Source organism: Streptomyces sp. NBC_01716 (assembly GCF_036248275.1).
Classification (GTDB): domain Bacteria; phylum Actinomycetota; class Actinomycetes; order Streptomycetales; family Streptomycetaceae; genus Streptomyces.
On the sequence record NZ_CP109181.1, the window covers coordinates 3729070 to 3959755 of the forward strand.

The 230686-nt window shown below is 70.6% G+C and carries 177 protein-coding genes, 3 tRNA genes and 4 pseudogenes (1 of these 184 cut by a window edge); 78 read left to right on the plus strand and 106 right to left on the minus strand.

The window, feature by feature from the left end; translation table 11 throughout:
- From OIE74_RS16310 to OIE74_RS16320, 3 genes and pseudogenes are all read right to left on the minus strand, one after another.
- Window positions 1–1914: the 5' portion of an ABC transporter permease gene (locus OIE74_RS16310; protein WP_329383742.1), read on the minus strand. 531 nt of this gene lie to the left of the window's left edge; the window shows 1914 of its 2445 coding nt (coding positions 1–1914); the start codon lies at window positions 1912–1914; its stop codon lies off the left edge, out of view.
- Between the two features lie 86 nt (window positions 1915–2000).
- A pseudogene (locus tag OIE74_RS16315) lies at window positions 2001–2723 on the minus strand (ABC transporter ATP-binding protein); the annotation flags it as partial.
- Window positions 2720–3244, minus strand: a complete 525-nt coding sequence (locus OIE74_RS16320) for a PadR family transcriptional regulator (protein ID WP_329383745.1) — start codon at window positions 3242–3244, stop codon at window positions 2720–2722. The pseudogene OIE74_RS16315 and the gene OIE74_RS16320, both read right to left, overlap by 4 nt.
- A 145-nt stretch (window positions 3245–3389) precedes the next feature.
- Between OIE74_RS16320 and OIE74_RS16325 the strand changes: the two genes are divergently transcribed.
- Complete coding sequence (locus tag OIE74_RS16325) at window positions 3390–5966, plus strand: polysaccharide lyase family 8 super-sandwich domain-containing protein (RefSeq protein ID WP_329383748.1); 2577 nt, start codon at window positions 3390–3392, stop codon at window positions 5964–5966.
- Between the two features lie 271 nt (window positions 5967–6237).
- The gene (locus OIE74_RS16330; RefSeq protein ID WP_329383751.1) at window positions 6238–7962 is read left to right on the plus strand and encodes a lysyl oxidase family protein; all 1725 of its coding nucleotides are present in this window, start codon (window positions 6238–6240) and stop codon (window positions 7960–7962) included.
- A 69-nt stretch (window positions 7963–8031) separates the two neighbouring features.
- Here the strand turns inward: OIE74_RS16330 and OIE74_RS16335 are convergent, their stop codons facing one another.
- The gene (locus OIE74_RS16335; protein ID WP_329383753.1) at window positions 8032–8964 is read right to left on the minus strand and encodes a zinc-binding dehydrogenase; all 933 of its coding nucleotides are present in this window, start codon (window positions 8962–8964) and stop codon (window positions 8032–8034) included.
- A 115-nt stretch (window positions 8965–9079) separates the two neighbouring features.
- Here OIE74_RS16335 and OIE74_RS16340 point away from each other — a divergent pair, with 115 nt between their 5' ends.
- The 17 genes from OIE74_RS16340 (at window position 9080) to OIE74_RS16420 (ending at window position 30236) form a co-directional block, all read left to right on the plus strand.
- Window positions 9080–9739 carry a TetR/AcrR family transcriptional regulator gene (locus OIE74_RS16340; RefSeq protein WP_329383756.1) on the plus strand — a complete coding sequence of 220 codons (660 nt, stop codon included), beginning with the start codon at window positions 9080–9082 and terminating at the stop codon, window positions 9737–9739.
- 149 nt (window positions 9740–9888) lie between these two features.
- On the plus strand, window positions 9889–10497 hold the full coding sequence (locus OIE74_RS16345; RefSeq protein WP_329383759.1) for a hypothetical protein: 609 nt from the start codon (window positions 9889–9891) through the stop codon (window positions 10495–10497).
- Window positions 10498–10607: 110 nt separating this feature from the next.
- On the plus strand, window positions 10608–13943 hold the full coding sequence (locus OIE74_RS16350; protein WP_329383761.1) for a CHAT domain-containing protein: 3336 nt from the start codon (window positions 10608–10610) through the stop codon (window positions 13941–13943).
- The gene (locus OIE74_RS16355) at window positions 13940–14632 is read left to right on the plus strand and encodes a hypothetical protein (RefSeq protein WP_329383764.1); all 693 of its coding nucleotides are present in this window, start codon (window positions 13940–13942) and stop codon (window positions 14630–14632) included. The genes OIE74_RS16350 and OIE74_RS16355 overlap by 4 nt, the downstream gene beginning before the upstream one ends.
- Window positions 14632–15309, plus strand: coding sequence for an RES family NAD+ phosphorylase (locus OIE74_RS16360; RefSeq protein ID WP_329383766.1), 678 nt, complete (start codon window positions 14632–14634; stop codon window positions 15307–15309). Before OIE74_RS16355 ends, OIE74_RS16360 begins: the two co-directional genes overlap by 1 nt.
- A 58-nt stretch (window positions 15310–15367) precedes the next feature.
- Complete coding sequence (locus OIE74_RS16365) at window positions 15368–16474, plus strand: macro domain-containing protein (protein WP_329383769.1); 1107 nt, start codon at window positions 15368–15370, stop codon at window positions 16472–16474.
- A 144-nt stretch (window positions 16475–16618) separates the two neighbouring features.
- Window positions 16619–16831, plus strand: a complete 213-nt coding sequence (locus OIE74_RS16370; RefSeq protein WP_329383773.1) for a hypothetical protein — start codon at window positions 16619–16621, stop codon at window positions 16829–16831.
- Window positions 16828–17598 carry a vWA domain-containing protein gene (locus OIE74_RS16375; protein WP_329383776.1) on the plus strand — a complete coding sequence of 257 codons (771 nt, stop codon included), beginning with the start codon at window positions 16828–16830 and terminating at the stop codon, window positions 17596–17598. The genes OIE74_RS16370 and OIE74_RS16375 overlap by 4 nt, the downstream gene beginning before the upstream one ends.
- Window positions 17595–18365 (plus strand): protein phosphatase 2C domain-containing protein, encoded by a 771-nt coding sequence (locus tag OIE74_RS16380; protein WP_329383779.1) that lies wholly within the window; start codon window positions 17595–17597, stop codon window positions 18363–18365. Before OIE74_RS16375 ends, OIE74_RS16380 begins: the two co-directional genes overlap by 4 nt.
- A 2-nt stretch (window positions 18366–18367) precedes the next feature.
- Window positions 18368–19420 (plus strand): protein kinase domain-containing protein, encoded by a 1053-nt coding sequence (locus OIE74_RS16385; RefSeq protein ID WP_329383782.1) that lies wholly within the window; start codon window positions 18368–18370, stop codon window positions 19418–19420.
- Window positions 19417–20061 (plus strand): 4Fe-4S single cluster domain-containing protein, encoded by a 645-nt coding sequence (locus tag OIE74_RS16390; protein WP_329383784.1) that lies wholly within the window; start codon window positions 19417–19419, stop codon window positions 20059–20061. The genes OIE74_RS16385 and OIE74_RS16390 overlap by 4 nt, the downstream gene beginning before the upstream one ends.
- Window positions 20058–21455, plus strand: a complete 1398-nt coding sequence (locus tag OIE74_RS16395) for a hypothetical protein (RefSeq protein ID WP_329383788.1) — start codon at window positions 20058–20060, stop codon at window positions 21453–21455. The genes OIE74_RS16390 and OIE74_RS16395 overlap by 4 nt, the downstream gene beginning before the upstream one ends.
- Window positions 21452–23431, plus strand: coding sequence for an AAA family ATPase (locus OIE74_RS16400; RefSeq protein WP_329383790.1), 1980 nt, complete (start codon window positions 21452–21454; stop codon window positions 23429–23431). The genes OIE74_RS16395 and OIE74_RS16400 overlap by 4 nt, the downstream gene beginning before the upstream one ends.
- 4 nt (window positions 23432–23435) lie before the next feature.
- The gene (locus tag OIE74_RS16405; RefSeq protein WP_329383793.1) at window positions 23436–25043 is read left to right on the plus strand and encodes a hypothetical protein; all 1608 of its coding nucleotides are present in this window, start codon (window positions 23436–23438) and stop codon (window positions 25041–25043) included.
- On the plus strand, window positions 25044–26231 hold the full coding sequence (locus tag OIE74_RS16410) for a TRAFAC clade GTPase domain-containing protein (RefSeq protein WP_329383796.1): 1188 nt from the start codon (window positions 25044–25046) through the stop codon (window positions 26229–26231). It begins immediately after the preceding gene.
- A complete protein-coding gene (locus OIE74_RS16415) occupies window positions 26228–28684 on the plus strand; it encodes a GTPase-associated protein 1-related protein (protein WP_329383799.1) in 2457 nt (818 codons plus the stop codon). The genes OIE74_RS16410 and OIE74_RS16415 overlap by 4 nt, the downstream gene beginning before the upstream one ends.
- Window positions 28685–28691: 7 nt before the next feature.
- Entirely contained in the window at window positions 28692–30236 is a 1545-nt protein-coding gene (locus tag OIE74_RS16420; protein WP_329383802.1) for a TRAFAC clade GTPase domain-containing protein, read from the plus strand.
- A gap of 92 nt (window positions 30237–30328) precedes the next feature.
- Here the strand turns inward: OIE74_RS16420 and OIE74_RS16425 are convergent.
- From OIE74_RS16425 to OIE74_RS16475, 11 genes are all read right to left on the minus strand, one after another.
- Window positions 30329–30402 (minus strand) — tRNA-Thr (locus OIE74_RS16425).
- A 115-nt stretch (window positions 30403–30517) separates the two neighbouring features.
- A complete protein-coding gene (locus OIE74_RS16430; RefSeq protein ID WP_329383805.1) occupies window positions 30518–32047 on the minus strand; it encodes an alpha/beta hydrolase in 1530 nt (509 codons plus the stop codon).
- Window positions 32048–32185: 138 nt separating this feature from the next.
- Window positions 32186–33391, minus strand: a complete 1206-nt coding sequence (locus tag OIE74_RS16435; protein ID WP_329383808.1) for a DNA polymerase III subunit delta' — start codon at window positions 33389–33391, stop codon at window positions 32186–32188.
- Between the two features lie 188 nt (window positions 33392–33579).
- Entirely contained in the window at window positions 33580–36831 is a 3252-nt protein-coding gene (gene tmk, locus OIE74_RS16440; protein WP_329383811.1) for a dTMP kinase, read from the minus strand.
- Between the two features lie 123 nt (window positions 36832–36954).
- Window positions 36955–39861: a type I DNA topoisomerase gene (gene topA, locus OIE74_RS16445; RefSeq protein ID WP_329383814.1), complete on the minus strand. Its 2907-nt coding sequence runs from the start codon at window positions 39859–39861 to the stop codon at window positions 36955–36957.
- Window positions 39862–40278: 417 nt separating this feature from the next.
- Window positions 40279–40476: a hypothetical protein gene (locus OIE74_RS16450; protein WP_329383816.1), complete on the minus strand. Its 198-nt coding sequence runs from the start codon at window positions 40474–40476 to the stop codon at window positions 40279–40281.
- Between the two features lie 340 nt (window positions 40477–40816).
- Entirely contained in the window at window positions 40817–42397 is a 1581-nt protein-coding gene (locus OIE74_RS16455) for a DUF7059 domain-containing protein (protein ID WP_329383819.1), read from the minus strand.
- A 172-nt stretch (window positions 42398–42569) separates the two neighbouring features.
- Window positions 42570–43181, minus strand: a complete 612-nt coding sequence (locus tag OIE74_RS16460; protein WP_329383822.1) for a small secreted protein — start codon at window positions 43179–43181, stop codon at window positions 42570–42572.
- Window positions 43182–43420: 239 nt separating this feature from the next.
- On the minus strand, window positions 43421–45829 hold the full coding sequence (locus OIE74_RS16465; RefSeq protein ID WP_329383825.1) for a sodium-translocating pyrophosphatase: 2409 nt from the start codon (window positions 45827–45829) through the stop codon (window positions 43421–43423).
- Between the two features lie 305 nt (window positions 45830–46134).
- Window positions 46135–46599 (minus strand): ATP-binding protein, encoded by a 465-nt coding sequence (locus tag OIE74_RS16470; protein ID WP_329383827.1) that lies wholly within the window; start codon window positions 46597–46599, stop codon window positions 46135–46137.
- A gap of 105 nt (window positions 46600–46704) precedes the next feature.
- Window positions 46705–47058 (minus strand): STAS domain-containing protein, encoded by a 354-nt coding sequence (locus OIE74_RS16475; protein WP_003967428.1) that lies wholly within the window; start codon window positions 47056–47058, stop codon window positions 46705–46707.
- Window positions 47059–47138: 80 nt separating this feature from the next.
- Here OIE74_RS16475 and OIE74_RS16480 point away from each other — a divergent pair, with 80 nt between their 5' ends.
- On the plus strand, window positions 47139–49643 hold the full coding sequence (locus OIE74_RS16480) for a DEAD/DEAH box helicase (protein WP_329383829.1): 2505 nt from the start codon (window positions 47139–47141) through the stop codon (window positions 49641–49643).
- Here OIE74_RS16480 and OIE74_RS16485 read toward each other — a convergent pair.
- The 7 genes from OIE74_RS16485 to ssd are packed head-to-tail and all read right to left on the minus strand — an operon-like array spanning window position 49640 to window position 54818.
- Entirely contained in the window at window positions 49640–50059 is a 420-nt protein-coding gene (locus tag OIE74_RS16485) for an Rv3654c family TadE-like protein (RefSeq protein WP_329383832.1), read from the minus strand. The genes OIE74_RS16480 and OIE74_RS16485 overlap by 4 nt on opposite strands.
- Window positions 50056–50460 carry a TadE family type IV pilus minor pilin gene (locus tag OIE74_RS16490; RefSeq protein WP_329383834.1) on the minus strand — a complete coding sequence of 135 codons (405 nt, stop codon included), beginning with the start codon at window positions 50458–50460 and terminating at the stop codon, window positions 50056–50058. Before OIE74_RS16490 ends, OIE74_RS16485 begins: the two co-directional genes overlap by 4 nt.
- Window positions 50447–50725, minus strand: a complete 279-nt coding sequence (locus OIE74_RS16495) for a DUF4244 domain-containing protein (protein WP_329383839.1) — start codon at window positions 50723–50725, stop codon at window positions 50447–50449. Before OIE74_RS16495 ends, OIE74_RS16490 begins: the two co-directional genes overlap by 14 nt.
- Before the next feature lie 46 nt (window positions 50726–50771).
- Window positions 50772–51572, minus strand: a complete 801-nt coding sequence (locus OIE74_RS16500; RefSeq protein ID WP_329383841.1) for a type II secretion system F family protein — start codon at window positions 51570–51572, stop codon at window positions 50772–50774.
- A complete protein-coding gene (locus OIE74_RS16505; protein ID WP_443076357.1) occupies window positions 51569–52501 on the minus strand; it encodes a type II secretion system F family protein in 933 nt (310 codons plus the stop codon). The genes OIE74_RS16500 and OIE74_RS16505 overlap by 4 nt, the downstream gene beginning before the upstream one ends.
- A 23-nt stretch (window positions 52502–52524) precedes the next feature.
- On the minus strand, window positions 52525–53706 hold the full coding sequence (locus OIE74_RS16510) for a TadA family conjugal transfer-associated ATPase (protein ID WP_329383847.1): 1182 nt from the start codon (window positions 53704–53706) through the stop codon (window positions 52525–52527).
- Complete coding sequence (gene ssd, locus OIE74_RS16515) at window positions 53703–54818, minus strand: septum site-determining protein Ssd (RefSeq protein WP_329383850.1); 1116 nt, start codon at window positions 54816–54818, stop codon at window positions 53703–53705. The genes OIE74_RS16510 and ssd overlap by 4 nt, the downstream gene beginning before the upstream one ends.
- Window positions 54819–55388: 570 nt before the next feature.
- Here ssd and OIE74_RS16520 point away from each other — a divergent pair.
- Window positions 55389–56225, plus strand: a complete 837-nt coding sequence (locus tag OIE74_RS16520; protein ID WP_329383851.1) for an HAD family hydrolase — start codon at window positions 55389–55391, stop codon at window positions 56223–56225.
- Between the two features lie 391 nt (window positions 56226–56616).
- Here the strand turns inward: OIE74_RS16520 and OIE74_RS16525 are convergent, their stop codons facing one another.
- A complete protein-coding gene (locus OIE74_RS16525; RefSeq protein ID WP_329383854.1) occupies window positions 56617–57540 on the minus strand; it encodes an oxidoreductase in 924 nt (307 codons plus the stop codon).
- Window positions 57541–57642: 102 nt separating this feature from the next.
- Here OIE74_RS16525 and OIE74_RS16530 point away from each other — a divergent pair, with 102 nt between their 5' ends.
- A complete protein-coding gene (locus OIE74_RS16530; RefSeq protein ID WP_329383857.1) occupies window positions 57643–58629 on the plus strand; it encodes an ATP-binding protein in 987 nt (328 codons plus the stop codon).
- A gap of 84 nt (window positions 58630–58713) precedes the next feature.
- On the opposite strand, the gene OIE74_RS16535 is transcribed toward OIE74_RS16530, so the two are convergent.
- Entirely contained in the window at window positions 58714–60027 is a 1314-nt protein-coding gene (locus OIE74_RS16535) for a hypothetical protein (protein WP_329383860.1), read from the minus strand.
- A gap of 298 nt (window positions 60028–60325) precedes the next feature.
- On the opposite strand from OIE74_RS16535, the gene OIE74_RS16540 reads away from it, so the two are divergent.
- The 6 genes from OIE74_RS16540 (at window position 60326) to OIE74_RS16565 (ending at window position 68321) form a co-directional block, all read left to right on the plus strand.
- Window positions 60326–62761 (plus strand): SulP family inorganic anion transporter, encoded by a 2436-nt coding sequence (locus tag OIE74_RS16540; protein WP_329383863.1) that lies wholly within the window; start codon window positions 60326–60328, stop codon window positions 62759–62761.
- Between the two features lie 201 nt (window positions 62762–62962).
- Window positions 62963–64918, plus strand: a complete 1956-nt coding sequence (acs, locus tag OIE74_RS16545) for an acetate--CoA ligase (protein ID WP_329383866.1) — start codon at window positions 62963–62965, stop codon at window positions 64916–64918.
- A gap of 159 nt (window positions 64919–65077) precedes the next feature.
- Window positions 65078–66463 carry a Na+/H+ antiporter NhaA gene (gene nhaA, locus OIE74_RS16550; RefSeq protein WP_329383869.1) on the plus strand — a complete coding sequence of 462 codons (1386 nt, stop codon included), beginning with the start codon at window positions 65078–65080 and terminating at the stop codon, window positions 66461–66463.
- Between the two features lie 83 nt (window positions 66464–66546).
- Window positions 66547–67047, plus strand: coding sequence for a phage holin family protein (locus tag OIE74_RS16555; RefSeq protein WP_329383871.1), 501 nt, complete (start codon window positions 66547–66549; stop codon window positions 67045–67047).
- Complete coding sequence (locus OIE74_RS16560; RefSeq protein ID WP_329383873.1) at window positions 67044–68006, plus strand: alpha/beta fold hydrolase; 963 nt, start codon at window positions 67044–67046, stop codon at window positions 68004–68006. Before OIE74_RS16555 ends, OIE74_RS16560 begins: the two co-directional genes overlap by 4 nt.
- Window positions 68007–68141: 135 nt before the next feature.
- Complete coding sequence (locus OIE74_RS16565) at window positions 68142–68321, plus strand: hypothetical protein (protein WP_229700978.1); 180 nt, start codon at window positions 68142–68144, stop codon at window positions 68319–68321.
- Window positions 68322–68705: 384 nt separating this feature from the next.
- Here the strand turns inward: OIE74_RS16565 and OIE74_RS16570 are convergent, their stop codons facing one another.
- The 3 genes from OIE74_RS16570 to nth form a co-directional block, all read right to left on the minus strand.
- Window positions 68706–69905 carry a MarP family serine protease gene (locus OIE74_RS16570; protein ID WP_329383878.1) on the minus strand — a complete coding sequence of 400 codons (1200 nt, stop codon included), beginning with the start codon at window positions 69903–69905 and terminating at the stop codon, window positions 68706–68708.
- Window positions 69906–70032: 127 nt separating this feature from the next.
- Window positions 70033–70641 carry an NUDIX hydrolase gene (locus OIE74_RS16575; RefSeq protein WP_329392326.1) on the minus strand — a complete coding sequence of 203 codons (609 nt, stop codon included), beginning with the start codon at window positions 70639–70641 and terminating at the stop codon, window positions 70033–70035.
- Window positions 70642–71049: 408 nt separating this feature from the next.
- Complete coding sequence (nth, locus tag OIE74_RS16580; protein WP_329383880.1) at window positions 71050–71952, minus strand: endonuclease III; 903 nt, start codon at window positions 71950–71952, stop codon at window positions 71050–71052.
- Window positions 71953–72264: 312 nt separating this feature from the next.
- On the opposite strand from nth, the gene OIE74_RS16585 reads away from it, so the two are divergent.
- Window positions 72265–72939 (plus strand): Crp/Fnr family transcriptional regulator, encoded by a 675-nt coding sequence (locus OIE74_RS16585; protein ID WP_023539685.1) that lies wholly within the window; start codon window positions 72265–72267, stop codon window positions 72937–72939.
- Window positions 72940–73108: 169 nt separating this feature from the next.
- Here the strand turns inward: OIE74_RS16585 and OIE74_RS16590 are convergent, their stop codons facing one another.
- From OIE74_RS16590 to OIE74_RS16605, 4 genes are all read right to left on the minus strand, one after another.
- The gene (locus OIE74_RS16590) at window positions 73109–73954 is read right to left on the minus strand and encodes an MBL fold metallo-hydrolase (protein WP_329383882.1); all 846 of its coding nucleotides are present in this window, start codon (window positions 73952–73954) and stop codon (window positions 73109–73111) included.
- Entirely contained in the window at window positions 73951–74829 is an 879-nt protein-coding gene (locus OIE74_RS16595) for an NUDIX hydrolase (protein WP_329383884.1), read from the minus strand. The genes OIE74_RS16590 and OIE74_RS16595 overlap by 4 nt, the downstream gene beginning before the upstream one ends.
- A gap of 135 nt (window positions 74830–74964) precedes the next feature.
- Entirely contained in the window at window positions 74965–75435 is a 471-nt protein-coding gene (locus OIE74_RS16600) for a RidA family protein (RefSeq protein WP_329383887.1), read from the minus strand.
- Window positions 75432–75593 (minus strand): DUF4177 domain-containing protein, encoded by a 162-nt coding sequence (locus OIE74_RS16605; protein WP_075033571.1) that lies wholly within the window; start codon window positions 75591–75593, stop codon window positions 75432–75434. The genes OIE74_RS16600 and OIE74_RS16605 overlap by 4 nt, the downstream gene beginning before the upstream one ends.
- 118 nt (window positions 75594–75711) lie before the next feature.
- On the opposite strand from OIE74_RS16605, the gene OIE74_RS16610 reads away from it, so the two are divergent.
- Together OIE74_RS16610 and OIE74_RS16615 are read left to right on the plus strand one after the other, a co-directional pair.
- On the plus strand, window positions 75712–76671 hold the full coding sequence (locus tag OIE74_RS16610) for an ArsA family ATPase (protein WP_329383889.1): 960 nt from the start codon (window positions 75712–75714) through the stop codon (window positions 76669–76671).
- On the plus strand, window positions 76671–78020 hold the full coding sequence (locus tag OIE74_RS16615) for an ArsA-related P-loop ATPase (RefSeq protein ID WP_329383891.1): 1350 nt from the start codon (window positions 76671–76673) through the stop codon (window positions 78018–78020). Before OIE74_RS16610 ends, OIE74_RS16615 begins: the two co-directional genes overlap by 1 nt.
- Window positions 78021–78156: 136 nt before the next feature.
- Here OIE74_RS16615 and OIE74_RS16620 read toward each other — a convergent pair whose 3' ends face one another.
- Complete coding sequence (locus OIE74_RS16620) at window positions 78157–78534, minus strand: WhiB family transcriptional regulator (protein ID WP_329383894.1); 378 nt, start codon at window positions 78532–78534, stop codon at window positions 78157–78159.
- Between the two features lie 397 nt (window positions 78535–78931).
- On the opposite strand from OIE74_RS16620, the gene OIE74_RS16625 reads away from it, so the two are divergent.
- Entirely contained in the window at window positions 78932–81166 is a 2235-nt protein-coding gene (locus OIE74_RS16625; RefSeq protein WP_329383897.1) for a transglycosylase domain-containing protein, read from the plus strand.
- 95 nt (window positions 81167–81261) lie between these two features.
- Here the strand turns inward: OIE74_RS16625 and OIE74_RS16630 are convergent, their stop codons facing one another.
- The gene (locus tag OIE74_RS16630) at window positions 81262–81729 is read right to left on the minus strand and encodes a GatB/YqeY domain-containing protein (protein ID WP_329383899.1); all 468 of its coding nucleotides are present in this window, start codon (window positions 81727–81729) and stop codon (window positions 81262–81264) included.
- 99 nt (window positions 81730–81828) lie between these two features.
- Between OIE74_RS16630 and OIE74_RS16635 the strand changes: the two genes are divergently transcribed.
- Both OIE74_RS16635 and OIE74_RS16640 read left to right on the plus strand, forming a co-directional pair.
- On the plus strand, window positions 81829–82767 hold the full coding sequence (locus OIE74_RS16635) for a metallophosphoesterase (protein ID WP_329383902.1): 939 nt from the start codon (window positions 81829–81831) through the stop codon (window positions 82765–82767).
- A 97-nt stretch (window positions 82768–82864) separates the two neighbouring features.
- Window positions 82865–82938, plus strand: a tRNA-Pro gene (locus OIE74_RS16640).
- Between the two features lie 207 nt (window positions 82939–83145).
- Here the strand turns inward: OIE74_RS16640 and OIE74_RS16645 are convergent.
- Window positions 83146–83874, minus strand: coding sequence for a DUF6193 family natural product biosynthesis protein (locus OIE74_RS16645; RefSeq protein ID WP_329383905.1), 729 nt, complete (start codon window positions 83872–83874; stop codon window positions 83146–83148).
- Window positions 83875–84122: 248 nt separating this feature from the next.
- On the opposite strand from OIE74_RS16645, the gene OIE74_RS16650 reads away from it, so the two are divergent.
- Window positions 84123–85265, plus strand: a complete 1143-nt coding sequence (locus OIE74_RS16650; protein WP_329383908.1) for an ATP-binding protein — start codon at window positions 84123–84125, stop codon at window positions 85263–85265.
- 340 nt (window positions 85266–85605) lie between these two features.
- Here OIE74_RS16650 and OIE74_RS16655 read toward each other — a convergent pair whose 3' ends face one another.
- The 7 genes from OIE74_RS16655 to OIE74_RS16685 form a co-directional block, all read right to left on the minus strand.
- Window positions 85606–90678 carry a non-ribosomal peptide synthetase gene (locus OIE74_RS16655; protein WP_329383911.1) on the minus strand — a complete coding sequence of 1691 codons (5073 nt, stop codon included), beginning with the start codon at window positions 90676–90678 and terminating at the stop codon, window positions 85606–85608.
- A gap of 18 nt (window positions 90679–90696) precedes the next feature.
- Window positions 90697–93105 carry a lantibiotic dehydratase gene (locus tag OIE74_RS16660; protein WP_329383914.1) on the minus strand — a complete coding sequence of 803 codons (2409 nt, stop codon included), beginning with the start codon at window positions 93103–93105 and terminating at the stop codon, window positions 90697–90699.
- A gap of 80 nt (window positions 93106–93185) precedes the next feature.
- On the minus strand, window positions 93186–94100 hold the full coding sequence (locus tag OIE74_RS16665; RefSeq protein ID WP_329383917.1) for an LLM class flavin-dependent oxidoreductase: 915 nt from the start codon (window positions 94098–94100) through the stop codon (window positions 93186–93188).
- Complete coding sequence (locus OIE74_RS16670) at window positions 94097–95245, minus strand: HAD-IIIC family phosphatase (RefSeq protein WP_329383919.1); 1149 nt, start codon at window positions 95243–95245, stop codon at window positions 94097–94099. The genes OIE74_RS16665 and OIE74_RS16670 overlap by 4 nt, the downstream gene beginning before the upstream one ends.
- Window positions 95242–96387 carry an acyl-CoA dehydrogenase family protein gene (locus OIE74_RS16675; RefSeq protein ID WP_329383921.1) on the minus strand — a complete coding sequence of 382 codons (1146 nt, stop codon included), beginning with the start codon at window positions 96385–96387 and terminating at the stop codon, window positions 95242–95244. The genes OIE74_RS16670 and OIE74_RS16675 overlap by 4 nt, the downstream gene beginning before the upstream one ends.
- On the minus strand, window positions 96384–96635 hold the full coding sequence (locus OIE74_RS16680) for an acyl carrier protein (protein ID WP_329383924.1): 252 nt from the start codon (window positions 96633–96635) through the stop codon (window positions 96384–96386). Before OIE74_RS16680 ends, OIE74_RS16675 begins: the two co-directional genes overlap by 4 nt.
- A gap of 2 nt (window positions 96636–96637) precedes the next feature.
- A complete protein-coding gene (locus tag OIE74_RS16685) occupies window positions 96638–97501 on the minus strand; it encodes a 3-hydroxyacyl-CoA dehydrogenase family protein (RefSeq protein WP_443076133.1) in 864 nt (287 codons plus the stop codon).
- A 209-nt stretch (window positions 97502–97710) separates the two neighbouring features.
- Between OIE74_RS16685 and OIE74_RS16690 the strand changes: the two genes are divergently transcribed.
- Together OIE74_RS16690 and OIE74_RS16695 are read left to right on the plus strand one after the other, a co-directional pair.
- The gene (locus OIE74_RS16690) at window positions 97711–102495 is read left to right on the plus strand and encodes a type I polyketide synthase (protein ID WP_329383930.1); all 4785 of its coding nucleotides are present in this window, start codon (window positions 97711–97713) and stop codon (window positions 102493–102495) included.
- Window positions 102488–106291 (plus strand): SDR family NAD(P)-dependent oxidoreductase, encoded by a 3804-nt coding sequence (locus OIE74_RS16695; RefSeq protein ID WP_329383933.1) that lies wholly within the window; start codon window positions 102488–102490, stop codon window positions 106289–106291. The genes OIE74_RS16690 and OIE74_RS16695 overlap by 8 nt, the downstream gene beginning before the upstream one ends.
- Window positions 106292–106347: 56 nt before the next feature.
- Here OIE74_RS16695 and OIE74_RS16700 read toward each other — a convergent pair whose 3' ends face one another.
- Together OIE74_RS16700 and OIE74_RS16705 are read right to left on the minus strand one after the other, a co-directional pair.
- Window positions 106348–107478, minus strand: coding sequence for a helix-turn-helix transcriptional regulator (locus OIE74_RS16700; RefSeq protein WP_329383936.1), 1131 nt, complete (start codon window positions 107476–107478; stop codon window positions 106348–106350).
- A 39-nt stretch (window positions 107479–107517) separates the two neighbouring features.
- Complete coding sequence (locus OIE74_RS16705) at window positions 107518–113094, minus strand: type I polyketide synthase (protein ID WP_329383939.1); 5577 nt, start codon at window positions 113092–113094, stop codon at window positions 107518–107520.
- Window positions 113095–113338: 244 nt separating this feature from the next.
- On the opposite strand from OIE74_RS16705, the gene OIE74_RS16710 reads away from it, so the two are divergent.
- Genes OIE74_RS16710 through OIE74_RS16730 form a run of 5 tightly spaced genes read left to right on the plus strand, consistent with a single transcriptional unit; the run spans window position 113339 to window position 122407 of the window.
- On the plus strand, window positions 113339–118879 hold the full coding sequence (locus OIE74_RS16710; RefSeq protein WP_329383943.1) for a type I polyketide synthase: 5541 nt from the start codon (window positions 113339–113341) through the stop codon (window positions 118877–118879).
- A complete protein-coding gene (locus OIE74_RS16715) occupies window positions 118879–119661 on the plus strand; it encodes a thioesterase II family protein (protein ID WP_329383945.1) in 783 nt (260 codons plus the stop codon). Before OIE74_RS16710 ends, OIE74_RS16715 begins: the two co-directional genes overlap by 1 nt.
- The gene (locus tag OIE74_RS16720) at window positions 119615–120754 is read left to right on the plus strand and encodes an ABC transporter ATP-binding protein (RefSeq protein ID WP_329383948.1); all 1140 of its coding nucleotides are present in this window, start codon (window positions 119615–119617) and stop codon (window positions 120752–120754) included. The genes OIE74_RS16715 and OIE74_RS16720 overlap by 47 nt, the downstream gene beginning before the upstream one ends.
- Window positions 120732–121577, plus strand: coding sequence for an ABC transporter permease (locus tag OIE74_RS16725; protein WP_329383950.1), 846 nt, complete (start codon window positions 120732–120734; stop codon window positions 121575–121577). The genes OIE74_RS16720 and OIE74_RS16725 overlap by 23 nt, the downstream gene beginning before the upstream one ends.
- On the plus strand, window positions 121577–122407 hold the full coding sequence (locus tag OIE74_RS16730; RefSeq protein WP_329383953.1) for an ABC transporter permease: 831 nt from the start codon (window positions 121577–121579) through the stop codon (window positions 122405–122407). Before OIE74_RS16725 ends, OIE74_RS16730 begins: the two co-directional genes overlap by 1 nt.
- A 36-nt stretch (window positions 122408–122443) precedes the next feature.
- Here the strand turns inward: OIE74_RS16730 and OIE74_RS16735 are convergent, their stop codons facing one another.
- A complete protein-coding gene (locus OIE74_RS16735; RefSeq protein ID WP_329383955.1) occupies window positions 122444–124552 on the minus strand; it encodes a lantibiotic dehydratase in 2109 nt (702 codons plus the stop codon).
- 221 nt (window positions 124553–124773) lie between these two features.
- Here OIE74_RS16735 and OIE74_RS16740 point away from each other — a divergent pair, with 221 nt between their 5' ends.
- The 3 genes from OIE74_RS16740 to OIE74_RS16750 all read left to right on the plus strand — a co-directional run bounded on the left by OIE74_RS16740 (window position 124774) and on the right by OIE74_RS16750 (window position 127596).
- The gene (locus OIE74_RS16740; protein ID WP_329383957.1) at window positions 124774–125415 is read left to right on the plus strand and encodes a response regulator transcription factor; all 642 of its coding nucleotides are present in this window, start codon (window positions 124774–124776) and stop codon (window positions 125413–125415) included.
- A 163-nt stretch (window positions 125416–125578) separates the two neighbouring features.
- Complete coding sequence (locus OIE74_RS16745; protein WP_329383960.1) at window positions 125579–126904, plus strand: hypothetical protein; 1326 nt, start codon at window positions 125579–125581, stop codon at window positions 126902–126904.
- Between the two features lie 83 nt (window positions 126905–126987).
- The gene (locus OIE74_RS16750; protein WP_329383963.1) at window positions 126988–127596 is read left to right on the plus strand and encodes a TetR/AcrR family transcriptional regulator; all 609 of its coding nucleotides are present in this window, start codon (window positions 126988–126990) and stop codon (window positions 127594–127596) included.
- Window positions 127597–127639: 43 nt separating this feature from the next.
- On the opposite strand, the gene OIE74_RS16755 is transcribed toward OIE74_RS16750, so the two are convergent.
- The gene (locus OIE74_RS16755) at window positions 127640–128209 is read right to left on the minus strand and encodes a flavoprotein (RefSeq protein ID WP_329383966.1); all 570 of its coding nucleotides are present in this window, start codon (window positions 128207–128209) and stop codon (window positions 127640–127642) included.
- A 170-nt stretch (window positions 128210–128379) separates the two neighbouring features.
- Between OIE74_RS16755 and OIE74_RS16760 the strand changes: the two genes are divergently transcribed.
- The 4 genes from OIE74_RS16760 (at window position 128380) to OIE74_RS16775 (ending at window position 130152) form a co-directional block, all read left to right on the plus strand.
- On the plus strand, window positions 128380–128598 hold the full coding sequence (locus OIE74_RS16760) for a hypothetical protein (RefSeq protein WP_329383968.1): 219 nt from the start codon (window positions 128380–128382) through the stop codon (window positions 128596–128598).
- Window positions 128599–128625: 27 nt separating this feature from the next.
- A complete protein-coding gene (locus OIE74_RS16765; RefSeq protein WP_329383970.1) occupies window positions 128626–129204 on the plus strand; it encodes a DUF7134 domain-containing protein in 579 nt (192 codons plus the stop codon).
- Window positions 129186–129368, plus strand: a complete 183-nt coding sequence (locus tag OIE74_RS16770) for a histidine kinase (RefSeq protein WP_329383973.1) — start codon at window positions 129186–129188, stop codon at window positions 129366–129368. The genes OIE74_RS16765 and OIE74_RS16770 overlap by 19 nt, the downstream gene beginning before the upstream one ends.
- Window positions 129369–129471: 103 nt before the next feature.
- On the plus strand, window positions 129472–130152 hold the full coding sequence (locus OIE74_RS16775) for a TetR/AcrR family transcriptional regulator (RefSeq protein WP_329383976.1): 681 nt from the start codon (window positions 129472–129474) through the stop codon (window positions 130150–130152).
- On the opposite strand, the gene OIE74_RS16780 is transcribed toward OIE74_RS16775, so the two are convergent.
- Entirely contained in the window at window positions 130061–130990 is a 930-nt protein-coding gene (locus OIE74_RS16780) for an alpha/beta hydrolase (protein ID WP_329383979.1), read from the minus strand. The genes OIE74_RS16775 and OIE74_RS16780 overlap by 92 nt on opposite strands.
- Before the next feature lie 14 nt (window positions 130991–131004).
- Here OIE74_RS16780 and OIE74_RS16785 point away from each other — a divergent pair, with 14 nt between their 5' ends.
- The 3 genes from OIE74_RS16785 (at window position 131005) to OIE74_RS16795 (ending at window position 134159) form a co-directional block, all read left to right on the plus strand.
- Window positions 131005–131499 carry a hypothetical protein gene (locus OIE74_RS16785; RefSeq protein ID WP_329383981.1) on the plus strand — a complete coding sequence of 165 codons (495 nt, stop codon included), beginning with the start codon at window positions 131005–131007 and terminating at the stop codon, window positions 131497–131499.
- Window positions 131496–133313, plus strand: coding sequence for a S9 family peptidase (locus OIE74_RS16790; RefSeq protein ID WP_329383984.1), 1818 nt, complete (start codon window positions 131496–131498; stop codon window positions 133311–133313). Before OIE74_RS16785 ends, OIE74_RS16790 begins: the two co-directional genes overlap by 4 nt.
- A 93-nt stretch (window positions 133314–133406) precedes the next feature.
- A complete protein-coding gene (locus OIE74_RS16795; protein WP_329383987.1) occupies window positions 133407–134159 on the plus strand; it encodes an SURF1 family protein in 753 nt (250 codons plus the stop codon).
- Between the two features lie 27 nt (window positions 134160–134186).
- Here the strand turns inward: OIE74_RS16795 and OIE74_RS16800 are convergent, their stop codons facing one another.
- The 9 genes from OIE74_RS16800 to OIE74_RS16840 form a co-directional block, all read right to left on the minus strand.
- Window positions 134187–135266, minus strand: coding sequence for a DUF4232 domain-containing protein (locus OIE74_RS16800; protein WP_329383990.1), 1080 nt, complete (start codon window positions 135264–135266; stop codon window positions 134187–134189).
- 200 nt (window positions 135267–135466) lie between these two features.
- On the minus strand, window positions 135467–136126 hold the full coding sequence (locus tag OIE74_RS16805) for a SigE family RNA polymerase sigma factor (protein ID WP_443076136.1): 660 nt from the start codon (window positions 136124–136126) through the stop codon (window positions 135467–135469).
- A gap of 332 nt (window positions 136127–136458) precedes the next feature.
- Complete coding sequence (locus OIE74_RS16810; protein ID WP_329383995.1) at window positions 136459–137517, minus strand: aspartate-semialdehyde dehydrogenase; 1059 nt, start codon at window positions 137515–137517, stop codon at window positions 136459–136461.
- Between the two features lie 25 nt (window positions 137518–137542).
- Window positions 137543–138814, minus strand: a complete 1272-nt coding sequence (locus OIE74_RS16815) for an aspartate kinase (RefSeq protein ID WP_329392327.1) — start codon at window positions 138812–138814, stop codon at window positions 137543–137545.
- 234 nt (window positions 138815–139048) lie between these two features.
- Window positions 139049–139192, minus strand: coding sequence for a hypothetical protein (locus OIE74_RS16820; protein ID WP_329383998.1), 144 nt, complete (start codon window positions 139190–139192; stop codon window positions 139049–139051).
- Between the two features lie 86 nt (window positions 139193–139278).
- Complete coding sequence (locus OIE74_RS16825) at window positions 139279–139845, minus strand: hypothetical protein (RefSeq protein ID WP_443076137.1); 567 nt, start codon at window positions 139843–139845, stop codon at window positions 139279–139281.
- Complete coding sequence (locus OIE74_RS16830) at window positions 139842–141647, minus strand: alpha/beta hydrolase (RefSeq protein ID WP_329384002.1); 1806 nt, start codon at window positions 141645–141647, stop codon at window positions 139842–139844. Before OIE74_RS16830 ends, OIE74_RS16825 begins: the two co-directional genes overlap by 4 nt.
- Entirely contained in the window at window positions 141644–142018 is a 375-nt protein-coding gene (locus OIE74_RS16835) for a hypothetical protein (protein ID WP_329384006.1), read from the minus strand. The genes OIE74_RS16830 and OIE74_RS16835 overlap by 4 nt, the downstream gene beginning before the upstream one ends.
- A 235-nt stretch (window positions 142019–142253) precedes the next feature.
- A complete protein-coding gene (locus OIE74_RS16840) occupies window positions 142254–142433 on the minus strand; it encodes a hypothetical protein (RefSeq protein ID WP_329384009.1) in 180 nt (59 codons plus the stop codon).
- A 190-nt stretch (window positions 142434–142623) separates the two neighbouring features.
- On the opposite strand from OIE74_RS16840, the gene OIE74_RS16845 reads away from it, so the two are divergent.
- The gene (locus OIE74_RS16845; RefSeq protein WP_329384012.1) at window positions 142624–142944 is read left to right on the plus strand and encodes a hypothetical protein; all 321 of its coding nucleotides are present in this window, start codon (window positions 142624–142626) and stop codon (window positions 142942–142944) included.
- Between the two features lie 22 nt (window positions 142945–142966).
- Here the strand turns inward: OIE74_RS16845 and OIE74_RS16850 are convergent, their stop codons facing one another.
- From OIE74_RS16850 to OIE74_RS16875, 6 genes are all read right to left on the minus strand, one after another.
- On the minus strand, window positions 142967–143413 hold the full coding sequence (locus OIE74_RS16850; protein ID WP_329384015.1) for an SRPBCC family protein: 447 nt from the start codon (window positions 143411–143413) through the stop codon (window positions 142967–142969).
- 114 nt (window positions 143414–143527) lie between these two features.
- Window positions 143528–143905, minus strand: coding sequence for a hypothetical protein (locus OIE74_RS16855; RefSeq protein ID WP_329384017.1), 378 nt, complete (start codon window positions 143903–143905; stop codon window positions 143528–143530).
- 65 nt (window positions 143906–143970) lie between these two features.
- Complete coding sequence (locus OIE74_RS16860) at window positions 143971–144261, minus strand: CopG family transcriptional regulator (protein WP_329384020.1); 291 nt, start codon at window positions 144259–144261, stop codon at window positions 143971–143973.
- A gap of 107 nt (window positions 144262–144368) precedes the next feature.
- Window positions 144369–145034: a DUF5063 domain-containing protein gene (locus OIE74_RS16865; protein ID WP_329384023.1), complete on the minus strand. Its 666-nt coding sequence runs from the start codon at window positions 145032–145034 to the stop codon at window positions 144369–144371.
- Window positions 145027–145626 carry a recombination mediator RecR gene (gene recR / locus OIE74_RS16870; RefSeq protein ID WP_329384026.1) on the minus strand — a complete coding sequence of 200 codons (600 nt, stop codon included), beginning with the start codon at window positions 145624–145626 and terminating at the stop codon, window positions 145027–145029. Before recR ends, OIE74_RS16865 begins: the two co-directional genes overlap by 8 nt.
- Before the next feature lie 85 nt (window positions 145627–145711).
- Entirely contained in the window at window positions 145712–146047 is a 336-nt protein-coding gene (locus OIE74_RS16875; RefSeq protein ID WP_329384029.1) for a YbaB/EbfC family nucleoid-associated protein, read from the minus strand.
- Window positions 146048–146313: 266 nt separating this feature from the next.
- Here OIE74_RS16875 and OIE74_RS16880 point away from each other — a divergent pair, with 266 nt between their 5' ends.
- On the plus strand, window positions 146314–147153 hold the full coding sequence (locus tag OIE74_RS16880; RefSeq protein ID WP_329384032.1) for an SLATT domain-containing protein: 840 nt from the start codon (window positions 146314–146316) through the stop codon (window positions 147151–147153).
- 79 nt (window positions 147154–147232) lie between these two features.
- Here the strand turns inward: OIE74_RS16880 and OIE74_RS16885 are convergent, their stop codons facing one another.
- The 4 genes from OIE74_RS16885 to OIE74_RS16900 all read right to left on the minus strand — a co-directional run bounded on the left by OIE74_RS16885 (window position 147233) and on the right by OIE74_RS16900 (window position 152909).
- Complete coding sequence (locus OIE74_RS16885; protein WP_329392328.1) at window positions 147233–147883, minus strand: hypothetical protein; 651 nt, start codon at window positions 147881–147883, stop codon at window positions 147233–147235.
- A gap of 201 nt (window positions 147884–148084) precedes the next feature.
- Window positions 148085–150673, minus strand: a complete 2589-nt coding sequence (locus tag OIE74_RS16890; protein ID WP_329384035.1) for a dolichyl-phosphate beta-glucosyltransferase — start codon at window positions 150671–150673, stop codon at window positions 148085–148087.
- An 11-nt stretch (window positions 150674–150684) separates the two neighbouring features.
- Window positions 150685–151377 carry a GntR family transcriptional regulator gene (locus OIE74_RS16895; RefSeq protein ID WP_329384039.1) on the minus strand — a complete coding sequence of 231 codons (693 nt, stop codon included), beginning with the start codon at window positions 151375–151377 and terminating at the stop codon, window positions 150685–150687.
- A gap of 152 nt (window positions 151378–151529) precedes the next feature.
- On the minus strand, window positions 151530–152909 hold the full coding sequence (locus OIE74_RS16900; RefSeq protein WP_329384042.1) for an aspartate aminotransferase family protein: 1380 nt from the start codon (window positions 152907–152909) through the stop codon (window positions 151530–151532).
- Window positions 152910–153082: 173 nt separating this feature from the next.
- On the opposite strand from OIE74_RS16900, the gene OIE74_RS16905 reads away from it, so the two are divergent.
- From OIE74_RS16905 to OIE74_RS16915, 3 genes are all read left to right on the plus strand, one after another.
- On the plus strand, window positions 153083–154918 hold the full coding sequence (locus tag OIE74_RS16905) for a serine/threonine-protein kinase (protein ID WP_329384044.1): 1836 nt from the start codon (window positions 153083–153085) through the stop codon (window positions 154916–154918).
- Window positions 154919–155056: 138 nt separating this feature from the next.
- Complete coding sequence (locus tag OIE74_RS16910; protein ID WP_329384047.1) at window positions 155057–155665, plus strand: TetR/AcrR family transcriptional regulator; 609 nt, start codon at window positions 155057–155059, stop codon at window positions 155663–155665.
- 8 nt (window positions 155666–155673) lie between these two features.
- Complete coding sequence (locus OIE74_RS16915) at window positions 155674–156843, plus strand: GDSL-type esterase/lipase family protein (protein ID WP_329384049.1); 1170 nt, start codon at window positions 155674–155676, stop codon at window positions 156841–156843.
- A 37-nt stretch (window positions 156844–156880) separates the two neighbouring features.
- Here the strand turns inward: OIE74_RS16915 and OIE74_RS16920 are convergent, their stop codons facing one another.
- Window positions 156881–157651: an SDR family oxidoreductase gene (locus OIE74_RS16920; protein WP_329384052.1), complete on the minus strand. Its 771-nt coding sequence runs from the start codon at window positions 157649–157651 to the stop codon at window positions 156881–156883.
- Window positions 157652–157844: 193 nt separating this feature from the next.
- Here OIE74_RS16920 and OIE74_RS16925 point away from each other — a divergent pair, with 193 nt between their 5' ends.
- Both OIE74_RS16925 and OIE74_RS16930 read left to right on the plus strand, forming a co-directional pair.
- Complete coding sequence (locus OIE74_RS16925; protein ID WP_329384054.1) at window positions 157845–158750, plus strand: helix-turn-helix transcriptional regulator; 906 nt, start codon at window positions 157845–157847, stop codon at window positions 158748–158750.
- Window positions 158751–158989: 239 nt separating this feature from the next.
- On the plus strand, window positions 158990–160198 hold the full coding sequence (locus tag OIE74_RS16930) for an RCC1 domain-containing protein (RefSeq protein WP_329384057.1): 1209 nt from the start codon (window positions 158990–158992) through the stop codon (window positions 160196–160198).
- Between the two features lie 109 nt (window positions 160199–160307).
- On the opposite strand, the gene OIE74_RS16935 is transcribed toward OIE74_RS16930, so the two are convergent.
- The 3 genes from OIE74_RS16935 to OIE74_RS16945 form a co-directional block, all read right to left on the minus strand.
- Window positions 160308–163166, minus strand: a complete 2859-nt coding sequence (locus OIE74_RS16935) for an ADP-ribosyltransferase (protein WP_329384060.1) — start codon at window positions 163164–163166, stop codon at window positions 160308–160310.
- Between the two features lie 257 nt (window positions 163167–163423).
- Entirely contained in the window at window positions 163424–165991 is a 2568-nt protein-coding gene (locus tag OIE74_RS16940; protein ID WP_329384063.1) for a scabin-related ADP-ribosyltransferase, read from the minus strand.
- Window positions 165992–166235: 244 nt separating this feature from the next.
- Window positions 166236–166649, minus strand: a complete 414-nt coding sequence (locus OIE74_RS16945; protein ID WP_329392329.1) for a hypothetical protein — start codon at window positions 166647–166649, stop codon at window positions 166236–166238.
- Between the two features lie 196 nt (window positions 166650–166845).
- On the opposite strand from OIE74_RS16945, the gene OIE74_RS16950 reads away from it, so the two are divergent.
- The 3 genes from OIE74_RS16950 (at window position 166846) to OIE74_RS16960 (ending at window position 168886) form a co-directional block, all read left to right on the plus strand.
- Window positions 166846–167682, plus strand: coding sequence for a helix-turn-helix domain-containing protein (locus tag OIE74_RS16950; RefSeq protein ID WP_329384066.1), 837 nt, complete (start codon window positions 166846–166848; stop codon window positions 167680–167682).
- Window positions 167679–167915 carry a DUF397 domain-containing protein gene (locus OIE74_RS16955; RefSeq protein WP_329384068.1) on the plus strand — a complete coding sequence of 79 codons (237 nt, stop codon included), beginning with the start codon at window positions 167679–167681 and terminating at the stop codon, window positions 167913–167915. The genes OIE74_RS16950 and OIE74_RS16955 overlap by 4 nt, the downstream gene beginning before the upstream one ends.
- A gap of 119 nt (window positions 167916–168034) precedes the next feature.
- Window positions 168035–168886 (plus strand): acyl-CoA thioesterase, encoded by an 852-nt coding sequence (locus tag OIE74_RS16960; RefSeq protein ID WP_329384070.1) that lies wholly within the window; start codon window positions 168035–168037, stop codon window positions 168884–168886.
- Window positions 168887–168999: 113 nt separating this feature from the next.
- Here the strand turns inward: OIE74_RS16960 and OIE74_RS16965 are convergent.
- A pseudogene (locus OIE74_RS16965) lies at window positions 169000–169188 on the minus strand (TetR/AcrR family transcriptional regulator); the annotation flags it as partial.
- A gap of 152 nt (window positions 169189–169340) precedes the next feature.
- On the opposite strand from OIE74_RS16965, the gene OIE74_RS16970 reads away from it, so the two are divergent.
- Window positions 169341–170360 (plus strand): aldo/keto reductase, encoded by a 1020-nt coding sequence (locus tag OIE74_RS16970; RefSeq protein ID WP_329384073.1) that lies wholly within the window; start codon window positions 169341–169343, stop codon window positions 170358–170360.
- Between the two features lie 156 nt (window positions 170361–170516).
- On the opposite strand, the gene OIE74_RS38630 is transcribed toward OIE74_RS16970, so the two are convergent.
- Entirely contained in the window at window positions 170517–171644 is a 1128-nt protein-coding gene (locus tag OIE74_RS38630; protein WP_443076138.1) for an SCO2400 family protein, read from the minus strand.
- A gap of 92 nt (window positions 171645–171736) precedes the next feature.
- On the opposite strand from OIE74_RS38630, the gene OIE74_RS16980 reads away from it, so the two are divergent.
- Complete coding sequence (locus OIE74_RS16980; protein ID WP_329384080.1) at window positions 171737–173275, plus strand: PstS family phosphate ABC transporter substrate-binding protein; 1539 nt, start codon at window positions 171737–171739, stop codon at window positions 173273–173275.
- 47 nt (window positions 173276–173322) lie between these two features.
- On the opposite strand, the gene OIE74_RS16985 is transcribed toward OIE74_RS16980, so the two are convergent.
- From OIE74_RS16985 to OIE74_RS16995, 3 genes are all read right to left on the minus strand, one after another.
- Window positions 173323–173922 carry a hypothetical protein gene (locus tag OIE74_RS16985; RefSeq protein WP_329384083.1) on the minus strand — a complete coding sequence of 200 codons (600 nt, stop codon included), beginning with the start codon at window positions 173920–173922 and terminating at the stop codon, window positions 173323–173325.
- 5 nt (window positions 173923–173927) lie between these two features.
- Entirely contained in the window at window positions 173928–176015 is a 2088-nt protein-coding gene (locus tag OIE74_RS16990; RefSeq protein WP_329392330.1) for a PrsW family intramembrane metalloprotease, read from the minus strand.
- 95 nt (window positions 176016–176110) lie between these two features.
- Window positions 176111–177394, minus strand: a complete 1284-nt coding sequence (locus OIE74_RS16995; RefSeq protein WP_329384087.1) for an adenylosuccinate synthase — start codon at window positions 177392–177394, stop codon at window positions 176111–176113.
- A gap of 195 nt (window positions 177395–177589) precedes the next feature.
- On the opposite strand from OIE74_RS16995, the gene OIE74_RS17000 reads away from it, so the two are divergent.
- Window positions 177590–178417, plus strand: coding sequence for a diacylglycerol kinase (locus OIE74_RS17000; protein ID WP_329384090.1), 828 nt, complete (start codon window positions 177590–177592; stop codon window positions 178415–178417).
- Window positions 178418–178458: 41 nt separating this feature from the next.
- Here the strand turns inward: OIE74_RS17000 and OIE74_RS17005 are convergent, their stop codons facing one another.
- Window positions 178459–178947, minus strand: coding sequence for a GbsR/MarR family transcriptional regulator (locus OIE74_RS17005; protein ID WP_329384092.1), 489 nt, complete (start codon window positions 178945–178947; stop codon window positions 178459–178461).
- A 142-nt stretch (window positions 178948–179089) separates the two neighbouring features.
- Here OIE74_RS17005 and OIE74_RS17010 point away from each other — a divergent pair, with 142 nt between their 5' ends.
- Together OIE74_RS17010 and OIE74_RS17015 are read left to right on the plus strand one after the other, a co-directional pair.
- Complete coding sequence (locus OIE74_RS17010) at window positions 179090–180073, plus strand: ABC transporter ATP-binding protein (RefSeq protein WP_329384095.1); 984 nt, start codon at window positions 179090–179092, stop codon at window positions 180071–180073.
- Entirely contained in the window at window positions 180070–181728 is a 1659-nt protein-coding gene (locus tag OIE74_RS17015; protein ID WP_329384097.1) for an ABC transporter permease, read from the plus strand. Before OIE74_RS17010 ends, OIE74_RS17015 begins: the two co-directional genes overlap by 4 nt.
- 15 nt (window positions 181729–181743) lie before the next feature.
- Here OIE74_RS17015 and OIE74_RS17020 read toward each other — a convergent pair whose 3' ends face one another.
- From OIE74_RS17020 to OIE74_RS17105, 18 genes are all read right to left on the minus strand, one after another.
- Entirely contained in the window at window positions 181744–182949 is a 1206-nt protein-coding gene (locus OIE74_RS17020; protein WP_329392331.1) for a cytochrome P450, read from the minus strand.
- Between the two features lie 197 nt (window positions 182950–183146).
- On the minus strand, window positions 183147–183806 hold the full coding sequence (locus tag OIE74_RS17025; protein ID WP_329384100.1) for a response regulator transcription factor: 660 nt from the start codon (window positions 183804–183806) through the stop codon (window positions 183147–183149).
- The gene (locus OIE74_RS17030) at window positions 183803–185188 is read right to left on the minus strand and encodes a sensor histidine kinase (protein ID WP_329384102.1); all 1386 of its coding nucleotides are present in this window, start codon (window positions 185186–185188) and stop codon (window positions 183803–183805) included. The genes OIE74_RS17025 and OIE74_RS17030 overlap by 4 nt, the downstream gene beginning before the upstream one ends.
- 95 nt (window positions 185189–185283) lie before the next feature.
- Complete coding sequence (locus tag OIE74_RS17035) at window positions 185284–186135, minus strand: NmrA family NAD(P)-binding protein (RefSeq protein ID WP_329384105.1); 852 nt, start codon at window positions 186133–186135, stop codon at window positions 185284–185286.
- A 102-nt stretch (window positions 186136–186237) separates the two neighbouring features.
- Window positions 186238–187137 carry an alpha/beta hydrolase gene (locus OIE74_RS17040; RefSeq protein WP_329384108.1) on the minus strand — a complete coding sequence of 300 codons (900 nt, stop codon included), beginning with the start codon at window positions 187135–187137 and terminating at the stop codon, window positions 186238–186240.
- Window positions 187138–187287: 150 nt separating this feature from the next.
- Entirely contained in the window at window positions 187288–188547 is a 1260-nt protein-coding gene (locus OIE74_RS17045; RefSeq protein ID WP_329384110.1) for a serine hydrolase domain-containing protein, read from the minus strand.
- A 199-nt stretch (window positions 188548–188746) separates the two neighbouring features.
- Window positions 188747–189967 carry a kynureninase gene (gene kynU, locus OIE74_RS17050; protein WP_329384113.1) on the minus strand — a complete coding sequence of 407 codons (1221 nt, stop codon included), beginning with the start codon at window positions 189965–189967 and terminating at the stop codon, window positions 188747–188749.
- A complete protein-coding gene (locus OIE74_RS17055; protein ID WP_329384117.1) occupies window positions 189960–190805 on the minus strand; it encodes a tryptophan 2,3-dioxygenase in 846 nt (281 codons plus the stop codon). Before OIE74_RS17055 ends, kynU begins: the two co-directional genes overlap by 8 nt.
- A 92-nt stretch (window positions 190806–190897) precedes the next feature.
- Complete coding sequence (locus OIE74_RS17060) at window positions 190898–191740, minus strand: DUF3152 domain-containing protein (protein WP_329384120.1); 843 nt, start codon at window positions 191738–191740, stop codon at window positions 190898–190900.
- Window positions 191741–191903: 163 nt separating this feature from the next.
- Window positions 191904–192317 carry a DUF3151 domain-containing protein gene (locus OIE74_RS17065; protein ID WP_329384123.1) on the minus strand — a complete coding sequence of 138 codons (414 nt, stop codon included), beginning with the start codon at window positions 192315–192317 and terminating at the stop codon, window positions 191904–191906.
- A gap of 100 nt (window positions 192318–192417) precedes the next feature.
- A complete protein-coding gene (locus OIE74_RS17070; protein WP_329384126.1) occupies window positions 192418–193911 on the minus strand; it encodes an MFS transporter in 1494 nt (497 codons plus the stop codon).
- 24 nt (window positions 193912–193935) lie between these two features.
- On the minus strand, window positions 193936–195099 hold the full coding sequence (locus OIE74_RS17075; protein ID WP_329384129.1) for a MalY/PatB family protein: 1164 nt from the start codon (window positions 195097–195099) through the stop codon (window positions 193936–193938).
- Window positions 195100–195237: 138 nt separating this feature from the next.
- Complete coding sequence (fbaA, locus tag OIE74_RS17080) at window positions 195238–196269, minus strand: class II fructose-bisphosphate aldolase (protein ID WP_329384132.1); 1032 nt, start codon at window positions 196267–196269, stop codon at window positions 195238–195240.
- Window positions 196270–196373: 104 nt separating this feature from the next.
- On the minus strand, window positions 196374–196919 hold the full coding sequence (gene pyrE / locus OIE74_RS17085) for an orotate phosphoribosyltransferase (protein ID WP_329384134.1): 546 nt from the start codon (window positions 196917–196919) through the stop codon (window positions 196374–196376).
- A 35-nt stretch (window positions 196920–196954) separates the two neighbouring features.
- Window positions 196955–197773: an aldose epimerase family protein gene (locus OIE74_RS17090; protein WP_329384137.1), complete on the minus strand. Its 819-nt coding sequence runs from the start codon at window positions 197771–197773 to the stop codon at window positions 196955–196957.
- 16 nt (window positions 197774–197789) lie between these two features.
- On the minus strand, window positions 197790–198959 hold the full coding sequence (locus OIE74_RS17095) for an SRPBCC domain-containing protein (protein ID WP_329384140.1): 1170 nt from the start codon (window positions 198957–198959) through the stop codon (window positions 197790–197792).
- A gap of 59 nt (window positions 198960–199018) precedes the next feature.
- Window positions 199019–200656: a polyamine aminopropyltransferase gene (locus OIE74_RS17100; protein ID WP_329384143.1), complete on the minus strand. Its 1638-nt coding sequence runs from the start codon at window positions 200654–200656 to the stop codon at window positions 199019–199021.
- A 148-nt stretch (window positions 200657–200804) separates the two neighbouring features.
- Complete coding sequence (locus tag OIE74_RS17105) at window positions 200805–201323, minus strand: DUF2617 family protein (protein WP_329384146.1); 519 nt, start codon at window positions 201321–201323, stop codon at window positions 200805–200807.
- Between the two features lie 949 nt (window positions 201324–202272).
- Between OIE74_RS17105 and OIE74_RS17110 the strand changes: the two genes are divergently transcribed.
- Window positions 202273–203493, plus strand: a complete 1221-nt coding sequence (locus OIE74_RS17110; RefSeq protein WP_329384149.1) for a pyridoxal phosphate-dependent aminotransferase — start codon at window positions 202273–202275, stop codon at window positions 203491–203493.
- Window positions 203494–203518: 25 nt separating this feature from the next.
- Here OIE74_RS17110 and OIE74_RS17115 read toward each other — a convergent pair whose 3' ends face one another.
- Window positions 203519–207421 carry a CHAT domain-containing protein gene (locus OIE74_RS17115; RefSeq protein ID WP_329384152.1) on the minus strand — a complete coding sequence of 1301 codons (3903 nt, stop codon included), beginning with the start codon at window positions 207419–207421 and terminating at the stop codon, window positions 203519–203521.
- An 89-nt stretch (window positions 207422–207510) separates the two neighbouring features.
- Between OIE74_RS17115 and OIE74_RS17120 the strand changes: the two genes are divergently transcribed.
- Both OIE74_RS17120 and OIE74_RS17125 read left to right on the plus strand, forming a co-directional pair.
- Window positions 207511–207954: a hypothetical protein gene (locus OIE74_RS17120; RefSeq protein ID WP_329384155.1), complete on the plus strand. Its 444-nt coding sequence runs from the start codon at window positions 207511–207513 to the stop codon at window positions 207952–207954.
- A gap of 109 nt (window positions 207955–208063) precedes the next feature.
- Window positions 208064–208981, plus strand: coding sequence for a hypothetical protein (locus tag OIE74_RS17125; RefSeq protein ID WP_329384158.1), 918 nt, complete (start codon window positions 208064–208066; stop codon window positions 208979–208981).
- A 165-nt stretch (window positions 208982–209146) separates the two neighbouring features.
- Here the strand turns inward: OIE74_RS17125 and OIE74_RS17130 are convergent, their stop codons facing one another.
- Both OIE74_RS17130 and clpB read right to left on the minus strand, forming a co-directional pair.
- On the minus strand, window positions 209147–209692 hold the full coding sequence (locus OIE74_RS17130) for a YbjN domain-containing protein (RefSeq protein ID WP_329384161.1): 546 nt from the start codon (window positions 209690–209692) through the stop codon (window positions 209147–209149).
- Window positions 209693–209871: 179 nt separating this feature from the next.
- On the minus strand, window positions 209872–212547 hold the full coding sequence (gene clpB, locus OIE74_RS17135) for an ATP-dependent chaperone ClpB (protein WP_443076139.1): 2676 nt from the start codon (window positions 212545–212547) through the stop codon (window positions 209872–209874).
- 169 nt (window positions 212548–212716) lie between these two features.
- On the opposite strand from clpB, the gene OIE74_RS17140 reads away from it, so the two are divergent.
- Window positions 212717–213121, plus strand: a complete 405-nt coding sequence (locus OIE74_RS17140; RefSeq protein ID WP_329384163.1) for a pyridoxamine 5'-phosphate oxidase family protein — start codon at window positions 212717–212719, stop codon at window positions 213119–213121.
- Window positions 213122–213252: 131 nt separating this feature from the next.
- Here the strand turns inward: OIE74_RS17140 and OIE74_RS17145 are convergent, their stop codons facing one another.
- Entirely contained in the window at window positions 213253–213573 is a 321-nt protein-coding gene (locus tag OIE74_RS17145; RefSeq protein ID WP_023539836.1) for a hypothetical protein, read from the minus strand.
- A 292-nt stretch (window positions 213574–213865) separates the two neighbouring features.
- Between OIE74_RS17145 and OIE74_RS17150 the strand changes: the two genes are divergently transcribed.
- Both OIE74_RS17150 and OIE74_RS17155 read left to right on the plus strand, forming a co-directional pair.
- The gene (locus OIE74_RS17150) at window positions 213866–214849 is read left to right on the plus strand and encodes a helix-turn-helix transcriptional regulator (RefSeq protein ID WP_329384167.1); all 984 of its coding nucleotides are present in this window, start codon (window positions 213866–213868) and stop codon (window positions 214847–214849) included.
- A 179-nt stretch (window positions 214850–215028) separates the two neighbouring features.
- Window positions 215029–215999, plus strand: a pseudogene (locus OIE74_RS17155) (LuxR C-terminal-related transcriptional regulator).
- Between the two features lie 8 nt (window positions 216000–216007).
- On the opposite strand, the gene OIE74_RS17160 reads toward OIE74_RS17155, so the two are convergent.
- From OIE74_RS17160 to dnaK, 5 genes are all read right to left on the minus strand, one after another.
- Entirely contained in the window at window positions 216008–216268 is a 261-nt protein-coding gene (locus OIE74_RS17160) for a hypothetical protein (protein ID WP_329384170.1), read from the minus strand.
- Window positions 216269–216491: 223 nt separating this feature from the next.
- Window positions 216492–216968, minus strand: a complete 477-nt coding sequence (locus tag OIE74_RS17165) for a heat shock protein transcriptional repressor HspR (protein WP_329384173.1) — start codon at window positions 216966–216968, stop codon at window positions 216492–216494.
- A gap of 5 nt (window positions 216969–216973) precedes the next feature.
- A complete protein-coding gene (gene dnaJ, locus OIE74_RS17170) occupies window positions 216974–218182 on the minus strand; it encodes a molecular chaperone DnaJ (protein WP_329384175.1) in 1209 nt (402 codons plus the stop codon).
- A 62-nt stretch (window positions 218183–218244) separates the two neighbouring features.
- The gene (gene grpE / locus OIE74_RS17175) at window positions 218245–218922 is read right to left on the minus strand and encodes a nucleotide exchange factor GrpE (protein WP_329384177.1); all 678 of its coding nucleotides are present in this window, start codon (window positions 218920–218922) and stop codon (window positions 218245–218247) included.
- Window positions 218919–220784 (minus strand): molecular chaperone DnaK, encoded by a 1866-nt coding sequence (gene dnaK, locus OIE74_RS17180; protein WP_329384180.1) that lies wholly within the window; start codon window positions 220782–220784, stop codon window positions 218919–218921. Before dnaK ends, grpE begins: the two co-directional genes overlap by 4 nt.
- A 265-nt stretch (window positions 220785–221049) precedes the next feature.
- On the opposite strand from dnaK, the gene OIE74_RS17185 reads away from it, so the two are divergent.
- The 4 genes from OIE74_RS17185 to OIE74_RS17200 all read left to right on the plus strand — a co-directional run bounded on the left by OIE74_RS17185 (window position 221050) and on the right by OIE74_RS17200 (window position 226590).
- Window positions 221050–221745 (plus strand): sugar transferase, encoded by a 696-nt coding sequence (locus tag OIE74_RS17185; RefSeq protein WP_329384183.1) that lies wholly within the window; start codon window positions 221050–221052, stop codon window positions 221743–221745.
- 117 nt (window positions 221746–221862) lie between these two features.
- Entirely contained in the window at window positions 221863–224166 is a 2304-nt protein-coding gene (locus OIE74_RS17190; protein ID WP_329384186.1) for a (Fe-S)-binding protein, read from the plus strand.
- A 181-nt stretch (window positions 224167–224347) separates the two neighbouring features.
- Window positions 224348–225490, plus strand: coding sequence for an FG-GAP repeat domain-containing protein (locus OIE74_RS17195; protein ID WP_329384189.1), 1143 nt, complete (start codon window positions 224348–224350; stop codon window positions 225488–225490).
- 137 nt (window positions 225491–225627) lie between these two features.
- Window positions 225628–226590 carry a Yip1 family protein gene (locus OIE74_RS17200; protein ID WP_329384191.1) on the plus strand — a complete coding sequence of 321 codons (963 nt, stop codon included), beginning with the start codon at window positions 225628–225630 and terminating at the stop codon, window positions 226588–226590.
- Window positions 226591–226640: 50 nt separating this feature from the next.
- On the opposite strand, the gene OIE74_RS17205 is transcribed toward OIE74_RS17200, so the two are convergent.
- Window positions 226641–227138, minus strand: coding sequence for a phosphoribosyltransferase (locus OIE74_RS17205; RefSeq protein ID WP_329384194.1), 498 nt, complete (start codon window positions 227136–227138; stop codon window positions 226641–226643).
- Window positions 227139–227142: 4 nt separating this feature from the next.
- Window positions 227143–227718 (minus strand): dCTP deaminase, encoded by a 576-nt coding sequence (gene dcd, locus OIE74_RS17210; protein ID WP_189111071.1) that lies wholly within the window; start codon window positions 227716–227718, stop codon window positions 227143–227145.
- Between the two features lie 430 nt (window positions 227719–228148).
- Between dcd and OIE74_RS17215 the strand changes: the two genes are divergently transcribed.
- Window positions 228149–228222: transfer RNA gene (locus OIE74_RS17215), tRNA-Gly, on the plus strand.
- 329 nt (window positions 228223–228551) lie between these two features.
- On the opposite strand, the pseudogene OIE74_RS17220 reads toward OIE74_RS17215, so the two are convergent.
- Both OIE74_RS17220 and OIE74_RS17225 read right to left on the minus strand, forming a co-directional pair.
- Window positions 228552–229715 (minus strand): annotated as a pseudogene (locus OIE74_RS17220) (tyrosine-type recombinase/integrase).
- Complete coding sequence (locus OIE74_RS17225; protein WP_078075978.1) at window positions 229715–229927, minus strand: excisionase family DNA-binding protein; 213 nt, start codon at window positions 229925–229927, stop codon at window positions 229715–229717. The pseudogene OIE74_RS17220 and the gene OIE74_RS17225 overlap by 1 nt, the downstream one beginning before the upstream one ends.
- Window positions 229928–230686: the final 759 nt, after the last annotated feature.

Here is a 230686-nt window from a genome sequence, read left to right on the forward strand (position 1 = left end):
CCCGGCGGAGCCGAGAGCGCCCGGTGTGACGAGGATGCCGTCGTGCACGTCGCCCATCGGGTCGGGGAAGGCGGTCACCGTCCGGGCCGACCCGGGCAGCGTCCACAGCACGGGCTCGCCCTTGCCCTCCCCGTAGTCGCCGGTCAGATCGATCTTTCTGCCGGGGACGGCGGCCTCGTCCGTACGGGAGTTCTGCGCCTTCACCCCAGCCGCGCCGACCTGCTTCGCCGCCCGGGAGTCGAGGTGCGCGACGAAGGTGTCCCCGTCCCGGCAGGAGGGCAGTTCGGCGATGTCCCTCAGCGTCGCGCAGGTGCCCACCGTGAGACTCGTGGTCGGCTGCCAGCCCTGCTCCGTGGGGGCACCGGTGGCGACCACATAGGTCTCGACGGTGCCGATCACCTTCGAGACCCCCTTGGTGTCGCGGAAGTCCTGGATCATCCGCTCGGCGAGCGCGGAGTCGCCGTACTCGGCGGAGACGTAGAAGTCCGCCCGGTCCGTGTCCTGCCCCGTGAGCTGGAGGAAGTCCTTCTGCATGACGCCGAACATCATCTGGAGCGCTATCGCACCCGCCACCGCGACGGTGATGCCGCTCACCGCCCGCGCCGCCGTGCCGCTGCTCAACTGGAGCCTTCGGGTGGCCAGTTGCCAGGGCACCGGTCCGCCGCGCAGCCGCGAGACGACCGCTTCGACGAGCCAGGGCAGCAGTCCGGCGAGTCCGATCAGCACGCACGCGGCACCGGCCGCGATCGGGAACTGACCGACGTACCGCGTCGCCTCGTCCACACGCGCGGTCGTCGCGAGGATGCCGATGCCGATGAGGGGCAGCAGCAGCCGCCACCAGAGCCTGCGCCGGCGCGGACGGGTGTCGCGTACGACGCCGAGCGGCTCGATCGCCACCGAACTCAGCGCGGTCTGGGTGACCAGGACGGCGGCGAGCGGCACAGCGAGCACGATGAGCAGGGCCAGTCCGGGCTCCGGGACCACGTCGGACGGGAAGGCGCTGAACCCCCAGAGCCTTATGTGGCCCACCAGTTGACGGGCTATCAGAAAGAGCGCGGCACCGACGGCCAGCCCGGCCACCGTCCCGAACAGGGCCTCCCCCGCCGCGATCCGCCGTACCGTCCTGGCGTCGGCGCCCACCAGCCGCAGCGCCGCCAGCCTGCGGTCCCTGCGCTCGCCCCCGAAGCGGACGGCGGTCGCGATGAAGACGCCCACCGGCACCAGCAGCACGACACACATAAGGATGACCAGCACCACGAGCAGCGGATTGAACGGTGTGCCGGACGCCTCGCGGCCGTAGCCGGACGACCGGATGCCGGCTGCCTCGACGTTCAGCGTCGAACTGCCCGCGTAGTAGCGCAGATCGCCGGGGTCGACCAGACCCGGATCCCCGATCGTGCCGACGATCCGGTCGTCCAGCCGCTGTGCCAGCAGCTCGCCTTCGGACGACGCGAGCAGATCGCGCAGCGCGGGCGAGACGACCATCTCGCCGGCGCCCGGGATCTTCGTGACACCGGGCGGTGGGGGCGCGTCGGCGCCCTCCGGGCGCAGCAGCCGGCCGCTCACCGGGTCGCCGCGGAACTCGGTGGTCGCGTCGGCCCAGATGAAGGTGTCCGTGCCGCCATCGGCGGCGGACTGCGAGGAGGCGGACGGGATACCCAGGGCCAGGCTCCGGGCGTCACGGGCGTCGAGGATCCGCGGTACGGCGGTGGCGGCGAGGAGCAGCGCGACGCCGAGGCCCACACCGAGCGCGGTCAGCGCCGTACGGGCCCAGCCCTCGCGCCCCCCCGAGACGGCGAAACGCGCGCCGAGCGCGAGGTCCCGCGCCCAGGCGCGGAGACCGGTGGGGGCAGTGGCGGTCGCCGGGGACGGCGGCGGCGAGAGCGGCGGCGCCTGCCGGTCGAGGACCGTCATGCCGCGTGCCCCACGCCGCCGTCGTGGCTGCCGTTCCGGCCGCCCGCGCCGCTGCCGCCGCTGTAGCCGGCGCCGCTGACGTAGGCGTCCATGTCGCGCGTCCGGCCGTCCCGTACGACGACCTCGCGGTCGGAGTACGCGGCGACCCGCACCTCGTGCGTCACCAGGACGACGGCCGTGCCCGCCGACCGCGCCACGTCGGTCAGCAGTTCCATCACGCGCTCGCCGTTGAGCGAGTCGAGCGCGCCGGTCGGCTCGTCGGCGAACAGCAGGCGGGGCGAGGTGACCAGCGAACGGGCGACGGCGATGCGCTGCCCCTGACCGCCGGAGACCTCACCGGGGCGCTGGGCTTTCACGTCGGTGACCTCCAGGCGCTCCATCCACTCCAGCGCGATCCGCTCGGCCTCCTTACGGCGGGTGCCGCTGAGGCGCAGCGGCAGCGCCACGTTCTCCAGGCAGGTCAGCTCGGGCACGAGCTGGCCGAACTGGAAGACGAAGCCGAAGTCCGTGCGGCGCAGCGCGCTGCGCGCCCTGTCGGACAGTCCGGTGAGGTCGCGGCCCTGGTAGCTGATGGTCCCGGAGTCGGCGGGCACGATGCCGGCGAGGCAGTGCAGCAGCGTGGACTTGCCGGATCCCGAGGGGCCCATGACGGCGACGATCTCGCCGGGGTGGATCGAGAAGGAGGCGCCGTCGAGGGCGGGGGTGGCGCCGTACGACTTACGCAGGTCGTACGCGGCGAGCAGCGAGCCCTCGGGCGCCGCGGGGGTGGTGGAGGAGGGCGTGGGGGGTGTGGGGGGCGTGGCACTCATCGGCGTACTTCCTCGGCGAGCTTGTCCAGACGGGCGGCAGTCAGTTCCAGCCAGCGCAGGTCGGCCTCCAGATGGAACAGCGCGTGGTCGCAGATCAGCTGGTCCGAGAGATCGCCCTGCCGCTTGCGCTCGGTCAGGACGCGCATCAGCCGCAGATGCTCGGCCCGCTGCGTGTCGAGCAGTTCAGCCGCGCCGCGCCCGGTGAGCAGCGAGATGACGACCTTCGTATAGAGGGTGGACTGGAGATACGGCTCCGGCTTCTCCGGCTGCGCGAGCCAGCGTTCGACATCGGTGATGCCGGCTTCGGTGATCGCGTACCGCTTGCGCTCGGGGCCTCCGCCGGTCTCTATGCCGTCGACCTCGACCAGCCCGTTCTTCAGCAGCCGGGACATGGTCGAGTAGACCTGCCCGTAGTGCAGGGGGCGGTCGTGGCCGAAGGATTCGTCGAAGGCGCGTTTGAGGTTGTAGCCGTGCTGGGGGCCGGATTCGAGGAGCCCGAGGAGCGTGTGTCCGATTGACATGGCGGACACTCTACACACAACGTATACATGGCGTGTATAGCGAGGTCGTCACGGACTCCCGCCCTGTTCATTGACAGGCGTAACCCCGGTTGTTTGGATGCGGCAAGCGCTTTCTGGCCGAGTTTGCCGAGTTTGGAGCACTCCCTTGCAGCTCTCGCGCCGCACCCTGTTGACGATGTTGCCCGCGTCAGCCCTGCTCGCCATGGCCGCGCCACTGCGTGCTCAGGCAGCTGGCCAGGCTGACCCGGCCGACTCGGCGGACCCGGTCGCCAACCACGCCGCGGTCCTCGCCAACGCCCTCGCGATCTTCGCCGGCACCGCCGAGTCCAACGCCCGCCCCGAGGTCGCCGCCAAGCTCGCCGCCATCGCGTCGACGGCCCGCACCCGCCTCACCGCGCTCGACGGCGCGGGCGCCGGGGAACTCTTCAAGGGCCTTCCCCTCGGCACGAGCGACGCGAACCTCAACACCTCGTACCAGTACCTGTACGAGATCGCCCTCGCCACCCGCACCCCCGGCCCCGCCGCCTCGGACCTCCGCGACGACGTGAGCGTCCAGCGGCGCGTCATCGACGGACTGACGCGGCTTCACGAGACGTACTACGGGGACCAATCGAAGGGCTACTACGGCAACTGGTTCAACTGGGAGATCGGCATCTCGGCAAGCGTCAGCAAGACCCTCGTCCTGCTGAAGGACGAACTCGCCGCCTACCGGCCCGAGTTGGCCGCCACCTATCTCGCCTCGATGGACGCCTATCTGCGCAACGGCAAGGACGGCGACGTCGACCTCGACTCGCGCTTCCACACCGGCGCCAATCTCGCCGACATCACCACCAACCGGATCCTCCAGGGCGCCGTCACCGGCGACGACGCGCGCGTCGCCAAGGCCGTCGCCGACCAGCTGACCGTGTACGCCACAGTCGATCCATACAGGCCCCAACACGGGGTCACCGACGGCTTCTACGCCGACGGTTCCTTCATCCAGCACGACTCGGTCGCGTACACCGGTTCGTACGGCAAGGTCCTGCTCACCCGCGCCGTGGGGACCGTCAAGATCCTCGAAGGCACCGACTACATCGACACCGCCGATCTGGTGGCCGTCGTGCGGGGCTGGGTGGCCGACGGTTTCGCGCCGCTCGTCTTCGAGGGCTGGATGATGGAGGTCGTCAAGGGCCGCGGGGTGTCGCGGACGGCGACGGGCTACACGGACGTCGCGGTCGTCGTCGAAGCCGTGGTCGATCTCTCCGGACACGCGACGGGCACCGACGCCGGCACGCTCGCGGGGTATGTGAAGTTCGTACGGCAGACGTCGAAGGCCGCGCTCGACCCGGCCGTCTTCGTCTCACCGGTCAGCGTCGCGCGCTACGCCGACATCCTCGCCGACACGTCCGTGCCGGCGCGGGACCTCGGGGACGCCGAAAGCCACACCGCGTTCAACGCGATGGACAAGACCGTGCACCGGCGGCCCGGTTACGCCTTCGCGCTCGCCCGCAGCTCGGCCCGGATCAGCAAGTACGAGTACATGAGCGGCGAGAACCTGATGCCGTGGTTCCAGGGTGACGGCGCGCACTACCTGTATCTCGCCGGCCAGGACCAGACGCTCGCCTTCGGCGTCGACTACTACACGACGGTGTCGCCGTACCAACTGGCGGGCGTCACCGCGCCGGTGGAGACGCGCGGGACGGTCCCCGGGCTGTACGGCACGGCCTGGTACGACAACCCGGAGCGCGGCTTCACCTCGTCCTCCGAGTCGCAGAACACGTACGTCTACTTCCCGCGCGGCACCAACACCCTGTCCGGCGGGGCCCGTCTGGGCACGTACGGCGCGGTCGGACTCGTGCTCGGCGACGATGTCGCGTACGCGGCGAAGCAGGCCGGCGAGCTGCCCGACGACTTCGTCACCTACCGGAACGCGGTCGCCACCAAGTCGTGGTTCATGTTCGACGAGGAGATCGTCGTCCTGGCGGCGGGGGTCGGTGACCCGGCGGGACGCGCGGTGACGACGACGCTGGACAGCAGGATCGCCGCAGCGCCGGACACCGTCACGGTCAGCGGGCGGCTCCGGAACGGCGCGGCGTGGCCGGGGAGCGGTACGGCTCCGGGCCCGGTGTCCTGGCTGAGGTACGCGGACGCCGGGCAGGGGGTGTCGGTCGGGTACGTCTTCCTGGACGGGGACCGTGACAGCCTGCCAACCGTCGCCCTGGACACCGTCACGAGGAGTCGGCGCGTCGTGCGTACGTCCAACCCCGACACCCCGGTCACCAAGCGGGTGTTCTCGCTCCGCGTCGACCAACCGGCGGGCGCCCGGCGGCTGTCGATGGCCCACGCGCTCGTACCGAACGCCACGGAGGGGCAGTTGAAGGCGTACGGGCGCGGGCCGCTGTCCGTGGTGGCCAACAGCACGCGCGTGCAGGCCGTCGAGCACCGCGGCCTGTCCCTCCTCGCCGCCAACACCTTCACGCCGGGCATCCACCACGCGGGCCGGCTCGCGATCGAGGGCCCCGCGTCGGTGCTGCTGCGGACGGAGCGCGACGGCACGGTCTCGCTCGCGGTCGCGGACCCGACGACGGAACGGAGCACGGTTTCCCTGACCCTGCACGGCCGTTGGCTGCGTGCCGTGTCGTCCGACGACGGGGTCAGCGTCCGCAAGGTGCTCGGCGGCACCCGTATCGACGTCAACACCCACCAGGTGCACGGCCACAGCCTGACGGCACGACTGCGCTAGGGCGCGGCCTCGACCGGGTCCGGCCGGAACGCGCGCTGGATGAAAACGGCACATAGATGGCCGGATGCGGCATCCAGAAGCGTCTTTCGGCCAACGATCCATGTCTCCGCGGTTCACAGACAACCCACAGCCCCTCCCCCGGCCTCTCAGATACGGGGAAGACAGTTCCGCGATTCCGAGTCCGTACGTCGCGCCGACTGTCCGTCCACCGTCCACGCAGACATCCGGAATGCACTCGGAAAGCACTCGGCAACTCGGAGAACGAGGAACGATGACCAGAACGCACCAAGCCCGGCTCCGGCGTTCGGCGTTGGCCGCCGGCGCGGCGCTCGCCGTCACCGCCGGCGTCGTGGCCGCGGCACCCGACGGCGACTCGGCGCAGACCACGCCGAAGCTCAGCCTGATCGCCGCGACCAACTCGCTGACGCTCGACTCGTGGAAGGAGGACCCGGGCGTCTACCTCGACCTCGGGACCTACCTCACGTCCGAGGGCGGGCCGTTCGAACTCAAGGTGACCCGCAAGTCGTACAAGGACCCGGTCGTCGCCGAGCAGATCATCCACAACGGCACCGAGACCACCACCAAGGCCCTTCCCGCCGACCTGGTGAAGGACTTCTCGGGTCTGCCGGACTTCGCCCAGATCAGCATCACCGACACGAACCGCAAGGTCGTGGTCAACCGCTCCGAGAAGTACTGCCCGAACAACGCGGCGGGCCGGATCAACCCCGACGGACCCGCGAAGTCGAAGTACCCGGAGAGCTGCCCGGAGAACGCGTTCACCCTCGGTTCGGTGTGGGGTGTCGAGAAGGGCTGGGCGTCCAACACGTACGCCGGCTACTCCTCCGGGCCGGTGAAGCTCGCCGCCGGCAAGTACACCGCCAAGGTGACGGTGAACAAGCGCTACCGCGACCTCTTCGGCATCTCCAGCAAGCCGCAGCTGATCAACCTGACGGTGCGCGAGCGCAGTTGGGAGGACGAGGACGGAGCCGGGCTGCGCGCCAACAAGGCGATGTCCGGCCACAGCGGCCACGACATGGCGGCCATGAAGGGCATGGCCGGGCACGGTTCGATGCGCCCCGAGGCCCCCGCGGCCCCGACGAGCGGCGCCGGCCCCTCGTACAACGTGGGCCACGGCCCGCTCATCCCGGCCCCGCCCGCCCTGCCGTGGGCGCTGAAGAAGGCCTCGCTCAAGGCCGCGGTGGCACCCGTCGGTGACGGCCCCGGCCGCACGGACGGCTCCCGCCAGGCGCCCGCCGCCAGTCCCAACGCCAAGCGTCCGACGGGCAAGGCGGCGGTCCCGGACGTGCCGAAGCCCGACCTGCGTTCGCTGCCGGCCTACGGCATCGAGATCAGCGACGGCGGCCAGGAGGTCAAGGGCAAGGACTACCTCGCCTTCAGCGCCAACGTCTGGAACGCGGGCCCCGCTCAGCTCGTCGTGGACGGCTTCCGCAGCCCCGGCAAGGAACTGATGGACGCCTACCAGTACTTCTACGACGCGGACGGTACGCAGGTCGGCTACACCCCGACCGGCACCATGGAGTGGGACCCGCGGCCGGGCCACGAGCACTGGCACTTCACCGACTTCGCCAGCTACCGGCTGCTGAAGGCGGACCAGAAGGAGCAGGTGCGCAGCGGCAAGGAGGCGTTCTGCCTGGCCAACACCGACGCGGTCGACTACACGGTGAAGAACGCCAACTGGCACCCGGGCAACACCGATCTGTCCACCGCGTGCGGCCAGGAGAACTCGATCTCCGTCCGCGAGGTGCTGGACGTCGGCTCCGGCGACACGTACACGCAGGACCTGCCGGGCCAGTCGTTCGACATCACCAACCTGCCGAACGGCACCTACTACATCCAGGTGCTGGCCAACCCCGAGAACCGTCTCAAGGAGACGAACCTCGACAACAACAGCGCGCTGCGCAAGGTCGTCCTGGGCGGCAAGCCGGGCGCGCGCACGGTGAAGGTCCCGGCCCACGACCTGGTCGACGCCAACTGACCCCCGCCGCACCCTGATCGACCCGCCGGCCCCCGGGACCTGTCCCGGGGGCCGGTGCCGTATCCCCGCTCAGAGCAGTTCGAGGACGGCTTTCCCGTGGAGCCGGCGTTCGAGAAGGGCCCCGACCGCGTCCGGCGCCTTGTCCCAGCCGCCGCGCCAGGAGACGTTCGCGTCCAGTTCGCCGGCGGCGACCTTGGCCGCGAGCACACCGAGGTCAGGACCGAGGTCCGGGCAGTCCAGCAGAAAGAAGGTGACGAGCGAGCGGTCGTGCCGTCCCTCGTTGCCGAAGAGCGCGCCGTACGGGAAGTTCTCACCCTGGTCGACCGCGACATGACCGACCGAGACCAGGGTCCCGCCGGGCCTCAACCGCTCGAAGGCATGCACGAGTTGGTCGCCGCCGACCAGATCGACCACACCGTCGACGGGCGCGCCCAGCCCGGCCGGCCCGGCGACCACCTCGTGCGCGCCGAGCGCCCGAAGGCTCTCCCCGTGGGCATCGGGGTCGCCGGTGGAGGCGATGACATGGGCGCCGCCGAGCCGGGCGAGCTGTACGGCGTACCGCCCGGTGCCGCCCGTCGCGGCGGTGACCAGTATCCGCTTGCCGAGGATCGGCCCGATCCGCGCCAGTGCGCGCAGGGCGCTGCCGCCCGCCACGGGGACGGTGCTGACGGCCCCGAGGTCGGCGCCGGCCGGGACCGTACCGATCAAGTCGGTGTCAACCGCGCGCAGTTCGGCCCAGGCGCCGTCGGGGCCGAGGGTCACCACCGGCGTACCGACGGGCGGACCCGAGCCATCGGCGGCGGCGCGTTCGACGACTCCGGCGGCGTCCCAGCCGAGCACGGCCCCATCAGCGGCTTCCCGCAGGACGAATCGGACCTCACCGTGATTGAGCGAGGTCGCGGCCACCCTGACCAGGGCCTGGTGCGGCGCGGGTACGGGGTCGGGGGCCTCGCCGAGGCGGAGGCCGACGGGCGTGGAGCGGTCGACGAGCAGAGCGCGCATGGGAGTAACGCCTTTCCTGTTTCCTGGAGGGCTCACCCATCAATGTGCCACTGAGTGGCGTACGCGCACAAGCGGCATTAGCTCCTCGGTGTACGCTCTCGGGTACGGTGGTCTCATGAGCACCGCGCCCGCATCGCCCCCGCCCCTGTCGTTGCGCGAGCGCAAGAAGCGGCGCACCCGTCAGCTCCTGGTGGACACCTCCCTGGAACTGTTCACGGAGCGCGGCTTCGGCAAGGTGACACTCGACGAGCTCTGCGACTCAGCAGAGGTCTCCAAGCGCACGTTCTTCCGCTACTTCACCAGCAAGGAAGACGTGGCGATGGCTCCCACGCAGGACCTGTGGCTCACGTTCCTCGACGTCCTCGAAACGACCGACCTCGGCCCCGCCGACCGCCCGCTGCTGCTCCTGGTCCAGGACACCCTGCTCACGGCACTGGACCGGACGACCACGGACGACTGGGCCCACCGCGTACTGCTCAGCCTCAACCTGACCGAACTGACCCCCTCGATGGACGCGCACGGCCTGCACTTCTGCGACCGCACGACCCGCAGCGCGATGGAAACCCTGCACCGCCGCCTCGACATCGCCGCCCCGGATGACCTGCGCCCCCGGCTGGCGGTCGACATGGTGGTGGCCGCGTTCCACTGCGCCCTGACGACCTGGTCCGCCACCCCCACGGACCCGCTGTCCACCCACACCCGCGAGGCGTTCACGGCCCTGGCGACGGCGGCGACTTTCCCCGCGAGACCCCGCCGCCCGGCTCGGAAGGCGTGATCCCACCGGACACCGTTCTCGCAAGCACTCGCGACCACTGCCGCTCGGGCGGGACCCGGGCGAAGATCGGGCGGCCCTCGGGCGTGGGGTTCCCAGCGGGGTGCGGCTCCGGTTCGCTTGAGGGGTACGGCGATGCGGGGGTGAGGGCGATGGACGTCAGTGGTGCCGGTGCGCCGATCGCGGCGGTCGTCGGGGTGGTCGGGACCTTGCTGTCGGCCCTGCTCACCCAGCGTGCGGCCGAGCGCGGCCGGCGCGGTGAGCAGGAGCGGGCCGAGCGGGTACAGGCGCGGGCGAGGGAAGCCGAGGAGCGGCGTACCTGTTGCGTCGCCCTCAATACCGCCTCCCGGCAGTATCTGGCCGCTCTCACCGACCAGTTGCACGCCCTGATGCGCAGGGAGGATTCGCGCGCGGTGGCGCAACGCCTCACCGAGGCCAGGGACCTGCACCGGGACGTGTACGCCGAGGCTCAGATGCGGCTGCGCGACCCCGTACTGGCCCTGGCCGGCGAGGTCACCCACGCGCTCGGCGCCCTCTACGGCGAGCTCCGGCGCCTGAACGACGGCGTCCCCCGCCCTGGCGACTCGCTCGACGCCGCCCAGTGGGAGATCGACGCGCTGTGGGAAGGGCTGCGGGGGTTGCGGCGCGGGATGCGGGCGGATCTGGGAGCTTCGGAACTGTCCCGGCCGGGCCCGGGCGCTCCCGATCCACGCCTCTTCCGAACCAATCCAGGTGCATCCAGGGCAAGTTCAGGGTGTTGATCGGGCGTTGACCGGAAAAGCTCGGTGATCGGGCGTCATTGTGACGGGCGTCTCGTCATCATGGGGATCAGGACTGACTGTTGATGTCCTCGGGAAGTGAGGAGTGGCCGGTGGGGGAAGAAGAGGAGACCGGTGGCGTTCAGGCTTTACGGGCTTGGGCCGGCGAGGCCGTCGGGCGGGCGAAGGAATTGCTGCCGACGCCGGACACCGTCGCCAGACACTCACGCGCCCATGACGACTCGATCACCGAACTCGAAGCGCTTTCGGACCTGTTGGACCACGAGCCCGAGCTGCGCAGCTCGGTGAGCCTGTGGCTCGGCGGTGCCCTCACCCTGCGCCACGGCACCGGGGGCGGATCTCCCGAAGACCGGGAGCGGGCGCACGGCCTGCTGCGGGACGTACGGGACCCGGCCACGACGACCGGAGCCACGGCCTCCACCGAGGACCGGCGGTGGGCCGCGCTGTTCCTGCTGACGCACGCGCTGCCGTTGCAGGAGATGCTCGGCGGGCTCTCGCCGGAACCGGACGCGACCTCCTTCTTCGACATGATCATGCGGGAGGGGCCGGCCGGGATGGCCGCCTTCGCCGGCGAGATTCGGGAGCTGGTGAGCGAGGCGGCCGAGCTCCCACTGCCGCCGGAGACCCTGGTGCAGCTGCGGCAGGTGCGCGACCTCTATGACGACCCCTCTGCCCAGGGGGTCACCGACCTGTTCACCGGCCTCATTCCCGACAACGGTTCTCCGGGCACCGATCCTCTGCGGCAGCTGATGACGAACATGCTGTCCGCGATGACCGGAGGCGTGGGCCCGAAGGGCGGCACGGGCCCCACGCCCGGTGCCGGCGCGGACACGGGTGACGCGCGCGCCACCCCGGACCCCTCCGGCGAACCCGGCCCCGGCTCCCCCGCCATGCCCCGTACCCCCGACGACTTCCGCCGGCTCATCGCCGCGTTGCAGGCCGCCAACACCACGTCCGTGGACTTCGTGAACCAGGTCGGCGGCGGCGACCCCGCCGCCGTCAATCAGCAACTCGGGCGGCTGCGCGAGGCGTTGGACGGGCTGCCGGAGGGCACGCCGAACAAGGACGCTCTCGAAGGGCTGATGGCCCTGCTGTTCACCGCGAGCGAAGGCGCCGGCGGCACCCTGCAGGACCAGGCGATCGGCCTTGAGCACACCCGGACGATCACCGACTTCCTGCGGCGCCAGTCGGAGAGCTCGATCCCCATGGCCGACGGCTTCGCGATCATGGCGGACGTGATGGGGCTGATGACCGAGGTCCGTACCGCAGGGCAGGCCGAGGACGTGGAGCGGCTCCGCGGCCTCCTGCCCAAGGCCGAGGCGCTGGCCGACGCCGTCCCCGAGGACCACGACTTCCGCTTCGTGGCCGTCTTCACCCGCGCCATGGCCCGCCTCATGCTCGGCCGGTTCACGATGGACAGGGAACTGCTCCTGCGCGGCCTCGCGGACTTCGAGGAAGGCAGCGCGGCCGCGGGGGGCAGCCCCGTCCCGATCGGGGAGGAAGAGCTTGAGTCCATGATCCCGGACCTGGCGGCCCTGCGTTCCTACCTCACCGACGACGCGGCGAACATCCCGGACCGGGACGTGCCACCACCGGACGCCCCCGCCGACCGGCTGAACTCCGCCGCGGACCGCCTCGGCATGCGCTACGCCTTCACCAGGGACCCGGCGGACCTCGATGCCGCCATCACCACGCTGGAACGGCTCCGCGAGCACATCCGGCAGGGCCGGGCCCCGCGCGTCGCCGCCAAGTCCCTGTGGTCGCTCGCCGAGTTCTACCGCGCCCGCTGGCACAGAGAGCAGAGCGCGTCCGACGCGGACGCCGCCACCGACGCGGCCAACGAGGCCCTGGAGGCCCTCGCCGCCGACGTCCTCCTCCAGCACGGCGCCGAACACCGCCTGACAACCGCCCGCGAGGGCGCCTCCCTCGGCGTACGGGCCGCCCTGTGGGCCGCCTCGCACGGGAGGGTGGACGACGCGGTCGCCGCCCTGGAACTGGGCCGGGCACTGGTGTTGCAGTCGGCGGCCACCTCCCGGGCCGTACCGGACCTGCTGGAGGAGCACGGCCATCCCGAACTCGCCGCCGCCTGGCGGAAGTCCGGCACCGCCGACAGCACCGAGCTGCCCGCCGAGCTCCCCAGCACCCTGCGCCGGGAGGCTCTGGAGGCCCTCGGCTACCGGAAGCGGGGAGGCCTGTTCGGCACTCCCACCCTGCGTGAACTGGCGGACGGTGTCGGCGAGGCCGGTGCGGACGCGCTGATCTATCTGGTCCCGAGCGGCGAGGACGAGGCCCCGGGCATGGTGCTGGCCGTGGGCCCCGAGATCGGCATCGGCGCGGGCGCGCTGCCCATGCTCTCCGCATCGGGCACCGCCCCTCTGGAGCACTACTTGGACGCGGCCGCCGCCCGCGCGGAGCACCCCGGCGAAGCGGCGGAACGGGCCTGGGAGGAGGCCCTGTCCGACCTGTGCGACTGGGCGTACGAGGTGTTCGCCCATGTCCTCGCCGGGCTGGAGGAACATCTCCCCGGCGAGGCGGCCGATCGTCGTACGCCCCGGGTGGTCCTTGTCCCCTGCGGCCGTCTCGGCATCGTCCCCTGGCACGCGGCCCGCTTCCCCGCGGACGCCCCGCACGACTACCTCTGTCAGGCCCTGGTGATCAGCTACGCGGCCTCCGGCAGCCAGTTCCTGCGTACGGTGAAACGCGCGCCGCGCGATCCGGTCTCGGCCCCGGCCATGGTGGCCGACCCGAGCCTCTCGCTGACGTATGCCGAGGTGGAGGTCCTGGAGCTGCGCAACGCCTTCTATCCGGGGGCACGGCTGTACGGCGACTTCGCCTCCCTGCCGCCCGACTCGGTACCGGCGGGCACACCCGACCAGTTGCTGGCCCTGCTCGCCCAGGACCACTCGATGGTCCATCTGGCCACGCACGGCATGGCGGGGATACGACCGACGGAGTCGGCCCTGCACCTCGCCCCCGACGGCCGCGGCGAGAAGATCGGCCGACTCAACGTGACCCGGCTCCTCGACCGGCCGCCACCGGACGGACAGGCGGCGCAGGACGGCCCGTTGATCGTGCTGAGCGCCTGCGAGACCGACCTGAGCACCCGCGACCACGACGAGGCCCTGACCCTCACCACGGCGTTCGTGTCGGGTGGCGCACGTGATGTCGTGGGGTCGCGGTGGACCGCCCGGGACAGTGTGTCGACGCTGCTGATGGCGGTCTTCCACCACCATCTGCGGGCCGGGCTCAGCCCCGTCGACGCCCTGCGGGCCGCGCAGTTGTGGATGCTCGACCCCGACCGGCGGGATCCGGGCCGGCTGAGCGACTCGCTGCGGCCGGACATCGGCCGCCCCGACCTCCAACGGCCCGCCCTGTGGGCCGCGTTCATCCATCAGGGCCACCCCGGCCGGAGAGAGGTGACCGTATGACCCCGGGTGAGGACAGCGGGACGGGCGTGCTCGACCTCGTCGACGAACACCTCGACGACATCCGCGCCCGGCTGACCGACGAGCAGTACCAACTCCTGCTCACCCGCCTGCGCGCGCTCGCCGGCACACCGCCGGACGACCCCAGGGCCGTGGTCCGGGCCTTCCAGGCCGTACGCCTCTGCCTGGTGTCGCTGCCCTTCGACCATCCGGTCCGGGAGGTGCTGGACTCCGTACGGCTCGCCGGTACGGCGTCCGTCAGCGCCCCGGTCGTGCTGCGGACACAGGATCTGCTGGCCAGGCTCACGGCCGGGCCACCACGGCCCCCCGACACCGCGGCCATCATCGCCGCCGCCGAGCGAAGACTGCTCCACGCGCCCGCCCTCTCGGCCGCCGAGGTGCGTACCCGGTACCGCGGTTCGGCGCCACCACCCGAGCTGATCCGGTTCGCCGACGCCGAACTCGGCGACCGCTACCCGGAGTTCCAGTTCAAGCCCGGGGGCGGAGCCCCGTACGGGGTCGTCCTGGAGGTCAACCGGGTGCTGCTCGCCGACGCGGACCCGTGGGGAGCCGCCGACTGGTGGCTGAGCGGCAACGCGTGGCTGGGCGGCGGGCCGCCCGCCGCCCTCCTCGGCATCCGGCCGGACCGCGAACTGGTCGGCGCCGCCGTCGCGTTGGTGGAGGGGGACTGATGCACGAGGAAACCCTGTCGCCCTCCGTGTACCGCTTCCGCCCGCACTGGGAGGTGCTGCCCGCCGGTACCCAGCTGTGGCGGATGCACTCGTCGCGTTACGCGGCGGAGGAGTTCAAGCCGTTCATCCCGGACGACCCCGCGCCCGGCCGCTTCCACGGCACACCGGAGGACCCGTACCCCTGTCTGTACGCGGCCACGGACGCCGAGACCGCTCTCGCCGAGACCCTGCTGCGCTCACGTCCCTTCGACCCGGAGACCGGTATGCGGCTGGTCCCCTGGGCGTCGGTGCGGGGCAAGTCACTGAACGTGGCGCGGACCCGGTGCGAGCTGAATCTGGTCTCGCTGTGCTCCGGAGCGGCCCTCGCCGCCGTCTGCCAGGACCATCTCCTGCTGGAGAACGAGGGACCCGAGCACTACGCGGACACACGCCTCTGGGCGCGTGAGATCCGGGCCCAGGCACCCGAGGCCATGGGGATGATCTGGGGTTCCAAACGCAACCCGTCACGGCGGGCCCTGGTGCTCTTCGGAGACCGTCTCGGGCACAGCGCGGACGGACCACTCGAAGCACTGCCCTACCGCAGCATCCCCGACCTCGGCTCCCCGGACGGCATCAAGGAGGCGAACCAGCTGCTGGAACCTCTCCGTTCGGCGATCAAGGAGCCAATTCACCGCTGATCCCGGCACCCCGCCCGCCTGCTTGTCCTCGTGTGACACCTGGTGTCATCGTTGCCGCATGGCACCGCCATCCATTGACCACACGTCAATACTCGGGGAATTACAGGCGGTTCGACGGGCGGGACTGCTGAGGCTGCGCGGCCGCGAGCTGCCCGCCCTCGACTCGGCCGCGGCCGCTCTGGCCTCCACCACGCGCACCCGCGAGGGCGCCGTGGAGACGCTGCTGCGCCGCGCCGTGGAGCGGCTCGACGCGGGCACCCTGCGGACCGCCGCCGAGTACACGCTGGGCCTGGCCCAGGGCACCAGGGACTGGCCGGCGTCCTCCCGGCGGGCCCGCGCGGCCGAGGTGTACCGGGTGAGCGAGGAGCGCTTCCGCAAGCACCACGAGGTGATGGTGCTCGGGCAAGTGGCCGAGCACATAGTGGAGTTGGTGGAGGGTGGCGGGGACGAGCCGGGCGAGGGCGACTGGGAGGGGGACACCCACCGCTCCGTGGACGTCCTGGCAGGCGACCGGACCGTACGCCTCGCGCTCCATGTCCACCCGGTCGACCTGCTGCGGGACGTGGACGTGGTGGTCTCCCCTGCCAACACCTACTTCGCGCTGCCCGAGCCGTACAAGTCCTCGGTCTCCGCCTCGCTGCGCCGGGCCGCCGCCGCGCGCGGGGTGACCGGCGACCTGCTGGACGACCCGGTTCTCGAAGAGCTGCGCAAGTGGACGGCCCGGCACGGCACTTCGGGACGCCCGGTGGTCCCGGGCACCGTGGTGGCGACCGGTTCGGGAGCCATGGCCGAGTACGGCGTACGACGGATCTACCACGCGGCTGTTGCCGTGCCCCGGGCCGGCACCAACGACTACGACGTGCTGCCCGCCGACGTCACCCGCGCCACCTCGCGCGCGCTCGCGCTGCTGGCCGAGGAGCACGACCGGCACACCCCGCCGCTGCGCTCGGTGTGCTTCCCGCTGCTCGGCTCCGGGCGCGGCGGGCTTCCGTACCGGGTGAGCGCCGCCGCCGTATGGAGCGCCGTCGAGGCGGAGCTGGCGCGCGGGGCGCGCTGGGACGTGCACTTCGTGGTCCGTACCCCGGAGGCGGCCCGCGTGGTGGAGCGGATCCCGGCCAGGACCCGCCCGGGGCGCGACCAGTCGGCGCCCGGCCGGTCCGGTTGACTTCAAGGGCGGGTCGCTCAGGTGGGGTGTCCAGGGGGAACCTTCCCCTGGGCGGCTCGCACCCGCGGAGCCGCCGATGTCCACGCGGTGTCAATTCACCGAAGGAACACGCATGTTGATGCCGACGTCACCTACCGTAGCCGTATGACCAGGGGGATGGTTGAGTGGGCGCACGGCTGCGCGGGTCGCACCGTGACCTGGCCCGCACCGGATATGTACGTACTCGTCGACGGTGTCCTGCTGCGCATGGTCCCCGAGCCGCCCGGCCTGCCGCCGGGTACGGCCGTCACCGTGCACCACGACCCCGAACGGCGGCGGCTGATGGCCCGCGCCGACGACACCGAGGCGGCCGAATGAGCGTCCACAGCGTCCAGTTCGGGAGCGGCTTCGAGGAACGGCAGCCCGTCGTCCTCCTCCTCGACACCTCCGCGTCCATGGGCCGCCCCGAGGAACACCCGCGGATCGACGAGCTGAACGGCGCGCTGACCCGCTGGTTCGACGGGGTCCGCGCACAGGAGCGGCTGCGCACCCGGGTGGAGGTCTGCCTCATCACCTTCGACTCGGCGGTGCGGGTCTACGACCCCGGTCCGGGCCGGCTGGTCCCGGTCGAGGAAGCCGACGCCGACCGGCTCTTCGTCCCGGTGGACGGCATGCACCCGCCCACACTGCGCGCCGCGGGGCTGACCCGGCTGACGGAAGCCGTGGAAAGGGCCGTCGAACTGGCCCGTACCCGCTACCGCACCTTGCAGGGGCAACGGGTGCCGGTCCGGCGCCCCTTCCTGTGGGTCCTGACGGACGGCGCACCCAGCGACGCCCAGGGCCGCCCCCTGGACACGACGGCCCTGGCTGCCACGGCGGAGCGGGTGCGCCGGGGCGAGGAGAAGGGGGAGTGGGTCTTCCAGCTCATCGGGGTGCGCGGCGCCGACCTGCCGATGCTCCGGGTACTGGCGCCGGAGGCCACCTCTTCCCTGGAGAACCTGGACTTCGGCCGGATCCTCGACCTGCTCTTCCAGAGCACGGACGACAGCAGCCCTGACCAGGACGCGGAGGCCTTCCGCCGGATGTTCAACGAACGCGCCACCCGGCTCTCGCGCATGGACCGACTGGAGAGGGGGCTCCGATGATCATCGCGGGCGCCTCCGTCCAGGGCACCGCCCATCTCGCCGCCGGCCAGGGCTGCCAGGACGCTTTCAAGGCGGTCGACCTGGGCGACACGGCGGTACTGGCGGTGTCCGACGGCGCGAGCAGCCGCGACCGCAGTGCCCTGGGCGCGCATATGGCGGTCGACGCGGCCTGCCGCCTGCTGACGGAGGACATACCGGACGCGGAGGAGGCGCCGGAGACCTGGACCCGGTGGATCGCGGAGCGCGGGAGAAGGGTGGTCGAGGAGTATCTGCGGGCGGTATCAGCGGTGTTGGGCGCGGATCCGGGTTCGGGGGACGCCGGCACCCTGGCGGCCACCCTCACCGCGGCGGTGGTGACCCCGCCCTGGACGGCCTTCGTCTCGATGGGCGACGGCTTCGGCACCCTGCTGACACGTGACGACCGCTGCCACTTGGTCCTCCCCCCGCCCACCGTCCCACCCGCGTTCCTCTCCTCCCCCGGCGCGGCCCTCCGCATCCGCACCTTCGTCGTCTGGGAGCCGGAACTCGGCGGAGTGGTCCTGTCGACCGACGGCTGTGCCGCCCTCACCCTCGACCACCCTTCCGTCCGCCAACTCCCCCCGGAAGCGGGCCCCTTACCCGCCGAGGGCTTCTTCCGCGGTCTCACCGCCACGCTCCGCGGGAACCACGGGGACGCCGAGCCCCTCCGGCGCTGGCTCTCCGGGCCGGAGGCCGCCCGGACCGGTGACGATCTGACCATCCTCTGCGCACTCGTCGAAGGGCGGTGACCGTGGGACTGACAGTGGTGTCGGGCAACGGACACACATGGCGGCTCACCGGGCAGATCGGCAGCGGCTCGGAGGGGTTCGTGTACGGCGTCGACGACGCCCGCCCCCTGGTCGCGAAACTCGTCCCGGACCCGCCCGACCCCGAGGCCTACCGGCGTCGCGTGGCCCATCTGGTGCGCCAGCGCCGCGAACCCCGCACCGTCCGCCTGCTCTCCGGCACACCCGTCCGGGTGGCCTGGCCGCTGGTCTCGGTGCGCACGCCCGACGGTACTGACGCGGAACCCGTCGACGGCTACGTGATGACGGACATGCGGCACGCCTACCAGCCGTTCAACCACCTCCTCAGCACCTCCGCCCGCCGTGCCCACCTGCCCCGGGCGACCTGGGCGAGCGGCCTCCGTACCGCCCTCGCCCTCGCCCGGCTGCTGGGCGAACTGCACGCCGAGGGCTATGTGGTGGGCGACCTGAAACCCGACAACCTCTGGGCGGACGAGAGCGGCCGGGTCGCGATGGCGGACGTCGACTCGTGGCAGTTCACGGACGGCCGCGAGCTGTTCCCGGGCCGGATGCGCACCCCCGGCTACACGGCCCCCGAGCGGATCGGCGCCCCCGCCGGCACGCCACCGGGCACCGAATCCGACGACTTCGCCCTGGCGGTCCTGGTCCACCAACTCCTCATGGCCGGGCTGAACCCCTTCGCCGGCCACCCGGCGGACGGCGGCGACTATCTGTCGTACGACGACAACGTGCTGCACGGCCGCTGCCGGATCACCGACCGTACGTCGGTGCTGCTGCCCCGCTCCGTGCCGCCCGCCGACCTGCTGCCGAGACGGCTCACGGAGCTGTTCCGGACGGCGTTCACGAAAGCACTCCGACGCCCGACGGCGGCGGAGTGGGCCCACGCGCTCACGGCCGAACTGGCCCCGGGCCGGCTGAAGGTGTGTGCGGTGAACGCCCGCCACGTCCACACGGTGGAACGGCCGTGGTGCCCGTGGTGCGACCAGGCCGAGCGGGGCGCCGACAGCTACCCCGGTCACCCTAGGGAGGAGACATGACGACCCGTCTCTCCGTGGCCCGGACGCTGGACCGCTGCACCGTCCTCGGCCCCGGCACCCGCGCGGTCGTCTGGGTCCAGGGCTGTCCGCTGCGCTGTCAGGGCTGCGTGGCCGCTGAGACCCTGCCCTTCGAGGGCGGCACCAGCCGATCGGTCGCCGAACTCGCCGACTGGCTCTGCCGGTTGGACGGCATCGACGGCGTCACGTTCTCCGGCGGTGAGCCGTTCAGCCAGGCCGGAGGGCTGGCGGACCTGCTCGACGCGGTACGGGAGCGCCGCCCGGACTTCGGCGCGATGGCGTACTCCGGCTTCCGCCACGAGGCACTGCGGCGCGGCGGCCCCGACCGGCTCGCCCTGCTGGAACGGCTGGACCTGCTGGTCGACGGGCCGTACCTCGCGGCGCGGCACGGCGGTCTGCGCTGGCGCGGCTCGGACAACCAGCGGTTGATCCCGCTCACCGACCGCTACACACGGGTCCTGGCCGAGCCGGACACGACCGCCGGAATCGAGCTCTCGGCGGACGCCGACGGATCACTCTCCTGGGCCGGGGTGCCGCCAACCCCCGGATTCCGGAGAAGGCTTGAGGAGCGGCTCGCGGCGCGGGGGTTCGTGCTGCACACCGAGGCACGGAGGGAACGATGAGCGGATCACCGAAGTACAGCAGCGTCCGCGTCGGAGCGCTGTACGCCCAGCGGGAGGCGGCGGAGCGCCGGCGGCGGGCGGAGGAGCGCGGAGCCCGGGAGCGCAGGAGGGCCGCCGAGCGGGTCCGGCTGGCCCAGGAGGCGGCCGCACGGCGGGAACGCGCCCGCGTCGAGGCCGAGCGGCGCCGGGCCGAAACCGCCCGGCGCCAGGCCGAGTTGGCGGCCCGCCGGGCGGCCGAGCGCAGCGCCCGGCTGGCTCATGCGCGGGCGGACCAGACCCGGGCCGACGAGCGCGGTCTCGACGAGGTGCGGGAGCTGATCGCCGAGGCCCAGCAGTCGGGTGCGCGAGCCGGCATCGGTTCCCTGGAGCGGCGGTTGGCCGAGCTGCTGGAGCGGGCCGCCCGTGGGGAGCCGCTCGGGGACGCGGTGGAGGAGCTGCGCGGCCGGGTCGTGAGCCTGGGCACGGCGGCGGCCGGGAATCGTACCGACGACCGTGCCGCCGTCCTGGCCGGCCTGGAGCACCGGCTCTCCGCCACCGGTCCGGACGGCGCCACTCTCGACCCGGACGGCAACCGCCGCTGCACCGATCTGCTCGACCAGCTGCGCGCCGCCGCCGGCCCGGACACGCGGGTCCGTTTCGAAGCCCTGCTCGGCACGGCCGAACACGCCCTCACCCAGCATGGGGCGACGGTCACGGAGGCGCGGGAAACCGCCGAACGGCAGGCCCTGGCGGAACAGGAGCGCGAGGCGGCGCGGGCTGCCCTGGAGTCGGCCGTCGCCGAGGCCGCCGAGCGGCTCGGCGCCGTACGTCCGGCGGCCGAGGGCGTGGTGGACACCGCCACCGAACTCGGCGACCCCGGCCTCGCCGCCGAGATCGGGGACGCCCTGCGTACGGTCACCGAAGCACTGACCGCGCGCTCGGCGGCCGAGGCCCTGAAGGCGGTCGCGGAACTGGAAGGCCGGCTCCCCGGTGCCGAACACCGACTGGACGAGCTGGAGTTGGCGTACCAGCGGCGCCGGGACCTGGTGGAGGCGCTTCGCGATGCCATGACCGGCGAGGGGTTCGCCTTCGAGGGCGGTGAGGACCAAGGGGGCAGCTTCCGGCTGCACTTCACGCGGCCGACCGGGGCGACGTACGAGACGACGGTCACCACCGAGAACGACGGCACGCCCGTCCTCGTCTACCACGTGGAGGGCGAGCCGGACGTGACGCTGTACGCCGCACAGGACGAGGCGGTGTGCGACACCACCGAGGCACTGCTGGAGCGGGTGCACGAGGCGCTGGGCGGCGACGACGGCTTCGTACCGGGTGAGCTCGCCTGGGACGGCAAACCGCCGGGCCGGCGCGCCAAGCCGCTGCCCCGCGAGACCTCCTGGAGGTGGACGACCCCATGACCGCGGCCGGCTTCACCAAGGGCGAGGACGGTACGGGGCCCGTCACCGCCGACGGCATGATGCCCCTGTGGGCGGTGTCGCTCGGCTGGGAGCTGCGGCGCGGCCGTCAGGTGATCGTCAACGGGCAGATCCGGGACCGCTGGTGGTTCGACGACCGGCCCGCCTCCTTCCGGGAACTGGTCGCCGGGGTGCTGGAGGCGCGCGGCGCCGATGTGGTGGGCTGGTGGGACCCGGTGGGCGGACTCAGCTTTCCGCTGCCTGGCCACGCGGAGCGCTTCGCCGAGCTGGAGGCGAACCGGCCAGGCGCGGCCACGAGGAGCGGCGGTACGGCCGCACCCGCGGACGACCGGCGACAGACCGACACCCGCGGCCCGCGACAGACCGACCCGCGCGGCCGGCGCGGCGGCGAACGCGAGCGGGACCGGTCGAGCCTGCTCTCCCCCCGCCCGGCCGGCCCCCCGCGCGCCTTCGACGACGTGGTCGCCGCCGTGCACCGGCTCGCCGCCTCCCCCGACGCGGCCACGGCCTTCGTGTTCCAGGACGTCGACCACCATCTCCCGCCCGGCGAGCCGGAGTCGAATCCCGGCTACCTCCGGCTGCGCGCCGCGATGACGGATGCCGTGACCCCCCACTCGGCCCTGGCGGGCCGCCACCCGCACGCCCGCAACGCCGTCCTGTGCGCGGTGGGCGACGTCGGCCGGCTGCCGGGCTGGTTCCACCTGGAGGACCCGCGGATCGCCACCCTGCACATCGGCCCACCGGACCCGAGCGAGCGCCGCCTGTGGCTGACCTGGCTGCGCGGCGAGTTCAACGGCGCCCCGGGCGCCACACGCCACGACATCGAGGCCCTGGTCGGTGCGACCGACGGCATGTCCGGCTGGGACGTCGAAGCGCTCGCCAGGACCTCCTGGCTGCGCGACGCGCCCCTGCAGAAACCGGACAAGCTCCTGGAACTGCACCGGCTGAACGTGAGCATCGACCCGTGGACCCAGTTGGACCGGGAGACCGTCGCCCGCGCGGGCGACGTACTGGGCACCCGAGTGGTCGGCCAGTCCAAAGCCGTCGACGCGGTGGCCGCCGCGCTCCAAGCGGCCTTCGTGGGCATCGACTTCGGCGGCTCCGGCACCGCCCGCCCCCGGGGCGCGTTCTTCTTCGTCGGCCCGACCGGCGTCGGCAAGACCGAACTCGCCAAGGCTGTCGCCGAGTTGATGTTCGGCGACCAGAGCGCGTACGCCCGCTTCGACATGAGCGAGTACCAGCAGGAGCACGCGGCCGAGCGTCTCGCGGGCGCCCCGCCCGGCTACATCGGCCACGAGCAGGGCGGCGAGCTGACCCGGCGAGTGCAGGAACGGCCGTTCAGCGTCCTTCTCTTCGACGAGATAGAGAAGGCGCACCCACGGGTGCTGGACAAGTTCCTCCAGATCCTTGAGGACGGCCGCCTCACCGACGGCCGCGGCCAGACCGCCTACTTCTCCCAGTGCCTGATCATCTTCACCTCCAACACCGGCGCTGAGGCGGTCCAGGATCTGCTGTCCGAAGACGACGAGGAAGTGCCGTACGCCGTCCTGGAGGCACACTTCACCCGGGCCGTGGAGGAGAAGTTCCGGACGATCGGCCGGCCCGAGATCTACGGTCGCCTCAAGCCGGGCGTGGTCGTCTTCGACATGCTGCGGCGCAAGCACATCGTGAAGATCGCCGACCGGCTGCTGGGCGAGCTCACCGAGTCCGTCCGCGAACGCCACCAGGTCGAGTTGGTCCCCGACACGGACACCCTGCACCCCTGGATCACCGAGCGGATGAGCGACCCGGAGCACCAGGCGTACGGCGGACGGCAGATCCGCAACGAGATGGAGCGGCTGCGGGCGGCCGTGGTCGCCCACTTCCTGGCGCACCGCCCGGCCCCGGGGAGCCGCATCCGGCTCGGCACCGGCGCCGACGGCACGCCGTGGGTCACGACCGGGGAAGGGAACGGCTGAACACATGATCGGCATCGCCATCGGCCACCACATCGTCCGTATCGGCCGCACCGACCCGGAAGGCCGTACGACCGTCTCGACGACGGACCTGGCCGGAACGGACGCAGTCGCCGACCCCGCCACCGCCCTGACCGCGCTCCTTGCCGGAGCCGCGGGTGAGGAGGCGGTGCTCGGCCTGCCCGCGTCCGCCGGCCGCGAGGCCGAGGCCCGCCTTCGCCGCGCCGCCGAGGACATGGGCCTCCGCGTCAGCAGAATCGTCCCGGTGCCGGTCGCGGTCGCCCTGCACTACGGCGCGATCGACGAAGGCGTACAGCGCACCGTCCTGGTGGTCGACCGGACCGCGACAACGGCGGAGCTGACGGTTCTCGACATCACCCCGGACCTGACGGTACGAATCGTCACCACGCGCACCGAACAGCCGGCCGGCGACCACGCCCTCACGGCGATAGGCCAGTTACTGGCCGATGCGTCCCCGGACGCCGTACTCCTCTCCGGCGACCTGTACACGACGCGAGCCCACCGCACGGACATCGAGAACCTCCCCGGGGCCCAGGGCCTCACGGTCCGCTGCACAGCTCCGGAACTGGCCGCCGTACATGGCCTCCTGCTCCTGGAGGACTTCGGCCTCCTCCGCACGGCCACAGGCTCGGCACCGACGAGGTCCCACTTCCCTCCTCCCCTGGAGGACCCGGAACCGCGACCCTGGCGGCCCCTCCCGGAAGACCCCGGACCAAGCAGAGCCCAGCCTGAAGGCGCCTCACAGCCCAGGGTCGTGACACATACGGCTCCGCCGCCCGCGAGCGACGAGCCCACACCGGCCGCCGGCGAACCGATCACCGCGCCCGTCCCCAGCCCTGTCCACATCCCCATCCCCGAACCGGAACCGGAACCGGAGCCCGAACCCGAGCCCGAGCCGGGACCGCTGCCAGAACCCGAACCGGCCCCGCCCTCCTCCACCGCCACCCCCGCCCTCCATTCCGTCCCCGTCGACCAACTCCAGGCCATCCGCCGCGACGACCACCTCCTCGTCCTCTGGGCCTGGCCCGACTCCGCCCTCACCGCTCGCGTCCGCTGGCGCCGTGAGGACGCGACCGCCACCGGCGACCGGCCCCGCAACGGCGACATCAACTGCCGGCGCCGGGTCTACGAACACGACGGCGGCCTGGATCTCCCCGTCGGCCGAGGCGCGATCACGCTCACCGTCGAGGCCCTGGTCCCCGGCCTCACCGCCGACACCGAGGGCGCGGCCTCGCTGCGTATCCCGGCCGAACCCCCCATCGTCGAGTACGAACCCTCCCTGCGCCGCCGCCTCACCGGCGCCCGCGTCGCGACCCTCACCTTCACCGCCCGGACCGGCTGCGACCTCCCCGCCCTCCGGGTGGTCCACGGCCTCGGCCGCTACCGCCCCACCAGCGAGGCGGAGGGCACCGTCCTCCACGAGGTCCCCGCCCAGCGCCTTTCCGCCGGCACCCCTCTCACCGTGGAGTTCCCCCTCCCCCGCACCCGAGGTCCCTCCTGGCTCGTCTGCTTCCCGGCGGACGGTCCGGGCTCCGCTCAAGACCGCGACATCGACATCCGCCCCACGGCGCTGCACAGGCTGCGAGTGACCTGAATGGCCAGACGACTCACCTGCTCCTACTGCTACGAGACCTTCGCCCCGCGTGAGATCCGGTTCCGCTGCAACTGCCGGCTCAGCCGCACCGGCAAGGAGTGCCGGCGCCGCCGCGACCCGGTCCTCGACGAACGCTTCGGCAGGCGCCCCAGCCATGACGTGGGCCCTGACTTCGCCGCCGACGGCCGCAGATCGACGGCGGTGTGCCCGGACTGCGACGGCGAGACGACGTACCGCATCTGCCCGGTCTGCCACGTCCAACTGCCGGTGCAGTTCGGGATGGTGGAGAACCGGCTGATCGCGATGGTGGGCGCGAGATCCTCCGGCAAGACGATCTACATGACCGTGCTGCTGCACGAGATGCGCAACCAGGTGGGCGAGGCGTACGGCGCCTCGCTGATGGGCCTGGACGACACCACCATGCGCCGCTACAGCTCGGAGTACGAGGACAGGCTCTACCGCGACCGGCAGATGTTCCCGCCCACGCAGACAGCGACGACCAACTCCAACCGGGTGGAACCGCTGGTGTTCCGGTTCGGGCTGCGCCGCAAGGGGCTCTTCGGGGAACGGCCGCAGCACACCGTGCTGTCCTTCTTCGACACGGCGGGCGAGGACTTCAACAGCAGGGAGAGCGTGGAACTCAACACCCGGTATCTGAGCAACGCGGACGGCATCATCCTGCTGCTCGACCCGCTGCAGATGCGGGGCGCCCGGGACAACGCGGGGCCCGGCACGGCGCTGCCCGGCATGGACGGCATCGACCCGCCGATCAATGTGCTGAGCCGGGTGAGCGGCCTGCTGCTGGCCGCGCGGGGCGGCAGGGCGGCAAAGGTCGACACCCCGATCGCGGTGGTCTTCTCCAAGCTGGACGCCTTCTGGCATCTGATGGAGAGCGGCAGCCCGCTGCGGTCGCACGCACCCGCGCGCGGCCGTTTCGACGTCGGCGACAGCCTCAGCGTCCACGAGGAGGTGCGCCAGCTGCTCAAGGAGTGGGACGGGGTGCCCATCGACCAGTCCCTGGAGAACACCTTCGCCCGCTACCGCTACTTCGGTGTCTCCGCGCTGGGCCGCAGCGCCACGGCCGATTCCCGGGTCGCCGACACCGGTATCCAGCCCTACCGGGTCGCGGATCCGCTGCTCTGGCTGCTGAGCGAGTTCGGTTCGGTGCCGAAGGCGGGCCGGGGATGAGGAACTTCCAGCAGCTCTACTACACGTCCTGCGAGCACGGACTCAGCGGTTCCTCCGGCTTCCAGTTCAACGCGGTGAGCGAGCAGGTCTCGGCCGAGACCCGGAACCGGGTGGAAGGCCTGGCCGGGTACGAACCACCGCGCTCCCTGGTCGAGTCGGACACCCCGGAGCTGCTGGACCGCTGCCCGGTGAACCTCTGCCACACCCCGGGCCGCCGGGGCGGCGCCACCACACTGTGCGTGCGGTACGTCGGCCGGGACTCCGCCCGCCGCTTCGGCAACTACTTCGCCCACGCCCTGCACACCGAGGGCGAGTTCACGGCGGACAGTGGCGGGCTGCTCGCGATCGAGCTGTGGAACTCCCCGGTGTGGACCGCGCGAGTCGCCGGTACGACCGAGATTCCGGAGCTGCCCGGACCTCTGTCACGGGGCCCGCTGTCGCCCCGCTCGGCGCGCGCCTTCCTCCGCACGCACCCGTACGCCGAGCAGCTGCCTGCCCTGCTGGCCGCGGTGCTGGCGGCGCTCGCGGAGGACGGCTCGGTCGTGGTCATCGACGACACGACAGACCGGATCGCCCACTGGTTCGCGACCGTCTCCTACTTCCTGCCACCCCCGCTCGCCGACACCCTCTCCTTCGCCACCTACCTCTTCCGCCCCACCCGCAGCCGGCTGCACCTGATCGGCACGGTGCCCGAGGCGCGCCCCGATTTCCGCCCCGACGACGAGGACTCGTACACCGTCTTCGACTTCTCGGCGGGCCGCTTCCCCGAAGTGGTCCCCACCCACCATCTGGTACGGCTGCTGATCCGGATCGGAGTCGGGTCGATCCGCTCGGTCTGGTCCTGGACGGCCGAGTACACGCACGGCCAGGAGAGGGCGCTGGGCGACTGGCACGCCCCGGTGGCGGCTGCCGCGGCTGCGGGCGGCATCGAGCTGACCGACGCCGACGTCGGCGCGGTGATCGACTGGCTGGCCGACGCCGGTCATCTCGGGCCGCGCCGGGCGACGGTGGCGGCGGACATCCATCACAAGTACCGGGACCTGGACGACGCCCGGCTCGCGGCGCTGAGCGCGGCGGCCGATGCGGGCGGCGACGCGGCGCTGCACCAGGAGCTGGAGGGCAAGCTCCACCAATCCCGTATCCGCGCCTATGTGACCGGCGTGGCGAACGCCCCCGGTCCCGTGCCGATCACGCGTCCCGCCGAGCGGGAGCAGGCCACCACCCTGTGGCAGCGGCTGCTCGGCGAGGCGGCCGACAGCCGTCAGCGGGTACGGCTGCTGCTGTGGGCGGTGGGCGCGCGGATCGACCCGGCGCCGGAGCTGCTCGCGGCCCAGAGCCTGGAGCTGGCCCGCGCCCTGCTCGGTGCCTCCGGCGCGGGCCCCGGCCTGCGCGAAGAGGTCACCCGCCTCGTCCGCGCCCTGCCGGAGTTCAGGGCCGCGCTGGCGACCTCCGTACAGGAGGTGCTGGCGGAGCGGGGCGGTCAGGAGCAGTTGTTCGCCCAGTTCCCGGCCACTTTGCTGAGCGAGCAGGACCTCGGTGGGCGGCCCGGACTCCTGGAGCACTACTGGCGGGCGCGGGCCGAGCGGAAGCCCGCCCGTACGGTCGACCTGCTGTTCAGGATCCTGGAGGTGCGCGGCCAGGCCTGGCCGGACGGGGAGCTGCTGCGGGGACTGTGGCGGCAGCCGTCGCCGGCCTGGACGCACGAGGAAGCGACCGAGATCGCCCGCCGGCTGCCGTCGGAGCAGCCGGTGGACGAGGAAGTGGACGACGCGGTCGGCGAGTGGTTCGACCGCGCGATGAAGCAGGAGGTCCGCGACGAGCGGGGGCTACGAGCCTGCCTGGTGCTGTGCGACGCGCTGGCCGCGCCCGGCCGCCAGTCCTGGCTGCGGGCGGTCACCCAGGAGTGTGTGCGGACCACCCTCCGGCTGGACGCGGCCCTGCGCGAGGCCACCGAGGCCACCGCGCTCGCCCGTACGTTCCGGATCCCGCAGATCGACGCCTGGGCGGCACCCCGCGCGCTGAAGCACTACCGGCTGCTCCCCGCGATGCTCCGGCTGCCCGCCGACCCGGCCCGGCTGCGCACCGAGATCAGTGAATTCGGCTTCTCCCTCGCCGACGGCTATCTGCGCGCCGTGCAACGGGCCGCGGTGGCCACGGGCCCTGTCGACGAGGTGCTGTTCAGCCATGTCACCGGGGTGATCGCGGTCAGCCGTGAACGGGCCGCACTGCCGCAGGCACACCTGGAGATCGTCCAGGCGGTACGACTGCACACCGCCCACCACTGGCGGTCCGAGGACCTGGCCCGTCTGTCCCGCGCACTCCGCCCCTACGACACGCGGCTCGCCGACGCCTACCAGGAGTGCGCCGAGAACCGTCTGGGCCGCATGAAGAAGTGGAGCCGCAAGCTCACCCAGCGAGGGTCCTCGGACGGCCCCCAACCGGAAGAGTGGTGAGCCTCCGATGGGCGACATCCTGATCTTCGTCCTGGTCCCCGCGGTCTACCTGGCCCTGCTTCTGCTCTACCTGTTCCTCGCCCCGGCGATCGTGGCCCTGCGCGGGGCGGCACTGGTCAGTGAACTGCTGTGGCGCTACTGCCAGTTGCTCAACGGCGTCCTGCGCCTGCGCACTCCCGAGTTCGTGAGCGTCCCGCCGTACCGCCCCGCCGACGAACTGGCCCACCGCAACTACTTCTTCGGTCCCGCCACCCGCGATCTGCGCCAACTCCTCACCCAGGGAAGGCGGTTGTACATCCGCACCGTCACCGACGCCTACCGCCAGGTGACCGCGGGCCAGTTCACCGCGCCCTCCGTGCACCGGGCCGCCTCCGTCCCGTACGGCCTGACCCTCTACGTGGGCCTGGGCGTCGGCGCCGTCGCCGCGACCCCCGTGCTGGGCACGCTCTTCGGCGTGCAGGCGCTCGGCGTGGCCCTGCTGACGGCCGGCGCCCGGCTGACCGCGCTCACCCTGCGGGGCACCGACCGTACGGTGATGATCCTGCGCGGGCTGCCCAGGGGCATGCTGTGCCCGAGCTGCTTCGAACGCGTCCCCTATCCGGCGTACGACTGCCCCCGCCAGACCTGCCGACGCCGGCACGCCGACATCCGACCGGGCACCTTCGGCCTCGTCCGGCGCCGGTGCGCCTGCGGCGAGCGCGTACCGACCCTGCTGATGCTGATGAGCAGGGACGCCCGGCTGAGCGGCCACTGCGTGCACGAACACTGCGGCAAGCCGATGAACCCGGACGCCGGGCACATGCCCGAGCTGATCCTGCCGCTGATCGGCGGCCGGGCCGCGGGCAAGACACAGCTGATGGCGGCGATGGTGAAGTCGCTGGAGAACACCGCGGAGAACGGTGGTCCCGCGATCCGGCTCGCGGACCCCGAGTCGACCGACAACCAGCGCGTCCTGAACGAGGTCCTGGAACTCCAGGGCCGCACCCGCCCCACCCAGAAGACGTTGCCCCGGGCCCATTCGTTCGTGCGGGGCAGCGGCCGTACGGAGCAGCTGGTGCATGTCTTCGACACGGCCGGTGAGCGATTCGTCAGCCGGGAGGAGACCGACGCGCTGCGCTACGTCCGGGAGGCCCGCACCTTCGTCTTCGTCCTCGACCCCATGGCCGTCGACGCGTTCTGGACCCGCCTCGACCCGGCGGGCCCGAAGGTGGACCGCACGCTGGCGTCGACGGTCGACCCGGAGGACGTGTTCTCCCGCTCGATCCAGACCATCCGCACGATGGACACCCCCCTCGACAAGTCCCGCCTCGCCGTCGCCATCACCAAGAGAGACCTCCTGACCAACCAGCCGGGCCTCCTCCCCGACCACCCGGACGACAGCGACACGGCCCGCGAGTGGCTGGGTGACCGCCTTGGCCTGCGGAACCTGGTGAAGACGATGGACTTGGAGTTCGGCGAGGTCCGGTTCTTCTGCACGGCGGCGGTGGCGGACGACGAGGGACGGGTGGACCCCAGCATCGCGACTTTCGTCGGGTGGTGCCTGCGGGGGTGAGAGCGCCGCGGCAGTTGGGGTGGAGTGGGCTGCCGGGCCAGAAAAAAGCAAAAGCCCCAGATCACGGCGAGTGAGTTCTGGGGCCTTCACAGAGCCGCCTTCGGGATTCGAACCCGAGACCTACGCATTACGAGTGCGTTGCTCTGGCCAACTGAGCTAAGGCGGCAAGCTGCGGATTTGTTCTGTCCGCGCACGGTCAGGTTCGCATCAGCAGCGGGTGCGAGTCTACAGGGTTCTTGGGGGTGCCCCGAACCAGGGTTTGGCCGGGGAGAGGGGTGTGGTCAGCACTTCTTGCCGTTCTTCGGTGGGGTGCCTTCGAGGAGGTAGGTGTTGATCGCCGTGTCCACGCAGTCGCTGCCCCGGCCGTACGCCGTGTGGCCGTCGCCGTTGTACGTCAGCAGGACGCCGGAGGAGAGCTGCTCGGCCAGCGACCGGGCCCATTTGTACGGGGTCGCCGGGTCGCGGGTGGTGCCGACCACCAGGATCGGTGGGGCGCCCTTCGCCTCGATGCGGTGTGGGGTGCCCGTTGCGTTCGTCGGCCAGTAGGCGCAGTTCAGGGAGGCCCAGGCGAGGCCCGTGCCGAAGACCGGGGACGCCTCCTTGAAGGAGGGCACCGCCGCGTCGACGTCGGCGGGTTTTTCGAAGGCCGGCGGGAGGTCCAGGCAGTTCACCGCGGCGTTGGCGAACATCAGGTTCGTGTAGGAGCCGTCGCCCTCGCGTTCGTAGTAGCTGTCGGCCAGGGCGAGGAGTCCGGAGCCGTCGTCGTCGTCAATCGCGCTGCTGAGGGATTCGCGGAGGCCGGGCCAGGCGGACTCGTCGTACATGGCGTTGATCACGCCCGTCGTGGCCAGGGACTCGCCTAGTTTGCGAGGCTCGCCGGTCGGGATCGGCTTCCTGTCGAGGGCCTTGAAGAAGGCGGTCAGGCGGCGGCCCGCCTCCTCCGGCGCCCCGGTGCCCAGGGGGCAGTCCGGATGTTTGGCGCAGTCCTCGGCGAACGCCTGGAAGGCGGTCTCGAAGCCCGCCGTCTGGTCGCGGTTCAGTTCCTCCGCCGGCAGTGAGGGGTCCATCGCGCCGTCGAGGACCAGCCGGCCGACGCGCCGGGGGAAGAGCTCGGCGTACGTGGCGCCGAGGAAGGTGCCGTACGAGGCCCCGACGTATGTCAGCTTCTCGTCGCGCAGGACGGCGCGGAAGATGTCCATGTCACGGGCGGCCTCGACGGTCGAGACGTGCGGCAGCAGCTCGGCCGACTGCTTCTCGCAGGACTCGGCGAGCTTCTTGAAGGACTCGGCCAGGAGGCTCCGCTCGGCCGGTTCGTCGGGGGTCTGGTCGACCTGGGTGTGGGCGTCCATCTCCTTGCCGGTGAGGCATTCGACGGGCGCGCTGCGGGCGACGCCGCGCGGGTCCATGGCCACCATGTCGTAGCGGTCGCGAACCGGGGCGGGGTAGCCGATGCCCGCGTACCCCTGGAGATAGTCGATGGCCGAGCCCCCGGGGCCGCCCGGGTTCACATGGAGGGAGCCGAGGCGCTCGCCGGGGCCGGTGGCCTTCTTGCGGGCGATGGCGAGTTTGATCTCGGTGCCGTTCGGCCGGTCGTAGTCGAGCGGCACCCTCAACGAGGCGCACTTGAACTCGGGAACGCCGCACCCGTGCCAGTCGATCTTCTGCCCGTAGTACTTCTTCAGCGCCGTCGGAGCCCCCGACTCCGGCGATGCCTCGCCCGACGACGAATCGTCGGACGTGCAGCCGGAGAGGAGTAGACCGGCTGCGGCGAGCCCGGCGGCCGAGAGACGGAGGAGGCGCCTGAAGTCCATTCGAGGAGCCTAGCCGCCGCGTGGTGGGTGTCGCTTTTCCCTGTCCGTACGGGTGACTCCTGCGAACGGGACGGCGTACAGGCACACCCGGAAGGCCGACGCTGACCAGACCAGACGCTGACCCGACGCGGGCCCGGCTCAGCCCGACCGCAGCGACACCGTCATCGCCTCCACCGCCAGCAGCGGCGCCACATTGCGGTCGAGCGCCTGGCGGCAGGCCGAGATCGCCTCTATCCGGCGCAGCGTCGCCTCCGGCGTCGACACTCTCGCGATCCGGTCGAGCGCGTCCCGTACGTCGTCGTTGGCCAGCCCGATCCGCGAGCCGAACTGGATCGCCAGAACGTCCCGGTAGAAGCCCGTCAGGTCGGTGAGCGCCAGGTCGAGGCTGTCGCGCTGGGTACGGGTCGAACGGCGCTTCTGCCGGTCCGCCAGCTCCTTCATGACGCCCGCCGTACCGCGCGGCATCCGGCCGCCCGGCGCGGCCCCGAGCGCGGCCTTCATCTCCTCGGTCTCCTTGACGTCCAGGCCCTCGGCGACCTCTTTGGAGTCCTCCCCCGCCGCGTCGATCAGTTCCTGGGCGGCCCGGAGGCAGCCGCCGATGTCCTCGACGCGCAGCGGGACCTTGAGGACGGTGGCCCGGCGCGCGCGGGCCCGTTCGTCCGTGGCAAGCCGGCGGGCGCGGCCGATGTGCCCCTGGGTGGCTCGCGCGGCTGCCGCCGCCGCTTCCGGCTCGATGCCGTCGCGTCTCATCAGGACGTCCGCGACGGCGTCCACCGGTGGCGTACGGAGCGTGAGATGGCGGCAGCGGGAGCGGATCGTGGGCAGGACGTCTTCCAGGGAGGGGGCGCAGAGCAGCCAGACCGTACGGGGCGCGGGCTCCTCGACGGCCTTCAGCAGCACGTTGCCCGCGCCCTCGGTGAGACGGTCCGCGTCTTCGAGGACGATGACCTGCCACCGGCCAATAGCCGGGGAGAGCTGGGCCCGGCGGACCAGCTCCCTGGTCTCCTTGACGCCGATGGAGAGCAGGTCGGTGCGGACCACCTCGACGTCGGCGTGCGTACCGATCAGGCTCGTGTGGCAGCCGTCGCAGAACCCGCAGCCGGGCACACCGCCCAGCGCGCGGTCCGGGCTGGTGCACTGGAGGGCGGCGGCGAAGGCCCGCGCCGCGGTGGAACGGCCGGAGCCCGGCGGGCCGGTGAACAGCCAGGCGTGCGTCATCTTCGTCGCCTCGGGCGGCGGGGTGCCCGAGGCCTCGGCGGTGACCCGGGCGTCCGCGTCACGGGCGGCGGCGGTGAGCGTGTCGGCGAGGCGCTCCTGCCCGACCAGGTCGTCCCATACGGTCATGCGCCGTCACCGCCTCCGAGTCGCGCGCCACGGCATCCGGACCGGGATCGGGACCGGATGCCGACTTTCGAGATCCATTGTGGGGGCAGGGTCTGACAATCCCGTCCCACCGGGGCGGAGGCCCACATTCCGGCCCGCGGCCCCCTACCAACCGGCGCCCGAACGACCGCCCCGACGCAACCGGTCCCTCAGCGGCCACCCCGGCCGCGACCGCCACGCGCCCCGCCGATGTCGTCGTCATCGTCACGCGGGCCGAGCAGTTCGTCGGCGAGCGTCGGAAGATCGTCCAGCGGAGTCTCCTCCGCCCAGTCCGAACGCCGCCGTGCCGGCCGCTCCGGATCGACCTGCGGCAGCTCCCGCGTCTGGTCGTTCCCGACCACCGGCGGCGCGGTGGCCGGTCCCTGCGCGTCGTCGCGGAAGTAGCCGGGCGGCACCCGGTCGCCCGGATGGGCGTCCCGTACGGGCGGCAGTAGGGCCGTCTCGTCGACCGCCCGGTCCACCGCCCCCGAGGGGCCGGAGCCCGAGCCCGAAGCCCCGCCGGAGCCCGACCGCCCCGACTCCTCCCCCGGGTCCGGAACCTTCGGGATCACCCGCGTCTCGTCGTTGTCCGCACCCGAGCCACCCGAGCGACCCGAATCACGCGAGTCACCCGAGTCGCTCCTGTCGCCCGACCTGTCCCGGCCCGGCGGCGCGGGCACCTCCTGGGTCGCGTCGTCCGGGGTGACCACCGGCGTCGGCACCGTCAACTCGTTGTCCGACTCCGGACGTTCAGCCCCCGCGCCCCCCGCGGCTCCGGCCTCCTCCGCCAGCCGCCGCGCCTCCTCGGCCCTCAGCAGCGCCTCCTCGGCCTTGCGCTGCTTCTCGCGCCGCCGCTCCTCCGCCTCGGCCCTGAGCCGGCTCTCCTCCTCGGCAAGCCGCCGCAGCCGCTCCTCCTCCGCCCGCCGCGTGGCGTCCTCCGCCTCGCGCCGTACGCGCTCCTCCTCGGCCAGCCTGCGCGCCTCCTCGGCCCGCTCCCTGGCCTCCATCGCCTGCCGGTCGGCCTCGCGCTGCCGCGCCTCCTCCAGCTCGCGGCGCTTGCGCTCCTCCTCCTCGGCCCGGAGCTTGGCGAGCTGCGCCTGCCGCTCGCGCTCCTGGCGCTCCTCCTCGGCCTTCCGCGCCGCCTCTTCCTCGGCCCGGCGCCGCGCCTCCTCGGCGGCGGCCTTCCGCGCCTCCTCCTGCGCCTTCACCTCGGCTGCCGACAGCGGCAGCATCTGGTCGAGCCGGTGCCTCACGACAGTGGTGACGGCCTCGGGCTCCTGCGCCCCGTCCACGACCAGATACCGGCCGGGGTCCGCCGCGGCAAGCGTGAGGAAGCCGTCCCGTACACGCTGATGGAATTCGGCCGGCTCGGACTCCAGCCGGTCCGGCGCCTCCGTGAAGCGCTCGCGCGCCGCCTCGGGCGAGACGTCGAGCAGCACCGTCAGATTCGGTACGAGACCGTCCGTGGCCCAGCGCGAGATACGGGCGATCTCGGTCGGCGCGAGATCGCGCCCGGCGCCCTGGTAGGCCACGGAGGAGTCGATGTAGCGGTCGGAGATGACGATCGCGCCGCGCTCCAGGGCGGGGCGTACGACCGAATCGACGTGCTCCGCGCGGTCGGCGGCGTACAGCAGCGCCTCCGCGCGGTGCGACAGACCGGCGCTCGACACATCGAGCAGGATCGATCGGAGGCGCTTGCCGACCGCCGTCGCGCCCGGCTCGCGCGTGACGACGACCTCGTGGCCCTTGGCGCGGATCCACTCGGCCAGCGCCTCGACCTGGGTCGACTTCCCGGCGCCGTCGCCGCCCTCCACGGCGATGAAGAAGCCGTTCGCCGCCGGGGCCTGCGCCGGGTCGGCGCCGCCGCGCAGCGCGTCACCCAGATCACGCCGCAGCGGTACGCCCGACCGGTCGTCGGTCTTGGCGAGTACGACGGCGGCCACCGGCAGCAGCAGCGCGCCGACCAGCATCAGTGTGAAGGCCGCGCCGCCGTGCGCGAAGACGAAGTCCCCGGAGGCCAGCCGGTGCGGTCCGATCGCGGCGGCGAGTACGGGGGCCACCACGGCGCCGAGCGCCACGTAGACGCGGACGACGGCCTGGAGGTGTTCGGTGTGCCGGCCGTGCCGGTACTCCTCGGTCTCCTGGTCGATCAGCCCGTGACCGGTGGCGGCCGCGATCCCGGCGGACACACCGGCGAGCAGCGCGACGAACAGCACGGTCGCCGTGTCGGGCACAAGTCCCGTGACCAGCAGCGCGACACCGGTGAAGGCGATCGCCAGCGCGAACAGCCGGCGCCGGGACAGCCCCGGCAGCACCTTCGCGGCACCGCGGATACCGACCCCCACGCCGCCCGTCAGGGCGAGGATCAGGAGGGCGAAGGCGACGGGCCCGCCGCCCAGGTCCTTCGCGTGCAGTACGGAGACGGCGGCGGCGGACGCGACGGCGCCGGCCACGGCCGCGGCGGCGAACACCAGCAGCGGCACCGCGCCCGTACGGCCCTTGTCCGGACCCGTTCCGGTCGTCGGACGGCGCAGGCCTTCGAGCGGCGAGCGCGGGCGCGGGGTGGGGCCGCCGGGCAGTTCCAGCATGAACAGGGTCGAGACGGAGGCGGCGAAGAGTCCGGCCGCGACGTACGACCCGAGGGCCGCCTGGTGCAGTGAGAACCACTCGACGCCCGTACCGATCAGATTGCTGATCAGCGTGACGACGAGCAGGACGGCCGCGGCCACCGGGATCGCGACGAAGCTCGTGCGCAGCGAGAGCCGGCGCAGCGCGTCGAGACGGTCGGGCATCGGGCGTACGGCGGCGCCTTCCGGCGGCGGGGCCGGGAGCAGGGCGGGTGCCGCGCTCTCCTTGGCCACCGTCCAGAAGCGCTCGGCCACACCGGCGACGAAGACCGTACTGAGCAGGATCGGCAGCGCGTTCTCGGGGCTCCAGTCGAGCCAGAGCGGCGCGATGATGAGCAGTACGAGGCGTACGCCGTCGGCCCCGATCATCGTCCAGCGACGGTCCAGCGGACCGCCCTTGGCGCCGCTGGAGGCCTCGGCGCCGTCGCCCGCCCGTGCTCCGGACGCGCGCGTCCCGGATCCGGGCGCGGTGAGCGCGGACAGCGGCCCGAGGAGTACGGCTCCGAAGAGCACTGTGGCAAGGATCCGGGCACCGAAGACCGCGGCGACGGCGAACGCCACTCCCCGGTATCCCGCCCCGAACGAGCCCTCGGCGACCGCCGCCTGCAACGACAGCAGCAGAAGCACGAGAAGGGCGAGTGCATCGCCGATGCCGCCCACGAGCTGTGCGCCCCACAGCCGCCGCAGCGGGGGGAATCGCAACAAAGCTCGTACGGCACGCTCTCGTGAGTCTGCGGCAAGTGCGTCGGAGTCGGAGGTGGGGCTCACGACCGTTGGCTGCTCGGCTCGCGTCATCCGCCCAGCCTATCCGGAGCCCGCCGGTGCCCGGAGGCCCGCCCGAACAAACAGCCGCCGCACGGACCTCCGGGCGATCCCCGTGGAGGCTCCGTGCGGCGGTCGCGCCGTTTCCGTGTCCCGCTACTCGTCGTCGCCGGCACCGGAGTTGGTGCCCGTTCCCGTGCCCGTTCCCGTACGGGACGACGCCGCCGACTTCTTCGCGGCCGTCGACTTCGCGGCGGTCTTCTTCGCCGCCGTCGTCGTCTTCTTCGCCGCGGTCTTCTTCGCCGTCGCCGTCTTCTTGGCGGGAGCCTTCTTGGCGGTGGCCTTCTTCGCAGGGGCCTTCTTCGCCGTCTTCTTCTTGGCGGGTCCCTTGGCGCGCTTCTCGGCGAGCAGCTCGTAACCGCGCTCCGGCGTGATCTCCTCGACGCTGTCGTCCGTCCGCAGCGTCGCGTTCGTCTCGCCGTCGGTGACGTACGCCCCGAAGCGGCCGTCCTTCACGACGACCGGGCTCCCGCTCACCGGGTCCGTCCCGAGCTCCTTCAAAGGAGGCTTCGCCGCGGCCCGGCCCCGCTGCTTGGGCTGGGCGTAGATCGCCAGCGCCTCCTCCAGCGTGATGTCAAAGAGCTGCTCCTCGCCGGTCAGCGAGCGCGAGTCGGTGCCCTTCTTGAGATACGGGCCGTAACGGCCGTTCTGAGCGGTGATCTCGACGCCCTCGGCATCCGTACCGACCACACGCGGCAGCGACATCAGCTTGAGCGCGTCCGCCAGCGTCACCGTGTCCAGCGACATCGACTTGAACAGCGAGGCGGTCTGCGGCTTGACGGCGTTCTTCCCGGTCTTCGGGGTGCCCTCGGGCAGGACCTCGGTCACGTACGGGCCGTAACGCCCGGCCCTGGCCACGATCTGATGCCCGCTGCGCGGATCCACACCGAGCTCGAAGTCGCCGCTCGGCTTGGCCAGCAGCTCCTCGGCGTACTCGACTGTCAGCTCGTCGGGCGCCAGGTCCTCCGGCACGTCCGCCCGCTGGTGGCCCTCCGCGTCCTTCTCTCCGCGCTCGACGTACGGCCCGTAGCGGCCGACGCGCAGCATGATGCCGTCGCCGATCGGGAAGGACGAGATCTCGCGGGCGTCGATCGCGCCGAGGTCCGTGACGAGCTCCTTGAGCCCGCCCAGATGGTCCCCGTCGCCGTTGCCCGCCGCGGCGGCGCCCGCGGCGGCCGCGCCCTCCGAGTCGTCACCGGCACCCGTACCGGTACCGAAGTAGAACCGCTTCAGCCACGGCACGGACTGCGCCTCGCCCCGCGCGATGCGGTCGAGATCGTCCTCCATCCGCGCGGTGAAGTCGTAGTCGACGAGCCGGCCGAAGTGCGTCTCCAGCAGGTTCACCACGGCGAAGGAGAGGAACGACGGGACCAGCGCCGTGCCCTTCTTGAAGACGTAACCGCGGTCGAGGATCGTGCCGATGATCGACGCGTACGTCGACGGGCGGCCGATCTCGCGCTCTTCCAACTCCTTGACCAGCGACGCTTCGGTGTAGCGGGCCGGCGGCTTGGTGGCGTGGCCGTCGACGCTGATCTCTTCCGCGGAGAGGGGGTCGCCCTCGGCGACCTGCGGCAGCCGGCGCTCGCGGTCATCGAGCTCGGCGTTCGGGTCGTCGGCGCCTTCTACATAGGCCTTCATGAAGCCATGGAAGGTGATCGTCTTGCCGGACGCGGAGAACTCGGCGTCCCGGCCGTCGCTCGACGTGCCAGCGATCTTGACGGTGACGCTGTTGCCGACCGCGTCCTTCATCTGGGAGGCGACCGTCCGCTTCCAGATCAGCTCGTAGAGCCGGAACTGATCGCCGGTCAGACCCGTCTCGGCGGGCGTACGGAAGCGGTCCCCGGAGGGACGGATCGCCTCGTGCGCCTCCTGCGCGTTCTTGACCTTGTTGGCGTACGTACGCGGCTTGTCGGGCAGATAGCTCGCCCCGTACAGCTGCGTGACCTGTGCGCGGGCCGCGGAGATCGCGGTGTCCGAGAGGGTCGTGGAGTCCGTACGCATATAGGTGATGAAGCCGTTCTCGTACAGCTTCTGCGCGACCTGCATCGTGGCCTTCGCGCCGAATCCGAGCTTGCGCGAGGCCTCCTGCTGGAGCGTCGTCGTACGGAAAGGGCCGGCCGGGGAGCGGCGGTACGGCTTGGACTCGACCGAGCGTACGGAGAACGCCGTCTCCCGCAGGGCCACGGCGAGGGCGTTGGCGTTGGCCTCGTCCAGATGCAGCACCTGGCCGGACTTGAGCCGGCCGTCCGGGCCGAAGTCACGGCCCTGGGCGACCCTGCGGCCGTCGACGGATACGAGCCTGGCGACCAGCGACGACGGGTCGGAGGCGTCGCCCGCACGGCCGGTGCCGAACGTGCCGGTCAGGTCCCAGTACTCGGCGGAGCGGAACGCGATGCGCTCCCGCTCGCGCTCGACGACGAGCCGGGTGGCGACGGACTGGACACGGCCGGCGGACAGGCCGCGCATGACCTTTTTCCACAGGACCGGCGAGACCTCGTAGCCGTACAGCCGGTCGAGGATCCGGCGCGTCTCCTGCGCGTCCACCATCAGTTTGTTGAGCTGGCGGGGGTTGGCGACGGCAGCCCTGATCGCTTCCTTGGTGATCTCGTGGAAGACCATCCGGTGGACCGGGACCTTGGGCTTGAGAACTTCCTGGAGATGCCACGCGATGGCTTCGCCCTCGCGGTCCTCATCGGTGGCGAGGAAGAGTTCGTCGGAGTCGGCCAGCAGCTCTTTGAGCTTTCTGACCTGGGACTTCTTGTCGGCGTTGACGACGTAGATCGGCTGGAAGTCGTGTTCGACGTCCACACCGAGGCGGCGCACCTCGCCGGTGTACTTCTCGGGCACCTCGGCGGCGCCGTTCGGGAGGTCGCGGATGTGCCCGACGCTCGCCTCGACGACATAGCCGGGGCCGAGGTAGCCCTTGATCGTCTTCGCCTTGACAGACGACTCGACGATGACGAGTCGGCGGCCGGCGTGTCCGGTCTCGCTGGTCGGGGACAACTTCGCTCTTCTCTCCGGTCGGCACTCGATGGCCCGTACCGCCTTACGCGGTACGGCAGTGCGGCAGCGCGGGGCAGGACTTGCCCCGCTATGACGCCGCTTCGCTGCGGAGTGTGACGGTACAACCCGCCCCCGTGTCAAACGGCGAAAGACCGCAGCGGCCACTCGAACGGTAACCCGAGTCCGTACGTTTCTGCCGCCCGGACCCAGGTGCCCGCCGCGCCGGAGGGCCCGCGAGCGCCGTACGGAGCGGGTGGGCGGCGGGCCGGGGGAAGGGCTTCGCCGCAGGTCCCGGGGGTCGGCGGCGGGCATGTTCCGGGCAGGATTCCGGCGTGATCGGGCGCCGTACGACCGGTCGGGCGCGCCGGACCCCTAGGCCCTGTCCCGGGCGCCGGGCCGTCTTTCAGGGGGCGGGGATCAGATCCGGCCGAAGCACCAGACGCCGAGGGCGAGGAACGACACGCCCGCGAACGTCGCCAGCGTGATGGAAGTCGCAGGGCTGACACCGTGCGCCACGGGGGCGCGGTGCACCACGCGCGCACCCGTCCACAGCAGCAGCGCCGCTCCGAACAGCGCGAACGCCGCCCCCGCGAAGATCGCCGGCCCGCTCTCCATGCCCCTACCCCGTTCGATTCCCGGAACCGAGCGGCTCCGCAGGCCGAGGCTGGCACCTCGGTGCGTCATTGGCGCGAATTCCGCGTGAACGGCGTGGGGGGTTCACTCGCGCGGCGTCCGCCGGGTGCCGGTACGCGGGGTGTCGGCACACCGGGTGCCAGTACGCGGGCGGCGCCCGGCGCGCGCCGTACGGGTCGGGCCCCGGCACCCGCCAACCGCAGCCGTAGGGTCTCCGTCGCGTGGGCCACCGGAAATACGCCAGGGGCATCGCGGCAGGGTCTCGGTCCGGCGGTCCGCCCGCGCCCGGCCGTGGCGACCGGCCCGCCAGGCGCCCGCCCCCTCAGGCCGCGGGCGCCGCCACCGGCAGCAGGAAGCCCTCCTCCACCAGCAGCCGGATCGCCTGTGGAGTCCGGTCGCGCAGCAGCACCGGATCCTCCCCCATGAGCTGGGCGATCGCGTCCAGGATCCGCCCCGCGCTCAGCGAGCCGTCGCAGACCCCGGTGAAGCCCGCGGCGACCGTGTCCACCTTCGTCGCCCGCCGCATCCCGCGGTTCTGGCGCAGCACCACATGCTCGGGGTCCTCCGCGCCGGGCAGCCCGACCTGCTCCTGGACGACCTCGGGGGCGAGCGCGAAATGGGCGGTGAGCAACGCGGCGTCGTCGTGCGTGCGCAGATAGTCCTGCCGCTCGAAGTGGGCCCGTACGGTCTCGCCGAGCGGCTGCTCCACCGGGTGCGGCCACTCCTCCACGACCACCGACGGCAGCTCGTGCCCCGACTTCCTGAGGGTGATCCAGCCGAAGCCGATGGCCTTGGTCTTCCGCGCGTCGAACTCGTCCAGCCAGGCCTCGTACCGCGCCTCGTACGCCCCCGGGTCCGCCCGGTGGTCGCCGCTGTCGCGCAGCCAGAGCTCCGCGTACTGCGTCACGTCCTGCACCTCGCGCTGCACGATCCAGGCGTCGCAGCCGCGCGGCACCCAGGACCGCAGCCGGTCCTGCCACTCCTCGCCCTCCACGTGCTGCCAGTTGGCGAGGAAATGCGCGTACCCCCCGTCGGCGAGACGGTCGCCCGTCTCCTGGACGAGCGTCCGGCACAGGTCGTCGCCGCCCATGCCGCCGTCGCGGTAGGTGAGCCGGGCGCCGGGGGAGATCACGAAGGGCGGGTTCGACACGATCAGGTCGTACGTCTCGCCGTCGACCGGCCCGAACAGCGACCCCTCGCGCAGGTCGGCCGCGGGCGCCCCGGACAGGGCGAGGGTCAGCCGGGCGAACCGGAGCGCACGCGGGTTGAGGTCGGTGGCGGTGACCCTGGTGGCGTGCCGCGCCGCGTGCAGGGCCTGGATGCCGGATCCGGTGCCGACGTCGAGGGCCTTGGCGACCGGTGTACGGACGGTGAGTCCGGCGAGCGTCGTGGAGGCCCCGCCGACGCCGAGGACCACACCCTCGCCGTGGCCGGTCGCCCCGGAGGCGCCGCCGACGGAGCAGCCGAGGTCGGAGACGATGAACCAGTCCTCTCCTTCGGGGCCGCCGTACGGCCGCACGTCCACGGTGGCCCTGACGAACGCGCCGTCTTCCTCGCCGCTCGTACCGCCTTCCGTGGCGGCTGCCCCGTCGGCCCCCGTGCCGCCGCCCGCGCCGCTGTTCTCCACGACCCAGCCGTCGGCCAGGCACTCCGCCAGCGGCAGCGCCGCGCGGGCGCGGTCGGCCGGGACCGCCCGCTGGAGCAGGAAGAGTCTGACGAGCGTTTCGAGCGGGCTGGTGCCACGGGTGGCCCGCAGGGCGGGCACGGTCTCGCTGCGGGCCAGCGCGGCGTACGCGGGCGCGCCGAGCAGGTCCAGCAGGCCGTCGACGGTGAAGCCGGCGGCGAGCAGGGCCTCGCGCAGTCGGGGCGAGTTGTCGGGCGCGGGAAGGCTGGTCGTACTCACCTGTCCATTGTGGCGGCTGCCACTGACAAACGCCTGCGGCCCGGCCCCTCGAATGGGGTGCCGGGCCGCGGGATTCGCGTACGGGAGCGGTACCGCGATGCCTACGTACTACGGGTCGTTCTTCTGACTGCCGGCCGCGCTTCTGACGAATCGGCAGAAGGCCGGGCGCACCTCAGGAGGACTGTCCGGCGGACGATTCCGCCGACTCCCCGCCCGATCCGCCCTCGGCGGGCGCGGACGTCTTCGGCCGCTGGCAGCCGGGCTGCTCGGCCATCGCCGCTCCGACGTCACCGGACTGAAGCTTCCGGAGCGCCTGGTCACCGCTCTTGCTGAGCTTGTCGAGCTCGTCGGCGACGCCCTTGAGACCGTCCGCGAACTTCGCCTGGTCCTTGGTGTCGAGGTCGTCGACCTTGGTCTTGAGCCCCGCGTACGCCGTGGCCGTGGCGTTGAGCTCGCTGACGGCCTCCTTCTGGGTCGTCTCGCCATCCTTGACGGGCGGGGCGCCCGCCGAGTTCACGGCCGCGCCCAGCGCCTTGTAGGCGTCCGAGATGGACTGGAAGGCCGCCGCGTCGGTCTTCTTGACGTCGGCGGGGGTGCTGCTGTCCGAGGTCGCCTGCTGGATCGAGGCGTTGGCGTTGGCGATCTTCGTCAGCTGCGGCTGGACCTGGTCACAGACCTTCTTGGACCAGTCGTTCACCTTGCTGCCGCTGTCGTCGCTGCACCCCGACAGCGCTATGAGCAGTACCGAACCGCCGGACAGCGCGGCTGCGAGCTTCTTGTTCACCGGATTGGGTCCCTTCCAAGGCTCTCGGCCCCGGAACATACACGCCAAGTGGGCGACTACCGCACGCCCGATGTCCGATCAATACACTCTTGATGCCATTTGAACCAGGAGAGAGAACGCTCACGCCGCCACCCTCCCGGACACGCGGAACGGGCGGGAGACGCGTCAAAGCGCGCCGCCCGCCCTCCAGTTGGGCCACCACCTCGCCGTAGCGGTTACGAGGCGGTCACCCAGCGTGTCTACGAAGCCACCGCCGGATCCGGCGACTTGGTCGTCCCGTCCCCGGTTCCACCTCCGTCGTCGCCCCCGTCGTCGACGGTGACCGAGCGCCGCTTGGAGACGTACACCGCTCCGACGATCACGCCGATCGCGAGCACCGCCACCACCGCGCGTACCCCGGCGCTGGCGTCGTCCCCGTAACTGAACTGCACCACCGCCGGAGCGATCAGCAGCGCCACCAGGTTCATGACCTTCAGCAGCGGGTTTATCGCCGGTCCCGCCGTGTCCTTGAACGGGTCGCCGACCGTGTCGCCGATCACGGTCGCGGCGTGGGCGTCACTGCCCTTGCCGCCGTGGTGGCCGTCCTCGACGAGCTTCTTGGCGTTGTCCCACGCCCCGCCGGAGTTCGCGAGGAAGACGGCCATCAGCGTGCCGGTACCGATCGCGCCGGCCAGGAACGAGCCGAGCGCGCCGACTCCGAGCGAGAACCCGACCGCGATCGGGGTGAGTACGGCGAGCAGACCCGGCGTCGCCAGCTCCCGCAGCGCGTCCTTCGTACAGATGTCGACGACGCGCCCGTACTCCGGCTTCTCCGTGTAGTCCATGATCCCGGGGTGCTCGCGGAACTGCCGCCGCACCTCGTAGACCACCGAACCCGCCGACCGCGACACGGCGTTGATCGCGAGCCCCGAGAAGAGGAACACGACCGCCGCGCCGAGGATGAGTCCGACCAGGTTGTTGGGCTGGGAGATGTCCAGACTGAGGCCCATCTCGCCGGCGTCTGCCCCCACGTCCGACACGGCCGTGGCGATGGCGTCGCGGTACGAGCCGAAGAGCGCGGCCGCCGCCAGTACGGCGGTCGCGATGGCGATGCCCTTGGTGATGGCTTTCGTGGTGTTGCCCACGGCGTCGAGGTCGGTGAGCACCTGCGCGCCCGCGCCCTCGACGTCCCCGGACATCTCGGCGATGCCCTGGGCGTTGTCGGAGACGGGACCGAAGGTGTCCATGGCGACGATGACGCCGACGGTGGTGAGCAGCCCCGTACCGGCCAGTGCCACCGCGAAAAGGGCGAGCATTATCGACGTACCACCGAGCAGGAACGCCCCGTACACACCGAGGCCGATCAGCAGCGCGGTGTAGACGGCGGACTCCAGGCCTATGGCCACACCGGCCAGAACGACGGTGGCCGGCCCGGTGAGCGCCGATTTGCCGATGTCGCGCACCGGGCGCCGGTTGGTCTCGGTGAAGTAGCCCGTGAGCTGCTGGATGAGCGCCGCGAGGACGATACCGATGGCGACGGCGACCAGGGCGAACGTCCTCGGGTCACCGGGGTGCGAGGTGATCTCATCGGCCGTCACACCGTCCAACTCCGCGTACGTGGACGGCAGATACGTGTATGCCGCCACGGCCACCAGAGCCAGCGAGATCACCGCGGAGATGAAGAACCCGCGGTTGATCGCGGTCATCCCACTGCGGTCGGAGGCCCGCGGCGCGACCGCGAAGATGCCGATCATCGCCGTGATGACGCCGATCGCGGGGACGATCAGCGGGAAGCCGAGCCCGAAGTTGCCGAAGGCGGCCGTGCCGAGGATGAGCGCGGCGACGAGCGTCACGGCGTACGACTCGAAGAGGTCGGCCGCCATACCGGCGCAGTCGCCCACGTTGTCCCCGACGTTGTCGGCGATGGTCGCCGCGTTGCGCGGGTCGTCCTCGGGGATGCCCTGCTCGACCTTGCCGACGAGGTCGGCGCCGACGTCCGCGGCCTTGGTGAAGATGCCGCCGCCGACACGCATGAACATCGCGATCAGCGCGGCGCCGAGCCCGAAGCCCTCCAGCACCTTGGGCGCGTCCTCGGCGTACACGAGGACGACGCAGGAGGCGCCCAGCAGGCCGAGACCCACCGTGAACATGCCGACCACACCACCGGTGCGGAAAGCGATCTTCATTGCCTTGTGCGCGACGGCGGTCAGATCCTTTTCCGGTTCTCCCTCCGCCGGTGTCGCCTCTCGCGCAGCCGCGGCGACGCGCACATTGCTGCGTACGGCGAGGCGCATGCCGAAGTATCCGGTGGCCGCCGAGAAAAGCGCACCCACCAGGAAGAACAGTGAACGTCCCGCGCGTTCCGACCAACCGTCGGCCGGCAGCAACAACAGCAGGAAGAACACCACGACGGCGAAAACGCCGAGTGTGCGCAACTGCCGTGCCAGATAGGCATTCGCGCCTTCCTGTACAGCCGCCGCGATCTCCTTCATGGAATCGGTGCCCTCGTCGGCCGCCAGCACCTGACGGACCAGCCGCTGGGCGACGAGCAGCGCCGCCAGCGCGATGACCGCGACGACGATCACGATCAGTCTGTTGCCGTCCGTGAGTATCGCGGCAGCGAGAGAAGTGGGGTGCTCGGACAGTTGTGGATCGATGTGCCCCGCCATTCGTCCTCCTTGACGCTCAGCGCTCAAGATGGACGGATTGTAGGGAGCGGAAGCTGATCAAAACAGAGTGCGCCGCGTGTAATTGACCTTGACTTACGGTGTCGCGAATGGTCGGGCCTTGAAACGCACTCCGAAATGCGTAATGGGATAAGCGCATTGACCGGTGATCAATTTCCCCGGAGAAATAGAAAAGGCCCTGCTCAGCAGGGCCTCAAAGATATTGGATCACGCGCTTGCGGCCGCTCCGGCGGCGAGCCGCCCCGGACGGGCCGGCCGCCCGCCCCGGAGCGTACGCACACGCGTGTTCAGGGAAGCGCGACCGCCGAGGCGGTCGGCCAGCTCATCCGGATGACGCCGCCGTGATCGTCGGAGGTCACTTCCACGTCGTCGACGAGACCGCTGATGACCGCGAGGCCCATCTCGTCCTCGCCGTCGCCGCTGTCGGCCTCGTAGAGATCGCCCGCGGGGACGGACCCGCGGGAGACCGGCACGTCCTCGGCCGCGGCGGCGGTACCCGGGGCGGGCACCCCGTCACCGACCTCGATGGAGAAGACCTTCTCCTCCTCGTTCAGCACGACGCGCACGGGCGCGGTCAGGCCGTAGGTGCGGTGCAGATTGACCGCGCGGCTGCACGCCTCACCGACGGCGAGCCTGACCTCGTCCAACACTGCTTCGTCGACACCGGCCCGGCGCGCCACGGCAGCCGCCACCAGACGGGCCGTCCTGACGTGCTCGGGCTGCGCGCTGAAGCGGAGTTCAACGGTGGCCATGCGATCCCCCTCAGACGTACGAGCGTGCGAAAACTGGGGCGCGGGCGGCCCCGGGCATGACGCCCGGTGCCCCCTGCCCTTCCTTCCGAAAGTCTCCGGCCGGCCTCAGTCGGTGGCGGCGACGGCCTCGTCGACCGTGGTGTGAATGGGGAACACCTTGGTCAGGCCAGTGATCCGGAAGATCTTGAGAATGCGCTCCTGGTTGCAGACCAGACGCAGCGAGCCCTCGTGGGCACGCACACGCTTGAGTCCGCCCACGAGCACGCCGAGACCGGTCGAGTCGAGGAAGTCCACACCCTCCATGTCGACGACCAGGTGGTAGCTGCCGTCGTTCACCAACTCGACCAACTGCTCGCGCAGCTTGGGCGCGGTATACACATCAATCTCGCCACCGACCTCGACGACCGTACGGTCGCCACCGGGCCCGGACACATTGCGAGTCGACAGGGACAGGTCCACGGATCCTCCAGCACCTTGCAATCGAGCGGTCGCCCCTCGGGTCTCTCCCGACGGAGCCAGGGGGCGTATCGCCAGCCGCGATGGCATTCAATCACTTACCGGCATCCATGCACGACGCCTTAGGACCATTGTCCGCCACGCCAGTGACACACTCGGTGCCGATGGCCACGAATCACGGTCCTGGCAGGCCGCCCGAGAGCGGGGACTCCCGCCCTTCCCCCAGTACGGTCCTGGACCGGCTCACCGCGGGGCCGGGCCGTGCTGCGCGCATCACCCATACGGAGCACTTGCCCCCGCGTGCGGGCCGCCATGCCGTCTGGCCCGACCGCATCCGGCCAGAAGTGATCAACGCCATTCAGCTGGCCGGGGTCGACCACCCGTGGGCCCACCAGGCCACGGCCGCCGAGCACGCCCTGGACGGCGAATCCGTGGTGATCGCCACCGGCACGGCGTCGGGCAAGTCCCTCGCCTACCTCGCGCCGGTGCTCACCGCGCTCCTGGACGGCTCCGAGGCACCGAACGGCCGGGGCACGACCGCCCTGTACCTCTCGCCGACGAAGGCGCTCGCGGCCGACCAGCGCCGCGCGGTGAAGGCGCTCGCCGCACCACTCGGCAACGGCGTGCGCCCCGCCGTGTACGACGGCGACACGCCCGTCGAGGAGCGCGAATGGGTCCGCCAGTACGCCAACTACGTGCTCACCAACCCCGACATGCTGCACCGCGGGATACTCCCGGCGCACCCCCGCTGGTCCTCCTTCCTGCGCGCCCTGCGCTACGTCGTCATCGACGAGTGCCACACCTACCGCGGTGTCTTCGGCTCCCACGTCGCCCAGGTCCTGCGCCGGCTGCGGCGCGTCTGCGCCCGGTACGGCTCCGAACCCGTCTTCCTCCTCGCCTCGGCCACCGCCGCCGAGCCCGCGCGGGCCGCCGGGCGGCTCACCGGCCTGCCGGTCCAGGAGGTATCCGACGACGCCTCACCGCGCGGCGAGGCGGTCTTCGCCCTCTGGGAGCCGCCTCTCACCGAACTCCACGGCGAGAAGGGCGCGCCGGTCCGTCGTACCGCCACGGCCGAGACGGCCGACCTCCTGACCGACCTGACCCTTCAGGGGGTCCGTTCGGTCGCTTTCGTACGGTCCCGGCGTGGCGCCGAACTCGTCTCCGTCATCGCCCAGGAACGCCTCGCCGAGGTCGACCACTCCCTCGTGAAACGCGTCGCCGCCTACCGGGGCGGCTATCTCGCCGAGGAACGCCGAGCCCTGGAACGCGCCATGCACTCCGGCGAGCTTCTCGGCCTCGCCGCCACCACCGCCCTGGAGCTGGGCATCGACGTCTCCGGGCTCGACGCCGTGGTCATCGCCGGCTATCCGGGCACCCGCGCCTCCCTGTGGCAGCAGGCGGGCCGCGCCGGGCGGGCCGGGCGTGGCGCGCTGGCCATCCTGGTCGCCAGGGACGATCCGCTGGACACGTTCCTCGTCCACCACCCCGAGGCGCTGTTCCAGCAGCCCGTCGAGTCCACCGTGCTCGACCCGGACAACCCGTACGTCCTCGCCCCCCATCTGTGCGCCGCCGCGGCCGAACTGCCGCTCACCGAAGCCGATCTGGAACTCTTCGGCCCCGCCGTGCCCGAGCTTCTGCCACAGCTCGTCGAAGCCGGTCTGCTGCGGCGGCGCGCCACCGGCTGGTACTGGACGCGCCGCGAGCGGGCCGCCGATCTCGCCGACATCCGGGGCGAGGGCGGCCGGCCGGTCCAGATCGTCGAGGCGGGCACCGGCAGGCTGCTGGGCACCGTCGACGAACCGGCCTCCCACACCGCCGTGCACGACGGCGCCGTCCATCTCCACCAGGGGCGCACCTATCTGGTGAAGCGGCTGGACCTGGCGGACTCGGTCGCGCTCGTCGAGGAGGCCAGCCCCCCGTACTCCACGACCGCGCGCGACACCACCGCCATCTCCGTCCTCGAAACCGACACGGAGATCCCGTGGGGCGGCGGGCGCCTCTGTTACGGCTCCGTCGAGGTCACCAACCAGGTCGTCTCCTTCCTCCGCCGCCGGCTCATCACCGGCGAGGTCCTGGGCGAGAGCAAGCTCGATCTGCCTCCCCGCACCCTGCGCACCCGGGCCGTCTGGTGGACGGTCACCGAGGACCAACTCGACGCCGCCCGGGTGAACCCGGAGCAGCTGGGCGGCGCCCTGCACGCCGCCGAACACGCGTCCATCGGAATGCTCCCCCTGTTCGCGACCTGCGACCGCCGGGACATCGGCGGCGTATCCGTACCGCTCCACCCGGACACGCTGCTGCCGACGGTCTTCGTGTACGACGGCCACCCGGGTGGCGCGGGCTTCGCGGAACGCGCCTTCCACACGGCGCGCGAGTGGCTCACCGCCACCCGCGAGGCGATCGCCTCCTGCGAGTGCGAGGCGGGCTGCCCGTCCTGCATCCAGTCCCCGAAGTGCGGCAACGGCAACGAACCCCTGCACAAACGCGCGGCGGTACGACTCCTGACCGAACTCCTGCGCTCGGCACCGACATCGACGGACCTGCCGGCCCCACGGGAGGCCGAGGCCGGAGCCGAGGTCACGGGCTAGGGCGGGCGCGCCGCGAGCCAGACGGGACTTTGCGGGCCCGCCCTAGGGCGGGGGGCCGGTCCCGGGGCAGGCGCGGGTGCCGTGGGTGCGTCCGGTGGGCCCGCGCGGGACCTGGCCGTCGGGGTGTACGGGCCGAAGCCCGCCCGCGCGGTCACGTCGGCGATCTCACCGGCCAGCGCGCACCGCACCACCTCCGCGCCCTGCGCCCCCGCCACCTCGGCGGCCCGCGCGCAGGCCGCCTCCGCTCCCCGCAGCGCGTGTCCGGCCGCCGCCAGCGCCGCCAAGTCCGCCGCCGAGCCCGCGCGGTGTCTGGCCACAACCGCCTGCCCCATGGCGAGGATCACGGCGAACACCGCACACAGCGCGGTCGTGGCCATGGCGGCCCACACCGTCGCCGACCCGCGATCCCGGCTCATGGCACCACTCCGCCCGGCGTCGTGTCCTCGGCCGGTGCCACCGCTTCCGCGGCGAGCGTCAGCGCGATGCCGTGCGGCCCCGGGGTCGGGGCCTCCACCCGGACCCGCCACAGGTCGTCCGACCGCCCCAGCGTGACCCGGGCACCCTCCGGGGCGGCCGAGCGCGCGGCTTCCACCGCCGCTGCCCGGGGCTCGGACCGGGCCGCCGCCCGAGCCCCCGCCCTGGCGGCGTCCACGCACTGGATCTGCGCGGAGGCCGCCGTCAGGGCCCACAGCAGCGCCGCGACGAACACCACCAGTGCCGGAACCGCAACGGCCGCCTCCGCCGTCACCGACCCCCGGTCACCGTTCGCCCCGGACGTCCGGGAGCCACCGGCCCTCACGGACTCAGAACTTCGCATCGAGGGCATTCCCGATGACCGATTCCAGAGCGCCGGCGACGGTCCCACTCGTGACCACCTTGTAGAGCACCGCGGCGAAGCCGCACGCGGCGAGAGTCCCCATCGCGTACTCGGCGCTCGCCATCCCCGCGTCCGCCCGCACGGCGGTACGGAACCGCGGCCCGCTGCCCACCCGGAGCCTGCTCCGGCGCAGTCGGCTCACCCTGCTCGCCGCCTCCACCACACGCCACGCCCGCCGTCCCGGCAGTCCCACCCACATCTTCATGTCAACCTCCAGTTGGATCAGCTCAGTTGAAGTCGTTCGAATCGGCTCAGTTGCCGCGCAGCAGCCCGGTCGCCAGGCCGATCACCACCGGGGCCACTCCCACCGCCAGAAAGGCGGGCAGGAAGCACAGCCCCACCGGAGCGGTGATCAGCACCTGGGCCCGGCCCGCGCGGGCCGCGGCCTGCCGGGCGCGCTCCGCCCTGAGGTCGTCGGCCACCCGGGAGACCGCCTCCGCCGCCGGAGCCCCGGTGGACCCGGCCCGTTCCAGACAGCGGGCCAGCTCGGCGGCGCCCGGTATCTCGCCGAACCGCCCCCACGTCCGGACCGGTTCGCCCCCGAGCCGCAGGGCCGCCGCCGTACTCACCAGCCGGTCGCCCAACGGCCCGCCCAGCGATTCCCCCACCGCCTCCGCCGCCTCGCGCGGACCGGCTCCGGCCGAGACACAGGCGGCCAGCAGATCGGCGGCGAGCGGCAATTGCCGCGCGGCCTCACCCAGATCGTCCGTCGCCGCGCCCGCGTCCGGCTTCCTGGTACGCAGCCATCGCCGGACGCCGTACGCCCCCGCGAGCCCCACCGCCAGCCCGGCCGGTCCGCCGATCAGGACCCAGCCGAGGCACAAGGCCCCCAGCGGCGGACCCGACCGCCGGAGCCACGCTCCGTACTCCGGCCGCGGGTCGCGCCTCGTCGGCGGCACCTCCATGGCCAGCAGCGCCGCCATCCGCCCGCGCGCGGCCCGTTCGCGCCGCCACGCCGACCACACGAGGACCACGGACACCACCGCCGCCAGCAACGAGGCGGTCACCCACAGGCTGTGGACGAAGTCGCCTTCCACGAGCGGCCCGTTCATGACGCACCCCCGCCCGCACTCCCACTCGCACTCGCGCCGGCGCTCCCGCCCCGCACGATGCGCCCGGCCCACCAGAAACCCAACGCCTCCAGCAGCCCGCCCACCGCCAGACAGCCCAGACCGGCAGAGGTGTGCAGCAGCACGCCCATCGGGTCCGCGCCCATGGCCCAGCCCATCGCCAGGCCCACCACGGGCAGGAGCGCCAGCACCACGACCGTGGACCACGCGCCGGTCAACTGGGCCCGCATGGACTCCCGTTGGTCCCGCTGCGCCCGTAAAGCGGCACGCAGCCGGTCAAGTCCGGCGGCCAGTCCCGCGCCACCGTCCACCGCGACGCGCCAGCAGGCCGCGACCCCGACGAGCCCTTCCGCACCCGGTTGACTGGCCGCCTTGCGCAGGGCCTCGGGGACATCGCCGCCGAAGCGGGCAGCCGCGACCACCAGGGCGAGTTCCGGACCGCTCAGGTCACCGCCGACGGTCCGGACCGCTGCCGTCAGCGCCTCCGCCGGCTGCGCTCCCGCCCTCAACTCCCCCACGAGCACGTCGCACAGGCCCCGCACGGCCTCCTCGCGCCGCTCCGCACAGCGTCGCCTCTCCCCGGCCCGCAGCCGCCGCCCCACGAGCGGCACGGCCGCCGCGCCCGCGACCAGAGGCAGCACCGACTCACCCCAGAGAGCGAGCGCCGCCGCGACGGGCACACAGAACCACTCCTTCCCCAGCCCGGCCAGCCGATCGCGGACGGCCTTCGCGGCGCGCTCCCAGGTCGGTGCCGCCTTCCACCTCACCGCCGGACCGGTCCCGTTCGCGCGCCCACCGCCGCCGGCAAGGCCGAACAGCGACTCCGCCCGCCGCGACGCCCGCCCCCGGTCCAGTTGCTCCCAGACCGCCAGCACCGCGCACAAGGCCGCACAGAGGACGGCCCACACCATGGCGGCCGGGAACGACGTAGCCGTCACAACGCACCCCCGATCAGCGACCGCAGCCTCGGCCAGCCCCGCTCGTAGGCGAACCCCTCCGCGGCCCAGCGCAGCGCGGGCACCGTCACCACCAGCCCCGCCGTGTCACGCTCCAGCACATGCACCTCGGCGATACGACGCCTCCCGGCCCGGTCCCGTACGAGATGGATCACCACCGACAGCGCCGCCGCCAACTGGCTGTGGAGAGCGGCCCGGTTGAGGCCGGCGGCCGTTCCGAGGGCCTCCAGCCGCGCCGGGACGTCGGCGGCGGTGTTCGCGTGAACCGTCCCGCAGCCTCCCTCGTGACCCGTGTTCAAAGCCGCCAGGAGTTCGGTCACCTCCGCTCCTCGCACCTCCCCGACCACCAACCGGTCGGGCCTCATCCGCAGTGCCTGGCGCACCAGGTCCCGCAGGGTCACCTCGCCCGCTCCTTCCTGGTTCGCGGGCCGCGCCTCAAGGCGCACCACGTGCGGGTGGTCGGGCCTCAACTCCGCCGAGTCCTCGGCCAGTACGATCCGCTCACGCTCCCCCACCAGTCCGAGCAGGGCCGAAAGGAGCGTTGTCTTCCCCGATCCCGTGCCGCCGCTGATCAGGAACGACACCCGTGCCTCGATCAGCGACCGCAGCAGCCCCTCGCCGCCTGGCGGCAGCGTCCCCGCGGCGGTCAGTTCGGCCGGGGAGAAGGCCCGGTGTCGGACGACCCGCAGCGACAGATACGCCGATCCGACGGCGACCGGGGGCAGCACCGCGTGCATACGTGTCCCGTCGGGAAGCCGCGCGTCCACCCAGGGGCGCGCGTCGTCCAGCCGCCTGCCCGCCACCGCGGCGAGCCGCTGCGCCAGCCTCCGTACGGCCGAGGCGTCCGCGAAAGACACGCCCGTCAGCTCCAGCCCGCCACCCCGGTCCACCCAGACCCGGTCGGGAGCCGAGACCAGCACATCGGTCACGGAGGGATCGGCCAGCAGGGGCTCCAGCGGACCCGTCCCGACCAGCTCGCACCTCAACTCCTCGGCGGCGCCGAGCACTTCCGCGTCCCCCAGAAGCCTTCCCTGGGCCCGCAGAGCCGCCGCCACGCGCGCGGGGGTCGGCTCGGCCCCGCTCTCCGCCAGACGCTGCCGTACGGCGTCAAGGAGCGCTCCGCCGACCTGCGCGCCCCTCGCCCGCGCCACGGCGCTCACGCGGTCACGCTCCCGTCCCCGGCGCCCGCGAGCGCCCGCTCCCAGAAGGCGGCGCAGAACCGCGCCAGCGGACCGCGCTCGCTCGCCCCTGGCGGTGCCCCGCTCTCCTGCGCGGCCAACAGGCCCGTCTCGGCGGGAAGTTCACCCACGAGCGGCAGCCGCAGCGCGTCCGCCACCCACCTGTCGTTCAGCCCCGTCGCGTACGGCCCACGGACGACCGCCCGCAGGTCCGGCAGGACCATGCCCACCAGCGACGCGACCCGGCTCGCGGCGGCGACGGCCCGCAGCTCTCCCGGCACCACCAGCAGGCCGACGTCCAACTGCGCCAGCGCCTCCGCCCCGGCCTCGTCGATCCGGCGCGGGAGATCCACGACCACGACGCCGCCCCTTCTGCGGGCCGCCGCGAGGACGGACCGCATGGCCTCCGGCTGGACGAGGACGGAATCCCCGCGGTCCCAGCTCAGCAGGCGAAGATCGTGCAGCCGGGGCAGCGACTCCTCCAGCGCGCCCCCCGCCACCCGTCCCTTGGACGCAGCGAAATCCGGCCACCGGCGGCCCTCGGCCCGCTCGCCGCCGAGCAGCACGTCGAGCCCACCACCGAGCGGGTCGCCGTCGATGAGCATGGTGCGCTGCCCTTGGCGGGCCGCCGTGACGGCGAGGGCGCAGGCCAGCGTCGAAGCGCCGGCTCCGCCCCGGCCGCCGATCACCCCGACGGTCAGGGCCTGCCGCCCCACCCCTTCGACGACATCGGCGATCCGGTCGACGAGCCAGCTCTCGGCGTCGGGCAGGCGCAGCACACAGTCGGCGCCGATCTCGACGGCCCGTTGCCATACGTCCGGGTCGTCCTGGTCCCGCCCGACGAGCAGAACCCCTTGGCGCCGGGTCGCGGCCCGGCACCGGACCGCCGCGTCGTCCCCCACCAGCACCAGCGGCGCGGACTCCCAGCCGCCCCGGTGCTCGGGCACCGAGTGGTGCACCTCCGGCTCGGCCCCCGCGGCGGCGCACAGCCGCAGGAGATCGTCGAGCAGGTCGGCGTCCTCGGTCACGATCAGCGGTCCGGTCCGGCGCTCTTCGGCGACCGGCGAGCGCTCGGACGTCATGAATCCAGCCATTCTCTCCACCCCCTATTACCGTGATCCCGGATCAACTTCCGCGGTCACCGCCGAAGGCGCTCACCCACACCATCCGGGGACACCTGAAGGGCATCCGCTCAGTGGGCTCTCAGCGATCTCGGAGTGATCCGGCATCTGCGATTCCGGCTACCGCGAACTTTCGCGGCGGGAAATCACCCTGCATCGCGCGGAAAAAACGTGTGGATCTTGCTCAAAAACTGTGGATAACTCACCGGTTGTGAATATCTCCGTAGCTCATACCGGTGACTTCCCAGAGCACCCTGGCAACTACGCACAGTGACGGGTAGAGTGCGAATCAGACCCACGCACGCGAAGCACCAGGAGAGGAGGGGGCGTGGAGAGAGCGGAGGCACGAGCCTCAGAAACGCGTCCGGACATGCGACGACCCCCGCCGGGGGGGAGAGCGGGGGTCGTCCCCCAGACCGACTCGGGGGGGAGGAGCCGGACCGGGTGAGCACGGTCGCGAACGATCCGTGACTTCCATGGTGTACCCGAGAGCCTTCTCAGGCAAACCCACGCGCCGTACCTTACGCCGAATGGTGGGCGCCTATGCTCGACTTCGTGGAAAACCACTCCTTGCCTCGCACAGCGGCCTTCTTTGACCTGGACAAGACGGTCATTGCGAAGTCGTCGACGTTGACCTTCAGCAAGTCCTTCTATCAAGGCGGACTGATCAACCGCCGAGCCGTACTGCGCACCGCATACACGCAGTTCGTCTTTCTCGCCGGTGGCGCCGATCACGATCAGATGGAGCGCATGCGCGAGTACCTCTCCGCGCTCTGCAAGGGCTGGAACGTCCAGCAGGTCAAGGAGATCGTCGCCGAGACGCTGCACGATCTCATCGACCCCATCATCTACGACGAGGCCGCCTCCCTCATCGAGGATCACCACACGGCCGGACGGGACGTGGTGATCGTCTCCACGTCCGGCGCGGAGGTCGTCGAGCCGATCGGCGAACTCCTCGGCGCCGACCGGGTCGTGGCGACCCGCATGGTCGTCGGCGACGACGGCTGCTTCACGGGCGAGATCGAGTACTACGCCTACGGGCCGACCAAGGCCGCGGCGGTCAAGGCGCTCGCCGCTTCCGAGGGTTATGACCTGGACCGCTGTTACGCGTACAGCGACTCCGCCACCGACCTGCCGATGCTCCAGTCGGTCGGCCACCCGTACGCGGTCAATCCGGACAGGGCGCTGCGTCGTGAGGCGACGGCCCGCGATTGGCCGATTCTCGTCTTCAACCGGCCGGTCCGGCTGAAGCAGCGGCTGCCCGCGTTCTCCATGCCGCCACGGCCGGCGCTCGTCGCGGCGGCAGCGGTGGGCGCGGCGGCGGCCACGGCCGGGCTGGTCTGGTACGCGAGCCGGCGGCGTCAGGCGGCGTCCGCGTGAGCCGACCGGTCAAGGCCGTCCAGTTCGTCCTTATTTGAACCTAAAAGTAAAGTCGCGGAGCGAGGTCTTTCGCTTCTCCACAGACAGGAGTAGAAAGGAATCGACGGCCCGCGAGACCGAGGACATCCGAGAGGATGACCTTAGAACGCACTCAGGCCCCACGGACCGAGCATGAAAACCGAGTACCCACGCCACGTCGACCCGTCGAATACGGGCCAGCCGCACCAGGGACGGGCGAAGTTTCCGACCTGATGGGCAAAACTACGAGGACGCCTGGTAACTCGGTGGACGTGCCAGCGGCGGTACCTCTCGGGTACCGCCGCATTTCTGTCGATACCACCACATCTCCGCTTGTCGATACCGCCGCGTTCCCGCGCGCACCGCGGACGCCTCAGGCCGCGCCGCGCTGAAGCGCCTCGCACACGGCCGTGGACTCCCTGACACCCAGTTCAACCGCGTGCCCGCAGTGTCCGATCCAGGCCGCCATCCCGTCCGGTGTTCCCGACAGATAGCCGTCGAAGGCCGCCACATAAGCGGCGCGTCCCAGTTCGGCGTGCCCGACCTCGGACGGGCAGATCGACTTGGGGTCGAGCCCGCTGCCGACCAGCACGATCCGCTCGGCGGCCCGCGCCACCAGGCCGTTGTACGAGCCGAAGGGACGCAGCGCCAGCAGTTCGCCGTGCACGACCGCGGCCATGACGAGCGCGGGCGCCGAACTCCCGGCGATCACCAACTCGGCGAGCCCGTCCAGCCGTCCGGCGACCTCGTCGGCGGGGGGAAACGGCGCCTCGATCAGCGGCTTGGGGCTCTCGGGCCCCGGCGTCTCGACGACAGGTTCGCCCGCCAGCCTCGGCCGCCCGACCGTCTCACCCGCGACACCGGCAACACTCATGGCCGGAGCCGTATCCACTCCCGTACTCGCACCCGCGCCACCGGCCGCCACCAGATGCAGCCTGGCCAGCACTCGCACGGGTGACTGCCGCCAGATCGAGAGCAGTTGGCCCGCCTCCGCCGTCAGCCGCAGCGCGGCCCCCACCGTCAACGCGTCGGCCGCCGCGCCGAAGTCGCTGCGCCTGCGCACCTCTTCCAGCGCCCAGTCCGCGCCCGAGAGCGCCGCCGACCCGCGCGCGGCACGCAGCGCGGCCTCCGAGGTGACCTCGTTGCTGCGCCGTCTCATCACGCGGTGCCCGTAGACGCGGTCGACCGCCTTCCGTACCGAATCCACCGCGTCGGGGACGCCCGGCAGGGAGCCCAGAGCCGCGAGTGGGTCATGCCCTCGCGGAGCGGGCGAAGCGTTCGGGGCTGTCGTACTCATAGGTAGCTAGGCTACGCGCCCGCAGCGCACGCCCCACGTTGGAGTGGTCTTCCTCACCCGATGTGACAGCACACAGCGACATGACCACTACGCTAGGTGAACATGAAGATCGCTTTCGTGGGAAAGGGCGGCAGCGGCAAGACGACGCTGGCCTCGCTCTTCATCCGCCATCTGACCGCCAACGAGGCCCCCGTCATCGCGGTGGACGCCGACATCAACCAGCATCTCGGGGCCGCGCTCGGTCTCGACGAGGCCCAGACCGCCGCGCTGCCGGCGATGGGCGCGCATCTGCCGCTCATCAAGGAGTATCTGCGGGGCACCAACCAGCGGATCACCTCCGCCGACTCGATGATCAAGACGACACCCCCCGGCGAGGGCTCGCGGCTTCTGCGGGTCCGCGAGTCCAACCCGGTGTACGACGCCTGCGCCCGCACCGTCCGGCTGGACGACGGCGACGTCCAGCTGATGGCGACGGGGCCCTTCACCGAATCCGATCTGGGCGTGGCCTGCTACCACTCCAAGGTCGGCGCGGTCGAGCTCTGCCTGAACCACCTCCTCGACGGCCCGGACGAATACGTCGTCGTCGACATGACGGCGGGCTCGGACTCGTTCGCGTCCGGGTTGTTCACCCGGTTCGACATGACGTTCCTGGTGGTCGAACCGACGCGTAAGGGCGTGTCCGTCTACCGCCAGTACAAGGAGTACGCACGGGACTTCGGCATCGCGCTGAACGTCGTCGGCAACAAGGTCCAGGCCCAGGACGACGTGGACTTCCTCCAGGACGAGGTGGGCGACGACCTGCTCGTCACCCTCGGGCACTCGGACTGGGTGCGGTCCATGGAGAAGGGCCGCCCCGCCCCGTTCGAGCTGCTGGAGGCGGAGAACCGCGTGGCGCTCCAGATGCTGGAGGACGCGGCGGAGGACTCGTACGCCTACCGCGACTGGGAGCGCTACACGCGGCAGATGGTGCACTTCCACCTGAAGAACGCGGAGAGCTGGGGCAATGCCAAGACGGGCGCGGACCTGGCCGCACAGGTCGACCCGGCGTTCGTGCTCCGCGAGGAGACAGCGGTCCCGCAGCCGAGCTGATCGTGGCGGTGGGTGCGGCGCGGCAGAGAGACCTGCCGCACCGCACCCGCCGCTCACACCCCTCGCGACTGACGCGCGCTCAACTCACCGCCCGGCGCCCGGATCCCCTTCGGGCCCCGAGTCCGGCGCCGCCGGGGCCAGCGGTGAGGCGGGCGCCTTGGGCGCCGTCAGATACGACTGCCAGCCCGTCGCCGGCTTCTGGCCGACGCCCAGCTCCCGCAGTCTGTCGAGCGTCGCCGGGTCCTGTGCCTCCAGCCAGTCCACGAGTTCCTTGAAACTCACGCACCGCACGCCGTCCTTCACACAGACGGTCTTGATCGTCTCCTCGACGGCGCGCATGTACGTGCCGCCGTTCCACGACTCGAAGTGGTTGCCGATGATCAGCGGCGCGCGGTTGCCGTCGTAGGCGCGGCCGAAGGCCTGGAGCAGACCGTCACGCATCTGGTTGCCCCAGTATTCGTGCTTGGACGGGTCGCCGTTGACCGTCTTCGACTGGTTGAACATGAAGTTGTAGTCCATCGAGAGCGTCTCGAACTTCCGGCCGGGCACCGGGACGAGCTGGAGCGGGATGTCCCACATCCCCTCGGCCTTCTTCGGCCAGACCTGGTTGCCGATACCGCTGGAGTCGTAGCGGAAGCCCATCGTCCGCGCCGCCCGCATCATGTTCTTCTGCCCTTCCAGGCAGGGCGTGCGGGCGCCGACGAGTTCCTTCTCGTAGTCGAAGGGAAGCGGGGCCTCGTTCGTCATGCCGCTGTTGGTCTTCCAGTTCTTCACGAAGGCCTTGGCCTGGCTGATCTCGCTCTTCCACTCCTCGACGGACCAGCTGCCGACACCGCCGTTCGCGCCGCAGAAGTGCCCGTTGAAGTGGGTGCCGATCTCGTTGCCGTCCTGCCAGGCGCCGCGCAGTTCGCGCAGTGTGTTCTTGATGCCCTCGGCGTCGTTGAAGCCGATGTCCGAGCGGCCGGCCGCGTGCTGCGGGGGGCTGTACTGCTCGGACTTGTCCTTCGGCAGCAGATAGACACCGCTGAGGAAGTACGTCATCTTCGCGTCGTACTTCTTGCCCACCTCGCGGAAGTGGGAGAAGAGCTTCTGGCTGTCCTCGCCGGCGCCGTCCCAGGAGAACACCACGAACTGGGGCGGCTTCTGACCGGGCTTCAGACGTTCCGGCTTGAGGACGCCGGGCTGGGCGCCGGTGTACGCCGTCGAGCCGTCGCCGATGAGCCGCACCGCGCTCTTGGGCGGCCCCTTCTTCGCTCCGAGGGCGCCCCCCTCGGCCTTCGTCCCGGACTTGGTCTCGGACTTCGTCTCCGGGGAGCCGGACCCGGAGCATCCGGCGAGCCCCACGGCCAGCGCCGTCACAGCCGCACCGCAGGCGATCCTCTTTCTGGCGGCCAGCATCCGCCCACCTCTTCCCTCAGATTCTGTGCGTTGAAGCGCCGAAACGCCGAGCACGGCGCCGAGCGCCGACAACGTCGCACTGGGACCCGAGGGGATCCGGTATGACAAGCCGGACAAAATGACTAATCACTCCCAGGGGTGAATGTCTGCCCCATTTGCCCGGAAAGTCACGCCTCAATCTTTACTCTCCATTACGATCCATTTACTGATTGTTGATGATCCCGCCTATGCACGCCGTGACCCACGGCCGCGTCCCCACATATCCCGCGACCGCGCTGCCCCGGAGGAGACGGGAACCATGTCCGCCTGCGTCCCCACCCGCGAAGACCAGCCCCACCGTCCGCACAAGCAGAACGCCGACACTCCACCGCCCGGACGACGGCGGGGATTCCGGATCGCCGGGGCGGACTTCTCCGCCTCCATCTCGGTCTTCCTGATCGCACTTCCGCTCTCCCTCGGCATCGCGCTCGCCACCGGCGCTCCCCTCCAGGCCGGTCTCGTCGCCGCGGCCGTCGGCGGCCTCGTCGTCGGCCGCTTCGGCGGCGCGCCACTCCAGGTCAGCGGTCCGGCGGCAGGACTGACCGTCGTCACCGCCGACCTGATCCATCAGTACGGCTGGCGCACCACCTGCGCCATCACCGTCCTCGCGGGCCTCGCCCAACTCGGCCTCTCCGCCCTGCGCGTCGCCCGCTCGGCACTCGCGGTGAGCCCGGCGATCGTCCACGGCATGCTGGCCGGCATCGGCGTCACCATCGCGCTCGCGCAGTTGCACATCGTCCTCGGTGGCACCCCGCAGAGCTCCGCCGTCGCCAACGTCCAGGGATTGCCCTCCCAGTTGGCGAATCTGCATCCGGGCGCGGTCTCCGTGAGCGCGCTGACCGTGGCCGTCCTGCTCGCCTGGCCTCGTATCCCCGGGCGTACGGGGCGGACCGCCCGGAAGGTGCCGGCGGCCCTCGCGGCGGTGGCGGCGGCGACCGCCGCGGCCGTCCTCGCTGGGCTGAGCCTCGACCGGGTCGATCTGCCCTCCTGGAGCAGCCACGCGCTGCCCGAACTCCCGCAGGGGCCGGCGCTAGGCCTGCTCGCCGCCGTCCTCACCGTCACTCTGGTCGCCAGCGTCGAGTCACTGCTGTCGGCGGTCGCCGTCGACAAGCTGGTGGCCGCGCGCAAGGAGCCGGACATCCAGATCCCGCGCGCCCGGCTCGACCGGGAACTGACCGGGCAGGGCGCGGCGAACGTCGTCTCCGGCGCCCTCGGCGGACTGCCGGTCACCGGCGTCGCCGTGCGCAGCGCGGCCAACGTGGCCGCGGGCGGGATCAGCCGGCACTCGACGATGCTGCACGGGCTGTGGATCGCCGTCGCCGCGCTCTTCCTGGTGTCCGTGCTCGACCTGATCCCGCTGGCCGCGCTCGCCGCGCTGGTCATGGTCATCGGTGTGCAAATGGTCAACATCACGCACATGCGCAGCGTGCGGCGCAATCGCGAACTGCTCGTCTACGCGGGGACGCTGGCCGGTGTGGTGTTCACCGGTGTCCTGGAGGGGGTGGCCATCGGTGTCGCCCTGGCGGTCGCCGTCGCCCTGCACCGGCTCACCCGCACGCGGATCACCATGGACGAGCAGGGCGGCGTCCACCGGCTGCACGCGCGCGGCCAGTTGACGTTCCTGGCCGTCCCTCGGCTCAGCCGGCTGCTGCACCAGGTGCCCCAAGGGAGCGACTGCGTGGTCGAGTTGGACGGTTCGTTCATGGATCACGCGGCGTACGAGGCGCTGCACGACTGGCAGGTCGCGCATCTGTCGCAGGGCGGCACGGTCGAGTTCACGGGCAGATCGGGTGCCCGGATCGCCGAGCCAGCCGAGCCGGTGTCGCAGTCGAGCAGCTGCTGCCGGCCATGGACACCGTGGCGTAACCACCACTGCGGCGATCCGGTCGAGCTCCCCCCGCCGGGTCAGGGGCGGAAGACCGATCACGTACAGGTGTCGAGCCAGTTCCAGGGCGGGCAACTCGCCAGTGGGCTCAGCTCGTTCCAGCGCAATACGGCTCCGCTCGTACGTGGCGAGTTGGCGCGGCTGGCGCGCGAGGGCCAGCAACCCCACCAGCTCTTCCTCACCTGCGCCGACTCACGTCTGGTGACGAGCATGATCACGGCGAGCGGCCCCGGCGATCTGTTTACGGTCCGCAATGTCGGCAATCTGGTGCCCCTCCCCGGGAAGGAGGGTGCGCAAGGACAGGACGACTCGGTGGCGGCGGCGATCGAGTACGCGGTCGATGTCCTCGGGGTCCGATCAATCACCGTCTGCGGGCACTCGGGATGCGCCGCGATGCAGGCCCTCCTCGACACACCCGACAACGAGCCCCGGCACATCGCCGACGGAACGCGCCCCGTCCCGTCCTCCTCCCCCCTCGCCCGCTGGCTGCGGCACGGCCGACCGAGTCTGGAGCGGATGAGGAGCCACGATCACGCGTGGGCCAGGATCTCCGGGCGACTGCCCGCCGATGTGGTCGAACAGCTCTGTCTCACCAATGTCGTCCAGCAGCTGGAGCATCTGCGCGCGCATACGGCGGTGGCCCGGGGCCTCGCCGAGGGCAGGCTCCAACTGCACGGCATGTACTTCCATGTCGGTGAGGCGCAGGCGTATCTGCTCACGTCCGACGGAGAGCCGGACGGCTACGCCGACAGGACCGACGAGGTGTTCAAGCGGGTGGCCCCGACGGCGTTCGAGAAGTCGCGCGCCTGAACCTGCCCGCTCCGGCATCCGTGAGAATGTGTGGCCCCGTTCCCCACCACAGCCGGGGAACGGGGCCACTCACTCCTGCGCCCACTCGTCAGCGCGGCCACATAGGTCTAAACCAATTTCCTGAAGACCCTTGTCACCCGGGCATCTGCCTGATGAGCTAGGCCCGGGGACACATAGGACGCCCTGGGAAAGGGAGATGTCGTGAGCAACGAAAGCCTGGCCAACCTGCTCAAGGAAGAGCGGAGGTTCGCGCCACCGGCCGAACTGGCCGCCAACGCCAACGTGACAGCTGAGGCGTATGAGCAGGCCGCGGCGGACAGGCTTGGCTTCTGGGCCGAGCAGGCGCGGCGGCTCACCTGGGCCACCGAACCGACCGAGACCCTCGACTGGTCGAACCCGCCCTTCGCGAAATGGTTCGCGGACGGCGAGCTCAACGTCGCGTACAACTGCGTGGACCGCCATGTCGAGGCGGGCAACGGCGACCGGGTCGCCATCCACTTCGAGGGCGAGCCCGGCGACAGCCGCTCCCTCACCTACGCCGACCTCAAGGACGAGGTCTCGCGGGCCGCGAACGCGCTCACCGAGCTCGGCGTGACCAAGGGCGACCGAGTCGCCATCTACATGCCGATGATTCCCGAGACGGCCGTCGCGATGCTGGCCTGCGCCCGTATCGGCGCCGCGCACTCAGTGGTCTTCGGCGGTTTCTCGGCCGACGCCGTCGCCTCCCGTATCCAGGACGCCGACGCCAAGCTCGTCATCACCTCCGACGGCGGCTACCGGCGCGGCAAGCCGAGCGCGCTCAAGCCCGCGATCGACGACGCCGTGGCCCGCTGTCCGCAGGTCGAGCATGTCCTGGTGGTACGCCGCACCGGCCAGGACACCGCCTTCAGCGAGGGCCGCGACGTGTGGTGGCACGACATCGTCGACCGCCAGTCACCCGAGCACACGCCGGAGCCGTTCGACGCCGAGCACCCGCTCTTCATCCTGTACACGTCCGGTACGACGGGTAAGCCCAAGGGCATCCTGCACACCTCGGGCGGCTATCTCACCCAGGTGGCGTACACGCACCACGCGGTCTTCGACCTCAAGCCGGAGACGGACGTCTACTGGTGCACGGCCGACGTCGGCTGGGTGACCGGCCACTCGTACATCGTGTACGGGCCGCTGGCCAACGGCGCGACGCAGGTCATGTACGAGGGCACGCCCGACACCCCGCACCAGGGGCGCTTCTGGGAGATCGTCCAGAAGTACGGCGTGACGATCCTCTACACGGCGCCGACCGCGATCCGCACGTTCATGAAGTGGGGTGACGACATCCCCGCCAAGTTCGATCTGTCGTCGCTGCGCGTCCTGGGCTCGGTCGGTGAGCCGATCAATCCCGAGGCCTGGATCTGGTACCGGCAGAACATCGGCGCCGGCAAGACCCCCGTCGTGGACACCTGGTGGCAGACCGAGACCGGCGGCATGATGATCTCCCCGCTGCCCGGCGTCACCGCCGCCAAGCCGGGCTCCGCACAGCGCGCGCTCCCCGGTATCTCGGCAACCGTCGTGGACGACGACGGCAACGAGGTGCCGGACGGCGGCGGCGGATATCTCGTCCTCACCGAGCCGTGGCCGTCGATGCTCCGCACCATCTGGGGCGACGACCAGCGGTTCATCGACACCTACTGGTCGCGTTTCGAGGGCAAGTACTTCGCGGGCGACGGCGCCAAGAAGGACGACGACGGCGATCTCTGGCTGCTGGGCCGGGTCGACGACGTGATGCTGGTGTCCGGCCACAACATCTCCACCACCGAGGTCGAGTCGGCGCTCGTCTCGCACCCGAAGATCGCCGAGGCGGCCGTCGTCGGCGCCACGGACGAGACGACCGGTCAGGCGATCGTCGCCTTCGTCATCCTGCGGGGTACGGCGTCGGTGGACGACGGTCTGGTGGCCGAGCTGCGCAACCACGTCAGTACGGTGCTGGGGCCGATCGCCAAGCCGAAGCGCATCCTGCCGGTGGCCGAGCTGCCCAAGACCCGGTCGGGCAAGATCATGCGACGGCTGCTGCGCGATGTCGCCGAGGACCGTCAGCTCGGTGACGTCACGACGCTCACCGACTCCTCGGTGATGGAGCTGATCCAGACCCAGCTCCCGAGCGCGGCCAGCGAGGACTGATCCCGGTCGGCAGAAAGGCAGCCCCCGGCGCATCGCGCCGGGGGCTCCTCTTTGTAAAGTGGGCGGCGCGTCAACGATGTGTCAAAGAACCAATGGTGCGCCGGGAAGTCTGGTCGGCAGGTCATTTGTCATGCCCGCCGAACTGACTGGAGGCCCCTCGTGGCCACCCCGCGCACCTTCCTCGGACGCCTCCCGCTCCCCGAGCGGACGTATCTCGCGAGCGCGCTGCGGACCGAGACGGTCGGCGGCGTCCTGCTCCTCCTCGCCGCCGTCGCCGCGCTGATCTGGGCCAACACCCCCATCAGCGCCAGCTACGAGACCGTCGGCGACTTCCATCTGGGCCCGGCCTCGCTCGGTCTGGACCTCTCGATCCAGCACTGGGCCGCCGACGGCCTGCTCACGATCTTCTTCTTCGTCGCCGGCATCGAGCTGAAGCGCGAACTGGTCGCCGGAGAGCTGCGCGACCCGAAGGCCGCAGCCCTCCCCGTGATCGCCGCGCTCTGCGGCATGGCCATGCCCGCCCTCGTCTATGTACTGGTCAACGTGGTGGGCGGCGGATCCACCGACGGCTGGGCCGTCCCCACCGCCACCGACATCGCCTTCGCGCTCGCCGTACTCGCCGTCCTCGGCACCTCACTGCCGTCCGCACTGCGCGCCTTCCTGCTCACCCTCGCCGTGGTGGACGACCTCTTCGCCATCCTGATCATCGCGATCTTCTTCACCAGCGACATCGACGTCGTGGCGCTGCTCGGCGCCTTCGCCGGTCTGGTCGTCTTCTGGTTCCTCCTGAGGAAGGGGGTGCGCGGCTGGTACGTGTACGTCCCGCTGGCCCTCGTCATCTGGGCCCTGATGTCCAACAGCGGCGTCCACGCCACCGTCGCCGGTGTCGCGATGGGTCTGATGCTCCGCTGCGTCAGGCGCGAGGGCGAGGAACAGTCCCCGGGCGAGCACATCGAACATCTCGTCCGCCCGCTGTCGGCCGGTCTCGCCGTGCCGCTCTTCGCGCTCTTCTCCGCGGGTGTCCCGATCAGCGGCGGCGCGCTCGCCGACGTCTTCACCCGGCCGGAGACCCTGGGGGTGGTGCTGGGGCTCGTGGTCGGCAAGACGCTGGGCATCTTCGGCGGCACCTGGCTGGCCGCACGCTTCACCCGGGCGTCCCTGAACGAGGGTCTGGCCTGGCCCGACATCCTCGCCGTGTCGACGCTCGCGGGGATCGGCTTCACCGTCTCGCTGCTCATCGGCGAACTCGCCTTCACCGGCGATCCGGGGCTGACGGACGAGGTGAAGGCGGCCGTCCTGACGGGTTCGGTGATCGCCGCCGTACTCGCCGCCGTACTGCTGCGGCTGAGGGTGCGTAGATACCGGGCGCTGTACGACTCCGAGGAGCGCGACGAGGACCTGGACGGTATTCCTGATGTCTACGAGCAGGACGATCCGGAGTACCACCTGAGAATGGCCGCCATCTACGAGGGGAAGGCGGCGGAGCACCGCCGGTTGGCCGAACACGCCGCAGCGGCGCGCGATGACGGCGCCGGTCCGGCATGATCTGACATCCGGCATGATCTGAAGGCGCGGAGCCTGAAGAACCCCAGAACTGCGCGAGCGCAGCCGAAACGAGGGAGTCAACGATGAGCGACCCCGGCAGCCATGCCGCCGTCACCACCGCCGCGGGCGACGGCGTTCCAGCCGTCCGGGTCAACGGGGACCGCAGCCTCGGGCAGTTGGTCTCATCGGCCACGGCCGAGATGTCCGCGCTGGTGCACGACGAGATCGCGCTGGCCAAGGCCGAGCTGCGACAGGACGTCAAGCGGGGCGCGACGGGCGGCGCCGCGATCGGCATCGCGGCGGTGTTCGCACTTTTCTCGCTGCCGGTGCTGAGCTTTGCCGCCGCGTACGGGATCCACAACTGGGGCCTCGGGCTCGCCTGGTCGTTCCTGATCGTGGGAGGAGCGTTTCTGCTCATCGCGGGGCTGCTGGCGCTGATCGCGCTGCGGAAGTTCAAGCGGGTCAAGCCCCCGGAGAAGACCATCGCGTCCGCCAAGGAGACGGCCGCCGTCCTCCAGACGGTCAAGCCGCATCCCCGCCCGGTCCATGAGACGGGCAAGACTGTGGCACGCTCGTCTGCATGACCGCCCCCGAAAACGGCCCCGACTCCGCCCCCGGCAGCTTTCCCGCGACGGTCGCGGCGGATGTGCGCCTCGACGGTCCCTGGACCCACCGGGACGTGGCCGCCAACGGAGCCCGCTTCCATATCGCCGAGATGGGCGACGGGCCGCTGGTGCTGCTCCTGCACGGCTTCCCGCAGTTCTGGTGGACCTGGCGGCACCAACTGCCCGCGCTCGCGGAGGCCGGGTACCGGGCCGTCGCGATGGACCTGCGGGGTGTGGGGGGCAGCGACCGTACGCCCCGGGGTTACGACCCCGCGAATCTGGCGCTCGACATCACCGGTGTGATCCGCTCGCTCGGCGAGCCGGACGCCGCGCTCGTCGGGCACGACCTGGGCGGGTATCTCGCCTGGACCGCCGCCGTGATGCGGCCGAAGCTGGTGCGCCGGCTCGTGGTGTCGTCGATGCCGCACCCGCGCCGCTGGCGTTCGGCGATGCTGTCGGACTTCTCGCAGAGCAGGGCCGGCTCGTACATCTGGGGATTCCAGCGGCCGTGGCTGCCCGAGCGTCAGCTCGTGGCCCGCGAGGGGGCGTTGGTGGGCGAGCTGATCCGTGGCTGGTCGGGGCCGCAGCCGCCCGACGACAAGACGGTCGACATCTACCGGCGGGCGATGGCCATCCCGTCGACGGCGCACTGCTCGATCGAGCCGTACCGCTGGATGGTGCGGTCGATGGCGCGGCCGGACGGGATCCAGTTCAACCGGCGGATGAAGCGCCCGGTGCGGGTGCCGACCCTCCAACTGCACGGGTCGCTCGATCCGGCCATGCGTACGCGCAGTACGGCCGGCTCCGCCGAGTACGTCGAAGCGCCTTACCGCTGGCGGCTGTTCGACGGTCTTGGCCATTTTCCGCAGGAGGAAGACCCCGTGGCTTTCTCCACGGAGCTCATCAACTGGCTACAGGATCCGGAGCCCGACCGCTGATCAGCGCCGTGTCGGGCCGGTCCTCGGGTGACCCCGAGAACGTTTGTACGACGAACAGCCAATTGCCTGACGCATAGGCCAATTGGCCGACGCCTGGGCGATTACCGACCATGGGCCCCGGGCAAACGTCCGTGTATGGGCTGGACGCACGACTTCGGTGACGCAGCACGCAACCGCCGCTCGGCCTCTGTGCCGATCACCCATGAGAGGGGCGGCCCGGAAGATCAGGGGCATGATCTCCGACTCGGTATTCCACTTATTCTCCGCCGAAGGGCCCGTTGGGTCTCGGCACGGCTGCGCCATCAGCGCGGCTAGGCACGGAGCGGTGGGCGCGAGCAGGAGGCTCCAGGGAACACCGGAACGAAGACCGGAGCGAAGACCGGAATGACCCGGAAGTACTGATCGCGGGGACAACGGAGGACAGTGCCGGGCCGGACCAGGAATTCCTGGACCGGCCCGTCCTCGGTCCGGAGCACACGGCCGCCCTCGGTCCAGGCCCGGTCCGGCGGATCGGACCTAGGGCGTGTTTTAGAAGTCCCGTCTGGCCCACGACGCCTGGCACGCGCGCTCGCCGCGTTGTCGGAGTCATCCAAGTACGTCCGGCCCATCTACGAGGCTGATCCTCCGCCTTGCGATCGCACGCACCAGACGCCGTGGGCCCCGCCCCATGGGCGGACGACGCTACTTCTAAAACACGCCCTAGAGCGCGCAACCCTGGCTGTCGACCTGCTGGTTGGCCGTGCGGCCCAGCTCGATGTCCTCGCGGATCTCGTCGGCCGTCAGCGCGTAGCCGGTGTCCGGGTCGTCCAGCGAGCGGGCGAAGATCACGCCGTACACCCGGCCGTCGGTGGTGAGCAGCGGGCCGCCGGAGTTGCCCTGGCGGACCGTCGCGAAGAGCGAGTACACGTCGCGCCGTACTTCTCCGCGCCGGTAGATGTCCGGCCCGTTGGCGTCGATACGGCCCCGGACCCGGGCCGAGCGCACGTCGTACGCCCCGTTCTCCGGGAAGCCGGCGACGATCGCGCTGTCGCCGGTGCGGGCGTCCTTGTCGGTGAAACGGAGCACGGGGGCGCGCAACTCGGGCACGTCCAGGACGGCGATGTCGCGCTGCCAGTCGTAGAGGACGACCTTCGCGTCGTACAGCCGGCCTTCGCCGCCTATCTGGACGGTGGGTTCGTCCACGCCGCCCACCACGTGCGCGTTGGTCATCACGCGGCGCTCGGCGAAGACGAAGCCGGTGCCTTCGAGGACCTTGCCGCAGCTCTGCGCCGTACCGACCACCTTGACGATGGAGCGCTGCGCGCGGGCGGCGACGGGGCTGCCGACGAGCGCCGGGTCCGGCGGGTCGACCGCGGTGATCGGCTCGTTGGCGAAGGGGCTGAAGACCTGCGGGAAGCCCTTCTCCGCGAGGACGGAGGAGAAGCCCGTGAACCAGGTCGCCGTCTGGTCCGGCATCACCCGCGAGACGCCGAGCAGCACCTTGGAGTTACGGACCTCCTTGCCGAGCGTCGGCAGCGAGGTCCCGGCCAGGGCGGAGCCGATCAGCCAGGCGACCAGCAGCATGGCGACGACGTTGACCAGCGCGCCGCCCGTGGCGTCCACGGCGCGAGCGGGTGACCAGGTGATGTAGCGGCGGAGCTTGTTGCCGAGGTGGGTGGTGAAGGCCTGTCCCACGGAGGCGCACACGATCACGACGACGACGGCGACAACCGTGGCCGTCGTCGTGACCTCGGCCTCCTCGGTGATCTGGTCCCAGAGCACGGGGAGCAGGTAGACCGCGACGAGACCGCCGCCCAGGAATCCGATCACCGACAGGATGCCGACGACGAAGCCCTGGCGGTAGCCGACGATCGCGAACCACACGGCCGCGAGCAGCAGCAGGATGTCCAGCACGTTCACTGTCAATAGCCTCGCTAGCCTCGCGGATTCGTCTCCCGTCGCCCCGTCGGACGGGGGGACGGACCTGCGGCGGAATCGCTGTGCCGAACCCATGAAGCCGGGTCGGCACAGCGATTGGGCAAGCGTGTCATGACCGCCCGTCGAGCGGGACCTCCTTGGAGCGGTCCCACGGGCGCTCCCAGCCCGAGAAGTGCAGAATGCGGTCGATCACTCCGGCCGTGAAGCCCCACACGAGCGCGGAGGCGACCGTGAACGCGGGGCTGTGGATGCCGCTCGGGTGCGTGGCGATGACGCGGTTGGCCGGGTCCGTGAGATCCGCCACGGGGACGGCGAAGACCCGCGCGGTCTCGGCGAGATCGACGGCGCCGACCGGGCTGGGGGTGTGCCACCAGCCGAGGACCGGGGTCACCACGAACTCGCTCACCGGGATGTAGAGCTTCGGCAGCACGCCGAAGAGCTGGACCCCGGCCGGGTCGAGACCGGTCTCCTCCTCGGCCTCCCGCAGCGCGGCGCGCAGCGGTCCGGTCGTCGCCGGATCGCCGTCCTCGGGGTCGAGGGCGCCGCCGGGGAAGGAGGCCTGTCCGGCGTGCGAGCGCAGGGTGCTGGCGCGCTCCATCAACAGCAGCTCGGGGCCGTACTCGCCCTCGCCGAAGAGGATGAGCACGGCGGACTGCCGGCCCACGCCGTTCTCGGGCGGGAGGAAGCGGCTCAGCTCTTCCGGCGCCACGGTGCGCATGGCGTGCACCACCGGGGCCAGCCACGCGGGCAGGCCTTCGGTGGTGACGGGGATGTCGGTCACGGCTTCGTCGTGGATTCGTGCGGCCTTTTCATGGATTCGTGCGTCATGCGCGATGGGTGCGGGGCGTGCGGTCTGGGTTGTGGGTGCGGTCCGCGTTGTGCGCGCGGTGTCCGCAGTGCGGGCGGCCGTACGTGAGGCCTGTGCGGTCTGTGCGGTCCTTGCTTCATGCGTGTCAGCCCGTGTCATCGGCACCCCCGACGTACAACGCCCGCTGTCGCCCGGATCGTTCCAGCCCGCATACGCCGCAGCCCTTCCTCTCCCGCCCGCCGGCCCGCCGGCGCCCCCGCCGTGCCGGTCTGTCCGGTGATACGGCTCCGGCCCGCCGTGCGCTCACCGCGCGGGCGATCATTCGGCTCCGGCGGGGGTGCCGAGCGGGGGCGCGGGCTTGCCCGGGTAGTCCGGCGGCGGGGAGAGCCGCTGTCCCGGATAGCCGCCCATCTCGTACTTGAGCAGCTTCTTCGCCTTCTCCGGGTCGGTCTCGCCCTCTCCGTAGGAGGGGCAGAGGTGCGCGATCGCGCAGGCGCCGCAGGCGGGTTTACGGGAGTGGCAGACCCGGCGTCCGTGGAAGATGATCCGGTGCGAGAGCATCGTCCACTCGCTCTTGGGGAAGATCGCGGCAATCTCCGTCTCGACCTTCTCCGGGTCCTCCTGGCCGGTCCACTTCCAGCGGCGCACGAGCCGGCCGAAGTGGGTGTCGACAGTGAGGCCGGGGACACCGAAAGCGTTGCCCAACACCACGTTGGCGGTCTTGCGGCCGACGCCGGGCAGACTCACGAGGTCCTTCAGCGTGCCGGGCACCTCGCCGTCGTAATGGTCACGCAGCGCCGTCGAAAGCCCTATGAGCGACCTCGTCTTGGCGCGGAAGAACCCGGTGGGGCGGATGACCTCCTCCAGCTCCTCGGGCACGGCGGCGGCCACGTCCTCCGGGGTCGGGTACTTCGCGAAGAGACCGGGGGTCGTCTGGTTGACGCGCAGGTCCGTCGTCTGGGCCGACAGGACCGTGGCGACGAGCAGCTCGAAGGGGTTGCGGAAGTCCAGCTCCGGGTGGGCGTACGGATAGATGTCCGCCAGCTCGCGGTTTATCCGGCGGGCCCGGCGGACCATCGCCAGGTGCGACTCCGGCTTGGCGCTCTTCGGCCGCTTGGCGCTCGGGGCCCTGGCCGTGGACTCGGCGCTCGCGGATTCGGCGCTCGTGCGTTTTGCGGCTTTTGTGGTTTTTTTCGACTTCGCGGCGACCTGTTCGCCCACAGCGGAATTCTGCTTCGGTGACACTCTTCCAGCTCCCTTGGCCTGCCCTCTCACCGGCGAGTTGGACACCCGGCCAGCCTAGAGCCCTGCACTGACATCCGCCCCGGTCCCCGGCCGATCACCACCCGAATCGGGCCCCGGGGCACGGTCCTGGCGCGCTGTGCGTCAAACTTGTGACTGATCGCACGTTTTCGACAACGGGTGACCGGTACGGAGACAGAGTCGCCTCCGGCCCGAGCCGCCCGTGAACACGCAGCACGTCCGGCATCATGGGATCGATGGTCCCTGAGCAGGTCGACAAGGAGAGATTTCGTGGACGACGTTCTACGACGCGCCCCGCTCTTCGCGGCGCTCGACGACGAGCAGGCCGCGGAGCTCCGCGCCTCGATGAGTGAGACGACGCTCGCCCGTGGCGACGCGCTGTTCCACGAAGGCGACCCCGGTGACCGCCTCTATGTGGTCACCGAGGGCAAGGTCAAACTGCACCGCACGTCCCCCGACGGCCGGGAGAACATGCTGGCCGTCCTCGGTCCCGGCGAACTGATCGGCGAGCTGTCGCTCTTCGACCCGGGCCCGCGCACCGCCACCGCGAGCGCCCTCACCGAGGTCAAGCTCCTCGGCCTGGGCCACGGCGACCTCCAGCCCTGGCTGAACGCCCGCCCCGAGGTGGCCACCGCGCTGCTGCGCGCCGTCGCCCGGCGCCTGCGCAAGACGAACGACCAGATGTCCGACCTGGTCTTCTCCGACGTACCGGGCCGGGTCGCCCGTGCGCTTCTCGACCTGTCGCGCCGCTTCGGCGTGCAGTCGGAGGAAGGCATCCACGTCGTGCACGACCTGACGCAGGAGGAGCTGGCCCAGTTGGTCGGCGCGTCCCGCGAGACGGTCAACAAGGCGCTCGCCGACTTCGCCCAGCGCGGCTGGCTGCGTCTGGAGGCCCGCGCGGTGATCCTGCTGGACGTCGAACGCCTCGCGAAGCGCTCGCGCTGACCCGGACGCACACACGCGACGCACACGCGCCACGCACCGCCCGACGCGCACGCCCGACACGCGGAAGCCAGGACCGCATCGGCAAGGCCGCCCCGCTCCCCGAGCCGGGCGGCCTTCCGCATGCCCCGCGCCCCTCCCCCAGGGCTGCCCTACGCCCCCCCCAGGCGTCCTACAGCCCGGTGATCAGCCCGTGCTCGCGCAGGTACTCCAGCTGCGCCCGCACCGACAGCTCCGCCGCCGGCCACAGGGACCGGTCCACGCCGCTGCCTCCGTACACATGCGCCACGATCTCCGCCGCCGAGCGGTACCCGTCCTCCACCGCCGTCTCGACCTGCGCGAGGCGGCTCGCGCGGTGCGCGAGGTAGTACTCGACCGCGCCCTGCGCGTCCTCCAGTACGGGGCCGTGGCCCGGCAGCACCGTATGGACGCCGTCGTCGACCGTCAGCGAGCGCAGCCGCCGCAGCGAGTCGACGTAGTCGCCGAGCCTGCCGTCCGGGTGGGCCACCATCGTCGTGCCGCGGCCGAGGATCGTGTCGCCCGTCAGCACCGCGCGGTCGGCGGGCAGATGGAAACAGAGCGAGTCGGAGGTGTGCCCGGGGGTCGCCACGACGCGCAGCTCAAGCCCGCCCTCGGTGACGACGTCACCGGCCGCCAGCCCCTCGTCACCGAGGCGCAGGGCCGGGTCCAGGGCCCTTACGGGCGTACGCGTCAGCTCGGCGAAGCGCGCCGCGCCCTCCGCGTGGTCCGGGTGGCCGTGGGTGAGCAGGGTCAGCGCGACGCGCTTGCCGGCCTCCTCGGCCGTGGCGACGACCGTCCGCAGATGCGTCTCGTCGAGCGGGCCGGGATCGATCACGACCGCGAGCGCGGAGTCCGGCTCGGAGAGGATCCAGGTGTTCGTGCCGTCGAGGGTCATCGCGGACGCGTTGGGCGCGAGCACGTTGACCGCGCGGGCCGTCGCTACGCCCGACAGGACGCCTCCGCGCGGCTGTCCCGGCAGGGCCGTCGCGTCCGTCATCGGTCCCCACCCGCCAGCGGCACGCGCTTGGTGAACTCGTCCTGGCCCGGCCAGCTGAGCACCACCTCGTCACCCTCCACCCTCGGTCTGGCCAGCACGGGCGCGAGGTCCCGCCCCACGGCGGCTGCGAGGGCCTCGGCCGCGGAGCCGTACATCTGTAGTTCGCGCAGGGTCGCCACGGTGGGGGGCATCATCAGCAGTTCGCCCTTGTCGTATCCGAGTGCCGCGTCGGCGGGCCGGATCCACACCGTGTGGTCGGCCTCCGTAGAAGCGTTGCGCGTACGCTGCCCGGCCGGCAGCGCGGCCACGAAGAACCAGGTGTCGTACCGCTTGGGCTCGAACTCCGGGGTGATCCACCGGGTCCAGGCCGCCAGCAGATCGCTGCGCAGCGTCAGGCCGCGCCGGTCCAGGAACTCCGCGAAGGACAGCTCACGGTCGACAAGGGCGGCCCGGTCGGCCTCCCAGTCGTCCCCCGTGGTGTCGCCGACGACGGTCCCGGCCGTCTCCCCCGCGAGCAGGACCCCGGCCTCCTCGTACGTCTCGCGCACCGCCGCGCAGACGACGGCCTGCGCGGACGCGGCGTCCACGCCGAGCAGCCGGGCCCACACGTCGCGCCCCGGCCCCGCCCAGCGGACGAGCCGGTCGTCGTCGCGCGGGTCGACGCCGCCGCCCGGATACGCGTAGGCACCTCCGGCGAAAGCCATGGAGGTGCGTCGGCGCAGCATATGTACGGAGGGTCCGGGGGATCCGTCGACGGCGTCGCGCAGCAGCATCACCGTCGCGGCCCGCCGTGCGGGAGCGACGCTGAGCTCGCCCTGGGCGAGCGCGCGGATGCGGCCGGACCACTCGGGCGGGAACCACTGACCATTGGGCATGCCGGGATGCTACGGGCTTCCCGGGCGATGTTCGAGAGCCACTTTCCCGGGGTCCGGGGACCCCGGGACGGCGTGACGACAGCCGGCCGGCGAGAACCGGCCCGGCCGGCCCGGCCGCGCGGACGCGTCAGCCGCTCAGTCCGCGGCCACTTCCACCTGGATCTCGATCTCGACGGGGGCGTCCAGCGGCAGGACGGCGACGCCCACCGCGCTGCGCGCGTGCACGCCCTTGTCACCGAAGACCTTCCCGAACAGCTCGCTCGCCCCGTTGAGGACGGCCGGCTGGCCCGTGAAGTCCGGGGCGGAGGCGACGAACCCGACGACCTTCACGACGCGCTCCACGCGGTCCAGGTCGCCGATGACGGACTTCACGGCGGCCAGCGCGTTCAGCGCGCAGATCCGGGCGAGGTCCTTGGCCTCCTCCGCCGTCACCTCGGCGCCGACCTTGCCGGTCAGCGGAAGCTCACCGTCCACCATCGGGAGCTGCCCCGCCGTGTAGACGTACGCCCCCGTCCGTACGGCGGGCTGATACGCCGCCAGAGGCGGTACGACCTGCGGAACGGTCAGCCCCAGTTCAGCGAGGGCCGCCTCGGCCACGCCGCTCACGCGGACTTCTCTCGCTTCAGATAGGCCACCAGCTGCTCGGGGTTGTTCGGCCCCGGAACGACCTGGACCAGTTCCCAGCCGTCCTCGCCCCAGGTGTCCAGAATCTGCTTCGTCGCGTGCACGAGAAGAGGCACCGTCGCGTATTCCCACTTCGTCATGGGCCCGACTGTATCGGCACTGTGCCACGACCTCGTACGGAGCCCGACGAGGATCTCGTACGGAGCCTCCGGACGACCACGTGCGTAGCCCGGTGCCCGACTGGTTAGGCTCGAATGTGTGAGCAGGTTCCAGGTCGTCAGCGGCAAGGGCGGGACCGGTAAGACCACGGTCGCCGCGGCCCTCGCGCTCGCCCTCGCGACGGAGGGCAAGCGCACCCTCCTTGTGGAGGTCGAGGGCAGACAGGGCATCGCACAGCTCTTCGAAACGGAGGCGCTTCCTTACGAGGAACGAAAGATCGCCGTCGCCCCGGGCGGCGGCGAGGTGTACGCGCTGGCCATAGACGCCGAGCGGGCGCTTCTCGACTACCTCCAGATGTTCTACAAGCTCGGCAGCGCGGGCCGCGCCCTGAAGAAGATCGGCGCCATCGACTTCGCCACCACCATCGCGCCGGGCGTCCGGGACGTCCTGCTGACCGGCAAGGCGTGCGAGGCCGTTCGCCGCCGGGACAAGCGGGGCCGGTTCAGTTACGACTACGTGGTGATGGACGCGCCGCCCACCGGCCGCATCACGCGCTTCCTGAACGTGAACGACGAGGTGGCCGGGCTTGCGAAGATAGGGCCGATATACAACCAGGCGCAGGCCGTCATGCGGGTGCTCAAGTCGCCCGGGACCGCCGTGCATCTGGTGACCCTTCTTGAGGAGATGCCGGTCCAGGAGACCGCCGACGGCATCGGCGAGCTGCGCGGCGCCGAACTGCCCGTCGGCAAGGTGATCGTGAACATGGTGCGCCCGCACGTCCTCGATGAGGAGGCGGTCAACGGCGTGGCGGGCGACCGTCGTAAGGAGGTCACCAAGGCGCTCGCGGCGGCCGGGGTGAGCGCGCCCACGAAGCTCGTTGGACCCCTCCTGCAGCAGGCCGCCGAGCACGCCCAGCGCGTGGAGCTGGAGCGCGAGCAGCGCGCCCTCCTCGCGAAGCTCGGGCTGCCTACGTACGAACTCCCCCTGATCGGCGAGGGCATGGACCTCGCCGGTCTGTACCGCCTGGCGGGGGAGCTACGGAATCTTGGGGAGGCCTGATGACTCTGGACCCGGCGGCTGCCCCGCTCGAAGTCGATCCGCTGCTCGACGACCCCGAGACGCGCATCATCGTGTGCTGCGGCTCCGGCGGCGTCGGCAAGACGACGACGGCGGCGGCTCTCGGCGTACGGGCGGCGGAGCGTGGCCGCAAGGTGGTCGTGCTGACCATCGACCCGGCCCGCAGGCTCGCCCAGTCCATGGGCATCGACTCTCTCGACAACACCCCCCGGCAGGTCAAGGGCATCGAGGGCGCGGGCGAACTGCACGCGATGATGCTCGACATGAAGCGCACCTTCGACGAGATCGTCGAGGCGCACGCGGACCAGGACCGGGCGCGCGCCATCCTGGAGAACCCCTTCTACCAGTCCCTGTCGGCCGGTTTCGCGGGCACGCAGGAGTACATGGCGATGGAGAAGCTGGGGCAGCTGCGGGCCCGCGACGAGTGGGACCTGATCGTCGTCGACACCCCGCCGTCGCGCTCCGCGCTCGACTTCCTGGACGCGCCGAAGCGGCTGGGTTCGTTCCTGGACGGGAAGTTCATCCGGCTGCTGATGGCGCCGGCGAAGATGGGCGGCCGGGCGGGGATGAAGTTCCTGAACGTCGGGATGTCGATGATGACCGGCACACTCGGGAAGCTGCTCGGCGGCCAATTCCTGCGTGACGTACAGACGTTCGTGGCCGCGATGGACACGATGTTCGGCGGATTCCGTACGCGCGCGGACGCGACGTACCGGCTGCTCCAGGCGCCCGGCACGGCCTTCCTGGTGGTCGCGGCGCCGGAGCGGGACGCGCTGCGCGAGGCGGCGTACTTCGTGGAGCGGCTGGCCGCCGAGGGGATGCCGCTCGCGGGTCTGGTCCTCAACAGGGTGCACGGCAGCGGCGCCGCGCGGCTGTCGGCCGAGCGGGCGCGGGCCGCCGCGGAAAATCTTGAAGAGGGCCGCATTGTGGATCAGGCCGGCGGGAAGAATGGTGTGCGTGAGGCCGCCGCCCCCGCGGGCTCCTCTCCCGAAACCGCCCTGGCACCGCAGGACCCACAGGCACCGCAAAACCCACAGACATCGCAGGACCCCGCCCCCCAGGCATCCGAACTCCCGCACCAGGAACCGGAATCAGCGACACCCGAACCGCCGTCGGTGAATCAGCTGACGGCCGGTCTGCTGCGCCTGCACGCCGAGCGTATGCAGGTGCTCAAGCGTGAGCAGCGCACCCGCGACCGTTTCACCGCGCTCCACCCGGAGGTGCCGGTGGCCGAGGTGGCGGCACTGCCCGGCGACGTGCACGACCTCGCCGGGCTCCGGACCATCGGTGAACGCCTCGCGGGCGGGAGCACGGCGACCGGGGCCGCGTGACCGACGGGTGTGGGGCGCCCCGCCAGGGCGTGCTCCGCGCATGCGCGCGGTGCCTGGTGCTTCCTGCCGCCTGCTTGGTACGTGGTGCTTGCTGCGTGGTGCGTGCCGGTTTCGCGCTTGCCTGCCGTACGGCGGCCTACCCCACCGCCGCCCACGTGTCGTCGATGACGTCGGCGTAATGGCGTGAGCCGTACGTCTCGTCGTCGTCCTCAAGGCCGGCGGGCAGAATGCCCGCGCTGCGCTCGTACTCGGTGCGTGCGGTTTCGAGCAGCCGTCGCCATGAGGTGACAGTGGGGCGTCTGCGCAGCAATGCGCGCCGCTCCCGCTCGGTCATTCCGCCCCACACGCCGAATTCGACGCGGTTGTCCAGCGCGTCGGCCAGGCACTCCGTCCGCACCGGGCATCCGGTGCACACCGCCTTGGCCCTGTTCTGCGCTGCGCCCTGTACGAACAATTCATCCGGATCGGTAGTGCGGCATGCTGCTTGCGCACTCCAGTCGGTTACCCAGCCCATCGCGGCGCCGTCCTCTCCCGAATCGAGGCTCCCCCACGGCGGAAGCGGCATATTCACCGCTGCCAGTTGAGGACGTTACGGAAGGTGGGCACAGCACAACACCCCCTTCGGGCCCAATCTTGAATGGCCCGAACGGACTATGCGTACGCGGCAGATCACCCAGGGGAGTGACCCAGAGACATGAGCGACGAACCCGACAAGTCGGGTCAACTCTCCTGAGTAGCAACGGACGCCAGAGGACGTACCGGGCGGAATCGGACGGGACTTCCGACGCTTTACGGTTAGCCGGATGTTCACGTCGGTGACTTGATACGAAACCGCACTGCTGTGACAGTTGAGTTCAGCTTAGGCCAGAGCCTTTGTGCGTGTCCGGCGAATGAGAACGTAGGCTGCTGTCATGCCAAAGAAGCGCTCGGGCGGCGGTCTGACCGGGACCCAGCAGGCCGCCAAGTTCCTCGGTGTCAGTGTGCTCGCGGGAGCCGTACTGGCGGGAATCGCCTTGCCCGCCTTCGGAGTTCTGGGCCTGGCGGCCAAGGGGACCGTCGAGGGATTCGACGAGATCCCGGCCAATCTCAAGACGCCGCCGCTCAGTCAGCGCACCACGATCCTCGACAAGGACGGCGGCCCCATCGCCACCGTCTACTCGCGCGACCGGACCGTGGTCCCTCTCACCGACATCTCGCCCTACATGCAGAAGGCGATCGTCGCGATCGAGGACTCACGCTTCTACGAGCACGGGGCGGTCGACCTCAAGGGCGTTCTGCGGGCGGCCAATCGCAACGCGCAGTCGGGCGGCGTCTCCCAGGGCGCCTCGACCCTCACCCAGCAGTATGTGAAGAACGTCTTCGTGGAAGAAGCCGGCGACGACCCCGACAAGGTCGCCCAGGCCACCCAGCAGACCATCGGCCGCAAGATCCGCGAGCTCAAGTTCGCGATCCAGGTCGAGGAGGAGCTGGGCAAGAAGAAGATCCTTGAGAACTACCTGAACATCACCTTCTTCGGACAGCAGGCGTACGGCATCGAGGCCGCTTCGCACCGCTACTTCTCCAAGTCCGCCAAGGACTTGAAGCTGGAGGAGGCGGCGCTGCTGGCGGGCCTCGTCCAGTCACCGAGCCGGTACGACCCGGTGAACGACCGGGAAGAGGCGACCAAGCGCCGTAACACCGTGATACAGCGCATGGCCGACGTGAAGGACATCTCGCAGGCCGAGGCCGACCGCGCGAAAAACACCGAGATCGCGCTGAAGGTCAGCACACCCAAGAACGGCTGCATCACGGCGGTCAAGGGCGCGGGCTTCTTCTGCGACTACGTACGGAAGGTGTTCCTCACCGACTCCGCCTTCGGCAAGACGCAGGAGGACCGGGCCAAGGTCTGGAACCAGGGCGGGCTGACCATCCGTACGACGCTCGACCCGCAGGCGCAGGAGTCGGCGCAGGAGTCGATCAAGAACCACGTCTACAAGACGGACGAGGTCGCCACGGCGCTGTCGATCGTCGAGCCGGGCACCGGCAAGGTCCTCGCGATGGGCCAGTCGCGGCCGTACGGCGGCGGCAAGAACGAGACGTACATGAACCTCTCCGTCGACGAGGAGATGGGCGGCGGCGCCGGCTACCAGCCGGGCTCGACGTTCAAGCCCATCGTCGCGGCGGCGGCCCTGGAGCAGGGCATCCAGCCGACCCAGTCGTACCCCTCGCCGTACCAGATGGACTACCCGAGCCCGGTGCAGACCTGCAAGGGCCCGTGGACGGACCAGGGCGTCCCGGTCGAGAACGAGAACGAGACCGAGGTCGGCCCGTACGGGATGAAGGAAGCGACCGCCAAGTCGGTCAACACCTACTACGTACAGCTGATCAGCCAGATCGGCGTCTGCCCGGTGACCGAGCTGGCCAGGAAGATGGGCGTCGAGCGGGCCAACGGCAAGCCGATCGACCAGGTCCCGTCGATCACGCTGGGCACGCAGGAGATGTCGCCGCTGACGATGGCGTCCGGCTACGCGACGTTCGCCAACCGCGGCACGTACTGCACCCCGATCGCCATCGAGTCGATCACCGGCCCGAACGGCAAGGAGCTGGACGTCCCGAAGTCGACCTGCTCGCGGGCGATGTCGGAGAAGACGGCCGACACCATAAACACGCTGCTGGAGGGCGTGGTCGAGGACGGTACGGGCCAGGAGGCGGGGCTCGGCAGCAGGCCGAGCGCCGGCAAGACGGGTACGACCGACTTCCGGCTCGCCGCGTGGTTCGTGGGCTACACGCCGAACATGGCGGGCGCGGTGTGGGTCGGTGACCCGCAGCACAAGAAGAAAATGGTGGACATCACCATCGGCGGCCAGTACCACGACAAGGTCTTCGGTGGCGCGGTGCCAGGACCGATCTGGCGCGACGCGATGAGCGGCGCGCTGGACGGCAAGGAGGCGCCCGCCTTCAACACCATCAACATCCCGAACCCGGAGAAGGACAAGGGCGACAGGGACGAGGACCGTGACCGGGACCGCGACAAGCCCGGGAACGACAACGGTGGGAACGGCAACGGCGGTGGCGACAACCGCGGCGACAACGGCGACCAGGACCCGGGCAACGGCGACAGCGACGGGGACAATCCGTTCCCGGGCTTCCCGGGGACGTTCGGCTAGGAAGTAGCAGAGGAAGGGGGGCCGCGACGATCAGGATTCGTCGGGCCCCCCTTCTTCATGCCTTCTTCTTCATGCCTTCAGGCTTTTCATGTCCTTCAGGCTGAGGCCAGTCTCTGCTTGACGGCGGCGGCGACCCGGCCGCCCTCCGCCCGCCCGGCGACCTTCGGCCCGACGATCTTCATGACGGCGCCCATGGCGCGCGGCCCCTCGGCGCCGGCGGCCTTCGCCTCGCCCACGGCCTGCGCGACGATCTCGCCGAGCTCGTCGTCGGTGAGCTGCTGCGGCAGATACGCGTCGAGCAGTACGCCCTCGGCCTTCTCCCGCTCGGCCTGCTCGGCGCGCCCGCCCTGCGCGAAGGCCTCGGCCGCCTCGCGGCGCTTCTTGGCCTCCTTGGCGATCACCTTCTGCACCTCGTCGTCGGAGAGCTCGCGCGCCGCCTTGCCGGAGACCTCTTCCTTGGAGATCGCGGCGAGGGTCAGCCGGAGGGTGGCGGAGCGCAGCTCGTCGCGTGCCTTGATCGCGGCGATGAGGTCGTCGTGCAGCGTGGACTTGAGCGTGGTCATACGGACAGTGTGTCAGGTACGCCCCAGGACGCGCCGTCCGGTTTTCCGGGCCGCCGGGGTGTGCCCGGCAGGGCGGCCCGAGTCTGCGACGATGACACCATGCGCGCACGCTACGGAGTCCCCCTGAAAGTCACCGCAGGAATCGCGGCCGTCGGCGTGGCCGGCATCGCCTACGCCGCCGGTTTCGAGGCCCGCTCCTTCCGGCTGCGACGGGTCTCCGTACCCGTACTTCCGGAGGGCATGCGACCGTTGCGGATCCTCCAGGTCTCGGACATCCATATGGTCCGCGGCCAGCGCAAGAAGCAGCGCTGGCTCCGCTCGCTGGCCGGCCTGCGCCCCGACTTCGTGGTGAACACCGGCGACAACCTCTCCGACCAGGAGGGCGTACCGGAGGTGCTCGACGCGCTGGGCCCGCTGATGGAGTTCCCGGGCGTCTACGTCTTCGGCTCCAACGACTACTACGGCCCCGCGCTGCGCAACCCGGCGCGCTACCTCCTTGAGAAGGCCCAGGGCAAGCACGGTCTGAACGGCAACGCGCCGGCCGTGAACGTCGTCCACAACCCGTGGGAGCCGATGCGCGACGCCTTCGACGAGGCGGGCTGGGTGGGCCTCACCAACGCCCGCGGCCGGCTCAAGATCGACGGCCACGAGATCGCCTTCACGGGCGTCGACGACCCCCACATCAAGCGCGACCGCTACGCGGAGGTCGCGGGCGGCCCGGAGAAGGACGCGTCCCTCTCGATCGCCGTGGTCCACGCCCCGTACCTCCGCACACTGGACGCCTTCACATCGGACGGCTACCCCCTGATCCTGGGCGGCCACACCCACGGGGGCCAGCTCCGCATCCCGTTCTACGGAGCACTGGTCACCAACTGCGACCTGGACACGGACCGCGCGAGGGGCCTCTCCACGTACGACGCGGGGGGCCACACGTCCTACCTCCACGTCTCAGCGGGCTGCGGCACGAACCGCTACACCCCGGTCCGCTTCGCCTGCCCCCCGGAGGCCACCCTCCTGACGCTGGTCCCCCGCCGTTGACGGTGGCCGCACCACCCTCAACGGCGCCCTAAACCGGATTTCGCCTGCGGGCGCGGGTGGGCTAAAGTAATCGATGTCGCAGCGACACGGGCGACATCGGGGTGTAGCGCAGCTTGGCAGCGCGCTTCGTTCGGGACGAAGAGGTCGTGGGTTCAAATCCCGCCACCCCGACAGCCAAAGCAGCAGGTCACGGGCCTGATCCTCAGTGAGGATCAGGCCCTTGCTGCGTCTCAGGTGATCGGACAAGGACGGAGTCGACGTAACGCTCCGCTCCCGTGGGCTCGTGGTTGTCCACCGACATGGGCGGAATGATCGAGTGCACGCCAGGAGCCCGGATCGGGCACCTCACGGCCCCCGAAGCCTGGTGTGTTGCGCGCGTCACTCATTTTGGTCGGCAGTTCCTCCTACGGCCGGGCCGAGGCCGCTGGGGAGGTAGGACACCGCCAGGGCGACGGCCTCTTCCGCCGTGGGCGTCTCGGCGAGTACCTCGGGTTGTGGGTGCTTCATCACGCGGTACGGACCGGCGGCACGCGAGGGAGCGATGCCCGCTTGAACGGAGAACGGGAATCCGGTGCAGGAGCTGAAGCCAAGCGTCCAGTGGCTGGAGAACACGTAGAGCTGGCGCAGGGCTGGTTCAGCATGAGCCGCTTCCACCAGTGCGGCGAACTCGGGGAAATCCGGGGTCTCGGCCGCCTGTTCCCGCATCGTTTGCCACTGGAGCTCCACCACTGCCGCCGGCCCGCGTTCGTGAGCCTCGGCGCGTGCGCTGGACCGCAGAAACGGCAGCCCAGCTAGCAGCTCCGCCAGACTCCCGTCCTGTGCCCACGCCGCGCCGGCTCTGACGACGTCCTCCAGGTCCGACGTGGCCCCGGTGATGAGCTCGATCCCCGAGCTCCAACCCGAGACGCTGAACCAGCGGCTCGTTTCCCCGATGTAGACGGCCAGTGGTTTGCGCCCCGCGACCGGTGTGGCGATGCCTGCCGTCACCGGGGACCCCCCTTCAAGGGGAACCACCGTGAGAACAACACCGAGTTCGGCCGCCAGCTCTTGCAATGCCGCGGTCAGGCTGCCCGCGGCGGCCAGGTCGGGGTAGAGGTCGGAGTCCATTTCCACAGTCTGCCGTCGCGACGCCACCGAGAGAACGGCACTCCGTATGTCGCCCTGAAATCAGGGGCCTTGGGGCCGCCGGGAAAGGGGCCGTACGCGGCCTCGGCCGGGGCGTGGCCATCATCTGCGGGGGCACCTCGGCACCCTGGAGCAGCCGTATCCGGGCAGGCGCTGACCCGTCCGTCCAAGCCCTCGCCGCACCGGCTATGACCTGGTGTTTTCCGGGGAAGTGCCTAGGCTGGGACTTCGTGAGTGAGAGTGCAAACAGGTACGACGCCAGCCGCATCACCGTGCTACAGGGGTCGGAGGCCATTCGGAAGCGGCCCGGGATGTACGTCGGCTCTACCGGTGAACGTGGCCTGCACCAGGCGGTGTTCGAGGTCGTTGGCCGGGCGGTGAACGAGGTTCTGGCCGGTCGCGCCGGTTCCGTCGATGTCACCCTCATGCGCGACGGCGGCGTGGGGGTTGCCGACGACGGGGCGGGTGTCCCCGTCGAGGTCGCCGGGCCCGGCCTTGAGGCTCTGCTGACCGGTGCGTATACCGGAGCGCGGCAGGCCGGCCGCGACACCGCCGCTGTGGGCCTGGCCGGCATCGGACCTTGCGTCGCCAACGCCCTGTCGAGTCGCCTGACGGCCGTGGTTCGGCACGATGGAGTCCGCTGGGTTCGGGAGTACGAGCGCGGCGTCGCCGTCGCCCCGTCCATGGCCGTGGGGCCCGTATCCGGTAGTGGGACGACCATCACCTTCTGGCCCGACTCCGACATCTTCCAGACCGTGGAGTGCTCCTTCGCCGTGCTGGCGGAACGTTTCAGGGAACTGGCCTTTCTGAACCGGGGCCTGAGCATCTCGCTGTCCGACGCACGTCCTCCGGGCGAGCCCCGGTCAGTACGGTTCCTGGGCGAGGCACGGGACTTCGTCGCCTTCCTCGACACCTCGGCAGGAACGCCCGTGCACCCGGATGTCATTGCCTTCGCATGGGAGGACGTGCGGATGGCAGGGACGGCGGAGGCGGCCCTGCGGTGGAGCACGTCCCGCGAGGAGCGGGTCCGCAGCTTCGCCAACAGCCGGCCCACCCCCGGCGGCGGCACACACATGGTGGGCTTCCGCGACGGCGTGACGGTCGCGGTGAACGCCTACGCACGGGAGCGGCGACTGCTGACGGCCACGGACCTCGATCTCAGTGCCGATCAGGTCTGCGAGGGACTGACGGCTGTCGTGTCGGTGAAGCTGGACCATCCCGAGTTCCAGGGCGCCACCCGCGGTGTACTGGGCAACGCCGCGGTACGCGCCTCCTTCGGCGAGGCCGTCCGGGAGCACCTCGCCAACTGGATGGCGGGCCACCCGGAGCAGGCCGCGGCCGTCATCGGCCGGATCGTCCCGGACAGGACCTAGATGTACTGATCACGAGCGTTGTTGACACTGGTCGGGTCTTGAACATGGCGAAGACCTCCAGTGTGGTGGAGCTCTGTGTCGATGTCCGACCGGGCCGTGTACCAAAGCCTTCGTAGCACTGGGACGGATCCGCGTCGACCGGGCTACCTACCCCGCGCGGCCTGTGCGCAGCAGAAGATTGTGAGGGGGGTGGGTGCGGAGCCATTCGGCGTTCCGGGACTCAGTCGTCCGGGGACTCCTATCCGGCCACCCCCCTTGGCCGCCGTGCTCTTCGAGGAGAGCATCGAACCGGCGTATCTCTGATGGGGAAGTTAGCAGTCACCACTGACAACGCCCGGGTCTACGTGGCTTCTGGGGGCTCGGGGTGGCTGAGGAGCGTGCGCAAGGCGCGGCGGCGGGCCGCGGAGGGGGTGGGGTGGGTGGGTCTTCTGGGGGGAGGGCTGTACGCGGTGGCTGGGGCCTCGGGGTGGGCCGTCTTCTGGGCGTGGAACGCGAGGGTGCGGAGGTTGGGGTAGGTGAAGAGCGCCGAGACCGGGAGATCGAGGCCGAGCCGGGTCGTCACCAGTCGGTGGAAGCGGAGCAGGGTGATCGAGGTGAGGCCGACGTCGAAGAAGTTGCCGTCGACGTCGATCGGGGTGCCGAGCGCTTCATGGGCCAGGGCTGCGAACTCCGCGAGCAGTGGGGTGCTTTCGGCGGACGGAGTGGGCGGGGGTGCCGTCCGGCGGAAGGCGCCTGCGGCTTTGTGGCGGCCGGGCGCGGGGAGTTGGCCGCCGATGGTGATGGCCGACGGCATCGCGTGGGGAGGAAGGACGGCCGACAGGTGGCGGCGTACGTCCGGTCCGGTGAGTGAGGTTTCGGGCCGGGGCGTCACATGCAGTTCCAGTCGGTCGCCGAGTGGGCTTGGGGCGAGCAGGGCCCGGGACCGGTGGATGTCCGGGTGTCGGAGCGCCGCGTCCTCGATCTGGGCGAGGGCGATACGGAAGCCGTCCACGTTGACCAGACGGTCGCCGCGGCCGTCGAGGCGGATGTTGTGGTCGGGGTCCAGGCGGCCGAGGTCACCGGTGTGGAAGGTGTGACCTGAAAGGCGGTCGGCGTCGCGGTCGTCGGTGAGATAGCCGAGCGCGAGATGGGGACCGCGTACGACGACCTCCCCCCGCTGCCCGACGGCGCAGGGCGCGCCCTCCTCGTCGACCACCAGCAGTTGTGCTCCGGCGACGCCGGTGCCGACGGGCAGGGCTTCCTCGTCGGGCAGGCGCGGGTCGACCTTCCCGGCGCTCTCCGCGACGACATGGCACGACGCGATCTGCGGCGTCTCGGTGGCTCCGTACCCGTTGATGAGCCGCGCGTCGGTGAACTCACGGACTCTGCGGGCGAGTCCGGCCGTGAGGGGTGCGCCGCAGGAGAGGACGGAGCGCAGGGCGTCAAGGCGGTGTGCCGGCTGTTCCTCGTGGCCGGCCGCGATCATTTCCAGCAGGGCCGGCGTGCCGTGCAGAAGAGTGATCCGCTCCTGGCGGAGGAAGTCGAACAGGGCACGCGGTGTGGCCAGGGCGGTCTGCGGCGGAACAACCAGCGTGCCGCCGGACAGCAGCGGTACGAGGATGTCACGCAGAAGGGGGTCGTGCCCCAGCCCTCCGAGCAGTGCGACGCGGTCCGAAGCCGAAGGGCCGACGAAAGCGCGGTACCAGTCCAGGTTGTGGGTGAGGGCCGTGTGGGAGGCCACGACCGCCGCCGGGGTGCCGGTGGTTCCGGAGGTGAACAGGACGTGTGACAGGGGGTGCAGTCCCCGACCGGTGGAGGTGTTGCCCCTTTCCCGTGGGCCGGTGACGTTCCACGCGGGGGTCGCGGACGGGCGGATGGTGACTTCCGCGACGGGGTTGACCAAGTCGCGGTACTGGTTCACGACCTCTGGAGGCAACGAGGCGTCCGTCAGTACGGGTGCCGCACCGGCTCCCCAGACGCCCAGGAGCGCGCAGACCAGGGCGGCGCTTCGACGGCCGTGCAGCAGCACGGGGTCACCCGGTCCGACTCCCGCTGCTTTCAGGGCGGTTGAGACTCCGTCCGCGTGGGTCAGGAGTTCCTCGTAGCCGCAACCGATGCCCTCCGCAGGGCTGTTGACGGCGGGAGCGGACGGAGTGCGGGCGGCGATGGTCCGTATCCGGCTTACGACGCTGTCGTTCCTCTCCCCGTCGGCCGGGGACATCGGTACCGACGCCTCAGGGGCGCCGGGCGCCAGAGTGATCCTCTTCAGCGGGAGACCGGGACTGTCCAGGATCTGGCGCAGGACGTGCCGGGTCTGGTCGAGCAGATGGTCGGCGATGTCCACCGGCAGGCGGTCGGACGCCACGATCGCTTCCAGTGTGTAGTGCGGTTCGCGCCGGATGTAGAAGTTGACGTCGAAGAGCGCGGCGTGCCCCGCCGGCCGGAAGGCTGTGGCCTTCAGCGGATCGAACGCCGGTACGGGCTCCGCCTGGGACAGGTCGTTGACCCAGATCCGGAACAGCGGATTGTCCGTCGGGCGGGTCGGCAGTTCCAGGCTCCGGACGATCGTCTCGAAGTCCGGAGTGGAGTGCTCGACCGCTTCGGTGAGACGGCTGCGTACCTGCCGGAGCAGCATCGCCGGCGTGGTGCCGGAGGTCGCGGTGAGCAGCAGCGGCACGGTGTTGAGAAGAAAGCCGGCCAGTTCGTCCTGGTCAGCCGTCCGGCGCCGCGAGACCGGGATTCCCAGGACGAAGGTGTCGCGCCCGATCCAGCCCCGTACCACCGTCGCGAGGGCGGTGACGAAGAGATTGAAGGGTGTCACGGCGTGGTCGCGGCAGAACGCGTCGACGCGTCCGCTGTCCGCGCTGTCCAGCCGCAGGGTGACGCTTTCGCCGGCGAAACTCGACGGCTGCCCACCGGGGCGTCCGAAGGGCAGTGCGGAATCGGTCGGCGCGTCGCCGAGCAGCTTCTTCCAGTAGGTGAGGTCGCTCGTGAGGCGGCCGGTGTCGGCCCGGACCGCGGCGTGGCCGAGGAAGCCGGGTGCGGGAGGCAGCGAGGGTACGGTGCCGCGCAGCCTGCCCCGGTACGCGGTGGCCAGATCGTGCAGCGCCAGATCGAGCGTGTGCTGGTCGGCGATCAGATGATGCAGGGACAGGACGAGAAGCGCCTCGTCGTCGCCTCGCCCGCGCAGCAACCCGACTGCCATGAGCGGTGCTTGGGACGGGGACAGCGGGATACCGGCGACCCGGCGGACGAACTCGGTCATCCGGTCCTCGGACAGCTGGTCCGTGGTGTCGTGCACGGTGAGCGCGGCACGCGCGTCGGGTACCTCTTCGAGCGCGGGCTCGTCGTCGGGTCTCTCCACGACACGTATACGGAAGGCCTGGTGACGGACCGTCATATCTTCCAGCGCCGAGGTGAGGGCGGCGACGTCGACACGGCCGGCCAGCCGCACCGCGCCGACCACGTTGTACGCCGCGGCCCGGTCCCCGTGCAGACTGCTGATGAGCCACAGCGCCCGTTGTCCGGCGGCGAGAGGGACCGGACCGGTGAGGACGTCGGGGGCCGCCGGCCCGCCCCCGGGTGCCGCGGTCCGGACGGCCGCCCGCAGCCCGGCCAGCGAGGTGTTGTCCGACAGCAGCAGCGACAGCGGTACCTCCACGCCGAGTTCGGCGCGGATGCGTCCCGTCAGCCGTACGGCCTGGAGTGAGTGGCCGCCCATGCTGAGAAAGCCCTGGTCCTCCTCCCCGGCCTGGTCGGCGGGCAGGGCCGACCACCACAGGGCACCGAGCGGATCGCTCCCCGGTTCCTCCTCGGCCGGACGCTCCGTCACGGCCCACCAGGAACGCAGCAGTTCGCCGACCGCGCCCCGGTCGGACTTGCCGGAGGTGAGCTTCGGTATCGAGGGGAGCCAGTGGAAGCCGGCGGGGACGAAGGCCGCCGGCAGGAGACTCCGGAGATGGGTCCGCAACTCCCCCGCCTCCGGGCGCGCTTCGGGGTGTGTGGAGGTGAGCGCCGCCAGGAATTCCGCGTCGGCCGCGCCAGCCGCGCCAGCCGCACCGGCCGCGCCGTCCGCGGTGACGGCGGCCACGACGGCGTCCTTGACCGCCGGATGTCTCAGCAGGGCGCGCTCCACCTCCGCGGCCTCGACCCGGACACCCCGGACCTTGAGCTGGTGGTCGGCGCGTCCGAGGAACTGGATCTCGCCGTCCACGACTTGCGCGAGGTCACCGGTCCGGTAGAAGCGCCGCCCGTCGATCTCGGGGAAGGAGCTCGCCGTCGCCTCGGGACGGTCCACGTATCCCAGCGCGACCTGCGTCCCTCCGATCCACAGTTCGCCCGGTGTGCCGAGGGGGACCGGCCGGCCGTCCTCGTCCATGACATGCAGGGTGGTGTTGTCGACCGGCCGTCCGATGCGGACCTGGTCACCGGCGGTGAGCGAGCGGGGCACCGGCCAGTACGACACCTCGATGGCCGCCTCCGTGGGCCCGTACAGATTGGTCAGTTCCGCCGCGTCGAAGACCTCGTGGAAGGCGGCGCACAGGGGCGCGGGCAGAGCTTCTCCGCTGGCGAAGACGTGGCGCACCGACGAGACGTCGCCGGGTGTCGCCACCCGCAGGAACTCCGTCAGCATGGACGGTACGAAATGGCATGCCGTGATGGAGTGGTCACGGATGAACCGGGTGAGGCGCATCGGGTCCCGGTGGTCCCCCTCGGGCAGCACCACCGTGCGGGCGCCGGCGGCCACGGGCACGTAGAACTCCCATCCGGCCACGTCGAAGGTGTACGGGGTCTTCTGCAGGATCCGGTCGTCGCGGGAGAAGCCGTAACGCTCCACCTGCCACAGGACGCGGTTGACCACGCCGCCGGCTCCTTGCAGAACTCCCTTGGGCGTGCCGCTCGATCCGGAGGTGAACATCAGATACGCGGGCTGGTCCGGGGCCGCCTTCGGCAGATCCCGTGGCGGACGCGGGGCCCCGCCGAGGTCCCGGCGGACGGCGAGCCGGGGGATCCCGGAGTCCTGGAACGCCGCGTGGGTGTGTTCCGCGCCGCCGACGACCAGGAGCGGACGAGCGGTACGAAGCATCGGTACGAGCCGGTCCGCCGGCTCGTCCAGCGAGAACGGCACATACCAGCAGCCCGCTTTGAGGACGCCGAACAAGGCGGTGAGCATGTCGGCGCCACGGGGCAGTACGAGGGCGACGGGGCCGGTCTCCCCGCCGGTCGCGGTCAGGATGTCGTCCGCGAAGGCATCGCTGAGCGCGTCGAGTTCGGCGTAGGTCAGGGACCGTCCCCCGCTCTCCTCGCACGCGACCGTGTCGGGCTGCCGGAGCCGGGTGCCACGCAGCAGCCCTGGAATGCCGTACGGGGCGCCGCGTTCGACCGTGGGGCCGGCCAGGTGCGCGGTGCCGTCGGGGATGCTCGCCTGTGACACGTGTTCCCCTCGAATGCCCTAGAAATTCCGTGAGTTGTCGACGGCCACCAGCCGGATCTCGCTGGTGTAGGTGCTGCCCCTGGCGTCTCGCAGCCACAGCTGGTCGGGGCGCGGAAGCATTTCCGTGAGCGTGACGCGGTGGCCGTCGCCCGCTTCGGCGCGCCGCAGGGTCATGGCGAACAGGCCCACCAACTGGGGGTTGCCGAAGTCCAGGTAGATGGGCTTGGACTCCCAGGGGACGCGCCAGAACATGTGCCGGGGCATGCCCAGCCGGCGTGCCCACTGCCGGAGGCGTGCGAACGCCGCGGCCTCGTCGGTCCCCTTGCCCACGGGGACGCCGGCCGCGAGAGGCCGCCAGGTCTCCCGCGCGACAACGAGCCTTCCGATGGTGATCCGTGGCGTGTGCTCCAGTGGAGCCATGAGCCTGAAGTGGTCGGTCGCGCGCTGGACCAGCATCTCGGCCACGGTTTCGAGCAGCGGCGTGCCGTGCCCGTGGGGTCCGCCGCCGTCTGTGCGCACTGTGATCAGGCCCTGCGGCGATCTGCGGACGGCGAGCGCGTCGATTTGTACGGTGAGGTCACGCGGAGCCGGTCGGGCACCGCAGCGCGGGCCGAACGACAGATAGGTGTGCCGCCGGGATTGCAGTTCCGGTGTCGGGTACCAGTGCGAGGTGAGGTTGTCCACGCTGCGCGGATACAGCGGGACATGCCACGGCGTCGGGTGCTCGTGCTCGTCCCCGGCGGCGACCAGACGCTCCGGATCGGGGTGGAACCGGCTGAAGTTACGAGAGTTGTGGCTCACCTGCGAGAGGTGCATCTCCCCCATGACGGCGAAGGTCCCACCGGCGCCGGGATCCTCGGCGATCATGAGGTCGGGGCTGTGGTAGGCGGCCGAGTGCCAGGGGAGCACGGCGCCTTGAGGTGTGCCGAACACCTGGGTGACCGCGTCCCGGATCTCCTCCGTGCGGTAGTCCTGCCTGGCCCGGAGCGGGTTGTACTCCAGTACCTCGCGCCAGCGGTCCTGGAATTCGGCGATCACCGGAGCGTCGGCGGCGCCCGTCTGGATCTCCGGTATCGCCAGCGCCGTCAGCTGCGACAGGGGTACGTCCTGTCCCCGCTCTCCGCCGAGCTTGGTGAAGGTGTCGTCCAGGACGGTCGTGTAGACGTCGCCCAGGCGGTGCATCAGCCACCGGGCGCTGTCCAGCAGAGGCCGCATCGCCGCCGCGGTCCCGTCGAGGAACCCGGTGCCGATGGTGACATCGACATCGCGGGCGCAGTCCTCGATCACCACGCGTCGCCCCTTGGCGGCGTGACCCGAATCGCGGTACGCAGCCGCCCCGGTGGCCTCGGTGAACTGGGCGTCGAGACCGTTCAGCGCCGCTTCCAGTTGTGCCGCGGGTACGTTCGACCAGGGCAGTTCGCGGCGCGACCGGTCCAGTTCGCCGAGTGTGGCCAGAGCCCTGTCCCGGCCGTACGACGAGGGGAGCGCGCTCAGCTGGCCGCGCAGGGCCGCCGCGGCGTCCGGGCTGGGCGGGATGTCGAAACCCCAGTTGACGACGCCCTTCCCGGCCAGGGCGTCGAGGTGTTCCAGTACCGCTTCGACCGGATCACCGGCGTCCGGCGCCACCGCCGCGCCGTCACCCACGCGGGTCGGCCCGCCGGCGCGCGTCAACCCGCCTGCGCGCGTCAGCTCGTCGGCGATCTCGCGGGGAGTACGCAGGCCGTCGCAGAGCGCGCCGACCAGTGCCTGCGTACGGTCGAGTACGAGCATCGGGGCATCGGAACGCAGCACGGCCCGCCCGTGCAGGGCCACTTGGGGTGACAGCGCCGGTGGCAGATGCCGGCGGATCCCGATGTCATCGGCGAAGGCATCGCCCAGAGCCGCGAGGGCCCAGACCTCGAAGATGACCGACCGGTCCTTGAACAGCCGCGGCCCGGGTACGGCACGGCACTCCTCCCCGGGGCCGGCGAAGGTTCCCCAGGCCACCGGTCCGAAGAAGCCGATCGTCTCGTTCTTCGTGTGGTAGCGCTGGAGGTATTTGACGAGGGTCAGTTCGTCCCGCTTCTGGCGTCTGTTCCGCAGATAGCTTCCCTTGCCGACACTGTCGTGCAGCCAGGTGACCACGCGGTCCAGAGCCCCGGGACTCTGCCACAGGAGAGCCTGCCGGACGCCGCCGGACTCGACGGTCTCCAGCATGCGGCGGCAGCTCCGCTCCAGGGCCGTCGGCCAGTACGCGCGGAACTCCGCCTCGGCGGCGGGGTCTTCCGCGTATCTGTCGGCGAGGGCGCCGCACCGTTCGTCGGCGGTGGAGGTCAGCCGGGACAGCGGGAATCCCGAGCTGCGTACGGCGAAGTCACGCCATACGAGCCACTCGCCCTGTCCGAGAGGGACCCGTAGCCCGGCCACCCGGGACTCCGTACTTTCCATGATCAACCAATTCTTCCCGGGGCCGCCTGCGGGGCGGGGGACATCCAGGGCCTGATCCAAGACACGGCACCGGACACGGCCTAGGCGTCGCCGTACACGGCCTCCACCGTCTGAACGAACTCCTCCTCGGAGCCGGGCATCGGGGAGGGCACCGGGACACAGCCCAGTTCCCGGAACTCGGCCAGCCGCTCCCGCACTTGGGCCCGGGAGCCGATCAGCGCGAACTCGCGGGGATCGGGCTTCCCGAACGCGTCCAGGACGTGCCGGTAGTAGGGGAGCATGCGGTAGGACGCCGCGGACTTCTCCCAGCCGGCGATCTGGTCGGCCTCGTTGTCCCCCGTGTAGGAGGGAAGGATGGTGACGACGGAGAAGCTGTCCGGGTCCTTCCCGAACTCGGCGCAGGCTTCCCGTATCACCGGCATGATCCGCTCTCTGATGTAGCGCGGTGAGGCGAGCCAGATCACGATTCCGTCGGTCATCTGCACGGCCAGCCGGATCATCTGCGGGCGCAGCGCCGCGAGATGGAGCGGGACTGCGCCCCGGCCCCCGGTGTACTGGGCGTGAGCCGTGAAGTGTTCTCCCTCGAAGCCTATTTCGCCGGTGTTCAGCAGGCCGGTGACGATGGCCGTGTACTCCCGCATGACTCCGATCGGCTTGCCCTGACTGAGCCCCAGCACATACTCGTTGACGAATTTATGGCTGTAGCCGATGCCCAGGACGAACCGTCCCGGATACAACTCGTCGATGGTCGCGGCGGCCTGGGCCATCGCGACGGGATGGCGCGCGTACACGGGGAGGACGGCGGTGCCGACCGTGATGGACGGGGCTGCCTCCAGATACGCGGCGGCCGTCAGCAGCGCGTCACGCTGATCGGGCTGCTGCTCCAGCCAGACCTGGTCCACACCGAGCCGCTCGGCCAGCCGGACCCGCTTGGTCAGTTGGTCAAGGCCCTGGTAACGGGGCGAGATCACCAAAGGGCGTGCCGCGGGCTTCATGACGGTGTGACTCCTGTTTCTGCGGGGATCCCCGAAGGTCCGGATTCCGAGGAGGACTCGACGATCGCTGAGGAGGACTCGACGATCACTCTGATGCAGGGGGCCGGCTCCTGGATGCGGGACAGGTCCGACTCCAGGACGAGCCGGGATTCGTCCTTGTCGATCTCACTGAAGCCGGCGAAGGCGTAGGTGATGCGCATCATCCGGTTGCGGCCTGTTTCGACGAAGTCGGCGCGCAGTGCCTCCGCGCCCGCCTCCTTGGCGAGCGCCATGACATGCCCCAGCAGAATCGTCCCGACACCGCGTGACATCGTGCGGCACGACATCAGCAGAAGCTTCAAGTGCCAGTGGGGCGTGCCCCGTTCGGCCAGGGCCAGACCGATGGTGCCGTAGTCGCCGAACCGGTCCGAGAGACTGGCGACCAGGAGGACATGCTGTGAACTGGTGGCCAGTTCGGCGAGTTCCTCGTAGGAGTAGGTGCGGCCCGTCGAGTTGAGCTGGTTGGTGCGGACGGTCAGTTCCTCGGCCCGCTGGAGGTCGTCGACCTCCGCCCTGCGGATGGTGAAGACCATCTCCAGTTCGGCCAGGAACTCGTCCGGGGTGCCTTCGAAGTCCTGTTCACGCGACTCACGTACGGTCTGGCTGCGGTACATCTCGCGCCGCCGCGCGGACTCGCTCGTGACGAAACGCGGCATGAACTCCGGGAGTTCGGCGACGCCGTCGAGGTCGGCCGGAGACAGACAGAACACATCGGGCAGGGAGTGGGCCACTTCGGCCCGCTCGAAGGCGTCGTCGTCCACGAAGGCCAGCGCGTCGGTGGCGAAGTTGAGCGACCTGCCGACCTCGGCGACCGACTCGGACTTGGGATTCCAGCCGATCTGGGGGTAGACGAACAGATCGGCGAGTCCGAGGGCGGCGAGCCGCTTCATGGCCGCCTGCTCGTCGTTCCTGCTGGCGATCGAGTTCAGGATGCCACGCCGGTCGAGGAGCCGGATCAGCTCGACGACCCGCGGGAAGGGCCGGACGTCGGCCGCGTCCCCGGATTCCAGGAGTATGCCGTCCCAGAGCGTGTTGTCGAGGTCCCAGACCACGCACTTGATCCTGGCGCGGCGGGCGGTTGTGTCGTCGGAGAGGGAATCAGTCATGGGTTCATTGCCGTTCGGTAGGCGGCGTCGGCGATGGTCAGTCGCTGGATCTCCGAGCTGCCCTCGATGATCTCCATCACCTTGGCGTCCCGGTAGTACCGGGCGACGGGGCTGCCTGGTGCGCAGCCACTGGCTCCATGGATCTGTACGGCCTCGGAGGCATGGCGTGCCGCCGCGGTCGAGGCGAAGTACTTCGCCATCATGGTCGTCATGATCGTTTCTGCCTCGCCGGCGTCCTTGAGCCGGGCGGCCTCCGCGCACAGGAGCCGGGCCGCCGTGACGTCGGTGACCATGTCGGAGATCTTCGCCCGGATCAGCTGACGTTCACGCAGCGGCACTCCCCCGACCTCCCGTCGGGCGGTCCTGGCGGTGCACGCGTCGAGGCAGGCCTGGAGGATGCCGACGGACCCCGCCGCGACACTCAGCCGTCCGAGGTCGAGGACTCCGGTGAGCACCATCCCGGTGGCGAAGGCCTCCGGCCCCAGCAGCGCGTCCGGCCCCACGTGCGCCTCGCGCAGTTCCACCGTGGCCAGCATGCCGGCCGTGGTGCCCAGCATGCCGTCGATCGGCGTGATCTCGACGCCGGGTGCGCCCCGCTCGACGAGGAGGGCCACGACACCGCCGGGTCCACGGGCGAAGACGAGGAACAGGGACGCCAGTTGGCCGCCCGTGATCCAGGTCTTGGTGCCGTTCAGCACCCAGCCGCCGCCCTTGCGCAGGGCGGTGGTGGTTACGGCGGTGGCGTCGCTTCCCACCTCGGGTTCGGTCAGGCAGAAGGCTCCGGTGACACGTCCCGCGGCCAGCTCGGGAAGCCAGCGTTCCTTCTGCTCGGCGGTGCCCCAGCGCCGTACGGCGAAGGTCACCATGGTGTGCACGGTGAGCAGACTCCGTACGGAGGAACAGGCCCGCCCGATCTCCTCGTGGATCTCGGCGAGCGTTCCGAACGTGAGATCCGCGCCCTGGGCGGGCGCGGGTGGGAACGGGTCCCACAGGCCGGCCGCCGACACCGCGTCGAGCAGCGTGGCGGGCACCTGCCCGCTCCGGTCCCACTCGTCGGCGAAGGGCCGGATGTGTGTGTCGGCGAAGAGACGCGCGGTCGTGCGGTCGTGTACGGCGATCACGTCACCGGAGGCGCGTGTCATGGCCGGCTGCCCGCCGCCTGACGGCCGATCAGCGAGGCCATGGCCGTGACGGTACGGAAGCTGTCGAACTTCAACTCCTCGTTCGGCAGGGTGACTCCGATGTCCTTCTCGATGAACATCACCAGTTCCATGGCGAAGAGCGAGTTGATGAACCCGAGAGCGAAGATGTCCTCGTCGTCGGTGAAGGTGATGTCCGGAAAGCGTCCGCCGATGAAGGCGCGGATCCGGTCGGCAGGGCTGTCGGGCATGGTCAGGCTCCCACTGGTGTCGGCGTCGCGTAGGAGTAGAACCCCTGTCCTGTCTTACGGCCGTGCAGTCCCGCGTCCGTCATTTCCTTCAGGAGGGGGCACGGCCGGTACTTGCTGTCCCCGAAGCTGTCGTGGAGGACCTCGATACTGAGAAGGATGGTGTCGACCCCGATGAGATCGGCGGTCTCCAGCGGCCCCATCGGGTGATCGAAGCAACCGCGGAACACCTCGTCCACCGCCTGCGCGGTGGCGACGCCCTCATGCACCAGAAAAGCGGCCTCGTTGATGGTCAGCATCAGGACGCGGTTCGAGACGAAACCGCTCGCGTCCCGCACCTGGACCGGCACCTTCCCCATGGAGTCGAGGAATTCCCTGGTCCGTCGCAGAGTCTCCTCGGACGTGTGATGCCCCGGAATGAGTTCCACCACGTTCTTCAACGGAACCGGATTCATGAAATGCACGCCGACCACCCGGTCGGGGCGGCTGGTCGCCGATGCGATCCGGGTGATGGGAATCGCTGATGTGTTGGCTATGAACACACACTCCGGATCGCATACGGCGTCGATCCTCGGGTACAACTCCCGTTTGAGATCCCACTTTTCGGTGATGTTCTCGACAACGATCCCGGCCGGCTCAAGCGCCTTCAGATCACTGGAGAATTCAATGGCATCCAGCACAGCTTCCGTGTCCACCGCGGGACCGCCCAGCAGCCGGCTCATGCGGCAGTTGTGCTCGATGGTGCGCCGCGCCCTGTCGAGCGTCTGGGCGTCCAGATCCGTCAGTACGACCTGGTGGCCCGACTGAGCCGCCGCCTGCGCCACACCCGTACCCATGATGCCCGCGCCTACCACGCCGATCACGGCCATGGCTCCCTCCGTCCTCTCGTCCGGAAAGACTTGGTCCTGCCGGAAAGGCGTGTCAAGAGAGATCGGCGGGTCCCCGGAAGGGGCCCGGTGGCCTCTTGTGGACGTCAGCATGCTGCCACCGGAGCGACTGGACAGTTCGGCGGTGAACCGTTGCAGACTCCTGCTTCATCGACCGTTGTCGGGCAGGGTGTGCGAGGGGAACCGGGACGTTGGAACATTTGATACGTGACCACGACATCGCGGTGATCGCCATGTCGGGGCGCTTTCCGGGCGCCCCGGACACGAACCTCCTCTGGGAGAATCTGGCGAACGGCGTCGAATCCTTCACGCAATTCACCGACGAGGAACTGATCGAGTCCGGCGTCCCGCGCGAAATAGTGGAGCACCCGGACTATGTGAAGGTGCGTCCTGTCCTTGACGGTATCGGGGGATTCGACGCACGTTTCTTCGGCTACAGCCCCCGCGAGGCGGAGATCGCCGACCCCCAGCAGCGGATATTCATGGAATGCGTCTGGGAGGCGCTGGAGACCGCCGGTTACGGCAGCCCGGATTCCCGGGGACGGGTCGGTCTCTTCGCCGGGGCCAACGTCAGTATGTACATGATGAGCCGGCTCTTCGGTCCGCACACGCATGAGTTCGACCCGTACGAGCTGATGATCGGCAACGACAAGGACGCCCTGTCCACCGTCATCGCCTACCGGCTCGACCTCACGGGTCCCGCGGTGTCCGTCCAGACCTTCTGCTCCACCTCCGCGACCGCCATGCATCTGGCGTGCCAGAGCCTCAGGCGTGACGAGTGCGAGATCGCGCTGGCCGGCGGAGTGTGCGTCCGGGTCCCCGACCGGGTCGGCCACATGTACTTCGAGGGCGGCATGGAGTCGCCGGACGGCCGTATCCGGACCTTCGACGCCCAGGCGCAGGGCGGCAACTTCGGCGACGGCGCGGGTGTGGTCGTACTGAAGCGGCTGCGCCAGGCGATCGCCGACCGGGACAACGTGCTCGCGGTGATCCGTGGCTCGGCGATGAACAACGACGGTGCCTCGAAGTTCAGTTACACCGCGCCCAGCGTCGTGGGACAGGCCGCCGCGGTCTCGGCGGCTCTGGCCGACGCCGATGTGTCCCCCCGGGACGTCTCGTACGTCGAGGCGCACGGCACCGCCACCCAGCTCGGCGACCCGATCGAGGTCTCCGCCCTCGCCCGCGCCTTCAAGTCGGCGGAGCTCGCCCGGACGGGCCAGGAGCTGACGGACCGCAACTACTGCGCGATCGGCTCGGTGAAGACGAACATCGGTCATCTGGACCGCGCCGCCACCGTCGCCGGGCTGATCAAAGTCGTGCAGGCGTTCAGGCACGACCAGATCCCGCGCTCCCTGAACTTCGAGAAGCCCAACCCCGAGATCGGCTTCGACCGCAGTCCGTTCTACGTCGCGGGCGACCCGGTCCGCTGGAGCAAGCAGCCCGGCCGGCCCCGGATCGCCGGTGTCAACGGCCTCGGCATGGGCGGCACCAATGTGCATCTGGTCCTTCAGGAGGCACCGGACCCGCGTCCGCGTCCCGTGGACCCCCGGCGCTGGCACCTCCTGCCGCTGTCCGCCAAGACCGAGTCCGCCGCCGGGGAGCAGGGCACCCGGCTCGCCGCGGAGCTGCGGGCCGAGCCCGGCGGCCCCGCACTCGGCGACGCGGCCTACACCCTCCAGGTCGGACGCTCCCTGTTCCGGCACCGCCGGGTGTGCGTCACCGACTCCGCTTCCGCAGGCGCCGCGGCCCTCACCGGCGAGTCCGCCGCGAAGGCCGGCGTGCTGGCCAGGACCGACAACACCCACGGACGTGAGGTCGCGCTGATCTTCGCCGGTGTGGGCGAGCACTACTCCGGCATGGTCGGCGATCTGTACCGGACCGAGCCCGTCTTCCGCCGGCATCTGAACCACTGTGTGCGGCTCCTCGCCCAGTACACGGACGTCGACGTCCACACCCCGCTCGTCGCCCCGCGCGACACACCGGCGGGCGGCGGCGACCTGGCCGCGCTGATGGGCCGCGGGGCACCGGAGCCGGGCGCCGACGACCCCTTCGGCGACACCCGGGTCGCCCAGCCCGCGGTCTTCGTCGCCGAGTACGCGCTGGCCGCCACCCTGATGGACTGGGGCCTCAAGCCGTCCGCCCTCCTCGGCTACAGCGTCGGGGAGTACGTGGCCGCGTGCCTGGCCGGCGTGCTGTCGCTGTCCGACGCCCTGCGGCTGGTGGCCCATCGCGCCGAACTCATCTCCGAACTGCCCGGCGGCTCCATGATGGCGGTCGGCCTGAGCCCGGCTCAGCTGCGGGAGCGGGTGCCCGACCTGCACGACAGGGGCATCGACCTGGGAGCGCGTACGCCCGGCCAGAGCGTGGTCTCCGGCCCCACCGACGCCGTACGCGAGCTGGCGCGGGAACTGCGCGAGAAGGACGTCGTCTGCCGCGAGCTGAGTACGACGCACGCCTTCCACTCCCGCATGCTGGCGCCCAAGGCGGCGGAACTGACCCGCTGGGTGGCCGAGAACATCACGCTGCACGCCCCCGAGCGTCCGTGTCTGTCCAACGTGACCGGCACGGAGATGACTGCCGACCTGGTGACCGACCCCGGATACTGGGCCCGCCACATGTGCTCGCCGGTGGAGTTCGAGGACGGTCTCGCCGCCCTCCTCAAGCGCGAGGACACCGTGCTGCTGGAGATCGGTCCCGGCAGGTCGCTGGGTGCCATGGCCCGCTCCCACGCCGACTGCGACCGCTCCCGCTGGCCGCTGATCGTCTCCACGCTGCCCGCGGCGTCCGAGGCCAGGGACGACGACCACTCCCTCGCCGAGGGCCTGGCGGAACTGTGGCTGAGCGGGGTCGACCTCGACTGGGAGGCGTATCACAAGAAGGGCCGAGACTTCACACCCGGCCGGATCCCCCTGCCCACCTACCCCTTCGAGCGCCAGGAGTACTGGTTCGGCGCCGAGTCGTCGTCGTCCTCCGCCGGCGCCCTCGGAGGCGGCCCCGCGCACGAGGGCGTCGAGGGGATCGAAGAGCTGCCGCTGCTGCCGGAGTCGCGCTGGATCCATCTGCCTGTCTGGCAACAGCGCCCGCCGCTGCCGCCGATGGCCGACCTGGGCACCGAGTGGACCGTCTTCACCGACGACGGCGACGGCGACCGGATCCTCGGCGAGTTGAGCCGGCAGCTGTCGGACGACGGCCGGCGCGTCACGCTGGTACGCCCCGGAGACGGCTTCGCCCACGACGGCGACACCTACTGGATCAGGCCCGGCAACACCCAGGACATGCTGGAGCTGTTCACCGCGCTCAAGAAGCGCGACCGGCTCCCCGAGCGGGTCGTGCACCTGTGGACCCTGCACGACAGCACGGCCGATGACACCGTGCGGCGTGGCGTCCACACACTCATCGCCCTGGCGCGCGCCTCGCACGAGGTCGGGTTCGGCCCCTGGAAGCTCGACGTGGTCACGGCGGGGGCCCACCAGATGACGGACGACGACATCGTCCGTCCCGAACGGGCCGCGGTCCTCGGGCCGTGCACCATCATCCCGGTGGAGTGCCCGGGGGTCACCCTGCGCTCCGTCGACCTGCCGCTCGGCGAGCCCGCCCCCGTACGGCAGCTCATCACGGAGCTGAGCACCGAGCCGGGGAACCAGACGGTCGCGCTGCGCGGCGGCCGGGCGTGGACCTGGGACTTCCGCGCCCTCGACCTGCCGGAGGCGACTGACCTCCCGGCGCTCGACACCGGTCTCCGGGAAGGCGGCGTCTACCTGGTCACCGGCGGGCTCGGCGGTATCGGTCTGGCCATGGCCGAACGGCTGGCCACGGAGTACCGGGCCAGTCTGGTCCTGATGGGCCGGACCCCGGTGCCACCGCGCGAGCAGTGGAGTGCCGTTCTCGCCGATCCCTCCGCGACGGAGGAGGTACGCCGCCGTATCGAGGGGCTGCTGCGGCTGGACGCCGCAGGCTGCGCGTTCGTGACGGTGGCGGGCGATGTCTCCGTGCCGGGTGACGCCGCCCGGGCGGTCGCCGCCGCGGTGAAGGAGTTCGGTGAACTCAACGGTGTCATCCATGCCGCCGGTGTGCCCGGCGTGGGCATGATGCAGTTCAAGACCATGGAGGACGTGGACCGGGTGCTGGCCCCGAAGGTGGCCGGGACGCTCGCGCTGGCCGAGGCCGTACGGGACCTGCCCGTTCCTCCTGACTTCCTGCTCCTGTTCTCCTCCGTCGCCTCCGTGACCGGTGCCCTCGGGCAGGCCGACTACTCCGCGGCCAACGCCTTTCTCGACGCCTACGCCTGCAGCGATCCGCTGCCGGGGACGAATGTGATGGCGATCGGCTGGGGCGAGTGGGAGTACAACGGCTGGAAGTCCGGCCTGGACGGTTACGAACCCGTTCTCCGGGCCTTCTACGAGGAGCACCGCGCCCGGTTCGGCATCAGCTTCGACGAGGGATGGCACGCCCTGCACCAGGCCCTGGCCAGGCCGGAGCACCATCTCTTCGTGTCCACCCAGGACTTCTCCGTCATGGTGAGCGGCAGCCGCGACTACACCATGAACGACATCCAGGCCGGCGCACGGCAAGGGCGCGGCCAGACCCGCTATCCGCGCCCCGAGTTGTCCAGCCCCTACGTCCCGCCGCGCACCGAGACCGAGACCGTGATCGCGGACACCTGGGCGGACGCCCTGGGCGTGGAGAAGGTCGGCATCAACGACAACTTCTTCGACCTCGGCGGCAACTCCCTGCTGGGCGTCGGCATCGTCGCCGCCGTCCGGAGCGCGCTGGAACTCGACCATCTGCCCGCGCACATGATCTACCAGGCACCCACGGTCGCGACACTGGCGGCGATCGCCGTGCCCGTCCCGGAGAGCGACGGGGCCACGGCAGGGGAACCGGCGTCGGCACAGGCTCAGGAGCGGGCGAAGCAGAGGCAGCAGCAGCTGGCGCGCAGGCGCAGCAGCCGCCGAGGAGGAGACAACGATGAATGAGGCCGGCAACGAGGTCGACTACGACGCCGCCGTCGCTGTCATCGGCATGGCGGGACGGTTTCCCGGCGCCGGAAGCGTGAACCAGCTCTGGGACAACCTGCGTTCGGGCCGTTCCGGGCTGCGGACGCTGACCGAGGAGGAGCTCGCCGATGCCGGTGTCGGTCCGGCGCAGCTCGCGGACCCGTCGTACGTGCGGGTCGCGGGTCCCCTGGAGGCGGCCCAGGAGTTCGACGCCGGTCTGTTCGGCTTCAGCCGGCTTGAGGCCGAGATGATGGACCCGCAGCACCGGGTGTTCCTCGAATGCTCCTACGAGGTGCTGGAACGGGCCGGCTACCCGCCGACCAGGATGCCGGGCCGGGTCGGGGTGTTCGCGGGCTCCGGGTACCCGGACTACATACGTCACGTGGCGCCCCGGCTCCTGGCCGAGCCCGGCGGTGAGCTGATGATGGCGACCGGCCTGGAGCGGGACTCCTTCGCCTCCCTCGCCTCCTACAAGCTGGGCCTCAACGGCCCCAGCATGACGGTGCAGACGTTCTGCTCGACCTCTCTGGTAGCGGTGCACCTCGCCGTACAGAGCCTCCTGAACTTCGAGTGCGAGGCCGCGATCGCCGGCGGTGCCTTCATCCCGCTGCCGCAGGGAGTCGGGTACGTGTACCAGGAAGGCGGCATCCTGTCCCCGGACGGGAAGGTCCGCACCTTCGACTCCGGTGCCCGCGGCAGCGTCAACGGCAGCGGAGTCACCGCCGTCCTGCTCAAGCGGCTGTCCGAGGCGATCGACGACGGGGACCACATCGACGCGGTGATCCTCGGCTCGGCCGTCAACAACGACGGCCGGGCCTGTGCCGGCTTCACGGCTCCGGGCGTCGACGGACAGACCGCGGTCATGGAGCAGGCGATCTCGTTCGCGGGCGTCCCGGCGGAGACCATCGGTTACGTCGAGTGCCATGGCACCGGTACCCAGCTCGGGGACTCCATCGAACTGGCGGCGCTCGCCCGTGCCTACCCGAAGGTCATGGAACGCCCCGTGGTGCTCGGCTCGCTGAAGCCCAGCATCGGGCACCTGGACCGCGCCTCGGGCACCGCCGGGCTGATCAGGGCCGCCATGGCCCTCTCGCACAAGGTGCTGCCGGCGACCCCGGACTACGAGAACCCGAACCCCACCCTGGCCGCCGAGCGCGGCAGATTCACCGTGCTCACCCGGGACCAGCCCTGGCCCGACGAGCGGCACCCACGACGGGCGGGGGTCAGCTCCTTCGGGCTCGCCGGCACCAACGCCCATGTGGTGCTCGAAGAACCTCCGACGATCGAACGGCCGGCGGTACGCACCCCGGTCGCCCATCTGCTGGTGCTGTCCGCGCGGGACGAGACCGCCCTGGACCAGGCGACCCGCGATCTGGCCGACTGTCTCGAAACGCGGTCCGACCTCGATCTCGGTGACGTCGCCTTCACCCTCCAGCAGTCCCGTACGCTCTTCCCGCTCCGGCGCGCCTTCCTGTGCGCGGACCTGGCGGAGGCCCGTACCGCCCTGGCGGACACCGGCAACTGGCCCGCCGTGGAGGAGATCTCGCGGGAACCGGTCGCGGTCCTCGATCCGGAGAGTGCGCTCGCGGCGCCGGACCAGTGGTGGGAGGGGCTCGCGGAGGCCATCGGGAAGATCGTCCCGGCCGCGCCCGCCCTCGCCACGCCGGACGCCGCGAGGCGCGGCCTTCTCGACGCGCTGGGCCGGCTCGGGTGCCGCCATGGCGACGACGGACGGACACCGGCGGCGGACAGCGCGCAGGAGGTCCTGCGCCCCGACGCCGGTCAGCACCCCGAAGCGTGGTTCCTCGGTGTGCTCGGACGCCTGTGGACCGCCGGGGCGGACATCGACTGGACCGCCGTCGCCCGGGAAGGCAGACGGCGCGTGCCGCTGCCTGCCTATCCCTTCCAGCGCCGCCGGTACTGGGTGGGCCCCGTCGGCGACGGCCTGTTCGGCCCTCCGGCCGAGGACACCGGCCGGACCGACGACCTCAGCCGCTGGACCTATGTGCCGGCGTGGCGCCGGCGTCACGCGGGCCCCGCCGAGACGCCCGGGACCGACGACACGACGGGCCCCTGGCTGGTGCTCGCATCGGACCGGCTCGGCGAGGAGCTGGCCGAGCGGATACGCGACGGACAAGGGGATGTGGTGGTCGCCCGCCCGGGTGACACCTTCGAGGGGGACGCCGAGCACGGTTTCGTCTTCCGGCCCGGTGACGAGGAGGACGCCCACCGGCTGATCGGCGGTCTTCCCACGCCGCCCCGCCATGTCGTGCACGCGCTGGCCCCGGGGGCCGGCCACTCCTTCGACGAGCGGTTGCGGCACGGCTTCGAGACGGTCCGTGTCCTGGTGGGCGCCTTGGCCGCCCACGCGCCGTCGCAGGCCCTCAACCTGCTCGCGGTGACCCGGGGTTCCGTACAGATCGCGGGCTCGCCGCCGCAGGATGCGGCGCAGGCGGCGCTGGCCGCCCTGCTTCCCGTTCTCGCCCAGGAGAACCCCGGCTGGGTGTGCCGGCACGTCGACGTCGGACCGGCCGGCAACCCCGCCCAACTGCGGCGGCAGGCCGACGCGGTGCTCGCCGAGGTGGCCGCTCCGCACGAGGGTCCCGTGGCGCTGCGCGGCACCGAACGATGGGTCCGTGTCCATGAGCCCCGCCCTCTGCCGCCCACGGACCGGACAGGGAGCCCGCTCCGGCCCGGAGACGTCGTACTGATCACCGGCGGACTGGGCCATGTCGGTCTCATCCTGGCCCGGCATCTGACGCTTGTCCGGGGATGCGCCGTCGTACTCACCGCGCGGACCGCGCTGCCGGAGCCGGACACATGGAAGGCGTATCTCGCCGAGGCGGAGGACCCGTCATCGAAGGCGTACCGGTACGTGAAGGAGCTCTCGGCGCTGACGGAGGCGGGTGCGGACGTGCTCGTGGTCCGGGCCGATGTGGCCGACGGCCCGGCGATGCGCGCGGCCGTCGGGGCGGCCACGGAGCGCTTCGGCCGTCTCGATCTGATCGTGCACGGCGCGGGAGTCTCCGCACCCGAGGCCTTCGGCCCGGCCCATATGGTCGACCGGGCGGCGTCCGCCTCGCATTTCACCGCGAAGGTCGGCGGTTTCCACGCCCTGCGCGAGGCCCTCGACGGGCGGGACGTCCCGGTGATCACGCTGTCCTCGCTCTCCGCCGTCCTCGGCGGTCTGGCGCTCGGGCCGTACGCCGCCGCCAACGCCGCTCTCGACGCGCTGGCTCTGGCCGAGCGCGCGGAGAAGGACGGCAGGTGGCTCACCGTCAACTGGGACACCTGGCGCCCGGAGGTCCAGGATCCGACCCACCCCGGTGAGTTCGACATGGCTCCGGAGTACGCCGTCGAGGTCTTCGAGCGCGCGGTCGCGGCGGTCGACGACGTGGAGCACCTGGTGATCTCCACAGGTTCGCTCGGCGCGCGTTACGAACAGTGGGTGGTCCGGCCGGACGACGGCTCCGGTCAGGAGGACGACGGAGTACGTGATCCGCGCCCCGACATCTCCACCCCGTACACGCCCCCGAAGGAGGGCACCGAGCGGACCCTGGCGGAGATCTGGGCCGGTGTGCTCCGGCTGGAGGAGGTCGGTGCGGACGACGACTTCTTCCGGCTCGGCGGCAACTCGGTCATGGCGATCCAGCTGATCGCCCAGGCCCGTGACCAACTGCGGGTCCCGGTTCCCGTCACAGCGCTGCTCGGCTACCCGACCGTGCGGGGCCTGGCGTCCCAGATCGACGGGGCCGTGGCGGGCCGGGAGGCATGAGCCGGCGGGGCCGGGGTGAGGCCCGGCCCCGCCGGAACCGGCCGGGGTGCCCGCCGTCAGCTCGCCGGAGGCGTGTACGGCGGCGGTGACGAGGAGCCGGCGCCCACACGGACACCGGCCTGGAACCGGCTGACCGCGTCCAGGTTCCGCAGGACCGCGGCGATGTACCGGCGGCAGGTCCGTACCGAGACACCGAGGCGGCGGGCCACGGCGTCGTCGGTGAGCCCTTCGGAGAGCAGCCGGACTATCGTCCTGTGCAGACTGTCCTCCACCAGCCGATGGCCCTCGGCGTCCGTCGCCGTCGCGTACGGATGGGCGCAGGTCCAGGTGGAGTCGACCATGTCGAGGAGCAGACGGACCGCGGACGTGCTCCTGATCATCACGCCGGCGGGCGCCGCCGTGTCCCGCTGCCGTGATTCGTCGTGCAGGGTGAAGGCGATGTCGGTGTCGAAGATCATCAGCTGGCGGGGAAGCTGGTCCGTCGTGCGTATCTCGGCTCCGGAGGCCAGCAGCCGGCCGAACACCTTCCTCGCCCGGATGTCGGAGCGGGCGGCGTGCTGCAACAGCACCCGGACCCGCACGCCGCGCGCCAGCATGCCCTCGATTCCCGCGACCGCCGGCACCGATCCCTCCGCTTCCCACCCGGCGTCCTGTTCGGGCGAGGCCGACAGGTCGCTCAGACAGCTGTTGGGAACGAACGAGACGTAGGTGCCGGTGCAGTGGTGCGCCGCGTCGTACACCTGGCCGGCCAGTTCGACGGTGTCGTTCAGCTCCACGAGCGGGGGCGGATCGTCGCTGAGCGGGCGCGGCGGCCGGGTCCGCGCGTAGAGGGAGTGGAAGGAGTTCAGCTGCTGCCGCAGCCGGCTGATGGTCGCCTGACGCCGGTGCACCTCCTCGTCGATGGGCAGGATCAACGACGACGACGCCGCGTCCGGATCCACGGGCACCAGGACGGGCGGCTCCTGTCCGGGCCGCTCGCGCAGCAGATGGAGCCGCCGCAGATGGTGGATGGCCGTGAGCACGGCCTGCGTCGTGAGCCCGGTCCGGTCGGCGACGGACGCCTCGGTCCCGGGGACGAGGCCGCCCACGCTCAGCGCGTACGAGTAGACGGTCGCCAGTTCGGGGGTGGGGGCGTCGCCGCCGCCTCCGAAGAGGCCGGCGGCGACGAATTCGTCTGTCAGTGACATCTCTGTTCCTCGGTCATGATGATCACCGGGGACGCCATGTCAGGCGGAACCCGTCTCTGCGAGGAGCTCGTCCACCCGGCGGGCCAGATCACGCACGGTGGGATACTCCAGCACCGCGACCCCGGGCACGTTGACTCCGAAGGTGTCCCTGATCCTTACGGCGAGCTGCACGGCGACCAGCGAGTTGCCGCCCAGGTCGAAGAAGTCCTCGTCGAGACCCGCGCGGGAGATGCCGAAGGCGTCCTGCCACAGCTCGGTCAGCTTCTTCTCGGTGCTGGTCGCCTGCTCGGCCGGCGACTCGCCCATGGCCGGGGACGGTTCTCTGCGCTGGGGGCGGCCGGCGAGTTCGCTGCTTCCCGACGACTGGATGAAGACCGACATCCGGGCGATACGGTCGGCCCGTGCCGCCAGGGGCTCGCGGCTGATGACGTACCGGTTCTCGTCCTGGGCGGCCAGCACCCGCCACAGGAGCGAGAGGCCTTCCCCCGGCGCGATGAGCTGCTCGGCGGGACCGGTGTCGGTGGAGTCCGCGCCGGGCGTGACACCGCCGGACGTCGCCGCGGGGACCGGCCGGCCCGCGGGCTCGGGTGCCCGCGCCGCGTCCGCCGCGGCGTCAACCGTCCCGACGAGCTCGTCCGCCTGGAAGACATGAATGGTGAATTCCTCGACCGAGACGATCTCGCGGCCGTTCTCGTCCATGATGCCGATGTCGAAGGTCGCCTTGGCGCTGTCGTCCCCCTGCCCGGTCGGCCGCACATGGCTCTGGAGCCGGCCGGAGAGGGATTCCCGCACCACCACCCTCCGGTAGCCGACGGGGAGGTAACTGCCGCCCGATTCGATCACTTCGGGCAGGAACATGCTCAGCCCGGTGGCCCCGTCCAGCAGTGAGGGATGCACGACGAAGTCGCCGAGGTCCTCGTCCTGGCCTTCGGGAAGCCTCAGCGACACCAAGTGTCCCGCGTCGCCCAGATGGAACCTCTCGATCACCGGCCAGTGCGGTCCGAAGCCCACCAGCGCGACGGGCTGCTGGTAGGAGTCCGGTGTCCAGACGTGTTCGTACTCCTTGCGGAGAGCGCCCAGATCCCGCCGCGCGGGCCCGTCGTCCTCCGGGTGTCCGGCCACCACACCCATGGCGTGGTGCTGCCAGCGGCCTTCGTCCACCCCGACGGACCGGCTGCGTACGGTCATCTCGTACGTCCCCGCGCCGGTACGGCGTGCCCGTACCTGGAGTTCGCGGGGCTCCTGGACGGCGAGCGGGCGGCTGAAGAGCACATCGGTCAGCTCGACGGGGCCCGGCCCGGTCAGCTCCCAGTGGGCGGCGCACATCATCTCGATGTAGGAGGTGCCGGGGAAGACGGCCGCGCCGCCCATGCGGTGTTCGGCCAGTACCCAGTGGAAGTCCGGAGTGACGACGGTGGTGAAGGTCGTCTCGTCCTCCGATCCGTCCACTCTCCCGCCGAGCAGCGGATGGTCCGTCGGCGTCTCATCGGCGGGGGCCAGGCCCTGTTCGAGACGGCGGAAGATCTCGGGCGCGGCGTCGGCGGTGTTCCCGATCATGCCGACCTCGGTCCAGCCGCACCAGTTGACGGCCACGGTGTGGCGGGCCCCCGCGCCGCGGCGGGCCTGCGCGAACGTGTCGAGGAAGGCGTTGGCGGAGCAGTAGTCCACCAGACCGTAGTCACCGGAGACCGACACGATCGAGGAGAAGAGGACCATGACCTCCAGTTCGTCGCCCAGCAGCCGGTCGAGCACCAGGGTGCCGTCGACCTTGGGGGCGAACACCGCGTGGGCCTGCTCCGGCGTACGCAGCGCGGCGAGGCCGCCGCCGGGCACACCGGCCGCGTGGAACACCCCGTGGAACCGGCCGAACCGGTCCCTGGCCGCGTCGACGACCTCGCGCATGGCCTTCTCGTCGGCGACGTCCGCCGCCGCGATCAGGACCTCGCCGCCCAGTTCCTCCACCTCACGGACGCTCAGGATGCGGCGGCTGACCTCATCGCCGGGGCCGTGCTCCGCGAGATGGGCGTCCCAGGAGGCGCGCTCGGGCAGCGCGGTGCGGTTCACCAGCACAAGCCGCGCGGCCACGGTGCGGGCCAGTTCCTTGGCCGTCTCCAGCCCGATGCCGCCGAGCCCGCCGGTGACGAGGTAGACACCGCGCCGCCGCAGCAGGCGGGGGATCTCGGTGTGCTCGGGCAGGGTGACCCGCTCGTGGTCGGCGACCCAGCGCCGGCCCGTGCGGTAGGCCACCAGAGGATCGGTGACGGGAGTACGGACCTCGTCCAGCAGACGCTCACCCGGGGTCGCGGTGTCGATGTCGAGAAGCTGGAAGCCGAGTGTGGGTGACTCGTGCGGGATGACCCGGCACGGGCCGAGCAGAAGGCCCTTGGCGGGCTCCACCGGATCGCCGCCCGTCACGTCGCTCGACCCCGTGGTCAGAACGCGGATGTCCACCGTCAGATCCGGCCCGGCCTGCGACAGCGCCTGGGACAGCAACAGAAGGCTGTCGAAACCGTTGGTGCGGACCCGCTCGGTCTCCTCGGCCGAGAACGGATCGGCGGAGGCGGCCCCGGCGGTCAGTCCGTGCAGCACGGCGGTGGGGTGGCCGGGGCCCGCGCGCAGGCTGGTGAGCAGGGCGTCGTAGTCGGCGCGGCTGCCCGGGTCGATGGTGAACCGGTTCTCGCCGAGAGCGGCGAAGCTGTCGCCGGGCACCGCCCGTACCACCCGCGAGCCGCGTCCCTCAAGAGCCGTGGCCAACTCCTCGGCGGGGCCTTCGCCATGGGTCAGCACCAGCCACAGGCCGTCCCCGGACAGGGCCTCCGACGACGGCCCGGGGGGCAGGGGGCGCCGGCGCCAGACGGGCAGATGTGTCGCGTCGGCGGCGTCGAGCACGGCCGGTTCGGCCGGGGCGGCGGGCAGCTCCTCGCTCACGTCCGGGTCCGGCTCCACCCAGTGGCGCACACGCTCGTACGGGTACTCGGGGAGCGCGATCCGCCGGCGCGTCCCGGCGCCGCGCACCGCGGCCCAGTCGACGTCGACACCGTGGCACCAGAGCAGTCCGGCCGCCTCGGTGAGCGTCCGCGACTCCGGGCGCTCGGACCCGGCTCGCGGCAGCGAGGGTACGACAGCCGCGCCGGACGGCAGGCACTGCCGTGCGAGCGTGGTCAGCGTCTGCCCAGGGCCGGCCTCCAGGAGAACGACCCCGGGGCCGTGGACGGCGGCGCAGGCGTCGGCGAAGCGCACCGTGCCCCGCAGCTGGTCGGCCCAGTAGCCGGGGTCCGTGGCCCGGTCGTCGTCGAGCGGCCGGCCCGTGAGGGTGGAGACCATGGGGATCCGCGGCGGGTGGAGTTCGGTCCCGGCCATCACCGCGCGGAACTCGGGAACGACAGGGTCGAGCATCGCCGAGTGGAAGGCGTGCGAGGTCACCAGCCGCCGGCGCCGTACGCCCTGGGTGCCCAGCCATTCCTCCAGCAGCTCCACCTCGCTGTCGGGGCCGGCGACCACACACGCCTTCGGCCCGTTGACCGCGGCGAGGCTCAGTTCGTCGGTCAGCAGAGGAGCGAGGTCGCTCTCCGGGAGCTCCACGGCCAGCATCGCGCCCGGCGGCATGGCCTGGGTCAGCCGGCCGCGCAGGGCGACCAGCCGCAGGGCGTCCGGGAGGGAGAACACGCCCGCGAGCGCGGCGGCAGCGTACTCACCGACGCTGTGACCGACCAGGGCGGCGGGTGTCACGCCCCGGCTCTCCCACAGCCTGGCCAGCGCGTACTCGGTCACGAACAGCGCGGGCTGGGCGAGTTCGGTCTGCCGCAGCCGCTCGCTCATCTCCGCCGAGGCCCCGGAGTCCTCGGGCCGCGTGCACAGGTATGTCCGCAGATCGAGTCCGAGGTGCCCGACGAGGAGGTCGGCGCACTCGTCGACGGTGTCGCGGAAGACGGGTTCGGACGCGTACGTCCCGGCGGCCATGCCCAGGCTCTGCGCGCCCTGCCCGGGGAAGAGGAAGGCCACCGAGGCGTCCCGGCGCGCCAGGACGGGGGCCCGGCCGCCCGGACGGCTCAGCAGGGTGACCGCCTCGTCCGTGTCCCGGCAGACGATCGCCGTACGGTGCCGGCTCGGGCGGCGGCCTTCCTGAAGGGTGTGGGCGACGTCCGCCAGCTCGGGCGCCGGGTCCGTGCCCAGCCGCTCGGCCAGCCGGCCGCGCACCGCGGCCAGCGCGTCCTCGCTCGCGGCGGACAGCGGGAGGACTTCGTACGACCCGGTGGCCAGCCGGCCCGCCCCGGTCGCCAACTCCTGCGCCGGCGGCTCCTCGATGATCAGATGCGCGTTGGTCCCTCCGATCCCGAAGGAACTGACCGCGGCACGCCTCGGTGATCCGTCGCCGGCCCAGGACACGCTCTCGGTGTTGACGAAGAACGGTGAATCGGCGAAGGGGATACGGGGATTCGGGCTGCTGAAATTGATGACGGGCGGAATGACACCGTGCCGGATCGCCAGCGTCGCCTTGATCAGCCCCACCACGCCCGCGGCGGGCCCGAGATGACCGATGTTCCCCTTCAGCGAGCCAATGGGGATGCTCTGGGTGGCGGCGCTGCCCGCCCGGCGGTAGGCGGAGGTGAGGGCCGCGACCTCGGTCGGGTCCCCCAGGGCGGTCGCGGTGCCGTGTGCCTCGACGTACCCGATGCTGTCGGGGTGCGCCCCGGCGGCGGCGAGCGCCTTGGTGATGACGGCGGCCTGTCCGTCGTGGCCCGGTGCGGTGAACCCCGTCCGCGCGGCTCCGTCGTTGTTGACGGCCGAACCTATCGCCACCGCCTCGATGTGGTCGCCGTCGGCCACCGCGTCCTCGTACCGCTTGAGCACGACGACCCCGGCCCCGCTGCCGAAGTTCGTTCCGCTCGCCTCGGCGTCGAAGACCCTGACGTGGCCGTCCCGCGTATAGATGCTGTCCTCCGCCCATTCCTGCCCGGTGAAGTACGGGAACTGGAGGCTGACCCCGCCGGCGAGCGCCATGTCGCACTCGCCGCTCGCCAGGGACTGACACGCGGAGTGAATGGCCACGAGGGAGGTGGAACACGCGGTGTAGAGGGAGATGGCGGGACCGTCCAGTCCCAGTGAGTAGGCGACACGCGTGGCGAGATAGTCCGGGGCGTTGCCGACCTCGATCGCCATGGTGCCCACCGCGGCACGCACCGCGTCGTTCTCGTAGACGTTCGAGAACAGATAGCGGTCGGGGCTGCTTCCGGCGAACACCCCGACGGTGCCGCTGTAGCGCCGGGGGTCGTAACCGGCGTTCTCCAGCGCGGAGTTGCTGACCTCCAGCAGGATCCGATGCTGTGGGTCGGCGATGTCGGCCTCGCGCGACAGATACCGGAAGTACGGGGCGTCGAAGCCCTCGTGATCGTCCATCAGCGGCCGGAGCCGGACGTAGCGCGGGTTGGCGATGCGCTTCTCCGGCACGTTGCTGCCGCGGAGTTGCTCTTCGGTGAGCTCCGTGAGGGACTCCACGCCGTCGAGCAGATTGCCCCACAGCCGGTCGATGTCCGGCGCACCGGGAAACCTGCCGGCCATGCCGATGACGGCGAAGCGCCGCGTGGCCGGACCCGCGGCCACCTGTTGCGTGCTCATGAGATGTCCCCCTGCGGAGCTCGTCGGGGTGACTGAAGCTACGCGAGGAGACCTGCCACCAGCCATGTCAGATTTACATGACACCGACGGCGGTCACCGGCGTGCCCGTGACACCTCGGCGGATCCAGGTCGGTCATTACCTCGTCACATCCTGATGGTCAGACAAATATGACATTGCCGGTAATCAGCAGGCATACCTACGGTGGCCGCCCAAACTGTCTGCTGCTCAAAGGGACTACGGACTATGGCGGAAGAACCTCGCGAGGACCACATCGCGATCGTGGGCATGGCATGCAGGCTCCCGGGGGCGAACAATCCCGGTGAGTACTGGGAGAACCTCGTCGGCGGTGTCGAGTCGATCACGATGCTGAGCGAGGAGGAGCTTGAGGACGCCGGTGTCGCTCCCCGTACCCACCGCCACCCGCACTATGTCAACGCCGCCGCCCTCATCGACGACATGGAGGGATTCGACGCCCGCTTCTTCGGCTACACGCCGCGCGAGGCGGAGATCCGCGACCCCCAGGGCCGGATGTTCCTGGAGGCCTGTCACAGCGCCATCGAGGACAGTGGCTACGACGTGACCCGGATGCCGGGCCAGGTCGGTGTCTTCGGCGGCATGGCCAACAACTTCTACGGCGAGCGGAACGTGGCACGCAACGCCGCCGCCAAGTCCGCCGTGGGCAACATGGCGATCGAGGTCAGCAACAGTCCCGACTACCTCACCACCACCGTCTCCTACCGGCTCGGCCTGCGCGGGCCGAGCGTGAACGTGCAGACGGCCTGTTCGACGGCGCTCGTCGCCGTACACCTCGCCTCCCAGGCGCTGCGCGGCGGCGAGTGCGACTACGCGCTGGCCGGCGGTGTCGAGGTGGAACTCCCCTACGCCACCGGCTACACCTGGCACGAGGGAGGCATCTACTCCCGTACCGGTCACATCAGACCGTTCGACGCCGACGCCTCCGGCACCCTGTTCGGCACCGGGGTCGGGGTGGTCGCGCTGAAGCGGCTGGGTGACGCGCTCGCCGACGGTGATCACATCTACGCCGTGGTCCGGGGATCCGCCGTCAACAACGACGGCGGCGACCGCGCGGGCTTCACCGCTCCCGGTGTGCAGGGCCAGATCCAGCTGGTCGCGGAGGCGCTGGCGGTCGCCGAGGTGCACCCGGACACCATCGGTTTCGTCGAGGCGCACGCGACGGGCACCCTCGTCGGCGACCCCATCGAGGTCGCCGGTCTCACGAAGGCGTTCCGTACCGCCGGCGCCACGGGAACCGGCACCTGCCCCATCGGCTCGGTCAAGGCCAACATCGGACACCTCGGTCCCGCGGCGGGAGCCGCCGGGCTGATCAAGATATGCCTGGCCCTCCAGCACGAGGCCATTCCGCCCAACATCAACTTCGAGCGCCCCAATCCCAGCCTCGAACTCGACACCAGCCCGTTCTACGTCCCCACCGAGGTCACCCCCTGGAAGGCCGGTACCCGGCCGCGCCGGGCCGGCGTCAGCTCCTTCGGCATCGGCGGTACGAACGCCCACGTGGTGATCGAGGAGGCTCCCCGGCCCGTCGTCCGCGAACCCGGGAAGGCGGTCCCCTCCGGCCGCCGGACATACACCTTCCCGGTCTCCGGCCGTACCGCGGACGCCGCCGAGAACGCCGCCCGGCTGCTGGGCCGGCACCTCGACGCGCATCCCGACACCCGCCTCGCGGATGTGGCCCGCACCCTCCAGAGCGGCCGGACCGCCCACCGGTTCCGCAGAGTTGTGGCCGGCGGCTCGGTCTCCGAGGTGGCGAGCGGACTTCAGTCGACCCGCTCCAGCCGTCAGATCAAGGCGCCGGGGGCGGTGATCCCGCGCCGCCCGGTGCTGATGTTCCCCGGCCAGGGCTCCCAGTACGCCGGGATGGGACGCGAGCTGTACCGTACGGAAACCGTCTTCCGTGAGGCGATCGACACCTGCGCCGAGCTGCTCCGCCCCCATCTCGACCTGGATCTGCGGGAACTGCTCTATCCGGAAGACCTGCCGGCCGACGAGGCGGAACGACGGCTGCGCGAGACCCGCCACAGCCAGCCCGCGCTCTTCGCCGTCTCCTACGCCCAGGCCATGTTGCTGATGAGCGCCGGACTCGAACCGCGGGGCATGATCGGTCACTCGGTCGGTGAGTACGTCGCCGCCCATCTGGCCGGTGTGTTCACCCTCGACGACGTGCTCGCGATCGTCGCCGCGCGCGGCCGGCTGATGAACGAGATGCCCCCCGGCGGCATGATCGCGGTGGCCGCGCCCGAGCAGCAGACCGCGGCGCTTCTGCCGGAAGGCGTCGAGATCGCCTCGACCAACAGCCGGCTCAGCACCGTCGTCGCCGGTCCCCTCGAAGCGCTCGACGCCGTCGTGGCGGCATGCGAGTCCGCCGGGGTCGCGCACACCCGGCTCCAGACCTCGCACGCCTTCCACAGCCGGATGATGGAGCCGTGCGTCGAGGAGTTCGCGGCCACGGTGGCGCGTTACCGTCTCCACGCCCCCCAACTCCCCTTCGTCTCCGACGTCACCGGCGACTGGATCACCGACGACCAGGCACAGGACCCTCGTTACTGGGCCGCCCATCTGCGCTCCCCCGTACGGTTCGCCGACGGCCTCGCCACCCTCGTCGACGGTGAGACCTGCCTGGTCGAGGCCGGCCCGAGCGACACCCTGAGCCGGCTGGCCCGGCAGGACGTGGGCTTCGACGCGGTCCCCATCGTCCCGACCATGCGGCACCCCCGGCGCGATGCCGCCGATGACGCGGTGTTCGCCGAGGCCCTGGGATCGCTGTGGGTCAACGGCCTCGACATCGACTGGGAGCGGTGGTCGGGACCGGGGCTGCGGGTGTCGCTGCCGACGTACCCCTTCGAGCGCCAGAAGTTCTGGGTGGCTCCCGACCCGGTACGGCCCGGCGCCTCAGCCGGGGCCGATGAGCACGCCGGTGAACTCCCGCCCGAGGAGTCCGCCTTCGCGCAGGTGTGGCGGGAGGCCCCGCTGCTCGGCGCGGAACCCACGGTCACCGCCGGGCACTGGCTGGTCTTCGGATCGGACCACCCGGTCACCGGGAGTCTGCTCGCGGAGCTGACACGTGCTGAAGGCACCAAGGTCACCGTGGTGCGGGCCGGTGACAGTTTCGCCGAAACCGGTCCCGCCCGCTTCACCGTGCGGCCGGGCGTCGCGGAGGACCTGGACGCTCTGCTCACCGCGCTGGCGGACGAGGCGCCTCCCACCGATGTCGTCCATGCCTTCACCCTGACCGAGCCGTCCGGGGACCCGCTGTCCGACGCCGCCGTCACCGACGGTCTCGCGCACGGCTTCTACGACCTGCTGCATCTGGCGCAGCGGCTCGACCGGTTCCAGACCCCGCGGGAGGGCCGGGACCCCGGCCGGATCCGGCTGCACGTCCTGTCGAGCAACATCCAGGAGGTCACCGGCATCGAGACCCTGGAGCCGGCCAAGTCGTCCCTGCTGGGCCCGGTGCTCGTGATGGAACGCGAACTGACCGGTGTCGGCGCGCGGTCGGTGGACCTCGCGCTGCCCAGTGAGGAGGCACCCGAGGTCCTGGCCCGCCGTGTGCTCATGGAGTTCGGCGCACCGGCCACCGACCGCCAGGTCGCCTGGCGGGGCCGTAAGCGCTGGCTCCTGGACTACCGGACCGTACCCCTGGACGCCACCCCGGCCACCAGCCCCGCCATCCGCCCCGACGGCACGTATCTGATCACCGGTGGTCTCGGCGGTCTCGGCCTCGCCGTCGCCGAGGACCTGGCCCGGAAGGGCCCCGTCACCCTCCTGCTGGCCGGCCGTTCCGCCCTGCCGCCGAGGGAGCGGTGGCGGAAGCTGGCGGACGACCCCGAGACCGAACCGGGGCAGCGTCGCAAGCTGCGCTCGCTTCTCGACATCGAGGAACTCGGGGCCACGGTGCACCCGTTGCGCTGCGATGTCTCCGACCAGGCGGCGCTGGCCGCGGCACTCGCCGATGTGCGCGGCGAGCACCCCGGAGTGGGAACCGTCCACGGTGTCTTCCACTCCGCGGGCGTCGCGGGCGGCGGAATGATCGCCGTACGCGGCGACCAGGACGCCCAGCAGGTGCTGGGTCCCAAGGTGGCCGGGACGCTCGCCCTGTACCGGCTGCTCGGTGACGAGGCCGACTTCATGGTGCTCTTCTCGTCGGTCATCGCGGTCAGTGGCATGTTCGGCCAGGTCGACTACTGCGGCGCCAACACGTTCATGGACCGCTTCGCCTGTGTCGCCTCCCGTGCCGGCCGGCCCGTCACCTCGATCGGCTGGACGGGCTGGAAGGACTTCGGCATGGCCGTGGAGACCGCGGCCCCGGAGGCGTTCCGCAGGCTGGAGGCGGGGGTCCGCTCGGAACCCGCCCGCCATCCCCTGCTCCAGCGGATCACCCGCAAGGGCGACGACATCGAGTTCGCCACCGTCCTTGAGCCCGGCGAGCACTGGATCCACAGCGAACACCGCATCGGCGACACCGACGTCGTGGTGGGTGCCGCGCTGGTCGAGATGGCCGACGGCGCCTACCGCGAGGCCGTGGGTGGTACCGCGGACATCACCGACGTGATCTTCCTGGGGCCGGTCTCCGTGTCCGGGCCGACCGAACTGCGCCTGGTGTTGACCCCCGACGACGCCGGCCACCTCGTCACGGTGGCGACAGCACCGGCCGGCGGCGGGGCGCGGCAGTGGACGCAGAAGATGCGGTGCCGGATGGCCCCCGTCCTCATCGAGCCCGCGCCCCGCCTCGACCTGGCGGAACTGTCCGCACGGTGCTCGAAGTTCTCGGTCGCAAGGGAGTACATCGACGGCGCCGCCCGGCTGGTCCACTTCGGTTCCCGCTGGGAAGGCTCGATCAAGAGCATCGACGTCGGTGACGGCGAGGAACTGTCCCGGATCGAACTGCCCGGGGAGTACCGCGCCGAGACCGCCCTGTTCCGGCTCCATCCCGCTCTGCTCGACTCCGCTGTCGACGCCAAGTACGGCGCGGAGCGGATCGCCGACGGCGAGTCCTACCTCCCGCTCGGCTACGGGCGTATCCGGGTGCACGAGCCGCTTCCCGCCGGATTCTGGGCACACTTCCGTCGCGTGTCCGACGACGGGGCGGAAGTGAGCAGCACCGACATCACCCTGCTGGGCGACGACGGCCGGGTGCTCGCCGACATCACCGGCTACGCGGAGCGCCGCATCGACCCGATCCAGATCCGCGCCCTCACGGCGTCCCCCGGCGGCCAGGACGGGCCGGACCAGGACGACGAGGCCTTCGGCCAGGACGCGAGCACCCTGGGTCTCGCCGAGTTCGGCATCACCGCGGAGGTCGGGCTCGATCTGCTGCGCAGGATCGTGCACTGGCGTCCCGAACCGCATCTCATCGTCTGCCCGGTCGGAATCCACAACACGCTCAGGCACGCCGACGCGCTGAACCTGGAGACCATCCGCAAGCAACTGGGGGCCGACGGGGACGGGAACACCGCCACGGCCACCGAGGACCGTCTGGTCGACACGGACTACGTGGCGCCCGAGCCGGGCCTCCAGCGAAATCTCGTGGACCTGTGGAGCAGCACGCTCGGTGTCGGGAGCATCGGCGTCGACGACGACTTCTTCGAACTCGGCGGCAACTCCCTGGTCGCGGTGCAGGTGATGACCCGGATCCGGGAAACCCTCCAGCAGTCCGTCTCCATGGCCGACCTGTTCGAGAACTCCACGGTGAGGCTGCTGGCCGAACTGCTGAGAACAGCCGCGGACGACAAGGCCGGAGCCGTGTGATGACCGAGACGCTCGAACCGTGGGTCCAGCCGGCCCGCCCGTCCGCCGATGTCCGTATGCGCCTGGTCTGCTTTCCCCATGCCGGGGGCGGCGCGTCCTTCTTCCGGGACTGGCCGCGTGCCCTCGCCCCGTACGGGATCGAGGTCTGGCCGGTGCAACTGCCCGGCCGGGACAGGCGGTACAACGAACCGCTGCCGACCGATCTGACGACGTTGACCGCCTCTCTCGCCGATGCCGTCGGCGGCCGGCTGGCGGAGCTGCCGTACGCCCTTTACGGACACAGCGTCGGCGCCCGCTTCGCCTGCGCCTTCGCCGCGCGGCTGGCCGAACGCGGCCTGCCGGCGCCCCGGCACGTGTGTGTCGGCGCCTCGCGCCCGCCCACCCACCCGGACCCGGACACACCGATCCACGCGATGACCGACGAGGCGTTGCTGGCCAAGCTGGAGACGTACGGCGGGATTCCCCGCGAACTCCACACCTATCCCGAGCTGCTCGACCGGGCGGTGGCCACGGCGCGGGCCGATCTGCGGGTCAGTGAGATCGCGCCCTGGCCCGAACTGCCGTGGCTGGACTGTCCGGTCACGGCGGTGGGGGGCCGCAGCGACCCGACTGTACCGGCGGCGCTGCTGCCGCACTGGCAGAGCGTCACCACCGCCTCCTTCGACACCATCGTCCTGGAAGGCGGGCACTTCCCGGAGTTCAGGGGCATGGGCCGGTTGATGGAGGTGATCCGCCGTGCAGCGCACACCACTGGCGAGGGCGTTCGGCAGGAGCGGTTCTGAGGCCGCCGCGGGCCCGTTCGCCGCGGCCGCACCCACCGGGCATTACGGGCATTCCGAACCGGGCGCGGACCACGCGATCGAACTTGAGCGGCTGACCAAGTTCTACCCCGGACGCAAGGACGAGGAGAACCGGCCGGTCCCGGCGGTCGACAGCATCGATCTGCGGGTGCCGAGGGGTCAGGTCTTCGGGCTGCTCGGACGCAACGGCGCGGGCAAGTCCACCACCGTCCGGATGATCGCGACTCTCCTCGAACCCAGTTCGGGCAGTATCCGGGTGTACGGCCTCGACGCCGGGCGGCACCGCCGCGCCGTGCGTGCCCAACTCGGCGTCGCCCTCGGCGGGGAGCGGAGCGTCTACTGGAAACTCACCGCCCGGCAGAACCTGGAGTATTTCGCCGCACTGCACGGTGTGCCCCGGCGGCGGTCACGGGCGCGTATCACCGAACTTCTGGAGCAGGTGGGCCTCACCGACCGTGCCGACGACTATGTGGAGCAGTACTCCACCGGTATGCGGCAGCGCCTGGTGATCGCGAGGGCCGTGCTGCACCGTCCCGGTGTTCTGCTGCTCGACGAACCGGCCAGTGGGCTCGACCCGCACTCGGCGGAGGATCTGCACAGTCTCATCCGTCGGCTGCGCGACGACGGACACACGATTCTGCTCACCACGCACGACATGGCCGAGGCCGACCTCCTCTCCGACCGCGTGGGCATCATCCACGCGGGCCGGGTCCGTGCCGTCGGCACACCGGTGGAACTGAAACGCTCGGTGGGAGCCGCCCGGGTCCTCAACGTCCAGGTGCGCCATCCGGGACGGGCCACGTTCTACGCCCTGCGGGCCGAACTGGCGCGCCGCGCCCTGGTGACCGTACGGAACGAGGCCTCGGGGAGCGACGGCTGGACAGCGGATCTCACGCTGTCCAGCCGGGACGAGGAGGATCTCGGGCCCTGGCTCTTCGAGGTGACGTCCAGGCACCGGGTGACTGTCAGCCGGCTGGAGAACGAGATGGTCAGTCTCCGTGACGCCTTCCTCGCCCTCACCACGGACGACGAGCGAAAAGGAGGAGAGTCCGTTGCCGGGAGGGCTGAGAGCTGATGCCGTCTCCTTCGCGGCCACGGTACGCAAGGAGTTGCAGGTAACGCTCCGCTACCCCGCCAACCTGGTGGTCCTCGCCGTGACCGCCGTGGTGGTACCGGCCTCCTACGTGGCGCAGGCCAGCGGCTTCTCGGGCGGCGGGCACCAGGACTCGGTGGACGCCTTCGCGGCGCGCGCGGGCACCGCGGAGGTGGCCGGGTTCATCTACCTCGGCTGGGCGGTGTTCCTGTGGATCTCCCTGATGCTCTGGGGTCCCGGATCGGCCCTGCGGCTGGAACGGATCCAGGGGTCACTGGAGATGGTTCATCTGACGCCGGTCTCCCGGTTCACCGTGCTGTTCGGGCCGGCCGTGGCCGAACTCCTGCCCGCGGCACTGCTGTTCGGTGTTGTCGGTCTGATGCTGCGGTTCGCCTTCGGCATTCCGCTCGGCCCTGACGAACTGCTCGCAGGCGTATGCGTGATCGTCGCCTCCGTCCCCGTGCTCTTCGCCATCGGAGCGCTCATGGCGGTCGTCTCGCTGCGCTTCCGTGACTCGGAGGGAATCACCGAGGTGTTCCGTGGAGCCCTCGGAATCCTGTGCGGGGTCTCCTATCCGATCGCGGTGCTGCCGGACTGGATACAGCCCGTCAGCGAGGGACTGCCACCCACACAGATCCTGGAACTGTTGCGCGGGGCGATCCTCGATCACGCCTGGCGGACGGACATCGCCACCCGGCTGCTGACGCTCATCGGAGTGGGAGTGGCCGTGGGGGCGGTGGCGGTGCTGGCACTGGGCGGAGCACTTCGCCATGCCCGCAGGACCGGACAGATGGGGCAGTACTGATGACACCGACAGTGGTGGCGGCGAGGGCCGTCATGACCCGCGAACTCCGGGTGCAGTACCGCTATCCGGTGAGCATGATCAACCTGGTCCTGCTCACGCCGCTCTACGAGATGGTGATCCCCACCCTGCTGCTGGGCGCCGCGTTCCTGGTGAACGGCTCCGCGACCGGTCTGGCCCGCAGCGTGGGCACCGACGACCTGGTCGGCTGGGTGTCCGTCGGTCTGCTGGTGGCCACGCTGATGGTGGGCGCCGTCAGGGGGGTGGCCGGGCCGCTGGAATCCGACCGCAGCACCGGAGTTCTGGAGCACAACTGGTCCGTCCCCGTGTCACGGGAGGTGTTCGTCATGGGCGGGGTGGCCGCGGGCACGATTTTCACCGCCGTGGCGAGCATGCTGCTGGTGGCCTTCGGTGTCGTCGCGCTCGGAGCGTCCTTCAGCCCTCATGGGGTGCTGCTGGCCCTGCCCGTTGTGGTACTGCTGCTGGTCGGCAACTGCGGCTTCGGCTATCTGGCCGCCGCGCTGGCGCTGACCATGCGCAGGCCGGACGACCTGCTGGGACCGGTCACCCCGCTGGTGGCGGCGTTCTCCGGAGTCGCCTTTCCCCTCACCGTACTGCCGGAGGCCGTGCGCTGGGTGACCTATCTGCTGCCCGGCACCATGCCGCTGGACCTGATGCGGCACGTGACGCTGGGCACCGACACCCTGCTGCCACCGGGTGTCGAACTCGCCGTCGCGATGGTGACCGCGGCCGGCTGGCTGCTGCTGGGGCGACGGCTGTTCCTTCGGGCCGAGCGGCGTGTCCAGGGCACGGGAGCGCTGAACCAGTTCTGAGCTCCGGCGGCCGGGACCGCCGGAGCCGGGCTGGTCTCATCCGTCCGCGACGGTGATTCTCAGCTCACTGGTGTACCGGCGGCCCGCCGCGTCCGGCAGCCAGAGCCCATCGGGGTCCGGCAGCATCTCGGAGAACGTCACGGTCCCGCCGGCCGTGGTGCCCTTGGCCAGGGTGTCGACCAGAACATGAGTGAGCAGAGGGCTGTGCGTGTCGAGATAGAGGGGCTTGCCCTGGCCGGAACCGGGCTTGCCCTGGCCGCCGTCGGCGTACCGCCAGAAGCTGTGCCGGGGCAGTCCGATCTCCTCGGCGACCTCCCGGACCCGCGCGTAGCGCTCGCGCGTGCTCATGTCCGGGCGGGGGACGAGGTGGCCGACCGATGTCCGCCACCTCTCGCGAGCCACGACGAGCCGGTCCACGGTGATGCGGGGGGTGTGGGGCAGGTCCGGCAGCACCCGGAAACCGGAACCGGTCTGAAAGATCAGGTACTCGCCCAGCACGGTGAGCAGCGGCAGGCGCCGGCCGTCGGGCAGCCGCGCCGTCAGGCCGTCACCACCCGCCTGACCGACGGTCACCTCGCGGGCCAGGACCGGTTCCACAGGCGGTTTGCGCGCACCGGTCCGCTCGCCGAAGGACAGATAGGTGTAGCGCGGCGAGAAGGTCTCGGGCGGGGGGTAGTCGAAGCCCGTCGGCCCGCCCGGCGCACGGTGGTGCAGCGGAACGAACCGCGGAGGCCCGTCCTCCAGCGCCGCCTCGGCCGGGCGCCGCACCACCGTGTGCGGGTCGGCGGCGCACATCGTCATGCTGTGGCAGTCGGCGGTCACCATGCCGGCGTGCAGTTCGCCGAGGACAGCCAGGTAGTCACCGCGCCGTACGGCGTCCACGTCGGACGCGGCGAGCATCAGGTCGGGACTGTGGTGCCGGCCCCCGTACCAGGCCGGGGGCCCGGCGGCGAACTCCTCGGCCGCCCGTCCCGCCAGCTCGGCGGTGGTGTACTCCATGTGCCGGGCCCCGGGGTCGGGACGCAGCACCCGCTCCCAGCGGGCGGTCAGTTCGTCGCGGACATGTGCGCAACTGGCCGCGTCCCAGAAGCGGTCGTCGACCCGGCCGATCAGCGCGTCGAGCGGTACGTTGTCGGGCCCGAACAACGGGGTGAGGTCCCGGTACGCCCCGGCGAACCAGGTGTCGGCCTCGGCGCCGATCCTTGTGCAGAACCAGCGCGCGCTGTCCAGGACCAGGCCCAGCGGCCCGGCCAGCTCGTCCAGCACCTGGGTGCCGAGGGTGAGGTCGACGGCACGACGGTCGGCACCGACGAACAGCCGGTGTCCGAACTCCGCCTGCTCCCGGGACCTGTTGGCCGGCTGCCCGGTCAGCTCCGTATAGGTCCGGTCGGCGCGCGCCAGGGACTCGGCCAGTTCGCCGGCCGTACCGGCGGCCCCGACCTCTTCGCGCGTCGCGATCAGCTCGTCCAGCTTCTCGCGGGCGTCCCGGGCCTCCCGGGCATCCGGCAGTGCCGCCAGTTCGCGTGCCAGCGCGGCTTCGGGGCGCAGGTCGACCGGCACGTCGAAGGTCCAGGTGATGACGGACTCGTCGGCCAGGGCCTCCAGTACATCCAGTACATCCAGAGCGGAATTCTCCGCTCCGATTTCGGCCGTGATCTCGGCCGCGGTCCGCCTCCCGTCGGTCAGATCGAGCACCGCCGCCTCCGCCGGACTCAGTCTGCGCGACGCCCCGCCCCTGCGGAGCAGGATCCGCCCCATACGTGTGGTGCCCACCGCCATGGCCGGCGGGAGATGCCGTCTGATGTCCCGTCGACGGGACAGGACAGTGCCCAGTTCATGGATGGCCCAGTCCTCGAACATCACGTGCTGCTGGTCGGTGAGACCGGGCCCCACGGAAAGGGTCATCCTCGGCGCGCCGGCGAAGGTGCCCCATGTGAGCGGACCGAAGAAACCGACGCTTTCGTTCCGGGTGTAGTAGCGCTGGAGGTACTGCCCGAGCAGACGCGTGGTGAAGCGCCGGCCGCGTTCGGCCCGCCGGGCGGCCCGTCCGGTGGCGCCCGCCGATCGCGACTCTCCCCGGACATGACGCCGAAGCCGACCGACCACCTCTTCGACGGCACGAGGGTTCTGCCAGAGGAGTGCCATGAGAAAGTGGTCAGCGGACGCGAGTTCCACGGCCGGTTCCAGTGCCTGGGCGTCCGGGGGACCCTCGGCCCATTTCTCCCCCGCGACGGCCTCGGTGAGGTCCGCAAGCGGGAAGGCAGTGCTCCGGAGGGCGAAATTCCGCCATACCTTCCAGGAAGTCCCGGGTAGCGGAAGTCGGGCTTGCTCCACTCCATCTCCTTCGCACGCACAAACGGGGAATCATGGAATCAAGAATCAATGTCGCCGTCATCGACGACGGCTCCCTGGCGATACAGGGCGCCATAAAGGTTTTGGAAAATTCCCGCCACATCCATCTTTCGGGAGTTTTCCCCCACGTCCGCGGCGTTTACGGGATCGGCGAGGAACGCCTCGACAGTCTTACGGTGATCGCCGACCCGTTCGCACCCGGCATTTCCCCGGAGTCACTCTCCGAGATGACCGACAGGGTTCCGGTGCTCGGTATGTCGGCGCAGGTGGAACAGGGCTATGTGCTGCAAGCTCTCCGTAGCGGGGTCCATGGGTATGTGAGCAAGGACGTGGATCCTTCGAATCTGGTGGCCGCGACAGCGGCAGTCTCCTCAGGGGGCTTCTTTCTCGGACTGCGGATCGCCGATGTGCTCTTCCTGCCGCGCGAAATGGATCCGCTGGAGGAGCAGCCCGCGCGCGTACCGGAACTCACCCGCCGCGAAAAGGATGTCCTGGTCATGATCGCACAGGGACTCACGCACAAGCAGATCGGCAATCGACTCACTCTCTCGAAGGCCACGGTGGACACATACGCATATCGAATACGGCAGAAAGTGGGAGCCGTGAACAAGGCCGGCCTCACCAGATTCGCCGTGGAAGTCGGGTTGTTGCAGTAGGCGGGCGGGCGACGAATGACCTCCGCTCCAGTCTGACCGCACCGGCGCCCCGGGACCAGTCATGAAAAGTGCGACAGCCAATGACTGACATACAGGGGGAGCGTTGCCAAGCGCGTGGCGCGTGCCTAGCGTGTGGCTGTCGATGACGTACGCACGGGGACAGGTGACAGTGAACTCAGCGTGGCAGGGCGAAAATGGCGCACTCGCCGGCAGCGCGACGCGACGTGCCTCCCTCGATGCTCACGACATTCCGGCGCAATGCCCGGAGCACAGCCTGACGGCGGCGCTGGAATTGCGTGGAACACTCGACGAGCCGGGCATTCAGGTGGAGTTGCGGCGGGTCGTCGCTCGCCATTCCGCCCTCCGTGGCCCCGAAGCAGAGCTTGCCGTCCCCCTGGACCGTCGGTGGACAGAGGGCGAGACGGCCGATGACCGCCGGCGCGGCGCCTTCGCGAGCGCACGGCGCGAAGCCCACCAGCCCTTTCCCTCCGGCCCGGTGCCCCGGATACGGGCCGTGGTCTTCAGCTTCGACACCGACCGCCATCTGCTTCTCGTCGTCATGGACCCGCGCGTCTGTGACGCCTGGTCGGCGAATCTGGTGGTGGAGGAGCTTCTCGACGGGGAGCGCCACCGACCGGCGTCCGACCACGCACGGGCTCGCGCCTCACGCCTGGAATGGCTGACCAGCTCCGAGGGCCGTGCTGCCGTCGCGCAGCGCGAGTCGGAGGTGCGGGGCGCTCTCCGGTTCTGGCCGGGGGCCCGGCCGTCCCCGAGCACGGCCACGGCGCCCGGCCCCGCCGAAGAAGTCCTCGACCTCGACGACGCCTTGGCGAAAACGCTGAAGGACAAGATCCGCCACATACGCGGAAGCCTGCTGGCCGTGACGGCACAGGCCCTGGCCCTGAGCGCGGGCGCCACGTCGGACCCCCGGACCCCACTGGCACTCACCACCACCCTGGCGGCACGCCGGCCCGACGAGGAGGGCGTGGTCGGACGGTTCTCCACGGACGGGGTGCTTGTCGTCCCACCGAGAACGGGCACGGTCAAGGACCACCTCTCCGCCCTCCGTAGGGAGGTCTTCACGATCCTCACGGAACAGCGAGTGCCGTACGACCAGTTGGAAGGCGCCCTCCAGGGCCCCCTCGCCGATGACGGACTGTCGTTCTCCCTTCTCTTCCTGCCCAACCAACTGAGCGGCGGCGAACAGAACGAACGCACCCTGGCGGGCCTTGAAGCCACACGGGTCGGGGTGTCCATCTGCCCCACGGGAGCGGATGTCGACCTCTTCGTGGTCGAACACCCGCCCCCACTTGAGAACGGCCACCGCCCACTCCTGCGCATCGGAGCGATGAGCTCCCGAACGTCTGTCACCCGGGGCGATCTGGACCGGATCCTCACCAACTGGATGACGACGCTGCGCACCCTGGCCGACACCGACTGGGCAACGACGCGCCTTGACCGTGTACTTGAGGACCTGCCGACGGATTGACTCGCTTCGGAGGGGCCGGCTGGCCGCCCAGGGCGCGAGGTCCTCCAGACCGTTCGGTACCGAAGAGCGGTAGAATGTCGGCCATGGAATCCACCAGGAAGTCTCCGATCGGCCGCCCCCGGGGCTTCGACGCCGACGAGGCCCTGGAGCGGGCCATGGTGGTCTTCTGGGCGCAGGGCTACGAAGGCGCCAGCCTCACCGATCTCACCAACGCCATGGCCATCACCCGTACCAGCATGTACGCGGCCTTCGGGAACAAGGAAGAGCTGTTCCGGAAGGCGCTGCGGAGATACGCCGAAGGCCCCGCCGCCTATGTGGGTCTGGCGTTGAAGGAGCCGACCGCCCGGGAGGTGGCCGCCGCGATCCTCGCCGGGTCGGCCCGTACGACCACGCTCCCCGGCCGACCCGCCGGATGCCTCTCCGTGCAGGGGTCCCTGGCCGCCGGCACCGCCGGGCGGCCGGCCCGCGACACCTTGGCCGCCTGGCGCGACGAAGCCCTCTCGCACCTGAACGAGCGTTTCCGGCGGGCCGTCGACGAGGGCGATCTGCCGGGGGACGCCGACACCGCGCTGCTCGCCCGTTACCTGATGACCGTCGCGAACGGCATCGCCGTCCAGGCCGCCGGCGGCGCCGACCACGACGAACTCCGACGAGTGGCCGACGCGGCCCTGCGGAGCTGGCCGCCCGCCTGACCGCTGCTGGCCTGACCGGCCCCGCCTGACCGCCCCCCTCGCCTCACCTCGTCGCGCTGTCCACCGCCCGCAGGATCTCCGCCCACGGGAGTTCGCGGGCCGGCGGGTTCGCGCGGGGTTCCTGGAGGGGCCAGACGTCCGGGCCCTCGATCAGGTGGACGCCCGCCCGGTGGAGGTTGGCGACGTGGGCCGGCCAGGCCGGATGGCGGGCGTGGGCGGCGTTGATGGCAGGGAAGACGATCACCGGAAGGCCGGGGGTGCCCAGGGCCTCGGTGAGGTGGGTGAGGGCCTGGTTGTCGGCGATGCCCAGGGCGAGTTTGGCGACCGTGTTCGCCGTGGCCGGGGCCGCGACGAAGCAGTCCACCGGCGGGTGCGGGCGCGGGTCCGTGGGGAGGCGGGGCTCGTCACGGACCGGGAGGCCGGTCAGGGCTTCCAGGCGGGCCAGTTCGCCGCTCGCGCGGAGCCAGCGGCCCGCGGCCGGGGTGAGGGTCACCGCCACCTGCCAGCCGTGGGCGATGGCCGGTTCGACCAGGCCGGTGCGGAGCGATGTCACCCCGCCGGCCGCCGACGCCACCACTCCCAAGACGCCCCGGGCCGTACGTACTTCGCTCATCGCCACAGTCTCGCAGGGCATCCCGGCAGGTCGCGGACCGACGGGCGCGGGTCGCGCATCCCCCATGAGAGCTACAGGAAGTGTCCATGTGTGGGGGATTCGCGGCCGTCGGCGGATACCTAGCGTGGTCGTCAGGTCGCCGCAGGTGCGACCAGTACAGGGGAGCCACCATGGGCGCGACGTCCGCGACACAGCACGACACCGGCTCCGGCCCGGACCAGGACCGCGACGTACGAGGCGGACGCCGCGGCCGTTTCGGCCGGATCGCGCGCTCTCCGCTCGGCTGGATGCTGACAGGGATGGCCGGCGTCGGCCTGGTCTCGGGTCTGAAGGCGACCGGACCCGGCCCGGTGCCGGTGCTCAAGTCCCGCCGACGCAAGGGCCGTTGAGACATGCGACTGGAGGATACGGAAGTGATGTCTCGTCAGATGCCGTGGAGCCTCCCGCTGTTCAAGGCGCCGCTCGACCGGTGGCAGGAGCGGGACGGCATTTTCAAGGACGGCGTCCTCGCCCTGACGCTCACCCTGCTGGCCTTCGTGCCGACCCTGTCCAACCTCGGTGCGCAGATCGGCGATCTGCCCGAGCGGCCGGCGAACATGCTGGGTGTCGGGCTGGTCCTGTCCCAGACCCTGCCGCTGACTGTCCGCCGCAAGTGGCCCGCGATCTCTCTGGCCGTCATCGCGGGCGCGTTCGCCGCGCACCAGGCGCTGGGCTTCGGGACGACGTTCGCGAGTCTGGGGCTGTATCTGGCCCTGTACTCCGCCGGGGCGCATCCGGTCCGCTTCCGTCACGCTCTGGCCGTCGTGGCGAGTACGGGCTACGCCGTGCTGGCCGTCGTCCTGGACCACCGGCCGTGGTCTGGCTGGTGGGGAGTACGGTGCACACGCGGCGGACGGAAGAGGCTGAACGGCGGCGGCTGGCCGCCGAGGTGGCCACGGCCGCCGAGCGGGCGCGGATCGCCCGCGAACTGCACGACGTGGTCACCCACCACGTGACGGCCATGGTGGTCCAGGCCGACGCGGCGCAGTTCCTGCTCACCTCCGCGCCGGAACGCGCCGGTGAGGGACTGACGGCCGTCAGCGACACCGGCCGTCGGGCGCTGACGGAACTGCCGTACCTCGAAGCTCGGTCATACCCGAAGTCTGCACCGGGCCACTGACAATCGGCCTCCGCCGAGACCCCCGGCCCCGGACCCCGCCGATCCACCGAAACCGTTGACGCGGGCAATGACCGCACGGTCGTACGGTTAGTACACTGCACGTGTGACAGCCACGAGCACCGACGGACGCATCGCGCGCGGGAACCAGACCCGCCAACTGATCCTGAAGCACACCGTCCGGATCGCCTCGGTCGAAGGTCTCGGTGGTCTGTCGCTCGGCCGACTGGCCGGTGAGCTGGAGCTGAGCAAGAGCGGGGTGTTCGCGCTGTTCGGCTCCAAGGAGGAGTTGCAGCTCGCCACCGTCCGCGCCGCAGCCAAGGTCTACATCGATCATGTCGTACGGCCTGTCCTGGACATGCCCGCCGGGCTGGCCCGGGTACGGCGGCTCTGCGACGGATGGATCGCCTACTCCGAGAGCCGGGTCTTCCCCGGCGGCTGCTTCTTCTACTCGGTCTCGGCCGAGTACGACGCACGCGAGGGCAAGGTCCACGACGCGGTGGCCCAGGCCCGCCTCGACTGGGCCGCGTTCGTGAGCCGGAACATCGAAGAGGCCAGGGAGGCGGGCGAGGTACGCGACGACACCGACGTCCCCCAGCTCACCTTCGAGCTCGTGTCGCTCCTCGAAGGCGCCAACGCCGAGTCCGTCCTGCACGACGACTTCAACTGCTACGCCAAAGCCGCCAAGGGCGTCCTCAACCGGCTGCGGGCCGTGGCGACCGATCCGGCTCTGTTGCCGGCCACGCCGCCCCCGTCGGCCGCGCCCGCCTCCCCGCCCGCTCCCTGACCACGAAGTCCCTTACGGCCGCGACGACTTGAGGGTCGCCCAGGATCCGCCGGTGGCCCAGCCCGCGCGTGACGACCAGCCCCGCCCGATCGCCCAACGCACCGGCGAGAGCCCGTGAATGGACGGGATCGACCAGATCGTCGTCCTCGTCGTGGACGACCAGGAACGACATGCCCTCCACCTCAGTACGAGGGACGGAGAAGCGCGACCAGATGTCCGGCTCGTCGCGGAACAACTCCCCTTCGATACGCCTCCGAAGCTCGCGGTTCAGCCGCGCCCGCAGCCCCGGCCCCGCGCAGAACCGGTCGACCAGATACGCGAAGTCGGGCACGGCGCTGATGGCCACGATCCGCTCCGCCCGCAGCCCGAGTTCCTGGACGGCGAGGAACGTCGCGGTGGCACCGAGCGAGTGCGCCACGACCATCTCGAACGGCCCGTGCTCCCAGTTGAGCGCCATGACGATGTCACGCAGATCGACGATCGTCATGGCCTCGCCCGTGGCTTCGCCGTGGCCGGGCGCGTCGAAGGCGACCGGGCTGAGGCCGAGGTCCAGCAACTCGGTTACCAGCGCGGCGAATCGCGAGCCGCGCGACTCCCAGCCGTGCACCAGCAGCACCGGCCGTAGACCCGTACCCCATCGGTAACTGACGGCCTTCTCCCCGCCGACGGCGATGCCGCTGACCTCGGCGCGGTCCATGACCGCACGCTCGCCGGACCGGAGCCGGCTGCGCCCGCGCGGGACCCGGAAGAGCCGGAAGGCGGCCTTGCCCGCGAGCCGGGGTGACACGTAGGACGCGCTGTTCAGGGCCGTACGGACAGCTGCCTCGGCGAAGTCCATGCCACCTACTCGTCATGGGGCCCGATCAGGAGTTCAAGAACGAGCTGGATCGCCTCATCGACCACCAACTCCTCCCGGAGGGACGGGACTTCGTTTGGACGTACGACCGGGCCTACCGGGACACGGCCGAGGCCGTCCTTGACTCCTTCGCCCGGCCCGGCGCGGCGGCCCGGCGCTTCGACCTCCCCGAGATCAGCGCCACCAGACGCTTCCCCGCCGGCGTCGCCGTCGGATTCCACTTCCTGGACCACGCCGTCCACTCCTGGGACGTCGCCAGAGCCGTCGGCATCGACTGGCGGCCGGACGACGACATCGCCGAGGCCGCCCTCGCCCTCGCGCGCCTCGTACCGGACGACGGACGGCGGCTCGCCCCTGGCGCGGCTTTCAGCCCTGCGCGGACACGGGGCGCTCGGGCCAGGCACCCCTTCGACCTCGTACTGCTCACGCTCGGCAGATCTCCCGGCTGGACCCCGTGGGGCGTGCCATCAGACGCAGAATGGGGCGTATGACTGAGAAGAACGACGACCACCAGCCGCACGACCCGGCGGGGCCCGAGGCGGCCCCCGACTGGGAGAAGCGCTTCCGGGCGCCCCGCGTCTCGCTGCCCGAGTGGGCCGAGGACGCGCCCGACCGCGCGCTGTTCGTGTCCAACGCGACGGGCACGTACGAGCTGTACGCGTGGGACCGCGCCACGGGCGTCCAGCGGCAGGTCACCGACCGTCCCAACGGCACCACGGACGGCGTGCTGACCCCGGACGGCCGGTGGATCTGGTGGTTCAGCGACACCGACGGCGACGAGTTCGGCGTCTGGATGCGGCAGCCCTTCGGGGGTGACGCCGACGAGCCCGCCGCCCCCGGTGTCGCCCCGGCCTACCCCAGCGGCCTCGCCATCGGCCGTGACGGTACGGCGGTCGTCGGCTGCTCCACCGACGAGGACGGTTCCACGATCCATGTCCTCCCCCCGGGCGGCACCCCGGTCGAGATCTACCGCCACCGCGAGTCCGCCGGCGTCGGCGACCTGTCGCACGACGGGACGCTCGTCGCCGTCGAGCACACCGAGCACGGCGACGCGATGCACTCCGCGCTGCGCGTGGTCCGGCCCGACGGCACGGCGGTCGCCGAGCTGGACGACACCAAGGGCGGCGAGGTCGAACTGGGCCTGGCGGTCCTCGGTTTCGCGCCGGTCGACGGCGACACCCGGCTCCTCGTCGGGCACCAGCGGCGCGGCCGGTGGGAGCCGATCGTGTGGGACGTGGCCTCCGGCGAGGAGACCGATCTGGCGATCGAGCTGCCCGGGGACGTATCGGCCGAGTGGTATCCGGACGGGTCCGCGCTGCTGATCGTGCACAGCTTCGAGGCGCGCAGCGAGCTGTGGCGCTACGACCTCGCGACGCGCGCGCTGACCGAGGTCGAGACGCCCGCCGGTACGGTGTCGGGCGCGACGGCCAGGCCCGACGGCTCGGTGGAGTACCTGTGGTCGTCGGCGGCCCACCCGCCGGTGGTGCGGTCCACGTCGGGCGAGGTCGTGCTCGACCCGCCGGGCGCGAAGGCACCGGAGTCCGTGCCGGTGACGGACGTCTGGGTGGAGGGGCCTGGCGGCCGTATCCACGCGCTCGTGCAGCGGCCGGCGGGCGAGGGCCCGTTCCCGACGGTCTTCGAGATCCACGGCGGGCCGACCGCGCACGACCGGGACTCCTTCACGGCGGGCCCGGCGGCCTGGGTGGACCACGGCTTCGCGGTCGTACGCGTCAACTACCGCGGCTCGACCGGCTACGGCCGCGAGTGGACGGACGCGCTCAAGCACCGCGTCGGCCTGATCGAGCTGGAGGACATCGCGGCGGTCCGTGAGTGGGCGGTCTCGTCCGGTCTCGCCGACCCGGCGAAGCTCGTGCTCTCCGGCGGCTCGTGGGGCGGCTATCTGACGCTGCTGGGCCTCGGCACGCAGCCGGACGCGTGGGCGGTGGGCCTGGCGGCCGTACCGGTGGCCGACTACGTCACGGCGTACCACGACGAGATGGAGGCCCTGAAGTCCATGGACCGCACGCTGCTCGGGGGCACGCCGGAGGAGGTCCCGGAGCGGTACGAGGCGTCGTCACCGCTGACGTACGTCGACGCCGTGCGCGCCCCGGTCTACATCTCGGCCGGCCTGAACGACCCGCGCTGCCCGATCCAGCAGGTGGAGAACTACGTGAACCGCCTGACGGCACGCGGCGCGCCGCACGAGGTGTACCGCTACGACGCGGGCCACGGCTCCCTGGTGGTCGAGGAACGAATCAAACAGGTCCGCCTGGAACTGGACTTCGCGGAGCGGCACCTGCGGTAGGGCGTGATGTGAGGATCCTGTCACCGGCCGCCCTGGGGGGCGGGCGTGAGCCCCGCCCCCCGCGCCCGCGTGGGTGCTGCGTACCGTAGAGGGGTGTATCGGTTCCTGCTGACGCCCCGCTGGTGGGGCATCAATGTCTTCGTGCTGCTCGCCATCCCCTTCTGTGTCTTCATGGGGACCTGGCAGCTCGGCCGTTTCGAGGACCGCGTCGACTCGCACCGGAGCGCCGAGGACGCCCCCGACCCCGGGAAGCGGGCCGCCGCGCCGGTCGCGGATCTGTTGCCCGTCGATCAGGAGACCTCGGGCCGGCATGCCACGGCGACCGGTACGTACGCGGACCAACTCGTCGTCCCGAACCGGGAGTTGGACGAGAAGTCCGGCTCGTACGTGCTGGCGCTCCTGCGGACCGACGGCGGCAAGGCGCTGCCCGTCGTACGCGGCTGGCTGCCCGCCGGCGAGGCCGTGCCCCCCGCCCCGAAGGGCCAGGTCAGCGTGACCGGCGCGCTCCAGGCGCCGGAGAACTCCGGCAGCGACGGCGCCGACTCCCGCGGCGGGCTGCCGGCCGGGCAGGTCGGCATCATCAGCGGGGCGTCGCTGGTCAACCTCGTGCCGTACGCGGTGTACGACGCCTGGGTCACCGTCACCGAGCCCGAGGCGGGTCTCACGCCCGTACCGGCGCGGGCGCCGCAGGGCAGCGGTCTTGACCTGAAGGCGTTCCAGAACCTCGGCTACACGGGCGAGTGGTTCGTCTTCGTCGCGTTCGTGCTCTTCATGTGGTTCCGGCTGTTCCGGCGCGAGACCGAGGCGGTCAAGGACCGCGCGCTGGGCCTGGAGACGGCGGCGTAACACCCGTACAACCCGCGTGACGCCCCGCTACGACGCTTCCAGCACGCCCGTCCGGTAGATCGTCCCCGCGCACGCGTTGTCGATCGTCGTCGCGGCCGGCTCCGAGCCCGACTCCGGCGTGTGCACGACGTCGATGCTGCCGTCCTCCGGCGCCCCGTCATCACTGCCGAGCTGCGGCGAGGGCTCGATCGGCGTCGATCCGGTGCCGTTCGTCGCACCGCCCGTCTCGCCCTCCGTGGGCGAGGGGTCCGGTGACGGCTCACCGGTCGGACAGGTGTCGGTCGGCACCCAGGCGAACATCACCTCGTACGCCCCCGTCGGCGGCAGCACCAGGCTGGTCGCCTCCTGCGAGGGGTCGGGCAGGCCGCTCGCGGCGTCACCCTCGATGTGGTCCCGCACCTCGATCTTGCTGGGGTCGGCCGCGCCCGCCGCCTGGAAGCGGACGGAACCGTGGCCGCTGACCGAGCAGTCCGTGCCGGAGACGTTGGAGATACGGAACCGGCCGTAGACCGTGCCGTCGGCCTGTGGTTCGCCCGACTCGGAGCTCACCTGGAGCTGGCTCGCGTCGCAGGTGGCGGTGGAGCTGGTGAAACTGCTCTCGGGGTCGTTGTCGAAGCCGCCGGTCGTACCGCCCGTGGTCCCGTCGCCGCCCGTCTCGGGCGAGTCCTTGCCGTCCGGGCCACCCTGTTCGTCGTCCGTCTTGCCGGAGGGGCCGGAGCCCTCCTTCTCACTGTCCTTGGGGCCGCCGTCGGAGCCGGTTCCGCCCTGGACCTGCTCCCCGTGGCCCACGTTGAAAGACTTGCCGTCCGAGGAACTGCCGGTGTTGGCGACATGCACGAAGGCCGGCACGGCCGTACCGAACAGCAGCGCCGCCGCCGCGACGCCGACGAACGCCTGGCGCTTGCGCGCGCGTCTCGCGGGCACGGCCCGCTTCAGCTGGTCGAGGGCTCCGGGCGAGGGCTGGATCTCCTGGACGGCGCCGTGCAGGAGCCGGCGGAGCGCCAACTCGTCGGAGGTGTCACCGTCGTCACCGCCCACTCCCTCTTCGCCGCCCACTCCCCCTTCGCCGCGGCCGAAGATCGCCGCGAGAGGCTGGGGCCGAGTCACCTCTGTCTGCCGATCCCCATCGGCTCGGGCGGCACCGCCGTCGGCGTCTTCCGCGCCCCGCGTGCTGTCGGCCACACTGTGCAGGTCTCCGCCCGGTTCTTCTTCCGGCCCGTGGTTCACAGTTCCATTCCCAGTCGACTCGCTCGTCGGACCGTCCGGCCCCTCCGGCCTTCCGTGGTCCTGGTCTCGCTCGTGCCCGTTCATGCCGTGGCCTCCATGGCGATACGCAGCGCCGCGATGCCTCGCGAGCCGTACGCCTTCACCGAGCCCAGGGATATGCCGAGCGTCTCGGAGACCTGCGCCTCCGTCATGTCGGCGAAGTAGCGCAGCACCAGTACCTCGCGCTGGCGGCGCTGGAGGCCGCGCATCGCCTTGATCAGCGCGTCGCGCTCCAGCAGGTCGTACGCGCCTTCCTCGGCGCTCGCCATGTCGGGCATCGGCTTCGAGAGCAGCTTGAGCCCGAGGATGCGGCGGCGCAGCGCGGAGCGCGACAGGTTGACGACCGTCTGGCGCAGATACGCGAGGGTCTTCTCCGGTTCGCGTACGCGATTGCGCGCCGAGTGCACACGTATGAAGGCTTCCTGGACGACGTCCTCGCACGAGGCCGTGTCGTCCAGGAGCAGGGCCGCGAGGCCGAGCAGTGAGCGGTAGTGCTGTCGGTAGGTCTCGGTCAGATGGTCGACGGTGGTACCTGCGGCCATCGCGCCGTCAGCCTCGCGCCGGTCCGGGAGACCCGTCGGGCGCGCCGCCGGCATGGGAGCGATCACCGGCATACCACCGGGACTGCGAGGCCGACGGCTCGGCCGCACCGAAGTGCCGCGAACCGGGACGACCGCTGTGAAATCGAGAACCTCTGCCACGCCTGTTGGACACGCTGCCCCCGCCCAGGGTTGTACGTGTTCGCCACCACATTTGACGATGCACCAATTGCCCTCATGCGTAACCGTTCTCCCCCACATGCCCCTTTTGTCTACGACATCGCGGAGGGACAACCGCATAGACGCTTCCGGTCAACCGTCGGTTGCGACAAGTCGGATGAGCATCGTCCGCCACCGGAACACCCCAGTTCAAGTGGCCCTGAACGGCGATTTGCTCACAGGGCTTTCACAGATCCTACAAAGGGCCGGACGGCCCACTCGGACGGGCACCCGCCCTCCGCGGTACGCGCCCGCCGGACGTGCCCGACCTCCGGCTACGCGCCGGTGAACTCCCCGGCCACGGCCTCCGCGATCTGCGCCGTGTTGAGCGCCGCGCCCTTACGGAGGTTGTCACCGCACACGAAGAGCTCCAGCGCCCGCTCGTCGTCCAGCGAACGCCGCACCCGCCCCACCCACGTCGGGTCGGTCCCCACCACGTCCGCCGGCGTCGGGAAGTCCCCCGCCGCCGGATTGTCGAACAGCACCACGCCCGGCGACGTCGCCAGGATCTCGTGCGCCCGGTCGACCGTGACCGCGCCCTCGAAGCGCGCGTGCACCGCGAGCGAGTGCGCGGTGATCACGGGCACGTGCACACACGTCACCGCGACCTTCAGATCGGGCAGATCGAGGACCTTCCGGGTCTCCTCGCGGATCGCCATCTCCTCGGACGACCAGCCGTCCTCCATGAGCGACCCCGCCCACGGGACGACGTTGAGCGCCAGCGGCCCGCCGAAGGGCCCGGTGATGTCGCCGACCGCGCGCCGCACGTCGCCGGGGTTCGTCCCCAGCTCCGTACCGGCCACGACCGACAGCTGCCGGCGCAGCGCCTCGACGCCGTCCTGTCCGGCGGCGCTGACCGCCTGGTACGACGAGACGACCAGCTCGCGCACCCCGAACTCGGCGTGCAGCGAGCCGACCGCCACGATCATCGAGAGCGTGGCGCAGCCCGGACTCGCGACGATGCCGCGCGGACGGAGCCGCCCGGCATGCGGGTTGAGCTCGGGCACCACGAGCGGCACCTGGTCGTCCATGCGGAACGCGGCGGACGCGTCCACCACGACGGCGCCCTGGGACACCGCGATGGGTGCCCACTGGGCGGACACGGCGTCCGGTACGAGAAACAGCGCGACATCGACTCCCGAGAGCGCGGCCTCGCTGAGCGCCACGACCTCGGTCTCCTCGCCCCGTACGGTCAGCTTGCGGCCGGCCGTGCGGGGCGAGGCCAGAAGGCGGATCTCGCCCCAGACGTCCGCGTGCTGCGACAGGATCTGGAGCATGACGGCGCCGACGCCCCCGGTCGCGCCTACGACCGCGAGCGTCGGGCGGCCGTTCATCGGCCCGCGCTTCCGCGACTCCCGCTCATCGTCCGGTGCCCCCGTAGACCACGGCCTCGTCCGACTCGGTGTCCAGGCCGAAGGCGGTGTGCACCGCGCGCACGGCCTCGTTCACGTCGTCCGCGCGGGTGACGACCGAGATACGGATCTCGGAGGTCGAGATCAGCTCGATGTTCACGCCCGCGTCGGACAGCGCCTCGAAGAAACCGGCCGTGACACCCGGATTCGTCTTCATACCGGCGCCGACCAGCGAGATCTTGCCGATCTGGTCGTCGTAGCGCAGCGAGTCGAAGCCGATCGTGCCCTTCGCCCGCTCCAGGGCGTCGATCGCCTTGCGGCCCTCCGTCTTGGGGAGGGTGAAGGAGATGTCGGTCAGCCCGGTGGACGCGGCCGACACGTTCTGCACGACCATGTCGATGTTGACCTCGGCGTTCGCGATGGTACGGAAGATCGCGGCGGCCTCCCCGGGCTTGTCGGGCACGCCGACGACGGTGATCTTGGCCTCGGAGACGTCGTGGGCGACTCCGGAGATGATGGCGTGCTCCACCTGCTGGTCCCCTTGCGGCTCGTTGCTGACCCAGGTGCCGCGCAGTCCGGAGAAGGACGAGCGGACATGGATCGGGATGTTGTATCGGCGTGCGTACTCGACGCAGCGGTGCAGCAGCACCTTGGAACCGGACGACGCCAGCTCCAGCATGTCCTCGATGGAGATCCAGTCGATCTTCCGGGCCTTCGGGACGACGCGCGGGTCGGCGGTGAAGACGCCGTCCACGTCCGTGTAGATCTCACAGACCTCGGCGTCCAGCGCGGCGGCGAGGGCGACGGCGGTGGTGTCGGAGCCGCCCCTGCCGAGGGTGGTGATGTCCTTCTTGTCCTGGGACACACCCTGGAATCCGGCGACGATGGCGATGTTGCCCTCGTCCAGCGCCGTACGGATACGGCCGGGCGTCACGTCGATGATGCGCGCCTTGTTGTGGACCGAGTCGGTGATGACGCCGGCCTGACTGCCGGTGAACGACTGGGCCTCGTGGCCCAGGCTTTTGATCGCCATGGCCAGCAGCGCCATGGAGATCCGCTCTCCGGAGGTCAACAGCATGTCCAGTTCCCGACCCGCGGGGATCGGGGACACCTGTTCGGCGAGGTCGGTCAGCTCGTCCGTCGTGTCGCCCATCGCGGATACCACGACGACCACTTGATGGCCGTTCTTCTTGGCATCGACGATTCTCTTGGCAACGCGCTTGATGCCTTCGGCATCGGCAACGGAGGAGCCTCCGTACTTCTGCACGACAAGGCCCACGTGCGCTCCTCGATCAGTCATGCCGCAGTCGTTCATCACTGCGGTCGGCTCAGTCTAACGAGCAGCCGCATTCCGCTTGGGATATATCGCATCGTGAGATACCCGGCTCACACCTTGATCACCCAACAAGCGTCGCGGCTGCTCGGTGGACATGCATGCCCGGTATGAAACGCCCCACGCGAAACGTGGTCCGGGTCACACGCTGATCCCGCCCGGTTGGGCCTGTGCCGGAAGTTATCGGCCGGGATCGGTGGTGGCGGGGGCCTGTACGGCCGGGGCCTGTCCGGCGATGACGTTTGTGGGGAGGCTGCCGGCCGCCACGAGGCCCGCTGCGGCGATGGCGCCCGCGACGACGCACTGGATGATCTTTCCGAACACAGGAGCCTCCACGGAAACGCCGATGAACGCCAACGAACGCCGACAGGGGCGTCATTAGGGTTATACGGAGGAACGGGGCCCCAGGTTCACGAAGAGTCGGCGGGGGTCCCGGCGGACCAGAAGCCGGAGCGCACGTTGGGACGGGGGATCTCGACGCCCTCGTAGGCGGGACCGTTGGGCTCGGCGGTGGGGGCGGCGACCTTCGACTCCGCGACGCAGGGGGAGTCGACGTCGAAGAACACCTGACCCTTGTAGCCCACGATCAGACTGATCCCGAAGCCTTCCGGACTGTTGGCGAAGATGGCGGGGCTGTCTTTGTTGGGATTCACGGAAGTGATGCGGTAGCCGCTCTTCTTCCAGTACCGCTCGACCATGCCCAGGAAATTCCCACGCCGCTGTTCCGAGATGATGGTCATCACCGTCCGCCGACGGGTCAGATCACAACTGCCGGTGGATGTGTCGTCGTGAGCCCACTGAACCTCCGGCTCGATCGCCCCGAGCGTCGAATCGAGCATGGTGTCCGCGTGCTCGGCCGCCTCTTGCATATTCATGGTCGCCGCCACTCCCTTGTCATCCCCTCCCAGCACTCCGCATCCGGCGAGCAACCCACTCACCAGAAGCAGAATCGGGACCCGCGTCATCTCCCGTTTCATCGCCACTCCTCCGTCTTGATCCTTTCAGGCTGTCCGGCGACGATCAGAGCGATGTTGTTCGCCGATTCTTTGTCCTTTTCCGGCGTGAAATATTGGGAGTGGGCATCGAATCCGCCGCCGTCGAGAATCGGGTGCGCCCCGTGGTCGACTTCGAACCGTGTCGCACCGAATGCCTCGCTCGCCGGGTCCTTGCCGAAATAGAGGTCGTCGTCACCCCGGTCGGCGATGTCGCCGACGACGTACGCACCCAGTGGCCCGCCGGCCAACAGACCGGCGAAGCCCGCCGCGCTCTGTTGCTTCGAGGGAAGCTGAGTCACCGGATCGTTGTCGGCCGCCCCGACGTACACATGGTCCTTTCCGACACCGAGATCTTCCGCCTTGTCGGCTCCGGTGCCCGGGCTTCCCAGCAGAATGATGTCGTCCGCATGGGGAATTCCCCCTTGCTGGGCGGCGGTTCCCACGGTCAGTGAGCCGTACGAGTGCCCGATGGCGGTGATATGCGGGTCCTTGTTCTCGTTGGTGGCTCCCAGCCCGTTCATGAACTCGTTGTAGGCGGGCGCCCCACGCTCCGCATCCCCCTTGCTCATGACATCCACGCTCTGCGGTGCGTCGTAGCCGAGCCAGACAATGGAAGCGCTGGATGGGTCGTGTCGTCGCGCGCCCTTCGCCGTATCCATCGCCCGCTGCAAAGTACCCCCGGCGAACGAGTCGTCCAACTTGGTTCCCAGCCCCGGCACATACGCCGAGACGTTCTTCGCCGTGTCCGGATTTCCGTACGCCACAATGGCACGGCCATTGCCCTCGTCCCCGATGCCGAGCAGATACATCGGCACCCGCGTTTGCTCGCCCAGCTTCTCCTCGATCTTCCGGAGTCCGCCCAGCTTGGTCTGGGCGTCCTCGCCGCCCTGCTTCTCCAGCGAGTCGATCAGCACCGGGAGATAGTTCCGGTTGGCCTCGTCGCGCGCGAGTGACGGGATGCCGTCGAGGCTTCCGATCAGGTCCGGTGCGACGTCCAGGTACTCCCTGCGCTGCTCCGCGCTCAGACCGTCCCACCACTCCTTGCGCCCCGCGGGCGACGCGTCGTACGGAAGGTCGTCCCCCAGATATACCCGCGCGGTCCTGCGTACGGCTGCCGTGTCGCCGGCCACGTCCTTCAGCGTCGCCTCGGTGACGTCAAGGCCCGTCGCCGCCTTGAGTCCGCGCAGCGCACGCGCGTACCGCGCGTCGATCTCGGCGGCGGACCGGACCGCCCGTGCGATGCGGTCCGCGATCTCCTGGGCCATCGCGGCGTTGGGGTTGGAGACGTAGCCGAACCCGGGCCGCCCGTTCAACCCGGGGTGCGGTTCCAGGGGGAGCCGGGCGCTGCCCAGCGCGGTGCCGCCCGGGACCTTCTTCTCCTTCTCGCCGATGAGAGGGTCGCCGCAGACGACCGCGGGCGGGTAGCTGACCGACGCGTCGGCCTGGACGGTGAACTCCAGCCTCTCGGCGTCTTCCAGGGCTTGCGTCAATCGCACCTGCGGCTCGGCGAGTTCGGAGGCGAGGCTGTTCAGGGTCGTACGGATCAGACCGCACTCGGTGTGGACGTACTGGAAGTTGCGGCTCAGCCGCTCCAGCCTGGTGACGGCCGACTTGGCCGACTCGCTGTCCTGCGTCTCGCGCAGCTTCGCCGTCATCGCCTTGTCGGTCCTGACGCGGTCGGCCCCGGCCCTGCCGGAGACCTCGTGCCAGCCGTCACCGGCGTCCTCGAACTCCGCTCGTTTCAGGTCCCGTAGCTGCTGCCAGGTCGGTACGGTGCCGGTCACCGGTCCTCGCCCGCGCCGCCCGCGTTCACGGCCCGTACGGACTTCTCTACGACGACGTCGGTCTCTCCCAGCTCCTTGGCGACCCTCCCCAACGCCCCGTCCAGGTACGCGCATTCAACCCGCACAGCCGCCAGTCGCGTCTCCCACGATGCCAGCACCTCGCTCAGCGCGGCCACGGCCGAGAACCCCGCCGCGCCGACGGCGACACCCGCGTGCGCGGGCCGGAGCCGGCCGTGGCTCTTGTTCGTGCTGCTCCGCAGCGACTCGGCGGTCCCGGCCGCGCCGGTCCACGGCCCGCCGCTGTGCTTCAGCCGCCCCTCACCGCTCACCGGTGCCCCGGAGAGGGCGAACACCTCCTGCCAGCCCTGCATATACGCCACCGTTCCCCCCCTCGTTCGGTCACTCCACGCACGTGCGTGATGCGGTCGGAGTGACGTTACTGGGGCACCCCGTAGCGAATGCAAGTGAGAACGGAAGGGAATGGAATCCGAGGCCGGAACAGGCGTTCACGCCATAACACCCGCAACGCACACCCCACAAGAGCACCGGCTCTCAGGTTGCCCCAACCCGCTCGCTCAGCCAGGTTCGGCCCGACGTCGGCGCCCGTCAGTCCGCGTAGTCCTTGAGCTTCTCGGTCTCCAGCGTGATGCCGACCGGGTCGGGGAGCTCGACGGCAGCGCCGAAGGGCCTGATGGTGACAGAGCGGTACTCGCCCTTCTCGGGCTCGGCATGCACAGTCAGGGAGGAGGCATCCCGGTCGACGAGGAGCTGACCATGGAAAGTCATCTCGACTGGTCAGCGGGGGACTTGGGAGGGGGGTCGGTTCCCAACCTCTCCCACCCACTCATCTGAAAGAGGGCTCGGAGCCCGAGGCTCAAGCCCCGGGACGACCTGCGACGACGACGGCGATGTCACCATCCGGGACTGAGTAGCCGGGCTCATGCGGCGGACACGACCGCACGCTTTGATCAGCACCATGAACGCCGACCCGACCGCAGCCCAGGCCACCCGCCGACTCCGCAAACTCGCGACCATCTCGGCCTTTTCGATCGTGCCCGCGTCGATTCTGGCCGCGCTGCTGGCGCTCACCGGCGAGCGCGCCGGCAGGTGTATCACCTACGGCGAGAACTGCGGCAGCAACCCCGGCTGGCTGTACCAGGGAAGTCTCCTGCTCGCCGGCGTCGCCTGGCTGACCGTTCTCGTCGTCCCGCGCAACGCCGTGAGCAGGAGCGCGCTGGGGGTCCAACTGGCCGCCGAGGGAGCGTTCCTGATGGCGGTCGTCACGACCTACGCGTAGCGGCGTACCGGACGGAGGCCCGTCAGGACGCCTCCGCGGCCTTCTTGATGCGCTCGCCGAACGCCGGTGCGTCCTTGCGGGCCGCGCTGAGGGCCAGTCCCACCAGCAGCTTGCCGATGCCGTGGCCCTCCAGGACGTTGAACAGGCGCACCCGCGTCCTCCCGTCCGAGATCGGCTCCAGGTCGTAGCCGCCCTCGCGGGACGTCACCGTGTTCTTCGACGTCTCCGCCCAGCGGATTCTGGACGGCGCTTCCAGCTCGGTGATCCGCAGCTCGCGCTGGGATTTCATCCCCGCGTCCTTCACCGTGCTCCGGAACACCGAGCCGACAGTCGTGGGGCCCGCCGGGTCCTTGGTGATGTTCTGGACCCGGGGGCTGAATTCCCGGTCGTTCGTGCCCTCCGCCAGATACGCGAAGACCTCCTCGATCGGTCGATCGATCTCGGTCACTGCTTCGAACTGTCCACTCACGACTGTTCACTCCTTGACGGGCAGGGCGGGAGGAAGGTGGCAATTCACTCTGCCCCGGTGGACGGTCCCACGCCACTCGGGTTGCTGAGCGCGGGTGAAGTCCCGCCGGACCGGTCAGACCTTCTGGACGAGCACCGTGGGTGGCAGGAGCTTCTCCATGTCGTCCACGTCCGACGTGAACACCGTTACGTCGCCCCGCTGTTGGCAGGCGATCGCCGCGAGCACCGCGTCGATGGCGTACTTGTGGCCGTGCGGCCCCGCATCCGACAGCAGCCGTCGAGCCGCCTTGGCCTCCCGCTCGCCGACGTTCGCGACCGCCACCCGGCTGAGCACCCAGTTCCAGCGAGGCTCCGGGATCCGGCCGTCGTGCGCCTCGATCACCGTCATGGGGGACGTCACCACGTCGGCATGGCCGGCAGCCGCCAGGGTGAGCAGCGCGTGCATCTCGCGATCGCCATTCACCGCCAGTGAGAGCGCTTGACTGTCGAGCATGAAGACACGCAGGCGTGGCAGTAACCGACGCCCCTGCTTCCGCGCCTTGCCGCCTTCTCCCTTGCTCACGCCGCCACCGCGCCGTCGCCGGACCGCCCCGATGAATCGTTCTTACGGCGCCGGTCGTGCTCGGCGTCGAGGTCCTCCAGCCCGGCGAGCGCGGAGCCCAGCTCCTCCTCGGTGGGAGCGCCGTACTCCTCGTCCAGCCATCCCACGAAGTCCGCCAGCTTGTCGCGGCTGCGCCGGTCACGCAGCGCCTCCGTCACGTATGCGGAGATGCCACGCTCGGCTGCTTCCTCTCGGATCTCGTCCAGGAGGTCCACGGGAATCGTCACCGTGACTTTTTTGGTCGCCATATGATCGACCATACTTTTGCGTCCGGGCAGGACCAAGCGGAATTCCACCGCCGGGTGAACCGCTGGTCGCCACCCCCGACCGCCCCCGGCCGCCGGCCCGGAACCCCCTACGCCGGGTCCGCCACCGGGCGCATGCCCAGCGTGCCCAGTTCCTCCGCCATCACCCGGCCCGCCTCCTCCGCCAGTGCGTCCTCGCCCAGGTCCTGGTCCGTGTCCAGGCCGTCCAGGGCCGGGAGGGGCTGATCGAGGCGGACGTGGGCCACCAGGGACTGGAGGGCGCGGAGGGAGGCCGAGGCCGTGGAGCCCCAGTTGGAGAAGTACGAGAACTGCCACCACCAGAGCGCCTCGGTCGTCCGGCCCGCCCGGTAGTGCGCCATGCCGTGGCGCAGGTCCGCCACGATGTCGGCCAGGTCGTCGGAGATCCGGCACGGGACCGGTGCCTTGCGGGGCTCGTACGGGTCGAAGACCTCCGAGTAGACGTCGATCGGCTCCAGCATCACCGCGAACCGCTCGCGCAGGTCGTCCACGTCCGGCTCCGGGCCCAGGTCGGGCTCGTACCGCTCGTCGGGGAGGATGTCCTCGTGCGCGCCCAGCCGGCCCCCGGCCAGGAGCAGCTGGGAGACCTCCAGGAGCAGGAAGGGCACGGCGCTGTCGGGCTCGTCGCCCTTCGCCACCTCGGTGACCGCGACGATGAAGCTCTCGACCTGGTCGGCGATCTGGACCGAGAAGTCGTCCGGATCCTGCGACGTGGAGTGCAGCGTTGCGTCAGACATCGAGCAGTCGTCTCCCCTCGAAGGCACGCCCCAGCGTGACCTCGTCGGCATATTCCAGGTCGCCCCCCACGGGCAGACCGCTGGCAAGGCGCGTGACCCGCAGGCCCATCGGTTTGATCATGCGGGCGAGGTACGTGGCCGTGGCCTCGCCCTCCAGGTTGGGATCGGTGGCCAGGATCAGTTCGGTGACCGCACCGTCGGCGAGACGGGCCAGCAGCTCGCGCACCCGCAGATCGTCGGGACCCACGCCCTCGATGGGGCTGATCGCACCGCCGAGCACGTGGTACTTGCCGCGGAACTCGCGCGTCCGCTCGATGGCGACGACGTCCTTGGGCTCCTCGACGACGCAGATGACCGTCGGATCGCGGCGCGCGTCACGGCAGATGCCGCACAGCTCCTCCTGCGCCACGTTGCCGCAGACCGCGCAGAAGCGGACCTTGTCCTTCACTTCGAGCAGGCAGTGCGCGAGGCGGCGGACGTCGGTCGGCTCGGCCTGGAGGATGTGGAAGGCGATCCGCTGCGCGCTCTTGGGACCGACGCCGGGCAGTCTGCCCAACTCGTCGATGAGGTCCTGGACCACGCCTTCGTACAACGGATCGCCCTTCCTGGAAGTCGGTGATTCTGCCGGTAATTCTTGACGCTCGTACGGTAGTTGCTGAGGCGCCCGGCCAGAAGGGCTAGAAGGGCATGCCCGGCATCCCACCGAGGCCTTGCGCGAGCGGGCCGAGCTTTTCCTGCTGGAGCCGCTGCGCGTTCTCGTTCGCCGCCTGCACCGCGGCGATGACGAGGTCGGCGAGCGTCTCCGTGTCTTCGGGATCGACCGCCTTGGGGTCGATGACAAGGCCGCGCAGCTCCCCGGAGCCGTTGACGGTGGCCTTCACGAGACCGCCGCCCGACTGACCGTCGACCTCGGTCGCGGCCAGTTCTTCCTGGGCCGCCGCGAGGTCCTGCTGCATCTTCTGGGCCTGCTGGAGGATCTCCTGCATGTTGGGCTGGCCACCACCGGGAATCACGGTCACTCCTGGCAAATCGACGTCGGTTGTTCGGCAGGTCGAGCCTACGTGGTCGCCACGGTGGCCGTCCTACCCCACAGGAACGAACTCTTTCGGGTGAGAGTGCCCGCCTCCTCCACCTGATCACGGGGCCCGCGCGGTGGAAGCGCCTGGATTCCGGACGCATGGCCCACCGTTCGGCGGTAGGAAGTGCGGTACGCATCAGCATCCACGTCCCATGTCTCTATCTTCCACTCAGCCCAGCAGCTACGCAGAGGAGCGCCCCCGTGAGCCAGCCGGACATGCAGCCCGGGGGGTCGGCCCGGGACGAGGACGTGCCGCAGAGCGCGCCGGCGCCCGCACCGGGGCCGCCCGCGCGACCGCCCGCACCGGAAGCGGCGCCTGGGCCGGTGCCGGGCGGCGCCGCCAGGGACCGGGACCCGCTGCTCGCCGAGGCCTTCCCCGCCGGGGACTGGAGCGAGCCCGCCCAGCGGCTCGACGAGCTGTACCGGTGGGCGGAGGCGAGCGCCTTGCGCACGGTCACCCGCTACCGCGCGGAGCGCGTCGCCAAGCGCCACTGCGCACGCGCCCTGCGGGCGGTGACGGCGCTCGGCGTGGTCGTTGGCGCGGCGCTGCCGCTGCTGGATCTGACGGGGGTGCTGGGCCGGACGGCGACCGGGTGGGGGTATCTGTCGCTGCTGCTGGCCGTCGCCTGTCTGGGCTGCGACCGGTATTTCGGGGTGACGTCCGGCTGGATGCGGAACGTCGCGACGGCGCAGGCGGTGCAGCGGCGGCTGCAGACGCTCCAGTACGACTGGGCCTCGGAGTGCGTACGAGAGGTGCTCGGCCCGACGGACGGCACCGCGAGCGAGGCGGCGGAGCGGTGTCTGGTGGTCCTGCGGAAGTTCTCGGAGGACATCACAGAGCTTTTACGGGCTGAGACGACGGACTGGATGGTGGAGTACCGCTCCGGGCCCGCGCCGCCGGTGACGCAGTCGGCGGTGATCGGCGGCATGGGGACCACGGCGCGGGCGGACGGCTTCGGCGGGATCATGTCGGGCCGCCTCCCGCTGCCGCCCGGCACCCGCCCGAACATGCCCCGGCAGCGCCCCCCGGACGTCCGGTAGGGGAGGGAGGGGCAGAGGGACAGAGGGAAGGCGGGCGGGCCACGGACGCCCGCCCACCCGGCGCTCGGCTCAGCGCACCTCAGCTGAAAATGATCATCGAGCCCTGGCCCAGGCTCCGCGTCGCCGCCGCGTGCAGGCCCAGCCAGACGTGGCGTTCGCGCGCGAACGGGCTGTCGTCGTACGGAATCGGTCCCGCCGGTTCCTCCAGGGATGTCGGCCCCTGCGGCGGAGCCGGGGCGGTCGGGGGGTTGGCCGGGTCGATGCCGATCGACGGGGCCACCAGCTCCAGCTCGCGCAGCAGCCCCTGCGTCGAGCCCAGCGGGCCGCCGCCCGCGAGGAGTTCCTCGTTGGAGAGCGGGGACGGGTAGTCCACGGGGACGTACGCGCCCGCGTGGTCGTAGTGCCAGACCAGATGCGACTGCTGGGCCGTCGCCTCGAACATCTCCAGCAACTGCTCGTAGTCACCGCCCAGTTCGCCCACGGGCGTCACCGCGAGGCCGCACACCTGGAGCAGATACACCCGGCGCAGGAAGTGCAGGGCGTCGTAGTCGAATCCGGCGACGGGTGCGACATCTCCGGAGAGACCTGGCATGTAGGCGAAGACGGGAACGGACGGCAGCCCGGCGTCGCCGAGTGCCTTGTCGTAGGCCGCGATCTCTTCGGCGAAGGGGTTGTCGGGGCTGTAGCACAGCACATCGACGAGGGGGACCAACCACAGGTCACAGGCCAAGGGAGGCTCGCTCTCCAACGAGTTCGAACGGATTCCTTCGGATTCTTGAAATCATTCGGATTCTTCGGATTCTTCGCGTTTCTTCTGCTCCGTCAGATTCGCACGACTACGTACGACCGTGTACGAGTACGTACGAACCAGCCGTCGGGCCAGCGTAATGCGGCGAACGCGATCAGCGAAGACGACCGACACCCGTCGTCCTCAACGCGCCTTTGGCATGTCCCATACCCACGCGCCCCCCAATCGCTCCCCCGGCCGCCCCAGCAGTTTCGTCACGACCTCGTACAGCGCCGCGTCGTTGTCCTGCGGAGCGAGCACCACCACGCCCGCCTTCCAGTACGCCAGGTCGAGCCTGGCCTGCGCGCGCCAGCTCGGGCCGATGTCCGGGATCCGCGCGCCGTAACGGATGTCGCGGAACAGGTTGGAGGTGTAGCGGGGCGCGGCGCCGTAGATGCCCATCCGCTCAGGTCCCCAGGGCCCGTTGAAGTACCCGTCGGGTACGGAGAAGCCGAAGCCCTCCGTCGACTGCCAGTGCAGTGCGTCCGCCTCGGCCGGACTCGGCAGGGGTACGGGGACGACGCTCTCGCCCTCGGCGACGTAGTCCCGGTACATGCCGTCCGTGATGAACCGCGGCACCTCCGCCCGCTCCCGCACCGGCTGCGGCGTCGGCAGGATCGGCAGCAGCGCGGCGGCGAGCGCGACCAGCCCCACCGCCCGGTGCGTACGCGGTTCGAGGTCCGCGATCCGTTCCGCGGCCAGCGCGATCAGCACGCCGAGCGCCGGGGCGCAGATCATCGCCACCCGCGACTCGATCACCGACTCGAAGAGCGGCTGATGCGCCAGCGCGCGCCACGGCCCCGGCAGCACCACGTCCGTGAACGGGATCCGGATCTTCTGCCCCATCGACAGCAGGGCGGCCACGAGCACCGTGCCCGTCAGTGCCTTCACCAGCGCCGAACGCCACAGCCACACCACGATCCCGAAGACGAGCGCGGTCAACGGCCAGCCGTAGAAGGCGTTCTGCTCGGTGCGGTTCATGGCGAGCGTGTCGGCGCGCGTCTCGTCGCCGAGCAGCGAGCGGCCCGAGAACTCCAGGAAGGCGAGCGGGCTGTTGCCCGCGTTGTCGCCGTGCAGAACGCTGTGGTAGCTCTGCGGTCCGAAGAACTGCCAGTACAGCGGCAACGCCACCAGCGGCAGACACACCGCCAGCGCCACACCGAGCCCGCGCAGCAGCGACGGCAGCGCGGCGCGCGCGACGTCGGGGCGCGCGAGCGCGTACGAGAGGGCGAAAATCAGCATCCCCATCGCCGCGAGCAGCAACGGTTCTTCGCCGAGGAAGATCTGGTACGTCGCGAAGAGCCCGAGCAGCACCCCGTCCCGTACGACGCGCCGGCCCCCGTCGCGGGCCTCGCACAGCCGCAGCGCCCGGTCGACGATCACCGGGATCATGAAGAGCACGAGGAAGTTGGGGTGCGCGGTGCCGTGCGACATCATCGGCGGCGCGAACGCGGCGAGCGCCGCGCCGAGGGCCGCCGCCGGGCGCACGCGGGTGATACGGCGGACGAACAGCCAGTACCAGGCCACGGCCGTCGCCGTCAGGCCGAGCGTGAGGACCAGTGCCCACGTCACCGTCGGGCCGAAGAGGAGCGTGACGGGGGTCAGCGGGACGGACAGGCCGAGCATGACCGTGTTCGCCATCAGATTCACGCCGTCGGGAAAGCCCTGGTACGTGGTGAAGAGCGGGTTGCGCAGATGTACGACGTTGTCGGCGGTGACGGCGAAGAACCACTCCCACTGGTTCTGGTCCTGCATCGAGTCCGCGAGATACGCGCGGCCCAGGTCCGCCCACAGACCCTTGTAGAGGAGGAGGGACCCGAGGAGGAAGAGACCGGCGACGGCGAGATCCACGGGGCGTACGCGGGTACGCAGCCGTACGAGCTCCAGCAGTACGCGCCCGTAGTCCGCGGGCCGGACCTTCGACCCCGACTGGTGCGACCAGCGCACCGGCACCTCGGCGACGGGCCAGCCGGCGCGGCGGAAGTGGCGCAGGATCTCGACGTCTATGCCCCAGCCGTCGAGGCGGGACGCGGCGAAGGCGGCACGGGCCTTGTCGCCGTCGAAGAGCTTGAAACCGCACTGGGTGTCGCGTATGCCGCGTACGGCGACGAGCCGGATGAGGCGGTTGCCGAGCCGGCCGAGCCATTCGCGCAGCGGGCGCTGGTGCACATCGATGCGGGAGTCGGGGAGGGCGCGGGAGCCGATCACGGCGGCGGGGGCGTACGGGCGGCCTCCGTCGCCGGGGCCGGTCTCCGCGCCGGGGCCGGTCCCCGCGTCGTTGTCGGCCTGCGCGTCGCTGTCGGCCTGCGCGTCGCTGGCGCCCTCCGCGAGCAGCGCGTCCAGCCTGTCCAGTTCCTCGATCGGCGTCGCCAGGTCCGCGTCCGTGACCAGCACCCGCCGGCCGTACGACGCCAGGACGCCCAGCCGCAGCGCGTGCCCCTTGCCCCGGTTCTCGTCGCTCGTCAGCAGCTGGATGCGCGGCTCGTCCGAAGCCGCCTCCGCCGCCACCGCGCCGGTACGGTCCGTCGACCCGTCGTCGACGACGATCAGTTCCCAGTCGCCCCAGCGCTCCGGGTCCGCGCGCAGATGCGCGCAGATCGCGTCGAGGGTGGGCCGCAGCCGGTTCTCCTCGTTGTAGGCGGGGACGACGACGGTCAGGTCCGCGGCCGTACCGACCGCGCCCGGTATGCCCGACACCTGCGGCACGCCAGGCGCGCCGGAGCTCCCGCTCATCGCGTACCCGCTCACCTCCGCGGACGTCCCAGCTCCGGATCGAGCCGGTCCACCCACGCCAGCGAGTGCGCGTGGGAGGCGTCCACGACGGCGCGCGCGGCGTCCGCGTCGCCGAGGGTGATCGCGTCGACCAGCTGCTCGTGCCCGCTCCACAGCCAGTCGCGGCAGGCGTCGTCGGCGCGCAGGAAGGGCACGGAGAACACCCACGCCTGGACCCGCATACGGTGCAGGAAGTCACAGATGTACTGATTCGCGACGAGCGTCGTCAGCTCTCGCCAGAAGCGCAGGTCGTACCCGATCAGGATGTCCAGGTCGCCGCCCTTGGCCGCCCGCGCGGCCTCCTCGGCCCGGCGCCGTACCGACACCAGCTCCTCGGAACGCACCCGCCCGAGACCGCTCCCCGCGATACGCCGGAAGATCCCGTCCGAGACCAGCGAGCGCGCCTCGACCATGGCGCGGAAGTCGCCGACGGTGAACTGGTGGACGTGGAAGCCCCGGTGCTGGTCGGAGTCGAGCAGCCCCTGCGCGCTCAGGTCGACCAGCGCCTCACGGACGGGGGTCGCCGACACGCCGTACTGCTCGGCGATGTGCTTGACGGTGAACTCCTCGCCAGGGAGCAAACGCCCTGCCAACACCTCGTCACGCAGTGCGTCCGCGATCTGTTGCCGCAGGGTGTTGCGGGTCACAGCTCCGCTGGCGGGCATTCGTGGTCGTCCCCTCATCCGGCTTCGCACACCTTAAGCCAGGGACGGGGAGGGGCCCTCGCGACCGATCCCGGTCGGCCGGGCCCGCGGGTGCGCCGAGCGGTCCGGCGTACCGCGACCGGTACGCCGGACCTCCGACCCCGCGTGGGGCCCTACCGCGTGTGCTCGTCGGCCACGGCCAGCGCCGCGTCCAGGATCGCCAGACCCTCCTTCGCCTCCCCCTCGGTGACGGTGCACGGCGGCACCGCGTGCGTCCGGTTCATGTTCACGAAGGGCCAGAGCCCGCCCTTCTTGCACGCGGCGGCGAAGGCGGCCATCGGCGCGTTCGCCTCGCCCGTCGCGTTGTACGGCACCAGCGGCTCGCGCGTCTCCTTGTCCCGTACGAGGTCGAGCGCCCAGAACACACCGGCCCCGCGCACCTCGCCCACCGACGGGTGCCGGTCGGCCAGTTCGCGCAGGCCGGGGCCGAGGACGTTCTCCCCGATGTGCGCCGCGTGCTCGACGATCTTCTCGTCGGCCATCACCCGCAGCGTCGCGACGGCGGCGGCGCAGGCGAGCGGGTGGCCGGAGTAGGTGAGACCGCCCGGGTAGGGGCGGGTCGCGAAGGTGTCCGCGATGGCGGCGGAGATCGCGACGCCGCCCAGGGGTACGTAACCGGAGTTGACGCCCTTGGCGAAGGTCAGCAGGTCGGGCACGACGTCGTAATGGTCGGCCGCGAACCATTCGCCGGTACGGCCGAAGCCCGCCATCACCTCGTCCAGGATGAAGACGATGCCGTGCCGGTCGCACAACTCCCGTACGCCCGCGAGATATCCGGGCGGGGGCGTCATGATGCCGGCCGTGCCGGGGATGGTCTCCAGGATGATCGCGGCGACGGTTCCCGGCCCCTCGAAGGCGAGGGTCGCCTCCAGGTGTTCCAGCGCGCGGGCGCACTCCTCGGCCTCGGTGGTGGCGTAGAAGGGGGAGCGGTAGAGGAACGGCGCCCAGAAGTGGACGACCCCGGCGTTGCCGGTGTCGGACGCCCAGCGGCGCGGGTCGCCGGTCAGGTTGATCGCGGTGGTGGTGCCGCCGTGGTACGAGCGGTACGCCGAGAGCACCTTGGGGCGGCCGGTGTGCAGCCGGGCCATCCGTACGGCGTTCTCGACGGCCTCGGCGCCACCGTTCGTGAAGAAGATCTTGTCAAGGTCACCAGGGGTGCGCTCGGCGATGAGGCGTGCGGCCTCGGAGCGTACGTCGATGGCGAAAGCGGGCGCGAAGGTGGTGAGTTTGGCCGCCTGCTCCTGGATGGCGGCGACGACGACGGGGTGCTGGTAGCCAATGTTGGTAAAGACGAGACCGCTGGTGAAGTCCAGGTAGCGGTTGCCGTCGTAGTCCCAGAAGTACGAACCGTCGGCACCGGCGACGGCCAGCGGGTCGATCACTTCCTGCGCGGACCAGGAGTGGAACACATGCGCACGGTCGGCGGCCTTGACGGCGGCCCCGGCCTTCGGGTCGACATTGCCAACAGGGTTGACGTCGAGGTGAGGGGTCATGCCAACAGCGTAGAGAGCGGCGGGCGGGGGCGGGAGCGAACACGGTGTCTGGTGTTGGACGTGTGACTGGGCAGACTGTCGCCCCGCCGACGGTACGGCGCACACGGCACTATCCTCGGCGCGTTGGCTTGTGCGTCTTGGGCTTGTGCGTCTTGGGGGAGGGCCGAACGGCCATGGAGAAGCTGACCGCGGGAGATCCACAGCGCATCGGCGCGTACCGGTTGCTGGCCCGCCTCGGCGCGGGCGGCATGGGCCAGGTCTATCTGGCCCGCTCGGACCGGGGCCGTACGGTCGCGGTGAAGCTCGTACGCAAGGAACTCGCCGTACAGGACGAGTTCCGCAACCGGTTCCGGCTGGAGGTCGCCGCGGCCCGGCGGGTCGGCGGCGTGTGGACGGCGCCGGTCCTCGACGCGAACACGGAGGCGCCGGTGCCGTGGGTCGCCACGGGGTACGTGGCCGGGCCCGCGCTCCAGAACGTGGTCTCGGGCACGCACGGGCCGCTGCCCGCGCGCTCGGTACGGATACTCGGCTCGGGTCTCGCCCACGCCCTCCAGGACATCCACAGCGCCGGTCTGATCCACCGCGATCTCAAGCCGTCCAACGTCCTCGTCACCATCGAGGGCCCGAAGGTCATCGACTTCGGTATCGCCCGCGCGCTGGAGTCGGTCACCGACGCCGGGCCGACCCGGACCGGGAGTCTCGTCGGGTCGCCCGGCTTCATGGCGCCTGAGCAGGTGCGCGGCACGGCGGTCACGCCCGCGTGCGACGTGTTCTGTCTGGGGTCGGTGCTCATGTACGCGGCGACGGGTCGGCTCCCCTTCGGCACGGCGGACACCGCTGTGCACGTGCTGATGTACCGGATCGCGCAGGAGGAGCCGGACGTGTCCGAACTCCCCGAGGGGCTCCGGGAGTTGGTGGGTGACTGCCTGAAGAAGGACCCGGCGGAGCGCCCGACCCCGGCGCAGATCCTGGCCCGCGTGGGCGAACCGGACGCCGCCGAGCCCTGGCTGCCCGGCCCGCTGCTCGCCCAACTGGGCACGGACGCCGTGCAGTTGCTGGACCACGAGGAGCCGGGGGCGCGTACGGAGCTGGCGTTCTCGAAGCCGGTGGGCCCACCGGCGGAACCGTCCCCCGAACCGCCACCGCCCGGCGGGAACGACATGCACGGCATGGCGACGATGATCAGCCCGCCGCCACCGCAGTCGGCACCGCAGCCGCAACAACCGCCGCCACCCCCGCCCCAGCAGTCCGAGCCACAACCCATGCATCACATCCCCCCACCCCCGCTCCCCCAGCAGTACGGCTACCCCCAGCCCGGCCAGCCCCCGCTCCCCCCGTGGGGCGCCACACCCCCTTACGGCCATCCATCCCCGTACGGCCCCACTCCCCCGTACGGCCCGGCGCCCGTCCCGCCTCCCGAGCCACCGCGTCGCAGCGGTCGCGGTACGGTCGCGCTGATCGCCGTCGCGGTGATCGTCGCGCTGGGCGCGGGCGGTTCGGTGTACGCGTTCATGGACAGCGGCAGCGAGAAGAACGAGTCGTCGAAAAACCGGGCCGACGACAAGTCCTCCGCGGGCGAGAACACACCGTCCGAGGACGCGCCCTCGACCACCGGGTCACCCTCCCCTTCGGCCTCGGAGGACGCCGGCCCCGGAGACGTACCGAAGCGGTACCTCGGCGCCTGGTCCGGCACCATCGACGGCGCGAGCGGGCTCAACACCCGCGAACTCACCATCCGCCAGGGCGCGGTGGGCGACACCGTGCTCGTCCTGACGGCGGAGGGCCCGACCGACACCGGCGGCACGTATCAGTGCGTCTTCGAGGCCTCGCTCAGCGCGGCACCGGGCTCCGGCCCGCTCCGGATCGGCCCGTCCACGGTCACGACGGGCCGCCCGATGTCCTCCTGCACCCCGGGCGCGGCGACCGAACTGACGATCCTCCCGGACGGCCGCCTGCGCCGCGTGACCACGGCGAACGGCGAGTCGGTGACGTACACGAAGAACGACTGACCGCGCGGCCTAGGTCCACTGAAGACGAGAGCGGCCTGCTGAGCCTAGCCGACTCCTGGCTGTGGCGATCAAGCATTTGCCTATAGCCTTTAGGCATGCGCATAATCTACTTAGGAACACCAGCGGAGGGCCGGACCCATGTCCCCACGAGCAGGACTGACCACGGAGCGCCTGGTCCGCGCCGGAGCCGAGCTGGCCGATGAGGTCGGGTTCGAGCAGGTGACCGTCTCCGCGCTCGCCCGGCAGTTCGACGTCAAGGTCGCGAGTCTGTACTCGCATCTGAAGAGCTCCCACGACCTCAAGACCAGGATCGCCCTGCTCTCGCTGGAGGAGATGGCCGACCGGCTCGCCACCGCGCTCGCCGGGCGCGCGGGCAAGGACGCGCTCGCCGCCTTCGCGGACGTCTACCGCGACTACGCCCGCGAGCACCCCGGCCGCTACACCGCGGCCCGCCTGACGCTCGACCCGGAGACGGCCGCCGCGAGCGCGGGACCCCGGCACGCCCAGATGACCCGGGCGATCCTGCGCGGGTACGACCTGACGGAGCCGGACCAGACACACGCCGTACGGCTCCTGGGCAGCGTCTTCCACGGCTACATCAGCCTGGAGACCGCCGGCGGATTCAGCCACAGCGCACCCGACACCCGGGAGACCTGGGTCTGGATCGTGGACCGCATCGACGCGCTCCTCCGCACCTGGCCGGCCTCTGCGCCCGCCACACCCCCCGCCCCTCCACCCACGAAGTGAGACCGACCATGCGCGACTGGATCACCACCCCCCTCACCCCCCGCCTCCTGCGCGGCGCCCTCGAACTGGAGCGCACCGCGCACGGCCTCCTGCCACACCGCCTGCCCGCCTGGGCCCGCGCCCAGAACACCGACCCGAACCTGGCCATGGCGGAGAACCAGCCCTCCGGCGTACGGCTCGTCCTCCGCACCCGCGCCACCGCCGTCGAGCTGGACGTGCTGCCCACGAAACGCGAGTACGTGGGCGCGCCGCCCCGCCCCGACGGCGTGTACGACTTGCTGGTCGACGGCCGGCTGACGGACCAGGTGTCGGTCAAGGGCGGCAACACCCTGACCATCGACATGACCGCCGGGACCGCCGAGCACAAGCCGGGCCCGCCCGGCACCGTGCGCTTCGACGGCCTGCCCGACGGCGAGAAGGACGTCGAGATCTGGCTGCCGCACAACGAGACCACCGAACTCGTCGCCCTGCGCACGGACGCCCCCGTCGAGCCCGTACCGGACCGTGGCCGCCCGGTCTGGCTGCACCACGGCAGCTCGATCAGCCACGGCTCCGACGCCGCCGGCCCGACCACGACCTGGCCGGCACTCGCCGCCTCCCTCGCCGGGGTCGACCTGGTCAATCTCGGCTTCGGCGGCAGCGCCCTGCTCGACCCGTTCACCGCGCGCACGATGCGGGACACCCCGGCCGACCTGATCAGCGTCAAGATCGGCATCAACCTGGTCAACACCGACCTGATGCGCCTGCGCGCCTTCGCCCCCGCCGTCCACGGCTTCCTCGACACGATCCGCGAGGGCCACCCCACGGCACCGCTGCTGGTCGTCTCGCCCATCTACTGCCGTATCCACGAGGACACGCCCGGCCCGAGCGCCCCGGACTTCTCCGGGATCAGCGAGGGGCGGATCCGGTTCCTGGCGGCGGGCGACCCGGCCGAGCGCGCGAGCGGAAAGCTGACGCTGAACGTCATCCGGGACGAGCTGGCCCGGATCGTACGGCAGCGGTCCGCCGACGATCCGAACCTGCACCACCTGGACGGCCGGGAGCTGTACGGCGAGGCGGACTACGCCGAACTGCCCCTCCCGGACGAGCTCCACCCGGACGCCGCGACGCACCTGCGCATAGGCGAACGCTTCGCGGAGCTGGCGTTCACGAAGACCCGGCTGAACCCGGCGCGCTGACCGCGCCGGCGCGCCGGGCCCTCTCCCATGGGACGCCTCAGCTCAGCTGCCCCGTCGGCATCAGCGTCAGCTGCTGGAAGTTCACGCGCGCCGGCAGCCCCGCCAGATACCCGACCGCCCCGGCCACGTCCTCCGGCGTCAGCCACTCCAGCGAGTCCCGGACCCCGTCCAGCCACTCCAGCGCGCCGCCGTCGGTGACGTGGGTCTGGAGCTCGGTGGTGACAAGACCCGGCTCCAGCGTCGAGACGCGCACCTTCTTCGGCCCCAGCTCCACCCGCAGATTGCGGGACATGTGGGTGACGTACGCCTTGGTGCCCGCGTAGACGGCGAAGTTGGTGTAGATGTTCTGCGCGCCGATCGACGACGTGTTGATCAGGTCGGCGACACCCCGCTCCCCGGCGGCCCGCACCAGCTGCGGTACGAACGCCCCGATGACGTACATCAGTCCGCTGACGTTCACGTCGATCTGCCGCTGCCACAGCTCCGTGGTCCGCTCCTCGATCGGCGCGGGCAGCATGACCCCGGCGTTGTTGAACAGCAGGTCCGCGCCGCCCAGTTCGGCCTCGACACGGTCGGCGGCGGCCTGTACGGCGTCGGGGTCGCTCACGTCGGCGGCGACGGCGATCGCGGTGCCGCCGTTCTTCCCGATCCGGGCGACCAGGTCGTCCAGCCGGTCCGCCCGCCGGGCGAGGACGGCGACGGAGGCGCCCAGCTCGGCCAGTTGCTCGGCGGTCGCGGCGCCGATGCCGCTGGAACCGCCGGTGACGACGGCGACGCGCCCGGCGAGTGGCTTGGTGTTCGTGGACATGGCTGTGCCTTCCTCGAAAAATGCCAGTGGATTACGGGGCCGGCCCGGCAGCTCGTCCGCCGGCTCCCGGCCCACATCCAGAACACCACCCCCGGCTGCGGCCCCGGCCGCCATAACAGGCCCTGACCAGGCAGGTACTCCCAGAACCCCCCACACCCCACCCGGCACCCGCCCGAGCACCGACACTTGAGCCATGGACCGAAGTGCGAGCACCACCGGTAATACGCGCACCACCCGCGGCACCGAGCTGGCCGACTTCCTCCGCTCACGCCGCGCCCGCATCACCCCCGACGAGGCCGGCCTCCCCACCGACGGGCGTACGCGCCGAGTGCCCGGCCTGCGCCGCGACGAGACCGCCCGCCTCGCCGGGGTCAGCACGGAGTACTACACCCGCCTCGAACAGGGCCGGGCCACCAACCCCTCCCCCGAGGTCGTCGACGCGCTGGCCCGCGCCCTGCGCCTGGACACCGACGAGCAGCAGCACCTCACCGACCTCGTCACGCGCCCCGCTCCCGCCCGCCACACACCCGTGGCCCCGCAGCGTGTCCGCCCCGGCCTGCGTCTGATGCTCCAGACACTCGACCACGTACCGGCCTTCGTCCTCGGCCGCCGTACCGACATCCTGGCCTCCAACCGGCTGGCCCGCGCGGTCCTCACCGACTTCGACGCCCTGCCCGCGACCCGCCGCAACATGGCCCGCTACTACCTCCTGGACCCGGAGGCGCGCGACCGCGTCGGCAACTGGGACCAGATGGCCGCCGAGACGGTGGCCATGCTCCGCCTGGAGGCGGGCCGCTTCCCCAACGACCGCCAGCTCGCCGACCTCGTGGGCGAACTGACGCTGCGCTGCCCGGAGTTCACCGGCTGGTGGAACGACCACCGGGTCCTGCGCCGTACGCACGGGACCAAGCACTACCGCCACCCCCTGGTCGGCGATCTGCACTTCGGTTACGAGGCCCTCCAGCCGCCCGGCGACACCGACCAGACCCTGTGCGTCTACAACGTCGAGCCCGGCTCCCCCTCCGCCGACGCGCTGCGCCTCCTCGACAGCTGGACGGCACCCCAGCACACCGGCCCGGCCCCGGACCCCGCCTCCTGACCTCCGCCTGACCTCACGTTCCGCCCCCGCGACCCCCAATACCCGACGCCCGGCATCCACCGGCGGCTCACACGGCGCACTGAGCTCAATACGGCGCACACTCCGCACGCCGTTCGGGTCGCTGTTCGGGACCATCCGGGTGGGGGGCCGGTCGCGCCTCAGGGGGTGGCCGTCGGGCCTGTCGATGATCAGATGCGGTCCCGCGAGGACGGGTCCGCACCATCACGAGAGGACTTCCCATGCGCCCTAGTCGCGCACTCCTGACCGCCGCCCTCACCGCCGGTCTCGCACTCACCCCCCTGGCCGCTGTCGCCGCCGCGCCCGTCCAGGAGGACCCGTCCGTTCTGAGCTGGGGCGCCGGCCGTACCGGCCAGCTCGGCAACGGTGCCACGAGGGACAGCTCCACCCCGGTGCCCGTCACCTCGCTCGTCCGCGGCGACGTCGACAAGATCTCGGCCGGCGGCACCTCGTCGTCCGACTCCTTCGCGGTCGCCCTCATCGACGAGACCGTCAAGTCCTGGGGCCACAACAGCTCCGGCCAGCTCGGCAACGGCAAGCGCACCAACCGCAGCGTCCCCACCGCCGTGTCGCGCCTGACGAACGTCAAGGACGTCGCCGCGGGCGGCGAGCACGCCCTGGCGCTGGACGCCAACGGCCGCGTGTACGCGTGGGGTGACAACAACTACGGCCAGCTCGGCAACAGCCGCACGGGCGACATGCGCTCCGTCCCCAGCGCGATCAAGGGCATGCCCAAGGTCAAGCAGGTCTCCGCGGGCTGTGACTTCAGCATGGCGCTGACGGAGAAGGGCGACGTGTACGCCTGGGGCCGCGGCGTCTACGGCCAGCTCGGCAGCGGCAGCCGCGCCACCAGCTCCGTACCCCGTCAGATCGAGGGCCTGGAGAACGTCTCCGAGATCGACGCCGGCTGTCACCACGCGCTCGCGCTGACCGCCGACAAGACGGTCAAGGCGTGGGGCAAGAACACGTCCGGCCAGCTCGGTGACTCCTCCACCCGGAGCAGCACCACGCCGGTCGACGTCGACTGGATCGAGGAAGTCAGCGACATCGAGGCCGGCGCCAACCACAACTACGCCATCACCGAGGACGGCCGCGTCTGGGGCTGGGGCAACAACCAGAACAACCAGCTCCTGGAGGCCGACCCGGCCACCGCCAAGAACAGCCGCCAGTTCACCAACCGCACCGCCCCCATCGGCATCCCGCGCCTCGAAGGCGCCGAGCAGGTCGCGGCCGGCGCCCAGCACGGCATCGCCGTCTTCGGCGAGGACATCTTCGCCTGGGGCCACAACACCGAAGGCCAGGTCGGCAACAGCACCACGTCGAACATGACGAACATGGAGTCGGTCAGCACCGTCAACACCCTCAACGCCAGCCCGACCGTGCAGCACGTGGCCGCCTCCCTCGGCGGAAACACGAGCTACGCCTACTGATCCGAACCAACCCCGGGCATGAAGCCGGCCCTGTGCGGTGACCTTCACGGGTCACCACACAGGGCCGTACCTATGGCGCCATGGCTCCACGCCTCCGTGGCGCTACGGCTCAGTCGACCTGCTTCACCTGGATGACCTTGTACTCCTTGCCGCCGATGATCTTCGTCGTCTCGCCCGTCTTCACGAACTTGCCGCCGCGCGGGATGAGGACCTCCGACTCCCTGCCCCGGTAGCGGGAGAGCGGGTCGATGTTGCGGCCGTTGTCGGTCGTGATCTCCATCAGGACGTTCTCGCCCTTCCGGCCGTTGGCCTTCGCGTTCTCGGCGGCGCGGTCGGCCTTCGCCGGGTCGCTGGAGGTGCTGAGGTACTCGGGCATCTCGACCTCTTCACCGTTGGCGTACTTCTCCAGCAGTTCATCCGGCATGAACGTGCCCCGGTAGAACGTGCCCTCGACGGGCGGCAGGTGCTCCAGAGCGGTGTCCATCTTCTCGATGAACTTCGGTACCGAGTTCACCCGGCTGCCCGGGACGGGCTGACCGCGCAGGTACTTGTTCGCGTCCTCGGCCCAGGAGCCCGTGTAGTCCGCGATGATCAGCGCGTCTTCCTTGGTGAAGTTCTCCGTGAGCTTGTGCTTCCTGGCTTCTTCCTCGACCTTCTCGCCCCACTCGTTCCTGTTGAGGCCATCCCCGGGCTTCGGGTAGCTCGGGATGTCGTCCAGGACGTTCATCGGGGTCTTGACGGGGCAGCCCTTGAGACCCGGGGGCTTCGGCTTCGGCTTCGGCTTGTCCTTCTTCGGCTCGGGGTCGGGCTCGTCCTTGATCGGCCGAGGCGGCGGGTCGCTGAGCCCGATCGCCATGCTGAGCCTGTCCTCGACATCCTGGAACGTGTCGACACCGGCCATGGAGCTCGCGGACAGCGCCGCCGCGAGGTCCGCCGGAGAGGAGTCTCCGGGAGCTGCCAGGAGGACGGAGCCGCTGCCGCGGTAGGCGACAGGGGTACGAGTACCGGCCGAGGCAAGCGTGTAGCGCCCGTCGCCGGCGGCGCCGGTGGTTACCGGCCCGAAGAAGGCGACGTTGGTGTCCCGGCAGTCTTCCTTCTCTTCGTCGTTGTCCTCGTCCTCGTCCTTGTCGTCGTCCTTGTCGTCGTCCTTGTCGTCGTCGTCCTTGTCCTTGTCGTCCTTCTCAGTGCAGCCGGTCAGGCCCCATTGAGACCCGGCCCCGGTGGGGTTGCACTCGACCTTGTCGTCGTCCTTCTCGTCGTCGTCCTTCTCGTCGTCGTCCTTCTCGTCGTCGTCCTTGTCCTTGTCGTCATCGTTGTTGCCGCCGCTGCTGCTCCCACCGCCGGAGTCTGAACCACCGGTGCTGGTTTCCGTGCAGTGCTGCGTTATGCCCCAGGGGGCCATCACCGGGTTGCACTCGACACCGCCGCTCGAACCACCGCTGTCGGAACCACCGTCGGACCCGCCGCTGTCGCCGCCACCGTCAGAGCCGCCGCTGTCCGAACCCCCGCTGTCGGAACCGCCGCTGTCCGAACCGCCATTGGAGCCACCGCCGCTGGAACCGCCACCGTTGGAGCCACCACCGTTCGAGCCACCACCGCTCGAACCGCCACCGTTGGACCCGCCGCCACTCGAACCACCGCCGTCGGAACCGCCCCCGTCCGAACCACCGTTGTCGCCACCGCCATCGGAGCCCCCACCGTCGGACCCACCGCCGCTGTCGCTACCGCCGTCCGAACCCCCGCTGTCCGAACCGCCGTTGTCACCGCCACCGTCAGACCCCCCACCGCTGGAACTCCCGCCGTCCGAACCGCCGTTGTCGCCACCGCCATCGGAACCGCCGCCGCTGGACCCACCACCGTTGGAGCCACCACCGTCCGAACCGCCCCCGTCCGAACCACCGTTGTCGCCACCGCCGTCAGACCCACCGCCGTCAGACCCACCGCCATCGGACCCGCCACCGTCCGAACCGCCATCGGAGCCACCCCCGTCCGAACCGCCCCCGTCAGACCCGCCGCCGTTCGAACCCCCGCCGTTGTCCCCGCCGCCGTCGGACCCACCACCATCGGACCCACCGTTGTCGCCGCCACCGTCCGAACCGCCACCGTTGTCGCTACCGCCGTCCGAACCCCCGCCGTCCGAACCGCCGTTGTCACCGCCACCGTCCGAACCGCCGTCAGAACCGCCCCCATCCGAACCGCCATCGGAGCCACCCCCGTCGGAACCAGAGCCACCGTTGTCCCCGCCCCCCTCGGAACCGCCCCCGTTGGAACCCCCGCCGGACTCACCGCCGCCCCCGGCGACCGAGTCGCTCTCGCAGTCGCCGCCCAGGATGTTGCAGACCGCCGTCTGGAGGCCGTTCGCGATCTGGGGTCCCACGCCGGTGAGAAGCAGCGCGCCGATGATCAGGGCGACCACGCCGACCATGCCCGCGTACTCGACCGTCGACTGACCCCGGTTCCGCCGCCACCCGATCATGTGCGGAATCGACGGAACAGCCCCCCGCAGCCGCTCGCGCGACCAGCGCGGCCGTACGGCCCGCTGTTCCGCCGGCAGTTCGAACCAGGTCCGGCTCGCCCCCACACTCACCAGCGCCAACAGCGCCCCCGGCAACAGCAGTTGGGTGACTCCCCGCGCCGAACCCGCGTACAGATTCACGACGCTGCCGACCAGCAGCCACGCCTGGAGAGCGATCAACGCCATCCAGACGACCTTCCCGCCGGTCCACAGGCGCCGCGCCAGTATCACCGCGCCGACACCCGGCGCCATCGCGTACAGCGCCGCCAGAGTCAGCGCCGGCGTGATGTGGCTGCCCAGCTCCAGCAGCGAGTTCAGCACACCTATGCCGCCCAGCAGGGTGAGCGCGAACATCAGGTAGAGCAGTACCCGGGTGGCGGCGAGTGACCTGGGCAACTCCCAGCGTTGCGTGGGAATGCCGGCCCGGAACATCAGGCCCTGTGAGTCCGACAAGGGAAAACCCCTCCACCAAAATACCGATATCCCCGGCTCGGGCGTTCAGCCGCGGCGCGTCAAACCGGGAGGCTATGCACTCGTGAGACCCGGCCGAAGGGCCCACGGACCCACCCGGAGGCCCAATCCGGCAACCGAGCGGCCCTCCCGGTCGGGGCAAGCCGGACCGGGAGGGCCGAAGGATGGGAGAACGGCCGCCGGGCCGTGGGAATCCCACGGCCCGGCGGTGAGCGGTAGTCGATGCCGCTCGGCTGCTGTCAGTCCTCTCCCCGCTCGTCCGGCGACTCGTAGTACTCGTTCTCTATGAACTCTCCGGTCCTGGTGCCGTCCGGATTGAGCTTCCACGCGCCCTTGATGTACTTCGAATCGATCCCGCCGGGGAAGGCGATCTCATCTTCTCCGGAATGGGGGCTGTTGGGCCCGAAGGTCTTGTTGACATCGATTCCACCCGGCGCGTCGATCTCGTAGACGTAGTCCTGCCCGTAGAAGGGCACAGGCTTTTCCCTCGTCGTTGTCGAGACGAACCCGGACTCCGTGTTCTTGTCCACGTAGTTGTACAGATCCATGTTGTCCGGGTTCTTCGGCTCGAAGTCGTCCACGAAGACTTCCTCCGGCGGACGGTCGTCGAAGCGGTACAGAGTCTCGTCGGTGGTACGCCACTTCGTGTTCTTGGGGAGCTTCGACGTGTCAACTTCCGTGACCGCGACTTCCGGATGAGGGTTGTCCCTCGGGTCGGGCGGAAGCGGGCAGTCCGCCGGCCCCGGCTCCGGCTCCGGCTCGGGCTCCGGTTTCGTGTCGGGCTTCGGGTGAACCGGCTGGTCGTTGAGCCCGATGGCGACGGTGAACCGGTTCTTCACGTCCTGGAACGTGTCGACACCGGCCAGGGAGCTCCCCGACACCGCCCGTGCCAGGTCCATCGGGGAAGGAGCGGGGGGAGCCGCGACAAGCAGGTCGCCACTGGCGACAACGTGCGTACGAGGACCGGCCGAGGCGAGTATGTAGCGACCGCTGCCGGATCCGCCGGTGATCACACTGCCGTAGAAGGCGGCTTGGGTGTCCCGGCAGTCGTCCTCTTCCTCCTCCTCCTCCTCTTCCTCCTCCTCTTCTTCTTCTTCCTCCTCACCGCCACTGCTGCCACCGGAGTTGTTGCCACCGGAACTTCCACCACTGACGCCACCGGTCAGGCCAGCGGACATGCTACCGATCAGACCACCGCTGGAGTTCCCGCCGCTGTCGCCACCGGAGTCACCGCCGCCGCTGTCGCCGCCACCGTCAGAACCGCCGTCCGAACCGCCGCCGGAATCAGACCCGCCGGTGCCGGTCTCGGTGCAGTTCTGCATCATGCCCCAAGGGGCCATCACCGGGATGCACTGGACACCGCCGCTCGAACCGCCGCTGTCCGAGCCGCCGTCGGAGCCACCACTGTCACCGCCGGAGTCACTGCCGCCGTCAGACCCTCCGCCGGAGTCGCCACCACCGTCAGACCCGCCGCCGGAGTCACTGCCGCCGTCAGACCCGCCGCCGGAGTCGCCACCACCGTCAGACCCGCCGCCGGAGTCACTGCCGCCGTCAGACCCTCCGGAGTCACTGCCGCCGCTGTCGCCGCCGCCATCCGAACCGCCGCCGCTACCGCCGTTGTCACCGCCACCGTCGGAACCACCACCGGAGTCAGACCCGCCCGTGCTGGTCTCGTGGCAGCTCTGCATCATCCCCCAAGGGGCCATGACCGTGTTGCACTCAACACCGCCACTCGAACCGCCGCTGTCGGAACCACCGTCGGAGCCACCACTGTCACCGCCGGAGTCGCCACCACCGTCAGAACCGCCGGAATCACCGCCACCGTCGGAACCGCCGGAGTCACTGCCGCCGTCAGACCCTCCGGAGTCACCGCCGCCGCCATCCGAACCGCCGTCGCTACCGCCGTTGTCACCGCCACCGTCGGAACCACCACCGGAGTCGCTGCCACCGTCGGACCCGCCACCGTTGTCCGAACCGCCGTCGGAGCCACCGTTGTCACCGCCACCGTCGGAACCACCGCCGCTGTCGGAACCGCCGTCCGAACCACCGCCGCTGTCCGACCCGCCATTGTCACCGCCACCGCTGTCCGAACCGCCGTCAGAACCACCGCCGTCGGAACCGCCACCGGAGTCAGACCCACCGTCGGAACCGCCGCCGTTGTCGCCACCACCGTCAGAACCACCGTTGTCGCCGCCGCCAACGTTGTCACCGCCACCCGAATGACCGGGATGAGAGACCGAGTCGCTCTCGCATTCGCCGCCGAGGATGTTGCAGACCGCCGTCTGGAGACCGGTCGCGATCTGGGTTCCCGCGCCCGTGAGGAGAAGCGCGCCGATGATCAGGGCGACCACGCTGACCATGCCGACGTACTCGACCGTCGACTGACCCCGATTCCGGCGCCACTTGATCAGGTGCGGAATCGACGGCATCCCTTCCCGCCGCAACTTCTCAAGCGTCAAGCGGGGCCTCACGGCCCGCTGTTCCGCCGGCAGTTCGAACCAGGCCCGGCTCGCCCCCACACTCACCAGCGCCAACAAGGCGCCCGGCAGCAGCAGTTGACTGACCCCCCGCGCCGACCCGCCATACAGATTGACAACGCTGCCAATCAACAGCCAGGCCTGGAGGGCGATCAACGTGAACCAGACCGCCTGGCCACCGGTCCACAGCCGCCGCGCCAGAACCGCGGCGACGATCCCCGGCACCATCGCGTACGCCGCCGCCAGACTCACCGAGAACGAGACACGAGTGCCCAGCTCCAGCAGGGAGTTCAGCACGTCCACGCCGCCCAGCAGCGTGAGGCCAAACATCAGATACAACAGAATCCGCGTCGCGGCGAGTGATCTTGGCAACTCCCAGCGACGCTGAGATATGCCGACCTGGACAGCCAGGCCTTGTGAGTCCGACAACGGAGAACCTTTCCACCAAACTGCTGAAGATCTCGGCGCGGGCGTTCAGCCACGGCGCGCTACCCGGCACACTACGTACGCGCAAGGCCCAATCCAAAGGGCCCACGGACCCACCCCGGGGCCCACGCCGGACCCGCGTCGTGCCTCAGCAGCTCTCCCCGTCCCCCTCGCTGACCTCCCCGAACGACATCGGCTGGGCGAACAGCGCGGCTGCCGCGTTGCGCAGGATCGCCGGGTGGACGAAGCGCTCGGGGTGCGAGGGCGCGGAGTACCAGAACAGCGGCCACGTCCCACCGTCGAGCGCGGGCACGGGCACGTAACTCACGGTGCGGTGCGCGGAGTTGAACAGCGTCACCCCGGGTGCCCAGACGCGGTTGGCCGTGCTCCCTGGCGGGAGATAGAAGTACACCGCCCGGCGCCCGTTCGACTCGGTGACGATCGGACCGGGATCGCCCCCCGTGATCGAGTCCATCAGGTCGGCGAGCCGCCGCCCCTCGTCCCCGTCGACGCGCACGGCGTCGAATCGCACACCGGCTTTCCGAAGCTGGAATCCATTCATCGGGACCCAGTCCACACAAAGACGTTCATTCTGTGTATTCACGCAGACATTCTGCGTAGTCACGGCTAGCGTTTCCATGAGATGGCGGGAGCCGTCGGGTACCGGTTGACCTGCGAGAACTCCCGTTACGTGAGGTCGAGTTCAGTCCAGTCCAGTTGTGACCGGTTGAGTCCGGTCAAGTCGAACGGTGATCGCAATGGCGCGAGCGGAAAACAAGGTAACGGCGGGAAACGCCACGCGGTTGGTGGCGCACATCGCCCGCATGATGCGCCTGCAGAAAGGGATGACGCAGGAACAGGTCGGCGTCGAAACGGGCTTCTCGGCGGCGGCGATCAGCGCGATGGAGACGTGCGCGCAGCCGGCGAGCGACCAGATGCTGGTGGCGCTCGGACGGGTGCTGGGTGACGAGCTCGGCATCTTCGAAGAGGCGCGGGAGTTCGTACGGCTGGACAAGTACCCGGCCCAGTTCAAGAACTACGTGCTGCTGGAACAGAAGGCGGTGGGCCTGTGCCTGTACGCGACGCTGGTGGTGCACGGCCTGTTCCAGACGGAGGCGTACGCGAGGGCACTGATCGGCGGGGGCTATCCGCCGTTGCCGGAGGAGCGGGTGGAGGAGCTGGTCGAGGCGAGGATGGCGCGGAAGGCGCTGCTCGACCGGGACCCGGTGGCACTGATCGAGTTGATCGTGGAGGAGGGGGTGCTGCGCCGCACGATCGGGAGCCAAGAGGTCATGCGTGACCAGCTTTCGCACTTGGCGGAGTGCGCGAAGCGCCGTAACGTGACACTCCAGGTGCTCCCGCTGGACTGTGGCCTGCTAGGCGAGTACGCAGGCGCCCGAGGCGAGATGGAGATGGTGGAAACCCCTGACCACGACCGCCTGGTCTACCTGGAACCGCAGGACGAAAGCCTCCTGATCTCCGACGCGGCAAAGGTGAGTACCTACGCCCAGCGTTATGCGAAGATCCGATCACAGGCCCTGGGTCCTCGCGAGTCGCTGGGCCTCATCGAACGTTTGGCAGGAGATAGGGAATGACCAGCACCTTGCGGTGGTTCAAGTCGAGCTACAGCAGCGACAGCGGCGGCAGTTGCGTCGAGATCGCCTTCGACTGGCACAAGTCCAGCTACAGCAATGCCAGCGGCGGCGAGTGCGTCGAGGTGGCCACCTGCCCCCACACCGTCCACGTCCGCGACTCGAAGGTGACCGAAGGCCCCACCTTCGCCGTGGCTCCGGCAGCCTGGACGACGTTCCTCGGCTGGGCCGAGTAACCACCCCCGACGACCGACCGGCCGCGCACCCCGCCGCCGGTCGCCGCTGTCGCGGTCCCTCCCCGGCCTCAGCGGCTGGTCTTCCCCGAATGAGGCGCACCCCTCTAAGATCATCATGTATGAACACTCCTGACGGTCAGAGGTTCGGTATCCAGATCGATGTCAGGGTGCGGCAGGCCGATCTTGGTCGAGACGGCTCGGCAAGCACGATCGGCATGGCCCGCTGGCTGGAAGACGCCCGGATCCGGCTGCGGCTGCACCGCTTCGAACGCCTCATCGGTAAGGGTGGGTTCGGGCCGTACCAGATCTTGCTCGTCGGCCAACGGGTCAACCGCCTTGCTCCGGCCGGCCCGACCGGTACCCGCGTGCAAGTGCACACCGGCGTTCGCCGGGTCGGGCGCTCCTCATTCACGTTCGAACAGGTGATCATGGTCGACGGCAAGCATGTGGGCAGTGGCGACGCCACCGTCGTGCTGGTCGACAACTCGGGGCCGCTCCAGCTTCCGGACGAGCTGATCACCGATCTCGACGAGATGCGGCTACCGGAGACAGGAACGTCGGCAGCTCCCCGTCCACACCCTGAGCGCCTGCAACGTGGCCACTACTCGTACTGGGCCACGCTGCGTTCGCGGATCGGTGACGTCGACTCCAACCAGCACGTCAACTTCATCGCACTGGCCACTTGGTACGACGAGGCCGTCGCTGCCTTCACCTCGCACTCGATGGGGACAAGTGGTGCGGGCCCGGTGCCAGATCTGCCCCCTTCGTCGTACCAGATCCAGTATCTCGGTGAGGTGACCTACCCGGGCGACTACGAGATCGGGCTCACGGTCCGCTCCGTCGACACCGACTCCGTGCACTACGAACTCGGTGTCTTCCACGACAGCACCTGCCTGAGCGTGGCCGACGCCATCGGCCCCCGCGGCGAACTGACCGCCGAAGCCCTGGAAGCGGCCCCGACGGCGGACTGACCACGGTCTCTCGGGGACAGGCCCGGGCTCATCCCGGCATCGCGGCGCCACTGGCCCCGATCCGCGCCTGCGAGCCGCACGCGCGAGGTCGCCGAGGTCAGTCGTGTGATCGGCGTAGCCCTGTGGCGGTAGATCGTGCCCAGCCCGACGCCGGCCTTGGCCGCGATGTCGCGTACCGGCGCGTCCACGCCTGACGTGACGAAGACCGTTGCGGCCGCATCGAGCAGGGTTTCCCTGTTACGTCGGGCGTCCTTCCGCCCGGACGGGGCCGCCTGTCTGGCGTCCTCGTCGCTGTCGCTCACCGCACGCTCCTTTCACTCACGGCTTGCAGAATCGGAACCGTGTTCCGTATCGTTCCGGAACATGGTTCCGATTTGCTTATGATGTCAGAGCGGGGCCCGGTAACCAAGCCATGTAGTGCACCGCGCTTCACCCCTCATGAGGAGACACAGTCATGCAGTACCGCATCTTGGGCCGCACCGGTGTGCAGGTCAGTACCCTCGCGCTCGGCGCGATGAACTTCGGAAAGATCGGGCGCACCACCCAGGACGAGGTCACAGCCATCGTCGACGCCGCGCTGGAGGCGGGGATCAACCTGATCGACACTGCCGACGTGTACAGCGGCGGCGAGTCGGAGGAGATGGTCGGCAAGGCTGTCGCCGGGCGCCGCGACGACATCGTGCTGGCCACGAAGGCGACCATGCCGATGGGCGACGAGCGCAATCGCCGGGGCAGTTCGCGCCGCTGGCTGGTCACCGCGCTGGAGGACAGCCTGCGTCGGCTCGGCGTCGACCACGTCGACCTGTACCAGATCCACCGGTGGGATCCGAACACCAGCGACGAGGAGACCCTGTCAGCGTTGACCGACCTGCAGCGCGCGGGGAAGGTCCGCTACTTCGGCTCCTCGACTTTTCCCGCCCACCGCATCGTGCAAGCCCAGTGGGCCGCCCGCGAGCACCACTTGAGCCGCTACGTCACCGAACAGCCCAGCTACTCGATCCTGCAACGCGGCATCGAGACCCATGTGCTGCCCGTGACCGAGCAGTACGGGCTCGGCGTCCTGGTATGGAGCCCACTGGCCTCTGGCTGGCTGTCGGGCGCGATCCGCGAGGGCAGGGACATCACCACCAGCCGCTCAACGTTCATGCCGCAACGCTTCGACACCACCATCCCCTCCAACCGGGCCAGGCTCGACGCCGTCGAACGGCTGGCCAAAGTCGCCGACGAGGCCGGTCTGACGATGATCCAGCTCGCACTCGGCTTCGTGACCGCGCACCCCGGCGTGACCAGCGCACTCATCGGCCCCCGCACGCTGGACCACCTGCACTCGCAGCTCGCCGCCGCAGACACCACGCTCCCCGCCGACGTACTCGACGCGATCGACGGCATCGTCGCCCCCGGCGCCGACCTCGCCGCACACGAGAAGAACGACACTCCGCCCGCGCTGCTCGACCCGTCCCTGCGGCGACGCTGATCGTCCCAGCGACAGCCTCGAACTCGTCGCCCGCGATTTGCACGGCCATAAGCGACGCCCATGAGCGCCCGCCTATCTGCGCGGCCTCTGAGTACAGAACGTCTCCGCCACCGCAAGGGACAGCGCCAGGGCAGCCAAGTCCGGCGGGCCCTTCGTTCAGTCGAGGTCGACGCAGATCACGAGGAGGCAGAGCCCCGGGTCGTCCGCCGGCTCCTCGGCGGTCGGGGGCGGGGGCGGAGGCGTGGCGGGCTGGGTGGGCTTGTTCGGCTTCGGGGCCGGCGTATCCGCCGTGGGCGGCGGTGTGTCGGGCGTCTCGGGCGACTGCGGCTTCGTGTCCTGCGGGGGACGCGCGTCGTCCGGGGTCGTCGTCTGCGGCGCGGTCTTCCGCTTGGCCGGCGCGTCGACGGGCGTGATCGCGGTCGCGCTGCCCGGGGTGTTGGAGTCCTTGGTGTCCTCGGACTCGCTGCCGGCTCCGGGCTTGGCGTGCTTCGGGGCGTGCGTACGGGAGCGGTCGGCCGTCGGCTCCGAGCCGGTGTCGCCGGTGTCGCCGGCGTCGACGGAGCCTCCGGACGAGGTGGACGGAGCCGTGGCCGGTTCCGGAGTCGTGGACGCCTGGGCCTGGGAGACGGAGGGCCGGGACGACGGCATGAACGCGAGGGTCAGACCACCGCCGACGAGCGCGACGGTCGACGCCACGACTGCCCGGCGCCGCTGCTTCTTCCAGTCCGCCAGACGGCGCCTGCGGGCGGCGCGGCCCGTGGCCGAGCGGGTCGCGGGACCGACGGGCGCGTCCGGGTCCATGTCCGCGGCCATGTCCAGGGCCGGGTCGGCGAACCCCGGAAACGCGTCGAACTCCCGCGTGTGCGATATCTCGGACATCACCGCGACGGTCGTGGGAGTGAGCTGGAGCTGTGCGCCTGAGGGTGCGATGTCGGGGGCGTAAGCACCACAACCGGGGCACACGAAAACCCCGTTGAGCGTCCGACGGCACGTACTGCAGTAGTCCATCCGCGATCTTCCTGTGCTGACTGCGCCGCCTGGAAGCCGACGACCTGTCTCTGTTTCGCACTCAGGATCGAGCGCCCAACAACCTAGCCTCTGTGGCCGGAGACCATGCGAACCCCATGTGGCGCTCCTGCGAAGATCGCGAAACCGCGTACCGCGGGGGCGGCGGCCGAAACCCTCGGAAACGCTCCGTCGGACCATACCGCCGCACAACCCTTCGTGAATGTCTCCAGCCCTTTTTGAACACCAAATGCCGGGTGGGGAACGGGCCGTGAACATCCGTCATCGAAACTCTTCGCCGTACTGCTGTTCGCCGGATCCCCACCTACCGTCACCTCACGGGGTCGGAGAGTGCCGGGGGGCGACAGATCATGGAGTGGTTCAGCGGAGAGAATGTTTTCGCCATCCTGGCCATGGTGCTGGGTGTGCTGACCTCCGCGGGGCAGGTCTGGTACGAGCGCCGGGTGCCGCACAGCAAGCGGATCGGGTACCGCGTACAGATGGACACGGCGATCGGCAACGACGCGCACTCGGGGCAGACGAACGTACGCCTGGGGCTGTTCGACGACGACCCGGACATGGCGGACGCGACGCTCGTACTGCTGCGGCTGGAGAACGACGGCTCGCAGCCGATCTCCGTCGGGGACTACACGTCGCCCAACGTCCATGGTCTGACAGTGCGGTTCACCGACCGGCGGATCAAGGCGGTCGCTGTGACGATTCCGTCGGACTACCCGGATCTGATGGACAACTTCACGCCCGCGAGGGGCTTTCGGCGCTCGGGCAGCCAACTGACCGTGCCGAAGGTCCCGTTGAACAAGGGGGAGCACTTCAAGCTGCTGGTGCTGCTGACCGGCGGCAGGGTGGGGGACGAGGTCAAGGTCAGCGGCGGGCTGTCCGGCGGGCGGGTGGCGGTCAACCGGGCCATCAAACCCGACGAGGCGCCGCCGAAGTTCAGCCGGCCGGCACGGCTGATCACGCTGCTGCTGACGGTGTGTCTGATCGCGCTCTCCACGATCATCATCGTGCGGGGCGACGCCGACACCACGCCGCTGGGGTGCGAGACGGGCACGCTGACCGTCACAGGATCGACGGCGTTCGCGCCGGTGGCACGGAAGTTGGCGACGTCGTACGAGGAGGACTGCCCGGACTCCACCATCGAGGTGGACCCCAACGGCAGCCTGGAGGGCATCCGCGACCTGGCGAACAGCGCGTCGAAGGCCGTGGTCACCCTCTCCGACGGACCGAAGCCCGTGGGCTTCCCGGACCTGGAGGAACACCGGGTCGCGGTCTCGGTGTTCGCGCTGGTGGTCCACGACGACGTGCCGTTCAAGGGGCTCAGCACCACGGACGTACGGAACATCTACCGGGGCAACGTGAAGAACTGGAACCAGATCACCGGCACCGACGGCGAACGCGGCCCCGACCTGCCGATCAAACTGATCAGCCGCGCGGACGGCTCGGGCACGCGGGACATCTTCGAACGCAAGATCCTCTCCGGCGACGAGGAGAAGCAGAAGGTCCGGACGGTCGACGACTGCCGCCGGCCGGTGGACCCGGCGCAACCGACGTTCCGCTGCGAACTCGACACGACGGAGCAGGTGCTCAAGACGGTGAAGGAGGTGCCTGGTTCGATCGGCTACAGCGAACTGCGCTCCAGCACGGGCGTGAACGGCCTGCACCGCCTCTCACTGGACGGCCTGCCGCCTTCGGTGGACGACATCGCGGAGAGCGACTACCCGTACCGCGAGATCGAATACGGCTACACCTACAACCGCCCGGCCCCCGACACCCTGGCCTCCAGCTTCCTCAACTACGTGATCCGCACGGGCGGCCAGGACGTGGTCCGCAACGAAGGCCACCTCCCGTGCGGCGACCCGGAGGTCCTCCAAATCTGCGCGGACGAATAACCCCCCGCCCGCCCGGCCGGGCCGCACGAAGATCTGGTGGTACGCGCTCAAGGTTCCCTCCGCTCGAATACCACCAGGGGCGGGTCCTGCCGGGAGGGGAACGGGGACAGCTCGGTATGGGCCCCCACGATAGACACGCGCAGGGCAAAGGTGTCCGGCCATCTTGTGAAGCGTGAGGACCCATCAATGACAATCCCGTCCCAGTCTTCCTCTTCTGACGCCCCCGACCGGTCGATGACAAACCCCAGACACTCCGCCCACCTCTCGCCCATCACCACACGCACCGCTTCCACGACCTGGTTCTGCTGCGGTCGGTCCATTCCGTCAAGACCGAATTCGATGACGGTCACCCCACCACTGTCCGGACGTCGCACCCGGGTGAAAACGTCGGTCTCCCAGTCCAGCCAGAACTGGAAGTTGACCTCACCACCCCCTGAACGCCGGACACCAGCAACCGACTCGACAAGCTCCTCCCGCGTCAAGAACACCTGCTCGCCCCATGAATCAGGCCCGTTGGTGATGGCCGAGACCAGCCCGGTGGACGGATTCCCCAGACTCAGCCCGGCTTCCTCCAGGGCGGCCACCAGGGTCTCCGCCCGATCGGAACTCGAATCGCCCTCGTACCAGTAGACAAAGCCGTCGCTCATCGATCTCACCTCACGAATGTGTGGACATTCCCGTCACCGAGAATCCTTCGGGCCAGATTCAGAGCGGCTTCCGGCGTCCCCTTCTCCAGATAGACCTGCGCCCGGACACCTTGCTGTTCCGCCGCATACTTGAGGATGTGGCACTTCTCCCCGAACTTGGCGAGATTCCTGGCCTTCGCAGGACCTCCGACGGCTATGTACGAACCATCCCCGCCGATGACATCGACGTCACTCGTTCCCGCACCAGGTTTGGTGACCTTCAGCCCAGGCTTTCCCGGCGCTCCGGAGGGAATCCTACCGTTGGTCAGTTCCGCCACCTTCTGCTCACGCGCGGCGCCAACTGCGTCGGATACTGCGGGATCCGTTGAATTCTTCTTTCCCTCCCCCTTGTCACCGCTACCGCTGTTCCCGCCCTCCACGCCGTCCGCGCTCACCGCCATGAGGACGACACCCGCCGTCCCGAGCAGCGCCGCGTCGAGTGCCGCGCCCGCCGTGATCGCGCCGCCGGCCGTCGCCGCCGCCCCCGCTCCCGCGAGCGCGAGTCCGCCCGGCGGGAACAAGGCCAGTAGTGAGAGCAGGAGCAGTGCGAAGCCGAGGTAGACCAGGAAGGCGTCGAGCGCGTCGAGGAGGTGGAACGTGGTGATCGCCTTGCCCTCGGGACCCGCCTCGCCAAGTCCCCGGTACAGCAGGAGCGTTCCGGCGGTGGCCGCTCCCAGGGCCGTGACCAGGCGGAAGCGGTGGACGGCCAGCCGTTCGGCGACGGGCTGGGCCGTGACGGCTCGGGCGGTGCGGAGAAGGCAGAACAGTTGCCAGGCGATCCACACGAGAGCGGCGACGCCGAACCCCATCAGGATCTGGGGGCCGTTGCCGGTGGTGAAGAAGTTCTGAAGCCCCGCCGTGGAGGTGAAGGAGCCGACTCCGAGAAGGAGCAGCGCGGGTAGCGCCAGGACACAGGGGACGAGGAACAGCCATCTGCGCCACGAAACCCCACCGCCGGCCGGTCGGAGCCGGGCTCGTATCTCCTCGGGGCGCCAGGCGCCTCCACGGTCCGAGGCATCCATCCGCGCGGTGGCGTCCGCGACCGCACCGCGCAGTCGCTCGGTCTGTTCCGGCCGCTCGACGGCCGACGCGTACAGCAACGCGCGACGCAGGCCGACGTACCGCAGCACGATCAGCACGCTCCACGGAATCCGCCGCCACGACCCGCGCCGGGTCAGACTCCATGACGAGTACCGCAACAGCGCGGCCACGCTGTCCCCGTCGGCGCGTTCGGCCGAGAGCAGCACCCCCGGCACGGTGCGTTTCCCTCGGCGGAGGACGTGCAGGTCCACGACGAGCGCGACCAGCAGACAGACCAGAGGCACGGCCCACGCCTTCGCGTCCAGCTCGTCGAGCCACTGCCCGGCGGCCTCTCCGCGTTCCTCCGCGACGTAGTTGTTCACGGTGTGGTGCACCACGGCGAGCGCCACCGGCACCACCGCCAGCAGGCGCACCCAGCCCCGGCACCGGAACAGCAGACCAACTCCCAGTCCGGCCGCCGCCGTCCAGACCAGATGGCTGAACGTCCCGGCAACGGGCGGGCCCACCACCGCGGCCTCACCGAAGGGGGCCGGCAACCACGCCCCGAACACCTGCTCCGGGCCGGGCACATAGGGCGGGAAGATGCTGTCCGGAACGACCCAGCCACCCGCGGCATGCGGTATCGCTCGGTCCGAGTCCAAGCCGAACCGGAGTACGCCCTCCAGCAGACCGAACCCGGCACCGAGCGCCCCACCCAGCAGGACGAAGTCCGTCAGCCCCCATTGCCTGCGTACCTTGAGGCTCAACCCGGCGAGCAGAAGCGGGGAGACCTTGACCAGTTCCTCCAGCCACGGTGCCACCGTGTAACCGGTAGTGCTCACCACCTGCGGCAGCGGCTGCCCGGACCAGTCCGAGTAGAGGCGGGTGTACGCGAGTTGGAGCAGCGCGGTCACCACTCCGCATCCATAGACACCCACCACGACCGCCAGCAGCACCGTGGACAGCCGGACCGAACGGGTGAGCAGGGAAAGGGCGAACAGTTGCAGCACGCCCCAGACGGCCGCAGTCACCATCAGTACCGTCACACAGGCCCCCGCCCAGAATCATGGATTCGCTAGTGCGAACGCCATCGTATGGGCGGAGGCCGTCGTACGAAAGGAAGGAGGGGCTAGAGGAAAGAGTTGATCTGGATCGTTTCCGTGCGGCCCGGACCCACGCCGATCGCGGAGATCCGGGTGCCCGACATTTCCTCCAGCGCCTTCACGTAAGCCTGCGCGTTCTTCGGGAGGTCCTCGAACGTCTTCGCCTTGCTGATGTCCTCCGTCCAGCCCGGCAGGTACTCGTACACCGGGGTCGCGTGGTGGAAGTCGCTCTGGCTGTACGGGAGTTCCTCGACGCGCTTGCCGTCGATCTCGTACGCCACGCAGACCGGGATCCGCTCCCAGCCCGTGAGGACGTCCAGCTTGGTGAGGAAGAAGTCCGTCAGGCCGTTGACCCGGGTCGCGTAGCGGGCGATCACCGCGTCGAACCAGCCGCAGCGGCGGTCGCGGCCCGTCGTGACGCCCCGCTCGCCGCCGATGCGGCGCAGCGCCTCGCCGTCCTCGTCCAGCAGTTCCGTCGGGAACGGGCCCGCGCCGACGCGGGTCGTGTACGCCTTGAGGATGCCGATCACCCGGCTGATCTTCGTCGGGCCGACGCCCGAGCCCGTACAGGCGCCGCCCGCCGTCGGGTTGGACGAGGTCACGAAGGGATACGTGCCGTGGTCGACGTCCAGAAGCGTGCCTTGGCCGCCCTCGAAGAGCACGACCTTTCCGGCGTCGATCGCGTCGTTGAGGACGAGCGTCGTGTCGCTGACGTACGGACGCAGCTTGTCCGCGTAGCCCAGCAGTTCCTCGACGATCTTGCCGGCCTCTATGGCGCGCCGGTTGTAGAGCTTGGCGAGGAGCTGGTTCTTGAAGTCCAGCGCCGCGTCGACCTTCTGGATCAGGATCGACTCGTCGTACAGGTCCTGGACACGGATACCGACCCGGTTGATCTTGTCGGCGTACGTCGGACCGATGCCACGGCCCGTCGTACCGATCTTCCGGGAGCCGAGGAACCGTTCCGTCACCTTGTCCATCGTGGTGTGGTACGACGTGATCAGATGGGCGTTCCCACTGATCAGCAGCTTCGACGTGTCGACGCCGCGGTCGTTGAGCCCACTCAGCTCGGAGAGCAGGACGGCCGGGTCGATGACAACGCCGTTGCCGATCACCGGCGTGCAGTCAGGCGAGAGGATTCCGGAAGGGAGGAGATGCAGCGCGTATTTCTGGTCGCCGACGACGACCGTGTGGCCGGCGTTGTTGCCGCCCTGGTAGCGCACCACATAGTCCACGGATCCACCGAGCAGGTCGGTGGCCTTTCCCTTGCCTTCGTCACCCCACTGAGCACCGAGCAGCACAAGTGCGGGCACAGGCGTACACCCCTTCCGGGCGGGGCATGTCCAAGGCCAGGGGACGCACATACGTAGGACGCACGCGTGAGAAATCGCACGACGCCGTACGACGAAGCCTGAGCCGTCGAACCGGTTGCCCCGGAATAGACCAAGCCCCTGGCGCAATAGCGCAAGGGGCTCTTGCACAAAGATGCTACCCGAGGAAGGACCGAGGTGTCGGCTCCAGAGCCCGCCGAGAACGGTGCCCAGCAGCTTCTGGTGGTCATCGACCCGGTCGCCCGCCGCACCGACGGCGAATCAGTCCGCATCGCGAAAGACGTGTTGAGCGCGGGTGCGACGGCCAAGATCTGCCTGCCCGACGGCCCCGCCGACTTCGCTCGGGTGCTGGCCCGGAGAGGCTCGCGGCGGCCGGTGGTGATCGGCGACGACCGCGCTCTGCTGCGGACGGTCGCCCTGCTGCACCGGGAGCGCGACCTGGCCGCGGGCGCGCTGTCGCTGGTGCCGGTCGGGGTCTCGGTCGACCTGGCGCGGTCGCTCGGCGTGCCCATGGGCGCGGTCGCCGCGGCGCGGGCGGTCCTGGACGGAGTCGTACGGCGGCAGGATCTGCTCGTCGACGACAGCGACGGCGTGGTGCTGGGGGATCTGCGGATCCCGGCGCCACCGCCTGCGGAGGACGGCCGCGCCGGCGGCTCGTCCGTCTGGCACACCTGCCGGTCCCTGGTCCGGACGCTGGTCAAGCCCGTGCCGCAGGTGCTGGCCGTGCACCCGCACCGCCTGCGGGTGGAGGCGGACGGCGTGGTGCTGAGCGATCTGGACGAGCCGGTCGAGGCGGTGACCGTACGGTCGGTGGCCGGGCGGGCGGAGATCGTGATCCGTACGAGCGCCTCGGCCGAGCCGATCACGGCGAGCGCCCTGTCGGTGACGGTCTCGGGCGCGGACTTCCGCTACCGGGCGGACGCGGCCGTGACGGGCCCGGTGCGGACACGCACCTGGACGCTGCGGGCGGGGGCGTGGGGGCTGACGCTGCCGGGGGACGCCTGAGGGAGCCGGGAGCCGTTGGCCGGGGGCCGGGCATGGGGGCCTCACCCGCCGAGTTGCTGCGCCCTGTGCTTCGTCCAGCGGTCCATCAGCGATCCGAGCTCCTCCTCCAGGAACAGGAAGAACTCCAGCGTCTCGTTGATCCGCCGCCCCTGCGGGGTGTCGGGCCCGAAGTGGTCGACCCCCTCCTGCATCGTGACCTGCCAGCCTCGCAGCATCGAGTCCCGGTTGGTCAGTGCCTCGTACCACTGGTTGCCCTGCACGCGGTAGCGCTCGCGCCGGGAGCCCGGCTCGCGTTCGCGGATGACCATGTTGACCTGGGAGAGATAGCGGATCGCGCCGGACACGGCCGCCGGGCTGACCTTCAACTGGTCGCCGAGTTCGGCGGAGTTCATGACGCCCTGCTCGGAGGAGAGCAGCGCCGCGAAGATCCTGGCGGGCATGCGCGTCATCCCCGCCTCGACGAGCTGGGCCGCGAAGCGTTCGACGAACTCGGAGACGGCGGCCTCGTCCTCGCGCCCACGCTCACTCATGTACTGACCTCGGTCTCTCTCGCCGCGCTCGTGGCGTCTCCGGTGCGATCAACGCCTGGGGCGCCAGGGGCGAGTCTATCCAGTCCATTTTATACGCTTCCTTAACTTCACAAGTTTCTGAAAAAAGCGTACGTTCAAAATCATGACGAAGGCAATCACCGTCGCCGAACTGCACAAGTCGTTCGGTCGGACGCACGCACTGGACGGCCTCGACCTCACCGTCGAATCCGGTGAGGTCCATGGCTTCCTCGGCCCCAACGGTGCCGGCAAGTCGACCACCATCCGCGTCCTGCTCGGGCTCCTGCGCGCCGACTCCGGCGCCGCCCAGCTGCTCGGCAAGGACCCGTGGAAGGACGCCGTCGCCCTGCACCGGCGGCTCGCCTACGTACCCGGGGACGTCGAGCTGTGGCCGAACCTCACCGGCGGCGAGGCCATCGACCTGCTCTCCAGGCTGCGCGGCGGACTGGACCGGCAGCGCAGGGACGAGCTGATCGGACGCTTCGACCTGGACCCGACGAAGAAGGGCCGCGCCTACTCCAAGGGCAACCGGCAGAAGGTCGCCATCGTCGCCGCGCTCGCGTCCAACGCCGAACTGCTGCTCCTGGACGAGCCCACGGCCGGTCTCGACCCGCTCATGGAGGTCGTCTTCCAGGACGTCATCACGCAGGCGAAGCAGGCCGGCAAGACGGTGCTGCTCTCCAGCCACATCCTGGCCCAGGTCGAGAAGCTCTGCGACCGCGTGAGCATCATCCGGCTGGGGAAGAACGTGCAGTCCGGCACGCTCAGCGAGATGCGGCACCTGACCCGTACGACGGTCGAGGCCGAGACCGAGCGCCCGGCCACCGGGCTCGACGGCATGCCCGGCGTCCACGGCGTGCGGCTGACCGACCGCAGGGTGCACTTCGCCGTCGACGGCGCGCACCTCGGCGCGACGATCCGCAAGCTCGGCGAGTACGGCATCCGGAGCCTGATCAGCCACCCGCCGACCCTCGAAGAGCTGATGCTGCGTCATTACGGCGACGAGCTGGCGGCCAACGGTCACTCGGTCGACGGGGACGACGGGGACGACGCCGAACGCCTCCCGGCCGCCGCCGACACGACCCGCTCCAGCGGGGTCGCCCGATGACCACCGTCACCGCGCCCGCGGCCGGGCACACCTCGGCCCCCGCCCGGATCGGATCCGGCGCCCTGGCCGGCACCGGGACCCTGATCCGCTTCGGCCTGCGGCGCGACCGCATCCGTATCCCCGTCTGGGTGATCGCCCTCACCCTCGGCACGATGTCCTCGGTGACCGAGTTCAAGACCCTGTACTCCACCGCCGCGGAGCGCGCCTCGGCCGTCAGCTCGATGGACAGCCCCGCCGCACTCGCCATGACCGGCCCGCGCCACTACCTCGACGACTACAACACCGGCTCGATGATGGGCCACCAGCTGCTGGGCTTCATGGCCGTCCTGGTCGGTCTCATGAGCGTCCTGATCATCACCAGGCACACCCGCAACGAGGAGGAGACCGGCCGCGCCGAGCTGGTGCGCTCCACCGTCGTCGGTCACCACGCGCAACTCGCCTCCGCGCTGGTCGTCGCCGCCGTCGCCAACATCGCGCTCGCCCTCCTGCTCACGCTGAGCGTTCTGTCGGCGGGCATCGACGGGATCACCACCGGCGAGGCGCTGCTGTACGGGCTCACGCACGCCGCCATCGGTCTCGTCTTCGCGGGCGTCGCCGCGATCACCGTCCAGATCACCGCCCACACCCGCGGTGCCTCGGGCATGGCGCTCGCCGTGATCGGCGTCGCCTATCTGCTGCGTGCGTCCGGGGACGTGGGCAACGACGCGCTGTCCTGGCTGTCGCCGGTCGGCTGGGGCCAGCGCACGTACGTCTTCGTCGACAACCGGTGGTGGCCGCTGCTGCTCTGCCTGGCCCTCGCGGCGCTGACCGCGGCCATCGGCTTCGTCCTGAGCACCAGGCGTGACGTCGGCGCGGGCCTGCGCTCCGCCCGGCTCGGCCGGCGTACGGCCTCCGCCGCGCTCACCCGGCCGTTCGGCTTCGCGCTGCGGCTGCACCGGGCGACCCTGCTGGGGTTCGGCGCGGGGCTGTTCGTGATGGGCGTGATGTACGGCTCCATCCTCGGCGAGGCGGCCGACATGGTGAAGGACATCGAGCAGGTCCAGGAGGCACTGGACAAGATCGGCGGCGCGTCCGTCGCCGAGTCGTTCGCGTCGATGATCATGGTCGTCATCGCCGTCGTGGCCGCCGTGTACGTGGTGATGGCCGCGCTCCGGCCGCGCGCGGAGGAGAGCGCGGGCCGGGCCGAACCGCTGCTGGCCACCGGCCTCTCCCGGGACCGCTGGGTGGGCAGCCATGTGGCGGTCGCGCTGGCGGGCGGCACGGCGCTGCTGCTGGTGGCCGGGCTGGGCTTCGGCATCACGGGCGCGGCCTCCGCCGGGGACGGGGGCCTCGTCCTGCGCCTGGTCGGCGCGGCCCTGGCGTACGCGCCGGCGCTGTGGGTGACGGTCGGCGTGGCGGTGGCACTCTTCGGCTGGTACCCGCGCGCCGGAGCGGCGGCCTGGGTCGTACCCGTGTACGCGTTCGTGGTCGGGTACCTCGGACCGATCCTCCAGTTCCCGAACTGGATGAACAACCTGTCCCCCTTCGGCCACATCCCCCAACTCCCGGCCGCCGAGATGACCTGGACCCCGATGCTCCTCCTCACCGCTGTCGCGGCGGCCCTGATCTGGCTGGGCCTGGCGGGCTTCCGCCGCCGGGACCTGGAAACGAAGTAGGGACCGGGGAGGGCGTCACACCTCCACCAGCAGTTCCTTCACTCCCCGGATCACATACCCCGGCTTCCACTCCGGCTCGGCGACGAGCCGGAGTTCCGGTGCCTGGCGCAGCAACTCGGCGAATGACGTGGTCAGTTCGAGGCGGCCGAGCGCCGCTCCCAGGCAGTAGTGGATTCCCGCGCCGAACGTCACGTGCGGATTGTCCGCGCGGGTGAGATCCAGTGTGTCGGGGTGGTCGAAGCGGGACGGGTCGCGGTTGGCGGAGCCGAAGAGGAGCGCGAGTTCGGCTCCGCGCGGGACGACCGTGCCGTCGATCTCCATGTCGTCGAGCACCCATCGCTCGAACATCTGGAGCGGCGTGTCGTACCGCAGCAACTCCTCCACAGCTGCGGACAGCGGCGCCTCACCCGACCGCAGGGCCGCGAGCTGTTCGGGGTGCCGGAACAGCGCCCACCAACCGTTCACCGTGCTGGAGACCGTCGCCTCGTGCCCCGCGTTGAGCAGGAGCGCGCAGGTGGAGATCATTTCCTGTTCGCTCAGCCGGTCCCCCGCGTCCTGCGCCGCGATCATCGCCGAGAGCAGGTCGGTGCCCGGCACCGCACGCCGGTCGGCGATCAACTCCCGCAGGTAGTCGGTGAATTCGAGCGACGACCGGACCGCCCGCCGCGCCGCGTCCTCCGTCGGATTCAGCTCGTACATCGCGCACATGTCGGCCGACCAGGGCCGCAGCAGCGCCCGGTCCGCCGCCGGGACCCCCAGCATCTCGGCGATGACCGCGACCGGCAGCGGCTCGGCCACCTCGGCGAGCAGATCCCCGCCGCCCGCCGCGCACAGCCCGCCGACCAGCTCGGCGGCGAGCCGCCGGACGGTCGGCGCGAGCGCCTCGACCGTACGCGGCGTGAAGGCCTTCGAGATCAGGCGCCGGATCCTGGTGTGGTCCGGTGCCTCCAGGTCGAGCAGCCCGCTGCCGTTGAGGATATGGAACGGCTCGTGCGCCTCGGGCGTCGGCGTACGACCGAACTCCTCGTGCGTGAAGCGGTGCAGATACGTCCGCCCCAGCCGCCGGTCCCGCAGCAGGGCCGACACGTCCGCGTGGTACGGGACCAGCCACTGCCGCGACGGCTCGAAGTAGTGCAGCCGGCCCCGCGCACGCAGCTCCGCGTAGGCGGGATACGGGTCGGCGACGAAGTCGGGCGACCACGGGTCGAACGACTGGGACACCGGCGCGGTCGGCGACGGTGCCGGGGCCGGGGGCGTGGTGACGGGCTGGGACGCCGCGTGGGACGTGAAGTGCGCGTCGGACGCGGACGCGGGTGTGGATTCGGGTGCGGGCCGGGACTCTGCCATGCGCGAAACCTACTGACCCGGGCCGGTCGAACGCACGGGGCCCGCCACCGGTACTTCCTCACATCCGCCGCTCACCCAGGAGTGACGAGCCTCGCCTCGTACGCGAACACCGCCGCCTGCGTACGGTCCCGCAGCCCCAGCTTCACCAGGATGCGGCTCACATGCGTCTTGATCGTGGACTCGGCGACGACGAGATGACCGGCTATCTCGGCGTTCGAAAGACCCTGCGCGATCAGCACCAGAACCTCCGTCTCGCGCTCCGTGAGCTCTCCCATCTGTGCCAGCGCGGGCTGGCGCGGGGACTCGGCCAGCTTGGAGAACTCCGTGATGAGCCGACGCGTCACCGTCGGCGCGAGCAGCGCCTCGCCGGACGCCACCACCCTTACGCCGTCCGCCAGTTGGCGCGCCGACGCGTCCTTGAGCAGAAAGCCGGACGCCCCCGCCCGCAGCGCCTGGTACACATACTCGTCCAGATCGAACGTCGTCAGGACGAGCACCTTCGCGTCCGCGTCCGCCGCCACGATCTCGCGCGTCGCCTCGATACCGTTCAGCTCCGGCATCCGGATGTCCATCAGGACCACGTCCGGCCCGAGGGCCGCGACCTGTGTGACGGCCTCACGGCCGTTCACCGCCTCGCCGACGACCTCGATGTCCGGCATCGCGTTCAGCAGGACCGAGAAGCCCTCGCGGACCATCACCTGGTCGTCGACGATCAGCACGCGGATCGTCATGACCGCTCCCCGTCGGCCGCCGCGGCCGGACCCGGACCCAGGCCCGAGCCCGCGTCCGCGGGCTCGTCCTCCTCCTGCGCGGCGACCGGTATGTACGCCGCGACCTCGTAGCCACCGTCCGGCAGCAGCCTCGCCGTCATCTCACCGTTCAGCATCGTCACCCGCTCCCGCATCCCCGTTATGCCGTGGCCCGCACCCGGCGAAGGCTTCACCAGCCCCTGCGGCGGCGTATTGACTATCCGCAGGCCGAGCCCGCCCAGCACATACGAGACCTCCACCTTCGCCGTCGCCCCCGGCGCGTGCCGCAGCGCGTTGCTGAGCGCTTCCTGGATGATGCGGTACGCCGACAGCTCGACGCCCTGCGGCAGTTCCCTTACCGCTCCGGTGACCGCCTTCTCCACGGTCAGACCCGCCTCACGGACATTGGACAGCAGCCCTTCGAGGTCGGCCAGGGTCGGCTGGGGCGCGTCGGGCGCGTCGTAGTCCTCCGCCCGTACGACTCCGAGCACACGGCGCAGCTCGGTCAGCGCCGCGACGGCGTTCTCCCTGATGGTGGCGAATGCCTTCTCCAGCTCGGGCGGCGGATTCTCCACCCGGTAGGGCGCCGCCTCGGCCTGGATGGCGACGACCGACATATGGTGCGCGACGACGTCGTGCAGCTCGCGGGCGATGGTGGTGCGCTCTTCGAGCAGCGTGCGCCGGCTGCGCTCGACCGCGTTCACACTGCGCTGCACCGCCACCTCCTTCTTCGCGTCACGGCGGATGTGCAGCGCGGAGACGGTCAGCAGGCTGAGCGCGGAGACGAAGAGCATGGGCGCGCTGGTCGAGCCGTACACCCCGCCGCCGAAGAGCGTCTCGACCACCGTCGAGTACACGAGTGTGAGCGCCCACATCCAGGCCGCGGTGCGGGGGTTCGTCCGTATCGCGACGATCGTCATGACGGCCAGATACGAGGCGAAGGCGGCGGGCGTCCAGGGCCAGTCGCCGTAGTAGGAGACCGACATCCCCGTGATCGCGGTGACCGCGAGAGCCAGCCACCAGGCCGCGACGGGCCTGACGAGAACGAGGACGAGCGGCACCACCGTCATCAGCTCGACCAGCCCCGTGCCGTTCGACGTCCCGACGACCAGCGCGAACAGCACGCACCCGCCGATCAGGAGGTGCGGGAACCATCCCGCGTACTCACGGATCCGCTCCGGCAGCCGGCGCGTGATCACGCCGTCCGTCGCCATACGCGGCATCGGCCGGTAGGCGAAGGCGTCGCGGAAGAGGTCCTGCCGCAGGCTTCCGATCAGGCCCGTGGCCAGTCGGACCTCGGGGCTCCGGGTTTTCCCGGTCGCGGTCTTCGCCGCCTTCGCCGTCTGCGTCTCTGTGTTGGTCACGTTTTCAAGGTAAGGGGAGAGACAGGCACCGGTCGTCACCAGTGATAGGGATCCTTTCCCGTCCCTCCCAGGTACTACATGCACACCCCCGAGAGCTACACGCGCCGGAACACCTCCGCGTGCTCGGCCGCCCACTGCGCGAACGTACGCGCGGGACGCCCCGTGACCTCCTCCACCGTCCCGATCGGCGTCCGGCCCTCGGGCGGCGTGTTCCCGTACACCTCAAGCAGGAAGCCGATCACGTGCTCCGGCTGCCCGGCCGCCCGCCACTCCTCGACCGCCTGCGCCTCGGTCAGCTCCACCACCTCGATCTTCCGGCCCCTGGCACCGGCGAGCGCGTCCGCCTTGTCCTGGATCGTCAGCGCCTCGGGCCCGGTGATCAGGTACGACCTGCCGCCGTGCCCGTCCTCGCTCAGCGCGACCGCAGCGACGGCGCCGATGTCGCCCTCGTGGACCATGGCGCTCAGCCGCCCGACGAACGGCTCACGCACGCTGTCGCCGGCGCGGATGCCGTCCGCCCACCCCAGCGCGTTGGCCATGAACTCGACCGGCATGAGCACGGTCCACGCGATGCCGTGCGTCGCGCCACCCGCCTTGACGGCGTCCTGGAGCGGGGTGTCGCCCCCGCCGTTGAGCACGGTGATCCGGCGTACCCCCGCCTTGACCGCCAGCTCGACGATCTCGGGACCGGTCCGCAGTTCCGCGAAAGCCCCGCCGTCGAAGGTGATCAGGTGCAGCCCGGTGACGCCCTCCAGCGCGGGGGCGATCGACGCCGGATCGGCGAGGTCACCCCGTACCACCTCGACACCGTCGGGAAAGTCGGCCTTGGCCGGGTCGCGGGTCAGGGCGCGTACGGAGAGCCCGCGGCCGAGCAGCTCGCGGACTATCTCCCGGCCCACCGTGCCGGTCGCGCCTGTCACAAGGTTCACGTTCGTGTTGTTGGTCATGCGTCGAACGTAGGAGGGCTTGCGGTCAGCTCCGGTCCGCAAGCCGTCTCGGCAAGCCGCCCCCGCAAACCGTCTCCGCGAGCCTTCTCCGCAGGCAGGCCGTCAGTACGCGAGCTGCGCAAGTTCCTCGGCCACGACCGCGCAGGCGTCGGCGCCCGGGTCGACCGGCGGGTAGTGCCCGACGTCCTCCAGGAGCGTGATGCCGACCATCTCCCCGGCCCTGGCGGCGGCGGAGACGTACGCCTCGGAGACGGCCTGCGGTACGACGATGTCGTCCCGGCCCTGCACGACGGTGGTGGCGATCCCGGTGGGCAGCAGCACCGACGGGTCCGTACTGTCCCTGCGCGCCTTCAACTCCGCGTCCCCACCGAGGAGTTGCACGACGGCTCCGCCGCACACCCCCAGCTCGACGGCGGAGGTGAAGTCCGCGATGGGCGCGATGGCGACGACCCCGCGCAGCAGCGGGGGCTCGTCCAGCCGCCACGGCGACCCCTGGGGCAGCACATGCCGCGCCGCCGCCCAGAGCGCGAGGTGGCCACCGGCGGAGTGCCCGGTGACCACGATCCGGCGCGGGTCGGCCTGCGGGAGCGCGTCGGCGACGAGCGCGGGCAGGGCGTCCATCACGGCGGCTATGTCGTCGAAGGTCTCCGGCCACCGCCCGGCGACGGGACCCGACCCGCCAGGGGCCTCCCCCGCGCTCCCCCGCCGGTACTCCACGTTGGCCACGGCGAATCCACGGCCGGCCAGAAAGCCGGCGAACGGCGTCAGATGCCCCCGGTCGTACGGCGCCCGCCACGCCCCGCCGTGCACCACGACCACCAGCGGCACACCCTCGCGCCCGCCACGCGGCGCGTAGAAGTCCACGACCTGGTCGGGATGCTCCCCGTACGCCGACGTGACGTCCGGCTCCACCCCTGGACGCGACATCAGCGCCTCGAACTCGGCGTTGTCACGTGCGACCGCAGCGACATCGGCGGAGCCACGGGCGGCGGAATCCGTCATGCCGCGCCAACCTTTCGATGAGAGACCCGAATTGACCTGATCAGCGCGGACGTTATCAGCATCCGCGCCACAGGTTTACGGCCACGTCCCACCACCGACGGCCCCGCCGACGGCCCCGCCCATCAAGATCGCTCCGGCATCACTTCCGCATCACCTCTCAGCGCCGCAGATCGCACGGTCGAGCAGCGCCTGGAGGGCCCTCTCCGCCGCGAACAGCCACTCGTCGTCCGCCTTCTTCCCGGTCGAGTTGATGACCACCGACCGCTGACCGTCCTCGCTGACCGCCGTCCGCACGGTCTGCCCCTCCAGATCGCCGCCGTGCCCCCAGCGGTACCCACCACAGCTCAGCGGCTGCCGCATCACCCCGAGCCCGTACCGCAGCCCGGGAAAGACCGCCTCGAAGTCCGCGCCCACGGGTACGGTCCTCCGCAGCTCGGCCATCTGGGCGGGCGGCAGCAGCCGACCGCGCTGAAGGGCCGTCAGGAACCGGTCCAGATCCCGCTCCCCGCTGATCAGCTGCCCGGCGGCGGTAGCCCACGACATGTTGACCAGGCTCGTGTCCGTCCAGCCGGTGGACCCGGGGAACTGCTGATACGCGTGCGTATAGGGCCCCTTGAGAGTCGGGTCGTCACCGGGGACGTACGTCTGCGTGAGCCCGAGCGGGCGGACGATACGGTCGCGGACCTCCCTGTCCCACGACTTGCCCGTGGCCTTCTCGATGATCATCCCGGCGAGCGTGTAGCCGGTGTTCGAGTAATTCCAGTCCGGCTCGGGGTCGTTGGGATCGGCGGGCTCGAAGTCCGGCTTGTGCCTCATCGCCCCGGCCACCGACTCCTCGGGGTCGTGGTGGTCGAACCTGGTCCGCTCGAAGTCCTCGGCCGTGTTGCCGGTGTCCTCGATGAAGTCGTAGTTGTAGATGCCGCTGGTGTGCTGGAGCAGATGCCGCACCGTGACCCGGCCGCCGTCGTTGCCGTTCCCCGCCACGACGCCCGGCAGCCAGTCCTCCACGGTGTCATCCAGGGACAGCCGCCCCTCGGCGGCGAGTTGGAGGACGACCGTCGCCACGAACGTCTTGGTGACGCTGGCGGCCCGGAAGTTCGCCGCGTGCGACACCCGCCGCCCGGTGCCGAGTTCGGCCTCTCCGGCGACGGCGTACGTACGGCTCTGTCCGTCCCGTACCTGTACGGAGATGCCGACGTACCCGGCCTCCCTCAGCACACGGTTCACCTCACGCTGCAACTGCTTCTGCGACAGCGCGGCGCCCGCGGAGTCCCGGCCACCGCCTTCCGTCCCGTGCGCGGGCGCCGGCCCGGCGGACACCCCGAGGGACACGGCACAGACGGCGGCGGTGACGAGCGCGGTGACCACGGGCAGGCGCGGACGGCGTGAGGTTTTCGAGTAAGTACCCATGCCCACCAGCCTGTTGGACCTGGCTCCCCGATCCCATGACGCGGGCACCCATCCGGGCGGTGGGGATATCCCCAGGCGGTGGGTGGGGTTCATCGGCCGCCCGCGGCACAGCGGCGGGGCGGGGAGAGCCCCGGCCCCGCCGCAGCGAGCGCGCCTGCCTCAGCTCGCGTCCCGAAGCCTCAGCTCACGTCCGGGAGCCTCACGTCCCGGAGCCCCGCAGGACATCCCCCAGCACCCGCGCCGCCCGCTCCGCGTCGCGGAAGCCCACGTACAGCGGCGTGAAGCCGAACCGCAGTACGTCCGGCCGCCGCAGGTCCCCGACCACTCCGCGCGCGATCAGCTCCGCCATCACCGCGGGCGCCTCCGCGCAGCGCAGCGCCACCTGGCTGCCGCGCTCCGCGTGCGCGGCCGGAGTCAGTGAACTGACCCGCCCCGCCGGGGCGTACGCCTCCACGCACCGCAGGAAGAAGTCCGTCAGCGCCAGGCTCTTCGCCCGCAGAACGTCCAGCGAGACGCCCTCCCACACGTCGAGCGCGGCTTCCAGCGCCAGCATGGAGAGGATGTCGGGCGTACCCACCCGGCCACGCGTCGCGCCGTCCGCCGCCGCGTAGTCCGGCGTCATGCCGAACGGGTCCACATGCGAGGTCCAGCCGGGCAGCGGGGAGTCGAAGGCTTCCTGATGACGTTCCGCGACGTACAGGAAGGCCGGTGAACCCGGCCCGCCGTTCAGGTACTTGTACGTACAGCCGATCGCCAGGTCGACCCCGTGCGCGTCCAGCCCGACGGGCAGCGCGCCCGCGCTGTGGCACACGTCCCAGATCGCCAGCGCGCCCGCGTCGTGCAGCGCCGCCGTGATGCCGGGCAGGTCGTGGAGCCGGCCCGTACGGAAGTCGACGTGGTTCACGAGCGCGGCGGCCGTACGCGGCCCGAGCGCACCCGCCAACTCGCCCACGGCCACCGGCACCAGGCGCTTCCCGGTCATCCGCGCGGCCGACTCCGCGATGTACCCGTCGGTCGGGAAGGTCGCGGCGTCGACCAGGATCTCGTTCCTGCCCTCCTCCGCGATACGCGCTGCGGCCACAACCGCCTTGAAGACGTTGACACTTGTGGAGTCGCCGACCACGATCCGGCCGGGCGCCGCGCCGACCAGCGGGGCGATCCGGTCGCCGACCCGCTCGGGCGCGGTCCACCAGCCGCCCTCGGTCCAGGAGCGGATGCGCAGCTCGCCCCACTGCCTGGTGACGACGTCCTGGACCCGCTCGGGTACGTGACGGGGCAGCGCCCCGAGCGAGTTGCCGTCCAGGTAGACGGTGTCGTCGTCCAGCACGAACAGCTCGCGCCGCGCGGCCAGTTCATCGGCGGCGTCGAGCTCCGCGGCCAGTTTCACCAGCTCTTCCGAAGCCACGGAGGAATCAGACATGGCTGCGCGCCGTCCACAGCTCCGGGAACACGTTCTTCTGCGCGCGTTTCTCCAGCCACGCGACCCCGGCGGAGCCGCCCGTCCCGGTCTTGGAGCCCATCGCGCGCCGCGTCGCCACGAGATGGTCGTTGCGCCAGCGCCACACCAGCTCGGCGACATCCGTCAACGCCTCGCCCAGCCTGATGACTTCACCGTTCTGGTCGGGCTCCGCGTAGATCCCGGCCCAGATCTCCTCGACCGCCGTCGACGGCTCGTACTTCTGTGTGAGGTCCCGGTTCAGCGCCGACGCCGGCACCGGCAGCCCGCGCCGGGCCAGCAGGCTGAGCACCTCGTCGTACAGGCTCGGCTCCTGAAGCGCCTTCTCCAGCTCGGCGTGCACGCGCGGCGCGCCCCGGTGCGGTACGAGCATGGACGCCGACTTCTCGCCGAGCAGGAACTCCATCCGCCGGTACATCGCCGACTGGAAGCCGGAGCCGTCACCGAGCGCGCTGCGGTACGAGTTGAACTGCACGGGGGTCAACTGGCTCAGCGGCGTCCACGACGCATTCAGCGCCTCGAACTCGCGCACCGACCGCTTGAGCGCGTCGATCGCGACCGGCACCCGGTCCTCGCGCAGCGCGCGTGACGCGGTCTCCCACTCGTGGACGATGACGGTGAACCACAGCTCCATCACCTGGGTGGTCACCAGGAAGACCATCTCGCCCGGGTCGTCGGACACCGGGTGCTGAAGGTGGGTGAGGACGTCCGCCTGGACGTAGTCCTCGTACGGGGTCGTACCCGCGAAGTCGAGGTTCGGGGAATCCGAACCGGCTCCGGAGGCATCGGGGTGCTGCGACATCTCTGTCTCCTCGATATTGCTACCGGGTAGCGGTCCGCCCCTTCCAATCGGCATCGGAGCTCCGGTCCCCTGTTCGCATCATAATCCCGACTTCAGGGCACCGCCGGGCCTGTGATGTACGTCCCGTTCTCCGCGTACGGCCATGCATTCGCAACGCAGCCGTGCAGGCCCTTGATCTGCTGCATCATCGCCGGCGCGGGCTCGCCGTCGCCGCCGCAGGTGACATGGCCCCGGCCCAGCCGGTGGCCGACCTCGTGGTTGATGATCAGCGCGCGGTACTCGGAGACCGGACCGTCGAACTGCTCGGAGCCCAGCACCCAGCGCTTGAGATTCACGACGACGGTGCGGCCGACGGTGCAGTTCACCTCGCCGCGCGTGAGGAGGCCGGCGGCGCCGCAGATCTCGTCCACCGTGCCGGGCGTCGCTATCTTCACGTCGAAGTCGGAGGGGCCGGAGGCGACGAGCTGGAAGGAGTTACGGCCGTCGGATGTCCAGCCCCGGGGGTGCGCGAGGATTGTCTCGATCTCGACGGCCGCCTGCCGCTCGGAGAGCTCGATGCCCTTCTCGACCTGCACCTTGTAGCGGCGGACGGTGTCGCCGGAGCCGGCCTTCGAACCGGTGGAGCGGGCCGTGGTGAAGGTGCCGGGGCCGTCGTCGGGGACGGGGATACGGCGTGCCGAGTCGGGGGAGACCACGGGGTCGGGGGCGACGTTCGAGCCCCCGGGGGCCGCGGGCTCGCGCGCCCCGGATTCCGCGTCGGACGCGTCATCGGCCGGGCCGTCCGCAGGGTCCTCGGGGGCCGCTTCGGCCGTGCGATCGCTCCCCGCCCAGTCGGCGATGGCCGCGCCGCCACCGACGAAGACGGCGGTCAGACACACGCCGATGAACACGGCGCGGGCGATCGGACGGCGCCGGGCCACGACACGCTTGCCCAAGACGGACTTCTCCCCTGCTTCGGCCGGCGTCGGGGAGAGGGTGCCGGGACCTCGTACCGGATTCGATGGCGTGTGTGATCGTATCGACCGCGCGCCGCAGGTCCGTAGCCTTTCGGACGGCCACGGACCTGCGACGGACCTGCGTGACCTGCGTCAGCCGCCCTCAGCCGAGGGTGTCGGCCGCCACCGCCGAGGAGTCCCGCAGGAAGACCGTGCAGCGCTCGTACTCCTCCTGCTCGCCGATCGCCTGCGCGGCGCGGGCCAGCGCGTGCAGGGCGCGCAGGAAGCCACGGTTCGGCTCGTGCTCCCACGGCACCGGGCCGTGCCCCTTCCAGCCGCTGCGGCGCAGGGAGTCCAGGCCACGGTGGTAGCCGGTGCGGGCGTACGCGTACGACTCGACGACCCGGCCGTTCTCGAACGCGTCGTCGGCGAGCTGGGCCCACGCGAGCGACGAGGTCGGGTACTTCGCCGCGACGTCGGCGGGCGCCGTCCCGTTCGCGAGAAGCTCGCGCGGCTCGGGGTCGTCGGGCAGGTGCGTGGGGGGCGGTCCCCCAAGAAGGTCTTTGTGGATGGCCATGCTTCCGAGTGTCCCAGGTCGCGTCGGATTCCGTGGCGGTGGTGCGGGTTTGCCACCGGCAATCGCGGACGCAGGGCCCGAACCGGGGGGGCGGCCCCCCTCACGCGTCTGCGGCGGACGCTCCCGCCTCCTTCCCCTTCGGCGTCGTGGTGGGCTCCAGCGGCGGCGCCGACAGCCCGCAGTTCACCTTGCACTGGGGCAGGCTGGGGGCGGCCTCGGCCTTCTTTCCCTCCGCGGCCTTCGGCGCACGCACGGTGGTCCAGGCAATCACCGACGCCACCACCAGGATCCCCGCGCACAGCGGCATCGCCCGGTCGAAGGACGCGTCGAACTGCGTCGCCGACCGGTACACCTCCGGCCCCGCGCCCGCCAGCAGCGGCAGCGCGGCCACCGCGAGCAGACCCGCGGCGCGCGCCGCCGCGTTGTTGATGCCGCTGGCGAGTCCGGCGCGCGAGCTGTCGACGGACGCCAGGACCGTCGCGGTCAGGGGCGCCACCAGCGTCACCATGCCGAGGCCCATCACCACCAGCGCGGGCAGTACGTCCCGTACGTACGAGGCGCCCGCGCCGACCCGCAGCATCAGCAGCAGACCGCTGGCACAGAGCAGCGGCCCCACCGTGAGCGGGATACGCGGCCCGATCTTCGCGCCCAGCTCGCCCGACCTGGCCGAGAACAGCAGCATCAGCACGGTCGTCGGCAGCAGCGCGGTCCCGGCGCCGAGCGCCGAGTAACCCACGACGACCTGGAGCTGCAACGACGCGAGGAAGAAGAACCCGCCGAACGCCGCGTACACGCACAGCGTCACCACATTGACCGAAGTGAACAGCCGCGAGGCGAAGATCGACGGCGGCAGCATCGGATCGGGCCGCCGCCGCTCCAGCACCACGAACGCCACGGCCACCAGCACGCCCGCGATCCCCGACCACCACACCTTCGCGATCAGCGCGTACGTCACCAGCCCCAGCGCGACCGCGCCCAGCACCGCGCCGCCCACGTCGAACCGGCCGTGCGCGGCCGGGTCCTTCGACTCCGGCACATGTCGCAGAGCCACCGGCGCACAGACCGCGGCGAGCGGCACGTTCAGCAGAAAGATCCAGCGCCAGCCGGGCCCGTCCACCAGCCACCCGCCCAGGAACGGCCCGACGGCCGCACCGACACCCCCGAGCCCCGACCACAGTCCCACCGCGCGCGCCCGGTCGTCCGGATGGAAACTGGCCTGGATCAACGCGAGCGACCCGGGCACCAGCAGCGCACCGCCCACCCCCTGCAACGCGCGGGCGACGATCAGCACCTCGGCGGTGGGCGCGAGCCCGCACATGAGCGACCCGAGAGCGAACCACACGATCCCCAGCACAAAAATCCGCCGCCGCCCGTACCGGTCCCCGAGAGATCCCCCGAGCAGAATCAGCGCGGCGAGCGTGAGCATGTACGCGTTGACCGTCCACTGAAGGTCGGCCAGATCGGCGTTGAGATCGTCACCGATGTGCGGCAGGGCGACATTGACGACGGTGGAGTCGAGCAGCGCCATGGTGGACCCGAGCACCGTGGTAAACACGATCCACCGGCCGACGGCCGTGCCCAGCCTGATATCCATAAGTAAATCCTCCCCGCCCGGAGGCTACGTGGCGAGCCGGCGGAGCGCACGAATCAGGGCCGCCGTGCCCCGTTCCGCCTTGGCGCGCGGGCAGCCGACGTTGAGGCGGACGAAACCGTCGCAGCCGTACGTCGTGCCCGGCATGATCGCCACCTTCTCGCGTTCGATCAGCTCGCGCTGGAGCTCGTCGTCGGCCACGCCCAGGGGGCGCAGGTCGATCCAGGCGAGATAACCGGCCTCCGGTGGGCGCCAGGCGAGTTGGGGGAAGGCCGCGTCGAGGCGGGTGGCGAGCATGCGGAGGTTGGCCGCGAGGTAGGTGTTGAGCGCGTCCAGCCAGGGCGCGCCCTCGCGGTACGCGGCGATGTGGGCCGTCAGCGCGAGGACGGCGGGGGAGGCGAGGCCCTCGGCCGTCAGCATCCGGCGCGTGAACTCCGCGTGGTCGTCCGGGTCGCCGATGATGCCGTACGAACCGCTGAGCGCGGGGAAGTTGAAGGCTTTCGAGGCCGAGGTGACGATCGCCCACCGGCCCGTGCCGAACCGGGTCCACGGCAGATGGCGGCGGCCGGCCGGGACGAATTCGGGGTGGACGAAGTCGGCGTGGATCTCGTCGCTGATCACCGCCACGTCGTACGCCGCCGCGAGCTTCGCGAACTCCGTCAGCTCGCCCTCCGTCCACACCCGGCCCGTCGGATTGTGCGGCGAGCACAGGATCAGCACTCTGCTGTCGGCCCTCGCCAGCTCCCGCTCCAGCGCCGCCGAATCGCCCACCGGCACCCCGCGCAGCTCACGGCCGAGTCCGGTGACCGCCTTGCGGAAACCGTCGTACGTGGGGGTGTGGACGACCACGCCGTCGCCGGGGGCGGTCCACATCCGCAGCAGCTGCGACACCTGGTTGAGCACGGACGGCGCGTAGACGACGCGGTCGGTGTCCAGCTCGGTGTCGTAGCGGGTGGCGAACCAGTGCCGCAGCGCCGACAGGAAGTCCTCGTGGCGCCAGTCCGTGTAGCCCAGCACGCCGTGGGCGAGGCGCGCCTGGAGGGCGGCGAGCACCTCGGGTGCGCAGGCGAAGTCCATGTCGGAGATGGTGAAGGGGAGGAGTCCGTCGACGCCGAAGCGGTCGGCGACGCCGTCCCACTGGACGCTCCAGGTGCCGCGGCGGTCCACGGGGGTGTCGAAGTCGTAGCCCACAGGGGTCCTCCTCGGGACGGACGGCCGGGCAGCGCGTGAGCGGGCAGTGCGTGAGCCGGGCCGGGCAGCACACGGGCCCGGCACCCCAGGGGGCGCCGGGCCCGCCGCGTACGGACGTTGGCCACGTACTGCCGTTGGTTACTTGAGCTTGGTGCCCGCCGAGCGCAGCGCCCCGCACGCCTCGGAGACGCGCTTCGCCATGCCCGCCTCGGCCGCCTTGCCCCACGTGCGCGGGTCGTACGTCTTCTTGGAGCCGACCTCGCCGTCGACCTTCAGCACACCGTCGTAGTTGCGGAACATGTGGTCCGCGACCGGCCGCGTGAAGGCGTACTGCGTGTCGGTGTCGAGGTTCATCTTCACGACGCCGTTCTCCAGCGCCGTCGCGATCTCCTCGACGGAGGAGCCGGAGCCGCCGTGGAAGACGAAGTCGAACGGCTGGCTGCCCGCGGGCTTGCCGTACTTCGCGGCCACGCCCTCCTGGAGGTCCTTCAGCAGCTCGGGGCGGAGGACGACGTTGCCCGGCTTGTAGACGCCGTGCACGTTGCCGAAGGACGCGGCCAGCAGGTAACGGCCCTTGTCGCCCAGGCCCAGGGCCTCCGCGGTGCGCAGCGCGTCGTCGACGGTCGTGTAGAGGGAGTCGTTGATCTCGTGCGTGACGCCGTCCTCCTCGCCGCCGGTCGGGGTGATCTCGACCTCAAGGATGATCTTCGCGGCGGCGGCCTGCGCGAGCAGCTCCTCACCGATGGTGAGGTTGTCGGCGAGGGTCTCGGCGGAGCCGTCCCACATGTGCGAGTTGAACAGCGGGTTCCGGCCGGCCTTGACGCGCTCGGACGAGATCGCGAGGAGCGGACGTACGTAGGTGTCCAGCTTGTCCTTGGGGCAGTGGTCGGTGTGCAGCGCGACCGTGATGTCGTACTTCGCGGCAACGATGTGCGCGAACTCCGCGAGCGCGATGGCGCCCGTGGCCATGTCCTTGTTGTACTGACCGCCGAGGAACTCCGCACCACCGGTGGACATCTGGATGATGCCGTCGCTCTCGGCCTCCGCGAAGCCGCGCAGCGCGGCGTGCAGAGTCTGGGACGAGGTCACGTTGATGGCCGGGTAGGCGAACTTGCCTGCCTTCGCCCGGTCGAGCATCTCGGCGTAGACCTCGGGGGTTGCGATGGGCATCGGGCCGCTCCTTGTGATGTGCGGGTTGAGGTGCTTTGTCCCTGACCTGGGGGCGACGTCATTGTCGCCCTCATCTTTCCAGACTCTTGTCCGTACGGTGAGGCTCAGGCCAGGCCGAGGTCCGGCAGGGTGTACGCGCTGACATACCGCAGCCCCGCGGCCTCCACGGCTCCGGCGGCCCCCCGGTCGACGATCACCGCGACGGCGACGACCTCGCCGCCCGCCTCGCGCACCGCGTCGACGGCGGTCAGCGGCGAACCGCCGGTCGTCGACACGTCTTCCACCACCAGGCAGCGGCGGCCCTTCACGTCCGCGCCCTCGATACGGCGCTGCATCCCGTGGGCCTTGCCCTGCTTGCGTACGACGAACGCGTCCAGGCTCGCGCCGCGCGCGGCGGACGCGTGCAGCATCGACGTCGCGACGGGGTCGGCGCCGAGCGTCAGGCCGCCCACGCAGTCGTAGTCCAGACCGGCGGCAGCGGCGGTGTCGAGCATGACCTGCCCGACCAGCGGCGCGGCCTGCCCGTCCAGGGTGATACGGCGCAGATCGATGTACCAGTCGGCCTCGATGCCGGACGACAGGGTCACCTTGCCGTGCACGACGGCCTTGTCCTTGATCTGCTGGAGCAGCTCAGCACGTACGTCAGTCATGGCCCTGAGCTTACGACCCGGTCCGGAGAGCCTCCTCAGAGCCGGCGCCAGCTCCAGGTCGTCCGGATCTCCAGGGGGTCGATGGGCGTGACCAGGCGCGGCAGGGTGTTCAGCCCGTTCGGCGGACCGGTCTGCGGCTCCACGCAGACGGCCTCGGCCTGCTCGTCGTAGACGACGGCCCATTCGGCGGTACTGGCCACCTTCAGTTCGAGCCGTCCCGGCCAGGTCAGCGTGGCCGCCACGCCGTCGGGCATCCCGAAGCAGTCGTCCCACGGGCCGGGGCGGGGGTCGATACGGCGGCCGGTCGGCAGATGGTCCGCACCGCGCTCCTCCTGCCAGGCGGGGGAGAAGTCGAGGCGTACGGCGTCCTCGTCGGCCGTACGACCGTCCAGGTGGCGGAGGAACCAGGGGTGCCAGCCCGCCTGCGCGGGGAAGGAGTCGTCGTACGTCTCGACGCCGAGCGTGAGCGTCAGGGAGTCGTCGGTGAGCTCGAAGAGCTGCGTGACGCGACCGGTGTACGGCCAGGGGTCGGCGAGTTCGTACGTGAACGCCGCCTCGGTCTCACCCCTGCGCGCGGTGCGCCATGAGGTGTCGCGGCCGGTGCCGTGGATGGCGTGGGGCGGGGAGTTGAGGGGCAGTTGGTGGGTGATGCCGCCGTTGCCGAACCGCCCGTGCTCGACCCGGCCGCACCAGGGCACCATCGGGAAGCAGCCGTACCGGTCGCCCTGCCGCAGCAGCTCCGTACCACCGACGCGCAGGCTCGCGACGCGGCAGCCGTTCGCCGGATGGATGGTCAACTCGGCGTCGCCGGCCGCCAGTCGGATCTCGCGCTTCTGGTCCGTTTCCGTACTCACGCCATGACCCTACGGCTCAACGCCTGCGCCGGAGCGCGCGCCCTACGACGACGGCCCCCGCGATGGCGAGCGCCGCGGCGGGCGCCACCCACCGCAGCGCGGCACCGGCACCGCCGGACTCGGGGGCCTGCTCGGGCGCGTAACGCCCACGGGGCGGCGCGTGATCGACCTCCTCGGCACTCCGCCCAATCATGGTCCGCCGCGCATGGGCGGCCTCGGCGGGCGGATCGAGGGGCACCAGAAAGTCCCCGTTCCCGGAGGAGGTGTCCCCGAACCCGAGGGTGTCGTCGAAGCTGTCGGGGTCGGGGTCCGGCCCGAAGCCGGGGGGCTCGGCGGGTTGATCGGCATCGGCGCCGGCCGCGGAGTCGTCGGCGGGTCGATCGGCATCGGCGGCACCTGACTCGGCGCGGGACACGTCGCGGTCCTCGCCCTGCCCACCACTCGCGTCAGCGCTGCCCGACTCGGGGGCAGGCACCGCGCCCTGCCCGGCGTCGGCGCCCGCCGGCCGGCCAGAGGCGGGGGACGCGTCGCCCGCCGACGGCAGCTCCTCGTCCTGCCCACCACCGACGCCGGAGGCGTCCGGCCCGCCACCCGCAGCCTCGTCAGCGCCAGGGGCATCCGCCGCACGCTCGCCACCACCAGACGCGTCGCCCGACGCCGCGACGTCCCCGTCCCGCCCGGCACCAGGCTCGGCGGCAGACGCCGCCACGTCCTCGCCCCGCCCGGCCCCCGGCCCCGTCGTCGCCCCGTCCGCCGACGAGTCGTCACCCTTTCGCAGCGCCATCGCGAAGCGGTCCAGGAGGCGGCGGCCTGTTGCTTCTGAGGTCGGGGCGTCGATTTCCGTGAGGCGGCCGGTCGACGTGGACGTCGCCGTGAACGTGACCGTCGTGCCCGCGGCGGTCTCCGTGAGTCGGAGGCGGACGTTCAGCTTCGCGGAGCCCGTACCACGGACCTCCGCGCCCTCGCCCTTCGCCGTGAAGCCGCCCGCCCGTTCCGTGAGCGTCAGTGCGCCCCGGTACGTGATCGTGTGGCCGCCCACGCGGACCTTCAGGCGGCCCGAGAGCGGGCGGGCCGACTCGTCCGCGTCCTGTTGGAGGCCGGGGACGCAGCGCGCGACGCGGGCGTGGTCCCTCAGCGCCTCGCGGAGGGTCTCAGCCGGAACCGGAATGAACACCTCATGCTCCATGGGTCCCGAGCCTACTCAGCCCCGCCGACTCAGGCGCCCCTCCGCGCACAACGGTCCCCTCACCCCGCGTACCGCGGATGTACCAGCGTCGAAGGCGGCAGATCACGCAACCGGGTGCGTTCCGCCCCGAGGACCCCCGCTTCGAGCAGCGGCGCGGCCAGCGAGCGCAGCCGGGGCACGTCCGGGGGGAGCTCCACCCTCGGCGGGTGGCCGACGGCGGCCAGGACAAAGCCCCAGTCCTGCCCCACGACCGCCTCCGCCGCCGCCCCCGCCGCCCGGTCCGGCCCCGCGCCGAAACCGGACGCCCGCCCCGTCGCGCTGTACGGACTCGTCCCGAACCCGGCCGCCCGCAACGTCGCGTCCACCGTCCAGTACGTACGCGGCCGGGCAGCCGGCGGCCCCGCGTGCACCGCCAGCCGCCCGCCCTCCGCGAGCACCCGGGAGGCGAGCCCGTAGAACTCCTCCGAGTAGAGCTTGGTGCTCGGGGTGATGCCGGGGTCGGGCAGGTCCGAGATGACCACGTCGTACGGCTCCGGCTCCGGCCCCGGCCCCCGCTCCCGCAGCCACGCGAACGCGTCCGCGTACTCCACCCGCAGCCGGGGGTCGTCATACGCGTGCTTGTTCAGCCCCGCCAGCGCCGGGTCCGTACGCGCCAGCCGCGCGACGCCCGGGTCCAGCTCCACGAGCGTGACCGAACGGACGTCCCCGTACCGCAGCACCTCCCGCGCCGCGAGCCCGTCGCCGCCTCCCAGGATCAGCACCCGCTCGTGCGGACCGCTCATCGCGGGATGCACCAGCGCCTCGTGGTACCGGAACTCGTCGCGCTCGCTGACCCGCAGCCGCCCGTCCAGATACAGGTCCAGCGGACCGCCCCGCGAATCCCGCCCGCCCCGCCCGCCCGTCAGCACCACTTCCTGGACGTCGGTCTGGACCGCGACCCGCACCCCGTCCCCGTACACCGCACGCCTCGCGGCCCGCTCGAAGTCGTCGACCAGCACGGCCGCGGCCCCCAGCACCGCGAGCACCAGGACGTTCACGAGCAGCAGCAGCCCCCGCTCGCGGCCCGTCAGGTCGCGGCCGAAGACCCAGAGCACGAGCGCGCCCCCCGCCACCACGTTCACCGCGCCGGTCAGCAGCGCGCCCGTCAGCTGTCCGAACCACGGCAGCAGCAGGAACGGGAACGCGAGCCCGCCGACCAGCGCGCCCACATAGTCCGCCGCGAAGAGATCCGCGACGGTCCCGCCCGCGTCCTGCCGGGAGACCCGCTGGATGAGCGTCATCAGCAGCGGGATCTCCGCGCCGATGAGGACCCCGATGGCGAGCGAGAAGCCGATCAGCGCGTACCGCGACTCCCCCATCCAGGCGAACGTCGCGTACAGCACCATCGCCGAGCAGCCCCCGAGCAGGGCGAGCGCCGCCTCCACCAGGCCGAATCCCACCGCCGCCCGGCAGCGCAGCCGCTTGGCGAGCAGCGACCCGAGGCCCATCGCGAAGACCATCAGGGACAGGACCACCGACGCCTGCGTGACCGAATCCCCGATCAGATACGACGCGAGGGCCACCAGCTCCAGCTCGTACACCAGCCCGCACGCGGCGCACACGAAAACCACGGCGAGGATCAGGAAGCGACCCGCGCTGGGTCGGACGGGCAGTCGCGGCGCGCTTTCCGCCGGCGCGACCACAGACTGGTCGATCATTCCAGTAACGCTACGTCACGACTTCCGTGCGGCTTGTCACCCACAAGGGTGGTAACTCTCGTTCACACCTCTCCCCATGGCCTATTCCTGTCGCTCCCACCGGACTCCCACCGGGCTCCCACCGCCGAGGCCGTGGCCCCACACACCGCTACAGACTCACCGGCACCCGCGCTCCCACCCGCGTCCGGGTCACCACCAGCGCCCCTTCCTGTGGATACGCGTGCCAGGTGAGCCAGGAAACCTGCCCCTCGTGCCGCCGCACGAGCATCGCCGTGAACGCGTTCGGGTCACCCGGGAACGTGCCCGCGAGTCCGTTCGGATGGTCGGCGACCAGCGCGAGCAGCTCCTGCGCTCGCCCCGCGAACGAGCCGCGCGACAACGTCTCGACGCGCGCGGCGAATTCGTACTCCCACTCCCCCACGCGCTCGGCGACACCGAGCGGAAGCGGCGTACTGCTGCCCGGGATACAGGCCACCGTCTCGGAGCAACTGCCCCGCTCCTCCTCAAGAAGCACCTGGTGGGAGGCGCCAAGAAGCCTCAACTGAAGCTTGGCACCGGTCAGTTCGAGATCAAGGACGGCGAGAGCGGGCAGCGGCTCGCGCCCCAACTCCCAGGCCAGATCGGCGGCCCGGGTGTCGGTGTAGGCGGTATTCAGAGTTCTGAGCATGGGTCGGCTCCGCAAACACGCTTGGCAATATGGACCGGGTGGCGTCCCGGAGGATGAATGGGAAGTTCCGATTTCGCAGATCTGCTGTGACCTGCGAGTGGCGAACTGCGAACGGTGAACGGTTGGGACTTACGGGCAGAGAAGTGAGAACCGGGAACCAGGAGCTGAGAGACGGGAATTACGAGCTGGCGAAAGTAGGAGATCGTCTACTCGGCTCCGCGCGAAAGTCCGAGGTTCGAGCGCCCTGAGGTCCGGGGGCTGGATAATCTCAACAGCGAGGCAATCACGAAGTAAGCGGCGCTCACAGCGTTTTTACCCAACTTGACTTGGTTTCCATCCCCTCGGGGGTGCCACAGTTCAACTGTTCAACCAGAAACCGCTCAACTCCCCACCGGCCCACGGCGGGACCCGCCCCCCGACGATCAACGTGAAGGTGCCCGGCGGGAGTTCACCCCGCCGGGCACCTTCAGTGGCCACGGACCAGCTGCCCCGTGTCAGCTGCCTCCGCCGCCGCACCCCCCGCCGCCTCCGCCGCAGGAGGACGAACCCCCTCCGCAGGACGAGGAGCCGCCTCCGTCACCGCTGGAGAACCAACTCCCGCCGCTCCCGCCGCTGTCACCGCCCCCGTCTCCCCCGCCGGAACGGCGGCTTCCGGAGAGCCGGACACCCCGATTGCCGTTCCGTGCCCGCCGGTTCTTCGAATAGGTCCCTATCGCGAACAGGAACCCGACAACCAACAGTGCGAGAAGCCCGAAGGCCAGACCCACAACGTTCATCGTCTTCACCGTCTTTCTGTTCCCCCGTGGCGAGGCCCCCGCGCCGTCGCGTGACCGGCTTCGCCGGTGATCGGCTTTCGTGCCGTCTTCTTGTGTGACTGGGGAATGCCCCCCGCCCCACGAGCCCAAAGCAGACTTGAGCAAGTCCAGAGCTTCGGCGCAGGATGGCCGCCATGACCGCCACGAATCCCACGTCGTCCGCCGCGAGCGACGCCCCCGAGCGCCACCGCCCCCTGCTCAACCGACGCCTCGCGGAGTTCGGGACGACGATCTTCGCCGAGATGTCGGCGCTGGCCGTCCGCACCGGCGCGATCAACCTGGGCCAGGGCTTTCCCGACACCGACGGCCCGGAGGAGGTCAGGGAGGCGGCGGTACGGGCACTGCGCGACGGCCGGGGCAACCAGTACCCGCCGGGCCCCGGCATCCCCGAGCTGCGCACCGCGATCGCCGACCACCAGCTGAGGCGGTACGGCCTGGCGTACGACCCCGACACCGAGGTCCTGGTCACCGCCGGCGCCACCGAGGCGATCGCCGCGTCGCTGCTCGCCCTCGTGGAGCCCGGCGACGAGGTGATCGCCCTGGAGCCGTACTACGACTCGTACGCCGCCTCCATCGCCCTGGCGGGCGGCACGCGCGTCCCCGTCACGCTGCGGCCCCGCGACGGGGCGTACCACCTGGACCTGGACGAGCTGCGCGACGCCGTCACCCCGCGCACCCGGCTGATCCTGCTCAACACCCCGCACAACCCCACCGGCACCGTCCTCACACGCGAGGAGCTGGCGGCCGTGGCGGCGCTCGCCGTCGAGCGGGATCTGCTGGTGGTCACCGACGAGGTGTACGAGCACCTGGTCTTCGACGGCGAGCATCTGCCCCTCGCGTCCTTCCCGGGGATGCGCGAGCGCACGGTCACCATCTCCTCAAGCGGGAAGACCTTCTCGTTCACCGGCTGGAAGGTCGGCTGGGTGACGGCCACGCAGGAGCTGGTGACCACGGTCAGGGCCGCGAAGCAGTTTCTGACGTACGTGTCGGCCGGGCCGTTCCAGTACGCCGTCGCCGAGGCGCTGCGGCTGCCGGACAGCTACTTCGAGGACCTGCGCGACGATCTGCGGGCCAAGCGCGACCTGCTGTCGGCGGGGCTCGTGGCGGCCGGGTTCGAGGTCTACCGGCCGGCGGGCACGTACTTCGTCACCACCGACATCCGGCCACTCGGCGAGAGCGACGGCTTCGCGTTCTGCCGCGCGCTGCCGGAGCGGTGCGGGGTGGTGGCCGTGCCGAACGCGGTGTTCTACGACCACCGGGAACAGGGCGCGCCCTTCGTACGGTTCGCGTTCTGCAAGCGCGCGGAGGTCCTGGCGGACGCGGCGGACCGGCTGAAGACGCTCGCGGCGGGGTGAGCGCGCGAGGACTTCAGGGAATGACCTACGGTCCCGCGTGGACCTGGCAGGCCCACAGGCTCGGCGTACGGGGGTACTCGGCGCGCAGTTCGCACACCGCGCGGTGCAGGGCGCGCGCCGTGCCGTCGACGGTGAGCGGGCCGCCATCGGCGGGGTCCAGCCGCTCGTACAGCCCGCGCGCGACCCGCGCCCCGATCCTGTCGTCCACCGGCCAGAGCGAGCCGACGACATGGGGGAAGCCCGCCATCTGGAAGGCGCTCGCGATGTGCACGGACTCGTCGGCGAGTTCGGCGCTGATACGCATGGTGTCGCAGGCGGACAGATAGGCCAGACGGGCGCCGGGAAGGCGCAGCCGGGCGAGATCGCGCACGGTCGGAGACGCGTCGGGCGGGCCGTGCAGCACCAGTCGGCCGTTCGAAGGGCGCAGCGGATCGCTGACGGCGTGGCAGGCGAAGTGGACGTGCGCGTGGTCGCGCAGGCGGGCGTCGACCGCCGCGCGGGTCGCGGCGCCGTCGGCGAGGAGCGTGGCGTACGGCAGCCGTCGCGCGAGCCAGTCGGCCTCCTCGCGCGCGCCGGGCAGCGCGGGAAGCCCGTCCGCCTCGGGGACGGCGACGATCAGGAGGGAGTCGCCCGGGGTGTCGGCGGCAGGGTCGTCGGAGCGGGGGCGCGCCGGGGCGCGTGTGCGGGCGTGGTGGAGCGTACGGAGTGTGGGGGCGTACGAGGAAACCACCCGGTCGAGGGCGCCCGGCCCATTGCCGTCCGGCGCCGCGGCGTGCAGGGGCAGCGTGCCGAGCAGCCCGCCAGGCGACCACCAGATCCGCGGCAACTCCTCCCCCTCCGGAGGGACTTCGAGGCCCAGCCGGTCGAGGACGGGGCCTGTGACGGCGGACCAGAGCCAGTCCAGCGTGGCCCGCACCTCGCCCTGGGCCCGCAGTGCCTCCTCGTGGCCGCTCCCCGGCGCGTTCATCCGCGCGAGCGCGTCGTGGAAACGCTCGGTGCGAGTGGTGACCGCCGGCGCGGTGAGCAGCGGCAGCGGCAGCGCTTCGACCGAGCCCCCGGTCACCAGGAGGGCGCCACCGGCCGGGGCCTCGGCACCGCCCGTACTGTCGGCGGGCGGCACATGCACCAGCACGACCGGCCCCTGTGCGGCTGCCGCGCCCAACTCGGCGTCGTCCCAGTCGCGTACGGACCGGAAGAGCCGCAACTCGGGGTGCTCGGCGCGGATCCGGGCGGTCAGCGCGTCCCACTGGGCGGTCAGCCGCTGCCGCCGGTCGCTGGCCGGGGCCACGGGACCGGACGGCTCGTACGAGGAGTCCTCCGGCGGCTCGTGGTCGGACGGCTCGTACGAGGAGTCCTCCGGCTCCGGTACCAACTCGTCCGTCGACGCGTCGAGTCCCTGCCGCAGCCTGACCAGCTCCTCCGCCAACTCCGGTGCCTTGCGGGCCAGTTCCGTCAGGTCGCTGTTCGCGTCGAAGGCCTGTGCCAGCAGCACCCCGCGTGCCTGCTCCAACAGCCGTACCGCCAGCCCAGGTTCACCGCACCGGACCGCGCACGCCGCGGCCTCCGCGCCCAGCCCCACCGTCCCGCCGAGCCGGAACTCCTGGTCGTCACGGAGGAGATGACGCGGCGAGAGGACCGGCATCAGGTCGACCGCGACGACGTACCCCTTGAGCGCGAGATCCGGTCTGCCGAGTTCCATCCCGGCACGCGCCCACCGCCAGGCCGCGTCCAGCCGCTCCGAGGACGGACACTGCGGTTCGAGCGCCGCCTCGCGGAAGGCCGCGGCGGACTGTCTGAGGTCGTCCACCGCGCGCGTACGTGCGTACCGTTCGGCCAGCAGTTCACCCAGCGCTGAGAGCCGGGTCGTGAGATTCGGGTGCTCCGGCGGCGTCGCGTCGACGGCCTCCCGCAGCAGGCGGACCGCCCGTTCGTGCGCGCCCGAGAACCACCCCGCACGCAGCGAGGCACGCTGGAGAACGGCCGCCGTCACCAGGAAGTTCGAGCGCAGCGGCGATCCTTCGGGCACGGCGGCGATGGCCGCTTCCAGCACCTCCCGCGCTTCTCGCAGATCCCGGCGCCGGTGGGTGATGTCGAAACGCGAGAGCAGGATGAGCGACAGTGACAACTGCCTCTGCGGCAGAAGCGGATCGGTCGCGTCGGTCAGCTCCAGCGCCGCCCTGATGTGCTCCACCGCCTGGTCGGCCGTGGCCACGTCGCGGGTCCGTCCGGCCGTACGCGCCAACGCACCGCCCGTCGCGGAGAGAACCGCCGCGCGCTTCGACGCGGACGCGCCGGGCAGCGAGGCGGCCCGCCGCCGGCAGTCCAGCGCCTCCGCCAGATCGGCCGAATCCTGAAGCCTGTTGTGGCGGAGCATCAGCGCGGCGCCGAGATTGATCAGCCGTCCGCCGAGCAGATGATGTCCGGCGGGGGTCTCGCGGACGGCCTCGCGCTGCGCGTCGACCGCCTCCGTCAACACCGCGAGGTCGGACGACTGTTGATGGAGCGAGAGCAGGACCGTACCCAGATTGGTGAGTGCGCCGGGCCGGGACGCGTGACCTGGCGGCAGCATCGCGAGCGCCTCGCGCATCCTGGCCACGGCGGTCACGAGATCTTCGGGGGCGCCGAGGCCGCGCTCGTACCGCCCGCGCAGCTCCAGGGCGGAGTTGACCAGCCGCTGGACCGTACGGCCGGGCGTCCCGGCGGTGTCCCGGGGCTCCTCGTCGCGCAGGAGCCGCCGCGCCTCCTCCAGGTCGCGGACGTCCCCGATGCGCGCGTGCCGCAGCCGCAGCGCGAGGCCCAACTGCTCGTCGGCGCGGGTCCGCTGGCCCGGATCCGCCCAGACCTCCTGACGCGATCGGCCCAGTACGGCGATGGCCTCCTCCAGGTCGGCGAGCTCGCCCGTCCGCTCGTACCGCTTCACCAGCATGAGGGCCAGATCGGCCAGGGCTGAGCCCGGTCCGAGCGGGTTCCCGGCCACGGCGCCCCTGCTGAGCACGACGACCTCGTCGAACTCCTCGACCGTGCCGCCCGACCGGTCCAGCCGCAGACTCAACGCCCGTGCCAGGATGCTTCTGTGGCGGGCGAGGTCGGGGTTGTTGTCGTCCGTCTGGGCCAGTACGTCGCGGGCGATCCCGGCCGCCTCGTCCAGATCCTCCGCGTCGGAGGTCCGCTCGTACCGCTCCACCAGCGCCAGCCCGTGATTGCTGAGCCGGGTCAGGCGCTCCGGGTCGCCGGCCGGACTGAGCCGGACGGAGCGGCGACCGAGGCGCAGCACCTCTTCGGCGAGGTGCGCCGACTCCTCGCGCAGAGCGTCGTCGTCCCAGGCGCGCGCCGCCGCGGCCAGCGCGTCGGCCAGGCGGGAGACTCGTACGGCGAGCTCCGGGTCGTCGGCGGCGGTGGCGAGCACCGAGAGCCGGCCGGCGGCGATCGCCTGCGCGCGCACCAAGTCGGGTGAACCACCCGGCGTTTCGAAGGCCCTCGCCATCTCCGGTGGCAGACCAGGCAGTTGACGGCCCTCACCGGCGGCCGTGGCGGCCATGCACACCCCGCTCCACACCTCAGGACCGTCGGCGTCGGCGGGGTCCGGCCAGGACTCCGGGGGCAGTGAGGCCCAGAGTGCCGCCAACTCCGGTGGTACGGCCGCCCGGTCGCACACCCAGACGGGAAGCAGCAGCATCCCCGCGCACGAGCCCTCCTCCGCGCCCTTTCCCTCGCCGAGCTCACCGCACCGGGCCCAGTACAGCCAGCCGGCCGCCTGCCGGGCGTCCATGTCCGTACGGAGATCGCAGCCGCGCAGCAACGCCGCCAGCTCCGCGTCGGCCTCCGGGCCGAACACCAGTGACCCGTCGCCCCGTTGAATGGCGCGGTCCAGCCGTCCCGTCACCGCGCCCAGCAGGTCGTCCCGGCCGTCCCGGCTTCTGCCCCGCACCCGCACGCCTGCCCCCGCTCCCGTCCGACAACTGACCCATTGTGTTGGACAGCGGCCCAAGCGTGCCCGCCCAAGGCACACTTGAGGCCATGACCGCATCAGACACGGCGTACGGGGAGGGTCCACGCGCCAGCTCCATCGCGGCTCTGTGCGCGCTGCTGGGGGCACGGGACGGGCTCTGGCGCACGGACGAAGAAGTCTCGGCGGCCACCGAGCGCGCCAGGGCGCTGCTCGCGCTCTGCTCCACGGCGGACCCCGGGCAACTCGACGCGGCCTTCCGGGAGTTGGACGAGGCGCTGCTCCGGGCCGGCGACGCGCGCGGGCTGGGCGGCCAGCTGCGGGTAGGGCCGGGCCGGCCGTACCCCGGTCAGACGATCCCGGGCGTCCGCCCGATGATCAAGGTTGCCCTCTGCCCCGGCACGGTCCTCTGCACGCGCCGCGAACCGGCCAAGGACCTCCGACCGGCGCCACCGTGCGCGCTCAACGGCACCCGAATGCGCAAGGAACGCCTGCGCCGGGACCCGACGACATGAGCGCGGTCGCGCCCAGGGCGTGTTGCGACAGCGGCGTCGCCCACCGACAGGGCCGGGCTCAGCGCGGGCCGGACACCGCGCGCCCCGCCCCTCCGGCGGACGACGCCAATTGTCGGACACGGCCCAGGCCCGCGCGCCGGTGAACCCCCTCCTCGTCACGCTCGGCACCAAGCTCACCGAGCGCTGGCTCAACCTTCTCGTGCTGCCCGGTGCGCTCTTCCTGGGAGTCGTTGCCGCCGGCACCACCCTCGGGCACGCCCACTGGCACGACATCGACCGGCTGCGCGAAGCCCTCGACGACCTGACCGCGCGGCCGGTCCTGGACCGTACGGGCACGGCGGCGATCGCGGTGGCGGTGATCCTGTTGCTCTCATCGGCGCTGTCGCTGGCCGCCCAGTCCGTCGGGACCGCCGTCGAGAGCTTCTGGCTGCGCGAGAGCCGTTTCCCGCTCGGGCGCCGGCTCCAGAGCGGGCGCCACGCGGCCTGGCAGCGGCTCGACCACGAACGGACCGAGGCGATCCGCGATCCGGCCACCCCGGCGGCCGACATCGAACGCCTCACCCGGGCCCGCGACCGTATCGCCCTGGTCCCGCCGAGCCGCCCCACCTGGTACGGCGACCGGCTCGCGGCAGCCGCCGCGCGCGTCCACGCGGCGTACGGCATCGACCTCGCCGCCGTGTGGCCCCGCCTGTGGCTGATCCTCGCGGAACCGGCCCAGCGCCAGATCGAGTCCGCACGTCTCGCCCTCGCCACGGCGGCACGGCTCGGCGCGTGGTCACTCGGCTATCTCGCCGTCGCCGCGTGGTGGTGGCCGGCGGCCCTGATCGCCCTGGGCTGCGCGCTGGTGGCCCGTTCCCGCGCCCGCGAGGCGGTGGAGTCGCTGGCGTCCCTCGTGGAGGCGGCGGTGGACGTCCACGCCCGGGACCTGGCGGTCCTGGTGGGCCTGGAACCCCCGGACGCGACGGGCGGCCCGCTGTCGCCGGACACGGGGGACAGCATGTCGGAGATCTTCCGCAAGGCGGACTGACGGGCGCCGCGCTCCCCGCCGGGCCGCTGCCCGCCCCCGCCCTCACCGGCGTGCGCGCTCGCATGCGCACTCGCGAAAGCCCGGCCGAGAACGGCGATCGTGCTGATCGCGGCTCTCGCCGGGCTGTCGGGTGCCGCAAGACACCAGGGCCGTACGCGCGGCCGGTCAGGCCTCGTCGGCCGGCTTCTGCTCGGTGGGCTTGTCCTCCGTCGGCGTCAGCCCGAAGGTCTCCACCAGCCACTTGTCGAACTCGATAGACGCCCGCACCCAGCTGACCGTCGACGACACGAAGTGCTCCAGGCTGACCCCGGTACCGATCAGCATCTGGGCCTCGCCGATGAGCCGGACGGTCGTGGGGCCGTCCTCCTCCTCGTGCACGTGGCTGTAGACCTTGGGCCACAGCGTGCGGCGGTTCCAGTCGTCGATCGCGTCGAGGATCTTGGGCTTGTCCTCAAGGGCGTGCGGCCGGTCGTAGAAGGTCCGTACCGAGAAGACCTGCTGGTCGTCCTCGCCGCGGAACATGAAGTACGTACGGAAGTCCTCCCACGGCGCGGCGAGGTCACCCTCGTCGTCGACGACGTACTTCAGCTCCATCTGGTCGAGGAGCTGCTTGACCAGATCCTGGTCGGGGACGACAGGGCCCGCCGGTCCCGCAGCCTGCGGTTGGGGCTGGGCCCCGAAGTTCGGAATCGAGGACGGGTCGATGGTCATCGCTTGATTCTCCTGAGGAAGGCATGCCGTTGTCTGACAACGACCCTAGCCGCGATACCCGGGCCTGGGCCCCGCACCCCGTCGACAATCCGGCGGAAGGCAGGGCGGGCCCGCCACCGTTGCGGTGACGGGCCCGGGGGCCGGGGTCGGAGGCCGGTACCGGACCCAGCCGCACCGCCCTACGGCGACTTCTCCAAAGAAGGCGCCCCCGCAAGAGGCCCGTCCTCCGCCGTCCCCGCACGCGACCCCGGCTCCCGCTCCCGCGACGCCGGCCCCACGATCAGCCCGTCGCCCGCGCGGTCCACCCGTACCGTGTCGCCCTCCACGACCTCGCCCGCGAGGATCTCCTTCGCCAGCCGGTCGCCGATCGCGGTCTGGATCAGCCGGCGCAGCGGCCGCGCGCCGTACGCGGGGTCGTTGCCCTTGTCGGCGAGCCAGGCCAGGGCATCCGGCGTGATGTCGAGGGTGAGGCGGCGGTCCGCCAGCCGCTTGGCGAGCAGGCCGATCTGCAGATCGGCGATCCGGGCGAGCTCCTCCTTGGAGAGGGCGGAGAAGACCACGAGATCGTCCAGCCGGTTCAGGAACTCCGGCTTGAACGAGGCCCGTACGGCCTCCAGGACCTGCTGCTTCTTCGTCTCGGCCGAGGGGATCGGGTCGACCAGATACTGACTGCCGAGGTTCGACGTGAGGACCAGGATGGTGTTGCGGAAGTCCACCGTCCGCCCCTGGCCGTCGGTGAGCCGGCCGTCGTCCAGGACCTGGAGCAGGACGTCGAAGACCTCCGGGTGCGCCTTCTCGACCTCGTCCAGCAGGACCACGCTGTACGGCCTGCGGCGGACGGCCTCGGTGAGCTGGCCGCCCTCCTCGTAGCCGACGTAACCGGGAGGCGCCCCGACGAGCCGCGCGACCGAGTGCTTCTCGCCGTACTCGCTCATGTCGATACGGACCATGGCCCGCTCGTCGTCGAAGAGGAAGTCGGCCAGTGCCTTGGCCAGTTCGGTCTTGCCGACTCCGGTCGGTCCGAGGAAGAGGAACGAGCCCGTGGGCCGGTCCGGGTCCGCGATGCCCGCGCGGGTGCGCCGTACCGCGTCCGAGACCGCCTCGACCGCCTCTGTCTGACCGATCAGCCGGCGGCCGAGCTCCGCCTCCATACGGAGGAGCTTGCGCGTCTCGCCCTCCAGAAGCCGCCCGGCCGGGATCCCGGTCCACGACCCGACGACATCGGCGATCTCGTCCTCGCCGACCTCCTCCTTGACCATGGGGTCCTTGGCGGCCTCCTGCTCCGCCTCGGCGGCCTCCGCCAACTCCCGCTCCACGTCGGGGATCTCGGCGTACCGCAGCCTGGACGCGGTGGCGAGGTCCTGGTTCTCGACGTCGTTCTCCGCGCGGTCGGCCCGCATACGCAGATCGTCCAGCTTCTGCTTCAGCTCACCGACGCGGTTGAGGCCCTGCTTCTCCTTCTGCCAGCGCGCCTCCAGACCGCGCAGCTCCTCCTCACGGTCGGCGAGGTCACGGCGCAGCTTCTCCAGACGCTGCTTGGACGCGGCGTCCGACTCGTTCTTCAGCGCCAGCTCCTCCATACGGAGGCGGTCGACCGATCTGCGCAGTTCATCGATCTCGACGGGCGAGGAGTCGATCTCCATACGGCGGCGGGACGCGGCCTCGTCCACGAGGTCGATGGCCTTGTCGGGCAGGAAGCGGGAGGTGATGTAGCGGTCGGAGAGCGTGGCGGCGGCCACGAGCGCCGCGTCGGCGATCTGCACCTTGTGGTGCGCCTCGTACCGGCCCTTGAGGCCGCGCAGGATCGCGATCGTGTCCTCGACGTTCGGTTCGGCGATCAGCACCTGCTGGAAGCGCCGTTCCAGCGCGGCGTCCTTCTCGATGCGCTCGCGGTACTCGTCGAGGGTCGTCGCGCCGACCATGCGCAGCTCGCCGCGCGCCAGCATGGGCTTGAGCATGTTGCCCGCGTCCATGGCGGAGTCGCCGCCGGCGCCCGCGCCCACGACGGTGTGCAGCTCGTCGATGAAGGTGATGATCTGCCCGTCGCTCTCCTTGATCTCGGACAGGACGGTCTTCAGCCGCTCCTCGAACTCGCCGCGGTACTTGGCGCCCGCGACCATCGCGCCCAGGTCCAGGGAGACCAGCTTCTTGTTCTTCAGGGACTCCGGCACGTCGCCCTTGACGATGCGCTGCGCGAGCCCTTCCACGACGGCCGTCTTGCCGACGCCGGGCTCGCCGATCAGTACGGGATTGTTCTTCGTACGGCGCGACAGCACCTGCACCACGCGGCGGATCTCCTGGTCCCGGCCGATGACCGGGTCGAGCTTGCCCTCCCGCGCGGCGGCCGTGAAATCGGTGCCGAACTTCTCCAGGGCCTTGTACTGGCCCTCCGGGTCAGGTGTGGTCACCCGGCGTCCTCCCCTTGCCTTCTCGAACGCGGCCTGCAACCTCTTCGCGCCGGCACCCTGCCGCTCCAGCAGGTCTCCGGCCGTGCCGCCCTCGGCCGCGATCCCGATGAGCAGATGCTCGGTGGAGACGTACTCGTCGCCCAGCTTCTTCGCCCGCCTGGCGCCGTCGGTGACGACAGCGATCAGCCTGCTGTCGGGCGCGGGCGGGGCGACGGTGGAGCCCCGCACGCTGGGCCGCTCGGCCAGCAGCCGCTCCGCCCCGGACCGTACCTCGGCCTGGTCGGCGTCGACGGCGACGAGCAGGTCGGTGACGTTCTCGTTGTCCTGGCCCCCGAGCAGGGCCAAGAGCAGGTGCGCGGGTGTCAGTTCGGCATGGCCCGCCGACACCGCGCGCTCGGTGGCGGCGTTGAAGGCGTCCTTGCTCTTGTTCGTCAGCTCGGCGTCCACGTGCGGTCTCTCCTCCTCGGCGCAGGGTCCGTCCCCAAAGAACCTGACCCACCCAACGTACGCAAAGTTGAGTCTATTCCACTCAAGCCCAAAGGAGACGCGTCCCGCTCCACCGACCAACTACCGCCGACCCGCGCCCCCGAGGCCATTACGCGCCTATTCTTCCGGCATGGCCCAAGACGTACGCGATCCCGACGCCGACTATCTCGCCTTCTGGCGCGAGCGCCACCTGTGCACCCTGACCACGCTCCGGCCGGACGGCACACCGCACGTGGTGCCGGTGGGCGTGACGTACGAGCCGGAGACCCGGCTGGCACGTGTCATCACCGGCAAGAACTCCACCAAGGCCGCGAACATCCTCGCGGCGGGCCCGGACGGGGCACGGGTGGCGGTCTGTCAGGTCCAGGGACGGCGCTGGGCGACCCTTGAGGGCGTCGCGACGGTACGGACAGAGGCGGGCAGGGTCGCGGACGCGGTAGGCCGTTACGCGGCCCGCTACGAGCGCACACCGGCACCCAACCCGGACCGGATCGTCATCGAGATCGCCGTCGACCGCGCGCTCGGCAGAGGATGACCGGCCCCGCGCGGTACGGCGGCGACCGGCCCGCACGAGGGCAGCACAGCGGCGCCATCGCGTTTCAGGTCCACGATGGCGCCGCTGTGTGGGGGAAGCGCCCGAGCGATCTACTACGACGGGGGAATCGCTCAGGCACTGCGGGGGGTGGCGGAAATGGTCTGTGGTTCGACCAGCTGATGGTCACGCTGGTCAAGATTTACGAAAATCATGTCGTACCGAATCGCGCAGCGCACAGGCTGCGGCGCCCCCCGAGGCTTCCTCAGACACCGGTAGGCACGAACGTCCTCATCCTCCTCGCGGACGACGACCACGGGCTCACCGAACAGGGTGACCATCAACGAGTCACCACGGTGAGGGATCGCCGTGACGAGATCGATGAAGTGCCATCCCGACCGGTAGGCCGAAGCCATCTCTCGCCGAAAGACCCTGTCGTCCGGCGGGACAGTCATGCGCCCAAGTCCACCGGTGCGCTGTCCCAGGAGGGATCACTCGGCAGAGCCTTGACGGCGGACACAGACGCACTGTCCGCCGAGGGGGTGCCACCCGCGACGAGCGAGCCCGTCACGGCCACCGCAAAAGCAAGTACGCAAAACGCGCGAGCCATCCTCTTCATGGACGATCTCCACCCCATTCTGATCACTATCCTCCCCCCGCGACTAAGACGATGGACCACGCAGAACGCTTCCACCAGCGAGCACAGGCATCATGTTCCTGTAATTCAGGACCCTGAGGGGGTGTCAAATGCAGTCAAGTCAGGGAATTGACGGACATAGGCATGGGCCCGGCGAACTATGCGAAGCCGGCAAAAACCTCTACGCGGCAGCTCTACGTTCCGGCCGGCTGTCCCGGTCCGAGGTGGAGAGCGCGCCCTGCCTGCTCGCCCTCGCACTGCTGCGCCCGGACCCGGACGATGCCCAGTGGCTCCGGCCGGTATCCCCGTCGATCGCGCTCAACCAGCTCACGCATCCCCTTGAGCGGGAGATCCAGGAGCGACGCCAGCTCGCCATGTCGCTGGCGGAGACCTTCGAACCGTTCATGACGCTCACCGCCATGGACCCGTCAGCCACGCACGCGATCACCGTGCTCGAAGGGCTGAGCCTCATCAACTCCACCCTGGACCGGGTCACCGCGGAGTGCACCGAGGAACTGCTCACCGTCCAGCCCGGCAGCGGACGGAAACCGGGCTCCCAGGAGGAGGCCCTGCGCCGGGTCCGCCCGCTGATAGACAGCGGCGTGAAGATGCGGACCCTGTATCAGCACACGGCCAGGCACCATCCCGCCACACTCGCCTACGTGGAACGGGTCGCGCCGCACGGGGTGGAGGTGCGCACGCTTGAGGAGATCATCGAGCGTCTCATCATCGTCGACCGCAAAGTGGCCTTCGTACCGGCCCGCAGCGACCGCAGGATCGCCCTGGAACTCCGCCACGAGGGGCTCGTGCAGTATCTCGTGGGCGTCTTCGAGCAGTTCTGGCTCCACGGAACTCCCTGGGACGAGCAGTTGTCGTACGCGCCGGAGATCGACGGCATCACCAGCATCCAGCGCTCCATCGCCAAACTCCTCATCGACGGCCACGTGGACGAGGCCATCGCACGCCGACTCGGCATGAACGTCCGCACCTGCCGCGCGCACATCGCCAAGCTGAGCACCACACTCGGCAGCGGCAGCCGCGCCCAACTCGGCTACCTGATCGCCCAGTCGGGAATCCTGGACCAGGATCACTGACTGTTGGGCCCTGCTGAAAGTACGTGAGGGAGGCCCTGACCACGCCGGGAGGTGGCGCGGCCACGGCGCCTGGGTGCGCTCCGGGAGTTGACCACTCCCAGCCACCGACAACGATCCCCCAGTAGTTAGAATCCCACCACCGCCATATTCCTGCATTGCAGAAAAAGGGGGGTCCCGAAATGGCAGGAATCAGACCAAGACCCTCGCATCCTCACAGCAGTCGGGAACTGTGCGACACGGGTGTACGGCTGTACACGGAGGCCCTGCGCAACGGCGGGATCGATCGCGCCGAACTGACGGCAGCCCCTTGCCTGATGGACATGGCGCTGCTGCACCCCGACCCCATGGACGCCTCGTTGCTGCGCCCCGTACCTCCGTCGGCGGCCTTGGCGCATCTGCTGCTGCCCATCACCCGGGAGATCCACGAACGCGTACGGCTCACAACCGTCCTGGCCGACTCCCTGGCCCCCCTGACGGCGGTACCGAGCGGGGACCCCAACCTCTCCATCACCGTCCTCGAAGGAAAGCCGCTCATCGCCTCCGTCCTGACGAGGCAGCGGCCGCCGCGACGTCGGAAATCCTGACGGCCCAGCCCGGCGGCAACCGCACGAAGGCCTCACTGGAGCAGGGGCTCAGGAACTCTCTCGCGGCCATCGAGCGGGGCGCCCGGCTACGCCACATCTACCAGCACCCGGCGCGCTACAACCCACACCTCAAGGACTACATGACGTGCGTGCCGGCCGACCGGTTGGAGGTACGCACCGTCGAGCAGACGGTCGAGCGGCTGATCATCATCGACCGCGAACTGGCGCTCATCCCCGCCAACACCGCACGCACGACCGCACTGGAGATCCGGCACCCCGCCCTGGTGACCTACCTCGTCCGGGTCTACGAGGTCCTGTGGGCACACGGCACTCCGCTGACGGAGCACCTCACACCAACGTCGCCCCACACCCCGGTCACATCGGTCCAACAGAGCATCGCCCGCCTCCTCGTCGAAGGAACCACCGACGAGGTGGTGGCCCGCCGGATGGGCATCAGCGTCCGCACCTGCCGCTCCCACATAGCCAAACTGATGCAGGCCCTGGGCGCCTCCAGCCGCACCCACCTCGGCGCCCTGCTGATCCAGTCGGGCCTGGTCGACCCGTAGGGACCCGTTCAGTCCGACTCGCTGTTCCTGTCGGGGAAAGCAAGCTTGAGAAAAACGAGAAGCAGTGAGATCAACGTGCCAGGACCTGCGCAGAACACCACCGCTGGGCCCAACTGGGTGAATACCACGGCGTACAGCCATGCGGCAGCTCCGACCGCGACATGGCCGACGAGAAGGTGTGTCGCGAAACGCGTTTCCCTCATCGCGAGGAACGGCAACAGAGTCCACGCCATCGCCAGGGCCAGGTACACGAGCGGCACAAGGGCCATCACCGAGGACCTGTTCTGTTGACCTCGGCGACCTTGCGGCCGGCCTCACCGACGGGTCTCTTCCTCAAGACGGCTGTCCCTTCGCTCCGCGAAGACGCTGGCACAAAGCGGTTGGTGCCGAACGGCCGGACCGGTCGAGGAAGCCGGCGAAAGACGGAAGGCCCGGTGCCCGCTGGATCTCTCCAGGGGGCACCGGGCCCTCCTCCCCGTCAAGCTCCTGGACCTAGTCCGACGACAGCTTCGGCTTCGGCCGCCACACCACCAGCGCGCTCGTCTGCTGCACGTCCTGGTACGGCACCAGGTCCCGGCGGTACGACGCGTGGACCTGGGCCTCGCGTTGGCGCATCGCCGCCGCCGCGCCGTCCACCGCCGCGCCCAGTTCGGCGACGCGTGCCTGCAACGCCGCGACCTGGTTCTCCAGTTCGATGATGCGCTTGATTCCGGCCAGGTTGATGCCCTCGTCCTGCGACAACTGCTGCACCTGGCGGAGCAGTTCGATGTCGCGCGCCGAGTAGCGCCTGCCCCGGCCCGCCGTACGGTCCGGCGAGACAAGGCCCAGCCGGTCGTACTGGCGCAGGGTCTGCGGATGCAGACCCGACAGTTGGGCCGCCACCGAGATGACGTACACCGGCGATTCTTCGGTCAGTTCGAAGCTCGGATTGAACGATGAGCGCGGTCGACGCCGCCCGACCCCGTCCATTGGAGTCACGCTCCCTTCGCTGCCTGGAACAGCTCGTCCCGCGGGTTCTCCCCCGCGGTCGCCTTCCGGTAACTCTCCAGCGCGTCACGGGCCTCGGCGCCGAGTTCCTTGGGCACGACCACCTCGACGGTGACCAGGAGGTCGCCACGGGTGCCGTCCTTGCGTACGGCGCCCTTCCCCCGGGCGCGCATCGTACGGCCGTTGGGCGTGCCCGCGGGCAGTTTCAGGGTGACCGGCGGCCCGCCCAGCGTCGGGACCTTGACCTCGCCGCCGAGCGTCGCCTCCACGAAGGTGACCGGCACCGTGACGGTGAGGTTGTCGTCCTTGCGGCCGAAGACCGGGTGCGAGCCGACGTGGACCACCACGTACAAATCGCCCGCCGGACCGCCGCGCTCACCGGGAGCGCCCTTGCCGCGCAGCCGGATCCGCTGGCTGTCGCTGACGCCCGCCGGGATGCGGACCTGCATGGTCCGTGAGGACTTGGCACGGCCGCTGCCCTTGCAGACCTCACAGGGGTCCTGGGCGATCAGCCCGCGGCCCTTGCAGTCCACGCACGGATCGGTCAGCGAGAAGCCGCCGCCCGTGCCGCGCGACACCTGTCCGGTACCCACGCAGGTCGGGCAGACCCGCGGCGAGCCGTTCTTGTCGCCGGTGCCCGAACACGCCTTGCAGGGCGCCTGGCTGGACATCCGCAGCGGGACCGTGGCCCCGTCGACCGCCTCGGTGAAGCTGAGCGTCACCTCGGACTCGATGTCCTGGCCGCGGCGCGGCTGCGTACGCGCACCGGTGCCGGGACCGCCCCGGTTGAAGAGGCCGCCGAACACGTCCCCGAGCCCGCCGCCGAAGCCGCCCGCGCCGCCCTGGCCCTGAGGTCCTCCGCCGCCGCCCTGCGGGCCGCCTCCGAAGAGGTCGCCCAGGTCGAAGTTGAAGGACCCGCCGCCACCGGTCCCGGGGCCGGTCCGGAAGCCGCCGCCGTTGCCGAAGAGCGAGCGCGCCTCGTCGTACTCCTTGCGCCGCTTGGGGTCGCCGAGCACGTCGTTGGCCTCGGAGATCTCCTTGAAGCGCTCCTCGGCCTTGGCGTCACCCTTGTTGGCGTCCGGGTGGAACTCGCGGGCGAGTTTCCGGTACGCCTTCTTGATCTCGGCCTCGGTGGCGTCCTTGGGGACGCCGAGAACCTTGTAGTAGTCCTTCTCCACGAAGTCCTTGGTACTCATTCCCGACGTCCCTCCTCACTGCCCGTCATGCGTACTGCCCGTCCGTACCGCTGTCGCGCACGTCAGCCCTCGTCCGGGCCACCGCTCTCCTCGTCCGTGTCCGGCTCGTCGGCGGTCTTCGCCTTCTCCCCGGGCTGGGCCCCCGGCTGGGGCTCCGCCACGGCGACGCGGGCGGGCCTGATGGTCCGCTCGCCGAACCGGTACCCAGGCTGCAGGATCGCGACGCACGTGTCCTCGGTGACATCCGGCGCGTAGCTGTGCATCAGGGCTTCGTGGATCGTCGGGTCGAAGGGCTCGCCCTCCTTGCCGAACTGCTGGAGACCCATCTTCGCGGCCACCGTTTCGAGCGATTCCGCCACCGACTTGAACCCGCCCACCAGCTCGGCGTGTTCACGGGCGCGCCCGATGTCGTCGAGCACGGGCAGGAGCTCGGTCAGAAGGCTCGCGACGGCGATCTCCTTGACCGTGACCCGGTCCCGCTCGACCCGGCGGCGGTAGTTCTGGTACTCGGCCTGAAGCCGCTGGAGGTCTGCCGTGCGCTCACCGAGCGCCGTACGGACCTGGTCCAGCTGTGCGATCAGGGCGATCTGTGTGGCGTCCTGCTGTACGTCCCCGGCCGGGGACGCCGGGCCCGGCTCCTTGGCGGAGCCAGGCGCGGCGGCCTTCGGCGCGGCGTCTTCGGGGGTGGCGCCGGAAGGGACGTCGGGCTCCTCCTCGAAGCCCGGAGTCTCCTCCGTCACGCGGCACCGTCCTTCTTGGGCTTCTCGTCGTCGACGATCTCGGCGTCCACGACATCGTCAGCGCCGTCGGGGCCGCCGGCGGGACCGGCCTGCTCCGTGCCCTGGGCGTCGTTGCCGGCGCCCTCGGCCTGCGCGTTGGCATACATGGCCTGGCCGAGCTTCTGCGAGACGGCCGCGACCTTCTCCGTGGCCGTACGGATCTCGGCCGTGTCCTCACCCTTGAGCTTCTCCTTCAGCTCGCCGATGGAGGTCTCGACCTCTTCCTTCACGTCACCGGGGACCTTGTCCTCGTTGTCCTTGAGGAACTTCTCGGTCTGGTACACGAGCTGTTCGGCCTGGTTGCGGGTCTCGGCGGCCTCGCGACGGCGGTGGTCCTCGTCCGCGTACTGCTCGGCCTCTTCGCGCATCCGGTTGACCTCGTCCTTCGGCAGCGAGGAGCCACCGGTGACGGTCATCTTCTGTTCCTTGCCGGTGCCGAGGTCCTTCGCGGCCACGTGCATGATGCCGTTGGCGTCGATGTCGAAGGCGACCTCGATCTGCGGCACACCGCGCGGGGCCGGCGGCAGACCTGTCAGCTCGAACATCCCGAGCTTTTTGTTGTACGCCGCGATCTCGCGCTCGCCCTGGTAGACCTGGATCTGCACCGACGGCTGGTTGTCCTCGGCCGTCGTGAAGATCTCGGAACGCTTGGTCGGGATCGTCGTGTTGCGCTCGATCAGCTTGGTCATGATGCCGCCCTTGGTCTCGATACCCAGGGACAGCGGGGTGACGTCGAGCAGCAGGACGTCCTTGACCTCGCCCTTGAGGACACCGGCCTGGAGCGCGGCACCGATGGCCACGACCTCGTCGGGGTTGACGCCCTTGTTGGCGTCACGGCCGCCGGTGAGCTCCTTGACGATCTCGGCGACGGCGGGCATACGCGTGGAGCCGCCGACCAGGACCACGTGGTCGATCTCGGACAGCGCGATACCGGCGTCCTTGATGACGTTGTGGAACGGGGTCTTGCAGCGCTCCAGCAGATCGGCCGTCAGCTGCTGGAACTGCGAGCGCGTGAGCTTCTCGTCCAGGTGCAGCGGGCCCTCGGCGGACGCCGTGATGTACGGCAGGTTGATCGTGGTCTCGGTGGAGGACGACAGCTCGATCTTCGCCTTCTCCGCGGCCTCGCGGAGACGCTGGAGAGCCATCTTGTCCTTGGCCAGGTCCACGCCGTGACCGTTGGCGAACTGCTTCACCAGGTAGTCGACGACACGCTGGTCCCAGTCGTCACCACCGAGGTGGTTGTCACCGTTGGTGGCCTTCACCTCGACGACGCCGTCACCGATCTCCAGGAGCGACACGTCGAAGGTGCCGCCGCCGAGGTCGAAGACGAGGATCGTCTGGTCGTCCTTGTCGAGCCCGTACGCCAGCGCGGCGGCGGTCGGCTCGTTGACGATACGCAGGACGTTGAGGCCCGCGATCTCGCCGGCCTCCTTCGTGGCCTGGCGCTCGGAGTCGTTGAAGTACGCCGGGACGGTGATGACCGCGTCCACGACCTTCTCACCGAGGTAGGACTCCGCGTCGCGCTTCAGCTTCTGAAGGACGAACGCGGACATCTGCTGCGGGTTGAAGTCCTTGCCGTCGAGGTTGATCTTCCAGTCGGTGCCCATGTGGCGCTTGACCGACCGGATTGTCCTGTCGACGTTCGTGACTGCCTGGCGCTTGGCGACCTCTCCGACGAGCACCTCGCCGTTCTTGGCGAAGGCGACGACGGACGGCGTGGTCCTGGCGCCTTCGGCGTTGGTGATGACGGTGGGCTCGCCGCCTTCGAGAACGCTGACGACGGAGTTAGTCGTGCCCAGGTCGATGCCGACCGCACGTGCCATTTCGATTCCTCCAGCTGACTTGAGTGGAACAGGCTCAAGGATGCACGACCGATCCCTGGGCGTCAACAGAGCTGAGTCGAGGGGACTCAACTAACGTGCGGCCCGATTTCGGGGCACCGCCCGGGAACCATGCCGTGCGACAGCCCTTCCCGCAGGCCCGCGCGCCTTCGGAACTTCACTCCCCCGCTGGGCCAGGATCGTCCGGCACCCGCTTCGCAAAAGCCACGAGTCACGCACTGTCCACACAAACGGTCGGGGGTATCTCATGGTTCCGCGCCCGCTTCCCGGCCCGGCGACCCGCACCGGCGACCACCCGCGCCGGGCCGTCGGCCGCACCCTGCGCCGCGCCCTGAACCGCGTCGTCGACCGGACCCTCGGCGTCCTGGACCGGACCCTCGATCATGTCCTCGACCCCAAGCGCCTGCTGGACCTGACGCTCGGTTCACTACTGCTGGTTCTGTCCTCGCCCGTGCTGGCCGCCGTCGCCCTCACCCTCACGCTCTCCAGGCGGCACCCCGGCAGCGCCTTCACCCACGGGCCCCGGGTCGGCATGGACGGCCGGATCTTCACCGTCCGCTCCCTGGCCACCCGCCGCCACCGGCTCGACCTGCTGTCGCGCCTGCCCCATGTCGTACGCGGCGAGATGTCCCTCGTCGGCCCCGCGCCGCTCGCGCCCGGCGACCCCCGCGCGGCGGCGCCCTGGCGTCAGTCCGTACGGCCGGGCCTCACCGGCCTCGCGCAGGTGCGCCGGCGTTCCCCGCTTCCTTGGGATGAGCCCGCGCTGCTCGACCAGCACTACGTGGAGCATCACTGGATCGGCCTCGACCTGCTGATCCTCGCCCGTACGCCGGCCGCCGCCTCCGCCCCGTACGAGACGGACACGGCCACGCCGCGGATCCCGGCACAGGGTCACCTCAGCGACACAGATCACCGGCCGCGCGGCTACAGTGCGGCGGGATAACTGGGTACCCTCAGCACAAACCGATTAAGTTACCGCTTAGTAGAAGCCGTTACTTCTTAGTAGAAGCCACTGACGTGGTGCTGTTCTTCCCACCCTCGCAGGCCCGAGGAGCCCCCAATGCAACTCGCCGCGATCATCGTGTCGCTGGTGCTGACCGTGGTCGGCGTCGCGCTCATCTCCCGAGCCGTCGTCGAGATCTACCGGTTCGTGAAGCTCGGCTCGCCCGTACCGGCCGGCAGTCGCACCGACGACCCCAGGGCGCGCACGGTCACCCTGGCCAAGGAGTTCCTCGGCCATACGCGGATGAACCGCTGGGGCGTCGTGGGCTTCGCGCACTGGTTCGTCGCGATCGGCTTCCTGACGCTCGGGCTGACGATCGTCAACGCGTACGGCCAGCTCTTCCAGGCCGACTGGATCATCCCGTACATCGGCACCTTCCTTCCGTACGAGGTCTACATCGAGTTCATCGCACTCGCCACGACCGTCGGCATCCTCGTACTGATGGCGATCCGGCTGCTGAACCTGCCATCGCGGGCCGGCCGCAAGTCCCGCTTCACCGGCTCCAAGGCCTGGCAGGCGTACTTCGTCGAGTACGTGATCCTCGTCATCGGCCTCGCGATCCTCACCCTGCGCGGCCTCGAAGGCGCCCTGCACCACGTCGACAGCTACGACCCCGCGTACTGGGCCTCGTATCCGCTGGTCCTGGCCTTCAAGGGGCTCAGCCTCGGCACGCTCCAGAACCTCGTCTACCTGACCGCCATGATCAAGCTCGGCGTGACGATGATCTGGGCCATCACCATCGGCCTCAACACGAACATGGGCGTCGCCTGGCACCGCTTCCTGGCCTTCCCGAACATCTGGTTCAAGCGCGAGGCCGACGGCGGTACGGCGCTGGGCGCGCTGCGCCCGATGGTCTCCGGCGGCAAGGAGATCGACTTCGAGGACCCGGGCGAGGACGACGTCTTCGGTGTCTCGCAGGTCGAGCAGTTCTCCTGGAAGGGCATCCTCGACTTCTCCACGTGCACGGAGTGCGGTCGCTGCCAGTCGCAGTGCCCCGCCTGGAACACCGGCAAGCCGCTCTCGCCGAAGCTCCTGATCATGTCTCTGCGCGACCACGCGCACGCCAAGGCGCCATACCTGCTGGCCGGCGGCGGCAAGACGGCAGAGGGCGAGGAGAAGGCGTCCGCGGAGCAACTGGCCGGGGTGCCGGCGTCCGCCCTCGCGGAGGCCGAACGCCCGCTGGTCGGGACGCTCGCGGCCGTATCCGACAGCGGCTTCGCCGCGGGCGGTGTCATCGACCCGGACGTCCTCTGGTCCTGCACCACCTGCGGCGCGTGCGTCGAGCAGTGCCCGGTCGACATCGAGCACATCGACCACATCCTCGACATGCGCCGCTACCAGGTGATGATCGAGAGCTCGTTCCCCTCGGAGGCCGGGACGATGCTCAAGAACCTGGAGAAGAAGGGCAATCCGTGGGGGCTTCAGAAGAAGCAGCGCCTGGAGTGGACCAAGGAGATCGAGCGGGAGGCGGGCTTCGAGGTGCCGGTCGTCGGCCGGGACATCGAGGACCTCTCCGAGGTCGACTACCTGTACTGGGTCGGCTGCGCCGGCGCCCTTGAGGACCGCGCCAAGAAGACCACGAAGGCGTTCGCCGAACTGCTGCACATCGCCGGTGTGAAGTTCGCGATCATGGGCGGCGACGAGAAGTGCACGGGCGACTCGGCCCGCCGCCTGGGCAACGAGCCGCTGTTCCAGCAGCTCGGCCAGGAGAACGTGGCGATGCTGAACATGGCCTACGGCGAGGATGAGGACGACCCGGAGACCAGGAAGCCGAAGTCCTCGAAGAAGATCGTCGCGACCTGCCCGCACTGCTTCAACACGATCGCCAACGAGTACCCGCAGCTCGGCGGCGAGTACGAGGTCATCCACCACACCCAGCTGCTCCAGCACCTCGTCGACGAGGAGCGGCTGATCCCGGTGACCCCGGTCGAGGGCCTGATCACCTACCACGACCCCTGCTACCTGGGCCGGCACAACAAGGTCTACACACCGCCGCGCGAGATCATCGCGAAGGTGCCCGGCCTCCGTAACGAGGAGATGCACCGCCACAAGGAGCGCGGCTTCTGCTGCGGCGCGGGCGGTGCGCGGATGTGGATGGAGGAGCGGATCGGCAAGCGCGTCAACGACGAGCGTGTAGACGAGGCGCTTTCGCTGAACCCGGACATCGTGTCGACGGCGTGCCCGTTCTGCCTCGTGATGCTGACCGACTCGGTCAACGGCAAGAAGAACGACGGCAAGGCGAAGGAATCGCTCCAGGTCGTGGACGTGGCGCAGCTGCTGCTCGACTCGGTGCGGACGCCGGCGGACCCGGAGGACTCCGCGGAACCAGCGGTCGAACCGGAGCCGGAGCCGGCGACGTAACGCCCTCCTTACGGAGGACGCGAAGGCCGGACCTGCCTCGGGGGCGGGTCCGGCCTTTGCCGTCTCCTGAGCCGATCGGCCCGTGATCGCGATCGGTCCGTTTCCTTACCGCGACGCGCGAACTGGAGCATCATGTGGCAGCGAATGTCAGGTGACCGGACAGAAGTAGGTGGATGAGGTCGTGCGCATACGTACCGGCACGTCGACAGCGGTGACGGCCGGTGCCGGCCTCTGTACGGCGCTGGCCCTGCTGCTGACGGGTTGCAGCGGTTCCGGGTCGGATGACAAGCCGGGCGGCGGCAGCGAGGCCAAGAACGGCGACACCGCGCCCCTGTCCGGCGCCGCCTCCGTACCGAAGCGCCCCGTCCCGCGCGGCGACGGCAGCGACGTCCCGGCCGACTTCAACGGCGACGGCCACCGCGACCTCGTACTGAACGACCTGGTCAAGGCCCCCGACGCGGTCCAGGGCGACGACGCGGGCATCGGCATCGTGTACGGCTCCGGCTCACCGCGCGGTGTCGACCCCGCCGTACGCCAGACGCTCAGCCCCGCCGCCAACGGCGCGGCCACCGACGGCGTCCTCCCGGCCGCCTTCGACGCGGCGGCCACCTGCGACCTGGACGGGGACGGTTTCGCCGACCTGATCGTGAGCACGGACCCGCCGTACGACGGCCAGGGCCGCCCACCCGTCCCCCTCCAGCTGCTCTTCGGCGGCCCGGACGGCCTCACGGGCAAGGCCGTGGTCCTGAAGATCCCCGCGAAGGCGCGCTTCGGCAACGAGTGGCCCGACCACCCGGTGTGCGGCGACTTCAACGGCGACGACAAGCCGGACCTCGCGGTCTCCGCGAGCGCCGGCCAGGTCAGCTACCTGCGCGGCCCGTTCAGCCGCGCGGGCGCGCCCCGCGCCGCGGCGGAACCGATCCCAGGCGGCGGCCCGGTCCTCTACGCCCCGACGGGCAAGGCGGACACGGACGGCGACGGGTACGACGACCTGGTGCACGCCACCCGCACCCACGAGCCCGGCAAGGCCGCCAAGGGCGAGCTGATGCCGGGCGGCCCGCAGGGACCGGGCGGGAAGGGCGGCACGTACACCTTCAAGGCCGTCGGACTCCCGCCCGCGCCCAACCTGCCCGGTGCGGGCGGAAAGACCACGACGGACCTCCTGGAGTCCGCGGACTTCACCGGCGACAAACGGCCCGACGTACTGACCCGTACGCACCAGGGCGAGGAGAAGGATCTGATCGCGCTCTACCCGTCGGGGAAGGACGGAAAGGCGCCCGGGCGCCCGGTGATCAGCTTCAGTACGTCGATCTTCCTCAAGTGAGGGGATCCAGCCCCCACTCGCCCGGTGCGGCGGGCCCCCCAGGGTTCCCTTAAGGGATGTCACAGCTCGGCCGCAAAGGCTGGCCTGTTCCAGCTCCTCCAGCCCCGCGCCCGCCCGAAACGGGTACGTTCGGTGACGTGGCTGGATTCAGGATCGGACGCGGCCGGGACAACCGCACACGTCAGCAAGACCCGCAGCAGCAGCCGTACGGACGGCAGGCGGCGCCCCCTCCGCAGTACGGAGGCGGGCAGCCGGCACCCCCGTACGGTCGGCAGCCGCGCCCTCCGCAGCAGCAGTGGCCCCCGGCGGCGGGCGCCGGACACCCCGGCCCCTCGCAGGGCGGCTACGGCTACCCCGGACCGGGCGGACACGGCGGCGGGCCCGGGGGACACGGTGAGCCCGAGTACTTCGGCGACCCGTACAACCAGCAGCACGCCGGTGGCGGCGCGCACGACCCGTACGCCAACAACCCCGGCCACACGCAGCAGTTCAGCGTGGACGAGCACGGTTACGGCGACGGCGCGACGTACCACGCGGGCTCCGCACCGGCCCCGGCCGGCCCGCGCCTGCACTGGAAGCAGCTGCTGACCGGCATCGTGCTGCGCCCCAACGGGACGTTCTGGCAGATGCGCGACTACGCGGTCTGGGGCCCGGCGCTGGTCGTCACGTTCCTCTACGGCCTGCTCGCCATCTTCGGCTTCGACGGCGCCCGCGAGGAGGCGATAAACGCCACCCTCTCGACGGCCGTCCCGTACGTCCTGACGACGGCCGTCGCCTTCGTGATCGGCGGTCTGATCCTGGGCACGGTGACCCACACGCTGGCCCGTCAGCTCGGCGGCGACGGCGCCTGGCAGCCGACGGTCGGCCTCTCCATGCTGATCATGTCGATCACGGACGCACCGCGCCTGGTCTTCGCGCTCTTCCTGGGCGGCCAGAACTCCCTGGTGCAGATGCTCGGCTGGATCACCTGGGTCGCGGCGGGGGCGCTGTTCACGATGATGGTGAGCCGGTCGCACGACCTCCCGTGGCCGAAGGCGCTGGGTGCGTCGGCGATCCAGCTGATCGCGCTGCTGTCACTGATCAAGCTGGGCACGATCTGACGACTGGGCCCGCCACCGGGACGATGGCGGGCCCACCGTCGCTCAACTTCTCAAGCGTCGAGAACTTGCCCGCCACGGCGCACCACAGGGGCTTCCACGCTCCAGGGAAAGTTGATCCACTCGTCGGTGCGCTTCCAGACGTACTCGCATTTCACCAGCGAGTGCGTCTTCTCGTATATGACGGCGCTGCGGACCTCGGCGACGTGATCGAGACAGAATTCATGGACGAGTTTGAGCGTGCGCCCGGTGTCCGCGACGTCGTCGGCGATGAGGATCTTCTTGTTGGAGAAGTCGACGACATTCGGCACGGGTGCCAACATGACCGGCATTTCGAGAGTCGTACCAACGCCGGTGTAGAACTCCACATTGACCAGATGGATGTTTTTGCAGTCGAGCGCGTACGCGAGCCCGCCGGCGACGAAGACCCCGCCGCGGGCGATGCTCAGGATGACATCGGGCTCGTACCCGTCGTCGGCGACGGCCTGCGCCAACTCCCGTACGGCGAGCCCGAACCGCTCGTACGTGAGGTTCTCCCGTATGTCGTCCACGCCCTTACACCTGCGTCCGGTGGAAATTCAGGAACGAGCGGGAGGCGGTGGGCCCGCGCTGCCCCTGATAACGCGACCCGTAACGATCGGAGCCGTACGGAAACTCCGCCGGCGAACTGAGCCGGAACAGACACAGCTGCCCGATCTTCATGCCGGGCCAGAGCTTGATGGGCAGCGTCGCGAGATTCGACAGCTCCAGGGTCACGTGCCCGGAGAAGCCGGGGTCGATGAACCCGGCGGTGGAGTGCGTGACGAGCCCCAGCCGCCCGAGACTCGACTTCCCCTCCAGCCGGGAGGCGATGTCGTCGGGCAGCGAGATGACCTCGTACGACGAGGCGAGCACGAACTCCCCGGGATGCAGGATGAACGCCTCGTCCCCGGCCGGCTCGACCTTGCGGGTCAGATCGGTCTGCTCGACGGCGGGGTCGATGTGCGGATAACGGTGGTTCTCGAACACACGGAAGAACCGGTCGAGCCGTACGTCGATACTCGACGGCTGCACCATCGATTCGTCGTAAGGGTCGATACGTACGCGCCCGGAGTCGATCTCGGCCCGGATGTCCTTGTCAGAGAGAAGCACGCCCCGAGGATACGCAGAACGCGCGGACCCGCCCCACTCGGGCAACCCCGCGCGCCCCTGCCGACCACCTACGTCAGCGCCGCCCGACCTCCACGGGCACGGCATGCCGCAACCGAGCACAACGCGGACACCGAATCAACCGCCCGGGGCCGAGCCGCCCGGCGTCAAGCTGCTGCATCGGGAACGACGTAGTACTGAACACATGCCCTTCGGCACAGCGGACGACGGTGCGATCCATCAAGTCCATCAGGTCCCTTCCCCAAGAACGCGGACGAACCCACACATTAGGGGATCAGCAAGACACCCACCGAAGCGGCACTCCGATGACGGAGGCTACCCCCAACTCCCGGGACGGAGGGCCACATCGAGCGACCGGAGTCGGCAATGGGGTAGAGTGTCCACGGAAGCGCCACTGATCATGGCGATTCGCGCGGGTGTAGTTTAATGGTAGAACATGAGCTTCCCAAGCTCAGAGCGCGAGTTCGATTCTCGTCACCCGCTCCACGACGAAGGCCCAAGTCAGCGACTTGGGCCTCCTTTGTTGTCTAGACCATTCCTTGTCCCGTCAGCCCTCCACCAGCCCTTTCTGCTGGCAGAGGCGCGGTTTCGGCGACGTCTCGCGCGATGCGCGAGCCTTTCCGCGCCGGACTTCTCGAATGGCGAGACGCATTTCCTGTGAACTGGGTCACAGGAGCGTTAGGAGTTGCGGCATTGCGAAGGCAATGCCGCTTCCTGCGAACTCCGCCCGGGGGCATGGAGCGGAGACAGGACCGCTGTTGCTGGCTAAGCGGTCCCGCCTCCGCCACGCCGCCTCGGGCGAGGCCGCCACGACCTCAGCCGGAGTTCTTCCGCGTCTCCGCCTGAGCCCGCTCGGCGGCTTCGCCGCGCTGCTGCCGAACTTCGGCGTCTATGCTCTTCGCGAGCTTGCGCTGGTGCTTCTTCTTGGAGTGCTGGTAGATCAGCTGTGCCTTCGGGCTGGACTGGCCCGCCCGGACCATGAGGTCCTTGAGCTTCGCGCCCGAGTCCGCCGCCAGGGTGTTGCCGGTGTGGCGGAGATCGTAGAAGCGAAAGCTGTCCGGCAGACCGGCCGCGGCCCGCGCCTTGCGCCACTTGCGCCCGAAGGAAGACCGTCGCAGAGCGGCTCCGCGTTCTCCGACGATGAGCAGCCCGTCCGGTTCCTTCTCGGCGAACCACTGAAGGTGGCGACGCAGCTCGGGCACCACGAAGTCGGGCAGGTAGATCGCGCGCTTCCCTGCACGCGACTTCGGTGCTCCCACGACCTTCTGGCCGTTGGTCAGCTCCGGTGCGGCGCGCCTGATCCACACGACGCCTTCGTCGAGGTCGATATCACCGCACCGCAGCTCCGCGAGTTCCTCGGGGCGGAGGGACGCGAAAGCGCCCAGGAAGATCATGATGCGCTAGCGCGGTCCGATCGCCTCGGCCAGCACGTAGACCTGATGGATCTCGGCGACATCGCGCTCGTCCGCCTCCTCCTTCCCGGCACCCTTGATACGGCACGGGTTGCTCTTGAGGAGTTCGTCGTCGACCGCGGTCTGGAGCACCGCCTTCAACAGACGATAGGACTTGGCCACGGTCGTCTTGGCGCCGTTGGTCGCCTTGAGCCGCTCAGCTCGCCACACACGCACATCCGCCGGCTGGATGCCGTCCAGGTCCCACTCGCCGAACGCGGGCAGGATGTGGAGCCTGAGCAAGCGGGTGTACAGATCCTCGGTGGTCGCCGCGAGGCCGCGCTCCCGAACCCACTTGTTGGCGAAGTCCTCGAAGTTGACCGCTCCGGCGTCGGGGTCGGTCCAGTGCTTGCGCTCTATGTCCGCCTGGGTCAGCGTGAGCCAGGTCGTCGCCTCCGTCTTGGTCTCGAAGGTATGTGGCGCGTACCGCCGCACACCGTCCGGAGCCCAGTAGCGGGCCTGGAAGCGTCCCGACTGGGTCTTGCGCACGCTGCCGAACTCGCGCCGCCGCTGCGGCTTGCGCGGCATCAGGCGGCCCTGCCGTAGCTCGGCCGACCCCGTCGTGCGGGCTGAACGGTGTGGGCTTCGATGTACGCGGTGAGAGCGCTGTCGGCGATGCGGACGTGGCGTCCGACCTTGACGAAGACGATGCGGCGTTCCGCCACGAGGCGGCGGACGAAGCGCACGCCTGTGCCGAGTCGTTCAGCAGCCTCGTCCACGGTGAGGAGGCGGTCAGCCATGCAGCGTCACCTCCTTCGCGGCACTCGTGGTCCGAGCGGAGCCATGGGGTATCGCTGGCCGACGCAAGGCGGGGTCCTCTCTTCGCAGGCATATGGCACGGCAATGCCGACCTGCGTGGTCGATCGCTTGGGATGGGGGTTGTTGGCGGGCGCCCGCCCCTGCGGGGTGCGCCGGGGCGGCAGTTGAGCTACGCGTCGCTGCTGGGGCCGTTCTCACTGGCCGAGCCGCCTGGGGACACGGTGGTGTTGGTCATCGGGCTGCCCAAAGCGGCTCCTCGGTGGCCGAGTTGGCGCTGGCCGATGCCTTGTTGAGCGCGGGGGAATTCAACGGTGCTGCGACCCTGAATTCCTTCCGGGCATATTGCGAGCGGTCTGTTTTCCATGACCAAATGTGTACCTCGCGTTCGCCGGTTTGGTGAACCGGCGTTCTGCGGTATGTTGCGCTCCGCTTCACCGTGGAAGGGAGTTGAGCCGGACTCCTTAGGGCGCGGCCATGAGTGGTGGATTCGATCGCCGATGTACGGTCTGACGTGGGGTTATGTGTTGTAGCTCGGGTCACAACCGCTGCGCAAGATATCTTCGATGTGATGCTTCTGGCTTTGCCGATGCTCGGGCTTTTTTGTCGACCGGCGTTTCGGGTCTACCGTTATATGCAAGCCCCGCAGCAGGTGTTCGCCGACAGCTGTCCGCTTTCTCTGGCGAATGCTGGACTTGTGCGGGGTAGTTGTGGCTGTCTTGGATTCGCCCGCTGCGGCGACC

What these genes read in the sequence shown, in the direction of transcription:
- OIE74_RS16735 (WP_329383955.1), bottom strand. Translation starts at nt 124,552, where the DNA reads ATGGCACTCCTCTGGCAGAACCCTCGTGCCGTCGAAGAGGTGGTCGGT.
- OIE74_RS16960 (WP_329384070.1), top strand. Translation starts at nt 168,035, where the DNA reads ATGAACACTCCTGACGGTCAGAGGTTCGGTATCCAGATCGATGTCAGG.
- OIE74_RS16505 (WP_443076357.1), bottom strand. Translation starts at nt 52,501, where the DNA reads ATGGTGTGGGCCGTCCTCTGTGCGGCCTTGTGCGCGGTGCTGGCGGTC.
- OIE74_RS16945 (WP_329392329.1), bottom strand. Translation starts at nt 166,649, where the DNA reads ATGAATGGATTCCAGCTTCGGAAAGCCGGTGTGCGATTCGACGCCGTG.
- OIE74_RS16335 (WP_329383753.1), bottom strand. Translation starts at nt 8,964, where the DNA reads ATGCGCGCTCTGCTCGTCGACCGCTCCACGCCCGTCGGCCTCCGCCTC.
- OIE74_RS16970 (WP_329384073.1), top strand. Translation starts at nt 169,341, where the DNA reads ATGCAGTACCGCATCTTGGGCCGCACCGGTGTGCAGGTCAGTACCCTC.
- OIE74_RS17140 (WP_329384163.1), top strand. Translation starts at nt 212,717, where the DNA reads ATGGCCCAAGACGTACGCGATCCCGACGCCGACTATCTCGCCTTCTGG.
- OIE74_RS17040 (WP_329384108.1), bottom strand. Translation starts at nt 187,137, where the DNA reads ATGACGGATTCCGCCGCCCGTGGCTCCGCCGATGTCGCTGCGGTCGCA.
- OIE74_RS16985 (WP_329384083.1), bottom strand. Translation starts at nt 173,922, where the DNA reads ATGAGCGACGGCTTTGTCTACTGGTACGAGGGCGATTCGAGTTCCGAT.
- OIE74_RS16785 (WP_329383981.1), top strand. Translation starts at nt 131,005, where the DNA reads ATGGGGCCCGATCAGGAGTTCAAGAACGAGCTGGATCGCCTCATCGAC.
- OIE74_RS16340 (WP_329383756.1), top strand. Translation starts at nt 9,080, where the DNA reads ATGAGCACCGCGCCCGCATCGCCCCCGCCCCTGTCGTTGCGCGAGCGC.
- OIE74_RS16790 (WP_329383984.1), top strand. Translation starts at nt 131,496, where the DNA reads ATGACTGAGAAGAACGACGACCACCAGCCGCACGACCCGGCGGGGCCC.
- OIE74_RS16645 (WP_329383905.1), bottom strand. Translation starts at nt 83,874, where the DNA reads ATGGACTCCGACCTCTACCCCGACCTGGCCGCCGCGGGCAGCCTGACC.
- OIE74_RS16670 (WP_329383919.1), bottom strand. Translation starts at nt 95,245, where the DNA reads ATGACTGATTCCCTCTCCGACGACACAACCGCCCGCCGCGCCAGGATC.
- OIE74_RS17035 (WP_329384105.1), bottom strand. Translation starts at nt 186,135, where the DNA reads ATGACCAACAACACGAACGTGAACCTTGTGACAGGCGCGACCGGCACG.
- OIE74_RS16430 (WP_329383805.1), bottom strand. Translation starts at nt 32,047, where the DNA reads ATGGACTTCAGGCGCCTCCTCCGTCTCTCGGCCGCCGGGCTCGCCGCA.
- OIE74_RS16905 (WP_329384044.1), top strand. Translation starts at nt 153,083, where the DNA reads ATGGAGAAGCTGACCGCGGGAGATCCACAGCGCATCGGCGCGTACCGG.
- OIE74_RS16330 (WP_329383751.1), top strand. Translation starts at nt 6,238, where the DNA reads ATGACCAGAACGCACCAAGCCCGGCTCCGGCGTTCGGCGTTGGCCGCC.
- OIE74_RS16780 (WP_329383979.1), bottom strand. Translation starts at nt 130,990, where the DNA reads ATGGACTTCGCCGAGGCAGCTGTCCGTACGGCCCTGAACAGCGCGTCC.
- OIE74_RS16360 (WP_329383766.1), top strand. Translation starts at nt 14,632, where the DNA reads ATGCACGAGGAAACCCTGTCGCCCTCCGTGTACCGCTTCCGCCCGCAC.
- OIE74_RS16865 (WP_329384023.1), bottom strand. Translation starts at nt 145,034, where the DNA reads ATGTCTGACGCAACGCTGCACTCCACGTCGCAGGATCCGGACGACTTC.
- OIE74_RS17045 (WP_329384110.1), bottom strand. Translation starts at nt 188,547, where the DNA reads ATGGGTACTTACTCGAAAACCTCACGCCGTCCGCGCCTGCCCGTGGTC.
- OIE74_RS17015 (WP_329384097.1), top strand. Translation starts at nt 180,070, where the DNA reads ATGACCACCGTCACCGCGCCCGCGGCCGGGCACACCTCGGCCCCCGCC.
- OIE74_RS16555 (WP_329383871.1), top strand. Translation starts at nt 66,547, where the DNA reads ATGAGCGACCCCGGCAGCCATGCCGCCGTCACCACCGCCGCGGGCGAC.
- OIE74_RS16910 (WP_329384047.1), top strand. Translation starts at nt 155,057, where the DNA reads ATGTCCCCACGAGCAGGACTGACCACGGAGCGCCTGGTCCGCGCCGGA.
- OIE74_RS16355 (WP_329383764.1), top strand. Translation starts at nt 13,940, where the DNA reads ATGACCCCGGGTGAGGACAGCGGGACGGGCGTGCTCGACCTCGTCGAC.
- dnaJ (WP_329384175.1), bottom strand. Translation starts at nt 218,182, where the DNA reads ATGAGTACCAAGGACTTCGTGGAGAAGGACTACTACAAGGTTCTCGGC.
- OIE74_RS17005 (WP_329384092.1), bottom strand. Translation starts at nt 178,947, where the DNA reads ATGAGTGAGCGTGGGCGCGAGGACGAGGCCGCCGTCTCCGAGTTCGTC.
- OIE74_RS16900 (WP_329384042.1), bottom strand. Translation starts at nt 152,909, where the DNA reads ATGACCCCTCACCTCGACGTCAACCCTGTTGGCAATGTCGACCCGAAG.
- OIE74_RS16500 (WP_329383841.1), bottom strand. Translation starts at nt 51,572, where the DNA reads ATGAACGGGCCGCTCGTGGAAGGCGACTTCGTCCACAGCCTGTGGGTG.
- OIE74_RS16930 (WP_329384057.1), top strand. Translation starts at nt 158,990, where the DNA reads ATGCGCCCTAGTCGCGCACTCCTGACCGCCGCCCTCACCGCCGGTCTC.
- OIE74_RS16845 (WP_329384012.1), top strand. Translation starts at nt 142,624, where the DNA reads ATGAACGCCGACCCGACCGCAGCCCAGGCCACCCGCCGACTCCGCAAA.
- OIE74_RS16810 (WP_329383995.1), bottom strand. Translation starts at nt 137,517, where the DNA reads ATGAACGGCCGCCCGACGCTCGCGGTCGTAGGCGCGACCGGGGGCGTC.
- OIE74_RS16895 (WP_329384039.1), bottom strand. Translation starts at nt 151,377, where the DNA reads ATGCCCGCCAGCGGAGCTGTGACCCGCAACACCCTGCGGCAACAGATC.
- OIE74_RS16855 (WP_329384017.1), bottom strand. Translation starts at nt 143,905, where the DNA reads ATGCTCGACAGTCAAGCGCTCTCACTGGCGGTGAATGGCGATCGCGAG.
- fbaA (WP_329384132.1), bottom strand. Translation starts at nt 196,269, where the DNA reads ATGCCCATCGCAACCCCCGAGGTCTACGCCGAGATGCTCGACCGGGCG.
- OIE74_RS17130 (WP_329384161.1), bottom strand. Translation starts at nt 209,692, where the DNA reads ATGACCATCGACCCGTCCTCGATTCCGAACTTCGGGGCCCAGCCCCAA.
- OIE74_RS16675 (WP_329383921.1), bottom strand. Translation starts at nt 96,387, where the DNA reads ATGACACGCGCCTCCGGTGACGTGATCGCCGTACACGACCGCACGACC.
- OIE74_RS16755 (WP_329383966.1), bottom strand. Translation starts at nt 128,209, where the DNA reads ATGAGCGAAGTACGTACGGCCCGGGGCGTCTTGGGAGTGGTGGCGTCG.
- OIE74_RS16320 (WP_329383745.1), bottom strand. Translation starts at nt 3,244, where the DNA reads ATGTCAATCGGACACACGCTCCTCGGGCTCCTCGAATCCGGCCCCCAG.
- OIE74_RS16395 (WP_329383788.1), top strand. Translation starts at nt 20,058, where the DNA reads ATGAGCGGATCACCGAAGTACAGCAGCGTCCGCGTCGGAGCGCTGTAC.
- OIE74_RS16940 (WP_329384063.1), bottom strand. Translation starts at nt 165,991, where the DNA reads ATGTTTGGCCTCACGCTGCTGGGCGGCGTGGACGTGCTGAACTCCCTG.
- OIE74_RS16560 (WP_329383873.1), top strand. Translation starts at nt 67,044, where the DNA reads ATGACCGCCCCCGAAAACGGCCCCGACTCCGCCCCCGGCAGCTTTCCC.
- OIE74_RS17010 (WP_329384095.1), top strand. Translation starts at nt 179,090, where the DNA reads ATGACGAAGGCAATCACCGTCGCCGAACTGCACAAGTCGTTCGGTCGG.
- OIE74_RS16835 (WP_329384006.1), bottom strand. Translation starts at nt 142,018, where the DNA reads ATGCAGGGCTGGCAGGAGGTGTTCGCCCTCTCCGGGGCACCGGTGAGC.
- OIE74_RS16860 (WP_329384020.1), bottom strand. Translation starts at nt 144,261, where the DNA reads ATGGCGACCAAAAAAGTCACGGTGACGATTCCCGTGGACCTCCTGGAC.
- OIE74_RS16380 (WP_329383779.1), top strand. Translation starts at nt 17,595, where the DNA reads ATGATCATCGCGGGCGCCTCCGTCCAGGGCACCGCCCATCTCGCCGCC.
- OIE74_RS16715 (WP_329383945.1), top strand. Translation starts at nt 118,879, where the DNA reads ATGACCGAGACGCTCGAACCGTGGGTCCAGCCGGCCCGCCCGTCCGCC.
- OIE74_RS16365 (WP_329383769.1), top strand. Translation starts at nt 15,368, where the DNA reads ATGGCACCGCCATCCATTGACCACACGTCAATACTCGGGGAATTACAG.
- OIE74_RS16615 (WP_329383891.1), top strand. Translation starts at nt 76,671, where the DNA reads ATGACTCTGGACCCGGCGGCTGCCCCGCTCGAAGTCGATCCGCTGCTC.
- OIE74_RS16920 (WP_329384052.1), bottom strand. Translation starts at nt 157,651, where the DNA reads ATGTCCACGAACACCAAGCCACTCGCCGGGCGCGTCGCCGTCGTCACC.
- OIE74_RS16465 (WP_329383825.1), bottom strand. Translation starts at nt 45,829, where the DNA reads ATGGCGGGGCACATCGATCCACAACTGTCCGAGCACCCCACTTCTCTC.
- OIE74_RS17100 (WP_329384143.1), bottom strand. Translation starts at nt 200,656, where the DNA reads ATGATCGACCAGTCTGTGGTCGCGCCGGCGGAAAGCGCGCCGCGACTG.
- OIE74_RS17055 (WP_329384117.1), bottom strand. Translation starts at nt 190,805, where the DNA reads ATGTCGCAGCACCCCGATGCCTCCGGAGCCGGTTCGGATTCCCCGAAC.
- OIE74_RS16660 (WP_329383914.1), bottom strand. Translation starts at nt 93,105, where the DNA reads ATGGAAAGTACGGAGTCCCGGGTGGCCGGGCTACGGGTCCCTCTCGGA.
- OIE74_RS17105 (WP_329384146.1), bottom strand. Translation starts at nt 201,323, where the DNA reads ATGCTCAGAACTCTGAATACCGCCTACACCGACACCCGGGCCGCCGAT.
- OIE74_RS16710 (WP_329383943.1), top strand. Translation starts at nt 113,339, where the DNA reads ATGGCGGAAGAACCTCGCGAGGACCACATCGCGATCGTGGGCATGGCA.
- OIE74_RS16760 (WP_329383968.1), top strand. Translation starts at nt 128,380, where the DNA reads ATGGGCGCGACGTCCGCGACACAGCACGACACCGGCTCCGGCCCGGAC.
- OIE74_RS16890 (WP_329384035.1), bottom strand. Translation starts at nt 150,673, where the DNA reads ATGAGCGGGAGCTCCGGCGCGCCTGGCGTGCCGCAGGTGTCGGGCATA.
- OIE74_RS17165 (WP_329384173.1), bottom strand. Translation starts at nt 216,968, where the DNA reads ATGGACGGGGTCGGGCGGCGTCGACCGCGCTCATCGTTCAATCCGAGC.
- OIE74_RS17110 (WP_329384149.1), top strand. Translation starts at nt 202,273, where the DNA reads ATGACCGCCACGAATCCCACGTCGTCCGCCGCGAGCGACGCCCCCGAG.
- OIE74_RS16405 (WP_329383793.1), top strand. Translation starts at nt 23,436, where the DNA reads ATGATCGGCATCGCCATCGGCCACCACATCGTCCGTATCGGCCGCACC.
- OIE74_RS17185 (WP_329384183.1), top strand. Translation starts at nt 221,050, where the DNA reads ATGGTTCCGCGCCCGCTTCCCGGCCCGGCGACCCGCACCGGCGACCAC.
- OIE74_RS16495 (WP_329383839.1), bottom strand. Translation starts at nt 50,725, where the DNA reads ATGAAGATGTGGGTGGGACTGCCGGGACGGCGGGCGTGGCGTGTGGTG.
- OIE74_RS16390 (WP_329383784.1), top strand. Translation starts at nt 19,417, where the DNA reads ATGACGACCCGTCTCTCCGTGGCCCGGACGCTGGACCGCTGCACCGTC.
- OIE74_RS16420 (WP_329383802.1), top strand. Translation starts at nt 28,692, where the DNA reads ATGGGCGACATCCTGATCTTCGTCCTGGTCCCCGCGGTCTACCTGGCC.
- OIE74_RS38630 (WP_443076138.1), bottom strand. Translation starts at nt 171,644, where the DNA reads ATGTTCACGGCCCGTTCCCCACCCGGCATTTGGTGTTCAAAAAGGGCT.
- OIE74_RS16400 (WP_329383790.1), top strand. Translation starts at nt 21,452, where the DNA reads ATGACCGCGGCCGGCTTCACCAAGGGCGAGGACGGTACGGGGCCCGTC.
- OIE74_RS16990 (WP_329392330.1), bottom strand. Translation starts at nt 176,015, where the DNA reads ATGGTGACTGCGGCCGTCTGGGGCGTGCTGCAACTGTTCGCCCTTTCC.
- OIE74_RS17065 (WP_329384123.1), bottom strand. Translation starts at nt 192,317, where the DNA reads ATGGCCATCCACAAAGACCTTCTTGGGGGACCGCCCCCCACGCACCTG.
- OIE74_RS16345 (WP_329383759.1), top strand. Translation starts at nt 9,889, where the DNA reads ATGGACGTCAGTGGTGCCGGTGCGCCGATCGCGGCGGTCGTCGGGGTG.
- OIE74_RS16750 (WP_329383963.1), top strand. Translation starts at nt 126,988, where the DNA reads ATGGAATCCACCAGGAAGTCTCCGATCGGCCGCCCCCGGGGCTTCGAC.
- OIE74_RS16520 (WP_329383851.1), top strand. Translation starts at nt 55,389, where the DNA reads ATGCTCGACTTCGTGGAAAACCACTCCTTGCCTCGCACAGCGGCCTTC.
- OIE74_RS16915 (WP_329384049.1), top strand. Translation starts at nt 155,674, where the DNA reads ATGCGCGACTGGATCACCACCCCCCTCACCCCCCGCCTCCTGCGCGGC.
- OIE74_RS16705 (WP_329383939.1), bottom strand. Translation starts at nt 113,094, where the DNA reads ATGAGCACGCAACAGGTGGCCGCGGGTCCGGCCACGCGGCGCTTCGCC.
- OIE74_RS16680 (WP_329383924.1), bottom strand. Translation starts at nt 96,635, where the DNA reads ATGCCCGACAGCCCTGCCGACCGGATCCGCGCCTTCATCGGCGGACGC.
- OIE74_RS17160 (WP_329384170.1), bottom strand. Translation starts at nt 216,268, where the DNA reads ATGGCCCTTGTGCCGCTCGTGTACCTGGCCCTGGCGATGGCGTGGACT.
- OIE74_RS16575 (WP_329392326.1), bottom strand. Translation starts at nt 70,641, where the DNA reads ATGCGCACCGTGGCGCCGGAAGAGCTGAGCCGCTTCCTCCCGCCCGAG.
- OIE74_RS16435 (WP_329383808.1), bottom strand. Translation starts at nt 33,391, where the DNA reads ATGACCGTATGGGACGACCTGGTCGGGCAGGAGCGCCTCGCCGACACG.
- OIE74_RS16485 (WP_329383832.1), bottom strand. Translation starts at nt 50,059, where the DNA reads ATGAGCCGGGATCGCGGGTCGGCGACGGTGTGGGCCGCCATGGCCACG.
- OIE74_RS16490 (WP_329383834.1), bottom strand. Translation starts at nt 50,460, where the DNA reads ATGCGAAGTTCTGAGTCCGTGAGGGCCGGTGGCTCCCGGACGTCCGGG.
- OIE74_RS16480 (WP_329383829.1), top strand. Translation starts at nt 47,139, where the DNA reads ATGGCATTCAATCACTTACCGGCATCCATGCACGACGCCTTAGGACCA.
- OIE74_RS16840 (WP_329384009.1), bottom strand. Translation starts at nt 142,433, where the DNA reads ATGACTTTCCATGGTCAGCTCCTCGTCGACCGGGATGCCTCCTCCCTG.
- OIE74_RS16590 (WP_329383882.1), bottom strand. Translation starts at nt 73,954, where the DNA reads ATGACGGACGCGACGGCCCTGCCGGGACAGCCGCGCGGAGGCGTCCTG.
- OIE74_RS16825 (WP_443076137.1), bottom strand. Translation starts at nt 139,845, where the DNA reads ATGAAACGGGAGATGACGCGGGTCCCGATTCTGCTTCTGGTGAGTGGG.
- OIE74_RS17145 (WP_023539836.1), bottom strand. Translation starts at nt 213,573, where the DNA reads ATGACTGTCCCGCCGGACGACAGGGTCTTTCGGCGAGAGATGGCTTCG.
- OIE74_RS16525 (WP_329383854.1), bottom strand. Translation starts at nt 57,540, where the DNA reads ATGAGTACGACAGCCCCGAACGCTTCGCCCGCTCCGCGAGGGCATGAC.
- OIE74_RS16605 (WP_075033571.1), bottom strand. Translation starts at nt 75,593, where the DNA reads ATGACGAAGTGGGAATACGCGACGGTGCCTCTTCTCGTGCACGCGACG.
- OIE74_RS17150 (WP_329384167.1), top strand. Translation starts at nt 213,866, where the DNA reads ATGCAGTCAAGTCAGGGAATTGACGGACATAGGCATGGGCCCGGCGAA.
- OIE74_RS17070 (WP_329384126.1), bottom strand. Translation starts at nt 193,911, where the DNA reads ATGGATATCAGGCTGGGCACGGCCGTCGGCCGGTGGATCGTGTTTACC.
- OIE74_RS16370 (WP_329383773.1), top strand. Translation starts at nt 16,619, where the DNA reads ATGACCAGGGGGATGGTTGAGTGGGCGCACGGCTGCGCGGGTCGCACC.
- OIE74_RS16665 (WP_329383917.1), bottom strand. Translation starts at nt 94,100, where the DNA reads ATGAAGCCCGCGGCACGCCCTTTGGTGATCTCGCCCCGTTACCAGGGC.
- OIE74_RS16535 (WP_329383860.1), bottom strand. Translation starts at nt 60,027, where the DNA reads ATGCTGGCCGCCAGAAAGAGGATCGCCTGCGGTGCGGCTGTGACGGCG.
- OIE74_RS17095 (WP_329384140.1), bottom strand. Translation starts at nt 198,959, where the DNA reads ATGGAGCATGAGGTGTTCATTCCGGTTCCGGCTGAGACCCTCCGCGAG.
- ssd (WP_329383850.1), bottom strand. Translation starts at nt 54,818, where the DNA reads ATGGCTGGATTCATGACGTCCGAGCGCTCGCCGGTCGCCGAAGAGCGC.
- OIE74_RS16925 (WP_329384054.1), top strand. Translation starts at nt 157,845, where the DNA reads ATGGACCGAAGTGCGAGCACCACCGGTAATACGCGCACCACCCGCGGC.
- OIE74_RS16635 (WP_329383902.1), top strand. Translation starts at nt 81,829, where the DNA reads ATGCGCGCACGCTACGGAGTCCCCCTGAAAGTCACCGCAGGAATCGCG.
- OIE74_RS16765 (WP_329383970.1), top strand. Translation starts at nt 128,626, where the DNA reads ATGTCTCGTCAGATGCCGTGGAGCCTCCCGCTGTTCAAGGCGCCGCTC.
- OIE74_RS17225 (WP_078075978.1), bottom strand. Translation starts at nt 229,927, where the DNA reads ATGGCTGACCGCCTCCTCACCGTGGACGAGGCTGCTGAACGACTCGGC.
- OIE74_RS16685 (WP_443076133.1), bottom strand. Translation starts at nt 97,501, where the DNA reads ATGGCCGTGATCGGCGTGGTAGGCGCGGGCATCATGGGTACGGGTGTG.
- OIE74_RS16540 (WP_329383863.1), top strand. Translation starts at nt 60,326, where the DNA reads ATGTCCGCCTGCGTCCCCACCCGCGAAGACCAGCCCCACCGTCCGCAC.
- OIE74_RS16565 (WP_229700978.1), top strand. Translation starts at nt 68,142, where the DNA reads ATGGGCTGGACGCACGACTTCGGTGACGCAGCACGCAACCGCCGCTCG.
- OIE74_RS16980 (WP_329384080.1), top strand. Translation starts at nt 171,737, where the DNA reads ATGGAGTGGTTCAGCGGAGAGAATGTTTTCGCCATCCTGGCCATGGTG.
- OIE74_RS17025 (WP_329384100.1), bottom strand. Translation starts at nt 183,806, where the DNA reads ATGACGATCCGCGTGCTGATCGTCGACGACCAGGTGATGGTCCGCGAG.
- OIE74_RS16740 (WP_329383957.1), top strand. Translation starts at nt 124,774, where the DNA reads ATGGAATCAAGAATCAATGTCGCCGTCATCGACGACGGCTCCCTGGCG.
- OIE74_RS16695 (WP_329383933.1), top strand. Translation starts at nt 102,488, where the DNA reads ATGAATGAGGCCGGCAACGAGGTCGACTACGACGCCGCCGTCGCTGTC.
- OIE74_RS16730 (WP_329383953.1), top strand. Translation starts at nt 121,577, where the DNA reads ATGACACCGACAGTGGTGGCGGCGAGGGCCGTCATGACCCGCGAACTC.
- OIE74_RS16630 (WP_329383899.1), bottom strand. Translation starts at nt 81,729, where the DNA reads ATGACCACGCTCAAGTCCACGCTGCACGACGACCTCATCGCCGCGATC.
- OIE74_RS16410 (WP_329383796.1), top strand. Translation starts at nt 25,044, where the DNA reads ATGGCCAGACGACTCACCTGCTCCTACTGCTACGAGACCTTCGCCCCG.
- pyrE (WP_329384134.1), bottom strand. Translation starts at nt 196,919, where the DNA reads ATGACTGACGTACGTGCTGAGCTGCTCCAGCAGATCAAGGACAAGGCC.
- OIE74_RS16625 (WP_329383897.1), top strand. Translation starts at nt 78,932, where the DNA reads ATGCCAAAGAAGCGCTCGGGCGGCGGTCTGACCGGGACCCAGCAGGCC.
- kynU (WP_329384113.1), bottom strand. Translation starts at nt 189,967, where the DNA reads ATGTCTGATTCCTCCGTGGCTTCGGAAGAGCTGGTGAAACTGGCCGCG.
- OIE74_RS16955 (WP_329384068.1), top strand. Translation starts at nt 167,679, where the DNA reads ATGACCAGCACCTTGCGGTGGTTCAAGTCGAGCTACAGCAGCGACAGC.
- tmk (WP_329383811.1), bottom strand. Translation starts at nt 36,831, where the DNA reads ATGACGCGAGCCGAGCAGCCAACGGTCGTGAGCCCCACCTCCGACTCC.
- OIE74_RS16470 (WP_329383827.1), bottom strand. Translation starts at nt 46,599, where the DNA reads ATGGCCACCGTTGAACTCCGCTTCAGCGCGCAGCCCGAGCACGTCAGG.
- OIE74_RS16700 (WP_329383936.1), bottom strand. Translation starts at nt 107,478, where the DNA reads ATGTCACTGACAGACGAATTCGTCGCCGCCGGCCTCTTCGGAGGCGGC.
- OIE74_RS17190 (WP_329384186.1), top strand. Translation starts at nt 221,863, where the DNA reads ATGCAACTCGCCGCGATCATCGTGTCGCTGGTGCTGACCGTGGTCGGC.
- OIE74_RS16530 (WP_329383857.1), top strand. Translation starts at nt 57,643, where the DNA reads ATGAAGATCGCTTTCGTGGGAAAGGGCGGCAGCGGCAAGACGACGCTG.
- OIE74_RS16620 (WP_329383894.1), bottom strand. Translation starts at nt 78,534, where the DNA reads ATGGGCTGGGTAACCGACTGGAGTGCGCAAGCAGCATGCCGCACTACC.
- OIE74_RS16450 (WP_329383816.1), bottom strand. Translation starts at nt 40,476, where the DNA reads ATGGAGAGCGGGCCGGCGATCTTCGCGGGGGCGGCGTTCGCGCTGTTC.
- OIE74_RS17120 (WP_329384155.1), top strand. Translation starts at nt 207,511, where the DNA reads ATGACCGCATCAGACACGGCGTACGGGGAGGGTCCACGCGCCAGCTCC.
- OIE74_RS16375 (WP_329383776.1), top strand. Translation starts at nt 16,828, where the DNA reads ATGAGCGTCCACAGCGTCCAGTTCGGGAGCGGCTTCGAGGAACGGCAG.
- OIE74_RS16415 (WP_329383799.1), top strand. Translation starts at nt 26,228, where the DNA reads ATGAGGAACTTCCAGCAGCTCTACTACACGTCCTGCGAGCACGGACTC.
- OIE74_RS16950 (WP_329384066.1), top strand. Translation starts at nt 166,846, where the DNA reads ATGGCGCGAGCGGAAAACAAGGTAACGGCGGGAAACGCCACGCGGTTG.
- OIE74_RS16595 (WP_329383884.1), bottom strand. Translation starts at nt 74,829, where the DNA reads ATGCCCAATGGTCAGTGGTTCCCGCCCGAGTGGTCCGGCCGCATCCGC.
- dnaK (WP_329384180.1), bottom strand. Translation starts at nt 220,784, where the DNA reads ATGGCACGTGCGGTCGGCATCGACCTGGGCACGACTAACTCCGTCGTC.